Source organism: Rhizobium sp. N324 (assembly GCF_001664485.1).
Lineage (GTDB): Bacteria > Pseudomonadota > Alphaproteobacteria > Rhizobiales > Rhizobiaceae > Rhizobium.
The window spans coordinates 282,898-504,141 of sequence record NZ_CP013634.1 but is presented as its reverse complement, the minus strand read 5'-3'; the positions used below and the strand labels follow the sequence as shown (position 1 = coordinate 504,141).

Genomic DNA, 221,244 nt, shown 5'->3' with positions numbered 1-221,244 from the left:
TCATCCGGTTTTCCTCGCTGCCGGTCCATTGGCCCGCATCAGCGCCATCAGCATCGGCCCAAGCGAGAACTCGCCGCGCTCGGCCCGCCGTGTCAGATCACGCAGATAGCCGCCGGCCGAGTTGATATGTCCGCCCCTTTCCAGGATGCAGGCGATCACCGTGGCGGCGTTTTCCGGCCCCATGACATCGCAGGCCAGCTGATAGGCGCTCGGGCTGACGCCCAGCATCGAACGGACGATGACGGCCGCGGCCATCAGATCCCGCCAGCTGCCGATCCCGCCCCCCGGCCCATAAGCGACGACCTCCGGGCAGGCCTGCAGCACCATCGCAAGGGGGAAGGATTTCGGCGGCTCCCGCCACGGCCGCGGTTCTTCCTCCGGCTTTGCGCCCTGCTTCGGTTCGAAGCTTGGTTCAAGTTCAGATGTGGGGTGTGGGTTTGAATTATGTATGTGCCGACCGTTTTGGCTGTCATTGGCATCTGATTTTTCTGTTTTCGTCTTCAATTCCAGCGTCTTGACGATCATTTCACGGAAGGCTTCGAGATCGGCTAGCAGATGTTCGATCTCCGCGGCCGACGGGCGGCGCGGCAGGCTTGCCGTAAGCAGGTTGAAATGCTTCTGCATCTCGATCCATTCGCCGGCGATTTCCTCTTCTAGGGCGATCTCGATGAGTTTGCTGATGTCGCGTCGGCAGAGCGTCAGCCGCTCCCGCAGGCGCTTCCATTCGAGCTTGTCGGCGAGCACCTGAGCCGCCTGTGCCTCGATCTCGCCGGCACGCGCCAGCAGCGGCGCCAGGCTGAAGCCGAAGGCCTCTCCAAGCCCGCCCTCGCCGTTGCGGCGGGCGAACCGCTTCCCGTTCGGGCTGTCACGCCGGATGATCAGGCCGGCTTCCACCAGCATCGCCAGGTTTCGCCGCAGCGTCGTTCCGGCCATCCCGTGCGTGCGCAGCGACAGCTGCTCGTTCGAGGGAAAGACGACGAAGCCGTTGGCCTCGGCAATCTCGTTCTTCGGATAGAAGGTCAACAGCGCGTTGAGAACCGCCAGCGCACGATCGGATACGCCGACCATGTCCTTTGCTTCGCAGAGCGAACGAAAGATCTTCCACTTATCGACCGATGCGTCCGGTTCGACCTTGCTGGCGCTTTCCTGGCTTGCCAGCATGCCAAGCGTCATCGATCGCCGCCCAAAGGGCGTCGATACGTATTGAGGCTCCATGTCCCTCACCTTTTTTCAAGGCAAAAGAAATCTACCACCCAAAAGGATGCCGAAGATGCTTGACAGTGATTCGAGGAAGTGCGATTCTCAGATTGTCCAGATATGAGAAAGGCTTCCGCGACGGCAACGTTCGGAGGCTTTTTTCTTTTGCGACCTACTCTCCTGCTTGCAACCTGCCGGCCCGATAGGCTTCGTAAAGCTCATCGAGACGGCGCGAAATGTAAGCGCCGAAATCCGGCGCATCGCCGGTTTTCAACGCGATCGTGAAGGAATTGCCGGCGCTCTTGATTCGGCCGGCAATCTTGCCGCCGCTCTTCGGCTTCCAGTCATATTCCGTGGCTTCGGGCTTCGCCTCTTTCCTGGCGAGCTCGGCCACCAGAAGCTCAAAACGGCGGTCGCTCTCCTCGGCCATGAAGCTTTCCGAGCCGACGAGTTTGGCAAGCCGCGCCGCCGTCATTCCGTTCCAGTCCTGGGCAAGCGCCATCCATTTGCGGCGGCCGATGCCGGGCGCAGCACCCACCGACCTGACGATCTCGGCCGGGATGGCCTTGGCGACGGAGAGCAGCTTCGACAGCTCGGTCTTATCGGTCGACAGCGCCTTCATGATGATCGGACGCTCAAAACCCTTGAGCTCGAGGTTGAGGGCAAAGACGGCGCGCTCGATGTAGGAAAGGTTGCGGCGGGCCGAATTTTCGATGCCCTGAGCAATGACCACATCGGTATCGTCAAGTTGGCGGACGATCGCCTGCACTTTGCGCCCGAGCAGCTTGACCGCCTGCAGGCGGCGATGGCCGTAGGCGATCTGATAGCGGCTCTCATCATCGGGATGGCGACGAACGAGAACCGGCACTTCCTGGCCGTTCTCGGCAATCGACTGCACCAGTTCGTCGTCGATATCGAGCGGCTGGTCGGCGAGGCGGTCGCGGACGAAGGAGGAATCGATCAGATCGGGATCGAGTTCGACGATGCGTTCGCCTGAGAGCAAGGCTTCCTGCATCGCCCTGCTCTCTTCCTCCATGCGCCCGAGGGTCAGCGCCATCGTCCGGACCGGCCCGGCCGTCCCGCGCGAAGACGATTCTTCGTAGTTGGCCGCGGCCAACTCCTGCGCCGTATCGTCGAAAAGACCTTTCAGGCGATCGCGTCTGCTCATGTCCGGCCCCAGGCTTTGTGAATGCCGGCGAGAACCTCGCTGTTGGCGGCATTGACCGATTCCAGCGCGCGATCGTAAGTCGAGCGGCGCACCTGCCCCTTCTCGATTTCGAACAGCGTCTGCTTGGTCAGGCCGGCATCGGCGATCGCCGTCGATTTGAGAATGGTCGCCGTCAAGACGTCGTCGCCGAACAGACTGCGCAACAGCGCTACGATCTGCGACTGCGGCGCGTCGAAGGGTTCATGACGGGTGACGACATATTTGATGAAATCGTGCTGCAGATCGCCGCCGGCCTTGCGAACCACGGAAAGCAGATCCGAGGTCATCAACAGAAATTGCGACATGGAGGCGACATCGACCATCTGCGGATGGATGGTGATGAGCAGCGAGGTTGCCGCGCAGACGGCGCCAAGGGTGAGATAACCGAGCTGCGGCGGGCAGTCGATCACCACGACGTCATATTCGGCCTCGACCTCGGCGATGGCCACGCCGACGCGGCGAAAGAACAGCTCTGCCGGCTTTTGCCGGTCGTTGAGCGCCCGCGGCGTTTCATGCTCGAACTCCATCAGTTCGAGATTGCCGGGCACCAGATCGAGCCCGTCGAAATAGGTCTTGCGGACGATATCCTTCAGCGGCTTGCGGCCGGCATCGTAGCGAATGGCGCCATAAAGCGTATCGCCATCGGAAAGATCGAATTCGGGCTGGACGCCCAGCATGGAGGAAAGCGAGGCCTGCGGATCAAGATCGATGGCGAGCACCCGATAACCCGCCAGCGCCAGATACTGCGCCAAATAGAGCGTCGTCGTCGTCTTGGCCGAGCCACCTTTGAAATTGGTGACGGCAACCGTCTGCAGCTTCTCGCCGGGGCGCCGCCAGGGAAGATAGGATAGTGCGTCCCTCGGCTTCAGCTTCGCCATATATTGGCGCAATTCATTGATCTGGCCGAGCGTGTAGGAGCGCCGACCATTCTGGGAAAGCTCCGGCTGCGGCCCCTTGCCATCGAGGGAAAGCTGGCGAAGATAGCCATCGGACACGCCGATCATCTGGGCAGCCTCGCCTGAAGAAAATGTCCGCAGCGTCTTTTGCGCGAGCGGCGGAAACAGCTTGTCGCGGAGAAGCTTCAATTGCCGCGAAAGCTGGTTCGCATGCCGCTCGATCCGCACATCTGTCGTCGATACGCTAATGTTGTCCAAAACACCCAATCCTTTTCGATGCGCTTTTCTGTCAACATAGCGTCAAAAAGCGTATCGAAAGTGACACGATTCGGGATTTCCGGCAACAATGGGGGCCAGGAGCCATTCCGGCCCGGTTGGCCGCGGCCAACTCTTCACCATCACCCTTGCGGCGAACCAGCTTTTTCGGCAAGACCGCCGGGACTCATGGGAGCATCGGCTTGAAGCACATCCATATCATCGGCATCGGCACGGGCAACCCGGAGCACCTCACCATACAGGCAATCAACGCGATGAATTCAGCCGAGGTGATCTTCCTGCCGGTCAAAGGGACGGGCAAGGAAGAGCTCGCCGAGATCCGCCGCGACATCTGCGAACGATACGTCACCCGCCCAGGGATCCGGATTTCGGAATTCGCGGTGCCACAACGGCAGACGGCAGACCGAAGCTACACGCAAAGCGTCGACGCCTGGCATGCCGAGATCGCCCTTATCTATAAGGAGCTGATCGCCGGCCTGCCCGATGACGGCCGCGGCGCCTTTCTCGTATGGGGCGATCCCAGTCTCTACGACAGCACGATCCGCATCATCGAACGCGTGCGGCAGGACGCCGGCGTGGATTTCGACCACAGCGTCGTTCCCGGCATCACCAGCATCCAGGCCCTGGCCGCCAGTCATAAAGTCCCGGTCAACCTCGTCGGCAAGCCGATTGAGATCACCACCGGGCGCAGGCTGGCGCGGGACGGTCTCCAGGCCGCGACGACGATTGTCATGCTCGACGGTGAACAGGCCTTTGCGAAGATCGACGATCCCGACGCCGAGATCTTCTGGGGCGCCTATCTCGGCACTGAAGACGAGATCGTCAGATCCGGGCGCCTCGGCGATATTGCCGCCGACATCGTGGCGCTGAGGGCCGAAGCCAGGCAGCGGCATGGCTGGATCATGGACATCTATCTCCTGCGCAAGGGACGGGATTTCGAGGAGTAGCCGGGCCGACCGTCTCCATCATGTTTTTGCCGCGCCCGCCGCGATCATGTAAGAAACGGACAGAGGATTAAGAATGGGCATCAAGACCGCCAAGGCGATCGACAGGAAGGGCGCGACGGACGGCTATGATCGCATGGCGGCGAAGATGCGCGCGCGCGGCGCCTGCCCCGCCCTCGCCGCACCGATGGCGACCGGCGACGGTCTGCTGGTGCGGCTGCGGCCGGCCGGCGGTGCGCTGACGCTGCCGCAGTTTAGAGCATTGGCGTGCACAGCCGCGGCGCACGGAAACGGCATTCTCGAGATCACCGCCCGCGGCAATCTGCAGATCCGCGGGCTGCGGGCCGAGACCGTCGGACGGCTCGCCGCCGATATCGACGCCGCCGGCATCACCGTGCCGGACGGACCGGCGATCGAAATCTCGCCGCTGCACGGCCTCGACCCGGAAGAACTGAGCGATCCCGCCGCAATGGAACTGTCCCTGCGCAGCACGCTTCAGGATCTGCTTGCCTCGCCTCAGCTGGCACCGAAACTGTCGATCGTCGCCGACGGCGGCGGAGCCTTCGGCCTGTCGGCGCTTACCGCCGATATCCGTCTCGCCGCGCAATCGCAGGCGACTTGGCTTGTGGCGCTCAATGGCGATGGTGCGACCGCAACACCGGTCGCGATCGGTCCTGCCGAAGTGGCGGTCTCGGCCGTGGGCGAGGTTTTAAGCCTGCTGACAATGCTCGGGCCGGGCAGCCGGGCACGGGATATCGATCCAGCGCTTTTGCGGGCGCGTTTTCCCGCCTTGAGCGAGCTCCGATCCATTCCGTCCGGCGCGGAGAAGATACCGCTGGCAGGCCTGCGCAGATTGGCGGACGGCAAAACCGTGCTCGGCGTCCGGCCGGAATTCGGTCAGATGCGCGCGGTCGATCTGATCGCCCTGCTCGATCTGGCCATGGCCCATGGCGCAGCGGAGATCCGACTCGCGCCCGGCCGCGGTTTCTTCCTGCTCGGGCTTGCGGCGGATACGGCACCGGCCGTGCAAGCCGCGGCGGCCCAATACGGCTTCAACGCCCAATCCGGCGAGAAAGCCGAGCATATCGCCGCCTGCGCCGGCGCCGGCGCCTGCGGGTCCGCCTTCTACGAGACACGCGGCTTGGCGCGCCGCATCCTGACCGCCGCACCCGCGCTCTTCGACGGTTCGCTGACGCTGCATCTCTCCGGCTGCGCCAAAGGCTGCGCGCATGCCCGGCCGGCGCTGACGCTGACAGGCACGGCTGAAGGTTATGACCTCATCCTCAACGGGCGTGCCGCGGATCGACCGGACGAACGGATCGCTGGCGGTCGGATCGATTTCGCTATAGAGAGGCTCGCCCGGTCCATCGAAGACAACAGAGGCGCTGGCGAATCGGCTGCCGCCTGCCTTACACGGCTTGGCGCAACCGGCGTTTCGAAGGCGCTGCGACAGGAATAAGAATGCCAGACTACGATTATATCCGCAGCGGCGACGCGATCTACGAGCGTTCCTTTGCGATCATCCGCGCCGAAGCCGATCTTTCGCGCTTCACCGAAGATCAGGCCGATATCGCCGTGCGCATGATCCATGCATGCGGGCTGGTCGAGGCGGCGGAGCATTTTGTGTTCTCCGCCGATGTCGTCAGCGCCGCGCGCGACGCGCTGAGAGCCGGGGCGCCGATCTTCTGCGACGCGGAAATGGTATCCCAGGGCGTGACCCGGGCACGGCTGCCGGCGCTGAACGAGGTGATCTGCACGCTGCGCGATCCCGCCACGCCGGAACTGGCGCGCGAGATCGGCAATACCCGCTCGGCTGCGGCCATGCATCTCTGGCTCGATCGGCTCGGCGGAAGCGTTGTCGCGATCGGCAATGCGCCGACCGCGCTCTTCCATCTGCTCGAACTCCTGCGCGACGGCGCCCCGAAACCCGCAGCCATCCTCGGCATGCCCGTTGGCTTCGTCGGCGCGGCGGAATCGAAGGACGCGCTGGCGGAGAATTCCTATGGCGTACCCTTTGCCATCGTGCGCGGCCGGCTCGGCGGCAGCGCCATGACGGCGGCCGCCCTCAATGCGCTGGCGAGGCCGGGCCTATGACGACAACAGGCCGTCTCATCGGCGTCGGCACCGGTCCTGGCGACCCGGAGCTTCTGACCCTCAAAGCCGTCCGCGCCATCGAAGGCGCCGACGTCATCGCCTATTTCGCCAAGCAGGGCAGGGGCGGCAACGGCAAGGCGATCGTCGAGCCACTGCTGAAATCCGGCGTGACGCTGCTGCCGCTCTATTATCCCGTCACTACCGAGATCGATAAGAACGACGAGCGTTACCAGAGCCTGATCACTGAATTTTACGACCGGTCTGCGAAAGCCGTCGCCGGCCAGCTCGATGCCGGGCTGACCGTCGCCGTGCTCAGCGAAGGCGATCCGCTGTTCTACGGTTCCTATATGCACCTGCATGTCAGGCTTTCCCAGCGCTACCCAACGGAGGTGATCCCTGGCATCAGCGCCATGTCCGGCTGCTGGTCGCTGGCGGGCATGCCGATCGTCCAGGGTGACGACGTGCTTTCCGTACTGCCCGGTACGATGGCCGAGGCCGAGCTGACGCGCCGCCTTGCCGATACGCAGGCCGCCGTCATTATGAAGGTCGGCCGCAATCTGCCGAAGATCCGCCGGGCCTTGGCGGCGGCCGGCCGGCTTACGGAAGCCGTCTATGTCGAGCGCGGCACCATGGCGAATGCGGCGATGGAAAAGCTCGTCGACAGAGCTGACGGCGATGCGCCGTATTTTTCGCTGGTCCTTGTGCCTGGCTGGGAGAACAGCCGATGAGCGGCCGGCTTTTCGTGATCGGCACCGGTCCCGGCAATCCCGAGCAGATGACGCCGGAAGCGCTGGCCGCCGTCGAGGCGGCAACGGATTTCTTCGGTTACGGCCCCTATCTCGACCGGCTGCAGCTTCGCGACGATCAGCTGCGGCATGCCTCGGACAATCGCGAAGAACTCGACAGGGCAGGGGCGGCCCTTTCGATGGCAGCGGATGGCGCCAAGGTCTGCGTCGTCTCCGGCGGCGATCCCGGCGTCTTCGCCATGGCGGCCGCCGTCTGCGAGGCGGTCGACAACGGGCCGGCAGCCTGGCGGGCCGTCGATCTCACTATCCTGCCCGGCATCACCGCGATGCTGGCGGTGGCGGCAAGAGCAGGCGCCCCGCTTGGCCACGACTTCTGCGCCATCTCGCTCTCCGACAATCTAAAGCCTTGGGATATAATAGAAAACCGTCTCGAATTGGCGGCCAGGGCAGGCTTCGTCATCGCCCTTTATAACCCGATCAGCCGGGCGCGGCCCTGGCAACTCGGCGAAGCCTTCAAGCTGTTGCGCAACCATCTGCCGGCAGCGACACCGGTCATTTTCGGCCGGGCGGCCGGACGGCCGGACGAACGCATCGCGGTGCAGCCGCTGTCGCAGGCGGATGCGTCGATGGCCGATATGGCGACCTGCGTCATCATCGGATCGGCCGAAACCCGGATCGTGGCGCGGCCCGGCCGGCTGGATCTCGTTTATACGCCGCGCTTCATGGCGGGGGGGAAGAGGTGATCGACCGCCGTCAGCGCCGCCTTGACAGTTCCGACCGTTTTGATTGTGGATGCCGCTGCGCGCGCCACCATCATCACCTCGATGCCAAGCAGGCGGGCCGCTTCGATCTTCGCATAGGTGGCGGCGCCACCGCTGTTCTTGGCAATGACGGCGTCGATGCGGTGCTGCTTCAGCAAAGCGCATTCGCCTTCCACGGTGAACGGACCGCGATCGAGGAGATAGTCGACATTGGCAATCGCCAGCGGCGGCTCGATGGGATCGACGCTGCGGATGAGATAGAAATGTTGCGGCGCCGCTTCTGCATGATGCGCACCCTGCCGACCGGTCGCCAGGAAGACCCGGCGAGGGGAGGGGCCGAGCGCTTCGATGGCGGCGGGAATGCTCCGCACATCACACCAGCGATCGCCCGGCAGGCATTGCCACTCGGGACGGCGAAGAGCGATCGCAGCTATGCCAGTGGCCTCGGCCGCAAAGGCGGCATTGGCGGAAATGCGCTCGGCGAAGGGATGCGTGGCATCGATCAGCAGACCATAGCCACCCGCCTTCAGGAAATCGGCGAGCGCGACAGCACCACCGAACCCGCCGATGCGGACCGGAACCGGCTGCGCGGCCGGTTTTTCGGTACGCCCAGCAAGCGACAGAAGAATATCGCAGTTTCCCCGTGCCGCCAGCGCTTCGGCCAGCAGCCGTGCCTCGCCCGTGCCGCCGAGGATCAGAATGCGAGGTCTTCCCATGTCTGATCTCTCTCCTGCTTCCGGCCCGCGCTGGCTGACTATTATCGGCATCGGCGAAGATGGTCCAGAAGGGCTCGGCGAAGAGGCGAGGCGGCTGATCGCCACCGCGCCTGCCGTCTTCGGGGGAACACGGCACCATGCGCTTGCCGCGTCGCTGATCACAGGCGAAAGGTTTTCCTGGCAGAGCCCGTTCGCGCATTCGGTCGATGCCATTCTCCAGAGGCGCGGCACGCCCGTCGTCGTGCTCGCCTCCGGCGACCCGTTTCTCTACGGCGTCGGTGCAACGCTTTCCCGCCATGTGGCGGCGGAAGAAATGCGCACCATCCCGGCGCCATCGGCCTTCAGCCTCGCCTCCTCGCGTCTCGGCTGGCCGCTGCAGGACGTCGCGGCGATTTCGCTGCATGGCAGACCGATCGACCTGATCAAGCCGCATCTGCACGCCGGGCGGCGCATCATCGCGCTGACTTCGGACGAGAGGGGCCCGGGTGAGTTGGCTGCGCTGCTTGCCGCCGATGGTTTCGGTCAGTCGCAGCTTACCGTGCTCGAGGCGCTGGGCGGCGCACGGGAACGGCGAAGGCAAGCCCTGGCCGCGGATTTCGACCTCACGGACATCGATTCCCTCAACGTCTGCGCCCTGCAAATCGCGGCAGGGGAGGGGGCGCGCATTCTGCCTTTCGCCGCCGGGCTCGAAGACGCGCTGTTCGAGCATGACGGACAGATCACCAAACGCGAAATCCGGGCGATGACGCTGTCCGCGCTCGCGCCGCGCCATGGTGAACTGCTCTGGGATATCGGTGCGGGCTCGGGATCGATCGGCATCGAATGGATGCTGGCCAATCCATCGCTGAAGGCAATCGCCATCGAGCAGTCGCCGGAGCGGGCCGCGCGCGTCGCGCGCAACGCATCCGCCTTCGGCGTGCCGCATCTCGCCGTTGTCGAAGGCGCAGCGCCCGGCGCGCTGGCCGGCCTGCCGGAGCCGGATGCGATCTTCCTCGGTGGCGGCGGCAGCGAACCCGGCGTCATCGATGCAGCGATCGCCGCGCTGAAGCGGGAAGGGCGGCTCGTCGCCAATGCCGTGACGCTGGAGATGGAAGGCGTGCTGCTCTCAGAACACGCAAAACGCGGCGGCTCGCTGACACGGATCGAAATATCGCGCGCGGGGTCTGTCGGCAACATGAGCGGCTGGCGGCCGGCCATGCCGGTGACCCAATGGCGCTGGACGAAAGGATGACGCAATGACGGTGCATTTCATCGGCGCGGGGCCTGGGGCTGCGGATTTGATCACAGTGCGTGGCCGCGATCTCATCGGCCAATGCCCGGTCTGCCTCTATGCCGGCTCGATCGTCTCGACGGAACTGCTGCAATATTGCCCGGCGGATGCACGTATCGTCGATACCGCGCCGATGTCGCTCGACGAAATCGAGGCGGAATATCTCAGCGCCGCTGCCGCCGGCCAGGATGTGGCCCGGCTGCATTCCGGCGATCTCTCGGTCTGGAGCGCGGTTGCCGAGCAGGTGCGCCGGCTTGAAAAACACGGCATCGCCTATACGATGACACCGGGTGTTCCGGCCTTTGCCGCGGCCGCCTCGGCGCTCGGGCGTGAGCTGACGATCCCATCAGTGGCCCAGAGCCTGGTGCTCACTCGCGTTTCCGGCCGGGCGTCACCGATGCCGAACGACGAGACGCTCGCCAAATTCGGCGCAACGGGCGCCACACTGGCGATCCATCTGGCGATCCACGCGCTGAAGCAGGTCGTGGAGGAATTGACGCCGCTTTACGGCGCCGATTGCCCGGTCGCCATCGTCGTCAAGGCCTCCTGGCCGGACGAGCGCATCCTGCGCGGCACGCTCTCAAATATCGAGGCGAAGGTTGCGGCCGAACCGATCGAACGCACGGCGATCATCTTTGTCGGCCCGTCGCTTGCGGCAGAGGATTTTCGCGAGAGCTCGCTCTACGACCCCGCCTATCAGCGCCGGTTCCGAGGCCGGGAATAATTTCAAAGATTGGCCGCGCTGGTGCCGCGGCCCTCGAAGATCAAACGATGAGCGTGCTCGCCCTCCGTTGTGGACAAGCATTGAAAAACCCCGCGACGTCATCCTCGGCCTTGTGCCGAGGATCTGCCCAACTCCAATTAAGCACCTGAAAACAAAAGTTTTCCTGTCAGAGCAATTGCAGTGGTTAGATGCTCGGCACAAGGCCGAGCATGACGGAGGACTTTGTCTCAAACCCGCGCGGACAAATACTCCATGCTGGCGCGAAGCGCACCGGCCGGGTCTTTGACCGCATGCACTTCGGCTGCGAATGGCTCGAAGGAAAACGGACCCTGGTAGCCCGCCTGCAGCAGCGCCTTGATCTGCCCGGCATTGTCGAGCCGGTCGTCGCCATCGACGAGCACGCGGTGGGAATCGCGCATATCGGCAACGGAAACAGAGGGGTCGCTGACGCCGGAAATGTGGACGAGGCCGGCAAGCTCCGGGAAGGTCGCGGCTTCGCCCGCAAGGTGATGGTGGAAGGTGTCGTGGACGAGCTTGAAAGTCGATTGCGCGCCGAGTTCTTTGATTGCCTCGGCCGCCTCGGTCTTCGAACGCAGCGAGCAAATCTCGAAGCCGAGCGGCTCGACGAGGCCGATAATGCCGGCTTTCTCGAGCATCGGCTTCAGCGCCGTCAGCGACTGGCGCAGATTGGCCTGGCGTTCGCCGTCGGCGCAGCCGGTACCGTCGTTCTTCGGAACAAGGACGAGCGCCTTGGCGCCGCAGGCGCTGGCATAGTCGATCAGTTCCTGCGCTTCAGCGGCCCTTGCGGCATTCCACTCGTTGAAACGCTGCAGCGCGTTGATCGAGATGATCGTCAGCCCGTGGCGGTCGGCAGCCTGCTTGATTGTCTCCGGTTTGGTGCCGTCGAGAATGGCGTTGCCGGAAAGGTCGTTGCGGATCTCGACCGCGTCGATGCCGAGTGACTTTGTCAGCGCGAAGAAATCATCGATGGCGAGCGACGGCGCGGCCATATGGTTGAGCGCAAAGCGGATGGAAGTCATGACGGATAGTTCCTCCTCGTCTCCGCGGCATAAGCGGAGCGGTTCCTCGTGAATGGGCCCGCGAATCTCTATCGAAATTCCCGTGGCAATCCATCGGCCATCGCTGCCGCCCGCTCTCATTGCTGAAAGAATTTCAGCCGAAATGATAGAATTCCATCATTTCTCAGATGTTCTCCGAAATATGGATATCGAAGGGCAGGAAGAACTGGCCGGGAACAGCCGTTTCGCGGTTTTCGATCGCACTCGTCATTAGCCCTATCAGCTCTTTGCACAGTGCGGGCAGGGGGGTGCCGATCGCCATGGCGACGATATCGTCGGCAAGCCCGGCTTTGCTGTCGGGCGTCAGCTCGTTGACCACGAGGACGATCTTGCCGGCGAGACTTTCCTCACGGATCGCCGAGATCGCGCCCTCCATACCGCCGCCGCAGACATAAAGGCCGATGAGATCGGGATGCTTCTGCAGCAGCGTCAGCGTCGCCTCATGGGTTATTTCGGGAGTATCCAGGTTGATCAATGTATCGATGACGTCGAATTCCGGCGCGTTTTCACGAAAATAGGAACGAAAACCGATCTCACGCAGCTCATGTCCGTGAAAACGGTGGCTGCCGACGAAGCAGGCGACCTTGCCCGGCACACGGGCAGTCTTGGCAATCACCCAGGCGGCGGTGCGGCCGACCTTGCGATTGTTGACGCCAATATAGGCATTGCGCACCCCTGAGGCGAAGTCGGAAAGCAGCGAAAAGACGGGAATGTCTCTTTCCCTCAGTTCTTCAATTGCCGCCGTCACCGCAGGATAGTCTGGAGCGACGAGAGCGATGGCCTGATTGCGGGCGCCGAGGGCCCTGAGCTTCTCGACGATCGCCGCCGGTGTCGAAGCGGAGGGATAGTCGATCTGGATCTGGACACGGGCGGTGGTCACGGCGCGCGCCGCCACTTCGATCTCGCGAGCAAAAGCCTGATAGAAGGGCTGCATCGGCTTTTGCAGCAGGAACGCCAGCTTGTATTGCGGCAGATCCTCGAAGACGCGTTGCCGGATGAGGCCGACGGCATGGTAGCCGATCGACTGGGCCGCGTCATAAACCCGCCGCGCGGTTTCCTCGCGCACGCGGTGGCGACCGTTGAGCACCCGGTCGACGGTGGCAACACTGACGCCCGAGGCACGGGCGAGATCGGAGATGGTCGGACGGCGCATCGGCGTTCCTGATAGATTCGATCATGAATGCAAGCCATTTCTGATGGCTTTTGATAGATTATATCAAGCCTGCATTGAGCGCCTTACAAAGTCAACCTATCCTCCCAAGCATGGCATAACGGGAGGCGGATGATGACGATCCAGGCAAAGAAACGAGACTACGACCTGCTCGGCGAAAGCGGCCGCACCGCTGTCGAGACGGGGCTGGCGGCAGCGCAATGGTACCACACGGAAATTCCGCGCAAGGAAATGAAGGCGCTGATGCAGCGTTCGGATGCCCCTGGTATCCGTGACACGGTTATCTGGCTCGGCAGCATGCTGGTCTTGGCTGGGCTCGGCGTCTATTTCTGGGGCTCGTGGGTCGCGCTGCCCTTCTTCCTTGCCTATGGCGTGCTCTATGGCTCGGCCTCCGACAGCCGCTGGCACGAATGCGGCCACGGCACCGCCTTCAAGACGCGCTGGATGAACGACGCCGTCTACCAGATCGCCTGCTTCATGATCATGCGCAACCCGGTGACCTGGCGCTGGAGCCACACACGCCACCACACCGATACCGTTATCGTCGGCCGCGATCCCGAGATCGCCGTCATGCGGCCGCCCGATCTCGTCCGGCTGGTCCTCAATTTCCTCGGCATCCTCGATGTCTGGCATGCGATCGTCGACATGTCGCGCAATGCCTTCGGCGTCGTCAGCGCGGCTGAGAAGACCTTCATTCCGGAGATGGAGCAGCCGAAGGCGATCCGCATCGCCCGCATCTGGCTGGCGATCTTTCTCGCCACGATCGCCGCAGCACTCGTCATGGGTTCGATCCTGCCGCTGATGTTGATCGGCCTGCCCCGCCTCTACGGCGCCTGGCACCATGTGCTGACCGGATTGCTGCAGCATGGCGGCCTTGCCGACAACGTCATCGACCACCGGCTGAACAGCCGTACGGTCTATATGAACCCGATCAGCCGCTTCATTTACTGGAACATGAACTACCACGTCGAACATCACATGTTCCCGATGGTGCCCTACCACGCGCTTCCGAGGCTGCACGCGATGATCAAACACGACCTGCCGGCGCCGAATCCGTCGATCTGGTCGGGCTATCGCGAGATGATCCCGGCCTTCCTGCGGCAGCTGCGCAACGAGGATTATTTCCTGAAACGCGAGCTGCCGGCCACCGCGCGGCCCTATCGCGAAGAGTTCCACAACGAGCTGGCTCCGGCCGCGCAATAATCACGATCGAGGGAGGATAAGATGAGCGGAAATTGGATCGAAGTCTGCGGCAAGGATGAGATCGACGAAGAGGATGTCATCCGCTTCGATCATGGCGGGCGCACCTTTGCGGTCTACCGCAGCCCCGACGACGAATTCTACGCCACCGACGGGCTCTGCACGCATGAACATATCCATCTCGCCGACGGGCTTGTCATGGAGGAGATCATCGAATGCCCGAAACATAACGGCCGCTTCAACTACAAGACAGGCGAAGCCAAAGGCGCACCGGTCTGCGTCAATCTCAAGACCTATCCCGTGAAGGTCGAAGGCGGCGCCGTCTTCATCGCGATCTGAGGAGGCTGTCATGGCCCATTTCGTTATCCTGGGGGCGGGCGAATGCGGTGCGCGCGCCGCTTTCGCCCTGCGGGAAAAAGGTTTTGACGGCGACATAACGCTTGTCGGTGCCGAGCCCCTTCATCCCTATGAACGGCCGCCGCTTTCGAAGGCGGGTGCCGATGCAGGCGATCCGAAATTCATCGCTGCGGCGGAGAAATACGCCGACAGCGGCGTCCGGCTGCTGACCGGCCTGGAAGCCAGGGATTTCGACACGGCATCCAGGACCGTCACCTTTTCCGACGGGGCGACGCTTTCCTATGACAAGCTTCTGCTGGCAACGGGTGCCGCCGCGCGTTGGTTTCCCGGCGCGCCTGAAAGTAGCGCCCATATTCGCGCGCTGAGGACGCATCATGACGCTGCGGCACTGCGCGATGTGATGAAGCTGGGGAAGCATATCGCTATCATCGGCGGCGGCTTCATCGGCCTGGAACTGGCGGCGACCGCCCGCCTGCTCGGTGCCGAGGTCACCGTCATCGAGGGGCTGGAACGCGTGCTGAAGCGCGGCGTGCCTGAGGAAATCGCACACCTGCTGACCGAGCGCCACCGCGCCGAGGGTGTCGATATCCGCTGCGGCGTCTCGATCGAGAGCCTGAACGAGGAAGGCGGAAAAGCCATAATCAGATTGTCGGGCGGCGAGAGGATCGAGGCCGATCTCGCCCTTGTCGGCATCGGCGCCCGGCCGAATGTCGAGATCGCCGAAAGGGCGGGCCTGACGATCGAAAACGGCATCGCCGTCGACCGCTATCTCCAGACCTCGGCGCCAGATGTTTTTGCCGCCGGCGACTGCTGCTCCTTTCCGCTGGCGATTTATGGCGGCCGGCGGGTGCGGCTCGAATCCTGGCGCAACGCCCAGGAGCAGGGCACATTGGCCGCGGCCAACATGCTCGGTCTCGACCAAGCCGTTTCCGCCGTGCCGTGGTTCTGGTCGGATCAATACGACATGACGCTGCAGATAGCAGGCCTTGCCGAAGGGGCGGCCACGCATCAGCGCCGCGACCTCGGGGCGGGCGCCTTCATTCTGTTCCATCTCGACGCCGACGGACGATTGATCGCCGCGAGCGGCATCGGACCGGGCAACGCGGTGGCGCGCGACATCCGCCTCGCCGAAATGCTGATCGCAGCAGGTGCGCATCCGGATCCGGCGGCGCTGCGAGCCAATGACGTCAAACTGAAATCTCTGCTGGCCGCCTGAGCCGCCCGATATATTCACCCGTTGTACTCACAGGAATTGACAATGAAGAAACATAAGCGCGCCACCGTTGCCGACCTGCTGGCGGTAAAAGGCAAGCGCCAGCTCACCATGCTGCGCGTCACCTCGCTGGAGGAGGCCGAAGCGGCCGAAAAGGCAGGGATCGACATCGTCTCGGTGCCGCCCTCGCTGCTCGGCCCGGTCTTTCGCGAAATCGCGCCGACGCCCTTTGCCATCCCCGGCCTCGAATATGGCGATCATGTCTCGGCGGAAGATTATCTCCGCGCCGCCTTTGCGGCACTGAAGGCCGGCGGCGACGCGGTCTATTGCGCCGCCAGCCTGCAGACGATCCGGCGCATGCGTGATGAGGGCATCCCGGTCTGCGGCCATCTCGGACTGATCCCGTCGAAGGCGACCTGGACCGGCGGCTTTCGTGCCGTCGGCAAGACCGCGGCCAGTGCGGCCGAAATCTGGCGGCAGACCAAGGCGCTGGAAGAGGCCGGCGCCTTCGCCGCCGAAATCGAAGTCGTGCCGGGCGATGTCGCCGCCGCCATCAGCAGCAACACCTCGATGCTGATGATCTCCATGGGCGCCGGCAGCGGCTGCGACGCCCAATATCTCTTCGCCGACGACGTACTCGGCGCCAATCGTGACCATTATCCGCGCCACGCCAAGGTCTACCGCAACTTCGCCGCCGAACACGACCGGCTGCAGCGCGAACGCATCGCCGCCTTCACCGAATTCGCCGAGGATGTCCGCACCGGCGCCTATCCGCAAAAGAGCCATCTGGTTGGCATCGACGAGGCGGAATTGAAGGCTTTCCTGGATCGGCTGGAGAGCGAGACGGGGAATGGTTGAGAGCAAGTGCGCGCCTGTTCTTTGCCTTCGCTTACGCTCAGCGCATTCGCTTCGCTCACCCCCTCATCTGCCTGCCGGCATCTTCTCCCCGCTGGGGAGAAGAGGGTGTGGCGGCCTCTCCCCCCTCTTGAAAGCTTGGATGTGGGAATGAGGACCGTGCGGCTTGCTCCCCCTTCTCCCCAGCGGGGAGAAGATGCCCGTCAGGGCAGATGAGGGGGTGAGGAGCGCCCGCGACGAACGCCTTGAGCGCGAGCGAAAGGCATCTTCACAAGAGACAAGAGAGATGTGGAAGGCCCGCGAAGTGGCTTCCGCTCCATTGGCTTCCGTCCCCGCCTGTGTCAGGAATGACCCATTCGGAACGGAGTATTCGGTCCCCTGTGACGATCGGCTTTGCGCATGCGGAATTGATTGCGGTGCTCGTCGCGGTGACGGGGGACGAGCCGCGTGTGATGACCATCCGCTCCGGCAATGCGCTGCCGTCAGGCCCTTTCGAAATGGGCCATCGCACCCTGCAATCGGGCCTGCGCGAATGGGTGCAGGAGCAGACCGAACATCCCGTCGGTTATCTCGAACAGCTCTATACTTTCGCCGACCGCGACCGGAACAACGACATTCCGGGCGGGCGGACGATCTCGATCAGCTATCTCGGCCTCGTCAACGAGCAGTCGGGCGCCGGCCGGCCGGGATGGCACGGCTGGTACGACTATTTTCCCTGGGAAGACCATCGGCAGGGCCGCCCCGCCGTGCTGGATGAGATCATCACGCGCCTGAGGAACTGGGCCGATGCCGATCCTTTCAGGCGCGACTATCGCCATCGCCGGGCGGATTTCACCTTCGGTCTCGATGGCGGCGGCTGGAACGAGGATCTGGCGCTGCAGCGCTACGAACTGCTCTATGAAGCCGGGCTCGTCGCCGAAGCCGGATGTGCCGCCGAAGCCAACCTCGGCCGGGCGATGTTTGCCGATCACCGTCGGATTCTGGCGACCGGCATCGCCAGGCTGCGCGCCAAGATCAAATACCGCCCCGTCGTCTTCGAGCTGATGCCGGACAGTTTCACGCTTTTGCGGCTGCAGCGCACCATCGAGGCCTTGGCGGGGCTGACGCTACACAAGCAGAATTTCCGCCGCCTGATCGAACAGCAGGAACTGGTCGAGGAAACCGGCGGCACGGAAAGCGAAACGGGCGGCCGGCCGGCCAAGCTCTTCCGCTTCCGCCATACGGTGCTCGAGGAACGGGCACTCGCCGGAACGAAATTACCGCTCTCCCGCAATTGACATATACTCATGGTGAGAATATCTATTTGCCCATGATATGCTCAAATAGAGCATAATAAGGAGCCGGTCATGAATCACCCTGTTTCCGCATCCTCGCTCTATGAGCGCGTCAGCCGCGTCATCCCCAAAGCCGAATGGATGTCGTTCGAGAGCGATGTCGACGCCATCCTCGAGCTCAAGCGCCGCCGCAACGCCGTCATTCTTGCGCATAATTACCAGACGCCGGAAATCTTCCACGGCGTCGCCGATATCGTCGGCGACAGCCTGGCGCTTGCCCGCAAGGCGATCGAGGTCGATGCCGATGTCATCGTGCTGGCCGGCGTGCATTTCATGGCCGAGACCGCCAAGCTGCTGAATCCCGAGAAAACCGTGCTGATCCCGGATCTCGGCGCCGGCTGTTCGCTGGCGGATTCGATCACGCCTGAAGATATCGCCCTGTTGCGCCAGGCCCATCCCGGCGTCCCCATCATCACCTATGTCAACACCTCGGCCGCGGTGAAGGCCGCCTCCGACATCTGCTGCACCTCGGGCAATGCCAAGCAGGTGGTGGAATCGCTCGGCGTACCCAAAGTGCTGATGATCCCGGACGAATATCTGGCGCGCAACGTCGCCCGCGAGACCGATGTCGAGATCATCGCCTGGCACGGCCATTGCGAGGTGCATGAGCTCTTCACTGCCGACGACGTGCGCCAGCTGCGCGAAAACCATCCCGGCGTGACGGTGCTCGCCCATCCCGAATGCCCGCCCGACGTGGTGGCCGAAGCCGATTTCGCCGGCTCGACCGCCGTCATGTCGGATTATGTCGGCAGCCGGAAGCCGGCGCGCGTCGTGCTGCTCACCGAATGCTCGATGAGCGACAATGTCGCCGTGCACCATCCCGATGTCGAATTCATTCGGCCCTGCAATCTCTGCCCGCATATGAAGCGGATCACCCTTGCCAATATCCGTTCGGCGCTCGAGGAAAACCGTCACGAGGTGACGGTCGATCCGGCGATTGCCGTGGCCGCGCGCCGCGCCGTCGAAAGGATGCTGGCGATATGACCGAGATTCTCCACAATCTCGCCGGCCGCACGGTGATCGTCGGCAGCGGCCTTGCCGGGCTGATGACCGCGCTGACGCTGGCGCCCAAACCCTCCGTCATCGTCACCCGCGCCGCCCTTGGCACGGAGACGTCGAGCGCCTGGGCGCAGGGCGGCATCGCCGCCAGCATGGGCGCCGACGACAGCGCCGAACTGCACCTTGCCGACACGCTTGCCGCCGGTGACGGGCTCTGCGATCCCACGGTTGCCGCCGGCATCATTGCCGAAGCGCCGGCGGCGATCGCCGCGCTGGAGCAAGCCGGCGTGCGTTTCGACCGCAATGATAAGGGCGGGCTCTCGCTCGGGCTGGAAGCCGCCCATAGCCGCCGCCGCATCGTCCATGCCGAAGGCGACGGCTCCGGGGCCGCGATCATCGCCGCGCTGGTGCGGGCAGTGCAGCAGACGCCGGCCATATCAGTGCTCGAAGGTTTCGAGGCGCGGCGGATTTTGATGGACGGCGAGAACGTCGCCGGCCTGCTCTGCGCAACCGCCAACGGCGCCGCCATCCTGCCGACATCGGAACTGGTGCTCGCCACTGGCGGCATCGGCGGGCTTTACGACGCGACCACCAATCCGATGGGCAATTTCGGCCAGGGCATCGCGCTCGCGGCAAGGGCGGGCGCCGATCTCACCGACATGGAATTCGTCCAGTTCCATCCGACGGCGCTCGATTCCCGCCGCAGGCCGTTGGCGCTGGTCAGCGAAGCGGTGCGCGGCGAGGGGGCTCTGCTTGTCAACGAACGCGGCGACCGCTTCATGGCCCGCGTCCCGGGCGCCGAGCTTGCGCCGCGCGACGTGGTGGCGCGCGCCATCAGCGCCGAAATCGCCCGCGGCGGCCGGGTCTTCCTCGATGCCCGCGATGCGCTCGGCGGCCGCTTTGCCACCCGCTTTCCCGTCATCGCGGCCCTTTGCGGCGAGGCCGGCATCGATCCGGCGAAAAATCTCATTCCGGTGCGCCCGGCCGTTCACTATCACATGGGTGGCGTCGCCACCGATGCGAATGGCCGCAGCTCGGTTGCCGGACTCTGGATTGCCGGCGAGGCGGGTTCGACCGGCCTGCATGGCGCCAACCGGCTGGCCAGCAATTCGCTGCTGGAGGCGGCGGTGATGGGCATGCGGGCGGCGCGCGACATCGCAGCCATGCCGGCGCGCGCTGTCGGCACCATCCTTGCCGATAGACTGCCGGCACCCGCCGATGCATCGCTCGTCCGGCCGATCGTCTCGCGCCATCTCGGCGTGCTGCGCAATGCCGGCGCCCTTGAGGACGCGATCGCCGCATTGCTGCCGATTGCCGAAGGCGACGGGCCTGCAGCCGATCCCGCCATTGTCGCCTTGCTGATCGCCGTCTCTGCCAGCCTGCGGCTGGAATCGCGCGGCGCCCATGCCCGCACTGATTTTCCGCTGAAGCTCGCGGCTGCCGACCGGTGCCGCATTCACCTTTCCCAAGCCCTGGAAATCGCCCGCGCCCCCTATGTCCTTGCCAGGAGTGCTTGAGATGCACCTCGTCCCGCTTCCGCGCCTGATCGTCGAACCTTTGGTCCGCGCAGCCCTGCTCGAGGATCTCGGCCTTGCCGGCGATATCACCTCGGCCTCGGTCATCCCCCACGACCACCGCTCGACGGTCGTCATGGCCGCCCGCCAGCCGGGCGTCATCGCCGGTCTCGATGCGGCCGAACTCGCCTTCGCCCTCGTCGACCCTGGTATCGCCATGCGCCGCCATCGCCAGGACGGCGACGCGGTCAAGCCGGGCGATGTGATTGCCACCATCGAAGGACCCTCACGCGGCCTGCTGAGCGCCGAGCGCACTGCGCTGAATTTCCTCGGCCATCTCTCCGGTATCGCCACCGTCACGGCTGAGATTGCCGCCGCCATCAGCGGCACCAAAGCCTCCGTTGCCTGCACCCGCAAGACGACGCCGGGGCTGAGGGCACTGGAAAAATATGCGGTGCGGGCCGGCGGCGGCATGAACCACCGTTTTGCGCTCCACGACGCGGTGCTGATCAAGGACAATCACGTCGCCATCGCAGGCGGCGTCACTGAAGCGATCCGCCGAGCGCGGGCCGGCATCGGTCATCTGGTGAAGATCGAGGTCGAAGTGGACACGCTTGATCAGCTGGGCGAAGCGATGGCGACCGGCGTCGATGCCGTTCTGCTCGACAATATGACGCCGGATCAGCTGCGCCAAGCCGTCGCCATCGTCGCCGGCCGGGCGATCACCGAGGCCTCCGGCCGGGTGACGCCGGCAACGGCCGCCGCAATCGCCGCTTCCGGCGTCGACCTCATTTCCGTCGGCTGGCTGACGCATAGCGCCCCGGTCCTGGATATCGGGCTCGATTTCGTCGAGGCGAACGCGACGGAAACAAGCTCGAAACGGGTTGCGCAGATGCTCTAACTATTTAATTTAGAACAGGATTCAGATTTTACTCCGATCCGGCCTAAAATCATCCTGTTCTACTCTGCCGGCTATAAAGGCCAGTCGCGGCTCAAACAACTCCCCGCCGGAGAAGGTCCACAGCACCTTAATCGGCAAGTGTTGGCGAAGCATCTTCTCGGCGAGCGGCACGCGAAAATGCAAATATTCGCTGAAACTTCTTCTCTTTATAGCAAAAACCGCTATGCGCGGCGCTCTTATAGCTCTAACATGTTTTCGCGACCGCTACGTTTGCGCGCCATGGCTTTCAGGGGTGAGAACCGGGATGCAACGGAGATCCGGACTGATGTCGAAGAACAGGCTGTGCCTGCTCGGAAGACCGAGGCTGCTGGCAACGGGGAGGGAACTCCCTTTGCCGGAGAAGTCTTATTTTCTCCTCGCCATGCTCGCCGCCGAAGCCAATCTCGAACTCGACCGCGAAACCATCAGGCGGCAGCTCTGGCAATCGGAACTGCCGGAAAAACGGGCCGGCAGCCTGCGCCAGCTGCTGTCGCGCATCGAGCAGAGCATTCCCGCCGACCTTCCGCCGCTGCTTGCCGCGACCCGAACGCATATAGGGCTTGCGGACGGCTGGGAGGTCGACGTTCACATCCTGAAACAGAAAGGGCCGCTTGCCCCCGAAGACAGCGATATGCTGAACGGCGAACTGCTGGAAGGCGCCAAATCGCCGACACAGGGCGCCGAGGACTGGCTGACCTTTGAACGCCAGCGCATCGACGAATGGCGCTCGGCCCATCTGACCCGGCTGCTCGAAACATCGGATGACCGGTCGGATGACGAGCAAGTGGCGCTTGCCAGGCGCCTGCTGGAACTCGACCCCGCCAGCGAGACGGCCTATCGCGCCCTGATGCGCACCCATGTCAGGATGAACGATCCGGCTGCGGCTCGCCAGGCCTATCTGAAATGCAAAAGCCAGCTGAAGGACGAGTTCGATACCGAGCCGGAGGAAAGCACCACGGCGCTCGCCCGCGAACTCGGCGTGATCCCGGCGGCGCAGGCAGCCGTGCCGGAGCGCCCGTCTGCATCAGCCATGTTCGCCGGTCTGCTCGGCCAGCCGCGCATCATCATCCTGCCGCCGGAAAGCATCTTCACCGATCCGCTGATGGAGCGTGTCGGCAGGGCGCTTCTCGAAGACGTCACCATCGGCCTCAGCCAGCAGCGCGGCTTCAAGGTGATCGCGGCGCATACCAGCCTCGAAATCCTCAGCCGCTCGATCGATCCGGCGCGTGCCGTGCCCGGCCCGCTCGACCTCAGCTTCGACTATGCGGTCTATGTCACCATCCAGGGCCGCGACGAGGACGTCTTTGCCACCTGCCGGCTGACGCGGACGACGACATCGGAGGTGATCTGGGCGCTGGAACTGCCGCTGGTGATGCAGAAGATCAGCGAATCCTTCGCGCATCTGACGCGGCGGATCGTGTCTTCGCTCGCCGACACGATCGAGCGCCACGAGCTGGCGATGCCGATCGGCGAAGCGCCGGCCTCAGCCTATCGCCTTTACCTGGAAGGCAAGCGGCTGATCGCCCAGACCGATCTGCAGCACCTGCGCCAGGCGCGCAAATGGTTCAAATCCTCGCTCAATCGCTATGAGCATTTCTCCGCCGCTCATGCCGGCGTGTCGCGGGCGCTCGGCATGGAATGGCTGATCCGTGGCATGCGCGACACCGACCTGCTCGATGAGGCGAACGGCGCCGCCCGGCAGGCGCAGCAGTCCGACCCGAACAGCGGCCGGGCCTATCGCGAGCTCGGCTTCGTCGCGCTTTATCGCCGCCGCTTCGACGAAAGCCTGGAATATTTCCAGCAGGCCCAGGATCTCAATCCGAACGACGCCGATATCCTCGCCGATTTCTCCGACGCACTTTCTCATGACGGCGATTTCGACCGGGCGCTGGAGCTCAGCCGTGCCGCCTTCAAGCTCAATCCGCTGCCGCCGGACTATTATTACTGGAACCTCGGCGGCATCCACTTCATGCGCGAAGAGTATGAAAAGGCGATCGAGGCGCTGGAACCAGTGAAGACGAAACAGGCGACCGCCCGTCTGCTCGCCGCCTCGCATGCCATGTCGGGCGATAGGGGCAAGGCCCATAGCTACGCCAAAACGGTTCTGGAAAACTTCCCCGATTTCCGCAGCGAGGACATCCGTCATTTCGTCCCCGATCGCGATCCCGCCTTTACCGAACCGCTGATAAAGGGCCTGCAACTGGCCGGTCTCACCTGATTACACCGCCTTTTAACGAAGCCTGTAACGCTTAAATGACGCAGGCAATGTTTCCCTTCGATGGTTAACGGCAGCGCGCTGCCCAACCAATCGGAGATGGAACATGAAGACAAATGCTGAAAGCACCGCAGTTCAGACACAGTCCCTGCGCTTCTCTGCCGCTGCCAGAGCAGCGATGAAACAGGACGAACTCAACGTTTCCGCCAATGCGCTCGAAAGCCTGACGCATGCACTGAGGTTCCGTTAAAGGACGAGACCGGTATGTCCGCTTTTGCCGATTTAGGGCAATTCCAGCAAAAATGTGAAGCGGTTTTGCGGGCGGGATTGCATGACAACAAAGAGACGGAGCATTTCCGTGACCAGACGGAAAACGGAAATGCTCTGGAGACGCTCGCCGGTGACCTCGAAAGATCGTCGGCCGGCGTCAGCGAATATCATGACCGCGCGGTCACGCCGGCGCAGACACTTGCGGCCATCAGGCCGCATCTGCGCGAGTTCGGCATTACGCGCGTCGGCCTGCTGACCGCGCTCGACGTCCTCAACATCCCCGTCGCTTTCGCGACGCGGCCGAACAGCCATACGCTCTCGGTCTTTCAGGGCAAGGGTATCGACAATGATGCCGCCATGACCTCGGCCGCCATGGAAGCGATCGAGACGAGGATCGCCGAAATCCCACCCGCCGACCTGACGCTGGCGACGGTCGAGAGCATGCGGGCGGAACATGCCGCCATGATCGATCTCGACAATGTCGCACGCTGCGCGCCCGACGAGATCGGCAAAGGCCTCCTTCCCTGGTGCTCCGGGCTCGACATTCTTTCCGGCAGCAGCGTCTTCGTGCCCTGGTGGCTCGTCGGCCTCGATCACCGCGGCGAAAGGCCGCCGGGTTTCGAGCAGTCGAGCGATGGGCTCGCCTCCGGCAACACGCCGTCCGAAGCGGTCCTGCATGGGCTTTGCGAGCTGGTGGAGCGCGACGCCTGGGCCCTGACCCAGCTGAAATCGCCGCAGCGGCTGAAGGAAAGCCGCATCGACCCCGCCTCCTTCGGCGATGCGGTTATCGACATCATGACCGATCGGATCGCCCGCGCCGGCATGCGGCTGCTGCTGCTCGACATGACCACCGATATCGGCGTCCCGGCTTTTCTTGCCGTCATTCTGCCCGGCAATCTTACCGACCGCGTCGATGCGCGCTGGGCCCATGTCTGCGGCGGCTGCGGCTGCCACCCCGACCCCGTGCGGGCCGCGCTGCGCGCCATCACCGAGGCGGCGCAGAGCCGGCTGACCGCGATTGCCGGCAGCCGCGACGATTTCTCTCCGCGCATCTATCAGCGGCTCGACCGCAGCGAGGCGATGCAGCAGGTGGTCGAGCTCTGCGAGGGCGACGGCCGGATGCGCGCCTTCCAGGCCCGTCATCCCCGCGCTGCGACGATCCAGGACACCATCGCTCATATCGCCGGCCGGCTGGCGGCAACCGGTATCGAGCAGATCGTCGTCGTGCCGTTTGCGCATCGGGTACTGCCCGTCTCCGTCGTCAGGGTAATCGTCCCGGGCCTGGAGGTCGATATATCAGGCCAGTACATCCAGCTCGGCATGCGGGCGGTCAACACCATGAGAGGATTCCAGTCATGAAGGTGCTGTTCGTCGGCCCGAGCCTTGGCAGCGATCTCACTGCTGCGCGCGCCATGTCCCCCCGCATCGACTTCCGGCCGCCGGCCGCCTGCGGTGACATCCTGAAGGCCGTTCACGACGGCGCCACCGCCATCGGCCTCGTCGACGGTTATTTCGGCGATCTGCCCTCGGTCTGGCACAAGGAAATTCTGTTCGCGCTCGAACATGATGTCGCCGTTGCCGGCGGCGCCAGCATGGGCGCGCTGCGGGCGGCCGAATGCGCGCCCTTCGGCATGGTCGGGCTCGGCTCGATCTTCGAAGATTACGAGGCCGGGCGGCTGCTCGACGACGAGGCCGTCGCGCTGGTGCACGCGCCGCAGGCTCTCGGCTGGCTGCCGCTTTCGGTGCCATGGGTCGATTTCGAGCCGACCGTTGATGCGCTCTTTGCCAATGGCGAGATCTCGTCAGGCGAGCGCAAGAAACTGCTGCTTGCCGGCCGTTTCCTGCATTTTTCCGAACGCACCTATGCCAAGGTCGCCGACGAGTGCCACTTCCGCAAGCCGCGCCGCGACCAGATCCTCGCCGCTGTCCGTCAGCATCGCGTCGAGCGCAAGCGCAGCGACGCCCGGCTGGTGCTGGATTGGCTGCGCCGGGACGAATTCCTGCCCGTCAACCGTGACTGGCGCTTCGCCGCGACCTCGCATTGGGAGCTCTTGCACGCCGAAGTCACGCGCAATGCGGTTGCTGTAACGCTGGAATAACGGTCCCGGCGGAAAGATGCAGTGGTGATGGAATCGTAGGGTTTCACGGCCAAAGAGGCGGGAACGATGTTTGAACAACGCAACGAAGGTACCGGCAGCGAATACTCAAGGATCTTCCGGCTGCTGTCGGCAGCCAAGGAGGAGGCTGAAAAGCTTCAGCTGCGTAATCTGATGCACCTGACGAACATGGCGCTGCTGCAGGTCGTGATCGATTGGGACGGCATAGATCCCGACAGGGAGCTAGACGTCAATCTCGAGAAACTGCTCGGCAGCAAAGCCAAGATCGCAATGAAGGACGCCAGCGAGAATCTGATCCTGATCGATCGCCATTAATCCGGATCAATGGACATCAATCTCGGTCAACCCCCATCGAGCCCGATGGAATTGATCCCGATCGCTATATCCTCATGCGGCCCGTTGGATTCGCGTGAAGGAGATCTGGTTTATTCGGCCGCTTCGCCTTCCACCTGTTCGGTGTGGGCTATCGCCTGGACGAGTTTCAGGATCTTCTTGCGAAGAGCTTCGTTCTTGATCGAAAAGAACGCCGCATTGAGAAGCACGCCTTCGCGCGAGATAATGAATTCCTCGCTGGGAGCCGGGTTGTCGTTGGCCGTATCGGGGGACGACAGATCGTCGAAAAACGTCCTGACATCGACCTTCAGCGCGCCGGCGATTTCAACCAGCATGCTGGCGGAAACGCGATTGGAACCCTTTTCGTATTTCTGGATCTGCTGGAACGTTACGCCAACCCGGTCGCCTAGTTCCGTCTGAGAAACTTTTCTCAGCAGACGCTGGATACGGATGGTCTTTCCGACGTGAACGTCGACGGAATGCGGTTCTTCTTTCATTTTTTCCCTCCTGAGGACACCGGATTACAAGTATTCGCCAAATCCGTGTCTGACAACTTTTACCTGAGTTGGTTAAAGCTAGCAATTGCTCGGCGGTAAGTCGTCCCAAACCGAAACATTGCGTCGCTTCATCCTTACAGAAGCAAAAGACATGCCAAAGTAGCACTTTTACAAGGCACAGCACATCACGTGATTTCGTGACGTCAAAGCGACCAAAGGCGCTGTGCATTGGCGAAAAGCAGCTTCGCCCGCTCCGCCTCGCTGCTGCCGGACAGCACGGCATGGGTTGCCGCGACCCAGGTGGACAGGCCGCCGCCGAGCGTGCAGACCGGCCAGTCGCTGCCCCAGACGACACGATCCCAGCCGAAACTCGCAATCACATGCTCGATATAGGGCCGCAGCGTCTGCGCCGTCCATGTCCTGGCGTCGGCATAAGCAACCACACCGGAGACCTTGCAGACGACGTTCGACCGCCGGGCGATCTCCGACAAACCGGCCTTCCACGGCTCGAACGCATCGGAGCGAATATCTGGCACGCCGCAATGATCGAGCACGAACTGCACATCCGGCGCGAGATCGACGAGGGCTGTGACGCGGCCCGCCTGGTGCGGCAATGTGCAGAGATCGAAGGTCAGGCCGCTGCCGCCGATGCGGCGGATGTTTTCGCGAAACAGGGCACCTTCCGACACGTCGTCGGGCACGACATGCAGCACGCGGCGGAACCCCTTGACGAAGGGATCGGCTTTTTGCCGCTCGAGATAGGCGGCAAAGCCTTCCTCTTCCGGCCGGCAGGAGACGATGGCGCCGGCAATCAGGCTGCCTTCCTTCCCCGCGAGGCCGGCGATGTGGTCGGTCTCGTCCTGCATCGCGGCGGGATCGACGTCGACCTCCATATGCAGCGCCGTGGTAATACCGCAGCGCCGCGCCTCGGCCGCGTAGGTCTCATAGAGAAAATCATGATCGAGATCGGGCACCTGCGAAAGCCAGGGATAGGGCAGTGCCGCGCGATCGATAATGTGCAGATGGGTGTCGATGAGCACGCTTTTCTCCTCCAAGACAGGCTGTACGACAGCCTATTTCTGGTGAATGGATTATTCAAATAGAAATTTTTCGTCGTCAGTCCATGACTGTCCCTAGCGCGCTATGCCGTGCGGCCTGCCCCTCACCCTAACCCTCTCCCCGTAAACGGGGCGAGGGGACGTGCCCTGCGAGACGTCGGAGAGGGAGCGAGAGGCTGCGGCATATCCCCTTCGCCCCGTTTACGGGGGTCCGAAGGACGGGTCGAGACGCGTGGCTCGAGCCCGGTCGGTGGCGGCAGCCGGATGAGGGGCAGCCACCGGCGACCTCCAGCGTCGAGGTGCCGAACTGGACAGCCATCAAACAGGATTGGCGACATCGGCCCCGGCCAACTGCGAAAGCTGGTTGGCGGTCTTTTGCACCAGCATGATCGCTTGGCTGATATCGGGCGCCGCCGGCGCATTGACGAGCGCGATGAAGGGGCAGGTGAGGGCGGCGATGCAGCGCCCGTCCGGGCCGAGGACGGGCGCGGAAAGATTATAGACGCCGGATGTCTGGGCGCTTGCCATCATCTCATAGCCGCGCTCGCGGATCTGGTCGAGACGATCGTAGAAATCGGGGCCGAGTTCTATCTCCGCCCGGCTGCGCACATGCTCGGAGATCATCATCTCCCGCTCCTCCGGGCTGCGGAAGGCTAGCAGCACGTGCCCCGAACCGGTGTCGAACAGGCTGATATGGGCGCCGATGCGGATCGAGAATCCCCAATAGTCCGGCGCCTCCTGCTGGGCGATGACGACAGCCGCGCCGCGATCGAAGACGGCAAGGTGATTGGCCTGGCGCGAGCGCTGGGCGAGATCGCGCATCAGCGGCGTGGCGTAAGACGCGAGCCGGCGCACCGGCGTGTGCAGTTGCGCCAGACCGAAGAGCTTCAGCGTCAGCGAATAGCGGTCGCCATCGAGCCGGGTGACGTAACCGCGGCGCACCAGGCGGTCGAGCATGCGGTAGAATTCGTTGGGGCTGCGGTCGAGCCGCTTGGCGATCTCGGCCTGGGTGAGGCCGCTGTCGACGCCGGCGAGCAATTCCAGGATATCGAGGCCCTTGTCGAGCGCAGGAGCGCGGTAGCGGTCTGACTCGTCGGTCTCCATTCCTTCCTCCTGTGAATATCATTCTGCATATACGCAGAACGGCGGCCCGAAAAGGAAAAGTTTGCGCTTGCCCCTTGGCGGATCGTCTGTTTGTCTATAAACAGACAAATCATCACTGAAGATGCAGTTTACGTTGGGTGAGATATAGCACGCGGAAACCCGGCCGGCTGCCAGCGCCATCTTGCCGGAGGGCGGTCTCAGCGCGCAAACTAGAAGCGGGTGAATGCCCGAGCCTTCGCCAAGACATGAACTGCATTAAGACATGAACTGCATTCGATCGTTCGGCACAGACAATTCCAGAAGAGGCCCGTGACATGACAAACAGACTTTCCGGCAAGACCGTTCTTATCACCGCCGCCGGCCAGGGCATTGGCCGGGCGACGGCGATCGCCTTTGCCGCGGTCGGCGCCAAGGTCCACGCGACCGACATCAATACCGGCGCGCTGGCAACGCTTGCAGCGGAAACCGGCGTTTCCACCCATCAGCTGAATGTGCTCGAAGAGGATGCGGTCAAGGCTCTCGTCGCCGAGATCGGCGCTGTCGACGTGCTGTTCAACTGCGCCGGCTTCGTTCATGCCGGCTCGATCCTGGAGATGAAGGATGCCGATTTCGAATTTGCCCTCGACCTCAACGTCAAGGCGATGATCCGCACCATCCGCGCCGTGCTGCCCGGCATGCTGGAGCGCAAGGACGGGTCGATCATCAACATGGCCTCGGTCGCCTCCAGCATCAAGGGCGTTCCGAACCGCTTCGCCTACGGCGTCACCAAAGCGGCCGTCATCGGACTGACCAAATCCGTCGCCGCCGATTATGTCGCTGACGGCATCCGCTGCAACGCCATCTGCCCCGGCACGGTGGAAAGCCCGTCGCTGCAGGACCGCATGCGCGCCCAGGGCGATTATGACGCGGCCCGCGCCGCCTTCATCGCCCGCCAGCCGATGGGCCGGCTCGGCTCGCCGGAAGAGATCGCCGATCTCGCCGTCTATCTCGCCGGCGCCACCTATACCTCCGGCCAGGCGATCGCCATCGACGGCGGCTGGACGATCTAACTTCAGCCAAGGAAGCCGGCCGGCAGCCCTGCCGGCCATCCGGCTCTTGCAATTGGGAGAACTACCATGACCCGCATCACCGACCTTCGTGTCTTCGATCTCCGTTTTCCCACCTCGCAAAGCCTGGATGGATCGGATGCGATGAACCCCGATCCGGATTATTCGGCCGCCTATGTCATTCTCGATACCGATGCGCCCGGCCTTGCCGGCCACGGCCTGACCTTCACCATCGGCCGCGGCAACGACATCTGCTGCATGGCGATCGAGGCGATGCGCCATCTCGTCGTCGGCACCGAGCTTGCCGAGGTGCTCGCCCATCCCGGCAAATTCTGGCGGCATCTGACCAGCGACAGCCAGCTGCGCTGGATCGGCCCGGAAAAGGGCGCCATCCATCTGGCGACCGGCGCCGTCGTCAACGCCGTCTGGGATCTGCTTGCCAAACAGGCGGGAAAACCGGTCTGGCGGCTGGTCGCCGAGATGTCGCCTGAAGAGATCGCCGATATCGTCGACTACCGCTATCTCACCGACGTGCTGACCCGTGAGGAGGCAGTCGAGATCCTCAAGCGCGCCGAAGCGGGCAAGGCCGAACGCATCGCCATTCTCGAAAAGGAAGGTTATGCCTGCTATACCACCTCGGCCGGCTGGCTCGGTTATGAGGACGAGAAACTGCGCCGCCTCTGCAAGGAGGCGATCGACGCCGGCTTCAACCATATCAAGATGAAGGTCGGCCGCGACCTGGAAGACGATATGCGCCGCCTGAGGATCGCCCGCGAGGTGATCGGTCCCGACCGTTATCTGATGATCGACGCCAACCAGGTCTGGGACGTCGGCCAGGCGATCGACTGGGTCAAGTCGCTTGCCCCGGCCAAGCCCTTCTTCATCGAGGAACCCACCAGCCCCGACGACGTCGCCGGCCACCGTAAGATCCGCCAGGCGATCGCGCCGGTGAAGGTCGCGACGGGCGAGATGTGCCAGAACCGCATCATGTTCAAGCAGTTCATCGCCGAGGGCGCGATCGACATCGTGCAGATCGATTCCTGCCGCATGGGCGGGCTAAACGAGGTTCTCTCCGTGCTGCTGATCGCCGCCAAGTTCGGCTTGCCGGTCTGGCCGCATGCCGGCGGCGTCGGCCTCTGCGAATATGTGCAGCATCTGTCGATGATCGACTACGTCGCGGTCTCCGGCACCAAGGAAGGCCGCGTCATCGAATATGTCGATCATCTGCACGAACACTTCCTCGACCCCTGCCGCATCGAGAACGCCGCCTACATGCCGCCCACCCTGCCGGGCTTCTCGATCGAGATGAAACCGGCATCGATCAGCAACTATACGTTTCCTGCTTAAGAAAACTTCGCCAGCGCCGACGTATCGGCTGCCGGCCGCAGGATGATTTCCTGACGCCGACAGTCTTTCCCGCAGCCGACGGGCTTCCAATCTGACGGGACTGCTCCAATTCACTTGGAGGCGGGCGAAGCTTGCTTTTTTTAGCAGTGAGGAATATTTTCAAACGGTGAATGCGGAGGGGGCCCAGCACCAGCAGGCCAGCAAATTTTATTGAACTTAAACAATAGAATGTTTGCGATCGAGCCATGCCGAAGTTTCATCACATCCGGAGACTCTGCGCCTATCTGCTGACCATCGCGGCAATACTGCTGTCGACGGCCACCGCATATGCCGCCGTGACGGAAGGGGAAAACGGCCGCCGCGTCGCGCTGGTCATCGGCAACTCGGTCTATAAGACGCTGCCCTCGCTTCCCAATCCCGCCAATGATGTCGAAGAGGTGGCGACGACGCTGCGCGCGGCCGGTTTCGACGTGACGATCGGCGTCAATGTCGACCGCATCGGGCTCGAGGATACGGTGCGCCGGTTCCTGCGTTCGACCAGCAATGCCGAGGCCGGCCTGATCTATTATTCGGGGCACGGCATCCAGGTGGGCGGGCAGAATTTCCTGGTGCCGGTCGATGCGACATTGGAGACGCCCTATGACGTCGAGACACAGACCATGCCGCTCGACCTCATCCTCAACCATCTCAAGCAGAATTCGCGGGTGCAACTGATCTTCCTCGATGCCTGCCGCAACAATCCCTTCAACGCCCAGAAATTCTGGATGGCGGAAAAACTGGAGCCGGTCGGCGCCACCCGCGGCCTTGCCCGCATCGACAGCGATCTCGGCAGCCTGATCGCCTTTTCCACCGAACCGGGCCAGGTGGCGCTCGATGGTACCGGTGCGCTCAGCCCCTATTCCGAATCCTTCATCAAACGCGCCAGCGAACCCAACAAGGAAATCCGCCAGGTGCTGACCGATGTGCGCCGCGACGTGATCGCCATGACCAACGGCAAGCAGGTCCCCTGGGAAAACTCCTCGCTGATGGACAGCTTCTATTTCATTCCGGCGCCGCCGCCGCCGAGCGTTGAGGCGATGCAGCAGGTGAGCGTGCCGGAAGGGGCCGCCGCCACGAAGCTGACGATCGCCCCGCCGCATGACGAGACCGGCTCGGCGCTGCTCGTCACCCTCAACCAGCTGCCGCAGACCGGCAAGCTCAGCTTCGACGGCAAGCCGGTCGAGCAGGGCGCCAAGATGCCGGCCGCGGCGCTGACGGCGCTCACCTATGATTCATCGGGTGTCACCGCCGGCACCGTCGGCCTGATCGGCTATACCGTCAGCGATCCCTATGGTCAGGCAACACAGGGCGTCGTCGCCATCACCGTCTCGGCGGATGCCGGTGCCAAGCTCGCCCAGCTCGAACAGCAAAAGCAAGTGCGGCTTGCCGATGCCGATGCCTATCTGAAAACGCTGCCGCGCGATGTCGGCACGACGATCGGTGTCGGCCCCGTCGCGGCCAGCCTGCCGGTCGTTCCGGCATCGGCCGCCGAAATGACCTTCAAGGTCGCGGCCCTGCCCGACAAGGGCACGCTGCGCGCCGGAGACCGGGTGATCGGGCTCGGCCATGTGCTTGAAGCCGCCGATCTTCCGGGCCTTTCCTACGAGCCGCAGATCGGCACCGAAAACCAGCCTTTCGCCCTGACGCTGCAAGCCGCCAATGACGACCTGGCGCCGGCGACCGTCACCTTCAAGCCGACGCTCGACGCCTGCGACACATCCGCCGCCGCCCCCCTCGACCTGCAGGGCGTCACCGCAGGCAAGCTCCCGAACGAGATCGACCCGAACGTGGCGCTGCCGGCGTGCACCGAAGCAATAATGGCCTATCCCGAGGTGGCGCGCTTCGTCTACCAGCTCGGCCGCGCTCAACTTGCCAATCGCGACACCAAGACGGCTTTTGCGACGATCAAGAAGGCGATGGATGCCGGGCATGTCCGGGCGATTCAGGAATTGTCGAGCCTTTACGAGTTCGGCGCCTCCGTTCCCCGCGATGCAGCCAAGGCCAGCGAGATCGCCAAAGGTGGCGCCGCCAAGGGCGATCCGTTCGCCCTGCACAGCTACGGCAAAGCTCTCTACTACGGCCGTGGCACCAAGGCCAATCAGCAAGAGGGCATGCGGATGATGCTGCAGGCCGCCGACCTCGGCCATACATATGCGATGAACGAGCTCGGATATATTTTCCTGAACGGCGTAAACGTCCCAGCCGATCCCGAGCGCGGTATTCGTTTCTATGAGGCCGGCGTTGAACGCAACGACATCTACTCCCTGAACAATCTCGCCCTGGTCTATCGCTTTGGAAAGGGTGCCCCTCAGGATCTTACAAAGGCACTTGACCTTTTCACGCGGGCCGCAGAAGGCGGACAGCCTCATGCTCCCACGAACCTCGGGCGCATGTATCGTGACGGCGTTGGCGTTGCCGCAGACAAGACGGAAGCGGTGAAGTGGCTTGAGATAGGCGCCGAACGCGGCGACTATTGGGGGGCTCTCGACCGCGCCATTCTGGCGAAGGAAGAAGGCAGCGGCGCTGACGGCTTGACGACGGCGGCGCGTTATTTTGCGCTGGCAACCGCCATCAACATGCCTGGCAGCGGCGATCCGAAGAACCAGGCTTTGGCGGAACTCAAGAGGCTGCCCAATGCCGCGAAGAAGAACGCAGAAGCCGCCTTTGCCACCGAGCTGACAGCTCAGGAGCAAAAGGCAATTCCAAAATCCAAGTCGATAGATGACAGGCTCGTCAAGCTCGCCAAGGCGACATGGGTAAAACGAAATCCGAGGTACGATCTCTTCTGAAACGGCGATCCGGGGGCGCCCTACATGAACAGCAAGCTCATCATCCGTGTCTTATTGTGCTCTACCTTCATCGCGGGCTCAGCCGCAATTCTACAGAGTTGTGTGTTCGACCCGGGCGCCAAGACGCTGTTCGCCAGTGAAGAGCCGATTAGGAATACCCCGAACGCCACGCCGACCAGGAAAACGACGCCCACCGTGAGGAAGGTCGTAGCAAAGAGCAATGAAACATCTTTCGGCCGTTCCGGCAATGACTCCGGTTCGAATTCCGGCTCTGGTTCCGGTGGCATGGGCGGCGGCTCATCGAGTTCTGGTAGTTCTTCTAGCTCCGGCAACTCTTCGAGCGGCGGCCCGTCCTGGTAGGGGCAGGATCCTTCGTGATTCAAGCTGTGACCCTTATTGGGGTTGTCGTCGGCATTGCGCTCTCGACCTATCTGGAGCTCGAGCCCGGCAAGGCGATGGCGCTTGCGGTCCTCTGTCTTCTCGCGGCGTGGATCGTCGTCGACGGCACACCGGCTGCGCGCTGGGCCTGGGCATTGCGGGGGAGGCGGCAAGAGTGTCCCGCCGCTTATTGCCGGCGCATCGGAACCAAGCTTGTCGGCATCGCCGCGCTTTTGGGTGTGGTCGTCATTGCCTGTTCCGTCTTTCCGTTTTTCACGCAGTCGTCGGCGGTCCAATGGTTCATCGAGGCCCGCCACACAACCATTCCCATCTCCATCGCCCTTGCCGGCGCCACCATTCTCTACGTCGCGGTCACCGATCGCGTCGCCGAGGAGCCCGATGATTATCTCCATCAGGTCGGGCGTGCGGTGCTGATGCAGGATTTTCGCGAAGAAGACGTGCTGTTCGCATTGCGCCTGCTGACGATCAAATGCTTCTTCCTCGTGCTGATGTTTTCCAGCGGCATAGCGGCGCTTTCCGATCTTGCCGAAAGGCCGGTCTGGCTGTTTCCAGCATTTTCAGCCGCCTGGTTCGAAGGTTTGCTGCGCCTTGTCTTCCTTCTCGACGTTATCCTGGCTGCCGGCGGCTACATCGCCACCTTCAAGCTGTTCGGATGGCATGTCAGGGCGACGGAGACAACGGCGCTCGGCTGGCTCGTGTGCCTCATCTGTTACGAGCCGTTCTTCCCGGCGATTTCACAGGCCTTCGTGCCCTATGGCGCCGGACCGGGTTGGGAAAGCGTGATCCGGGAGGGATCGGTGGCCTACTTCGTCTGGAGCGTTGCCACGCTGTCCTGCGCCATAATCTACGTCTGGGCGACCATTGCCTTCGGGCCGCGATTTTCCAACCTGACCCATCGCGGCATCATCACCTCGGGCCCCTACCGCTTCGTCAAACATCCGGCCTATCTCTCCAAGAACATCTCCTGGTGGCTGTTTGCGGCCCCGAGCTTCGTCGCCAGCGGTCTTGCCGAAGGACTGGCGCGGGCCGGCATGCTGGCGGTCGTCAGCCTGATCTATCTACTGCGCGCCCGCGCCGAAGAGCGCATGCTGAGCCAGGATCCCGCCTATCGGGACTATGCCGAGACTGTCGCCGCAAATGGACTGCTGGCGATGGCGAAACGGCGTCTGGCGCCGACAGCGCCACGCCTCTGAAAAGGCATAGGATATAGCGCAGGGGAGGCAGAATATCTGCGAGGTCGGCCCCTCATCCGCCTGCTGGCACCTTCTCCCCCGTTTTACGGGAGAAGGGGGTATGCCGCGGCCTCTCCGTCCCTCGCCAACGTCGCACAGGGCACGTCCCCTCTCCCCGTTTTACGGGGAGAGGGTTAGGGTGAGGGGCAGCCACCGGCACCAACCGGACCGCCGGCGCGACACTCACACCCTTCACCCATCCAGCCCCTTGAAACGCACCGGCTGATAGCCGCGCATCAGCAGGCTGCCGAGTGAATAGGTGTTGCGGCAGACGCGGCCCTTGCAGGCGTTGGGCGAGGCCTCCATCACCTCGACCTTGCGGTCGTCGGTGAAGCGCATGAACAAGAGCACATGCGAACCCGGCTTGTTCAGCGCGTCGCCCGGCCGCATCGACCAGGGGTCGGAGACGCGTTTGGTGATATCAGGGATGGCGCGCGTCGAGACATGCATCTTCAGGCCCCAGGCGTCGCTGACGAAGCCGGAGCAGTCGACACCGAGGATGTTGGTTTGCGGCGCGCTCTTGGTGCAGACATTGCCGGCGGTCTGGCCCTTTTCGACGCCGTCCATGAAATCCTCGAGCCGGGTCTTGCAGCCCCAGCAATAGGGAACGCCCTTCACCGTCTGGCCGCGCTTGCCGATCAGATAGATCGGCCGGCGCAGCCGGTTCATGTTGATGCAGCCGGGGCCCGGATCCTTGCCATAGGCTGATGACGTCACCAGCCAGTTCAAGGTTTCGAAGCCGATCGCCCGCTCGATGACGTCGCTGCGCGACTTCGGCACGATCGCCAGTTTCGGCGCCTTGCCGGGCTTGCCGGCATTGAGCGGTTTTGCCGGCCGCGCGACGGCGAGTTTTCGGCCGGGATCGCGGCCGTCGAGCCGCAGCACCTGCGCCCGGCTTTCCTGCGATTTGAGATAGAGCACGTCGCCGCGCGGGCCGATCGCCACGAAACGCCGGGAAAACACCGTGCCGGGGTCGATCGGCAGGTCGTAGATCCGGTCCACCACCCCGTTCGGCGTGAAGCGCGCCACCAGCATGCCGGTGCGCTCCGGCTGATCGGCGGGCACCAGCTCGACCAGCGCATAGGGCCGGCCCGTCGTGTCGATGTCGAGAAGTTCGACGGTGCCGATGCGGCCCTCGGCGGTGAGCTGCAGCGACAGGAAATTCTCCTCCGAGCTGCTGCGCCGCAGCAGGATCTCGGCCTTGTCATTTACAGCCGAAACCTCGGCGACGATATCGCCGAGCCCGCGGCTCGGCACATATTGAACGACCGGCGGGCGGGCCGCCGGTCGGCTGGTGCTGCGGCCGATCTCGTCGACGATGCTGTTCAGCGGCCCCGGCGGCACCGAGCCCATCGAGGCGAAGACCGAGCGGGTGTAATCGTCGGCATCGCCGCCGTCGACGGCGCGCAGCGTCTGCGACCTTCCATCGGCTTCCGTGGCACGCTCGAGCGGCACGACACCATCAGACCAGAGGTAGAGTTCGTTGTGGACGACGGCGAGATCTTCCGGGGTCGCATTTTCCGGCAGAGGCAGGATTTGGGGCTCGGCCTGCGAGCGCTCGGCGTCGATGGCGAGCACGCGGCCGTTGTTCTGGTCGAGAATATAGATGGTGCCGTCGTCGCCGACGGTGATCGCCGCAGGTCCCGATGCCTCGACTTCCTCGCTGGCGGAAATGATGCCGACCGAGCGGCCGCCATCGCCGCTACGAAGCTCGATAATCGTCGTGTCCTTGGCAAAAACCGGCGAAGCGACCGCAAGTGCCGCGGCAATCAGAATATGCGACCCAAGACTACGCATGTCCTCGACCCCCGAACAGGACGATGTCAGGCCGGCTCGGCCCTCTATGACCGTCAAGTCTTGGAAATGGTAAGATAGATGCGCCTTGTCAGCAAGCCGTTGCTTTCCAAACGATTTGGAGATCTGCGCCTGGAATAGTACAAGATCATGGTCTCCAAGATTTGCGGGCAGGGAATGCTTATGCTGGAATGGAACGGTGACGAACTGGCGCTCGACATCAGCCTGCTGGAGCAGGTGCGCGCCGCAAGGATCGGCTTCTCCGATCGCGTCTGCGCCGCCTCGCAAAGCGCCGACGACAAGCATCTGGCGCAGCTGCGCTCCGAGCCGACCTATCTGATGGCCGAGTTCCTCTATTCGATGAAGGTGTTCGGCATCAGCGCGGCCGAGGATATCGAGCGCTTCGCCGATCTGCACAATGATTACGTGGTGTCGCTGACCCGCGACCCGGCCAAGCTGCAGCGCCTCGGGCTGTCGCAGGATCGCGCGCTCGCCTCGATGTTTACCGCCGACACCAAGCCGCGGCTGATCCAGAACTGGGCGGAGAAATCAGGCGCCATCGACCAGTCCAATCTCGCCCGGTTCCTCGTGGCGGTGATGTCGAGCGAGACCTGCCGCAAGACGCTGATCGATTTCGAGACGGCGGGCTTCATGCAGCGCAAGCGCTCGCCCTATGGCACCATGGTCGTCTGGTCGACGGGCAAGATCGAGGAGATCTTCGGCGAGATGCTGCGCGATCTCCGCCTTAGCCTGCAGCAACTGAAGATCCTCTGAGCAAGTGCCGCGACCCGATGTCGGGCGCTGCGCGGCCAGCCGATTTCACCCCTCCCAATCGATGGGCACCGAGCGCCGTTGCCTTCCTTCCGGCCTCTCCCTATTGTCGGTAAGCATGTCGCGCGAATGGCGCCCCATAGGACGGATGTGACGACGATGACGAAATCCCGGCTCATACCCCTGTCGATCGGCCTGCTGCTGGCGCTGCACGTGTCTCAGCTTGCTCATGCCGGCCCGATGGAAGACGCGCTGGCGGCCCGCAACCCCTCGCTGGCGGCGCTCCGCCAGCATGACGAAAAGGCCTTTGCTGCTGCCGCCGCACTCATCGCCGAACATGAACAAGCCAAGGGGCTGACGCCGGGAAAGGACAAGCTGCCAGACGAGACCTCGCCAGGCCGCGACATGGGCTCGGGCCTTGGTAAGGAATTCACGGTCGACAATCCGGATATTCTCTGGCTCTACAATTCCTCGCCCGAGGGCATGAGCGACCTGATCTCGATTTTGAAATCAGCCGGGCAGAAACCCAAGAACTAAGCTCCATTCCAAAGTCAAAAAGACGACATCGGACGGCGGGTAATGCCGATCCCGAGTCTTGCGCACGTCTTTTCCGGGACGGTTTCTTGCCGGTTCCAAATAATTTGTAACCCTCCCTCAAGCAAGACAGGCAAAGCCATCCCAATTTCGCCGGTCAGTGCTATTCTCATCTTCAACACAGTGTGAGATTGTTCGAAGAGGAGGTTTTCCCATGTCGAACCGCAAAGCCATCCTAGCCGCAGCCACCTTTCTCTCGTTCTTTGCGGTGGTTCCCGCCGTCGAGGCGCAGAACGAACGCACACTGACCGAAGCGCCGGTCCAGACCGGACCCGTCAGCATCACCTTCGATCGCGCCGAGGCCAAATACGCCATCGGCGAAGTCGTCGGCCTGTTCATCCAGTCGACCGAGAACAGCTACGTCACGGTGATCAACGTCTCGCCGAACGGCTCCGTCGTCAAACTTTTCCCGAACAAATATCAGACCGATGCCCTCGTCGGCCCCGGCAAGCGCGTGCAGGTGCCGGATCCGGCCAGCGGCGCCCGGCTGCAGGTCTCCGGCCCGGTGGGCCAGGAGCAGATCAAGGTCTTCTATTCATCCAAGCCGCTGACCATCTTCGCCGATCTCGGCGGCAGCGGCAGCGGCATGTTCCGCTCGATCGACGGCGGCATGGATGCCGTGTCCCGCAGCCTGGAAGAGGCCCGCAGCCTCGGCACCAAGATCAGCAGTAAGACGCTGATGCTGACGACGGTCGACAGCCCGGCGGCCCTGCCGCCCGCCGCAGCCCCGCCGGTTGCAGCCGCTCCCGCCACAAAACCGATCGAACAGGCGGCCAAGCCGCCGGTTGCGCCGAAGCCGAAGCCGAAGCCGGTGATCAAACAGGAAGTCGCCAAGAAGCCGGACACGGCCGTGGAAAAACCGAAGCCTGTGGCCCCGAAAAAGGTGACGCCGAAACCGGTGGAGCAGGCGACGACGCAGCCGCCGAAGAAATACAAGATCGTCACCAATCTGGCGCCCGGCCAGGAGCTTGCCGCCGATGAACTGCAACTGATCGGCCCCGCCGACACCACCGCCTCCACCCGACCGAGCCAGTATAAGCAGCCCGCCCAATCCTCCCAGGCGAAGATGCCGAAGCTGCCGATGCCGCAGCTGAAGATGCCGCAATTCAAACTTCCAGGCGGCTTCAGCATCAAGATGCCGCAGCTCAACCTCGGCCGCTCGGCCGAACCCGAGGCCGGCGAAGAGATCGAAGTCGCGAATGCCGACACGCCTGCCTGCACTGCCCTTCTCGACAAGCTGAACACCGCCGTTGCCGCCAAGGATATCACGGCGGCGGCGTCCGAGGCCGATGCGATCGCCGTCAGCGCCGAATGCGGCCAGTTCCAGGTCAATGCCCAGCGCCGCGTTGCGGCCCTCAGGCTTGCCGCCGCCCAGGAGATGATGGCCGCCAACCAGCCGGTCGCCGATTACGAGCCGCTGCTGGTCGCCGCCGACAGCCCGCAGGTGCTCTGGCAGGCCTCCGCCACGCTCGGCGAGATCTATTTCTCCGCCCGCCGCTTTGCCGATGCCGCCGCCGATTACCAGCAGGCGATCGAAATCATCAAGAACGAGACCCGCACGCCGAAGGCGCCGCCGGCCGACACCATCTCCGATCTCATCCAGCGCGCCGCCCAGGCCCGCATCCTGGCCGCCAATCCGACGAGTGACAACCCTGAAGGCAGCTTCGTCCCGGCCGAGAAAGACCACCGCAGCGGCGTGCTCGGCGGCATCTATTCCGAAAATGTCCGCGGCATCGTGCCGGTCTCCATTCCCGTGCCGATCACCTTCGACTTCGACAAGTCGAGCTTCACCTCGATCGGCACCGAGGCGGCCGAGGAATTGCTGGAGGCGCTGAAGGAGCAGAAGCCCGGCCGCATCATCCTGATCGGCCACACCGACCGGCGCGGCGGCGACGACTATAATCAGAAGCTCTCCGAGCGCCGCGCCCAGGCGGTGGCCGATTTCCTCAAGAGCCACGGCATCGATGCGTCGATCGATGCCGAAGGCCGCGGCGCCTCCGAGCCGGTCGACGTGACCGCAACCGCAAACCTCACCGAAGACGATGTCGATGCGCTGAACCGCCGCGTCGAATGGCGTCGCGAATAGCCGGGGCGAGGGGAGTTTGGCCATGTCCGCATCCGTTTCCATGGCCGCCGCATTCGCCCTCCTCAGCCTGGCGGCGACAGAGACCCTGGCAAAAACCATCGAGGCGCCGGAGCGCGGCGCCGTCCGGGCGGTGCTGATCGGCATCGATCTTTACCGCAACGTTCCGCCGCTGCACGGCGCCGTCGCCGATGCCGAGGATCTTTCGCTGTCGCTGCGTTCGGTCGGTGTCGAAGACATGACGCTGTTGAAGAACGGCGAGGCCGACCGCGAGGGCATCTTCCATGCGATCGAGGCCGTGACGGAACGGGCTGGCGCCGGCGATCTCGTCGTGCTCGGCATCGCGGGCCATGGCTCGAGCGAGCCGGAGCGCGTCAAGGGCTCGAAACCGAGCGGCCGCGACGAGGTCTATGTGCTCGCCGGCTTCGACACAAGGCTGCCCGGATCGCGCGAACGCATCTTCGGCGACGAGTTCAAAGTGCTGATCCGCAACTTGGAGACCAAGGGCGCCGATGTGCTCTTCATCGCCGATACCTGCCATGCCGGCGGCATGACCCGCGATGTCGATCCGCGCGGCGCCGAGATCACCTGGCGCCAGGCGCCCTCCTATACGATCGAGGAGGACGACCTCGCGCCGATCTCGACGACGGCGGACGCGCTCTCCACCGGCTTCGATTACAAACGGCTGACCTTCCTCGCCGCCGTCGACGACAACACCAAGTCGCCTGAAATCTCCATTCCCGGCATCCCGCAGAAACGCGGCGCGCTGAGCTATGCCACCGCCCGCGCCTTCGAAGGGGCGGCCGACCGCAACGGCGATGGCGCCGTCAGCCGCCGCGAACTCTTCGAATATGTGCGCCAGTCGGTCTACCAGTTCACCGACCAGCGGCAGAACATCTTCACCGAAAGCCCGCCGGGAACCGATCTCGACCGCGCGGTCGTCTATAATTACGAAGGGGCGGGAACGACGGCAGAAGCAGCGAAATCATCCACGCCGCCGCCGGTCGAGCCCGCGCCGATCAGCGTCGCCGCCCTCGGCGCCGAGCCGGTGCTGCAGGGCATCGACCCGGCCGTCACGCCGTTCAAGCTGACGGAAACCGCCGCTGCCGAACTGATCTTCGATCCGGAAAAACGCGAGGCGGTTGCCGGCGGCGATGTCGTCGCCTCCGGCATCGGCGCCGGCGACATGCCGTTCGTCGTCGACCGGATGGCCGCGCTCGACACGCTGAAGCGGCTGTCGGAGGCCAACCCGCAGACCGTGCGCGTCACCCCCTCCGATACCGTCCATCGGGAGGGCGAGCGTGTCGGCGTGGCGGTATCCGATCTCTCCGGCCGCAAGCTCGTGCTCTTCGACGTCACCGGCGATGGAACCGTGCAGTTCCTCTATCCCGGTGAGAAAGAGATCGATGCCGAGATGTCGGCGAGTTTCGATCTCGATCTCTCCGTCGTTGCCCCCTTCGGCACCGATCTGCTCGTCGCCGTCACCTCGGAAAAGCCGATGCCCGAGCTCGTCGAGTTCCTCAAGCAGAACGACAGGCGCCGCACCGCCGGCAATATTGCCAGGCGGCTCGGCGACGTCCTGCCCAAGGGCGCCCGCGTCGGATTTACGGTCCTCTATACCTCCGCCGGAGTCAAGCTATGAGCGCGTCGATCAGCAGGGTCATCACCATTGCCTCTGTGGTGCTGCTGCTGGCTGCGCCGGCGCTGACGCAGCAGGATACCGATTTTGCCGGCGAGGATGGCGGCCGTGTGATCGGCGGCCAGGCGGCGAAGAAGGGCGAATGGCCCTGGCAGGTGAAAATCCTGGCGCCCGATCCCGAACAGCGCGGCCGCTTCGGCGGCCATTGCGGCGGCTCGCTGATCGCGCCGCGCTGGATATTGACCGCCGCCCATTGCGTCACCAGCGGCCGCTCCGGCAAGCAGGATCTGTTCGCCCGCGACCTGCTGATCGTCGAGGGCAAGTCGAAGATCGACAAGGTGATCTCGGTCGACGGGCCGGATAAACCCGGCCTTGCCGTCGAAGACGTGGTCATTCACGAGGATTTCGACCGCAAGGTCTTTGCCAACGACATCGCCCTGATCAAGCTGGCCGAGCCCGCCGTCTCCAGGCCGGCCATTCTCGCCTCGGCCTCCGATGACGAGGTGGAGGCGGCCGGCCACAAGGCCGTCGTCACCGGCTGGGGCTACACCAAGGCCGATCACGGCTGGGACGACAAATACCTGCCGACCGAGCTGCAGGAAGTCGAGCTGCCGATCGTCCCGCGTGAGGATTGCCGTGCGGCCTATCGCGACAGCTCGATGCGGATGAACCCGATCGACGAGCGCAATGTCTGCGCCGGTTATGCCGAAGGCGGCAAGGATGCCTGCCAGGGCGACAGCGGCGGGCCGCTGGTGGCCCAGCGTTCCGACAAAAGCTGGATCCAGCTCGGCATCGTCAGCTGGGGTGCCGGCTGCGCCGAGGCCGAACATTACGGCGTCTATACCCGCGTCGCCGCCTTCCGCGACTGGATCGCCGCCAAGACCGATGGCGACGTGCCGAATGTCGAAATGCCGCCCGCCGATCAGGTCGCCTCGACCACCACCGTTCCCGGGACCAAGCTCAGGCAATCCGGCCAGAAACTGGCCAATCTCGCCATCACCACCCCGCCCGCCGGCGATACCGCCCCTGCCGCCACGAGCCAAACACCCGACGCATCAGCCGTCGAACCCGCGCCGGCTGACAAGCCTGCCGCCGGGGAACCCACCATCCAGCCGCCCGCCATCAAGACGCCCACTGTCCAGGTCCCCGATGGCCAAACACCCGGCATCCAAAGCTCTCCCGGCGATCGCGCGCTGCTGATCGGCATCGACGATTACGAGATGCGCGAGGCAAAACTCACCGGCTCCGCCAGCGACGTCAAGGCGATGCAGCTCTTCCTGGTGAAGACGCTCGCCTACCGCCCGGAACAGATCCACACGCTGACCAACCGCAAGGCGAGCCGCGAGGCGATCCTTGCGGAAATCGACGACTGGCTGGTACGCCAGTCGACGCCCGGCAGCCGGGTCTTCCTCTATTTCAGCGGCCAAGGTTCAGAGGAAATGGGCGCCGAGGAAACAACCAGCCCGACGCTTGTCGCAGCCGACGCCAAGCTGATGCGCGAGGCCGGCAAGCTGACGGTCACCAACCAGATCCGCGAGACGGAGATCGCCGCACGGCTGAACAGCCTCAAGGACCGCCGCGTTACGCTGCTGATCGATGCCTGCCATGTCGGGCCCGGCAGCCGCAGCGCGGTGGCGGCACCAAGCGGCGGCAACGTGCGTTGCCTCGGTCCGGCGCTGGCAGCACTCGAAACGCCGAACAAATCGGGCAAGGAGGCGAAATTCTCCTTCGGCGGCGAAAACGCCATGGTCTGGTCGGCCGTCAATTCAGGCCAGTGGGCGCTGGTCGACCGCGAGGCCAAGCCGCCGGTCGGCGTCTTCACCCGCCGCTTCATCGAAGGTGTACAGGATGGCGTGGCGCGCGCCGCCGACAAGCCGACTATCAGCAATGCCGCCCTGCTCGATTATGTCAGACGCAAATCCGACGAATATTGCCGGACGCATGCTGAGGATTGCCGCTTCACGCCGGTGCCGCAATTCTACGGCCAGCCGGATGCGCTCGGCCGCGATGTCATCACCGGCGAGGAGGCGAAAACCCCGGTCGCCGCCGTCGAGAACACGCTGAAGACGGACAATGAGGCGGGTGTCGCCGTCGATGTGCTGCCCGGCACCTCGGTCGGCATCGGCGACAAGGTGGCGATGCGGGTGTCGACCAAAAAATCAGGCTACCTGATCCTGGTCGATATCGACGCCTCCGGCAAACTGACCCAACTTTACCCGAACAAGCGCTCGATGGGGCTGAAACCGACCGCCAAGAGCGGCGACAACCGGCTCGATCCCACCCGGCCGGTCGTCGTGCCGGATGCGCGCAATCCCTATACCGGCTTCGAATATGTGGTGGAGGGGCCGGCCGGCGTCGGCATGGTCGTCGCCATTCTCAGCGACAAGCCGATCGAGGTGCTCGACCTGCCGGACGTGCCGACGCCGCTGGTCGGCCAGCGCGCCGCCTTCAACTATGTCTACGATCTCGCCCGCACTTTAAGGATCGTCGGCGACGACGAGACCGGCGCCCAGGGCAAGTGGTCGTTCGATTCCAAATTCTATCGCATCCGCTGAAGGGGAGGGAAGCATGCCGAAATCCACTCTGCTGGCGGGCCTTGCCGTTTCCCTGCTGACGCTTGCCTCAGCCCATGCCGACAACGCCGGCGACGGCAAATCGATGCTTTCAGCCCAGGCCGGGCTTGCCGCCGAACTGCTCGGCCGCACGCTGGCAAAGGAGGGTGCTGCCAATATCATGGTGTCGCCGGCAAGCCTTGCCGCAGCCCTCGGCCTTGCCAGCCTCGGCGCCTCCGCCGAAGGCAAGGCCGCGATCGCCAAGGGCCTCGGCTTCGGCGGCGAGGTGAAGGGGCCGGAGACGGTGCTTGCCGCCATGACGCCGGAAAAGCCGGCAGCCGCGGATGCGCCTTTGGCGAGCGCGGTTGCCATCATCTTCGACGACAAGCTGATGCTCGCTCCCGACGCGCTTTCCATGCTCGCCAGCCACCGGGTCAAACCCTCGATCGAGGATCTCGACGGACCTGGGTCGGTCGAGCATATCAACCTCTGGGTCAAGGAGACGACGCGCGGCGCCATTCCCGTCATGCTGGACGCGCCGCCGGGCGGCGGTTTCGTCAGCCTCGGCGCGCTGTCCTTCAAGGCGCGCTGGAAAACGTCTTTCGACAGGGAAAGCCCGGCAAGCCCCTTTCAGCGGCCGGACGGTTCGACGGTTTCGGTGCCGATGATGCATCTCACAGGCGACGGACAGAAATTCCGTGTCGACGAGAAATTCACCGCCGTCGACCTTGCCTATACGGACGAGAGCTACAGCATGGTGGTGATCGCCGCGCGCTCCGGCAAGGGCGTTGGCGGCGCGGATCTGAAGGCGCTCGCCTCCTGGCTGCAGGGGGAAAAATTCGAGGCGGTCAAGGGCGAAATCTTCCTGCCCCGCTTTTCCCTCAGCGACGGGCGTGATTTGATGCCGGTGCTGAACGCGATCGGACTGACACCCGAAAAGGCCAAGCATTCGGCCTTCCCGGGTTTCACCAAGGAAAACATTCGCTTGTCGCGCGTTCTTCAGAAGACGATGATCAAGGTTGACGAAAACGGCACGGAGGCAGCAGCTGCCACGGCAGCGATCACGGAACGCAGCATCGATCCCAAGCTCGTTCGCGTCGTCGCCAATGCCCGCTTTGCCTTCGCGCTCAGGGATACAAGGACCGGCCTGGTGCTGGCCGCCGGCCTGATCGGCGATCCGCTACTAGAACAGGATGATTGAAGGCCTCTCGGCCTGAAATCTGAATCCTGTTCTACATTAAAGAGTCAGAGCATGATGCCGAAAACCGCTCACATTTTTCGGCATCATGCTCTGGCGGGCGAATAGAATTCGGTTTCATGGAATGCCAATGATTGCAGGGGGACATGTGCATGAGAAGTGATCTGATCGCCCGCTACACGATCGGCGAGCCGGTCTATGAGAACGAGTTCATCGTCTATCCCGCTGAGGACAAGCGGATGGGCCATGCGGTCTTCATCGTCGCCCCCGATGTGGCGCTGAAATTGGATAAGGCGCGTTTCGAGCGGGTCTGGACCTCCATCAACGAGGCGAAATCGCTGACCGCCCGCCGCTTCGTCGAAATCGAGGACCTGATCCCGCCGTCGCCGGAAGACGACAATTTCTACATCGTCGAAAAGCGGCCGTCGAAAACGCTGCACCAGTATCTCGACGAAACCGAGATGGTGGCCTATGAGCGCGCCGCCGAGATCGGCCGCCACATCCTCGAAGGCCTGGCGACGCTGCACGGCGCCGGTTACGCCCACAATGCGCTGACGGATCAATGCATCTACGTCTCCGAGGATTATTCCGGCCTGTCGGTCCGGATCGGCAATCTGCATCTGATCTCGAAGATCGGCGAGCACATCATTCCGCCTTATGTGCCGGAATTCGGCGCGCCGGAGATTTATGCCAGCGGCACCTTCTCGGCTTCAGCCGCCCTCGACATCTACGCCATGGGCATGATCGCCTACAAGCTCTTCCTGCCGCGCCAGACCTATAACAGCGTCTTCGACAGCGTCATGGTCTGGGAGGACGAGCATCAGCGCGAGCAGAGCTGGAAGAACATCCATCTCGATCCCTCCAACGTCTTTCCCCGCCTCGACGTGCTGATCCCCGGCTTTCCCGAAGGCCTCGCCAGCCTTGTGGAACGGATGCTGAGCCGCGACCCGGCCCAGCGCCCGCGCACCGGCGCCGATGCGCTCGGAGAATACTCCAGGGTGACCACGGGCATCCAGCCGATGTCCTGGGATCCGCGCGGCGGCATGCCGCAGCAGCCGGAGGCGGCGAAACCGAAAAAGTGGACGCCCGTCAAAATCTCGATGATCGCAGCGCTGCTGTTGATCTGCATCGGCGTCGGCGCCATCACCATTCCGAAACTTCTGCGCCCGGATCCGAAACTCGTCGCCGATGTCGGCACCTGGAAGAAGGAGGCCGAAAGCCGAAAGCAGAAGGCGATCGCCGCCAAGGCGCCGGAGCGCCCGGCCAGCGACCAGGCCAAGCTTTCCTATGACACCGGTGCGGCAGCGCTGACCTCCGCCGATGCGCTGCTCAAGGACGAAGATTATGAAAAAGCCCTTCCGGGCTATCAGTCTGCCGCCATCAATCTCGGCAATGCGCTGATCGCCATTTCGAAGGAGAATGCCGAGAAGGCGAAAGCGTCGGCTTCGGCCGCCGGCGGCGACAAGGCGCCGAGCTTCGCCGAGGCCGACGCCAGGATGAAGACCGCCGCCGACAGCGCCGCCGCCAAGCAGATGCACGGCGCCGTCGAAAATTACGATGCATCGAAAACCGCTTTCGACGATCTCGCCAAGGCGCTGACGGCGCTGACGGCGGCGGAAAAGGATGCGGCGGCCAAGCGCGAAACGGTCAACCGCATCGGCGCCGGCGATAGTCCGGACGTCGCCAAGGCGAGCAGCCTGATGGCGGAGGCAAAAACCAAGGCCGAGCAATGGCAGATGCCGGCGGCGACCTCAGGCTATGGCGACGCCGCCAAACTTTTCGACGCCATCATCGCCGACGTCATGGCGTCGAAGGACGAGGCGACGGGCCTGAAGCAGAAGGTCGCCGATCTCAGCGCCTCGATCACTACGCGCGCCGGTGCCGCCGATCCGACGCTTGCCGCACTCACGCCGAAGATCGGCGAGGCCGATGGCCGCTATAGCGCGGAGGCCTATAAGCTCGCCGTCGTGGCGTACAAACCGATCCTTGCCGATCTCGAGGCGCTGTCGGCGCGCGGCTTCTGCCCGGTTTCGCCGACCCTTGCCTTCGAGACCGTGCCGGCGGGCAGTTATTCGCTGGAGAATGTCCGGCTGATGACCGCCTCGATGAAGGAGCTCGGCGGCATGCTCGGCGTCGCCAATGGCGCCGTGAAGGTCGAAAAATCCTTCTGCATGCAGGCAAAGGCCGTCACCCGCGCCGAGATGGCGGCCTATTACACCGCCAATTCAGATCCCGCCTCTGCACAGGCCTATGCCGACAACCCGCAGCTGCCGGCCGACGACGTGCCGCTGGCCGTAGCGCAGAACTACACCGCCTGGCTGTCGAAACAGCTGAACGCCCCCGTCCACCTGCCGTCGGCAACCGAATGGATGGCCAGCGCGACAAAGATGGAACCGGAAAAACTGCCCGATAATGGCGACATCCTCCTGCAATGGAGCGCCACCCCCTGCGAAGCCGGCGGCAACGTCGCGTTCATGGCGCAGGAAGGCTCGACCTTCGTCGTCTGCTCCGACGCCTCGGCCGGCGGCATCTTCCGGGTCACCGCCGAATTGCGCTGACGGATCGGAAGGGTTGAGACCGAGCGGGAAAACGGTCTGCCGCGCATGCCGGGGCAGGGTAATCCGCATCGCTGCAACACGTGTCGACGGGAGCCCACAGCGCCTCGACACAAGGTCTCAGACCGCCCCTTTTTCCTGATGCGGCAGCCTCGCGCGCAGGCGGTACCCATCTCCACTTTTCAATTCCAACTTTCATAAAATGGGGTATATTAGAGATGGGGACTGCAGTATCCCCGCCTTGAGGGGTCGAGGACAATGTGCTGGAATACATCAGCAGCATTCACGCCGGTTGGTTTTGCTTTGCGAGGCCCGGCATCTCGCAAGATCGTATGGACGCTGGGCGACGCGGCGCGTCTCCTGATGAACGACTGGCCTTTCGATGACGGCGAGGAATATGTGGCTGCCGTCAAAGCCTGCGTCGACGCCATCAGCGGCAAAATCGCCCCGGAACAATTCCGCGAAGCGCTTCTGCGCGCAGCCGAAGAGGCCGGCATCGCCGCCCTCAGTCTCGTCCCCCAGGGCGTCGCAGCCCGACGCGCGGACCTGCCGTCGAACGCGCGAAGATAACCCGCCCATATCCCTTACTCATCGGCCGGGGCTTCGCGGATCTGCATGATCTTGTCGATCAAGCCCCATTCCAATGCTTCTTGCGACGTCATGAAGCGGTCGCGGTCCATGGCGCGTTCGAAATCCTCATAGGAGCGCCCGCAATGTTCCGCATAGAGCCGTGTCATACGCTGCTTTGTTTTCAGGATTTCCTCGGCGTGAATTTGCATATCGGTCGCCTGCCCCTGAAAACCGCCGGATGGCTGGTGGATCAGGATGCTTGCATTTGGCAGGGCGGCCCGCTCGCCAGGCTCCCCCGCCATCAGCAGAAACGATCCCATGGAGCGGGCCGTGCCCATGCAGAGCGTGTGAACCGGCGCGCGGATGTAGCGCATGGTGTCATACATGGCGAGGCCGCTGGTCACGACGCCGCCCGGCGAATTGATATAGAGGTAGATGGGCTTTTTGGGGTTTTCGGCTTCCAGAAACAGCAGCTGGGCGCAGACGAGGGCCGAAACGGTGTCGTTCACCTCGCCATTGAGGAAGACAATCCGCTCGCGCAAAAGCCGGGAATAAATATCGAATGATCGTTCTCCCCGGCTGGACTGTTCTACGACCATAGGGACGAGCTGCATCGCTTCGCGCATCGGCGACCTCCAGACTTCCAGAATTTTAGCGTCAAACTCGCCGCGTCAGGCGGCGAGCATGAGGGGCGGGCTGTTGCTGTTCGCCGGCGCTCTTGCCATTCCGTCGAATCTTGCGTCCGTCAGTTCGTGGACGATCCGAAGGCAGGTTCCGCCCGTGGCATTCGGGGTGATCGTGAACGTCACGGTGCTTTCAAGGAAAGGCGGGCTGTCGTCGCGCAGCCTGTAGCGGACTTCCTGGCCGGGGGTGACGGTGATCGCATCGGGATCGGCCAATGCTTCCTTCGGCAACCACCTTTCCCGAAGTTCGGGAATGGTGACGGCACGCCAGACCTTTTGCGGCGGATCGCCCAAGTCAAACTCCAGCTCGACGCCGCTATCCTGTTCCTTGGTCTTCGCTTCGTTCATTGATCCATGTCCTTCAGCAAGACTTTGAGTGCTGCGATACGCTCCGGCCAATAGGCGCGGTATTTTGCCAGCCACTGGGCGATGAGCGCCAACCCGTCGGGATCGACTTCGTAATTCACGAAACGCCCCTGCCGTTCTTCCCTCACGAGCTTCGCACTGCGCAGAACCGCAAGATGTTGCGACATCGCCGGCTGGCTGATTTCCATGCCTTCGCGCAAGGCGCTGGCGTTCATGCTACCTGCCGCCAGCTTCTCAAAGATCGCACGGCGGGTCGGGTCTGCCAAAGCTCGGAAAAAGTCATTTTCGATCATGCAAACACATAAGCACACACTTATCTGATTCGCAAGCTCCTTTTCGAGACGACTGTCCGGTGTCGCTGCTCTCAGTCTCGTCCCGCAGGCTGTGGCAGCTGTCTATTCCCCAGCGTGCAAAAGCAGGAAAACAAGTGTCGCCTTTGCCGGGATTTTCGCGACAAACGGCACGGCCAGAATGGACGTAGGCTCGTTCGATTCAGATTCGACGGTCGTCAATGATTGCGCGATCTGGCACTCTTTCCGTGGCAAGCAGGATTGCCGGAGGAAACGATAATGAGCGATCAGCACGAACACAACCCGTTTGATGGCCCTCAGATGCAGGGAATGCACTACGAGCGGGCCGATATGTCAGGCGCCAATTTCGATGGTGTAAACCTCGCAGACGCACAGTTTTACGCTGTTTTGACCAAGGCAAAATTCACTGACAGCAATTTAAGCGAAGCGGTTTTTGACGATATCAGCCTTGCGGATGCGCGCTTCAACAACGTCAATCTGTCTGGCGCCGCCATCACGAATGCAAACCTGTCGCGATTGACCATAAGCAACGTCACGCTAGCAGATTCAGACATAACGGATGCCGATTTGACTGGGATGCGGATCAATGGCGTTCTCGTCACCGATCTGCTCATGGCCTATGAAAAGGCGAAAACCTGAAGGCCATGCACAACGCACAAATCCCGACTTCCCTCAAAACTTTAGAAAAATACCGGCGCGAAACTCCCTCGCATAAGTCGAAGTTTTGCGGTCGACTATTGCGAGGGTCGATGACCGCTTCGGGCCAAAAGGCGGCAAGGCGGCTCGGCCGCGTTGCGCCGGAAGCCGACGTCCATGGATAGACTAATCGCCGTTGCTGCCGTGCCTGCGGCCCCCTCATCCGACCCTTCGGGCCACCGCCCGGGGTTGAGCCACGGGTCTCAACCCGTCCTTCGAACCCCCGCTGGGAGAAGAAGGAGAACGCCGCTTCGCCATTGATTCAATTGGATGAAGTGCCTTTGGGTAGGTGGGTTCGTTTGGCAGTATCGATGCGTCTTGCTTCCCTCTTCTCCCCAGCGGGGAGAAGGTGCCCGTAGAGCGGATGAGGGGGCCACACGGCACGCCGTTCACGATCGCCCTTCGCTTGCGCTCAAGGTGAGCTATCTCCAGCGACTTAAGCCCCCCCTCCGTCATGCTCGGCCTTGAGCCGAGCATCCACGCCGCATCCGCCAGCAGTCGTGGGCGTGGGTCCTCGGCTCAAGGCCGAGGACGACGGAGAGTGGGGCGGGCTTCTCGCCAAACTCGGCACGACTTTCACTATCGCCCTTCGAGCCTTCGACGCTGCGGGTCCTCCCTCAAGCCTCGGATTTCAGCTTGCCGCCGACCGCCCAGGAATCTTTGGCGATCTCCGTTATCAGAATTTCCACCGATTCCGGCGGGCACGCCAGCGTTTCGACGGCGGCCTTGGTCGCCTCGCGGGCGAAGGCGCGTTTCTGATCGTCGGTGCGGCCGGGATGCATCTGCAGGTGAAGAATGGGCATGTTTTCTCCTTGGTCATGTTGGCAATATCCGTCGCCTTTGGCGCGGGCATGACCACCATGTTGCAAATGCTGAGGTTGATAAATAAGCTCCCGGTATCGTCATTCGAAACCTGGAGGTAGGCAATCATGGACAAGCTGGCCGGCATGGCGATGTTCGTCCGGGTCGTCGACAATGGCAGTTTCGCGGCCACCGCGGAGATCGCGCAAGTGTCGCCTGCCATGGTCGCCAAGCACATCAAGACCATCGAGACCCGGCTCGGGGCCAAGCTGATCCATCGCACCACGCGCCGCCATCAGCTGACAGAGGTCGGCCAGCTCTATTACGAGCGCTGCAAACGCGCGCTGTCCGAAGTGGCGCTGGCCGAGGCTTCGGCGAGCGAGCTGCAATCGGCGCCGCGCGGCCGGCTTCGCGTGGTGGCACCCGTCAGCTTCGGGACGCAGATCCTGGTGCCGGCGCTGATCGATTACCAGAACGCCTATCCCGACGTCAGCATCGAGCTATCACTCGACAACAATGTCCATGACCTCGTCGGCGAAGGGTTCGAGCTCGGCATCCACATCGGCCCGCTCACTGACGACAGCTTGGTCGCCCGCCCGCTGACGCCCTATCGGCGGATTCTCGCTGCCTCGCCTGATTATCTCGCCCGCCATGGCCGGCCGGCCTCGCCGGAGGCGCTGACCAACCACCTCTGCCTCGGCCACTCCTATTGGCGCAGGCAGGACCGCTGGCACCTGGTCGGGCCGGGCGGAGAAATGCGTGATGTGTTGATTTCCGGAAAATTTTCCACCAACCAGGGGGCGGCACTGCGCATGGCCGCGCTCAGCGGCGCGGGAATCGTGCTCCAGCCGGAACTGCTGCTCGCCGCCGATATCGCCGAAGGGCGGCTTGAACAGGTGCTGCCGGACTGGTCCTACAAACCTGTTCCGATGTCCCTCGTCTATGCGCCGAACCGCCGGCCGACAGCGATGCTGCGGACGGTGATCGATTTCCTGGTGGAACGGTTTGGCTGATGACCGCCTCGACGAAGGAACTCGGCGTTACCAACATACGCGGAATCGAACTCAAGCCGCTGGAGTGTTATTTCGCGGCAACTGGTCGTCCGGGAACAAATGATATTCGTATCTTTTCGGCCCTGATGAAGCCGTCCAAGCCGTAGCAAGGGAGGAGTTCAATCTATAAGGTGACAGACATCGCCCAAAGGGGATTCAAGGCCAATGCCCCCAGAGAAGAAGGACCGTTCGCCTGTTGCGCTGGAACAGCGCGATATAAGCGCCGACCAGCGCATGTTCTCACCTTCCGCTGCGCGAAATTCGGCGCCGATCCTCGCGGTCCTAAAACGCGTCCTTCCAACACGTGGCGCCGTGCTGGAGATTGGATGCGGGACCGGCGAGCACGCCGTGTGTTTTGCGGGAGCAATGCCCGACCTCACTTGGCAGCCGAGCGATCCGGATGCCGACGCCCGCACCAGCACGTCTAACTGGATCAAATTTGCAGGGCTGAAGAATGTGCTGGCACCGCGGGATATTGATGTGTGCGCAGGGCAATGGGGCGTCGAACAAACAGGTCATTTTGACGCCATCGTGTCGATCAATATGATCCATATCGCGCCATGGGCGGCAAGCTTAGGATTGTTCGCAGGAGCTGGCCGTTTGCTTCACGCTGGTGGGCTTCTTCTTCTCTACGGCCCATTCATGCGCGACGGAACACACAACGCCCCCTCGAACGCTGCTTTCGACGCGGCTCTAAAGGAGCGCAACCCATCCTGGGGTGTGCGTGATATCGCTGATCTTGAACAAATGGGTGAGGCCGCTGGGCTTAATCTCCGCGAGACGATCGAGATGCCTGCCAACAATATGTTGCTGATCTTCTCCACCGGTAGTGCCTGAACGACAAGCGGGCGTGAAAGAGACGTGGGCAACATTCGGGGCCCTTTGCTGCCGTTCGAGGTCGATCCGAGGAACGTGCGGTATGTGCTAGACTGGGGCCGAAGACGGAACGCGCTGCGAGGGGCGGTGTGATCGAACCGGAATTCGTGCGACCGAGTGCCAACGTTGTGCTCTTTGAAGGGGAGACGAGGACGATGCCGACACCAGAGCAACCCAGTCTAATAGTTCGACAGAAATCCCCACCAAACATCGAGTTTCCGTTTGCGTCACTCTCCGATTGGCTGATCCCAACCGAGCTGTTCTTCGTGCGAAACCATTTCCCGTCGCCGGACCTCGATGCGCGAGACTGGAGATTGCGCGTTGGCGGGGCGGTGGAGCGGCCGATCGAACTTGACCTCGACAGCATCAAGGCGATGCGGAGCACGACTCTCACTGCCGTCGTCGAGTGCGCAGGCAACGGGCGCGTCTACTATGTGCCGCCGAGGGAGGGGTTGCAGTGGCAGAACGGAGCCGTCGGCAATGCCGCGTGGACAGGTGTTCCTCTGCGCGAGATTTTAGAAATGGCGGGCGTCAAGCGAACCGCACGTGAGGTTCTGCTCGTCGGCGCAGACAGCGGCGTCGTCGACACGAACAAGAAAACGGCTTCTCCAGGCCCCATCGCTTTTGCGCGCAGTTTACCGCTTGAGAAGGCCATCGCCGACAGCACGATCCTTGCCTATTCGATGAACGAGGAGGCGTTGACGCGCGATCACGGCTACCCGCTACGCGCGGTCGTGGGTGGCTGGTTCGGCATGGCTTGGGTCAAGTGGATCACTGATATCACGGTTGTGGAGGAACCGTTCCTTGGCTACTGGCAGGCGCGCGACTATTTCCGTTGGGAGCGCAGCCTCGGGGAACCCAGGCTGGTCCCCCTTGCGGAGATGGAGGTCAAAGCGCAGATCGCGCGTCCCGTGCAGGGGGCGCGTCTCGTCGCCGGCCAACCGTATCGGATTTTCGGAGCCGCCTGGAGCGGAGAGGCTGCTATCCGGCAGGTGCAGGTCTGCACCGGAGATGGCAGGGGCTGGCGCGAGGGAAGGCTCCTCGAAACAGAACGTCCTTTTGCGTGGCGCTTGTGGGAGTACATGTGGACCCCTGAAGACGTGGGGCGATATATACTGCGATGTCGCGCGATCGATGCGGCTGGGTGCGTGCAGCCCGACCTCCAGCGATCCGACTGCGAGAGCTACGCGGCCAATTGGATCGTTCCGGTGGAGGTTACGGTCGTTCCCGAGCCACAGAGGTACGAGGAGGAGTTCGTGATCTAGTCACCGCATGGGGCGGAATGGCGGCTTTTGGCGCAACTGCGACCCACGTTGTCACTGCGCCATAGCCGCTTTGCAGCAACGGCGGCCGGTGGCTCGACGACCGCTATGATAGTGCTTTTCGGACGCGGTCAACGGCGAAGCAGACCATCGACTTCCAGGCATTCGATCGGGGATCGACGTCGCGGGCTGTTGCGAGACCGACCGCCAGTTCATACGTTCTCTATCCAACCTCACACGGAGCAGCAGATGCAGATCGACCTCGCAGGCAAGACCGCTCTTATTACTGGATCGACCGAAGGTATCGGCTACGCGATCGCCCGCCAGCTCGCGAGGGCTGGCGCGGACGTGGTGATCAACGGACGGTCCGAAGAAAAGACCGCAAATGCCGCCGAACGCCTGAAAGGCGAAGGTGCCGGGGGCACCGTAACCGCCGTCGCAGCCGATGTCGCAACCGCTGAAGGGTGTGACGCTCTCGTCGCCAAGGTTCCTCATGTGGACATCCTCATCAACAACGCGGGCATTTTTCAGCCGCTCGACTTCTTCGAGGCGAACGACGAGGTGTGGGATCGCCACTGGCAGGTAAACGTCATGTCGGCCGTCAGGCTTTCGCGTGCCTACCTTCCAGGCATGCAGAAGGTCGACTGGGGTCGTGTCATCTTCATCGCGTCGGAATCCGGCTTTAACATTCCGGTGGAGATGATTCACTACGGCGTCAGCAAGACCGCCGATATCGCGGTTGCCCGCGGGCTCGCCAAGCGCATGGCTGGTACGGGCGTTACCGTGAACTCGGTCCTTCCCGGCCCAACACTGTCCGAAGGTGTCGAGGCGATGCTTGCCGAAGAGCGTGCGAAGACGGGCAAGCCGATCGAGGAGGTCGCGGCGGACTTCGTCAAGAAGCATCGTGGCAGTTCGATCATCCAACGAGCTGCAAGCGTAGAGGAAATCGCCAACCTCGTAACCTATCTGGCGTCGCCTTTGGCATCCGCGACGACCGGGGCTTCCATGCGCGTGGACGGAGGACTGATCGACACGCTCTGAGGTGATCCCTTGCCTGCTCGTCGTGATTGCCGGCCTGCGAAAGTCGGAGCACTACCGGGGCAGCGTTGGCGTGTCGATTGGATGACCCCAAATCGTGTCCAGATGCACTAACGTCAAAACGAACGGAAGTCTGCTCTGCGGCAATGGCAAGGTCTGCCATTGCGACTGATAAGGAGGCGCGAAGCTGTCTTTCAATAAATTTGATGATCGCTTCGCGCCACACGCGGCGGACTATCTCCGCGGAAAGTGCCCGAAACGGGCACACCCATTATTCTCCAGGTCATGCTGATAGAAATCGTGGATAGCCATCGCATTTGCCGGTGATGTAAGGTGACCCTAAACTAGGAAATTGTCGTTTTTCCTCTGGATGAGACTTGCGCTGCCTCCACCTGCCGGCGGCGGACCATCCACCGCCACCAGCAGGTTCGCACCGGTGATCAGGCTCACAGCCGGCGATGCCAGGAAGACCACGGCACCCACCACATCATCGGTTTCACCGATCCCGCCAAACGGTCCTGCAGCTCAATAGATGGATTATTAACTTCGAAATAACTCAGGCGTGCAAACCCATGGCAGCGGAGCCAATTGATCGTATGATTGCCGTATTGCCGAAGACCGGCTTAGCTTGGGAACGGACCCGTGCGTGTTCGCATTATCTGTGTGCTGATCCTGTCTATCGCGTTTGGGCTCTTCATGCCTGTGGTGATGGAGTTTGGCCGGGCGCTTTACGTAGACGACGACTTCGGAGCACTCGCTTCACCTGATCTCGTCTTCCTCGCCTTTTCGGTCATCCCAGGCATTCTCGCGGCAGCGGGCCTCTGGCTGGCGGATGTTCGGCAGCGCAGGTTGCCGTTGCTCGCCTTGCCGCTCGGTATCCTCATATCGATCGGTGTGGGTTATGGCAGCACGGCCTTCGCGTTTCGCAACGCGATGGCCCGGTACGACATCCTGACCAACGACTGCTATTACACAAACGCCTTGGCTTTTCAGGGCAGGACCGGAATCTTCATTTCATGGGGCGGACGAACGGCTTTTCATCCGCTCGAAAAAGTTCGATCGATGATTCCCGTACCAGCCGGAGCCTAGTCAGCAATCGCCAGCGGGACGAGACCTGCGCTGCCGTGCAACAGCCTCCACCTCAGGCGACGGACCATCCACCGTCCACCAGCAGGTTGGCGCCGGTGATCAGGCTCGCAGCCGGCGATGCCAGGAAGACGACGGCGCCAACCACATCATCGGTTTCACCGATCCGGCCGAGAGGAATGTGATCGAGCGTCGCTTTGCGATTGTCGGCAGCGGATCGCACATCCGCTGCCAGAAATGATCCAACGAGGCGTCTGCTTATCTTGCAGGGGCTTTGTAGGCAGATACGATTTTGCCCGCCTTTTCTTGGGCGGCCTTGAATTCCGCCCCCGTGTATGCTCGCACGGTTTTGATATTCGATACTGCTCCCGATGCGCCGACGACAAGAAGTGCGGGGATCAGGTCAACACCGTCGGGAAATTCCGCGACTATCATCCAGTCGGTTTCCCCGGTCGTGACGTAGAAAGAATGCTGTTTCCCGCCTGCTGCTTCCATGATGGCACGGGCCGCCGCTTCCCGGTCCGATGGATCGGCGATCATTCCCTTCGCTGCCGTGGCTGAATAGCACCCTGTGATTATGAACAGTGGCATAGGACATCCTCCCTCAGCTATTGGGCAGATCAGGTGATCTGCCGCATATTCAATATCTCACATCTAGGCGTTCGCCGCGATCAGATAAACCGGAGTAACCCGGCGTACCTCGTGAGAAAGTCCCGCGCCGCCCTCTTCTCCGCCGAAACATCGAAGCCGAGGACAAGGATGTCGGCGAAACTGCCGTAGGCCGCGAGCGCCACCTTTTCTTTCGGCGGCGCGATCCGGATACCCGCCGCGCATTGATCGAGCGCACACAAGGTGTGAGCGGCACATCGGATATAGAAGAGCGGCAGTCGAAAAGGTCGAACGCCGAGTTTCCATTCCTCGCCTTCCTTCATCTTGTGTCTTGGCCGCGTCTCGCACTTATCGACCGTCAAGCCTCCTTCACTCCAGGAAGCTATTTGTTTTTTAGCTTCCTGAAGGTTGCTGCGGTTTTTGCAATGCATCCCGTCAAGGACTTGCCGGCCGCTTTTCGTCAAGGTGCTTCTCCTCAACGAAAATGTCGCCGCGCAGCTGGAGCATTTGGCCGAGCCTGGCGGCGTGGCGGCGTCGGGCAGGGCCTATGATGATCTCCAGGGCAAACTCAATTGGCCGCTCCATTTCGCTGGCGAGCAGCAAGTCAGGAACATCGGCCGCGCGGTGCGGAAGTGTCGGCTGAGGCTCGACTGCAAACGAGCGCGTCGGCCGCATTCGCCTCGTGCCGGCCGTGCGCGCCACCGGGCCGGCGACGTGCAACAGCGATGGCTGGCCGGGCGAACGATGCCCAGCACCACCTCCGTGGAGCTCGGCATCGCCACGGCTTAAGCTTGCGTCATGAATGCCTGCGTCGTGATCGCATTTGCGTAGAAAGGTGCGATGTCGCTCAGGAACGAGGTCTGCTGCTCCCGGGTGAAGGCCGCCGACGCATCGTAGATGACGTTGGTGTGATAGCCGAGGTCATGGGCGTTGCGCACGGTCGACTCGACGCACTGCCGCAGGGCAAAGCCCATGACGTAGATGTCGAAGATCCGGTTGTTGCGCAGATAGCTGTCGAGCGTGGTGGCGGCAAAGGCGCTGCTGCCGCCGGTGCGCTCGCTGATGACATATTCGCCGTCGCGAGGCTCGAACCCCGGGAAAAAATCGGTCTGCTCGCCGAGGAACGAGCCATAGTCGCGCACCATCTTGCGCAGCCCGTACTTCCCTTCGCCCAGCACCCGGTAGGCCGGTTCAAGCACCATCCTGACGTGGATGACCTCGATGTTGCGGCGCCGGGCTTCTTCGAGGACCTTCTTCGAATTGGCGATCGCGGTGTCGATCTGCTCGCGGTCCTGGAACTGGCCGTTGATGCCGCCGGTGGGGGCCAGCCAGTCGTTCTGATATTCGATGAGGATCAGCGCGCTCCTGGCGCCGGCTTCGTTGGTTGCGTGGTCGGTCATGGTGTTGTTCCTTTGTTTGGATGATGTTCGGGTGCTTAGCCCCTGCGGTCGGCGTCAGGCCGCAAGGAGAGCCTGATGCTGGCGCAGATGCGCGCGGAAGCGGTCGGCATAGTCCCCGACCACCGCATTCCCCACGCTCGGGCGCGCCGCCAGTGCCGCCCGCCACGTCGAGACACGCGGCAAGCCTTCGAAGATCGCCTGCGACACGGCGGGATCGATGATCGCGAAATAGCGGAAGAGCGGGGCGTAGACCGCATCGACCATGCCGAAGACGGCGCCGGCGAAATACGGCCCCGCCCCGAGCTCGGCCTCCAGCTTCCGGAGCCGGTCGCGGAACGCCCCCCGCTTGGCGTCCGCGGTCGCCGGATCGGTGGCGTTGAGGAATTGCCAGCCATCGGCCAGGGTCTGCGTGGCGAACTCGATCCACGCCCGCTGCCGGGCGCGCTGCAGCGCATCGTCGGGATACATCGCCGCGCCGCCCTGCGTTTCCTCCAGATATTCGCAGATCACCATGCTTTCGAAGAGGATAGCGTCCTCCTCATCGGTCTGGTGCACCTTGAGCAGTGGAACCTTGCCGGTCGGCGACAACGCCAGGAACCAGTCGGGCTTGGCCGAGAGGTCGACGTTGATCCGCTCGAACGGCACGCTCTTCTCGAGAAGGACGATCGCTGCGCGTTGAACGAACGGGCAGAGCGGGTGGCTGATGAGTGTCAGGCTGGGGTCGGGCATGATGGCCTCTCGATTTGACGGCAATTCCGGATAAAGGGGCGGCGCAACGGTCAGATCGCCTGACCGCCCGAGATGTCGAAGGTGGTGCCGTTCGCCCAGCCCATATCATCGGACAGGATGGCCGCGACCGCGCCGCCGATGTCGTCGGGTTCACCGACACGGCCGAGCGCGATGGTCCCGGCGACATATGCGTTGACGTTCGCATCGTCGCGAACCACGCCGCCGCCGAAGTCGGTCGCGATAGCCCCCGGCGCGATCGTGTTCACGCGGATCTGCCGCGCCCCCAGCTCGACCGCCATGAATTTGGTCAGCGTCTGGATCGCCGCCTTCGCCGCCGCATAGAGGCCGTAGCCCGCCATCGTCACGCGCACGAAGCCGGACGAGACGTTCAGGATGCGCCCGCCATCGGCGATCAGCGGCAGCAGCTTCTGCGTCAGGAAGACCGGGCCGCGCAGATGCGTGTCGATCAGCTGGTCGAACTGTTCTTCGGTCGCGTCGGTCATCAGCGCGTACAGGCCCTGGCCGGCATTGTTGACCAGGAAGTCGAACTGCTCGCGGCCGAACCGGGTCTTCAGCATGTCGGCCACCGTCTCGGCAAATGCCGGGAAGCTCGCCGAATTGCTGACGTCGAGCGCGATCATCGCGGCCTTGCCGCCCAGCGCCTCGATCTCCTGGCGCAGCGTCTCGGCCTCTGCCGCGCCGCTGCGATAGGTGCCGATGATGGCGACGCCGCGCTTGGCGAGATGCAGCGCCATGCTGCGGCCGAGGCCGCGGCTGGCGCCGGTGATGAGTGCGATCTTTTTGGTCATGGTCTGTCCTTCCTGGAGTGGTCTCGCCGGAATGCCGCACCACTGCGGCGTCGTTCCGATGCCAACCAGATAAGCCGGGCGGGCCGCGCCCGCCCGCCCAATGCTCTCAATCTATTGCCTGATTGTCTCAGGCTCTTTGCTTGTTCGAAAAACAGTGCCATAGAAGGCGCATGACCGAGCATCTCCAGCCGCATATCGACCTCGCCCTGCGCCACGCGCGATCGGGGATGACCGTTACGCCGATCCAGCGACTGGAGATCGGCGTGGGGCAAGCGACATCCGGCACGTCGCCGTGCCTGTACCGCTCGATGATCTGCTTCATCCTGCAGGGGTCGAAGGATGTGGCGATCCACGACAATCTGTTGCGCTACGACTCCTCGCAATATCTCGTCAGCGCGCTGGATCTGCCGCTGAGCGGCCAGATCCACGATGCCGATGGCGGCCGGCCCTATGTCGCAGTGTCGTTCGTCCTCGACCCCGCATTGCTGGCCGAGATCGCGTCCACCATGCCGCCGGTGCGCGACGCCGATGCGCCTGGCATCGGGATCGCGATCAATCCGATGACCCCGCCGCTGCGCGACACGCTGCTGCGCCTGCTGGCGTTGCTCGACACCCCAGCCGACATTCCGGTTCTGGCGCCGATGGCGGAACGCGAATTGCTTTATCGTCTCCTGCAAGGCCCGCAGGGACGCCTGCTGCGCCATATCGCCCGGCCCGAGGGGGCGCTCGGCCGGATCCGGCGTGCGGTCGAATGGATTCGCGATCACCACAATACGCGGCTGCGGATCGAAGCCCTCTGCGACGCAAGCGGCATGAGCCGCGCCAGCCTGCACCGCCACTTCGTGGCGCTGACAGGGCTCAGCCCGATCCAGTATCAGAAGCAGCTTCGATTGCAGGAGGCGCGACAACTGCTGCTCTCCGGTGACCGAACCGCCTCAGATGTCGCCTTCGCAGTCGGTTACGAAAGCGCCTCGCAATTCAGTCGCGAATATCTCCGGCAATTCGGCGTACCCCCGGTGCGCGACATACGCCAGCTCAGGCAGGCGATCGGCAGCTCGGCAGCGGCGTAATCGGCCATCTTGCATCGTCTGTGTGAGGCTCGGCGGCCGAACGATCGTGCGGAGGGGATGAGGCGGTCATGGGCGACCGAGATGCGGGCGCGAAGCGGACACACCCCTTGTTCTCCAGGTCATGCGGGGAAAATTATCGTTTCGTCTCAATGAGACCTGCGCTGCTGAGCAGGAGCCTCGGCCTCAGGCGACGGACCATCCACCGTCCACCAGCAGGTTGGCGCCGGTGATCAGGCTTGCCGCCGGCGATGCCAGGAAGACGACGGCGCCCACCACATCGTCGGTTTCACCGATCCGGCCGAGTGGAATGTGATCGAGCGTCGCTTTGCGATTTCCGGCATCGGAGAGAAACGGTGCTGTGCCATCGGTGTGAATGAAGGTCGGCGATACGGTGTTGACGGTGATATTGTAGGCAGCCCATTCGGCGGCAAGGCAGCGCGTCAGGTGATTGATTGCCGCCTTGCTCATGCAATAGATGGCCTCGCCGCGCAGCGCCACGGTGCCGGCCTGCGAGCTGATGTTGATGATCCGGCCGCCATTGCGCTTGATCATGTGACGCCCCACTGCCTGCGTCATCAGAAAGGTGCCCTTGATGTTGACGTCGAGGATCTCGTCAAGGTCCTTCTCCTCAACGAGTTCCGCGAGATTGCCGGGAGCCACGCCGACATTGTTGACGAGGACATCGATCCGGCCGAATGTACCAAGCGCTGCATCGACGGCTTGGGCGATATGGGCCTTGTTGGGAAGATCCAGTTCAACAGCGAGGACTTTCCGTCCCAGCCCCTCGAGTTCGGCAACCAGTCCCGCCGACGCCGCGACATCGCGCACCCCCAAGACAATATCCGAGCCTGCCGCGGCACAGGCAAGCGCGCAAGCTCGCCCGATGCCACGGCTCGCCCCCGTCACCAAAGTCACCTTGCCCTCAAGGCTGAAGTCCGGCGCATTCTTCTGCATCATCCTGCCTCCCTCGATGACATCAATTTATGACAGGGTCGGCGGGCGGATGCCAGATATTCCACAAATCACGGGGGTCGGAGAATGCAGCGCCGGGGTTCAAGAGAGCCTCATCCTGAGAGCCTGTGAATGTTTGGTAGCGGAGGCGATTGGATTGTGATTCTGTTGGGTCGTTGATTTGCTTGGGGGATGATGGTGGGCGACGACCTGTTCGAAGGATTGCCGGTGCATGGAGCGCGGCGAAGTGCTCAGGTGGGACGCGGAGCGGCGCGCATGCGTGAGCCGGTGCGCGATCAGATCGAGTTGCGTGCCGTCGATATCGACAGCTTGATCGGCCAGGATCATGCGGTGCGGGTCATTTGGAACTATGTCGAGGGACTGGATCTGAGCACGCTCGAAGATCGGATCAAGGCGCGTGAGCACCGGCCAGGCCATCCACCGATTTCGCCACGGCTTTTGCTGGCGCTGTGGCTCTATGCCAGCAGCGACGGCGTCGGCAGCGCGCGGGCGCTGGAACGGCAGTGCGGGAGCCACGACGTCTATCGCTGGCTGTGCGGCGGTGTCTCGGTGAACTATCACACACTGTCGGATTTTCGGGTTGGTTGCGCCGATTTGCTCGACCGGCTGCTTGCCGAGCATCTGGCGGCGCTTGCCGGTGCCGGCCTCGTCACTCTCGATTGTCTGGCGCAGGATGGCGTGCGGGTCCGGGCAAGCGCGGGTGCGGCCTCGTTCGGCCGCAAAGCGACGCTTGATCGGCATCTTTCCATTGCCGAGGCGGTTGTGGATCAGCTCAAGCACGAGGTCGATGCGCGTTCGGATGCCAGCACTCGGCGCATCGAGGCGGCCAGGGAGCGGGCGGCGCGCGAGCGCGGCGAGCGGCTCAGAGCAGCCCAGGTCGCTCTTGACGAGATCGAGCGCCATCGCCAGGCGCGCGAAGAAAAGCGCGGCAATGGCAAAAAGCCGAAGGAGCCGCGCGCCTCCAGCACGGATGCACAGGCGCGGGTGATGAAGATGGCCGACGGCGGCTTCCGCCCGGGTTATAATGTGCAGGTTGCGAGCACGGCCGGTGAGCAGTTCGTGGTCGGGCTCGAGGTGACCAATGCCGGCTCCGATCGCGGCCTCATGCGGCCGATGCTGGAGCGGTTGCGCGCGCTAAGCGGCCATCTGCCGCGGCGCTATCTCGCCGATGGCGGCTTTGGCAGCGCTGAAGATATCGAGTGGGCGCACGGCGAAGGGGTTGAGGTCTTTTGTCCGCCCACTCAGTCCAAGCACGGAACCGATCCCTTCTTGCCGCGCCGCGGCGACGGTCCGGGTGTGTCGGCCTGGCGGGCCCGCATGGCAAGCGAGGCGGGCAAGGCTCAGTACAAACCCCGATCGATCTGCGAATGCGTCCATGCCCGCTGGCGCAACTGGAATCTGCGACAATTGACGGTGCGCGGCATCGAAAAGGTCCAGGCCGTCGTGCTCTGCTACGCACTCACCAACAATATCTTGCAAGGCCATCGGCTTGCCAAGGGCTGAGCCACTGTCACCACCCAGACACCAACACGCGACCATCCGAACGCAGCGCGCAATCGCCTGACGCTCGACTGCATCGGCCAGCCAAGATCGGCCAAAAACGCGCCGGATTCAAAAGCTTCACAAGCTCTGAGGCGCCCCGCCGGGGCCTCGAAGGACGAGGCGGGTGTGCCGACATCAGGCGCAGGAATCAAATCGTTACCGGCTTCGCGCCAGTTGCTTGGCACGCTGCTTCATCGTTTTCATGCCGTTCGTCCGGTGTGCTATGGATGAAGAAGGAAACCTTGTTCGGACGCGCTTGGAGATGCGGAATGCGGAAGAACCAACCTGTCGATATGATGGCGCTTCGGCTGGAGGCGAAGAAGTTTGCGGCGGAAAACTACGCAGCGTCCTTGATGTCTAAAGTGGCGCGCGCTTTTTAGTGCGCTCGAAGCAGCGGGTATCGACGCCGCATGTTCGGTAAAGTTCATTGGCGACGACAAGGAATGCGAGATAGCGGCTCATCCGGGGCTGTATCCGCCTCACGCCTATATCGATCTGTGGCCGCTTAACGTCTACCCGCTCGTCGAGATTGAATGGATCGAGTTTAGGCGTGTTGTAAGATACCGGAGGGATAACAACCTTCCGGCTAAGCTTGTGCCACAGGACATAGATGCGATCCGGGCTGTTATTGAGAGCACCGGAAAACGCTTTCCTCTTGAGGCTTCCGAGGACGCAATTCGGATCGTCGGGCACGTGAGGTAAAGAGACCGCCGCCCATTGCTTGCGCTGAGCGCGCGTGATTCAATCCTCTCATTGATTTGCGGAGGACTGAGCGATGATGGGATGTCAGACGGCTCCGGCGCAGCTCTTTTACGACTTCTGCCTCGATGATCATGTTCCTACCGACCATCTGCTGCGCGGGATCGACCGACATCTCGAACTCGACAGTGTGCGAACGCAACTGAAGCCTTTCTACAGCGCCACTGGTCGCCCTTCGATTGATCCCGAGCTGATGATGCGGATGCTGATCATCAGCTATTCCATGGGTATCCGCTCGGAGCGGCGACTCTGTGAAGAAGTCCACCTCAATCTCGCCTATCGCTGGTTCTGCCGCCTCGGATTGGACGGCAAGGTGCCTGACCACTCCAGCTTTTCGAAGAACCGCCATGGCCGGTTCCGGCAGAGCGACATCCTGCGACTTATGTTTGAGACCTTGGTGGAGCGCTGCCTTGCGCAAGGGCTGGCCGGTGCGGACGGGTTTGCCGTCGATGCCAGCCTGATTGCAGCGGATGCCAACAAGCAGCGCTCGGTAGCTGGAGCGGAATGGGAAGCGAAAGAAGACGCTGGGCGTTCGGTGAAGGAATACCTGGCTGTCCTTGATGATGCAGCTTTCGGAGCTGCCTCGCCAGTGACGCCGAAGTTTATCTCTCCGTCTGATCCAGCCGCTCAATGGACCGGTGCCCACAAGGGCCACGCCTTCTTCGCCTATGCCACCAACTATCTGATCGACACAGATCACGGCGTTATCCTGGATGTGGAGGCGACACGGGCAATTCGCCAGGCGGAGGTCGGAGCATCCCGCATGATGCTCGACCAAACGGAGAGCCGCTTCGGCTTGCGCCCTGGGTATCTCGCCGCTGACAGTGCCTACGGTTCTGCAGACAACCTTGCGTGGCTGGTCAAGGAGAAGAAGATCGCGCCGCACATTCCTGTCTTCGACAAGTCCAAAAGGACGGATGGCACCTTCTCTCGTTCAGACTTCTCATGGGAGGCCGAGAATGATCGCTACATCTGCCCGGCGGGTAAGGAGCTGAAGCAATTCCACCGAACCTATGCGACACCCAGGTCGGGCATCACCGCCGAAGGGACGCGGCTTTACCGTGCCAGCAAAAAGGACTGTGATCGCTGCGAACTGAAGCCTCGCTGCTGCCCGAACATGCCGATGCGTAAGGTGCCGCGTGATCTCAACGAAGATGCCCGAGACGTCGCCCGAGCAATCGCTGCGACACCTGAATACGTACAGTCGCGGCATCGCCGAAAGAAGGTCGAGATACTCTTTGCACACCTCAAGCGCATTCTACGGATGGCGCGATTAAGACTGAGAGGCCCGTGCGGTGCGCGAGACGAATTCCTTCTTGCAGCAACAGCACAAAACCTCCGCAGGCTTGCCAAGCTAAGGCCTCAGACGCCGCTATCCGGCGCAAATACAGCCTGAGAGCGGCATCGACCGATACCCTGCGCTGCGGTGCGGGGCAGATCGCGACGTAGTGCAGCGCCCAAAGGACCGAAAGGCCGAATGAACAACTAATACGTCGAGTTTTTCAACGATATCCGCCAGAAGCGGTCATCAGGATTTTCGCTCGCCAACCCATGACCGCTCCTCATGGTCGGCTGGAACGAGATTTCGCCAATCTGTCAGGAGGCTGCGGCTTGGTCCCAAATGCAGTCGATCTTTCGCGCTGGGATTGACATGAATGTTGCTGCTGAGAAATAAGACACTTGCATCAACCAAAATGCGCGTGGCGCGACCACCGCTTTCTCGATGAGTTCCGATTTTTCTGCATATGCCACCGGTGATCTGCTCCGAATGATAAATGACGGAGAGGATCATGGGGAAGACTTTGCTTATCATGCGCTATGGGGGACCGTGTTTGGACGATGGCGCAAGGGGATCGACCTAGAGCCGCTCATCGAACTTCTTCAATCGGAGAAATCAGGCGAGCGAGAGCGCGGCGCTTGGTATCTCGATGAAGCTGACCCGCCAGCGGACCGTATGGCCGACGTTATTATCAAGCTAGCCAATGACCCGGTGGGCCACTGCCGATGGAGGTTTGTGGCTTATGTAACGAACTCCAAGCTCTATAACGAAGCCATTGCCGATCGTCTTGTCGCTTGCCTCCTCGACCTTGATCTCTACGTGAGAGCGCGAACGATTTTCTGGGCGGTTGTAACCGACTGCAAGACGTTTGCGCACTTTTCGGAAGCAGTCCTCTCCGGCGCCGGAACGAAGCCGTATAAGTTCAGGAATCCCGAAACTACCGCATTTTGGCGGGAGTCGGAGCGCAAGCGTGCAGCACGAGGTATCGAAATCGCTCAGCGTCTTCGCGCAGGAGAATCGGTTACGAACATTCGTGAAAGCATGCCTGAGGAAGACAGTTTCAGTTTCGATCAGTTGGACTTCTCAGTCAGGCAATAAAACCGGCCGCATGGGGAAAGATACGAAAAGCAGCAGCCGGGGTTCGGTCTCTATGTTGTTTGTTCACCTTGATCCGTGATCCACTTTGCTCGGTCGAGCGCAAGAGTCGAATTAAACCATAACTTGCAGTTAAAAGTTTTTCTTGACCGCAATTACTCAAGGCACTCGCAATGACTATCCCTCCGTTTGGGAAACGAAAATCCACTCCGTTGATTGGCTGGTGGTCCATGCTCGAGGAAGAGGAACGCCTTGTTCGAAGCGATGGAGCCTCTGTCCGATTTCTCGAATTCGTCAATCAAGATGAGGAGGCCGGCCGAGGAGGGTTACGTGATCGTCGCTGGATGCGGTTCGAAGCGCATGTCGCTCACCGTTCACTGCAGCTCCTGGTGCAATGGCGTGATGTTTTCAATCCGCAATTGCCTCGCGCTCTAATCTGGCGCCTCGATTATTCTCGATCTTTGCAGCAGTCCGGTGTCGCTGCATTGAGCTATCAGGAATGGATCGCGATTGATCGGCTCATTTGCGATGCGCTGGTTTGCTGGCCCCAGCGAGAGGTGACAGGTCTCCGCCCGAAATTGATCGCGGTCAGCGGCGGTTGGCATAAGGGGCAATGGCGCGAGGAGCACTATCGAACCTTCGACATGGCGTATCTCGGGGCGCGCGGCAATGATACCGTGCCCACGCCCTCGGCTATTCGGCAGGAGGCTCCCCGCCAATGGCGCTTCGTCCCGGCTACTCAAGAGGCCAATGCTGAAGACATTGTCGCGATCCACGAAAGCTTGTCTGCAGCGAGGCCAGAGGAGATTGAGGAACTGGTTGTCGGCCTCTTGCCGCAACGCCCGCACTTGCGATCCGGGGAACGCTTTTTGGTCCCGCTGTGGCAGTCGGGATGGCAAATACAATGGCTTTATATGGACGACGAGATCATCACCGATCGCATTGTTTCACACACCTATAAGCCAGGCTGGACGTTTTGCATCGATAATACAGTGCTGATCGGAACCATCGACCGAAAACGGAGAACTGAATTTAGATTTGACCACGCTTGGCCAAAACAAATTGGAGCGCTGAAGCGGGAGTATGGAACCTTTTCACGCGCCTTTCGCGATCGCCTTCGAGACCTTTGCGAGAACGGCCTATGGCAATGGGAAGAGGTTTGCCTTCAACTCTATTCTCGCGAATCTGAGGGTAAGGGCAGTGTAAAAGAGATCTGCATACAACGTCCGAAGCGGGTTAGGATCGACAAGATCGTCTCTGTCGCGGGGCCCGTTGGGACCGTCCGACTTGTCATCGCTGAAACGCTCGACGGCGGCGACCACGACGATAGAAATCTGCCCTATGCTTTCAATGACAGTCCACCGCTCCTGAATAGGTCGGAGTGGGAGCAATTCGAATTTCAGGCGGATGCACTTTCGTTGATGGACGGAAAAACCCAACAACAGCTTGTGTGGCGCGAAATCGTTGCGGGGAGTGGAAGCGTTACCGACAGCTGCGAGGGTCTCTTTTGCTATCGAGATAATGACAGTGAATATCTTCTTGTGGTTATACGGGAAGGTCGGAGGGCCAACCATCAAGCCGGCAGGTGGGTGCTGGATCACAACGCGTCACGATCCAAAAACCAACAGTCAGGCGTCCCGCCGATACCAGACGAGCACTGGCATAGGATGGCAAGGTTTGCGAGGGACGCTCTTCTCGCTTGGCCGGATACCGAGATGTTTGGTCCCGGCCCTTCAAGTCTCGCGGAATTGGGCGGGTGCTTTCAAGGCCGATGGGAGCCGGAATTACGTCGTTGGCAATGTAATCGCCTCAAGACTTCGGAGAATGCTCCGTCCACCGGCAGATATAATCCTGAAGCCAGTTTGCTCCTGCCATGGAAAGCATTCGATCCCGGCGCTGATGTCGGGGCCTCAAGTGAGAGGGTTGAGGCTGCGCTCCGGAGACTGGCGGATCGAAGCGCCGGTGACGAGAACATCGGCCAAACGAGACGACTGCGTTGGCTCAGAGCTGATGGAAGGGCGATCTTCTATCTCCACGGTTGGCAGACCTTACGTGCGCCGCCCGACGGCGATCCTTATCAGGCCCCGGTCTTCGAGTATCTCGACGACGACATAACGGTACATTTATATCCCCGCAGATTTGATGAGTACGACATGCAGTCCCTCGCGCTGATCGAGGTCAATCCGGCGTCAGGCCTTTATGGGAAAGTAGAACCCACGCAGAGTTTGTATCAAAAATGGCGTCCTACCGAGGAAATCTGGTGCCGTGTGGTAACAGCGATAGAGTCGCAAATCGACCGGGTTTCTGGGCAGTTGCCCATTCGCGGGCTTTATACAGTTCACGGCTACGACGCCCACGCGACACGAACACTCCGGCTCAACCGATCTTAAGGTGGCTCCCCTATATTAGAAAGGCACCGACCATCTGCCAAGCGTGTCCTTGATCACCGCCGCGCCGGCGGCTTCACCGCCGCCCGCCGCTGCAACGCAAAGCGCGCCGCCGAGCAGCTGATGTCGGGCATGAGATCGTAGGTCTGCTGGTAGAGCGCCTGCGCCAGCGTGTTGTGCCGCGGTTTTCCGAGGCAAGGGCGGCAAGCGCAGTGCGCTTGTAGGCCTCGACGATCGCTTCTGCGGCCTTTGCCAGCGCCGCGTCGTCGGCGGGTTCGGCGCTGAGCGAAAGGGCGGCATAGGTGGCGTCGCCGTCGCGGCCGACGCGGCCGCCGACGGCGCCGTTGACGCTGGCTTCGGAGACCTGGCGCATGCGCCGCGCATTCTTGATGCAGGTCTGGATGCGGGCGGCTTCGGCGTTGATGCGCTTGGCAGCCATAGAATATCCCTGTGCACAGCGAGCGCTGCTGATCACCCCGCGAGATTATCCCAGAACGGCGGGCTCAGCCGCAACAGGCGCTTTTTGCCGACGATGGGCCACAGCAGGCCGATGACTTGCGGTTTTCTTCTTTCAGCCATCGGTCGCGGGGCTTGCAGCTTGCCGCACGCGGCGCCAGTTGGACATGCAGAGCACCGTCCTGCACGGTCGGCATCGAGGCACAATAGAGCTGCATCGGCCGGATCCCGTCGCTTACCTCAAAAGTCAGCTTGGCAGAACCGTCGAGTTGCACATGCTCCGACACCTTGCGAATGATCGCCGCGAACTTGCCGGCCGGCATGTGCGTACGATTTTCCTCGTCGATATCCCAAAGCTGTACGAAGATTTCGAACCAGGCTTCGGGGTTGGCACCGCAGTCAAGCGCGGCGAACTGCCCGGCCTTGACCTCAGTGACATGGTAACCGGATTTCACCGGTCGACCGTAGTAGGAGAAGATCAGCGGCAGCTCACGGACTCCGTCGATCGTCTCTAGCAGGCGACCCAGGTTGATGTCGGTTTCGAGAAGGGGCTTGTCGAGCGCATTCATTTCGGCTACTCCTGTTTCAATACTTCAAGGATTGTAGAAATATGGAAGAACGTCAAGCCCTCATGTCCTTCGCGGCGCTGTCACAGGAAACCCGGCTGCACATCGTGCGTATGCTGGTCGTCGCCGGCCCGAGCGGGATGGCTGCCGGCGCCGTCGCCGAGAAGGCAGAGGTTTCGGCCTCCAATGTCTCGTTCCATCTGAAGGAATTGGAGCGGGCCGGACTGATCAATCAACAGCGGGAAGCCCGCTCGATTATCTACACCGCCAATTATGAAGGCCTGGGCCGATTGATCCGCTTTTTGATGGAAGACTGCTGCGCCGGCCATCCCCAAATCTGCGCACCGGCCGCCGAAGTCGCCGCCTGCTGCGCGCCCGCCCCGAAGGAAAACCTCCAATGACCGATCGCGTCTATAAGGTCCTGTTCCTCTGCACGGGCAATTCCGCCCGCTCGATCCTGGCTGAATCCATCCTCAATGGAGAAGGCAAGGGTCGCTTCAAGGCCTACTCGGCCGGAAGCCAGCCGAAGGGTGAAGTCCACCCGCTGGCGCTGGATACGCTGCGTGCTCTTGGCTACGAAAGCACGGGGTTCAGCTCGAAGAGCTGGGACGAGTTTGCCGAAGCCGGCGCGCCGCAGATGGATTTCATCTTCACGGTCTGCGACAACGCGGCGGGCGAGGCCTGCCCTGTGTGGATCGGCCACCCGATGACGGCGCATTGGGGTGTCGAGGATCCGGCGGCCGTCGAAGCTACGCTGATCGAGAAAGGCCAGGCCTTCTCACAAGCCGCGCGTTTCCTCAAGAACCGCATTGTTGCATTCGTGAGCCTTCCGCTCGCATCGATTGACAAGCTGGCGCTTGAAACACAGCTGCGCGCCATCGGCGCGATGGAGGGCACGACCAGTAGCCGGGGCGACGTCGCATGAGCTGGGAGCTGGATCGACGACCGGTGAGCAGCGCAGATGAGGATCTGCGGACGGCCTTGCAGGCTGCCAAACTTCCAATCGATGACCTCGACGAAGACGGCCGCAGCTTCTTCCGGTTCACGGATCGGAACGCGACCGTCGGCTATGGGGGCCTGGAACATTACGGGAGCTGCGCGCTCCTGCGTTCGCTGGTGGTCCTGCCGCAGCAGCGCCGGCACGGCTATGGCGAAGCCATCACCCGGCAGTTGCTAACCCAGGCTGCGCGTGGCGGTGCCAACACGGTCTATTTGCTGACGGATTCGGCAACCTCGTTTTTCGAGCGTTTCGGCTTCGCCAAGGTGGATCGTGCGACGGCGCCTGCGGCGATCCTGCAAACCCGCCAGGCTGCAAGCCTGTGCCCGGCCTCGGCGGCGTTGCTGGCGAAGATAGTCCAAGGGTAAAAATCCATGTCTACTTTTGAACGTCACCTGACGATCTGGGTCTTCCTGTGCATCGTCGTCGGCGTCGCTCTCGGTCATGTCCTGCCCAGCGTCTTCCAAGCGATCGGCACAGCCGAAATCGCCAAGGTCAATCTGCCGGTCGCAGTGCTGATCTGGCTGATGATCATTCCAATGCTACTGAAAGTCGACTTTGCGTCACTAAGCCAGGTCGGGCGCCATTGGCGCGGGATCGGCGTCACGCTCTTCATCAACTGGGCCGTCAAGCCGTTTTCGATGGCGCTGCTCGGCTGGCTGTTCGTCGGCTATCTGTTTCGGCCGCACCTGCCGGCTGACCAGATCGATAGCTACATTGCCGGGCTGATCATTCTTGCGGCCGCGCCGTGCACCGCGATGGTCTTCGTGTGGTCGAACCTGACCAAAGGCGAGCCGCACTTCACGCTCTCTCAGGTGGCGCTGAACGACACCATCATGGTCGTTGCCTTCGCACCGATCGTTGGCCTGTTGCTCGGTCTCTCCGCCATTACGGTGCCGTGGGACACACTGATGCTGTCGGTCCTGCTCTACATCGTCCTGCCGGTGATCGTCGCGCAGATCCTGCGCCGTCTGACTGACGTCAACCGCCTCGGCGCCAAGCTGCAGCCGGTGTCCCTTTTGGCACTTCTGGCGACCCTGGTTCTGCTGTTCGGCTTCCAGGGCGAACAGATCATCGCACAGCCGGCGGTCATTGCGCTGCTGGCCGTGCCGATCCTGATCCAGGTCTACTTCAATTCGGGCCTCGCCTACCTGCTCAACCGCATGAGCGGGGAGGAGCACTGTGTTGCCGGGCCTTCGGCGCTGATCGGCGCCTCCAACTTTTTCGAACTGGCGGTGGCTGCGGCCATCAGCCTGTTCGGCTTCAACTCCGGGGCGGCGCTTGCCACCGTTGTCGGCGTCCTCATCGAGGTGCCGGTGATGCTGTCGGTCGTCTGGATCGTCAACCGCAGCAAGGGCTGGTATGAGCGCGGCGCCGCCGTCCAGACCAGCGCCACCACCATCAAAAGGGTCTAACGTCATGGACGTCACAATTTATCACAACCCCGACTGCGGCACGTCGCGCAACACGCTTGAGATGATCCGCAATGCCGGCATTCAGCCCACAGTCATCGAGTATGTGAAGACACCGCCCAGCCGCGACCAACTCGTCAGAATGATTGCGGATGCCGGCCTCACCGTCCGTGAGGCGATCCGCGAAAAGGGCACGCCTTATGCGGAACTTGGCCTCGATGATCCGAAGCTGACCGACGATCAGTTGCTTGACGCCATGCTGGAGAACCCGATCCTGATCAACCGGCCTTTCGTGGTCACGCCGATCGGCACGCGGCTGTCGCGTCCTTCCGAACGGGTGCTCGACATTCTGCCGGACACCCACAAAGGGGCGTTCACCAAGGAAGATGGCGAGCAAGTTCTCGATGCAGGGGGCAAGCGCGTTGTCTGACCTGCCTGAGGCGCTTGCGATGCCATATGCAAATCACGGGGGGTCGGAGAATGTAGCGCCGGCATCCAAGAGAGCCTCATCCTGAGGCGCCCCGCAGGGCCTCGAAGGACGAGGCGGGTGCTCAGGCGTTGATACATGCAAGAAGCAACGTTGCGGCGTACTTCGAGGCTTCGCCCTTCGGGCTACGCACCTCAGCATGAGGGGCGTTGGAGGATGCCGCGCCCCAATAACAGGCGCTTGAGATACCATATGCAAATCACGGGGTCGGAGAATCTAGCGCCGGAGTTCAAGAGAGCCTCATCCTGAGGTGCCCCGCAGGGACCTCGAAGGACGAGGCGGGTGTGCCGACATCAGTTGCAGCAAAGGCATCGTAAGAATGTGCGCCACCGATGAGAACGCACGGCACCTCCTCTTCATTTGCCGGCTCGCAGCAAGCCCAATCGCTGCCGGCTTCGCACCAACAGCGGCCTATAATCTCACGGATCGTTGCAACTTATGATAATTTCGAGTAGCCCAAAATTGCCGGGCCTTCAAATGGGAGTGGAATGTCGAAGCTCAACATCTACAGATCGATATTGATTATTTGCCTTGCCGCCATCGTATATGTCTGGCCCTTTGCGGCTATTATAATCGCTGGCTGGTGGGGCACCGCTCTAATCGGTGCTTGGGCGAAGAAAGTCGACCCCTCGCACGGAGAGAGTTCGCTCTCCAAGGTTCTAAATGCAGACTCTTTCGGAGCATTGTCAGCCTGGCTTGGCCTTTGGAATGGGTTCTACGTCTGGAAAGACCTAGATCACGACTACCATCGCCGAAACCGCGAGTGATACCTAAAAGGCCGCTTCGGCCCGTCAGTGGTCATTGGTAAGTGGGCCACGATCAGCCCTGCACCACCGGCGCTCACCGCCGCGCCGGCGGCTTCACCGCTGCTCGCCGCTGCAGCGCAAAGCGCGCGGCCGAGCAGTTGATGTCGGGCACGAGATCGTAGGTCTGCTGGTAGAGCGTCTGTGCCAGCGTGTTGTTGCCGCGGTTTTCGGAGGCAAGGGCGGCAAGTGCCGTGCGCTTGTAGGCCTCGACGATCGGTTCTGCGGCCTTTGCCAGCGCCGCGTCGTCGGCGGGTTCGGCGCTGAGCGATAGGGCGGCATAGGTGGCGTCGCCATCGCGGCCGACGCGGCCGCCGACGGCGCCGTTGAAGCTTGCTTCGGAGACCTGGCGCATGCGCCGGGCGTTCTTGATGCAGGTCGGGATGCGGGCGGCCTCGGCGTCGATGCGCTCGGCCGTCGGCCCGCCCTCGGTGGTGCCGCTGTCCGACAGGATGACGTAGCCGATGATGCCGACAATGGCGAGATAGGCGAGCCCCATGCCGGCGAGGAAGGCCGGCTGCTTGAAGAGCGGCTTCTTCGGCTTGTCGTCACCAGTCTTGGCCGCCTCCTTCTTCGGCGCCTCCTTGGCGGGCGCCTTCTCTAGAAACTGGAATTCGACATCCTTGCCGAGACGAAAGCTGTCGCCGGATTTCAGCGAGGCCGTCTGCAGCAGCGCTTCGCCGCGCAGCATGATCGGGTTCAGCCCCATGCGGCGGATGATGAAGCCGCCGTCGCCCTGTTTTTCGATGCGCGCATGGATCGGCGCCAGGAAAGGATCGTCGACGACGATATCGGCGTTCGAAGCCCGGCCGATCGACATTTCGGGCCGGTCGAGCGCATGGCTGCGGCTCTGGCCGCCGGGGCCGGTCTGCAGCAGGCTTGGTTTGTTTCCGCGAAAGAAGGAAAAGGCCATGATCAGAACATCCCACTCGACATCATCTCGACAATTGCCGGCGCCAGCACCAGAAGCAGGATCGACACGACGATCATCATCGCCGGCATGACGATCTTGGCTTTGAGCTTTTCACTGGCCCGGTCGGCTTTCTCCCAGCGGCGGAAGCGCAGGTCGCGCGCATGTTCGCGCAGCAGCTCGACGCGGTTGCTGCCCTCGACCTCGCCCTGGATCACCGCACGGATGACGCGGATGACCTCCTCGGCGGTCATCCTGCGCTCCAGGCGCTGCAGCGCCTCGACCATGCCGGTGCCGAGCGCCACGTCCTTCAGCGTCTGATCGATCTCTTCGCTCATCACCGTGCCGGGTGCGGCCTCGGCATAAAGCCTCAGGCTTTCCGGCAGGGTCGCCTGCGCCTGCTGGGTCATGACGACGAGATCGAGAAAGTAAGGAAATTCGCGCGAAATGCGTTCCTTGCGGTCCTGCATCTTGTCGTCGGCGACCACCCAGAAATAGATGGCGGGGATCAGCCCGAGGATCAGCCCGGCGACCAGCCCGCCGATGATGCTGCCGCTGGCAATGCCGAACAGCACCCCGAGCAGGACGAAGCCGAAGAGGCTCATGACGAGCAGCAGCGCGATATATTCGCGCCCGGTGACGCCGCCGAAGGGCCGGCCGCCATAGATCAGCTTCTGCTCCAGCTGGGCGCCGTAATCGGCCAGCCACGGCTCGAAATGCAGCAGCACGAATTCGACCGGCGTGCGCATGCCGATGCTGTCGACGATATTGGGCGGCGGCCCGTCGCCGCCGCGGGAGCGGCGCACCACCTGGATGCTGCCGAGCAGGTCGCCGATCCACCAGACAAAGAGCGCCGCGGTGATGCCGGCAAAGACGATGGCGAGGGGGCCAAGAGGGATCGCGGACATCAGACCGACACCTTCATCATCGAGCGCATCCAGAAGAAACCGGTGGCATAGAGAATGGCGCCTACGATGGCGATGACGATGCCGATGGCGTTGCCGAACACCTTGTCGATCAGCTCCGGCTGGCCGAAGAAGATCATCAGGATCATGAACAGCGCGCCGCCGTTGACGACGCGGAAGTTCATGCGCGCCTGCGACGACGAGGTGGTGATCTTCTGGTCGAGCTTCCAGATTTCCTTGAAGGATTTCGACATCTCGGTCAGCGGCTCGGAAATATCGCCGCCCTGGCGGGCAAAGAGGCCGAGGGCCGCATCAACCATCTTGAAATGCAGGCTCGGCACGGTGCGGCCATGCCGGTCGAGCGCCTCGACCAGGCCGATGCCGAGCTTCTGTTCGCGGGCGATGCGCTCGAACTCGCGCGAGGCCGGCATCTGGCCGGTGTCGGCCACCGCATTGACGGCGACGGCGAGCGGCTTGCCGGTGCGCACCGCCGAGACGATCTGGTCGACTGCATAGGGAAGCTGCGATTCGATCTGCAGCCAGCGCCGCTGCAGGAAATAGCGGATCACCGCCTTCGGCAGAAAGAAGGCGACCGGAATGGCGATCACGATGCCGAAGATCGGCCCGAAGATCAGCGAGATCACCAGGAAGACGACGATCGCCGTGATGCCGTAGGCGAGAATCATCGTATAGGGCGGCACGGCATCGCGCCCGAAGACCTGCGCCGCTTCGCTGGCGAGCGCGATATCGCGTTCGGTGGCGCGCAAGAGCGGCGCCGGCCAGCGCACCGGCGCGCCCCAGACAAGCAGCCCCGCCGTCACCGCCCCGAGGGCGACCGTAAAGATCTGCAGAATGCTGATATTCATGGCGTCCCCCTCAAACGAACATGTCGAGTTTTTCGATTTCGCCGTCTTCGCCGAACTCGACGAGTTCGGCGACGAAACTCGGCAGATAGCCGGTGAAGGCATGCACCGCCTGGCCGCCGGCGCGGCCGACCAGATGGAAGATCGGCTCGACGATGACGAGGCCGGTATCCGGATCGATGCCGATCACCTCGGATATTTCGGTCACCGCGCGCCGCCCGCTTTCCAGGCGGTTGAGCTGCACGACGAGCTCGACGGCGGCGACGATCTGCTGGCGGATCGCCATCACCGGCAGCGAGCTCTGGCCCTGCAGCACCATCACCTCGAGGCGGGTCATCATGTCCTGCGGCGTATTGGCATGCGCCGTCGTCATCGAGCCGGCATGGCCGGTGTTCATCGCCTGCAGCATGTCGATCGCCTCGGCGCCGCGGCACTCGCCGACGATGATGCGGTCGGGGCGCATGCGCAGCGCGTTGCGCACCAGATCGCGGATGGTGACGCTGGTTTCGGACTCCGCCGTCTTCGGCCGCGATTGCAGATAGACGACATGGATGCCGTCGAGCTGCAGTTCCGACGTGTCCTCGACGGCAACGACGCGCTCGCCGATCGGGATGAACTGCGACAGGCTGTTCAACAGCGTCGTCTTGCCGGAACCGGTGCCGCCGGAGACGACGATGTTCTTGCGGGCCCGCACCGCCGCCTCGAGGAAGGCGCGCATCGGCTCGCTGAGCGCGCCTGCCGTCACCAGCTTGGAAATGTCGAGCCGCGACTTGCCGCCGAATTTGCGGATGGTGAGGCAAGCGCCCTTGACCGCCAGCGGCGGGATGACGGCGTTGACGCGCGAACCGTCGGGCATGCGGAAATCGGCCATCGCCTCGCTCTCGTTGATCGAGCGGTTGGAATCGACGGCGATGCGCTCGATCACCTTCATCAGCTGCCGCTCATTGGCGAAAGCGAAGGGATAGCGTTCCAGCAGGCCGAATTTTTCGACGTAGATCTCATCGTAGCGCGTCACCATGATTTCCGAGATGACGTCGAGATCCATCAGCTCCGAGATCGTGCCCCAGCGGTACATCAGCTCCTCGATATTGGAGCGCAGATGCATATGGGCGATCTCGTAGCGGTCGCCGGCGTTGAAGAGCGCCTGGCGGGACTGAAAGGCGGCGCTGAAGCGCGTGTCGAGCTGGGCGAAATCGGCGCGGGTGGATTCGAAATTCAGCTTCAGCTGCAGCGCCGAGATCAGCGCCTTGCCGACGTCGAACAGGCGGCGGTTGTCCTGCTCCTCGCGCAACAGGCTGGCGGCCGTCGACGAGGCATCGCGCCGCCCGGTGCGGGCGATGCGTTTGGCCAGCCAGCGGTAGACGGCGTTCTTGATGACCAGGATGACCAGATCCTGCGGCGCCGCGTCGAGCGCCTCCTTGATGAACATGTCGAGCCGTTCGCGGATGCGGTTGCGCGTGTCCTCGCGGCCGAAATCGGAGGATTTGACCAGCCGGTCATATTGCGTGTCCTTTAGCAGTCGCTCATGTATCTCCATCTGCAACGCCAGCACCCGCTCCTGGTCCGGAAACTGCGTCACCGCCTCGGCGGCCGCGGCCGGCTCGACCAGTTCGATGGTGACATTCGGCACCCAGATCGACATGCCGGCCGAGACCGCGACCGGCGTGCCGGCCCTGAGCGGCTGATCGTCGACGCGGGTCGGATTGCGGCCGTGATGCTGCACCGACCAGCCCTGACCGGATTTGCGCAGCACGAATTGCGGCGATGAGACATGGCTGCCGCGCAGCCGCACGACGCCGGCGCCGGCCGGCAGCGTCAGCGTGCTGCTTTCGCCGACGAAATAGGTCTCATTGGAAGAAAGCGGGATCACCTCCCGGCCGCTGCCATCCTCATAGGAAATCTTCAACAGCATGGCTTACCCCCCCGCAACGCTCACATGCGCGTCCAGTTGATGCTCGGCAGTTCCTCGACGCTGTTGTCGGCCGGATTGCGCAGCACCATGTTCAGGCTGCCGTTCGACTGGCCGAGCGCAAAAATCAGCATTTCGGCCTCCGACGGCGTCACCTCGACGGTCACATTATTGTAGGTGCTGTTGGCTTTGGTGATGGCGCCCTCGGCCGTCGTCGCCGCGCCGACGGCCAGCACTTTGACGTTCTGCAGGAAGGTGCGGGTGACGACGCGGGTGCGCGAGCTGATGCCGAGTTTATAATCCTGCGCCTGCTTGCGGTAGGCGTTGACGTCATTCTCGTCGGCGCCCGGATATTGGGTGAGATAGTTCTTCAGCATCTGCTCGACCGGCGAGGCCGGCTGGGCCGGCGCCTGCGGCTGCCCAGCCACGGCGGGCGCCTGACCGGGCACGGCAGCAGGCTGACCAGGGGTTCCGGGCTGAGCTGCGGCCGCCGGCGCCACCGGTTCGACCGGCTCATCGACGGTGCCGATGATATCGACATAGCTGCCGGGCTCGACGAAATGGCCGACGGCGGCGGCGGCGTTGACGGGCAGGGTGAGCGCCCGTTTGCCGGGCGCGATCATCGTCGTCAGGCGTCCGCCGTCATTGTCGTCGAAATACTGGAAGAGCAGCACCGAGCCGGCCGGAATGTCGGCGGCGGCCGTCCTGTCCTTCAGCCATTCCCGGTAGGCGCCCGCCGCAGGCACCGCGAGCTTGGCGAGCGGTCCGAAGCTTTCCGGCAGCATCACCGGTTCGGCAAGCATATCAGGCGTGATCGCCTGACCGCGCGTCACTTTCCTGTCGGGCTGGAGCCGCATGAAGGCATAGGCCGTCTGCTCGTTCTTGACGCTCTCGGTCCAGAAGTAGAGCAGAACACCGGTGATCAGCCCGACGATGACGGCCGCAATAAGCTTCCAGTTCATGGTGTTATTCCTTCGACGAAGGGTTGCCTGATTTGAATGACCTCGACGGTCCGGCCGTCGGTTCTGCTTCTGACGTAGAGAACATTGGCCTCGACGCTGCCGCGCCGGCCATACAGGGCGGTGACCCCGCCGCGTTCTGCCGGTTGCGTCTCGATGGTGAAGCCGTCACGGGCGAGAAGCTCGGCGCGCGCATCGGCCCAGCGCACTGCCGACAGCGAGCCTTTGGAGACGACCGTGCGTGAGGTATGGCCCTTGTCGCGGTCGCCGATATCGCTCAGCACCTCGACGCCGGCGGGTGGGCGCAGCGACTGCGGTAGCTTGCCGGCATCGGCGGGTGCTGCGAAGGCCGGCAGCGACGACGCCACGTCCTCGAAGCGGCTCATCAGCACCTCGGTCACCGGCGCATCGGCGGGCCGGCGGATCATGATCGAGACGCCGGGGATCGGCGCTCTCGCCGAGGGATTTGCCGGGTCCTGTTTCTTGAGATAATCGAGCGCGGCCTCGCCGTCGCCGTCGAAGAAGCGGACGACGACGGCAAGATCGTCGCGGATGCGGCTGACCTTCGGGACGATCAGCATGTTGGCGGCGATGACGGCGGTCAGTTCCCGGCTGTCGTTGCTCTTCGGCAGGGCCGGCCTGGTATTGACGGCCAGCACCCGCAGCCATTCGTCGGTGATGTCGGAGATGCTGCGATCGCTCTGGTAGGGCGTGAATTCGAGCGGCTGGCCGTTGATGACGAGATCGCGCGGTGCCCGCTCCGGCGCGCCGAGAATGCCGGCCAGCATCGAATTCAGCGTCGCCCGGAAATCCTTGTAGACCTCGGCGCGGCCTGGTGTGGCGGCCACGGCGCAAAACCCGATGACGAGCGCCACGCCGAGAAAATGAAAGGAGATACGCGCGCTTTGCCTCATCACTTCGCTCCCGGAAAGACGCCGTCGAACAGATCGCCGGAATCGTCGGCCACATCGCGGATTTCCCGTCGCAGCGTCGGATCGTAGCCGCGGCGCGTGGTGTCGTTGTTGTGCGAGGCAAACAGCGTCGCATCGTCCACCGTGAAGGCGTCCTTCCAGCGGAGGCTCCTGATCGTGTCGAAATCGTCGGAATCCCTGAACTTGTAGACCCGGTCGGCTGTCGCGGTGACCAACTGCGGCTTTTCATTGGCGAGATCGCCGACCATGTCGCCGAAATCGCGGCCGTCGCTCTTCAGCGTGTTCTGCACGTCGTCCCAGACGAAGGTGCGCTGCGGCTCGCCGCCGCCTTCGTGCGAGGGCGTGCGCGAGCAGCTCATGGCATCGCGCCCGGGCAGCGCCGGCAAGGCCGGGATCGGGAAGACATTCGAGAAATCGGAGGTGCAGTCCAGCCCGTTCGCCTCGGCGAAGGCGGCGTTGCGCATCGCCAGCATGGTGCCGACCTTCTTGGTGGAGATCCTGTTGGCGTGGATCATGAAGATCACGATCAGCAGGATAACCGGTGCGGCGAGCACGAATTCGATCGAGGCCAGGCCGCGGCGGTCGCGATGCAGCCGCATCATCAGGCCGCCGGCCGGCGCGCCGCCGGTCGTCTCAATGTGTGTTGACGGCAGCCCAGGCATTGGCTCCTCCCTGGTCGAAGACGCGGGTCAGGCCGGTGAAACTGTCGGCGGCCGGGCTCTGCTTGATGGTGTTCGAAACCTCGCCGGTATTGTCGGCGAGCGTGGCAGGCGCCAGCGATGCGAGCCAGTCCTGCGTATAGAGGTCGAAGGCCGTGTAGTTGTGGACCCAGCTCTGCGCGAGCGCATAGGCGGAGGGCGTCTTGTCCTTGAAGATGCGGATCTGCAGCCTGGCGCGCGGCGCGCGGGAAACGATCGCCAGCGTCTGGTAATCGTCGAGCTGCTCGCCGCCGAAGGGCGTGAAGTTGAAAGGTATGCGCCCTTTCAGCCAGTAGGGCTTGGGGAAGGAGATCACAGGCAGGGGAGCACCTGCCACCGAGATCGCACCGCCGGCCGGGCCGCAGACCTGGTTCCAGATCATGTCGAACTTGCGGGTGAAATCATTCTCGTCCTTCGTCTGCTTATCGGAATAGCGCGGCGGCACGTCGATCGGCAGCTGGAAGGGGTTCACGACGCCGAATTCGAGACCGAAGAACTCCTCTGCAACGAAGAAGCTGGCATCGAGCGTGAGTTCCTCCCACCAGCTCAGATCGGCATATTGCTCGATGATCGCCTTGAACGGGATCTTGCTCAGATAGGCCGGGCCGAAGGCTTCATAGAAGATGTAGAAGTTCACCAGCGCATCGTCGATGCCGCTTTCGTGGTTGACGAAGTCGCGGATATGGCTGCCGTCGACGCCGCCGGCGGTCAACGGACCCTTGCCGTTGGGGAAGCCGCGATTGGCGAACTCGCCGCGCATCAGGAACGGATCCTGTCCCTCGGTGCCCCGGCTCATCGCCAGGCACATTTCAGCATAGGCCGCAGCGGGATTAATGCCATCGCGATCGACCGGCAGGTTGCCGCCTGCACCCTCGCCGGCGTCGTTGCAGGAGTCGCATGGCGGATGGAAGACGACATGGTCCGACTTGTTCATGCGCACCAGATGCAGGGCTTCGTTGCCGACGCGCTGCGGAAAGCTCTCGACAAGGTAGTCGTTGAGATCGTTCATGCCGTCGATGATGTCGCTGGATTTTACGATGAGCCCCCAGGGATCATAATCGATCTGTGCTTTTACCGTGTAGGCAATGGCAATGGTGGCTTCCGTCGCCCGGAACCCCTGGAACGCCAGGCAGGCGCCGTAGATGATGCCGCCGACGATCGGAACCTTCTGCCAGCCCGGGCAATAGGGCATCGGCGGCATCGGCGGCAGCAGGGACGCCGGGCCGAAGCCCTCGGTGAAGGAGTACTCGGCGAGTTTCGCCAGAATGGCGGTCGAGCGCAGGGCCAGTTCCGCCGTGGTGAGCTGGAAGGCGACCGAGGTCGCCATGACGACGGTGGCCTGCGAGGAGGCGACGTTGTTCATCGCCATGATGTTGAGATAGCGGGCTTCCCAATCGGCATGGACGAGAGCGGCGGCGTCGGCCGTGTCCTGGGTGCGCTGCTTGTCGTAGATCATCTGTCCCGTATTCAGGATCCAGACGATCATCAGCGCGAGCGCGATTGTCATGTAGAGAATGATCGGCGACAGGAAGCCGCGCTCGTCGCGGTGCAGGCGCTTGATGAGGGTCGGTGTCATAGCAGGTTCACCTCCGCCTTCGAGATCGTGTAGTAGCGGCCGTCTTTCCTCTGGCCGCGGGCAAAGACCCAGCCGGCATATTCGAGCAGCAGGAAACGCGCTTCGACTGTGGCGGTTACCGGTACATGCGGCGAGCGGTTGATGGCGGCATAGAGCGCCATCGGCGCGCGGTCGACGGTGACCGTGACGTTTTGCGGGTCGAACATGTAGCGGGCCTGGTTGCGCATCGCCCGCCAGTTCTTCGAAAGGCCCGAAGCGTCGGCAAGGCTCTTCAGCGCCTCTTCCGGCGGCTGGCAGGCGCCGACGCATTTCAGCTGGTCGTAGGGGGCGGCCGGGATCAGCGCCAGGCGGGCGGCAAGGTCGGCTTTCCCCGGGGCGGCATCGTCATCGCAGGTCTTGGCGTCGATGAAGCTGCGAATGGTGATCGGCAGGGCCGGGCAGAAATAGACGCGGGCGCTGCGGGCCGCCGCATAGGCGGCATAATGGGTGAAGAGGTGGTTTTTCGCCAGGATCGCGAATTGAAAGACCACGAACATGAAGAAGACGAAGACCGGCGTGACGAGCACGAAATCCATCATCGTCGTGCTGCCGGAGATATCGCCATGCAGCTCCGATATCCGGCGCCGGCGGGCAGAAAGCCGCGGCAGGAGCAGCATCGAGGCAAGCAAGATCATCGCGATCGCAAAGGTGCCGAAGAGCGCGCCGTGATCCTCGGGGATCCAGAAGGTCCGCGAGTGCAGGATCGAACTCCAGAAGGCACCGTCGAAGAGGGGGCGTTCGAGTTCAGCGCGCATTGCCGTTACCTCACGAGTGAAAGAGGGGTGAAATCGGGCATGAACAGGCACCAGAAAAGTCCGAGAGCGGCGGCAACGCCGAAGCGGACGGTATGATGGGTTTCGCGCGGCTTCAGCACCGAGGCGGCATCGCGAAAACCGGCAGGCAGGAGCAAAGCGAACAGTCCGACGTTCCTGGCCAGCACGCTCCACTGAACACGCCGGCCCATCGAGAAGAGGGCGATCACGCCGCCGACCATCAGCGATGCGAGCGTCACGTCGATGGCGGGCCAGAGGCCGAGAATGGCGCCGAGCGCCGCCATCAGCTTGACATCGCCGCCGCCGCAGCTGCCGGCTGCGAAGGCGATGATGAAGATCATGCCGGCCGCAACGAGGCCGGCAAAGGCAAGGCCGATCCCTGCCAGACCCCCGTTGACTGCCGCCAGCATGAAACCGGCAAGCAGGCAGGGATAGGTCACGGCGTTCGGGATGTGACCCTGGCGGTGATCGAGCACCGCCGCGGTCGTGGCGCAAGCGACGGCAAGAGCCGCCGCTGCAGGCATCAGGGTCAGATCGTAGGTCATATCCATGACACGGGACCCGCTTATTGACCCGGCTCGGGAATTCTCTCGGCATCCGAGAGCGCCGTGTTCTTTTCGTTGAACCATTCGCCGATCTGTTTGCCGAATGCGAGCAGGAGCAGCATCAGCGGAATGACGATCAGGGCGACGGCAAGGACGATCTGGGCCATGTCGCCGCGTTCGTCCTGGTGAAGTGCAATTGCGAGAGTCTTGAGTTTTCCAAACATCTGCGTATTCCTCGTTCCTAGGTTTGTTTCGGATCGAAGACCTGAGAGAAGATTACCAAGCATACGGTATCGATCCGAACCAGCACGTTGCTCGTTCCAATGATATGTTCTGCTTCAGCTTTTCTTCCCCGGCGGCCAACGCTTGTTGAGCAACACCATTAAGACCCAAGAGTGCGCCCAAGGCCAGCCCTCCGTCAAGCAAACGGAACGGAGGGTTCCAATTGTCTTGGAGGCGTCTCATGATGAAACGCAGTTGACGGCTGAAATTCCAAACTAACCGCCTGAACCTGCTATAGTTTTACCCTTTGGAACGCGTTTTTCGCCGGCATTGCGAGCTGCCGTTCACTGCCCCATAATTGGTCAATTCTTTCAAGGTGATAGAATAGATGGAGCAGAAGCACGAGAACCGCCGTCCGCGCGGGGACGCGACCATGGCGTTGCTTGGCGATCTGGATTAAGCTTATCCGACAGATTGGGCTTGGCCCTTCAGTCGTTCCGGAGAGAAAACCATGGAAACGATGAGCAGCATTTTGATACTTGCACTGGTCCTCATTCCGCTGATGATGTTCTTTCCGACCGCGGTTCAGATGATGGCGACATTGTTCGGCATGAGCACGGTTCTGGTGGGGATGCCGCTCTGATGAAGGCCGTTTCCGACGACGCCGCCGAACAGGCGACCTTCCAGGTCCTGACCCGGGCGCTGGACAAGCTCTTGGGCCCGATCCGCTTCCTGCTCGAGGATCCGAGCGTTTCCGAAATCCTGATCAACGGCACATCCGACATCTTCGTCGAACGGCGCGGCAAGCTCGAACGCGCCGATACGCGGTTCGCCAGCCGCGAGGACCTGGAATCGGCCGCGCGCAGCATCGCGCAATTCTCCGGCAAGCGGCTGACGCCGGAGGAGCCGAGCGTCGAGGCGCGCCTGCCGGATGGTTCGCGCGTGCAGATGATCCAGCCGCCGGCCGCCCGCACCGGGCTCTGCATCTCCATCCGCCGTTTTTTGAAAGAACATCGCAGCATCCGCGATCTCGTCACCCAGGGCAGCCTGACCGAGCAGTCGCTGACGCTGCTGCAGGCGGCCGTCGGGCTGCAGAAGAACGTCATCATCTCCGGCGGCACCGGCACCGGCAAGACGACCATGCTGAACGCGCTGTCGGAAGCCTTTGCCGACCACGAGCGCATCATCGTCATCGAGGACACGTCGGAACTGCAGATCCGCAAGGAGCATGTCGTCTATCTCGAAGTGACCAAGCCCGACCGTTTCGGCCGCGGCGGCGCCAGCATCCGCGACCTGTTCCGCTCGTCGCTGCGCATGCGCCCCGACCGCATCATCGTCGGCGAGTGCCGCGGCGGCGAGGCGCTCGACATGATCCAGGCGATGACCTCGGGCCACAGCGGCAGCCTGTCGACGGTGCATGCGAACACGCCCTACGACGCCCTGCACCGGCTGGAAACGCTGGCGCTGATGTCGGATATCGACATGCCGCTGCGGCCGCTGCGCGCCCAGATCGCCTCGGCGGTCGACGTCGTCGTGCAGATCGCCCGCTTCAAACGCACCGGCCGACGCCGGGTGATCGAGATTTCCGAGATCAAGGGTCTCAACAATGACGGCCAGTACATCGTCGAAAGCATTTACAAGCTCGAAGGCGACGGCCATTCCAACTCCGACGGCGCCCTGCTGTGGACCGGGGTCGTGCCGACTTTCGCCGCCGACGCAGTGGAAGAGCTGCAAGGTGCAGAGCGCGCGGAATGGATGAAGGCCGAAGCCGCCACGCGGGAAACGGCTTGAAAGCTGTCGGCAGACGCTGAGAATCTGGTGCCTTCGAGGGAAGGGAAGGCAAGCCTGGTTGCCTTCCCCCGGTGTTTACCGGCGCTTTTTACGCCAGGGCGCATTCTGCTGCCAGTCGCCGGCCATGATGCTCCCGTAGGGGATCACCTCGTCGACCACTTCGGCGAGACCGTAATGCTCGATCTGCGCCCGCACATTCGCAGCACTCTTGTAGGCGCTCGGCAGTTCCGACACATCGGCGAAACCAGAGAAGAACCGCGCGTCGCGACCGCTTGTTTCCTTCTCCAGAATAGCCGCGATGTTGTTCGGGCTCAGACCTCGCGAATTCGCACCGTACTCCGCAGACAGCTGCCTCATATGCGCGCTGCGCGAAAAGTTGCGGCCAGCGCCATGCGGCGAGAAGCCGAGGCCATGGGCAGCGTTCGAGCCGCGGACGATCAGGATCGGTTCCGCCATATTGAGCGGAATGATGGTCAGATCGGTCGCGTCATGCGCCCAGTTGTCGAAGGCAGGGGTAGCACCCTTTCCGTGGTAGAACAGCCCGTCCGACTTCCGGAAGACGAAATTATGCTCGTTCCAGAAGCGGTCCGCGACCTTGGCCGAGAGTTTTTCCGCCGCCAGGTCGTGAAGGACATAGTGGTTCTCTTTCGTCCACTGGCGGATCGTCTGCAGCGCCGACCAGTAAAAGTCACCTTCCTCGGTATCCGCCGGAATCCAGGCATTTTCCCGATGCGTCTCGGGCGAAATGCGCTCCCGAAACTGGTTGGCGACCTTCATGCCCCTATCGTAGAGACGTGCGCCCGGCGCTCGCGATCCGTGGTGGGTCACAAGGGCGGTTTCACCGGTCGACTTCATCGTTCCGACATAGGCGAAATGATTGCCGTCGCCCTGGGTGGCGAAATGCTCGATGCCAGCGCTCAGCACACCATCGCGCAGATAGGGATTCTGCTCGAAGGCCGAAAGCGTCGCTTCGGAAGGCTTCAGCTGCGCGCCGCGGGGCCGGCCGCCGGGACCGAAATGCGTCACGGCGTGCACGGCGTCCAACAGCGATTTCGGATCCACGCCAGGAAAGATCGAAATCGCCATGGAGCAGCAGATATCGGCCGAATGCATGCCGGGATGGATCGCTTCGGATGCCACCACGCCGCCGACCGGGATCGTTCCGACCGGACCCGCCGGGCAGGCGTCCGGCATGATCGCCGCGGAACGGACAACCGGCGTGCGCACCAGCGCCCGCATCGTCGCGTTGACCTTCTCGACATTGTCCTGCTCGAAGGCGTTCTCGGCGCGAATATTGGAATAGATCTCGATATCGTTATCGGCCCTCAAGGCGAGCGTCGGCCCGGGCTGGAAGCCCCTTGCCGCCTCCAGCGCATCGGTCACCGAGCCACCCTTGCTCAAAACCGCGTTGGCCGCGTCGAGAGCCGGGCGAAACCACTTCCCCTGGCTCATGCCGGCATCGATCAAATCCTGTCCGCTCATCACCGCTATCATTGTCTTTTCTGCGTCTGCAGTCCTTCTTGTTCAGTTGCGTCTCTTCATACCGCCTGGGCGACGAGCATTGCCGGAGATCTATCTCGCCGCACGCATTCCATGATCATGGCGCGATGCGACCCCTGTAGTCACCGGCGGCATTCGCCCAGGCTTTCTTCATCATCCCGACGACGAGATCTGACAGGACAATTTACTGAGCTACGTGCTCCTTTCGGAAACACGGGATGATTTGAACACCCGACCTGCCCACCGGAAATCCGAGGGGCCGCTCTTTCCCTGTAGTCCTGCCGGCATTCGCCGGGGTAGTCCGTTCCTGCGTGGCAGGAGCTTGCAGCGGCGACGAGGGTGGACGAAACCGGATGGCCCCGCTCGTGCCAGAGAGCGTATGCCCAGGAGGAGTCGAACCTGCCAGACCATCCAACTTTGGAGGCTGTAGTTCCGTCCGGCATTCGCCGCTGCAATCTTCGTCATGGCGACAAGTGTCGGGAAACAGCTTGCTCTACCAACTGAGCTACAGGACCAGGCCTGGCGAGGTTCGAACTCGCGACACAGATGTAGTCCCCCATGCATTCGCCATGTCATTCCATTCGTCCGTGACGACGAGGTGTGGTGAAACAGCCTGCTCTATCCGCTGAGCTACGGGTCCGTGAACTGGGAGGACCCGACGGGATTCGAACCCGCGACCAGGAGATTAACGATCTGTAGTTTCATCCGGCATTCGTCACGTCTCCCCGCGCCGTTCACGGCGACGCGGGGGTATTGCTTCCTGCGAGCCCGTCAGAGCTCGATTGCCTCGATGGCTTTCACCCAGCCATCCGCTCCTTTGCTATTGGCCGCAAAAGCCGTGATCACCCCATAGACGGCATCCGAGAAGCCACCGATGTTGAGCACGTCTTCCCGGGTCGGCGCCTGCGTCGTGGCGTGGGGCTGGATGTCGAGGCAGACCAGCTTTGCAGCCGGGTTGACCCGCTTGATCCTGGCCCATTCCGCCATCACCGCCGTCGGCTGGCCGCTGCCGCGCGCATCCACCCAGGACTCATTGTCCGAGATGAACACCACGAGATCGACCTTCGCCTTCTCGTTTGCCAGCATCCTCAGAGGTGCGGAGCAGTTGGTTCCGCCGCCACCGATTTTCGCCAGCTTACCGGCATTGGTCATCACCGAATCCCGCTTGTTGAGGCTGACGCGCACCACGTCATTCTCGAACGGCAGCACCCGCGCCTTCGGGTTGCGCTGCAGGAACGCCGCGGTCATCAGACCGGCGACGTCGATGCAACGAACCGAGGACGTCGCGCCCTTCCGGTAGCCGGTCACGGGCGAGCCCATGGAACCCGACACGTCGGGGCAGAGCACCACATTGCCCGTCAGGGACGGCACATTGGCGATGGCGATATCCATCGCGTCCTGAAGCGCATTCCGCACGATATCCGGAACTTGGCCATCGACCATCTTCCACGCCATCATCAACTGATAGGGGAAGACCTTTGCCTTGCGGATTTCCTCCGGATCGGCAAGCCGCGCCGCCAGCGCCTCGGCAAAACCCTCGACCGCGAACACGCCGTTGCGTGCAAAGGTGTTGAGGTTCTGCCGCACCATCTGCCAGCCGCCCTTGCGGGCGATCTCGACCCAATGCTCCCGCGTCAGCGGCAGCGAGGTCAGCATCTGGAACGGCACATCCGGCACTGGCAGCGTCTGGTCACGCCGGAACGCTTCCAATGCCTTGACCAGCTCCGGCAGTGCCGCGTAGTCGTGCGGCTTGCCGATCGCCCAGGCATAAAGCGCCTTGCGCTCCTCCGTCGCCGGCTTCGGATGCACCATGCGGATGACGTCGGCGAGCGAGGGATCGTTTCCGACCATTGCACGCAGGATCTGCTCGGTGCTGGCCCGTTCGAGCCACGCCTGCACCACCTTTTTCGGGCGCGTGCCGAGCGACTTCCGACCCGTGGCGCCGGAGCGCATGACCTGCACGAAGCCGCGCAGCATCTTGCCGCTCTTCACCACCCGCGGGAATGCGCGGGCGAAGGCATCGCTCTGAAGACTGGAGAGCATGGCAAGCAGCGTCACCGGCATGTCCTTCATGTGACCTTTTTCAGCGGCGTAAACAGCGACCTTGGCGAGAAATTCCGGCTCGACCTCAAGGGCAAGCGTCTTTACCGCGTCAAGCTGCTCAGCGCCTTCAGCATAGAAGGTGCCGTTGAAGGTACCGGTCACAGCATATTGCGCCAGCGCCTCGCGCGGCGTCAGCCGGTAGGCCGGGGCCGCTTCATGATTTTTTGTATCCGGTCCCGGAAGCAGCTTCCCGAGGTAGGTTTTGAAGATTGCCTTGTTGACCATGACAGCACCTGTTGTTTGGTTCGTGCCAGATACAATTCAAGACGCGTGCCAGTTTGGAGAAAGGAACACGTCCCATTTGCAATTTTCTTTTATCCATTTGTTTTTGAACACTAAATTTTTACGACCTTCTGGCGCAATCATGAATTGCGAAAATCGTTATCCCGATTATATTATCGCAAACTATATTGGTTTATAATTTTGGATAAGTCATGAAGCGCCGTGTCGCCATCAGCATATTGGGAACCACCCTGGATGCGGGGAAATGGGAAAATCGCTGGAGCCGCTGGCGGCCGAATGTCGCGCTCTGCCAGCAGCCGGGCCTGTTCATCGACCGGCTGGAGCTGATCCACGACAACCACTCGCAAGCTCTCTGTCACCGTATCGTTGCCGACATCGGAACTGTGGCGCCGGCAACGGAGGTGCGGAGCAATGTCATCAACTTTCGGGATCCCTGGGATTTCTCGGAGGTCTACACGCAACTCAGGGACTTTGCCCGCAACTACAACTTCGACCCCGAAACGGAAGACTATCTCGTCAACATCACCACCGGCACCCATGTGGCGCAGATCTGCTGGTTCCTGCTGACCGAAGCCCGCATCATTCCCGGCCAGTTATTGCAGCTTTCGCCGCCGCGCGACCGGGAGCCGGAGCAGGATTTCGCCGGCACGCATCGGATCATCGACCTCGACCTGTCCCGTTATGACGAAATCGCCAAGCGCTTCGCCTCCGAGCGCGAAGACGCCGCCTCCTTCCTGAAGTCGGGGATTTCGACCCGCAGCACCGCCTTCAACAGAATGATCGACGAGATCGAAAGGGTGGTGATCCGCTCGACCGCGCCCGTTCTCCTGACGGGGCCGACCGGTGCCGGCAAATCGCAACTCGCCCGCAGGATCTACGAGCTGAAGAAGAGCCAGCGCAAGGTCAGCGGTCCGTTCATCGAGGTCAACTGCGCGACCCTGCGCGGCGACCAGGCCATGTCCACCCTATTCGGCCATGTGAAAGGCGCCTTTACCGGCGCTGCCGGCGAGCGTGCCGGCTTGCTCAAATCCGCCGACAAAGGCGTGCTGTTCCTCGACGAGATTGGCGAACTCGGCCTCGACGAACAGGCCATGTGCCTGCGCGCGATCGAGGAAAAGAAGTTCCTGCCTGTGGGCGCTGACCGGGAGGCGTCCGCGGACTTTCAGCTGCTTGCCGGCACCAATCGCGATCTTGGCGAGGATGTCCGCAAAGGCAGGTTCCGCGAAGATCTCTATGCCCGCCTGAACCTCTGGACGTTCCAGCTGCCGGCCCTGCGCGAGCGCAAGGAGGACATAGAGCCCAATCTCGACTTCGAGCTCCGGCGCTATCTGGAACGAGAAGGCGAAAATGTTACGTTCAACAAGGAAGCACGCGAATGCTATCTTACTTTCGCAACCGGCCCGCAAGCCGTCTGGAGTGCCAATTTTCGCGACCTGTCGGCTTCGGTGACCCGCATGGCGACCCTCGCGCCGCACGGGCGCATCACGACTGACGTCGTTGATGACGAAGTCCGACGGCTGAATGCGTTTTGGCGCAGCTCGAGTGACGACGGCCGGGTGGACCTGATCATTGAAGAAATGCTGGGTGCAGAGACTGCTGCCAACCTCGATCGTTTTGACGCAGCCCAGCTTGCCACCGTTCTTCACACTTGCCGTCAACACGCCACGGCAAGTGCTGCGGGCAGAGCCCTGTTTGCGATGTCGCGACTGGAGAAAAAGAGCAGCAACGACGCCGATCGCCTGAGTAAATATCTCGCGCGCTTCAGTCTCAGATTCGAGGACATCAAGAAATCGGGATAAGGGCTATGTGCTGAGCGCGACCGCCAATCGGTTGACGGCAAGGATAGCCTTTACGCGCTATCCTTTTCGGCACTCGCCGCCATATGCCTGAGTTCGTCCCACAGACTTTCGGCAAAACTGCGCAGGACCGTGAGTTCGAAACTGTCGTCGCCGGTGCGGACGATCTGAACGGAGATATGGCCGACCATCGTCATCGCCGAGTTGCCTTCGGCAAGGACGGCGGGATCGAGATCGATGGCGGTGCCTTTTGACAGCAGCAGCCGCGAGGCGCGGCCGGAAACGCCGATGCGGACGCGGCCGTGGCTCTGGTCCATGACGAAGGCTTTTCCGGCAAGCGCTGCCGCTAGGGCTTGGAGACCGGCGGGAGAAAGCGGCGCGTCGCCGGCGACGAACCATTGGCGGAAGCCGGCCTTGCGGATCGAACTGTTCGCGAGGCCGGCTTTGACCAGTTCGGCGGCCAGTGCCGCCGGTTCGATCGCGCCGAGCACGTGCAGCAGATGGCCTTCCGGCAGGGCTTCCAGCCGGAGGCCGGACCCTGACATGCCGTTATATCTAGCGCCGGCCAGAACCGGTCTGTGCTGGGGAAGATCAGGCATGGAGCTTCTCGTTTTCGGGATCGATGAAGACGGGATGGCAGAGCACCGCATCGGTGTATTCATTGTGCAGCCCGTTCCAGACCGTCACCTTCTCACCGATGCGCTCCGGCCCGCGCCGGACGAGCGCCAGACCGATCTTATGGCCGAGCGTCGGCGAAAAGGCGCTTGAGGTGACGTAGCCCTGGTCGTTTTCGAGCGTCGCCGCAGCGCCTTCGGCAAGGATATGCGAGCCGGTGCGGAAGCCGCTTGCCGGGTTGAGCGGCCTGACGCCGACGAGGCGCGGCCGCTCGGGATCCTGCAGGCCCTGGCGGGCAAGCATCGCCTTGCCGATGAAATCCGGCTTGGTCGATGACACCATGCGGCCGAAGCCGAGATCGCCCGGGGTGACCGTGCCGTTGATCTCGGCATGGGTGACGTGGCCCTTTTCGATGCGCAGCACGCCGAGCGCTTCGGCGCCGTAGGCGCAGATGCCGTGTTTTTCCCCGGCGGCCATGATCGCATCGGCAACGCTCTCGCCGTAGCCGGCCGGCACGGCCAATTCGTAGGCGAGTTCGCCGGAGAAGGAGATGCGGAAGAGCCGGCCTTCGAGACGGCCTGCGAATAGGGACACCTTGCGGGCGCTCATGAAGGGGAAGGCAGCATCGGAGATATCCTCGTCGACGATCTCGGAAAGGATGGCGCGGGATTTCGGCCCGGCAATGGCCATCTGCGCCCATTGATCGGTCGAGGAGGCGAAGCAGACGTCGAGTTCCGGCCACAGCGTCTGGGCGCAGAATTCGAGATGGGTCAGCACGCCGGCGGCAAGCGCCGTCGTCGTCGTCATGAAGAAATGCTCGTCACTGAAGCGGCTGGTGGTGCCGTCGTCATAGATGAAGCCGTCCTCACGCAGCATGATGCCGTAACGGGCCTTGCCGACGGCAAGCTTGGCGAAGCCGTTGCAATAGACCCGGTCGAGGAAGGTCGCGGCATCCTTGCCTGATATTTCGATCTTGCCGAGGGTCGAGACGTCGCAGAGGCCGGCATTTTTGCGGATATTCAGAACTTCGCGGTCGACGCTGTCGCGCCACGTCGTTTCACCGGCGCGCGGGAACCAGGAAGAACGGTACCAGAGGCCGGTTTCGACGAAGACGGCGCCGTTCTTCTCAGCCCAGCCGTGCAGCGGCGATTTGCGCGCCGGCTGGAAATCTTTGCCGCGCGATGACCCGGTCAGAGCGCCGAAGGAGACCGGCGTATAGAAGGGCCGGAAGGTCGTTGTTCCCACCTCAGCCGGCGACACGCCGCGCGCTTCGGCCAGGATGCCGATGGCGTTGATATTGGAAAGCTTGCCCTGGTCGGTCGCCATGCCGCTGGTGGTATAACGCTTGGCAAGCTCGACATGGCCGTAGCCTTCGCGCACCGCGAGGCCGAGATCCTTGAGATGCACGTCGTTCTGATAATCGACGAAAGCCTTGCCCTTCGAGCCCTTGACGGACCAGAGCGGCTTTGAGCCTCGAACCGCTTCCGGCGCAGCAGCAAAGGCCGGTTCCGCGGCTGCGAAACCGATCGTCTTCAGGGCGGCGGTCGCCTTTGCAGCACCATCGCCGAGGCAGGCCGCGATTTCCTCAAGGCCGGCAGCCGAGCCGGCAACGGCAAGGCCGTCTTGCGCGGCCGGCGCCAGAAACGCCGAAGCTTCGTCCGACCATCGCGGCTTGCCGCCGCGATGGCAGGCAAGATGAATAATCGGGCTCCAGCCGCCCGACATGGCAAGCGCATCGGCTTCGATGCGGCGGATGCCGGCCGTGGTTTCGACGCTGACGCCGGTGAGGCGCTTGCCGCCTTCGGCATCGATCACCCGGGCGCCCTTCAACACCTCGGCGCGGCCCTGCCAGCCCTTGCCCGCATCGGCGCGGCTGTCGACAATCGCAGCGACCTGAAGACCGGCGGCTTCCAAATCGGCGGCGGTGCGGTAACCAGAATCGTTGGTGGTGAAGACGACAGTGCTTTTGCCTGGCGCCACCGCCTGCCGGTTGAGATAGCTGCGCATGGCGCCCGCCATCATCACGCCGGGAATATCGTTGCCGCCGAAGACGAGCGGCCGCTCTTCGGCCCCAGTCGCCAGGATCGCCTGGCGGGCGACGATGCGCCACAAGCGTTCGACCGGGCGGTCCGGATCGGGCAGCGCCACATGTTTCTGCACACGTTCGACGGCGCCGAAAACATTGTCGTCGTACCAGCCGAAGACGGTCATGCGCGGCAGGCGGCGCACATTTTCCAGCCCCTCGAGTTCCGCCAGCAGCTCGCCGAGAAGCGCGTCCGCCGGCTTGCCCCCGATCGTGCCGCTCTCGGACAGCAGGCTGCCGCCGAATTCGGGGCCTTCGTCGGCAAGGATGACACGCGCACCGGCGCGGCCGGCGGTGAGTGCTGCGGCAAGGCCGGCAGGGCCGGCGCCGATCACCAGCAGATCGCAATGCGCCCAGCGTTTTTCATAGGTATCGGGATCGGCCTCGTAGGAGGCTCTGCCGAGGCCCGCCGCCTTGCGGATCACCGGTTCGTAGAGCTTTTCCCACAGCGCCGCCGGCCACATGAAGGTCTTGTAGTAGAAACCGGCGCTGAGGAAGGGCGAGAGCAGGCCGTTGACCGCGCCGACATCGAAGCCAAGCGAAGGCCAGCGGTTCTGGCTCTTTGCCGCCAGCCCGTCGTGGAGCTCGATCATCGTCGCGCGCGTATTCGGTTCGGTGCGCCCGCCGCTGCCGGCCGTCACCAGCGCGTTCGGTTCGGCGGCCCCTGCCGTCAGGATGCCGCGCGGGCGGTGATATTTGAAACTGCGGCCGACGAGCTGGACGCCATTGGCAAGCAGCGCCGAGGCGAGCGTATCGCCCGGATGACCTTCCAGCGCCTTGCCGTCGAAGGTGAAGCCGAGTGTCGTGGCGCGGTCGATGCGGCCGCCGGCGGAAAGACGGAAGCTGGTCATGCCGGTTCTCCGCCGAGCTTCGCAAGCGCGGCATCCCTGACGCCGTGGACCGCATGAGTGACGGTATCGCGCTCGACGATCAGCCAGCGGCGGCATCCGGACGAATGGTGCCAGTATTCGCTGTGACGGCCGCGCGGATTGTCACGCAGATAGACATAGTCGAACCAGGCATCCGCGCCGGCATCCGGCGCCGGCCTGACAAGGCCGGCATCGCCGCGGATCGAGAATTCCTCCTTCGGCCGGGCGCCGCAATGGGGACAGGAAATCAGGCTCGCCATCGTCAAATGTCCTCAGTGCAGATTGGGCTGGGCGCCGACGCCCTTTTCGTCGATCGGATAGCCGCGGGCAAAACGGTCGAGCCGGAAGGCGCGGGCCGTCTGATGCGGCGTGTTGCGGGCGATCAGATGGGCGTAGCAGAAGCCGGAGGCGGGCGTCGCCTTGAAGCCGCCGTAACACCAGCCGGCGTTGAGATAGAGATTGCCGATATGGGTGCGGTCGATGATCGGCGAGCCGTCCATGCTCATATCCATCACCCCGCCCCAGGAACGCAGGAAACGTACCCGCGACAGCGAAGGGATCATTGCCACGCCGGCTTCGGCGACATGCTCGACGGTCGCCAGATTGCCGCGCTGGGCATAGGAATTATATCCGTCGATATCGCCGCCGAAGACGAGGCCGCCCTTGTCGGACTGGGAGACGTAGAAATGTCCGGCGCCGAAGGTGACGACATTGTCGATGAAAGGCTTCAGCCCCTCGGAAACGAAGGCCTGCAGCACATGGCTTTCGATCGGCAGGCGGAGGCCGGCCATATCGGCGACGACGGTGGAATTGCCGGCGGCTGCCAGCGCCAGCTTGCCGCAGCCGATGAAGCCCCTGCTGGTCTCGACGCCGGTCACCTGACCGTTTTCGCGGCGGATTCCGGTCACCTCGCATTGGGTGATGATGTCGACGCCGCGGCTGTCGGCGCCGCGCGCATAACCCCAGGCGACCGCATCATGGCGCACCGTGCCGCCCCGCGGCTGGAACAGGGCGCCCATTACCGGGAAACGCGCATTGTCGAAATCGAGGAAGGGCAGTTTTGTGCGCACCGCCTGCCGGTCGAGAAGCTCGGCGTCGACGCCGTGCAGCCGCATGGCGTTGCCGCGGCGCGTATAGGCATCGCGCTGCGCGTCGGAATGAAAGAGGTTGAGCACGCCGCGCTGCGAGACCATGGCGTTGAAGTTGAAGTCCTGCTCCAGCCCCTCCCAAAGCTTCATCGACAGCTCGTAGAAGGGATTGTTGCCGGGAAGCAGGTAGTTCGACCGGATGATCGTCGTGTTCCTGCCGATATTGCCGGAGCCGAGATAGCCCTTTTCGAGGACGGCGACATTGGTGATGCCGAATTCCTTGGCGAGATAATAGGCGGTGGCAAGGCCGTGCCCGCCGCCGCCGACGATGATGACATCGTAATGCGGCTTCGGCGCCGGGTCACGCCAGGCGGGCGCCCAGTCTTTGTTGCCGCGAAGGCCGTTGAGAAAAATCGAAAGAGCGGAATAGCGCATGGGTCAATCCGAATAGAACGACCGCATGATGCCAGAAAGACCGGGATCAACTTGCATAATGGGGACATGAATGATTAGAAAAGGGACATGTCCTCCTCCGATAGCAAAAATGTCCAGGAGATCGGCTTCATCCTGATCCCGGGATTTGCGCTGATGTCCTATGCCTCGGCGACCGAGCCGCTCAGGGCGGCAAATCTTCTGGCCGGGCGCGAAATCTATCGCCTGTCGATCTTTTCGCCGGATGGCGCGCCGGCACTCTCCTCCTCGGGCGTCATCGTGCCCGCCGAACCTCTTCCGGCCCGGGGTTCGGGGCTTGGCACGGCCTTCGTCTGCGCCGGCGGCTTGCCGCGCGAGTGGCGTTATCCCGGCGTGCTTGGCTGCCTCAGGCAGCTGTCGCGCGAAGGTGTGAGGATCGGCGGCATTTCGGGCGGTCCCTATCTGATGGCTGCGGCCGGACTGCTGGAGGGTCGCGACTTTACCATCCACTGGGAGTATGCCGCCGCCCTTCTCGAAGCCTTCCCGGATCTCACGCCGCGTCAGGCGCGCTTCATGATCGACGGCAGCAGGATCACCTGCGGCGGCGGCATCTCGGCGCTCGACATGATGCATGTGCTGATCGCCGAGCGCATGGGACCGGATTTCGCCCGCCGCGTCAGCGACTGGTATCTTCACACAGAGGTCAACGAGCCCGCCGCACCCCAGCGCGCCTCGCTCGCCGAACGCTACGGCGTCCACCACCCGGGGCTGCTCAACGTTCTCGAACGGATGGAGGAGACGATCGAGATGCCGCTCGGCCGCGCCGCCATGGCGCGCATCGCCGGCGTCACCACCCGCCATCTCGACCGGCTCTTTGCGGCCCATCTCGGAACCACCTTCCTCGATCAATACCACAGGATCAGGCTGCAGCATGCCCATCGCCTGCTGAAGCAGAGCCCGCTTTCCGTCTCGGAGATCGCGGTTGCCACCGGCTTTTCCAGTCTCAGCCACTTTTCCCGGATGTTCCGCGCCGCCTACGGCATCGCTCCGCGCGAGGCACGGCGGGAATAGTTTTCCTCCCGGTTGAGAAAATTTCACTATGACGATAGGGTTGGCTTCGGACAAAAAGCGAAGGCGGCAGCATGAAATCCAAGCTTGAAGCGGCGAAGCAAGCGGAACAGGCGCATGGCGAACGCGCTCCCTTTTCCCAGGATCCGCACGCCGTTCGGGAACCGAAGGAAAACAACCTCGAAATGGCGATCGGCCATGAGGTGCGCGCCTACCGCAAGAAACTCGGCATCACCGTCACCGATCTGGCGGCCGCGACCGGCATTTCGCTCGGCATGCTGTCGAAGATCGAGAACGGCAACATTTCGCCGTCGCTGACGACGCTGCAATCGCTGTCGCGGGCGCTCGGCGTGCCGATGACCGCGTTCTTCCGCCGCTATGAAGAACCGCACAACGCCGTCTTCGTCAAGGCGGGGCAGGGCATCGAGCTCGAACGGCGCGGCACGCGCGCCGGCCACCAATATAATCTGCTCGGCCATATCGACAACAATACCAGCGGCGTCATCGTCGAGCCCTATCTCATCACCCTGACGGCCGATTCCGATGTCTTCCCGACCTTTCAGCATGAGGGCATGGAGTTTCTCTATATGCTCGAAGGCGAGGTGGTCTATCGCCACGGCGATCAGCTTTTCCAGATGCAGCCGGGTGATAGCCTGTTCTTCGACGCCGATGCGCCGCATGGGCCGGAGCAATTGGTGAAGCTGCCGAGCAAGTACCTCTCGATCATCAGTTATCCCCAGCAGAACTCTCGGGGCTGACTTGCCTTAAAAGAAAATTTTATTCCTCCCAGTTGATGTCCTGACATAGACCTGCTAGTCCTTTCTCAACATGAACGGAGGCACGGGCTATGTGCGGCATTGTTGGACTGTTCCTCAAGGACAAGAGCCTTGAACCCCAGCTGGGAAATCTGCTCTCGGATATGCTGATCACCATGACGGATCGCGGACCGGATTCGGCCGGCATCGCGATCTATGGCGGCTCTGCCGAGGGCAGGGCGAAGATCACCATCCAGTCCGCCAACCCCGGCGTCGACTTCGAAGGTCTCGCCGGCGACCTGGAGAAGGCCGGCATCAGAGCCGAGGTATCGATCAAGAGCACGCACGCAATCATCGAGCTTGATGCCTCCAAGCTTGCAAGCGTGCGCAAGGCGCTCGAAGAAATCCGCCCGGCGGTCCGCCTGATGGGCTCGGGCGAAAGCGTCGAGATCTACAAGGAAATCGGCCTTCCGAAAGACGTCGTGAAGCGGTTCGACGTCCGCGCCATGAGCGGCACCCACGGCATCGGCCATACCCGCATGGCGACGGAATCCGCCGTCACCACGCTCGGCGCCCATCCGTTCTCGACCGGGGCCGACCAGTGCCTCGTGCACAACGGCTCGCTGTCCAACCACAACAATCTGCGCCGCGAACTGGTGCGCGAAGGCATGACCTTCGAAACGCAGAACGATTCCGAAGTCGCCGCCGCCTATCTCACGGCCGAAATGGCCAAGGGCAAGGATCTCGGCCAGGCGCTGACCGGCGCGCTCGATGATCTCGACGGCTTCTTCACCTTCGTCGTCGGCACCAAGTCCGGCTTCGGCGTGGTGCGCGACCCGATCGCCTGCAAGCCCGCCGTCATGGCCGAGACTGACCAGTACGTCGCCTTCGGCTCGGAATACCGCGCGCTGGTCAATCTTCCCGGCATCGAGAATGCCCGTGTCTGGGAGCCGGAGCCGGCGACCGTTTACTTCTGGGATCACGACAAGGCCGCCTGAGGGACGCCTGACAGCAGGAGGCGGCTGACACCACCTCCCAGACAACCGAGGATTCCAACGAGGATTCAATGCCGACATTCGATCTTTCCAACACCCCTCTTCGCGAATTGAACAGCGCGCTGCACGCCCTTTCCCAAGGCGCCAACGACACTGAATTCGAGGTCATCAATCCGCGCGGCAGCCATGCCGTCGCCGTCGGTATCGACAGCCCCGTCACGGTCGCCGTCAGAGGATCGGTCGGTTATTACTGCGCCGGCATGAATGACGGCGGCAGGGTCACGGTTCATGGGTCCGCCGGTCCGGGCGTTGCCGAAAACATGATGTCCGGCACCGTCGTCATCGAGGGCGACGCCAGCCAGTATGCCGGCGCCACCGGCCAAGGCGGCCTGCTCGTCATCAAGGGCAATGCGGCCTCGCGCTGCGGCATTTCGATGAAGGGCATCGACATCGTCGTGCATGGCAGCATCGGCCACATGTCGGCCTTCATGGGCCAGTCCGGCCATCTCGTCGTGCTCGGCGACGCCGGCGATGCGCTGGGGGATTCGCTCTACGAAGCCAAGCTGTTCGTCCGCGGCGCGGTCAAGAGCCTCGGCGCCGACTGCATCGAGAAAGAGATGCGGCGGGAGCATCTGGACAAGCTTGCCGAACTGCTCGAGCGCGCGGGCGTCACCGGCGTCAGGCCCGAGGAGTTCAAGCGCTACGGCTCGGCCCGCAAGCTCTACAATTTCAACATCGACAACGCCGACGCGTATTGAGGCGAGGGACATCCATGAGCTATCAAAACCCCTATACCCCGCCCCGCAAGTCCGCGACCTTCGACGACTATACGCTCGCCGAAATCCGCCGCGCGGCGGCGACCGGCATCTATGACATCCGCGGTGCCGGCACCAAGCGCAAGGTTCCGCATTTCGACGATCTCTTGTTTCTTGGCGCCTCGATCTCGCGCTATCCGCTCGAGGGCTATCGCGAAAAGTGCGACACGACGGTGGTGCTCGGCTCGCGTTTCGCCAAGAAGCCGATCACGTTGAAGACGCCGATCACTATTGCCGGCATGAGCTTCGGCGCGCTGTCCGGCAATGCCAAGGAAGCGCTCGGCCGCGGCGCGACGATCGCAGGCACCTCGACCACAACGGGCGACGGCGGCATGACCGATGAGGAGCGCGGCCACTCGCAGACGCTGGTCTATCAATACCTGCCGTCGCGCTACGGCATGAATCCCAAGGATTTGCGCCGCGCCGATGCGATCGAAGTCGTGGTTGGCCAGGGCGCCAAGCCCGGCGGCGGCGGCATGCTGCTCGGCCAGAAGATCTCCGACCGCGTCGCCAATATGCGCAACCTGCCGAAGGGCATCGACCAGCGCTCGGCCTGCCGCCATCCGGATTGGACCGGCCCCGACGATCTTGAAATCAAGATCATGGAGCTGCGCGAGATCACCGATTGGGAAAAGCCGATCTACGTCAAGGTCGGCGGCGCGCGTCCCTATTACGACACCGCCCTTGCCGTGAAGGCCGGTGCCGACGTCGTCGTGCTCGACGGCATGCAGGGCGGCACGGCGGCGACCCAGGACGTCTTCATCGAGAATGTCGGCATGCCGACGCTCGCCTGCATTCGCCCGGCGGTTCAGGCGCTGCAGGATCTCGGCATGCACCGCAAGGTGCAACTCATCGTGTCGGGCGGCATCCGCTCCGGCGCCGATGTTGCCAAGGCGCTGGCGCTCGGCGCCGACGCGGTGGCGATCGGCACGGCGGCACTCGTCGCCATCGGCGACAACGATCCGCACTGGGAAGAGGAATATCAGAAGCTCGGCACGACGGCCGGTGCCTATGACGATTGGCATGAAGGCAAGGATCCGGCCGGCATCACCACCCAGGACCCGGAACTCGCCAAGCGGCTCGACCCGGTCGCGGCCGGCCGCCGTCTCGCCAACTATCTGAAGGTGATGACGCTCGAGGCGCAGACCATCGCGCGTGCCTGCGGCAAGAACCATCTGCACAACCTCGAGCCGGAAGACCTGGTCGCACTGACGATCGAGGCCTCGGCCATGGCGCAGGTGCCGCTCGCCGGCACCAACTGGATCCCCGGCAAAGGGGGCTTTTGATTTCTACCGGCCGGGCAAACGTCCCGGCCGTTCCATATCCATAACCAAGGTGTCTCCAAGAAATCCAAAGGGGAACGAGAATGACACTGGACCTTGCTGCTTTTGCCAGAGACAAAGGCATCAAATATTTCATGATCAGCTATACCGACCTGTTCGGCGGCCAACGCGCCAAGCTGGTCCCCGCCGAAGCCATCGCCGAGATGCAGAAGGATGGCGCGGGCTTTGCGGGCTTTGCCACCTGGCTCGATCTGACGCCCGCCCATCCCGACCTGTTCGCGGTTCCCGATGCATCCTCCGTCATCCAGCTGCCCTGGAAGAAAGACGTCGCATGGGTCGCGGCCGACTGCGTCATGGACGATCAGCCTGTCGAACAGGCGCCGCGCGTACTGCTGAAAAGACTGGTCGCTGAGGCTGCGAAAGAAGGGCTGAGGGTCAAAACCGGCGTCGAGCCGGAATTCTTTCTAATCTCCGCCGATGGTTCGGTGATCTCGGATCAGTTCGATACCGCCGAGAAGCCTTGCTACGATCAGCAGGCGGTGATGCGCCGCTACGACGTCATCGCCGAGATTTGCGATTATATGCTCGAACTCGGCTGGAAGCCCTATCAGAACGACCACGAGGATGCGAACGGCCAGTTCGAGATGAACTGGGAATACGACGATGTTCTGAAGACGGCGGACAAACACTCCTTCTTCAAATTCATGGTCAAGTCGGTCGCCGAAAAGCACGGGCTTCGCGCCACCTTCATGCCAAAGCCCTTCAAGGGCCTGACCGGAAACGGCTGCCATGCCCATATTTCGGTCTGGGACCTCGACGGCAAGGTCAACGCCTTCGCCGACAAGGAAATGGCCTTCGGGCTTTCGGCGCAGGGCAAGACCTTCCTCGGCGGCATCATGAAACATGCCTCGGCTCTTGCCGCGGTCACCAATCCGACGGTCAATTCCTACAAGCGCATCAATGCGCCGCGCACCACATCCGGCGCCACCTGGTCGCCGAACACCGTGACCTGGACCGGCAACAACCGCACCCACATGGTGCGCGTGCCGGGGCCGGGACGTTTCGAGCTGCGCCTGCCGGATGGGGCGGTCAATCCTTACCTGCTGCAGGCGATCATCATCGCCGCCGGCCTTGACGGCATCCGCAGCCAGGCAGACCCCGGCCGGCACTACGATATCGACATGTATGCCGAGGGGCATCTGGTGAAGGACGCGCCGCGCCTGCCGCTCAACCTTCTCGATGCGCTTCGCGCCTATGATGCCGACGAGGGCCTGAAGCAGGCGATGGGAGCGGAATTTTCCGCCGCCTATCTCAAGCTCAAGCATCGGGAATGGAATGCCTACTGCTCGCACTTCACCGAGTGGGAGCGGATGAGCACGCTCGACATCTGAGCGGGCGAACGATCTCCTAAAGCGCGTTGCACATCACTTGATTCATGCGGCGCGCTTTAGCTGTTTATTTTTGTGCATGTCGTTATCCGAGAACCGCTGCACACTTCCCGGCGATATGCAGTAAATGACCACCGACACGCCGGGGCTGACGGGCTTCGGCGTCGTCGCATCCCCGGGCACCCGATCTGGCCAAGGAAGAGACAGCATGAAAAACGTCGTACTCACCGTCTCCTGCAAATCGACGCGCGGCATCGTTGCGGCGATTTCGAGCTATCTGGCGGAGAAGGGCTGCAACATCATCGACAGCTCGCAGTTCGACGATCTCGATACCGGCAAATTCTTCATGCGCGTCAGCTTCATTTCGGAAGAGGGTCTGTCCGGCTCGGAGATCGGCGCCGATTTTGCCGCCGTCGCCGCACCTTTCGAAATGGATTACGAGTTTCACGACAGCGAAAAGCGCATGAAGGTGCTCTTGATGGTGTCGCGCTTCGGCCATTGTCTCAACGACCTGCTCTACCGCTGGAAGATCGGGGCGCTTTCGATCGACATCGTCGGCGTCGTCTCCAACCATTTCGACTACCAGAAGGTCGTCGTCAATCACGACATCCCCTTCCACCATATTCCGGTCACCAAGGCCAACAAGGTTCAGGCCGAAGCCCGTATCATGGAGGTGGCCGAGCAGACCGGCACCGAGCTGATCGTGCTCGCCCGCTACATGCAGATCCTGTCGGACGAGATGTGCCAGAAGATGTCGGGCAAGATCATCAACATCCACCATTCCTTCCTGCCGTCCTTCAAGGGCGCCAACCCCTACAAGCAGGCCTATGGCCGCGGCGTCAAACTGATCGGCGCCACCGCCCATTACGTCACCGCCGATCTCGACGAAGGCCCGATCATCGAGCAGGATACGGCCCGCATCACCCATGCCCAGTCGCCCGACGACTATGTCTCGATCGGCCGCGACGTCGAAAGCCAGGTGCTGGCCCGCGCCATCCACGCCCATATCCATCACCGCACCTTCATCAACGGCAATAGAACCGTGGTCTTCCCGGCAAGCCCCGGAAGCTACGCCTCCGAACGCATGGGTTGAGCGCCGCCGGCCAGCCGGAAATTATACAAGCCTGTTCCGCCAGTCGCTCGGCGCGCGCTGGGGTTCTCACGCTAAATTAGGCCGGTGAGCCGACGACATCCGCAAGTTTGGGCAAGACTTAGGACGCAGGACGCTTTCCGAAGCCGAACGTCTTGCGCAGGCTGCTGTCGACCGCGCTCGCCGGCATAAACCTGCGCAGCCGGCTTAGAAGCGTCGCCTGGCCGCCGGCCGGTTGACGCATTTTGTATGGGCCGTTGATTGCCGCCAATATCTTCTCCGCGACTTTTACAGGCGATGGCGCGGTTTTGATCTGGGCCTGTACCGCCTTGATGGTCGCGTCAGCCTGCGCTGCGTAGGCTCCCAAGGGCGCCTCGGTCTGTGCCGCGTTTACATCGAGCTTGGTGTTGGTGAAGGTCGGCTCAACCAGCACGACGCGCACGTTGAACTCGCGAACCTCATGATCCAGCGATTCCGACAATCCTTCGAGCGCATGCTTGCTGCTGGCATATATTCCCATGAACGGTGCCGGCAGGAAGCCGAGGACCGAGCTGATATTGATGATCAGCCCGCTGCGGGCGGCGCGCATGGAGGGCAAGGCAGCGCGGATCATCCGCAAAGGGCCGAAAACATTGGCATCGAATACCGTTTGCGCTTCGGAAGTCGACGTGTTCTCGACAGGGCCGACCAGCGAAACGCCGGCATTGTTGACCAGGATGTCGATCTTGCCTGCCTCGGACAAAACCCATTGTACAAAATTGGAGACCGAAGCGTCATCGGTCACGTCGACAGTTCCATAGCGCACGCCGGGGATGGCGTTAACGCGGCTGGGGTTGCGTACGCCCCCAAAAACCTGGAAGCCGTGTTGTGCGAGAAGGCGGGCTGACGCCTCGCCTATTCCGGAGGAGGCTCCGGTGATCACGACAACTCTGTTTGTAGACATGCATGCTCCTTGGCTTTTGGCGCGAGTGGTTGATGACGTGCTTCAATAGAAGGTCGGAACTTTTCACCCCGTCGCCAAAGGACAGTTTCTTAGAACCTGGCACGAAAGCACGTAAGATTTCGATCGACATCTATAATCTCTATAGATGTCAATCGAAATATAAAATCAAGCACTTTTTGCTTTGCGGCGGCGATTTTTTCCGATGATCACGCCCCCGAACGCTCGGGGGCGTGGCGCCGAACCCGAAAGCCCGCCGACACTTCGGCGGGGAGTAGCATGGGCCTCGACAGGCTCAGGATTTCGGAGCGGCAGTCCCCGCTCGGTTTCGCGCGACCATGTCGTCATGGGTCGGGCTCGTGCCTGCCGCGAACAATTCCTTGATCACCGCGTCGCGATTGTCGGCTGCGCGGGATCGATCGGCCGATCGCAGTGCCTCTTTCAGCTCGTTTGCCGCAAGCTCGGTGCAATAGGCCGGGGTGCCGGGCTGCTGCCGCCAGGACGCCGCCAGCCCTCCTGCATCCACTGCATCGAAACCGGTGGCCTCAACCAACTCCATGGCAATCGCCTTCGCCTCCGGAACATCGCCTGCAACCGGAATGGCGATGCGTCCATCCGCGCCCTCGGGCTGCCCCTTCTCCGCCAGCGTCGCCGCCAGCACGGCGTTCCAAGCCTTGACGACGGGCCTGCCGATTTGCCCGCTCACCCAAACGCTTTCGGGCATGCCGCCATCGACGTCGGCGATCGCACCGTCGCGAAACGGATAATAGTTTGACGTATCGATCACCACGACGTCTTCAGGCACGTCATCGAAGAGCCCGGCGAGATCGCGATAGTTTGCGAACGGGATCGAAAGGACGACCACGTCGACGCCCCGGACGGCCTCTTCCTTCGAAACGGCAGCCGCTCCGATATCGCCGGCAAGCGCGCGGATGCTGTCGGGACCCTTCGAATTGGCAAGCTTGACCGCATGGCCGCCTGCGGCCAGTTTTCTCGCCAGCGTCGCGCCGATATTTCCGGCGCCGATGATTCCGATCTTCATGGGATGTCCTTTCTCTGATGTGGAAGTAAGCCCGCCTCAGTCGTGGGCGGGGCGAGCGAATGCCTGCAGCGTGTCGCGCAAATCGGCGAGCCCCTCGTCCGTCAGCTGACAGGCGGTTTTGATCTTGTCGGTCACGGCCCAAAGCTCGTCACGCAGGGATAGACCGGCTTCGGTAAGATGGATGAGCACCCGCCGCTCGTCGTTACGATCGCGCGTCCGGGTCACCATGCCGGCCGATTCCAGGCGCTTCAGCAGCGGCGTGATCGTTCCGGTGTCCATGTCGAGCTTCAAACCCAACTCTCCAACGGCGCGGGGCGTACCGCCATAAAGTTCAAGCATCACCAGATATTGCGGAAATGTCAGGCCGAGCGGCTGCAAAAAGGGCTTGTGAAGGCGCGCCATCCGATTGGCCGCGCCATAGAGCGCAAAGGAAAGTTGGGTGCCGACCGCCCGGCGGGATGCGATCTCGTTGTTTGACATGGCTTCATCTAGTGTGCTTTTATCTAGCGCACTAGATAATGACTTTATGGGGGATATCAAGGTCGGCAGCGCAGATTTAGGCGCCTCTCGCATTCAGCGGTGTCTCGGAGTTCATGTGAGTAAGTCTTCATGGACGCAGCCATTCAATTAGATTGCGAACCAACTCTAATTGTGATATAGATTTCAGATGACATCCAGTTGGAGATCGCAATGAGAGTCAGTCGCGCTCAGGCCGAGGCCAATCGTGAAACAGTGATCAATGTCGCAAGCCGGCTCTTCCGGGAGCATGGCTTCGACGGCATCGGGCTGAAGGACCTGATGAAAGGGGCCGGACTCACCCAAGGCGGGTTCTACAAGCAGTTCGAATCGAAGGATGACCTTGTGGCGCTGGCATCCGGGCGGGCAATGGAGAGCGCCATTCGCAGGTGGTCGAGGGTTGCCGCCGGAAGTGCCGATCCGCTTGAAGCGGTTGTCGGCATGTATCTGTCGACAGGGCACCAGGGCGAAAAAGGTGATGGCTGCCCCTTGGCAGCACTTGGGTCCGATGCGGCGCGCCAGAGTGCAGAGGTGCGGGCTCCATTCCAGAACGGCATCGAGGCGCATCTTCAGGTTCTCGACGAATTGATCCCGGCATCGGACGGCGCGAAACCCTATGACAAAGCCATGGTCGTCCTGTCCCTCATGGTGGGCGCCGTCACCATCTCTCGCATCATGACCGATCAGGGCATGTCGGAGCGTCTGCTCGAAGCGGCGGCTGATGCCGTCAAGCGCATCGCGGGCGACACAGCGGAGGAATAGGATCCCGGCTCTGCACCGTCATTGCCGAAAAGGATCAGCGCAGGCGAATGGCCTCACCGCTCCTTACCCGCGAATTCAGAGGCCCTCATGATCCATAACGCCGCACTCGCTCCACGATGGGCCGGCGCAGACTTCCACGGAATGTTGGAGACATTCCTCGGACCTGCCCACTTCGACGCATCGCCGGTTCATAGCACTAAGGGCTTTCGTTGGTCGGCGGATGCACGGTCTCACGGTGCGGTGACGGTTGCCGATCTCGCATGCGATGGCGAATGGAACCTTTCGGCCACCGCAGAGACGCCGGAATGGCTCACCATTCACATGCCGCGCGAGGGTTTCTCCGGCATGACGCGACGGCAGACCACGACAACAGCGTCGCCGGGCCAGATGCTGCTTGGCCAAAGCCACGAGGCGGATCACTTCCTCGTGCGGGGAGCGCTGCATCGATCGCAAAAACTCTTTCTCGATTGGGAGCAGATTCGCCGGACCTTCGGGCAGTTGTTCGAAGCCCCGCTGGTGGGATCGCTGGACCTGTCACCCGTCATGGATGGATCAACTCCCGCAGGACATCTCGTCAAGAACCTCGTCGAGACGATGATCTCCGGCATGCTCGGAGACGGCATCTTGCTGCAGTCGCCGATAGCGATGACCAACCTCCCCCAGGCGCTGGCCGAATTGCTGATCAGATCGGTGCCGCATCGCTACTCTCAGCGTCTGGAGCAGGCAGCATTTACACCCGCTCCCCGGCACATTCGCCGGGCTATCGATTTCATGCACGCAAATATTGCCGAGCCGATCACGATCGCGACGATCGCTCAATCCGCCAACGTCTCGGTTCGCGCCTTGGAAACCGGCTTCCGGACGTTCAAAGGGGCGACACCGGGCAGTTACCTGAGGACTCTAAGGTTACGCGCCGCCAGAAAAGACCTTCTGGACCGGTCGAACGTGCAGAGCATCAGGGATATCTGCCTGAAATGGGGCTTCGTCCACGCCGGCCGCTTTTCCGCACTATACGGGTCGGTTTACGGGGAAAGTCCTCGGGAAACCCGCAGGCGAAAATCCGAGGCCGTCTCACCTCGGCAGACGGCAGGCTTTTGACTTTGCAGGGATAGCCCAAGACCTCCGCCCCGGCATCATCGGCATAAACTCTTCGAGGCAAGGCTCCAGCAATCCCGGCGCTACAAGCCCCTCACATTATTGGGCCAGGCCGACGCTGGGGCGGAGCCAACGACTGCACCCAACGGAATGGGGAACGTAAAAAGCCCCGCCAACATGGCGAGGCTCTCATACCGCTGATCTGGCCGACAGTTCTTAGAACTTTACGCCGACGCCGAACTTGAGCTCGTGCTGGTCGAGGTCGACATCAACACCCAGAATATCTTTTTTGCCGAAGTCGTTGAAGCGATATTCGCCACGAACGAAGATATTGTCGGTGAAGGCAAAATCGACGCCAGCGCCGACGGTGTAGCCGTTGAAGGTTTCCGTTTCCTTGTCGAAGCCCGGCACGTCTACGTAACCGCGTGTGGCAGTCCAGCCGGCTGCGCCGAAGATGAGCGCCTTGTCGAAAGCGTAACCGACACGACCACGAACAGCGCCGGCCCAATCGGTTCCGATGTCTGCACCCAGCGCTTCCTTTTCATTCCAGTTGTGTTCCAGGTTGCCCTCGATACCGACAACGATGCTGTCGAACTGGAAGTTGTAGCCGGCAAATCCGCCGAAGACGCCGCCGTTGAAATCCTCAGAATCGCTGAAGCCGCCGACGCTGAAATCACCATTGAGCCATGCGGCGCCGCCATCGATGCCGAAATACGGACCCGACCAGGTGAAAACGGGTGCAGCCGCAACAGGCGCAGCCGGGACGTCCTGAACGACGTCAGCCGCGAAAGCAGTGGTGGCGACAAGTGCGAGTAAGGTAGTGGCGATAGTTAACTTCATTTCTGTACCCCATGGCATGACATTACAACCAGAGGATATAACAGCGGATTCTAAAAAAGCTGTAGCGATAATAACACACTCGCGGAATTGTACGCTATAGTACAAGTTGTTTTGCAGCCGGAAAGCGAAGGGCCGGCCAAAGCCCGCTCATGCAATGATTTCCGTCAACATCCCGCCCAGCCATCATTCTAAAGCCAGCTGAGCCGACTTCTTCCATCCAGCGTAAAAGTCCAGGAATGCTCGCAGCTTCGGTAGCGCCCGCGCCTGACTGGGGAAATAGAGGAAGAAGCCCGGCATGGTCGGCATGAAGTCTTCCAGGCACGGCTCCAGCAATCCCTGCCTGACCAGCGCCCCGACATTATCGGTGGTGTTATAGGCCAGGCCGACGCCTGAAACTGAAGCAGACAGGCTTGGGCCTGAGCGGTTGACGATCAATGGCCCCTTTACGGCGATCTCGAACGCCCGCAGCTTGCCGCCGGCATCGAGCCGCTCCTCGAAGGCCCAGCGGTAAATTGCGCCGCTCGCCAGCCGGAAATTGATGCAGGCGTGGTCCGCCAGTTGCTCGGGGCGCCGGGGTTTTTCGCGCTTTGAGAAGTAGGCGGGGGAGCCGACCACGGTCATCGCCGAGGGTTGGGTCAGGCGCACGGCCACCATGTCCTGGGCGATCGTCTCGCCGACGCGGATGCCGGCATCATATCCTTCCGCGACGATGTCGACGAAGCGGTCGTCAATCGTCAACTCCAGCTCGATATCCGGGCAAGCGGCGGCGAAGCCGGGCAATAGCGGTTCCAGGATGGATTGCGCCACCGTCGGAAGATTGAGGCGCAGCAGCCCGGCGGGTCGAGCACCCTGCGCTTGCGCTGCATCGTAACCTGCGGCGATCTGTGCGACACCCGCTTGCGCATGTTCGAGCAACAGCGCCCCCGCTTCGGTCAGGCCGACTGAACGAGTGGTGCGAGTCAGCAGCGGTGCGCCGACACGCCCCTCCAACTGCTTGATGGTCCAGCTTATCGCAGCCGGCGTGACGCCCAGTTCCAATGCGGCAGCCGTGAAGCTCCGCTTCTCCGCCACTTTGGTGAACGCCAGGATGCCGTCCAGCAAGTCTGCCCGCATTATAAAATCTACCTTACAAGCCAGTCAAGAAATCGCCCGATTAACAAATAGCATATCAGAGCGCATCTTTCTCTCGTTATCAGAGAGGAGACATGGATGACTGCCTCATCGATCACCCGCCGCACCTTCGGCCTGTCGGTTGGAGCTGTCGCACTGTTCTCCGCAGTAGGAGCTGGCATGTCTCAGACCTTGAGTGCACATCGCGGAAAAATCACACCGCTGACCGTCAGCTTTGCCAGCGGCGACAGCTATGTAGTCGCCCATCTCTACCTGCCTGACGGCCACGATCCTGCAAAACGCTATCCGGCTGTGGCGATGGGCGGGTCCTTCACTTCCGTTAAAGAGCAGATGGGCGGTATCTATGCCGGCGAAATGGCGCGCCGTGGGGTGATGGCACTGGCCATTGATTACCGGAACTACGGCCAGAGCGGCGGTGCCAAACGTCAATACGAGGATCCCGCCGCCAAGGCCGAAGACCTGTCGGCAGCGCTGCGTTACCTGGCAAGCCGGCCAGATGTGTCGGGAACAGGCCTTCTCGGAATCTGCACGTCTGGCGGCACCGTCCTCTACACGGCGGCCGAGGACGCCAATGTCGGCGCGGTCGCGACCGTGGCGGGCTTCTTCTCCGAGCCGGAACTGGTAGCGCTGATCAAGAAAGGACCAGAGGCCGTCGAGCGCCTGAGGGCCGAGGGCCGTCTCGCACGGCAGATCTACGACGAGACCGGCGAGATCAAGACCATTCGAGCCTACCATAATACCGATCAAACGGCGGCGAGCGTCAGCCCGAGCCAATATTACCTGGATCAGACGCGCGGTGGCGGCGTTCCATCCTGGCGCAACGAATTCGCTGTGATGGCTTGGGAGCCGTGGATCGATTTCGATCCCATATCCCGGGCTCCGCGAGTCACGGCGCCGACGCTGCTGGTCCACTCCGAAGGTTCGGCTTTCCCAGACCAGGCCCGAAAAATATACGGGCTTCTGGCCGGACCCAAGGAGTTGCATTGGGCCGAGGGCGCTCACTTCGACTTCTATGATCAGAGCGGCCCGGTAGGTGACGCCGCCGACCGCGTTGCCGCGCATTTCCGTCGCACGCTTGGTTAAGCCTCTTCCCGGCATGACGGGCGATCTGCTTTCCACCTCTGGATCAGAGGAAATATAAGTACTTTCAAGCGGTTACTTTGATTTTCGTCCTCAACCGAGCCGCATCACGTTAGGGAATATCTACGCCGCGTTAACTTTTTGTTAACCATGTCGGCGGTAGACATGGTCAACGATTTCTTCACATAGATGACCAAAGTGCTAACAGACGCTCGCTCTATCCGCATCAAGGGCCGCTCCTTCCTGGCCGTCATGTTGTCTCCGGACCTGCCTTTCGATGATTGGTTGGCAAGGCTCGACGATCTGGCCGCGCGTTCGGCCGGTTTCTTCCTGGGACGGCCGGTCGTGCTCGATCTGACCGATCTGCAAATCGACAAGCCGCAGTTGAAGGAGCTCATCGCCGAGCTTGCCAAGCGCAATGTCAGCATCATGGGCATCGAGGGGGCGCGGCCTTCCATTCTCGGCTCGGGCATGCCTCCGGCGCTGAAAGGCGGTCGCTCCGCTTCCGACATCGAGGTTCAGGCCAGTGAGCCTGCCGATTCGGCGGTCAAACCTGCAGCAGCCGAGATCCGTCCGGCAACGACGCAATCGATCGTCATCAGGGAGCCGGTGCGCTCCGGGCAATCGGTGATCTTCCCGGAAGGCGACGTGACCATCGTCGGGTCTGTCGCCTCGGGCGCCGAGGTCATTGCCGGCGGGTCCGTGCATATCTACGGGGCGCTGCGGGGCCGCGCCATGGCGGGATCGATCGGCAATGCATCGGCGCGGATCTTTTGCCGCAAGCTCGAGGCCGAGCTGGTGGCAATCGACGGCGTTTACAAAATGGCGGAAGACATGGCCGCCAATCTTCGCGGACAGGCTGTTCAGCTCTGGCTCGAAGACGATGCGATCATGGCAGAGAAACTGACCTAACGACAGCGCCGCGCGGCTTTAAGTGACGCGTGGAAGACGCTGCAACACTTCGAATTACTGCGGCACGGCAAAGGAGAGACACATGGGGAAAGTGATCGTCGTCACGTCAGGCAAGGGCGGGGTTGGCAAGACAACCTCGACCGCCGCATTGGGAGCGGCGCTGGCGCAACGCAATGAAAAAGTCGTCGTCGTCGATTTCGACGTCGGCTTGCGCAATCTCGACCTCGTCATGGGCGCCGAGCGCCGGGTCGTCTACGACCTGATCAATGTCATCCAGGGCGACGCCAAGCTGACCCAGGCGCTGATCCGCGACAAGCGGCTGGAAACGCTGTTCCTGTTGCCGGCCTCGCAGACGCGCGACAAGGACAATCTGACCGCCGAGGGCGTCGAGCGCGTCATCAACGACCTGAAGCGCTATTTCGACTGGATCATCTGCGACAGCCCCGCCGGCATCGAGCGCGGCGCAACGCTTGCCATGCGCCATGCCGACGTCGCCGTTGTCGTCACCAATCCTGAAGTGTCGTCGGTGCGCGATTCCGATCGCATCATCGGCCTGCTCGATGCCAAGACCGCCAAGGCCGAACGCGGCGAGCGGATGGAAAAGCATCTGCTTTTGACCCGCTACGACGCCAATCGCGCCGAGCGCGGCGACATGCTCAAGGTCGACGACGTGCTGGAGATCCTGTCCATCCCGCTGCTCGGCATCGTGCCGGAAAGCATGGATGTCCTGCGCGCCTCCAATATCGGCGCGCCGGTCACGCTGGCAGAAAGCCGCAGCCCGGCCGCGATGGCCTATTTCGATGCCGCCCGCCGGCTCGCCGGCGAGTTGGTGCCGATGGCGATCCCTGAGGAAAAGCGCAATATTTTCGGCAAAATCTTCGGACGGAGGGCAGCATGAATATTTTCCGTCTCTTCAACAAGCAGAGAACTGCACCGGCCGCCCGCGAACGCCTGCAGGTGCTTCTTGCCCATGAGCGCTCTTCGGCCGGTTCGGACCTGGTCACGCTGCTGCGTGAGGAAATCCTGGCGGTGATCGCAAAGCATGTCGAGCTTGATCATGACAAGGTGCAGGTGACGATCGATCGCAACGAATACGTCTCGACGCTCGAAATCGATGTCGAAATCCCGTTGAATGCGGCCGTGCAGGCCGCCTGAAAGATAGCGCCGCCCGTTACGACAACAGGCGGCGCCGGCGCTTACGACTTTCTGGCTTTTCGGTTGGCGTAACGCAGGTCGCGCGCGGCCTTTCGGGCGGCTTCATCGGCAATGACGCGGGCGATCCGGTCTTTCTCGGCCGCTTCGCGCGCCTCGATGTCGGCGCGTGCGGCGGCCTCGGCAGCCGCCTGGCGTTCTGCTTCGGCGGCTTGAGCCTGTGCGCGCTGCTCAAGCTTTAGCCGTTCCCGCTCGGCACGGCGTTCTTCCCTGGCCGCGGCGACGGCCTGACGCTCCGCCTGCTTGGCGAGCCGGGTCGGTTCAGCCTTATCCTTGGCGTCACGATACGCATTGAGGAGAGCAGCCTTGGCTTCGGCAGCGGCGCTGCGACGATCGGAAAGCTCGTTGTTTCTGGTGTTTTTCAATTCTGTTACCTGACTGGTTGACTGCGGCGTTAGAGCATGAATGCCGAAAACTGTGCGGCTTTCGGATGACCCTATGCTCTATTTCTTCGATTGGGATCCGGATGCTATTATGCCAATCCCGTTCGAAATCATCTAGATCTTGAATCACATTTTCTTTCACCGCTCAGGCCGCCGAAGCATCGCGCTTCATCGACCATGCCGGGAGCCGATCGGCGTCAGCCGGTCTCCGCGCTGCGCGCGAGCCGCATTTTCTGCGGCTCGCCATGGGCGCTTGTGCTCAGCGGCCGCCTTCGATCTTGCGGTGACGTTGATTGATGCCGCCCTTGCCATAGGGATAGTCGAAGGGCTGAGGGGCGCTCACTTCATTCAGCCTCGCCATGTCATCGTCGGTGAGTTTGAGCTTCATGGCGCCGAGATTGTCGTCCAGTTGCTCCGGCGTGCGGGCGCCGAGGATGACCGAGGTGATCGCCGGCTGCGCCGCCGTCCAGGCGAGCGCCACTTGCGCCATGCTGACGCCATGCGCCCGGGCGATTTCCTCGACAACGGCGATGATCGCCCAGGTTCGTTCCATCGCATTGCGCGGCGCATAGGATTCGCCGCCGCGGTTGGGATTTTCGCCGAGGCGGGTGGCACCGGTCGGCATCTCGTCGCGCTTGTATTTGCCGGTCAGCCAGCCGCCGCCGAGCGGCGACCACGGCAACAGGCCCATGCCGGCATCCTGGCAGGCGGCGACGATTTCGAGCTCGATGTCGCGCACCAGCAGGTTATATTGCGGCTGCAGCGTCACCGGGCGCGTATAACCGCGGGCCTTGGCGATCTCCGAGGCCTTGGCGATATGCCAGCCGACATAGTTGGAGAAGCCGTAATAGCCGATCTTGCCTGAGGAAACCGCATCGTCGAGGAAGCGCAGCGTCTCCTCGATCGGCGTCAGCGCGTCCCAGGCATGCATCTGGTAGAGGTCGATCTGCTCAAGGCCGAGGCGGCTGAGAGAATCGTCGAGCGCCTGGCCGAGATGCCGGCGCGACAGGCCGATATCGTTCGGTCCGTTGCCCATCGGAAAACGGCCCTTGGTGGCGACGATTGCCTGGCGGGCTTCGGTCGGGCGCGCCTTCAGCCAGCGTCCGATGATCTCTTCCGACTTGCCGGCGCTGTAGACATCGGCGGTATCGATGAAATTGCCGCCCCAGGCGAAATAATCGTCGAGCAGCTTGTGCGAGGCCGCTTCGTCGGCCTCCGCGCCGAAGGTCATGGTGCCCAGGCAATAGGCGGTGACGACGGTCCCGCTGGGACCGAGCTTGCGATAATCCATTTCTTCCTCCTGATGCAGAGGCCCGCAGCCGACGCGCAAAATCGCCGGGATAGAAGCCGGGGCTTCCGCAATCTAATGACAATATCGAGCCCGAACAGGATGATTTGAGGCCGTTCGGCCTAAAATCATCCTGTTCTGAATTTGAGAGAGAGCATGATGTCGTCCGAAAACCGCTTACACTTTTCGGCATCATGCTCCGGGCGGCCGCTTGCCGCCGGATGACGTCTGGCGCCCTGGCTCATCTGGCGCAGGGGCTGGAGCAACATACCCAATCCCGCCCGTGCCACAAGTGGGAAAAAATATTCCCGCGGGCCATCGCGGCCGGCGACTTACGCTTTTCTCGACAGCGACCCGGCAATCAGATCGGCTGCGGCGACGCCGGTCTCGTAGGCGCCGTGCGCCGTCGAATAACGCGCGCGCGAACAGGCTTCGCCGGCAAAGAAGATCCGTCCGTCATGCGGTGCGGCGAGGACCCCGCGCAGATCGGAGGCGCCGGGTTCGGCATAGGAATAGGAGCCGCCGATATGGGGTGCAGCGGCCCAGGCCGAGATCGCGGCCACCGACAATTGCTTGCGGATATCGGCGCCGAATTGTGCCGCCAGCTCATCTCCAGCGAAGGCAAAGGCGGCCTCTTTCCCCTCCCGCTCCAGATCATGCGCGAGGTCGCCGGCAAAATAGGCTTCGACGACAGGAGCGCCGAGCGGCCGGAGCTGATAGGTGCCGGTGGCAGCACGGCTGACGGAGCCGAGCATATGGGTATCGGCCGGCAGCGCCTCCGGATGGGCGAGCCTAAGGAAGAGCTTGTCGGCAAGCCCGAGCGGCAGGCGCGCCGCCGCCTCGACCTTCTCGGCCAAGGGAGGGTCGAAGACGATCCTGCCCGTGGCAAGCACATTGGTGGAAACGGTCACCAGCACCGCACGGGCGCTGAGCCCACCCTGGTTCGTCTCGATGCCGACACCGCCGGCAGGGCGGTGGTTTATGCGCGTGACCTCGACGCCGAGCCTTGCCGGAACCGGCCTGCCGTAAAGCGAGATCAATGTTCCATAGCCCTGGCGCACCCGCCAATCGGGGCCGGGGCCGGGGTCGTATCTGGTGTAGTCGACGACCGACGAGCGTTCCAGCTCGGCGCCTGTGATATAAGTACCGATCGCCCGGATCTGGCCGTTCCAGGCATTGCCGGGTTCGAGCATCGCGGCCAGATTTGTGTCATCGCCCTCATGACTGTCGAGCCGTTCGAAATAAGCGGCGATCGCCTGTTGCGCGGCCTGGGTTTCCGCATCGTCGCGCTGCAGCCGCCGGCCGCCGCTCCAGGGCGCCGGTGTCCGATCGACCGTCAATCCGACCGCGTCGGCAAGACCGGTCCAGGCATTGGTCCGCGCCCCGTGCAGCCAGCCGCAGCCGAGATCGAGCGCGATATCGGATGCTCCGGGCAGCGCGACCGACCAGGCCCTACCGCCGAGACGATCGCCGGCTTCCAGAAGCAGGATCGAAAGATCCGGGCGGATCGCCTGCAGGTGCCGGGCGGCGGCAATGCCGGCGGCCCCGGCGCCGATGATGACGACGTCCTGTTCGACACCCTTACCGTTGTCACCGGGCATGGCTTTTCCTTTGGCTTCTCGCGCTCAGCTAATCTTTCATGCCCACGAAAGGCAAGGGCTGGGGATAGCGCCGCGCGCGATGGATTAAACCGCGTCTGCGTGACATACAGGTCCGATGAGCGTGCAGAGAGATTCGCAACTCGACATGTTTGCCAAGCCGTCGCCGGCAGTCGCCAAGGCGCGCGCTCCCTCGCGCCGGCCGACGTTGCAGCCGGCCGCCAGTTCCGCTGAAGACATGGCGCGTACGCTTGAAGAAAGCGGCAACTACCGCATCCTGCGGAAACTGACCGCCCGGCCGATTGCAACGGCCAGACGGCCGGAGTTTTCGCGGCTCGGCGTCATTCTCGATACGGAGACGACCGGTCTCAATCACCGCAACGACGAGATCATCGAAATCGGCGCTGTCGCCTTCACGTTCGACGATGGGGGCGGGATCGGCGACATTGTCGGCATCTATGGCGGCCTGCAACAGCCGTCGCGGCCGATACCGCCGGAGATTACCCGGCTGACGGGGATCACCGATGCGATGGTCGAAGGCCAGGTCATCGATATAAGGTCGTTGAGCGCCCTGATCGAGCCGGCCGATCTGATCATCGCCCACAATGCCGGTTTCGACCGGCCGTTCTGCGAGGCCTTCTCCAGGATTTTCGCCGGCAAGGCCTGGGCGTGCTCGGTGTCGGAGATCGATTGGAGCGTCCGCGGCTTCGAAGGCACGAAGCTCGGTTATCTCGTCGGCCAGGCCGGGTATTTCCACGACGGTCATCGCGCGGTGGACGACTGCCACGCGCTGCTGGAAATCCTCGATCGCGAGCAGGGCGACGGCGAAAGCCCGTTCGCCGAGCTTTACCGCGCCAGCCAGCGCTCGCGTATTCGCATCTTCGCCGAACACAGCCCGTTCGAGATGAAGGACCATCTGAAGGCGAGGGGTTATCGCTGGTCGGATGGCAGCGACGGCCGGCTGAAGTCCTGGTGGATCGAAGTCGGCGAAGACGATCTCGACGACGAGCTTTCCTATCTGCGCTCGGAAATTTACCGGTGGAAAGAGGCGGAGCCGCCGATCGTGCGGCTGACGGCCTTCGATCGCTTCAAACTCTGACCGCGAAACGGTTCGGACGCTGATCGAAAATAGCCCCAAATATGCCGACCCATGCAAACGTCGCATAGGTGCAGTGATGCATTGGCGCTGCAACTATCGAAGGGCTCGTACTATATACCTCTCATCGAAGCGAACGAAGCGCCAAGGACTGGCAGCTAGGCTTCGAAAGCCCACGGAAAGGGGATCATCATGAACGTAGCACGCTCTTTCAATAACTGGCGCAAGTACCGTCAGACGGTCGCTGAACTGGGCCGTATGTCCGCGCGCGAACTGGACGACCTCGGCATCGGCCGCGGTGACATCCGCAACGTCGCCCGCGCTGCCATCGCCCGCTAACGGCCTGTAGACTAAGCATTTATCAAGAGTTTGGCCGGCGCCTGCTTTCTTCAGAAGCGGGCGCTTTGCTTTTGTGCTTCTGGCAGGCCGGGACCGGGCGATCAAGCCGTCCGCTTTTCGCATAACGCATAGCTGCCCTGCAAAGAAATGCCTACCAACTGAGCAAGAAATAAGTATGATTATTTCTATCGAAGCGATGCACCTCCTCCCGCATCCCTTCGAGATGCAGGCGCCCCATCCTCCTCCCAGGGTCGTCTGCGGGAACGGCAGCACTCCTCCTCCCAGCTGTCGTTCGGTTTTTTTCGAAAGCCTGCCGCACCTCCTCCCGCGGCAGGCTTTTTCGTTTTTGGCCGATCGCGCCGAAAACCACGGCTCGCCATCCGTTACCGGGCGATGGTGGCTCTTTCCTGCTTATCGCTGATTTTGCTGGTGATTTCTGAGATCGCCGCCGGTTGTGGCTGCGTGCTGCAGAAACATATTGACTCCGAATTTGTCGTACAACTATGTAACCATTCGGTTCACTGCCGAGCGAAACGGATCGACGAACGGATCCGGCGTCGCTGGAGCAACGACGCTTGACGACAACGAAACTGAAGGAATTCTGACATGCAGATCGACGTGAGGCACGCCTCTCATCCCGAGGCCGTGCGCAATTACGACACCGAGACGCTGCGGCGTCACTTTCTGGTAGAAACCGTCTTTGCGGGCGGCGAGATCCGGCTGACTTATTCCCATTACGACCGCATGGTCATCGGCGGCGCGACGCCGCTCGCCGATGGATTGCCGCTGACGGCGCCGACCGCGATCGGCCAGGAAACCTTCCTTGCCGAGCGTGAACTCGGCGCGCTGAACATCGGCGGCGCCGGCCGCATCGTCGTCGACGGCACGAGCTACGATCTTGCCAAATATGATTGCCTCTATGCCGGCAAGGGCGCCAAGGACGTGCGGTTCGAGAGCGTGGACGCCGCCGATCCGGCCAAATTCTATCTGGTCTCGACGCCGGCGCATCAGACGCATCCGACCGTGCTGCTCACCCGCGAAAAGGCCCGCCACCTGACGCCAGGCGACGCCGCGACGGCCAACAAGCGGTCGATCTACCAGTTCATCCACCCCGAGGTTTGCCAGTCCTGCCAGCTGACCCTCGGCTTCACCATGATCGAGGCGGGCAGCGTCTGGAACACTATGCCGGCCCATACGCATGACCGCCGCATGGAAGCCTATCTCTATTTCGATCTCGAAGCCGAGCAGCGTGTCTTCCATTTCATGGGCGAGCCGCAGCAGACCCGGCATATGCTGGTCGCCAACGAACAGGCGGTCATCTCGCCGCCCTGGTCGATCCATTCCGGCGCCGGCACCAAGAATTACAGCTTCATCTGGGCAATGGCCGGCGACAATAAGAGCTTCACCGACATGGATCACATCGCCATTGCGGATCTGAGGTGAGCGCCGTGGCCAACCCCTTCGACCTCACAGGCAGGACTGCCGTCGTCACCGGCGCCAATACCGGCATCGGCCAGGCCATCGCGGCAGCGTTGGCCGAGGCCGGCGCCTCGATCGTCGCCGTCGGGCGCTCCTCGATGGAGGAAACCGAGGCGCTGGTGAAACAGGCGGGCAGCCGCTTCCATGTCGTCAAGGCCGATCTCGGCACCATCGAACCGGTCAAGGGGATTGTCGCCGAGGCCATCCAGACCTTCGGCGGCCTCGACATCCTCGTCAACAATGCCGGCATCATCCGCCGCGCCGATGCGCTTGATTTCACCGAGGAAGACTGGGACGCGGTGATCGACGTCAACCTGAAGACGGCTTTCTTCCTGTCGCAGGCGGCCGGCCGACACATGGTCGAAAAGGGCAGGGGCAAGATCATCAACATCGCCTCGCTGCTCTCCTTCCAGGGCGGCATCCGCATCCCCTCCTATACCGCCTCGAAAAGCGGCCTTGCCGGACTGACCAAGCTGCTGGCCTGCGAATGGGCCGGCAAGGGCGTCAACGTCAACGGCATCGCGCCCGGTTATTTCGTCACCAACAACACCACCGCGCTGCGCGAGGATGCCGACCGCAACGCCGCCATTCTTTCGCGCATTCCGGCCGGGCGCTGGGGAACACCTGCCGAACTCGGCGGTGCCGCCGTCTTCCTGGCATCCTCAGCCTCCGACTACGTGCACGGAACGGTGCTGCCCGTCGATGGCGGCTGGCTGGCGCGGTGATCCGCGTCATCAAGACCTGTCGTGACCGACGTCGTTTTGCCTTTCCTGCCGGCATGCGTTAGCAAAAGGAAATGAGGCTGGCGCGGCCGCATCGGGGGCAGGATCGACACGAGATGACGGACAGGGACAAGGCGGTCACCACCACTCGGCAGCTGCCGAACCTGCGCAGCGGCCTTGCCGATATGCTGATGGCGCAGATCGAATCCGGCGACCTCAAGCCAGGCCAGCGCCTGCCGACCGAACAGGCGATCATGAGGGCCACCGGCGTCAGCCGGACGATCGTTCGCGAAGCGCTGGCGACGCTGCGCGCCAAGGGGCTGATCACCACACGGCAAGGGCTCGGGGCTTTCGTTTCCAACGATCCCAACCCGCGATCCTTCTCGATCATTCCCAACGACCTGCAGTCGATCGACGAGGTTCTGCGCGTGCTGGAGCTGCGCATGGGGGTCGAATACGAAGCCGCCGGTCTTGCCGCGCTGCGGCGCACACCTGAAGATCTCGGCCGCATGCAGGCTCGGCTCGATGCGCTCGACAAGGCGCTGGAGGAGGGCGGATACGGCGCGCAGGAGGATTACGCCTTCCACCGGTCGATCCTGGTCGCGACGCAGAACTCCTATTACGGCCGCCTGTTCGATACGTTCGGCGACATCATGGTGCCGCGGCAATGGGCGCGCCTGGACAAGATGACGGCGGCCGAGCGCAAGCGCCATGCCGCCCGCATGCGCCGGGAGCACCATGCCATATTCACGGCGATCCGCGACGGCGAGGAAGCCGCCGCCCGCCGCGCCATCCGAACACACCTGTCGAAGAGTGCGGCGCGCTTCGAAGAGTTGCGCGACGCCAGCACGTCCTCTTGAAATATTAGGCCGTTGGCTTCGGCTTCATCAGCCGCCGCCAGGCGGCGTGATCCGTCTGCAGCTCCACGGAAGCGTGAGCCTGAGGCAGCAGCGGTTTGCGTCCGCGCCGGCCGAAGCGCCGTTTGAAGCCGAGGATATTTTCGACGAAGCTCCTGGTGTAGAGCCCGGGGCCGCTGGAATAGATACGCCATCCGCCGTCGACGGCGACTTTTCCCGCCTTGACGCGCTCCCATTCGGCAGCCGCCTGATAGCGGTCGTGGAAGGCCGCATCGCTGCTGCTGAAATAGGTATTGCGCTGGCGCAGCGAGGCATGCGGCAGCGCCGTGGTGACGGCGATCGGGTTGACGACCGAAATTGCCTTCCAGAGTTCGTCCGCTTCGGCGCCCAGGGCCAGCGTTTCGCAATAGCGCAGATGCGCATGCACATACATCAGCCCGATCTCGCGGCCGAAGAAGGAGGAGGATTCGGCGCGGCGAAACAGCGTCTCGGGTCCGCCGGCATAGGTGGCGGGCTTTTCCATCAGCCGCACGCCGTCGGGGAAGAGCAGATGCTCCTCGATCAGCGTCATATGGTCCTGCCTTTGCGCCGGCGTGAACAGCCCGCCGAGCATCGACTGCGTCATCGAGATCAGCGAGTAGGAGAGGCCGGTGCGCTTATCGCTCGGGTGCAGCAGCAATTCGACACCGTCATGGGCAGGATCGAAGATGCCGTAACCGGCGACGATGCCGTCGCGCACGAGATGGCGGTTGAAATCCCGGCGCATCGCCGTGGCGATCTTCCTGAGCGCCTTGGCCTTATCGCGCTGGCCGAGGCGGCGCAGGATCGCGGAATAACGGACGATCTGTTCGTAGAGCAGGGCGACGGTCCAGCTGCTGACCATCCAGTCGCGCAGATGCGGATCGGCCGGCTGCAGGGAATCGTTCCAGTCCCCCTCGCCATAGCGGATCAGGTGCGTTCCCGGGATGAACTGGCCGCGGACGGTATCGAGCAGTTTCTCGACATGGATGGCGATGGTGTCGGTCTCCGCCGCCTTCTGCATGGTCTTTTCGTCGCGCCAGGAGACCTTCTCGTCGAGGATGGCGAGATCACCCGTCGCTTCGATATAATCGCAGAGCGCCTTCAGCGGCCAGACGACGATATCGCCGTGGCTGTCACCCGCCCTGATATTGGCATAGGGCTCCAGCATGAACCATTGCGGCCAGTCGCCCATCTCACGATATTGTTCGCTGAAGACGGTTTTCACCACCTCCTTGGCTTCGCGGTCATGCTCGTAGGCGAGCAGGAATTCGATCGGGCCCTGGCAGGCGTCGCGCGTGCCCCAGGCCGCACCGGTATATTGCTCGAGGCCGTGCGGCACGCTCAAATGCACGATGGCATCATGCGCGAGCCAGGGCAGCAGCGTCGCCTGTGCGGCAAGATCTGCTGAAGGGCTGTCGATCATTGTGTTTCCGATCGTCAGGCCGCGCACGGTGTTGCGCCAGAATTTGGAGGCCGGCGCCAGCATGGCTTCATCGGTGATGCCGGCCTGATACCGCTCTGCCAGCCGCCCGGCTTCTGCAGCATCGGTCATCGAGCCGACGACGGCGAATGAGAGCGCCTGTGTCGGCTGCGAGCGCAGCGCGACGAAAGCGCCGTTGCGTGGCATCCCATCGCTGTAAAGCAGTTCGTCGCCGCCGATCTCCTCGATGGCATCGGGCGTCGAACTCACCAGCCAATAACCGGCATCGGGATAACGCTCACCCCAGAGCCAGGCCGGGTCCGGCCGGAAATGGATACGCTTGCCTGCGGTATCGAATTCGATCTGACCGCCGGCGTCATATTCACGCTCGCCGAGCACGACATGGCCGAACACCAGGAAGCGGCAGGGCTTGCCCTCGACGGAGACCGTCCACTGCATCGCCGCATCCTTGCCGGAGGCGACCGCCGCAACGGTGATCGTGCGGCCGGCGCACTGATAAATCCAGCGGCAGTCGCTGAGCCCCATTTCGAAAGCCGAGGGCACCGCCAGCAACTGCCAGCCGTCGCCGACATCCGCCATGATGCGCAGCCCGCTGGCGCGCGTCAGGTTGTAGGGATCGCGGGAGACGGAAAAGAGCTTGTGAAAGGAGGTATTGCCGATCGTCAGCTGGGCGGCAAAAATGCCCTGCATCCAGCAGGTCGCGGCAAGGGTGGAATCGTCGAGCAGCATATTCTCACCGCTTCTGACGATCGCACCGTGACGGCGCGCCACCATAAGTTCCTTGTCGCGCAGCACGACGTGACGGTTCAGCGCGCCATCCGGTACGAAGAACGACAGCAGCTTTCCGCCGGCGCGCTCTTCCAGGCTCCGCTCGGGATAAAGGCGGCCGATCGCCTTTTTGTCGAGCAGCTCGACCTCCAGCAGAGACGCGTCCTGCAGCAGGCTGCGGACCGGCGCCGTCTCCTCGAGATCGCCGGTCACACTCTCTGCCGCCGCAAGCCCGTCCAGCCGAAGAAGATCGGCATCGCTCGACGCCTCGGGATGATCGGCTGTAAAGAGCGCGAAGAAGGTCGCAGTCGCGCCGCTTGCCGAAATGGAGAGCGATTTCGACTGGATGGCCGGACATGCCGTCTCCTGCTGCCGCCGCGTGCTTGGCAGGCTGGTGCCGAAGGGGCCGACCAGCCGGTCGTCGAGACGGTTTTTCGCCTGCACCAGCTGGATAGCATCCGTGGCATAGCCAGCTGCACCGTCGAGGCAGCCCTGGACGAGCCAGGGATTGCGGCCACCACCCTGTTTGAGATTTTGCCGGTTCATGACCACGGAACCAAACATCTGATGATCGGCGATATGGTGATCGACATATTGCGAGGCATAGGCTTCGCTGTTCATCAGGAAGCCTCGATCGCCGAGGCCGACATCCTGGATCAGCACCAGATCCGCCGGCAGCGTTTTCCCCTTCAGATGCCGGAGGGCGACGCGCCAGAACCAGGCCGCCTCGGTGGGATGCAGCTCGAGCCGGACATTATAGCCGATATCGCCTGTTTTTCCGCTCCACGAAAAGCGCGTCGCATCATATCCGAAACCGCCATTGGCGCGCGGCCCAACGATTTCGACGACCTCAGGCCGAGCGCCGCCGATGCGCAGATAAAGCCGCCCGATCCCGCCGATCAGCGGCGAGCCCTGGATCTGGTTGATCTGCACCGATCCCTTGTCGTCGGCATATTCGATGGCAAACAGCGTGCCGTTCGGCAGCGCCGATATCGACAGGCCGGAACCGTTGCTGATCGCAAGGAGGCCAAGCTCGTCGCGGCGGGGCATTTGAAAACTGCGGGCTGGGTCCGGGGCCATTGAGATCTCTTCGATTGGCGTCAGAAGGGAATCGAAGGATGACGCAAAATGATTGAGAGAAATCTTACCGGCGGCCGGTCGATCGGCAAGCTTTCGTCAGTGTCACCGGCTGCGCCCCGAGTGATTCAAACCATTGATGCTGGACGCCATGGATGACAAGGGCCGTTGAAACAGCTTTGACGGGACCTGGAGACCTGCCGCTGTCTCTGAGAATGCAGGGGGCCATGAACGCTTAAAGGGGCCGCGCGCCCTGGTGCTGGCGAAGTCAGATTGCAGTCGTACACCCCATTGAGCAATGCAATGGACGCCGTATCGACGGGGGCTCCCAATGAGATGCTTTTTGCTTGGCGAATTGGCTTAACTCTGGGTAAGACCCTCTCTTTCAAAGAGGGCAACATGCGAAAATTATTATTGATTCTATTCAGCTCGGTCATCGTCGCGGGAACAGCTCACGCTCAAGCGAGAGTTCAGGCCACCCACAGCAATCGCCTTATTGAGAGCTATCGCGCCTATATCGGCAACGCTGATCTTTACAATTCAAATGGGGCTAGAATGACCCAGCCATGGCAGATCATCCGACAAGACAGGGCGAATTTCCACCAGTACCACGTGCGCGATCGTGACGATCAATCAGACTCGTTCTTTGCTGACCCGGTAAATCGCCAGGCTCTGGAGCAGATGCTTCGGAACGGAACGATGACGCCAGAGTCCGCCAATATGATCGTGCGTGGCAGCGTATGGATTGATGTGGATATCTACGGTGGCCAAGGAACCGGTCGCTGGATCGACGTTACTGTATCTGATTGATATTTCCCGCAGCGGGCAGCCGCGTCGACGTATGGCTGGCGAGCAACCTGCGACGGCGCCCGATCCGACTATCGCTGCACGATCACCCGCGTCCCCGGCTGGACCATATCGTAGAGTTCCTCGACATCCTCGCGGTACATCCGAAAGCATCCGCTCGATGCATTGGTGCCGATGGAGGCGGGGTCATTGGTGCCGTGGATGCGGAGCAGCCCGTCGGCGAGGTAAATAGCGCGGGTTCCAAGCGGATTGGCAGGGCCGGCCCTCACGACCGCTGGAAGCCTCGGGTTCTTCTGTCGCATGCTCGCCGTTGGCCGCCATTCGGGATGCATTCGCTTGGATACCACCCGGGTTGATCCGTACCATTGCTTGCCTTCACGGCCGACGGCGATTGGGTAGGCGAACTGCTCACCCGATGACCTGGTGTAAATAAGGGTATGCTCACGCGTGGCGATCACGATGGTTCCCCTTGCACTTCGTGCTGAGCGTTCCCTGCGATCATACAGAGGTTCCTGATAGCGAGGGGCAGGGTCGTAATACGGCGGAGGCGGATACGGGCTGTACGGGTCATCATACTCGTAACTGCCGTAGTCGTCGTATCCGTCATACGGTTCATAAACTTGGGCGTGAGCTTGAACCACCGTCAGCAAAACGGCCACAGCAAGAAGAGCCAGCAATCTCATTTTTCGCCATCCGCCTGTATCTGCAGCATGATTGGATCGAATTCTGTGGCGGCACTATGACCATTGCCCATTTGGGGTAGCCTCGCCTCGATCGCAATGCGCGACCGCGGGCAAGTTCGTCAGCAACCGTCTTCACCCCGACGCCGGCCGTCTGGCGAAGGGAACGCAGACGAGGGCGCAGCCGGTGAGGATGGCGATGACCATCCAGGCTTCGTTGATTGCCTGGACGCTGGCCGCGGTCTGGACCAGCGGATCGAGCAGCGCCGTGGTGTCGGCATCGAAGCTGCCGCTATGTCCCGATATGGCCTGAAGCGGTGCGCCGGCGAAGGTCGCCGCCTCGACGTCGCCGGCCTGAAGGCGCGCCCAGAGGGCTTGGCCCAGCGGCTCCGAGCGGGTGTAGATGATCGTGTCGATCAGCGCGATGCCGATGGCGCCGCCGAGATTGCGCATCAGATTGAAAAGCCCGCTGGCATCGGGGATGCGGTCGGCCGGCAGCGTGCCGAGCGCCAGCCGCGTCGGCGGCAGCAGGCAGAACATGATGGCGACGCCGCGCACGATCTGCGGCCAGAACATCGCATCGTAATCCGAGCGCGGATCCTGAAAGGCGCTCATGCCGACGCCGATCGCAAACAGCGCGAAACCGACAGCCGACAGCAGCCGCGCATCCATGCGCTTTTCCAGCGCGACCGCGACCGGCGCGGTGACCAGCTGCGCGATGCCGGTGACCAGCATCGTCATGCCGATTTCGAGCGCGTCGTGGCCCCTGACGAACGCGAGAAACACCGGCATGAGATAGACCGAGCCGAACAGGCCGATGCCGAGCACGAAACTCAGGACCGAGCCGACAAGAAAGTTCCGGTCGGCGAAATTGCCGAGATCGACGATCGGCCGGCGCCGGCGCAGCGTCCGCGCTGCGAACGCGCCGCCCGACACGAGGCAGACGGCCAGCAGGCCGAGCACATAGGCCGAGGCCCAGCCGCGGGTCGGCGCCTCTTTCAAGCTGAGTTCCAGGCTCGTCAGCGCCATCGCCATCAGGACGAGCGACAGGCCATCGAGATGCCGGAGTTCGGACGGATCGGCCGCCTGCCGCGGCAGGAAACGGGCGGCCAGGATGGCCGAGGCAATGCCCGGCAGGATGTTGATCAGGAACAGCCAGTGCCAGGAATAGGTTTCGGTCAGCCATCCGCCGACGATCGGCCCGACGGTGGGCGCCAGCACCGCCAGCACGCCGGCGATCGTCGTCGCCAGCGCCTGCCGCTCGTTGGGGAACAGGATGAACACGGCTGAAAACACCGAGGGGATCAGGGTTCCGCCGGAAAAGCCCTGCAGCACCCGCCAGGCCACCAGCGCGCCGAAGCTGCCGCTCATCGCACAGCCGGCCGAGGCCGCGACGAACAGGCTGATGGCGGTCACGAACAGCCATCGCATCGAAAGCAGCCGGGTCAGTAGACCGGTCAGCGGGATCGCCACCACTTCGGCGATGAGATAGGCCGTCTGTATCCAGCTCATCTGATCGGGATCGATATCAAGCGCCGACTGGATCGTCGGCAGCGATGTCGCCACCACCTGCACGTCGAGGATCGCCATGAACATGCCGACGCACATGGCGAGGAAACCGAGCCAGACGATGGCGGGCGGTTTGTCAGGACGGGCAGGTTCAGGTCGTTTCAGCATACGATGATCCCGCGAACGGGCATTGTCCGCCCCGGAGAGAAGATCGACCATGTTTGCGATCGAGACGATCGACATGTCAACCGGCATATCAGGGCAAAGGGATCACCAAATAGAATCGAGCCCGACCGGGAAGCCGGGCTCGGCGTCGACCTTTAAATGTGAGCCTTATCGTACTTAAAAGTACCTTATTGTTGACGCGATGCCCATCGCCCGAATTTTATTCGCAAGGCGTCCAACAGAAATTTCAGATCCGCAATTGACGCCTCGGCGGGAGACCGACTATCAATATTAAATCAATTTGATTGATCTCAAATTTCACTTTCGCTCCCGGCATCCTGTCGGAATGTTCAGCAGCTGGTTTTCCTGAAGGAAGAGTGACCATGTCCACACCGCGACCGACAGCCCTGCGGCTCGAAACCCTTTGGAACCCGCCTGCCGACGGCAAGGAATTCTCCTATGTCCTGCGCCTCAAGAACCTCGGCAGCGAGCCGCTGTCGAATGTCTCGCTCTGCGTCAGCGGCCCGGGCCGCGTCGATCCAGCCGGACGGGTCGAAGGCGCGACGATCTCGCGGCGGCTCTCCAATTTCACCGAATTCCAGCCGCCGGCCGGTTTCGTTCTCGCCGCCGGCGAGACCTGGACGATCTCCGTCTATGCGCTGAGCTGGCAGTTCCGCCACTGGACGGACGGCGCGACCAGCGCCTATCTCGCGCTTTCCGACGGCGGCACCATCTTGCTCGGCATCGAGCCGACGCGCTCTTCGGTCAGCAATGCGGGTCTGAAGCGGGGCGCCGAGATCTATCCCGTTCCCGTCAATGCGCCCGTTCAGGTGTCGATCATTCCCTGGCCGAACCATGTGGCGGTCGCTTCGCGCCGGCCGCTGCCGGCCGGTTTTGCGCCGCAGGCTGAGAGCACCGAAGGCGAGGCGGCGGCGCAAGGCTTTGCGGCGCTGGTCGACCATCTCTTCGCCGTCGAAGGCATCGTGCGCACCGAAGCCGAAGGCGCAGTACCGGTCATCCTGAAGGATGCCGCCGGCTTCGGTCCCGAAGCCTATCGGCTGAGCTTCGACGAGGAGAGGCTGACGGTCGAGGCGAGCAGCCGCACCGGCTTTCTCTACGGCCTGGTGACCCTCGGCCAGATCTGGCGCGGCGCCAGACTGCACCCCGGCGTCTTTCAGTTTCCGGCCTCGGGCGAGATCGTCGATGAGCCGGCGATGGGCTGGCGCGGCCTGCATCTCGATGTCGCCCGCCAGTTTTACGGCGCGGCCGAGGTCAAGAAGCTGATCGCGGTGCTGGCCTGGAACAAGCTCAACCGCTTCCACTGGCACCTGTCCGACGATGAGGCCTGGCGCGTCGAGATCGACGCCTATCCCGCCCTGACCGAGATCGGCGCCTGGCGCGGCCACGGCCTTGCGGTGCCGCCGCTGCTTGGGTCCAGCCCGGCCCGAACCGGCGGCTACTATCCCAAATCGGTCATCCGCGAGATCGTCGCTGCGGCCAAGAGCTTCGGCGTCGAGATCGTGCCGGAGATCGACATGCCCGGCCATTGCTACGCCATGCAGCAGGCGATCCCGGAGCTGCGCGACCCGGCCGAGACCGGCAGCTATTATTCGGTTCAGGGCTTTCCCGACAATTGCATCAATCCCGCCCTCGAGAAGACCTACGAGATCGTCGAGACCATCCTTTCGGAACTCATCGAGCTCTTCCCGTTCAAGGTGATCCATCTCGGCGCCGACGAGGTGCCGCTCGGTGCGTGGTCCGGCTCGCCGGCCGCGCTCGCGCGCCTACGGGCGGTGGCCGGCGACGCGGTTGCCGACGCGCATGCCAAGCGGCTGAACGTCGTGACCAACACGCATGGCGCCGACGATATTCATGGCTCGGGTGCCGCGATCCTGCAGGCGGAATTTCTGGAACGCGTGCAGCGCTTCCTGGCGAGCAAGGGCTGCATCACCGGCGGCTGGGAAGAGGCGGCGCACGGCGATGTCATCGACAAGGAGAAGAGCTATCTCTGCAGCTGGCGCAATGTCGAGGTCTCGGCCGAGCTCGCCGAACGCGGCTATCAAATGGTCGTCTGCCCCGGCCAGGTCTATTACCTCGACATGGCGCTGAGGCCCGATTGGGACGAGCCGGGCGCCAGCTGGGCGGGAACGTCGGATGCGGAAAAACTCTACAATTTCGATCCGCTCAGTGGCTGGACGCCAGCGCAGAAACAGAAGCTGCTCGGCATTCAGGCCTGCATCTGGTCCGAACCGATGACGGACCGCGCCGTTTTCGACCGCCTCGTTTTCCCGCGCATCTCGGGGCTTGCCGAAACCGGCTGGACGAAACCCTCTTCCAAATCATGGGAACGCTTCAAAGCGCTCGCCGGGCTGATGCCGCTGCTTTACGGGCTGCAGCAGTCGTAAGGCGACGACCGGGACCGTGACGGAACGGTCCCGATCGGCTTCTGAGGCACCCGATCGGGTTAGCGTGGTAAGTCTTGTAGAATATGCGAATGTACGCATAATCCCTGCGGCTGGCGCTGCCAGGCAAGACCGATCGCGAGCTTCGGGGGTATTCCCATGGAAACAATCGTCGAGGACGCCCAAGCCGGCGTCGTGTCGCCCGAACTCGTGGTCGACGCCCTGTTTGCATGCCGGAAGACGGCAGCGATCAGGGCGGCCATCGAGCTCGATCTGTTTACGCATATCGGCGAGGGCAAAACGGCAGCATCGCTGGCGTCGGCAACAAGTGCTGCGGAGCGCGGCGTGCGCATCCTCTGCGACTACCTCGTGGTCCATGGCTTCCTGACGAAGGAGAGCGGGCAGTACCGGATGACCCCGGCGACCAAAATGTTCCTCGATCGCAATTCGCCGGCCTATATGGGCTCCGCTATCGAGTTCGTCGCCGCACCCGAAATACTGGATAATTTTCTGCGCGATCCGGCCGCCGTCGTGCGAAACGGCGGTTCGCCCGGGCTCGCGAACATGTCGCCGGACAATCCCGTGTGGTTGAAGTTCGCGCGCGGCATGGGCTCCTTCACCGGCCTCAGCGCCAAAATACTGGCGGACGAAATCTCCAGCTGGCGGGGGTCTCCCAAAAAGGTTCTGGACATCGCCGCAGGTCCAGGTCTTTTCGGCATCGAAATTGCCAAGGCCTTTCCATCGGCAGAGATCGTCGCCGTCGACTGGGCCGCGGTATTGGAGCTGTCGCGGCAGAATGCGGGTAGAGCCGGCGTGGCTGATCGGTATCGAACGATTGCCGGCAGTGCCTTCGATGTCGACTGGGGCAGGGATTACGATCTCGTCCTGCTGCCAAATTTTCTGCACCACTTCGATCTGCCGACATGCGCAGGGCTGCTGCGAAAGATCATCGCGAGCCTTGCAGAGGATGGCCGGATCGTTGCGGTCGATTTCGTGCCGAACGAAGATCGCGTGTCGCCGCCTTTTCCGGCGGCCTTCTCCTGGGAGATGCTCGCCGGCACACCGGCGGGCGACGCTTATACGCAAAGTGAGCTGACCGAGATGGCAAAACTGGCCGGCCTTGCCGGCGTCACGGTCAAACCGATGCCGCCAACGCCGGCAAGCCTCATTCTGTTTGAATAGCCGGTGAGCCTTCGCCTAGAACGGGATGATTTTAGGTCCGGTCGGCCTAAAATCTGAATCCTGTTCTAAATTAAAGGGTTAGAGCATGATGTCGCCCGAAAACCGCTCACACTTTTCGGCATCATGCTCTAGCCGACCGGCTTCTGCAGCACGTCGAAGCGCGGATTGGTTTCGGAAAAGATCGGCAGGGCGGCGGCGCCGAGGATGGCCGTGTCCTTGCCGGTCATGCCGATCATGACGCGTGGAATGGTCTGTTTGCGGTTGGGGTCGATCGGGGTGTGCAGCGGCTCCAGCCGTTCGGCAAGCCGGCGCATCAGCGCTGTCGACAGGCTGCCGCCGAGCACGATGGTCTGCGGGTCGAAGGCAAGTTCGAGAAAGTCGAGGGTCTGCCGCAGCGGCTGGACGGCCTGGTCGAGCCAGGCATCCAGGCCTTCGCCGCCCCTGGCGATCAGCGTGTCGAGATCGTCAGGCGACAGCTCCTCGGCATTGGCGATGCCCATGAATTCGTAAGCGACGGTCGGTGAGACGTAGCGGTCCAGGCAGCCGCGCTTGCCGCAGCTGCAGAGTTTGCCGTGCGGCTCAACGATGATATGGCCGATCTCGCCGGCATTGTTGCGGCTGCCCTTGTAGAGGTGGCCGTCGAGGAACATGCCGGCGCCGATGCCGCCGCCGCCGGCGAGAAACAGATAGACGAAGCTGGCCAAGCCGCGGGCAACGCCGTGAAGCCGTTCGCCGATCGCAGCCGCGGTCGCGTCGTTTTCGACCAGCACCGGCACCCTGACCCGCTGTTCCAGCTCGTGGCCGACGGGAAAATCCTGCCAGCCGGGCAGGCTCTGCGGGCTGAGAGAGGTGGTGCCGCCATCGGCATAGCGGCCGGGCAGGGCCATGCCAACGCCGAGCAACCGGTTCCGGTCGAAGGCGAAGGCCCGCTGCAGATCCTCGACGAGTGCTTGGAGAACCGGCAGCGCCCTTTGCGGATCGGGATGTTCGACATGACGCTCGATGCGGGCGCAGACGGCACCGGAGAGATCCGTCAGGACGCCGCTGGCACGCTGGCGGCCGAGTTCGAGGCCGATCGAATAGGCGCCGGCGGGATTGATCGAATAGGGGATGATCGGCTGTCCCCGCGCCAGCTTCTGCGCCTCGGCCGGCACGAGAAGATGCGACCGCTCCAGTTCCTCGACGATATTCGACACGGTCTGGGCGGTCAGCGCCGTCATCCGGGCGATCGCCGCGCGCGACAGGGGACCGTGCGTGCGGACGGCCTCGATCACCACACGCCGGTTGTGAGACTTGGCCTGCTCGAGATTCGTGCCGGAGATCGCCTTCATGTCGCCTTCAAAGGAAATGGTGCCTCACCCTTGTCACAAGACGGATAGCGATGAAAGCCACATTCTTCGTCGGGTCTATTCAACATTGGCATCGGCAGGCGCAACGGCATTGCGCCGCTGCAAGAGGCCGAGGATTGCGATCCCCGACAGGCCGGTGACGGCGCTGAGGATGGCGGTTCCGGAATAACCGGTCGCCCAAGTGCCTGAAGCAAAGACCAGCGCGCCGATGCCGGCGCTGGCAAAGATATTGACGGAGATCAGGGCGCTGCCGAGCCCCGGCCGATCGGCAATCAGATCCTGCAGATAGGTGATCGGAATGCTGATGATCGCCGCGGCGCCGATGCCGGCGAGCAAGGTGAGCGCATAGAGGTGCCACGGCTCGGAGGCAAAACCGAGAAGGCTGAGGAACACGGCATAAATGATGGTGCCGGCGGCAAGCGCCGTCATCTGGCCGGCGCTGCGGGCAATCCGCGACCAGACGATGATGAAGACGATCTCCAGCAGGGCGACGATGCCGACCAGAATGCCGACGTCACTCAGCGCGGCATGGGCGGCGCCGGTGGCGATCAGCGGCAGAAGCGCGTCGTTCAGATGCAGCGTGCTTGATATCAGCGCCACGCCTGCGATATGCGCCGAAATCCGCGGCGAAACCACCTGCCTGAGCGCACCGAGATAGCTGAGGTGATGAACCGCGGCCATTTTCGCTCCGGCCCGTTTCGGCAGGGCGAAGAGGATGATGCCCTGGCACAGAAGGCAGGCGATGGCCGCGAAGAGATAGGCCGGCAGCATGCTCGATGCACCGGAGAGCACAAGGCCGGTAATGCCCGGAATCAATACCCAGGAGAGCGAGATCATCGCGCGCACGCCGGAATTGGCCGTCACCATGTCATTGCGGTTCATGCCCTGCATCGCCGCGCGCGCATTGGCAAAGAGCAGCGAATTCAGCGCCCCGAAGATCGGCAGCGGCAGCAGCCCGCTAATGGCGAAGATCGCTGCGCTCGGAAAGGCATAGACCATGCCGTAACCGACAATGCCGAAAATGCAGGCGCCGATCATCGCCGATCGATACTCGCCGAGCCGATCGGCGAGGTTGCCGAGCAGGACGCTGACGACGACGTTGACCGCCGCCGAAGCGAAGCTCAGGAAAGAATAGAGGCCGTCGCTCAAACCCAATTCGCGGATGCCGACGATCGAGCGATAGGGCGCCGTCATCGCCCCCGCCATGCCAAAAGTGAAAATGGCGATCATGCTGGCGCGGATCGCCGGGTTGCGGAAAACGTCGGGGAAGAGGCGGCTCATGGGGTCATCAATCGTCAGGGAAATCGGCAGGCGCGGCCGCGGCGGGCAGTCTCGAAAATCATGTCATGTTTCGGCTCGGAGATTGGAGCCTGAATATCAGTAATGTTCCGATTGCGAGAAGGTTCTCGCAAGTTCGGCCTGGCCGGCGGTCAGGCCGCAATCGACGGGCAGGCAGACACCGGTGATTGCTGCGGCGAGCGGACCGGCCAGGAAGCCGACGGCATTGGCGACATCCCGGGGATCGACGACGCGCTGCAGCGGATACCAGCGGCGCGCCTCCTCGAAGACATTCGGATTGGCGGCGGCGCGTTTCTCCCAGGCCTGCGTCTTCACCGTGCCGGGCGCGACGGCATTGGAGCGGATGCCGAACTTGCCGTATTCGACGGCGACCAGCCGGGTGAAATGCAGAAGGCCGGCCTTGGCGGCGCTATAGGCCGGATGCCCGAAGACATGCATGCCGTTGACCGAGGCGATGTTGACGACGGAGCCTTTCGAGATCTTCAGCATCGGCTCGAAGGCGCGGAAACACAGGAAGGCCGCTTCGAGATTGAGCGCATTATCCGCCCGCCAGATCTCCGGCGTCGTCTCGTGCAGGCTGGTGGCCCGCGCGGCCCCGGCATTGTTGACCAGCGTTCGCACCACGCCGTCCTCGGCGGCGCGTCCGGCCAATTCCGATATGCTCGCCTCGCTGGTCACATCGCATCCGGCGGCCACGAAGCGATCGGCCGGCCCGAGCTTCGAGGCGACGGCTGCCGCCGCGGCGGCATCGATATCGGCGAGCAGCACGACATCATGGTCATCGGCGAGGCGGGCGGCGATCGCAGCACCTATATCGCCGGCAGCGCCGGTCACGATGGCTATCGACTTCGTCATGTTCCGTCGCTCCCGTTCATGAGCCTCAATCTCCAAGCAATTGCCGGTCGTCGCCGTCGCGGTGGATGACAAGCTGCTGCTTGATGCGCCGCAGCGTGGTCGTCGCCTTCGGCTGAACGGCATAGGCGACCAGGCTCGAGAGAATATCGACCGTCGCGATGTAGGCGATGCGCGTCGAGGTCGGACGATAGATATTATTGCCTTCCGGAAGGTCGATCGGCACGACGATTTCGGCCGCCTTGGCCACCGGGCTTGCCGTCTGGGTCAGCGCGATCGTTTTCACCTTGGCGCCGCGGGCAAGCTCGAAGGCCCGCACCAGCTCCAGATTGCGCCCGGAGAAGGACGAGCCGATCAGCACGTCGCCCGGCCGGGCCGCCGCCGCCATCATCAGCTGCATGCTGTGATCGGAACTGGCGGTGATGCGAAGCCCGAGCCGGAAGAGCCGGTTCTGCAGCTCGTCGGCGATCATCGACGAATTGCCGCCCGAGCCGAAGGCATAGATCATGTCGGCCTTGGCGATATGCGAAACGGCCGCTTCGATCGCCGCCAGATCGAGCGACCGGTGCAGCAGAAACAGCGCGTTCTGCGCCTTGGTGATGATATCCTGGGCGACGTCGGCCGGATCGGTGCTTTTCGATTCCGGCTTCAGATAGCGCACGCCGATATGGGCGGTGCGGGCGAGCTGCACCTTGAAGTCGGAAAAACTCTCGCAGCCCAGCCGCCGGCAGAAGCGGGTGACGGTCGGCGGCGACACTTCGGCGCGTTCGGCGAGCTCGATGATCGAGGCGTTCACGGCGAACTCGAAATCGTTGACGATGATCTCGGCGATGCGGCTTTCGGAGGGAGAGAGCCGGCCCTTGTCTTCCTGCAATGTCGAAAAGATATCCAAAGCCGCTCCCGCCCTTATTCCCTATGCACCCTTCTTCTTATAGGCCACGCAGTCGATCTCAACCTTGCAATCGACCATCATCGACGATTGCACACAGGCGCGCGCCGGCGGATGCTCGCCGAAATACTCCTGATAGATCTTGTTGAAGGTCCAGAAGTCGCGCGGATCGTCGAGCCAGACGCCGACGCGCACGACATCCTCGACGCCGTATCCGGCCTCTTCGAGAATCTCAAGCACATTGGCGATCGTCTTGTGGGTCTGGGCGATGATGTTGCCGTCGATGATCTCGCCATCTTCCATTGCAACCTGGCCGGAAACATAGAGCCATCCGTCGGCCTCGACCGCACGCGCGAAAGGCAGCGCCTTGCCGCCGGCCCCCGTTTGAACAGTGCCATAGCGCTTGATGGGCATGCTGAAGTCCTTGCAAATTATTTTCTTGATAAGTTGACAAATGACCATAGAAAGCAGAATTTGACCAGTGAAAAACATGGATTATGAAAAGAATTTCAATCCGGGGCTGATATGCGCGACCCTTTCCAGAATCCCTTCCCCTCCGACAGCGCCCGGCAGGCGATCTGGGAAATGCTCGTTCCGCGCGATATCGACGCTTTTCTCGCCGCCGACTGGTCAAAGGTCGAGGATGATTTCGTCGAAGAGGGCTTCATCGGCATCGATGCCCAGAAGCAGGTCAGCCCCGACAGGTGGCGGCTGGCCTTTCCGACGCTGTCGGCCTATCGCCAGGAATGGCTGAGGCAGGCGAAGGATTTTGCCGAGCAGCGTTTCGCGGAAGATGCGCGCACGGCGATCTTCACCACGACGACGCTCGAGGATATCGAGATCGAAGGCGAGATGGCGCTGGTGCGCAAGAAATTCGACGGCGGCATCACCAGGGCTGACGGCACCCGCGACGTGCTGCAATGGCAGACGCTCTATTATTGCCGGCTGCACCAGGGGCGCTGGAAGATCTCAGGTTTCACCGGCTACCTGCCGAACCCGATGGGCTAAAGCGGGAAGACAACACGAAGGCGACTTTCTTGCGCATTTTCACGGCGGCATTGGCGACCGAGACCAATACTTTCTCCCCGATCTGCGTGGATCGCCGCGCATTCGAAGCCTCGCTCTATGCGCCCCCCGGCCAGCATCCTGAGACACCGACGCTCTGCACCGCGCCGATCACCGTCGGAAGGCGCGTCGCCCGGGAAAAGAGTTGGCAGCTGATCGAGGGCACTGCCACCTGGGCCGATCCCGCCGGCCTCGTCAACCGGGCGACCTATGAGGAATTGCGCGACGAAATCCTCGGCCAGTTGAGAGCGGCCATGCCGGTCGATGCCGTCGTCATGGGCCTGCATGGCGCCATGGTGGCAGCCGGATACGAGGATACGGAAGGCGATCTTCTCCAGCGCATGCGTGACATCGTCGGGCCCGATGTGCTCATCTGCGCCGAACTCGATCCGCACAGCCACCTCACGGCAAAACGTGTCGCGGCGCTCAATTTCGCCGTCTATTTCAAGGAATTTCCGCATACGGATTTCGTCGACCGAGCCGAGGATCTCTGGCGCATCGCCGTCGACACACTTGAAGGCCGGGTCAAGCCCGTGATCTCGGTGTTCGACTGCCGGATGATCGACGTCTTTCCGACCTCGCGCGAGCCGATGCGCTCCTTCGTCGACAAGATCATGCGGATCGAGAAGGACGATGCCGATATCCTGTCGATCTCGGTGATCCACGGCTTCATGGTCGGCGACGTTCCCGAGATGGGAACGAAGCTGCTCGTCGTCACCGACGACAAGCCGGAGAAGGGCGCCGCCTTGGCGCGCGACCTCGGCCTCGAACTCTTTTCCAAGCGCGGCACTTTCATGGTGCCGCAGATCGACGAGCGGCAAGCCGTCGCGCGCGCCATGGCCGCCACCGCGTGGCCTGTGGTCATCGCCGATGTCTGGGACAATCCGGGCGGCGGCACGGCCGGCGATGCCACCGTCATTCTTGCCGAGCTGATGGCCCGCGGCGTCAAGACTGCGGCGGTCGGCACCATCTGGGATCCGATGGCGGTGCAGATCTGTTTTGCGGCAGGCGAGGGGGCGGAAATTCCGCTGCGCTTCGGCGCCAAATCGGCGCCCGGCACCGGCAATCCGATCGACGGCACCGTCAAGGTCGTCAAGCTGGTGAAAAATGCCGAGATGCAGTTCGGCGAGAGCCTGGCGCCGTTCGGCGATGCCGCCCATATCGTGCTCGACGGCATCGACATCATCCTCAATTCGACGCGGGCCCAGAGCTTCGATCCCAGCCTGTTTTCGGTGATGGGCATCGATCCCGAGAAGCAGAAGATCCTGGTGATCAAATCCACCAATCACTTCTTCGCCTCCTTCTCCAGGATCGCCGCCGAGATCCTTTACTGCTCCGCCGGAACGCCCTATCCCAATAATCCGGCGACGACGCCGTACCGGCGGGCGCCGAAGACGATTTGGCCGATCGTCGCCGACCCACACGGAAGAGAACGCGGAGCCGCCTAGATGCCTGATGCCAGCTTTGCCGTCGTCGCCAAGGCAGGCGACAGGATCGCCGATCTCTCGACGCCGCGCCCGGTCATCGACGAGGACCGGCTGGCCGCCAACATCGCCCGCGTCCAATCCTATATGGATCAGCACGGGCTGAACTTCCGCCCGCATATCAAGACGCATAAGATCCCGGCGCTCGCCGTCGCCCAGCTTGCCGCCGGCGCCAAGGGCATCAACTGCCAGAAGGTGACGGAGGCCGAGGTCTTCGCCGCAGCCGGCTTCGGCGACATCCTCATCACCTTCAACATCCTCGGGCAGCAGAAGCTCGAGCGCCTGGCGAAGCTGAACGAGAAAATCCCGGCGCTGAAGGTCGTCGCCGACAGCGAAACGACGGTCGATGGGCTCGCCGCGCATTTTTCCGGCCACAGGCCGCTGACCGTGCTGGTCGAATGCGATACCGGCGGCGGCCGCTGCGGCGTGCAGACGCCGGAAGAAGCGGCCTCACTCGCCAGGCGCATCACTGCTGCCGACGGCCTCACCTTCGGCGGCATCGTCACCTATCCGAAGCCGCAATCGGCCGCCGCCGTCGAGGCCTTCATCGCCGAGACGCTGAACCGCCTGCAATCCGACGCCATCGCCTGCCCGATCGTCAGCAATGGCGGAACGCCGAGCCTGTTCGAGGCGCATCTCGTCCCCTCGGCCACCGAACACCGCGCCGGCACCTATATCTACAACGACCGCCAGATGGTGCGCATGGGCCATTGCACCGAGGACGACTGCGCGATGCATGTGCTGGCCACCGTCGTCTCCCGCCCAACCGCCGACCGCGCCGTCATCGACGCCGGCTCGAAGGCGCTCACCTCCGACCTCCAGGGCTTCAGCGATTACGGCCTGATCGTTGGCTATCCCCAGGCGCGGATCACCAGCCTCTCGGAAGAACACGGCGTAATCGATCTCGCAAACTGCACCGGCCCCCGGCCGCAGATCGGCGAGAGGCTGTTCATCATCCCGAACCATACCTGCGTGGTTTCCAACCTGTTCGACACGATGGTGTTTCATCGGGGCGGCGTGGTGACCCGGGTGGAGGAGGTCGCGGCCCGTGGGCTGGTCTGGTAGGGGTCGGTTGCGGCTGAGGGCGATATAGCTCTGAACGCCGAAGACCGGAGATCTCGGCATCAGCAAGAACACATGCGCCGACGTCGCAGGATGGGCATGACGGATGATTCACGCCAATGGCGGACATAGGTTCCACGGGCAAGTGTCCACTTTGGAGCCGAAAGCTGACTGGCCGCTCTTGGCGCGGACTGGACAGATAGCTGCCCATTCCTCAGGCAGCCTCACCGCTTCCGCAGATCTGCTGTGTTTCTGCGTTTGAATATTGACCGCCTCCGGCGGGATGAGCGGCGCCAATTTTGTGCGCCGCTGACAGGGTCATTTGGAACCCAAGCCAACCGTCAGTTGAAACGAGGTACACTCCACCGGATGGAAGACATCTTTAAGGGGCCCCGGCGACAAAGCCCTACAACGTGGCAATCGCGGCCTTGTACTGTGGAATCGAGGTCGCAAGCGTATCGACTTCGGCCAAAGGTTGATGCAATTTTCTAAAACCGATGCAGACGGGGGGCTATAGTGCATCTTCATTCTTACCGCCTGAAAAATTTTCGTCGTCTCAAAGACGCTCACATTGAGCTCGCTGACGATATCTCAATATTCGTAGGGTCAAATAATAGCGGCAAGACTTCCGCAACCCAAGCGATCTATTCGTTTGTGACAGGCGGTAAGGACCGTTTTAGTCTATATGACTTCAGTTCGTCGTGCTGGCAGGAATTCGAAGACGCAGGCAGGATCGACCTTGCCGCACCGATTCCCGATGGGTTCGCTCTACCGAGTATAGACCTCGATCTCTGGCTCGAGGTCGCCGCATCCGACCTCTACTTGGTGATCCCTCTGCTCCCTAGCACCGCATGGGAAGGCACCTCAGTCGGCATCAGGGTTTCGCTAAGGGCACGCAGTTCTACAGACCTGATCCGCAGGTACCAAGAAGCCAGAGCTAAGGGAGCCGAGCAGGCGGGCGGGCTACCGCCCGACTCACTATATGCCCCGTGGCCTCGCTCAATGACGGAATACCTCCAGCGGGAGCTCAAGAATGAGTATGAGCTGAACTACTTCATTCTAGACCGAACGCGATTTGACAAGGACTTCCGGGAGATCGGCGAATACTCCCCGGATGAACTAGGCGGGGAGCCTGGTGGCGGAACAATTTTGCGGTCGCTTATCCAAATCGACAATCTCGGTGCCCAGAGGCACCTCGCGGACCCTAACCCGGAAGCAGGCGGTAGATCGGAAGACCTCTCGAAACGTCTAAGTCGGTTTTATAAGCGCAACCTTAGCCAGCGACAGGACGATCACACTGCCTTAAAGGCTCTTTTTGATTCCGAGCAGGCGCTCAACATCCACTTGGACGGTGTGTTCAAGCCGATGTTGGAACGGTTATCCAGGCTTGGCTATCCGGGTATCAACAATCCGCAGCTGAAGATTATGTCGGCGTTGGACCCTGCTCATGTCATGAGTCAGGATGCGCGCGTCCATTATCAGATTGGTGATGACGAAGGCGCCGCCACTCTTCCCGACAGTTATAACGGTCTCGGTTTCAAAAACCTGATTTATATGGTTGTTGAGATACTCGACGCCCAAGCTAGATGGGCGTCGATGGACAACCGACCACCATTGCATCTGATTTTTGTGGAGGAGCCTGAAGCCCACCTACACGCCCAACTCCAACAAGTTTTCATTCGTAATGTGCTCGAGCTACTGAAGGTCGATGGTGAAGATGGAAGCATTTTCGGCAGCCAAATGGTCATGACCACGCACTCCCCCCACATTCTTTACGAAAGGGGATTCAAGCCGATCCGTTATTTCCGTCGGAGGAAAGTGGGCGCGGAGCAGCTAACGGAAGTCCTGAACCTGTCCGCGTTCTACCAGTCACAGCCGGACGACCGTGACTTCCTAGAACGTTACCTGAAGTTGACGCATTGCGATCTTTTTTTCTCAGACGCTGCCATTCTGGTTGAAGGCAACGTCGAAAGATTGCTTTTGCCTGTGATGATACGAAAGGTCGCTAAAACTCTCCGATCAGCATGCCTTTGCATTCTGGAGGTTGGCGGAGCCTTCGGGCACCGCTTCAAATCCTTGATCGAGTTCCTCGGGCTAACGACACTTATCATCACTGATATCGACAGTGTCGCTCTGATTGCCCAGCCAGAAGTGGATAACGCTACTGACGAGGAGTTCGAGGAGTTCGAGATTCCCACCGACGCAGAAGCTGTGGAGGAAGAAGCTCCCCTCGCAGAAGCACAGGAAGATGCGAACGAGGTGCCAGAAGCCGCCGCTCCTGCCGCAAACACGAAGTACGGCAAGGCATGTCTACCGAGCGAAACGGGCGCTGCCACTTCCAATCAGACCCTTATCAAATGGCTTCCAGGAAAGCTTACTCTGGCGGACCTGCGCAGCGCCTCAGCAGAAGACAGAACGCGCGAGCTCCACGACGGCGCGAAGGTCCGTGTAGCTTACCAGACTGAACGTGCGGTCACTTGGAGTGGGTCTACCGAGACTCTCTGCGGTCGGACGCTCGAGGAAGACTTTGGTTTAGAGAATCCCGAGTGGTCTCAAGACGTTGCAAGAAGACCTCTCGGCCTGATCGTAAAGGGCGGAGCAGCCAATCCTAAGGCGCTTGCCAAGGGGCTCCACGACAAGGTTTCGAAGAAGAGCTTTGATAAGACGAAATTTGCTCTCGCAGTTCTCACCGAGGCCGAGAACGATTGGCGCGTCCCGACATACATTCGTGACGGGCTCGTTTGGCTGAAAGACGAAGTTCGGATCGAGTTGGAGCCTGTCGTGCCGGAGGAAATACTCAATGCTGGAGAGATCGCTGAAGGTGATGAGGCATGAGTAGCAGGGCGAACAAGCCAGACACACAGGCTGACATTGACTTGCGGGCGTGTCTAGGGAGCGTCCCCCCGCGCAGCTTCATAATGAAAGCTGGCGCCGGATCGGGCAAAACCACATCGTTGATCAAAGCGCTTTCGTCAGTCATCCGTATGCATGGCGATCGCTTGAGGAGAGCCCGCCAGCGCGTCGCCTGCATTACCTACACGGAAGTCGCTGCTGGAGAGATTTGGAGAGACGTGGGCAATGACCCGACTGTCCACGTTTCTACGATTCACAGCTTCATGTGGCTTCTCGCCAAACCGTTTCAGAACGACATCCGCGTGTGGGTCGTAGCACGTATCGCTGACAAAATTGCCGCACTTCAACAAAAGCAGGCAAACTACGGCCCTCGGGTGCAGCAGCGCACCAAGGACAAGGACATCCGCGACCTAGCGCGTCTCCACCGCCAATCGGCACACATCAACACAGTGAAAAGTTTCCGCTACGGAACTGGAAGCGACTATGCAAAGGGCATTCTGGGGCACGACGATGTTTTGAGGCTAGTACCGCATCTCATCGCCGAACGCCCACTCTTTCGAACGCTTCTCGCACGTCAATTTCCTTTCATATTTGTGGACGAGAGCCAAGACACGACCGCTGAGGTCGTCGAAGCCCTGAAAACTGTCGAACGCGAGCCAGGCGCCTCCTTATGTCTCGGCTTCTTCGGCGATCCGATGCAGCGCATCTACGTAACGGGCACGGGCCTCGTCGACGCAGAAGCTGACTGGGTTGACATTCCGAAGCCTGAGAATTTTCGATGCTCTGCCAAGGTCCTAAATTTGGCGAACGCTATCCGCCGTGACGGCGACGATTTGGTTCAGATTGCGGGAGAGAGACTTGGCCCTGATGGCTTGATCCCAACTCCTGAAGGCTCCGCTCACCTTTTCGTTTTGCCTGCGGACCATACTAGAGACGCGAACCTTCTCAGAGTGCGTAGCTGGATGGCGGAGCGATCCAACGACGACAACTGGAATAGCGACGACGACGAAGCTAGGGTGAAGCTGCTCGTCATTGTCCATCAAATGGCGGCGAAACGATTGGGGTTCGGAGAACTCTACTCGGCACTCAATTCCAAGGCTCCGTCTGCATTCAAAGATGGGTTCTTGGATGGGTCTGCGTGGCCCATCGCTTCCTGCGTGAGGTTTCTCATCCCGATTGCAATTGCTCACTCGAACGATCGCCAGCTTGAAGTCATGCGGCTTATCCGAGAATACTCCTATCTGTTGGATAAGGAGCAATTGGCTGGTGTTAATGTATCCGACCGTCTCAAGCAAATTGGCGAGTTGGTCGCAGCGATATCTTCCGGAGTCACTGGCCGCTCAAATGCAACGATCGGCGATCTCTTGAAGCTGGTTCATGAGGCGGAACTTCTCGTGCTCGATCCTAGGCTGGTGTCCTATCTTGATCCTGCAGCCTCACCTCCCCAACCTGCGGGGAATGAAGATGCCGACGATCAGGACGACCCCGAAGATGACGAGTCGGAAAAAGAGCTGGCTGCGATGGACGCATTCCTCAGCTGCCCTGCTGGGCAACTCCTCTCGTATCACAGCTACATCTCAGAACGATCCCCGTTCTGGACTCAGCAAGGGATCAAGGGGGCGGAGTTCGACCGCGTTCTCGTGGTCCTCGACGATGCAGAAAGCACCCACTTCCAATTCTCATATGAGAAATACCTAGGTCTAAAAGACCTCTCGGACAATGACCGCAAGCATATTGAGGCCGGAGAGGAAACCACTGTGAATCGAACACGTCGCCTCTTTTACGTGAGCTGTACTCGCGCATTGAAGGATCTGGCGGTCGTACTATTCACCGCGAACCCAGCGACCGCAGCAGCACACATTCGTCGGCTCAATCTTTTTGAAGATGAGGCTATCCATACGGCTGCGGCTTTCGAAACGGACTAAATTTAGCAACCTCCGGAGACAAAGCTACACCGAGCGCCCCCCGTTTCGATGGCAATGGAAGCGAAGGGTCACAACGACTCGGTACCGCTGCTGGCAGGACGAACCGCCGACATGGAGCCAGCCACTCAAGCCGCCGTCGGGTTGATCACATTCATATCGATTTCCGTCAGCTCCACCCGCCGCTCAAACGCAATGCCCGCCTCGTCGAAAAGGTGGCAGTCAGCGGCATTGATGCCGGTGGCGACAGGCGCATCCGCACGGATGCCGACGCTGCCGGGGAGCATGGCGCAGAAGTTCTCGGCTTCGCCGTTGAGCGAGGCATAGGCGACCGTATTGGCGCCGAGGCGCTCGATGACGGTCGGGGTCACGGTGAAGACGATGTCGCCGCCGTTGAGCTGGATATGCTCCGGGCGGATGCCGAGCGTCAGGGTCTTGCCTGATATGCCGTCGCGCGGCGTCACCGGCAGGACGGCGGTCTGGCCGAGATACTCGACTTCGACGCCGGCGGCGCTGACGCCCTTGCAGGTGACGGGCAGGAAATTCATTTTCGGATTGCCGATGAAGCCGGCGACGAACTGGTTGGCGGGCTTGTGATAAAGCTCCAGCGGCGCGCCGGTCTGCGAGATATTGCCGGCGTCGAGCACGACGATGCGGTCGGCCATCGTCATGGCCTCGACTTGGTCATGCGTGACATAGATCATCGTCGCCTTCAGCTGCCGGTGCAGCTTGGCAAGCTCGATGCGCATGTCGGCGCGTAGCGCCGCATCGAGGTTGGACAGCGGCTCGTCGAACAGGAAGATCTTCGGTTCGCGCACGATGGCACGGCCGATCGCGACGCGCTGGCGCTGGCCGCCGGAGAGCATGCCGGGTTTCTGCTGCAGCCGCTCCTCGAGATGCAGGATGCGCGCGGCATTCTCCACCCTGGCCTTGAGCTTTGCCTCCTCCATCTTCTCGACGCGCAGCGGGAAGGCGATGTTTTCGAAAACCGTCATGTGCGGATAGAGCGCGTAGGACTGGAACACCATGGCGATGCCGCGCTTGACCGGCGGCAGGTCGTTGACCCTGACGCCGTTGATGACGATATCGCCTGCCGTCGTCGCATCGAGGCCGGCGATCATCCGCAGCAGGGTGGATTTGCCGCAGCCCGACGGCCCGACGAAGACGACGAACTCGCCGTTCCTCACCTCGAGCTGCACGCCCTTCAGAACTTCGTAGTCGCCGTAGAATTTCTGAACTTTGTTGAGAAGGAGCTGTCCCAAAAATCTGTCTCCGCCGGCGGTCTTCGTCGCACATTCGATAGGGGAGGGGCCGCGGCTTAGGCCGCGACCCCAGGGAGATTCAGGAGGGCTTACTTGAAGGCTTCGATTTCGCCGGCAGCCTTTTTCAGCGCGGCTTCCGGCTCGGCCTTGCCGGTGACGACCGACTGGATCATCTCGATCATCGAGTTCTGGAAGCCCTTATAGTCGGTGAAGAGCGGCTCGGGACCACCATAGCTGATGCCCTCGATGAGCGGCTTCCAATAGGGATCCTTGGCGACGAACTCGTCGACCTTTGCCGAGGGGCGCAGCGGCGTGAGGCCGGCGCCGCCCTGCAGCTCGTATTCGGACTGGACATCCGGCGAGGTGATGAACTTGGCGAACTCGGTCGCCTTGTCCTCGACGCCGGAGCCCTTGAAGATCGCCAGGCTGTCGGTGATCAGCAGCGTGCCGGGACCCTTGGCGTCGGGGCCGAGCGGCAGCGTCGTGATGCCCCAGCTGATCTGCGTCTTCTTCAGGCGGTCGGCGGCACCCGAGCCGGCCTGGATCATCGCCACCTTGCCGTCGAGGAAGATGGCGCGGACTTCGTTCTGCTCATAGGCTGTCGGGCCTTCTTCGGAGTAGGGGACGATATCCTTATAGGCCTTCAGCGCGGCGAGAATCTGCGGGCTGTCGAGCGTGACCTTGCCGTCGGCATCCGTCACCGCGCCGTTATTGGTGTAAACCCAATGCATGAACTGGTGCATGGTGTTGTCGAAGGTCTTGGCGGAGAGACCATAACCCGGAATGCCGGTTTTTTCCTTGATGGTCTTTGCCATCTCGATTTCTTCGGCCCAGGTCTTCGGCGGCTTCTCGGGGTCAAGGCCGGCCTGCTTGAACAGGTCCTTGTTCCAGTAAAGCGCCTTGGTGGAGAAGGCGATCGGAACGCCCCATTGGTTGCCCTCGAAGGTCACCGTATCGACGATGTGGGGGTAATAGGTCTTCTTCTCGTCATCGGTCATCGGCACCGGAACGATGAGATCGTTCTGGGCGAATTCCTTCAGCGTGCGCGAGCCGACATAGGCCATGGCGACCGGCGTGCCGGCGGCGGCCAGCGTCGTTGCCTTGTCCTGGCACTGGGCCCAGCCGACGACTTCGGGCGCGATCTTCCAGCCCGCGTTCTTTTCTTCCCACTGCTTGATGTATTTGGTGTGGACCGGGTCGATCGTGTCGCCGCAATAGATCCAGCTGATTTCCTTGTCGGCCGCATGGGCAGTGACCGCGGTCAATGCCGTCGAACCAAGCAAAGCGAGCGCCATAAGGCCTGTCTTGATTGTTATGCTCACGTCGTGACTCCCGTTCTTGTGTTAGCTGTTCACTCGTTTCTTGATCTTATTGTTTCACCGCACCGGCGGTCAGCCCGCCGACAAGGTAGCGCTGAAGGAAGAAGATGACGACCATCGCCGGCGCGATGCCGACGAAGGAAGCCGCCATCAGTTCGTTCCAGATGACCTCCTGCTTGCCGAAATAAGCAAAGAGACCCACCGGAAGGGGCATGTATTCGGTCTTCGAGTTGAAGGTCAGCGCGAAGATGAATTGCTGGGCGTAAGCGCCGATGAAGGTGGTGATGGCGACGACGATGATGCCCGGCATCGCAATCGGCAGGATGACGCGGCGCAGCGTGTAGAAATGGCTGGCGCCATCCATATAGGCGGCTTCGTTGAGCTCCTGCGGGATACGGATCATGTAGGTGCGCAGCAGCCAGATCGCCGAGGGAATCAGGAAGGCGACACCCGGCACGATCATGGCGAGATAGGTGTTGAGCACGCCCATGCTGCGCATCAGCCGGAAGAGCGGGATCAAGAGCACAGCGCCGGAGAACATGTTCACCGTCAGGAAGGCGCCGAGCAGGATGCCCATGCCCTTGAACTCGAACTTCGCAAAGGCATAGGCCGCCGGAATGACGAGGCAGAGCACGATCAGCGTGACGATGATCGAAATGAAGAAGGAGTTGAAGATATAGCGCCCGAAACCCGGGACGCTGACCCACATCGTCCGGTAGGCCTCGAAGGAACCGTTCTCCGGCCAGAAGCGGTAGGGCGAGGAGAAGAGCTGGCTGAGCGGCTTCAGCGACACCATGAAGCCTTCGAAGAAGGGCGCCAGCACGAAGAACAGAAACAGCGCGATGCCGCAATAGATCAAGATGATCTCCCACCAGCGGTAACGGTCGATCATGGCGGGGCTGCTCATGCGCGCTTCTCCGGGTTGAGGCGGCGGGTGACGCGGAAATAGGCAAAGCAGAAGAGCGACAGGAAGATGCAGATCAGCACGGCGCGCGCCGCCCCTTCGCCGTATTTCTTCGAGCCGATGGCGGTCTGATAGGTATCGATGATCATCGTCGTCGTCTCGCCGCTCGGGCCGCCCTGGGTCAGGATCCAGATGATATCGAAGGAATTGAAGGTGGCGATCAGCGACAGCATCGACATGGTGATGATGGCGGGCACCATCAGCGGCAGGGTGATGCGGCGGAAGCGGTACCAGCGGCCGGCGCCGTCGGTCCAGGCGGCCTCGTAGAGGTCCTTCGGGATCGACTGGATCGCCGCCAGGAAATAAATCGTCACCAGCGGCACGCCGATCCAGACATCGGTGACGATCGTCGCCCAGAAGGCGGTGCTGCCATAGGCGAGAAAGGCGACCGGACCGTCGACCAGACCGAAGCGCTGCAGGACGCCCGATATCATCCCGAACTGGCCATTATACATCCAGCCCCACATGAAGATGCCGATCGCCATCGGCACGATCCAGGGCGGCATGGTCAGCAGCCGGAACAGCGAGCGGCCGGGCACGGCGGCATTCAGCATCGTCGCGCCGAAGGTGCCGATCACCATTTTCAGCGCGACCGAGAAGAAGGTCCAGACGAAGGTGCGGAAGATGACCTCGGCAAAGGTGGCGTTGAAGATCTTCTCGTAATTGACCCAGCCGACCCAGTTGGTGGTCTTCTTCAGCGACGCATCGGTGAAGGAGAGGATGAACGTGTCGACGAGGGGATAGGCGACGATGGCGAGAACATAGAGAACGGCCGGAAGGAGGAGGATCCAGGCGAAGATGAAGGCGCTTCTTTGGACACTCATCTTGCCGTCGTCCTCAAGCCGCTCTTGCGTGAAGGGCCTCGTCGAAGCGGTCCCAGATCGGACGCAGGTCGACGACGGTTTTCTTCATCCTCGCTTCGTCCATCGCCAAGGCGAGAATGCCGGCCTCGAGCGCGTTCAGCGTGGACACGGGCAGTTCGAGCCCGGTGCGCACGCTTTCCAAGAGGTCGCTCGCCATCTGTTCGTCGGCGCCGTAATGCTGGGAAAGTTCGGTGGCGGCATATTTGTTTTCCACCACCTTCTTGCCCGTCAGCTGTTCGTGCACGTCGAGATAGCCGCGGACGAAATCGCCTTCGGCCATGCCGCGCGAACCCATGATGGCGAAACGGCGGAACTGATCGGGCACATTCAGATTGGTGTGAAAATTCATCCCGACGCCATTTTCATATTCGACGATCGCCACCTGATAATCGATGATATCGGCATCGCTGTCGAAGACCTTGTCCGAGCCCATCCAGCCGCTCGGCTTGCGATGGAAAAGCTCGAGATCGTTGATGCCCTCGCGGGCCGGGTCGTTGGCCGGAATGAAGCTCTTGCGGCCGCCGAAACTGGCGACCCGCTCCGGCCGCGCGCCGACGACGCCATTATAAAGGTCGAGGTCGTGGCAGCATTTCTCCAGCATGAAGCTGCCGGAATAACGCTCGTAGCGGCGCCAGTCGCGCATGAAGAAGGCGCCGTGATAGGGCTCGATATGCTCGGAAGCCTCGATCGAGACGATCTGGCCGAGTTTGCCCTCGGTCTGGATGGCGCGCAGATCCTTGTAAAGCGGGGAGTAGCGCAGCACCAGGCCGACCATCAGCCGCTCGTGACCGAACTGCGCCATCAGATGGGCAAGCTCGATGCTTTCGGCGATTGATGTGACGATCGGCTTTTCGCAGAAGACCTTGAGGCCGGCCTGCAGCCCCAGCCTGATGTGATCGAGATGCAGGTGATTGGGAGAGCCGATCATCAGCAGATCGAGCTTTTCGGAAGCGAGCAGCTCTTCCGGCGAGCCATAGGCCTTGCCGACCGAAATGCCCTTTTCCGTCAATCCGGGAAGCCCGGCGGGATCCGGATCCACATAGCCGACAATGTCGAAGCTGCTATCGATCGCTTTGAAAACGTAGCCGAGATAGCCGAGCCGGAATCCGAGCCCGATGATTCCCACTTTCATGCCGATCAAGTTCCCAGTTTAGGTAATTTATTTTCTTTAAGTTGGGACAAAAAACGAGAGGCGTCAATAGAAAACGGGCCTCACAGCAGGAGTATGAAATTTATTTTCATAGATCGGTAGGCGGCTGCCGATTGCGCGCCGCGACCGGCCGGACGTGGATTGCAGCATGGGAGCGCCCGCACGCGCCTGAGGCGGGAGGCGAATTCGGGCCTCACGCCAATCTCTCGAAATGTTGAAAAGAACCGCGAGTTTACCTGTGTAGGATGCTGTGAGAAACCGAGGCCAGGAGGAGCCACCATGACCCGCATGACAGCCAAGGATTTCCCGCAGGAACTTCTCGAACTCTACGATTATTACGCGCATGGGAAGATCACCAAACGCGAGTTTCTCGACCGGGCCGGCAAATTCGCCGTCGGCGGGCTGACGGCAGCCGCCATTCTCTCGTCGCTGAGCCCCGATTATGCGCTGGCGACCCAGGTCGAATTCACCGATCCCGATATAACAGCCGAATACATCACCTATCCCTCGCCGAAAGGAAATGGCGACGTCCGCGGCTATCTCGTCCGCCCGAAAAACGCCGCCGGCAAAGTCGCCGCCGTCGTGGTCGTGCACGAGAACAGAGGCCTCAACCCCTATATCGAGGACGTGGCGCGGCGTGTGGCAAAGGCCGGTTTCATCGCCCTGGCGCCGGACGGGCTGACGTCGGTCGGAGGTTACCCCGGCAATGACGAAAAGGGGCGGGAGCTGCAGCAGAAGGTCGACCCGGAAAAGCTGATGAATGACTTCTTCGCGGCCGTGGAGTTTCTGATGAAGAGCGATCTCACCACCGGCAAGGTCGGCATCACCGGCTTCTGCTATGGCGGCGGCGTCGCCAATGCCGCGGCGGTCGCCTATCCCGAACTTGCCGCCGCCGTGCCTTTCTACGGCAGGCAGCCGCGCGCCGAGGACGTGCCGAAGATCAAGGCGCCGCTGCTTCTCCATTATGCCGGACTGGACAAGGGCATCAACGAAGGCTGGCCGGCCTATGAAACGGCGCTGAAATCCTCTCAAAAAACCTACGAGGCCTATGTCTATCCCGACGTCAACCACGGCTTCCACAATGATTCCACGCCGCGCTACGACGAAGCGGCGGCCAAGCTCGCCTGGCAGCGAACGGTCGACTGGTTTACGAAATACCTCGCCTGAGAGGGCGTGGCTTGAATGACGGCGGGCGGCGTTCCCCACCTTCCGGCTTGCGGCCGGCCGATGAACATGCACGGTCAGCGATGGCATTGACGCGCCCTTCTGCTGCATAATCGCCTTGCAAGCATGGAGGATGCGGTGCTGCTCAAGGGCGAACGAACCTTCGTGGTGCGGGATGCGGGCGGCTTCGTCGCCCACGTCAATATGCCGGGATGGCTGAAGCCGAGGCCGACCGATCACGGCCATGGCCCGCTCGCCATGGTCGTCGAATCCCTTCTTGATCCCGGCCGGCAGATCGCGATGCATGAGCACCGGAACGACGAGATCATTTCCTGGGTGCCCGACGGCGTCATGCGTCACGACGACAGGGCCACCGGCCGGCTGGTGATCGACCGCGACCACCTGATGGTGATGAATGCCGGCGCAAGCTTCTGGCATTCCGAAGAGACGCTGGCATCCGACCCGCCGCTGCGGATGCTGCAGATTCTTATTCGACCCCGCGCAGCCGATCTCGAGCCGAAGATCCAGTACGGACCGGTCCCGGCGGCCGCGGCAAACACCTGGCGGCACCTGGTCGGACCGGAGGGAGAAGGTGCGCCATTTTATGTCCGCAGCACGATCGACGTCTTCGACATCCGGCTGGAGGCGGGCGCAAGGGTGGAATTCCCCTATCAGCAGGGCCGGGACCTCTATTTCTACGTCTTCACCGGTTCCGTCGCCGCCGGCGCGCAGACCTTCGCCGAAGGCGAACAGGGACTGGCTTTATCGGGGGGCAGGCTCGAGGTCGAAGCGGCGGCCCCGAGCATGCTGGTCGCCTTTGTGCTCGATCCGAACGCGCCGGTCACCCGGCAGGGGACGATCGGCGATCACAGGAAGATCCCGCCGGCAATTCTCGTTCGCGCATTTCTAAGGTGGAGGAAATTTCGCCATATGTGGTATCGTCTTTTTTCGCAACGCCGCCCGAAGGCCAAAAAGGCGATGTGAAACGAAACAAGACGGAACAAGGATGCCCCTAATGGGTTTCGAACCTTAGCGTTCAATAGGAGGAGCATTATGCCTACGGTTGCCGCGACATCGATCACTCCACCGGATCAGCACCTCGTCACAGCGCGCGAAGCCATCGAGCCGCTTTACGAGAAGCTCGAGCTTCAAACGGAATCGCTGGTGCTGGCCGCGGCGCTGGAGGCGGGATGGTCTCCGGACGAGGCGACGAAGGCATTGGCGGCGCTGAGACTGCAGGACGCTCTTTCTACCCTTGACGAACGAACCAGCCTGTAAATTCCGAGAACATCCGCTGTTTCTGGCAACGCCGGCAGCATTGCTGTCGGCTATCGCGAGCCGCCGGTTTTGCGTCGGCTGCGGCTGACCGTCATTCCGGCGATAATCAGAACAATTCCGGTCGCGTTCGCCCAGAACGAGGTTGGAACGGCGCTGAGATAATCGAAAGCCACCCCGGTCACCATCTGGCCGCCAATGATCAGCAGCGCCGCATTGACCGCGCCGATGCGCGCGATCGCCCAGCTGCCCGCCGCCACGAAGACGACGCCGATCGGACCGCCGAGATAGATATACCAGGGCGCCTCGGCGGCGCCTGCCGGAAGCAGGCCGCCGACAAAGAGGCCGAGGCAGGTGAGGACGGCAAAGCCGACGGCATGGTTCCAGAAGGATGCGATCAGCGGCGTGGTGGAGATGCTCAAACGCCCATTGAGCTGGCGGCTGAGGCCGACGAGCACGCCGCCGAGGCACGCCAGGAGAATGAAGACCATCATGCTCCACCTCGCCCGAACAGGATGATGAGCGCACCGCCGGTGACGACCAGGCCGAGCGCGGCGATATCTCTGATATCCGGGCGCCGTTTCGGCAGACCGAACAATCCCCAGCTGTCGGCCGCCAGGCTGAAGGCGACCTGGCCTGCCAGTCCCAAAGCCAGGGTGCCGGAGAGCCCGAGCGGCGAGTTGACCGTCGTCGAGGTCAAAATGACTGTTGCGGCGCCGGATACCCCGCCGAGATAGGCCCACAAAGGTGCGAGGCCGGTTTTTCCCGCCATCGGTCTGCGCCGGCGGTAGAGCGCCAAAAGAAGAATGACGGCGGCGACCATGCCTGTGCCGTGAGCGGTCCAGGAGGAGAACAGCGGATTGCCGTAACGTGCCAGCTCCCCATTGAGATGCACCATAAACGTCAGAAGCCCACCGGTCGCAAAAGCGCCGATGAAATAGATGGGATGCGGATTGCGTGCCGCTTCGATGGTCATTGCAGATCCCGTCATAGAATCGATTGCGCCCGGAGTTTTTCAGATTGCTACCACAGCGCGCGCCGCTTTTCAGGAGCCGCAAAAGACGCTGCAGAATTGCCGCGTCCTGTATCCGGCCGGAGCTTTCGGCTTCGGCATCGGAGTGCTAAAGCGCGTCGCGATCTTTCAGATTCGCTTCTCGTGCTTTAGGCCTTTGTTTTAACGCATGTCGTTGTCGCAAAACCGCTGCGCACTTTTGCGCGACATGCTCTAAACGGCAGCGTTTGCACTTAAAGGAAATATGATGAGAAAATTGCTTCGCCTGCTGCTGGTCATCGCTCTGGCCGTCGTCGTCTTTACCGGTTTTCGCTGGTATCGCTATGTCAGCAACACCGACAGCCCCTATGATGAAATCGGCATCACGCTCAACAATGCCATGCCCGGCCCGATCAACAGCTGGGGCTGCGCCAAGCTGAAAACCACCTTCGCCACGTCTCTGCCACCCTATGGCTGCGCCGGCGCCGACGGGACGCAGTGGAAGTAATGCCGCCAGGCTGCGCCGACGGCGCAGCCTGAATTGCCTCGCAGTGGTTACCCGAACACCCAGCTCAGGCATGGGTCAGATCGGCCAGACGGCCAGCAGGGCCGGCACGCTGACCAGCACGACGATGAGTGAGAGCGGCAGGCCCAATCGCGCATAGTCGCCAAATCGATATCCGCCCGGCGCCATGACCAGCGTGTTGCACTGGTGGCCGATCGGCGTGAGGAAATCACAGCCGGCGCCGATCGCCACCGCCATCAGAAAGGCGTCGGGCCGGTAGCCGAGCTTGGCGGCAAAGGTCGCGGCGATCGGCGCCATGACCAGAACGGTCGCTGCATTGTTCAAAAACGGCGTCACGGCCATGGCCGCAACCAGGATCAATGCCAGAGCGCCGAACGGCGGCAGCATCTCGGCGGTGCGCGACAGCAGGTCGGCGATGATGTCGGTCGTTCCGGTGGTTCTGAGCGAATCGCTGATCGGGATCAGCGCGGCCAGCATGATCAGAATGGGCGCATCGAGATGATGGTAGACCTCGCGCAAGGGAATGGACCCGGTAACCACCATCAGAAAGGCGGCGGCGAAAAATGCCGTCGCGACGGGGATGCCGCCGAAGGCCGTCGCCGCCATCGTCGCCAGCAGGATGATGACGGGGATCATGCCGTTGCGGGCGTTGCCGAGCTTCAAATCCCGTTCGACCAGCGGCAGGCAGCCCCATTCGCGCAAGAGATCCGGCAGCTTCTGCAAGTCGCCCTGCAGCACCAGGACGTCGCCGTTGCGGATTTTGATCTCGCCCAGACGCTCGGTGATGCGCCTGTCGCGGCGGCTGACGGCAAGAAGGTTGAGGCCGGTATTGTGGAAGAGCGAGACGTCTTTGGCGCTGACGCCGATCAGGCGGGAATGTTCGCCGACGATAGCTTCGACGGAACTGATATCCTGGCGCATCTCCGGCTCGTGTTTACGATCGGACAGCTGCAGCCTGGCCTCGCTGACGATCTTGTCGAGGGCGCTTTGCTCGCCCTCGATAATCAGAAGATCGCCATCCTTGAGCACGGTGTCGGGAAGCGGCGTTCGTCTTTGGCCGCTGCCGCCGATAATCGCCGTCACCATCGCATCGCCGCCGGCCGGCTTCTGCAGCCAGCTGACGGAGCGGCCGATCGCCGCCGACGGCGAGATGACCTTGGCTTCGGTCGTGTAGTTCTTGATCGCCACCGCCTCATCCATCGACGTTTCCACCCGCGATCTCTCAGGCAGCAGCTTGTAGAACAGCGCCAGAAAGACAACGCCGGCGACCGAGAGCGCCAGGCCGACGGGCGTATAGTCGAACATCGTGAACGGCTGCCCGGTGATCTCCTCGCGCACCCGGGAAACGATGATATTCGGCGATGTGCCGATCTGCGTCATCAGCCCTCCGAGCAGCGAGGCGAAAGACATCGGCATCAGGAACATCGACGGCGAGACGCGGGATTTGCGGGCCATCTGCACGGCAACCGGGATCATGATCGCCAGCGCCCCGATATTCTTGACGAAAGCCGACAGGGCGGCGACGATGGCGACCAGAATGATCAGCTGCATCCGCGGCCCGCGTCTTTCCGGAGAAAATCGGCGCAGCGCCAGATCCATGATCCCGGATCTCGATATCGCCGCACTGACGATCAGCGCGCTGCCGACGATGATGACGATGTCATCGGCAAAACCGGAAAAGGCAATTTTAGCAGGGACGATGCCGACGATGACTGCTAGGAGAAGCGAACTCACGGCGACGATATCGTATCGGTAACGGCCCCATACGAAGGCACCCATCATGAGCGCGATGATGAGAAGAGAGAGCCATTGGTCAACGCGCATGTTTGCATCCCGGTGGTAGCAATTAACGTTTGAAGCACGAGAACGATGCGACGCGCCGGCGAAATTTTTTCGTCGCTTTTGTCGCCGACAGACCGAATGCGCCGGCAAGACCGCCGCTGGAAAAGGCCATCATGGAACTTCCAGCCGCCGGCCGGCATTTCGTGCGTGGATGCTGCTTGCGGGAACGACCATGGCCAGTGACAACCTCTCGACATATCGATCGAAGCGCGACTTTCAAAAGACGGCGGAGCCGAGCGGCGAGAAGCAGATCGCCCGCAGCAACCGTCACCGCTTCGTCATCCAGAAACATGACGCCACCCGGCTGCATTACGATTTGCGGCTGGAGCTCGACGGCGTCTTCAAATCCTGGGCTGTGACCAAAGGCCCGTCTCTCGATCCGCACGACAAGCGGCTGGCCGTCGAGGTCGAGGATCACCCGCTCGATTATGGCGACTTCGAAGGCACGATCCCGAAAGGCCAGTATGGCGGCGGCACGGTGATGCTGTGGGACCGCGGCTATTGGGAGCCCGAGGGAAAGAAGAGCCCGCAACAGGCGCTTGCCAAGGGCGACTTCAAGTTCACCCTGGAAGGCGAACGGCTGCACGGCAGCTTCGTGCTGGTGCGCATGCGCAACGATCGCAACGGCGGCAAGCGAACCAACTGGCTGCTGATCAAGCACCATGACGAATTCTCGGTCGAGGAAGACGGCGCAGCGGTGCTTGACGAGAACGACACCTCTGTCGCCTCCGGCCGGACGATGGACGCAATCGCCGCCGGCAAGGGCCGCAAGCCAAAGCCGTTCATGCTCAAGGGCGGCGATCTCAAGGCGGATGCGGTCTGGGACAGCAATCACGGGCTGGCCGCCGAAGAGAGGAAGGAGGAGGGCCGAACCGGCAGGACGCCGAAAACAGCGCCAATCGACCTCCCGGATTTCATTGCGCCACAGCTTTGCCAGACCCTGGAGCGTCCGCCGCCCGGCGAGGGCTGGATCCACGAGATCAAGTTCGACGGCTACCGTATCCAGATGCGCATACTCGAGGGCGAGGTGACGCTGAAGACCCGGAAAGGGCTCGACTGGACCGGCAAATATCCCGAGATCGCCGAGGCGGCATCGGCGCTGCCCGACGCCATCATCGACGGCGAGATCTGCGCTCTCGACGATCATGGCGCCCCGGATTTCGCCGCCCTGCAGGCCGCCATTTCGGAAGGCAGGACCGGCGATCTCGTTTATTTCGCCTTCGATCTTCTCTACAACGGTGGCGAGGACCTGCGCTCTCTGCCCGTCGTCGAGCGCAAGGCGCGGCTGCAAAGCCTGCTGTCGGAGGCCGGCGATGAGCCTCGGATCCGTTTCGTCGAGCATTTCGAGACCGGCGGCGATGCGGTCCTGCGCTCCGCCTGCAAACTGTCGCTGGAAGGCATCGTCTCCAAACAGGGCGATGCGCCCTATCAATCCGGCCGCACCGACAGCTGGGCGAAGTCGAAATGCCGCGCCGGCCATGAAGTGGTGATCGGCGCCTATGCCAAGACCAACGGCAAATTCCGATCGCTGCTGGTCGGCGTCTACCGCGGCGACCACTTCGTCTATGTCGGCCGCGTCGGCACGGGATATGGCGCCAAGAAAGTGGAAACGCTGCTGCCGAAGCTGCAGGCGCTCGAGGCGACGAAATCGCCCTTCACCGGCATCGGCGCGCCGAAGAAGGAGGCCGAGGTCACCTGGCTGAAGCCCAAGCTGGTGGCGGAAATCGAATTCGCCGGCTGGACCGCCGACGGCATCGTCCGCCAAGCGGCCTTCAAGGGCTTGCGCGAGGACAAGCCGGCGAGAGAGGTCAAGGCCGAACGGCCGGCCAGGCCTGAAGAGACCGAGGTGCCGGAGCCGGCGGCGGAGGTGAAGGCGAGGCCCGCCCGCCGAATGGGCGCCAAGGCCGAGGTGATGGGGGTGATGATCTCCAATCCGGACAAGCCGCTGTGGCCGGATGCCAATGACCGTCGGCCGGTGACCAAGGAGGAGCTCGCCCGCTATTATGAAGCCGTCGGCGGCTGGATGATCACGCATATCGAGGGGCGTCCCTGTTCGATCATCCGTACGCCCGATGGGCTCGGCGGCGAGCAGTTCTTCCAGCGCCATGCGATGCCCGGCACCTCGAACCTTCTCGAACTCGTCAAGGTCTTCGGCGACAAGAAACCCTATCTGCAGATCGACCGGGTCGAGGGCCTGGCCGCCGTCGCGCAGATCGGCGCCGTCGAGTTGCATCCCTGGAATTGTGAACCGCATAAGCCGGAGGTGCCCGGCCGGCTGGTGTTCGACCTCGACCCCGGCCCCGACGTGCCGTTCTCGACGGTCGTTTCCGCCGCCCGCGAGATGCGCGATCGTCTCGAGGCGCTCGGTCTCGTCGGTTTCTGCAAGACAACAGGCGGCAAGGGCCTGCATGTCGTCACGCCGCTTGCGATCAACAAGCGCAAGCCGCTTTCCTGGGCGGAGGCGAAGAGCTTCGCGCATGACGTCTGCCAGCAGATGGCGCGCGACAATCCCGATCTCTATCTGATCAAGATGACCAAGAGCCTGCGGAACGGCCGCATCTTCCTCGACTATCTCCGCAATGACCGGATGGCGACGGCGGTGGCACCTTTGTCGCCCCGTGCCCGGCCGGGCGCCACCGTGTCGATGCCGCTGACCTGGAGCCAGGTCAAATCGGATCTCGACCCCAAACGCTTCACCATCCGCACCGTGCCGGCGCTGCTGTCGAAATCATCGGCCTGGGAGGATTATGGCGACGGCCACCGCCCGCTGGAGCAGGCAATCAAACGCTTAGGCAAAGTCTTAAGCGCGGGTTGAGCATTGCGAACGGCAGAGCTTGTCCGTGACCGGCTTGTTTTAGCGGGATGAACTTTCTCCGCGTGCCGTCTTGCCCTTCGTAAAACCGCTCCCAATTACGGCGGAGTGGATTGCCGACATCAAGCGTTTGACAATCCTCTCCCCCTGAGGTCTACTGGCCCACTTACCGGACCAGTAGACCTCAGGGGGAGGGCATGGCGATGGATGTGCGGGCCATGCTCGAAGAGGTTGCGACGCTGGGCGGCGCGCCGAAGAAGTCGATGAAAGACTTCGTCGTCCAGAAAATCGCGACCTTTATCGCCACCGGCATCCTCAAGACAGGCGATCCGCTGCCCAGCGAACGTGAACTGGCTGGCGCGCTTTCGGTCAGCCGCGAGACCGTCCGCGGCGCGATCCTCATCCTTTCCACGCACGGTATTCTCTCGGTTGCGCAGGGAACGCGCACGGTGGTGGCATCGGAAGATGTCGGCGAACTGGCTGTCCAGGCGGCGCGCTATCGCGACATTGCGGCCTATAGTCTCGACAATGTTCATGAGGCGCGGCTGCTGATCGAAGCACAGGTCGTCAGGGCCGCCGCGGTCAAGATGGACGCGTCGACGCTTGATTATCTCGGCAAGTCGATCGCGGCACAGGAAGCCGCCTGTGACGATCCCGTCCGTTTTTTGATCTGCGACCGCGAATTTCACACCGCCATCTACCGTTCCAGCGGCAATGCGGTTCTGGCCGACATGGCCGCCGATCTTTATTCCTATCTTCTGAGCCACCGCAGGCGCGTCGTCTCGCAGCCCGGCACGATCGCCACGAGCATCGCCGATCACCGGCTGATCCTCGCCGGCCTGGAGACGCGGGATCCGGACGCCGCATGCGCAGCCTTCGCGATCCATGAAACCCGCATTTACACGACAACCAAACTGCTCCTCGCCTAGTTCGCAGGCAAAGAGCGGGTGAGACACGTCATCGAAGACAGGGGGAAGAGGATGCATATTCTCATTATCGGAGCGGGAGGAATGATCGGCCGGAAGCTCGCCGCCAGCTTGGCGCGCAGCGGTTCCCTCGGCGCTCGAACGATCACCCGCATGACGCTTGTGGATATCGCGCCGCCGCCGGTGCCGTCAGGCGTCGTTGCCTCGGTCGAAGCGCTGGCGGCCGACATTTCCGAAGGCGATGCGGCGCAAGCCCTGGCGGCTCGCCGGGCCGACGTGATCTTCCATCTCGCCGCGATCGTTTCCGGCGAGGCCGAGCGCAATTTCGACCTCGGCTACCGGGTCAATCTCGATGGCACACGATTGCTGTTGGAGGCGATCCGGCACGAGGGAAGCCGGCAAGCCTATGTTCCCCGGCTCGTCTTCTCTTCGTCGATCGCGGTCTACGGCGCGCCGTTTCCCGATCCGATCCCCGACGATTATGTCCAGGCGCCGCTCACCAGCTATGGCGTGCAGAAGGCGATATCCGAGCTTTTGCTGGCCGACTATTCGCGCCGCGGCTTCGTCGACGGCGTCGGAATTCGACTGCCGACCATCGTCATCCGGCCGGGTGCGCCGAACGCCGCCGCGTCCGGCTTCTTTTCCGGAATCCTGCGAGAGCCGCTGGCCGGCCAGCGGGCGGTTCTTCCCGTGGAGGAGACGGTCAAGCACTGGCTGGCAAGCCCGCGTTCCGCCGTCAAATTTCTGATCCACGCCGCAACGCTCGACACATCGTCGCTGGGTGCACGCCGCACGCTGACCATGCCGGGGGTTGCCGCCACCGTTGCCGACCAGATCGCCGCATTGCGCCGCGCCGCCGGCCCCGAGGCGGTCGACCTGATCGACCGCCGCCGCGACGAGGTCATCGAAGGGATCGTCGCCGGATGGCCGAAATCCTTTACGCCTGATCGTGCGACGCAACTGGGTTTCACAGCCGAAACCAGCGTCGACGAGCTGATCGAGGTCTATCTCGCCGAGGACGCTCCGGCAGCGTCCCGAGGCAATTGAGGAAAGGGTGGAGGGGGTCCCGCGCGGGACCCCCACAGATGCGGGATTGCGGTGGCTGACGGAGTTGGGAGAGATGGCAGCCGCCGGCAAGACAGAGTGAGATACGAATATTTAAAGCATGTAGCGCTCGATTTCTGGGAGGAGTGAGTATGGCAGGCGTTCAATTCGCGGATGTGCGGAAATCCTTCGGTGTGCATCCGGTCATCAAGGGCGTGGATATCGACATTGCCGATGGGGAATTCGTCATCCTCGTCGGCCCCTCGGGCTGCGGCAAGTCGACCCTTCTGCGGATGCTGGCAGGGCTCGAGAATATTTCCGGCGGCGAGATCAAGATCGGCGGGCGCGTGGTCAACACGCTGCCGCCGAAGGACCGCGACATCGCCATGGTCTTTCAGAACTACGCGCTCTATCCGCATATGACGGTAGAGCAGAACATGGGCTTCTCGCTGATGCTCAACAAGGCGCCGAAGGCGGAGGCCGAAAAGCGGGTGAAATATGCCGCCGGCATCCTCGGTCTCGACAAATTGCTCGACCGCTATCCGCGCCAGCTTTCCGGCGGCCAGCGCCAGCGTGTCGCCATGGGCCGGGCGATCGTGCGCGATCCGGAAGTCTTTCTGTTCGACGAACCGCTCTCCAACCTCGATGCCAAGCTGCGCGTCGCCATGCGCGCCGAGATCAAGGAGCTGCACCAGCGGCTGAAAACCACCACCGTTTACGTCACCCACGACCAGATCGAGGCGATGACCATGGCCGACAAGATCGTCGTCATGCATGACGGCATCGTCGAGCAGATCGGATCGCCGCTCGAACTTTACGACAAGCCCGCCAATCTGTTCGTCGGCGGCTTCATCGGCTCGCCGGCGATGAACATGATCAAGGGCAGGCTCGACCCGGAAGACGCCCGCCAGTTCGTCGCCGCCAATGGCACGCGGCTGCCCGTCGCCGATCCGCCCGCAAGTGCGGTGGGGCGCGAACTCGTCTATGGGCTGCGCCCCGAATATATCTCGCTCGATCCGAACGGTGTGCCGGCCGAGATCGTGGTGATCGAACCCACCGGCTATGAGACCCATCTGACCGTTCGCCTCGGCGGCAGCGATGTCAGCTGCGTATTCCGGGAGCGCGTCAATGCCCGCCCGGGCGAAGCGATCCGCGTGGCGATCGACGCTTCGCACGTCCATCTCTTCGATGCCGAAGGCGGCCAGAGATTGACCGACTGATGCCATCCGGCGGCGCGGGAGGGGAGGAGCCTTCCCCGCCGCCGGAGCGCAAGCATTCCGTGGGCGCTTCCGCTCCGGGGATGCCAGGCCGCCGTCCACCCAAGCGGGAGGTGGACGCCGGAGAATTGCTTCCGCTGTTTCAATGAGGAGGAATCTCATGACGATCAAGAGACGTGAATTTCTTGCTGCATCGGCAGCCGTTGCCGGCGCTGCCGGCTTCGGCATCAAGCCATCTTTTGCGCAGGCCGAACCGACCTACACGCCGGAAAGCGGCGCCAGCCTGCGGCTGCTGCGCTGGACGCCTTTCGTCAAGGGCGACGAGGAGGCCTGGATCGCCAACACCAAGAAATTCACCGAAGCGACCGGCGTCGAAGTGCGCATCGACAAGGAAAGCTGGGAGGATATCCGCCCGAAGGCTGCGGTTGCCGCCAATGTCGGTTCCGGCCCCGATCTCATCATGTGCTGGTTCGACGACGCCCACCAATATCCGGACAAGCTGGTCGACCTCACCGAACTCGGCAATTACCTCGGCAACAAGTATGAGGGCTGGTACGACGGCGTGAAGGGCTATGCGACGCGCGGCGACACCTTCATCGCCATGCCGCTGACGGCGATCGGCAATGCCGTCGTCTATCGCGACAGCCATGTGAAGGCTGCCGGTTTCAACGAATTCCCCAACGATACCGCAGGCTTCCTCGAACTGTGCAAGGCGATGAAGGCAAAGGGCACGCCGGCCGGCTTCCCGCACGGCAAGGCGGTCGGTGACGGCAACAATTACGCCCACTGGCTGCTCTGGAGCCATAATGGCAAGATGGTCGACGAAGGCGGCAAGGTAACGATCAACAGCCCGGAGACGCTGGCTTCGATCAACTATGCCAAGGAGCTCTACGCGACCTTCATTCCGGGCACGGAAAGCTGGCAGGACGTCAACAACAACCGCGCCTTCCTGGCCGGCCAAGTCTCGCTGATCGCCAACGGTGTTTCGGTCTATTACACCGCCAAGAACGACCCGAAGCTCGCCGAGATCGCCAAGGACATCCGCACGACCAACTTCCCGATCGGCCCGGTCGGCAAGAGCGTCGAGCTTTGCCAGACGAGCTCGCTGCTTCTGTTCAAGCACACCAAATATCCGGAAGCCGCCAAGGCCTACATCAAGTTCATGATGGAAGCCGACCAGATGAATGCCTGGATCCAGGGCTCCAGCGCCTATTGCTGCCAGCCGCTCAAGGCCTTCGCCAAGAACCCGGTCTGGACCGCCGATCCGGTCCACGCGCCCTATGCGCGCGCCTCGGAAAAGCTGCGCCCGAACGGTTATGCCGGCCCGCTCGGCTACGCCTCGGCGGCAACCATGGCCGACTACGTTCTGGTCGACATGTATGCCGCCGCCGTCACCGGCCAGATGTCGCCTGAGGATGCGATGAAGGAAGCTGAACGCCGGGCAAACCGCTACTATCGCGTCTAGGCCCCGCTCAATGCATGTCGCCCGGAAGTGTGTAGCGGTTCCGGGGATACCGACATGCATGGAAACAAGCGGCATGCCGGCGTCGGCATGCCGCACGCTCCTCGGAGAGTCCAAACGCGATCTGGAGATAAGCAATGTCGATGGCAAATTCGGGGAATGGACGTGGGCCGGTCTCTTCGCTCCTGCAGAACAACAATGTGCTCGGCTTCCTGTTCATGCTGCCGGCGGCGGTGTTCCTTGTCTGCTTTCTCACCTACCCGCTGGGGCTCGGGGTCTGGCTCGGCTTCACCGATACGCGGATCGGCCGCGACGGCATCTTCATCGGGCTGGAGAACTACCAGTTCCTGATGGATGACTCGGTCTTCTGGCTGTCGGTGTTCAACACCGTCCTCTACACCTTCGTCGCCTCGGTGCTGAAATTCGCGCTCGGCCTCTGGCTGGCGATGCTGCTCAACCAGCATCTGCCCTATAAATCCTTCTTCCGGGCGATCGTCCTGCTCCCCTGGGTGGTGCCGACGGTGCTTTCGGCGCTGGCCTTCTGGTGGATCTACGATTCCCAGTTCTCGATCATCTCCTGGTCGCTGATGAAACTGGGGCTGATCAGCGGGCCGATCAACTTTCTCGGCGATCCGATCAATGCGCGCATATCCGTCATCGTCGCCAATGTCTGGCGCGGCATTCCCTTCGTGGCGATCTCGCTGCTTGCGGGGTTGCAGACGATCCCGGCGTCGCTGCAGGAGGCAGCCTCGCTCGACGGCGCCACCAGCTGGCAGCGTTTCCGCTATGTGACGCTGCCGATGCTGACGCCGATCATCGCCGTCGTGATGACCTTCTCGGTGCTTTTCACCTTTACCGATTTCCAGCTGATCTACGTGCTGACCAAGGGCGGGCCGGTCAACGCCACACATCTGATGGCGACGCTCTCGTTCCAGCGCGGCATTCCCGGCGGCCAGCTCGGCGAGGGTGCGGCGATCGCCGTCGCCATGGTGCCCTTCCTGCTCGGCGCGATCATGTTCAGCTTCTTCGGCCTGCAGCGGCGCAAATGGCAGCAGGGCGGCCAGGATTAGGAGAATGACGATGTCGACACATTCAAACACAGCCGATCGGGCCAACACCGCAGATCAGGTCGTGACCGACAATGCCGAAGGCATGAGCTATCTGAACCGCCTGCCGCGGCGGATCGTGATGCTGTATCTGCCGATGGCGGTTTTCGTCTTCGTGCTGCTCTTCCCGTTTTACTGGATGGCGATCACCGCGGTGAAACCCAACGAGCAGCTGACCGACTATACAAATTACAGCCCGTTCTGGGTGGTCGGACCGACGATTGCGCACATCAAATACCTGTTCCTCGAGACATCCTATCCGGGCTGGCTGTGGAACACGATGCTGGTCGCGGTCTGCTCCACCTTCCTCTCGCTGGTGGCGTCGGTCCTCGGCGCCTATGCGATCGAGCGCGTCCGCTTTACCGGCTCACGCTCCGTCGGCCTGGTGATCTTCCTCGCCTATCTCGTGCCGCCTTCGATCCTCTTCATCCCGCTTGCCTTCATCGTCTTCAAGCTCGGGATTTACGATTCCCGGCTGGCGCTGATCTTCACCTATCCGACCTTCCTCATTCCCTTCTGCACCTGGCTGCTGATGGGTTACTTCCGCTCGATCCCCTTCGAACTGGAAGAAAGCGCCCTGGTGGATGGCGCCAACCGGTGGCAGATTTTGACCAAGATCATCCTGCCGCTGGCCGTGCCGGGGCTGATCTCAGCCGGCATCTTCGCCTTCACGCTATCCTGGAACGAATTCATCTATGCCCTTACTTTCATTCAGTCATCGGAGAATAAAACCATTCCCGTCGGCGTGCTGACCGAACTGGTGCGCGGCGATGTCTTCGAATGGGGGGCGCTGATGGCGGGCGCGCTGTTCGGCTCGCTGCCGGTGGTCATCCTCTACTCGTTCTTCGTGGATTATTACGTGTCCTCGATGACGGGTGCGGTGAAGGAGTAGCCCTACCGACCGGGCCGATCAAGGAACGCCAATTCGGCTGCTCTTTGACCCACGCCGCAGCCTTCCGCACTCTCCATAACGGGTTGTCGCGCCGGCAGGCGTTGCACTTTCTGCTATGCCATGCCAGAAAATGCGCGATCGTGGGATGTGGCCGAGAGGGGGTTCCATTGAGTTTGAGTCTGGCAAAGATTGAGGAGCTTTCTCCGGATCAAGGCTCGCTCCCTGAAGCTTCTCAAACTCTCGATCTGGCCGACGCTCGCAGAGGACGGATCAGGCCTCATCTGGGGCGATTGCCAAGGCTCCGGCGCCACGCCCTACAGAATTTCCGTCACTGAAGCCAATGCCGGCTATAAATGCAGTTGCCCGAGCCGGAAGTTTCCCTGCAAGCATTGGCTTGCCCTGATGTGGATGCGCGCCGACGGCAAGGTCGATTTTGCGTTCGCCGTTCCGGCAGACCAAGCAGCAGCAGTGCTCGGTTCGTCGCGAGCGTGGCGACGGCCGTTTCGATCAATCGCCGGTTCCCGACATATTTGGCCGATACCGGTATTCCATCCGCCAAGGAGATAGGTGACGACCGCCTGCGGAGAGAGCTTCCAACTGGCGGGCCGGCGACGGTCATCGCCCCTTCGCAAGGGCGGCCAGCTCGCCAGCGTAGATCTGTTCTGCAGGACGGCGAAGTTCGGCTTCAGGCATTTGCGGTCTCCAGGCTGTCCAGAAGGTTGAGGAGAAGAATGGCATTGTTGCTTTTGGCAGGATCGAGTCCGGTAAGATGCGGCGCGCAGGGTCGAACGCATCGATGACGGGCACAGGACGGCCATGCTGTCGACAATATCAGTTTCGAAGCGCGTAATAGCTGCGCGTGCTCTTGATGGATCGGGATCGATCGCTGCGCAGCTGTGATCGACCCTGATAAGTTCTTAACGGGTTGGAAGGCCCAGCTGAAGAGGCTGTAAGGGCAGGCCGAGATAGGTCTGGCTGAGGCGATCGAGATCGCCGTTCAACTGGCTGTAGTAGATGAAGCTGTTCACCCAGGCGAGAAAGTTCAGCTCTCCCATCCGCACCGCCATGTGCGCCGGCGAGGACCGGAGCGCGATCAGCAGCTCCATTTCCTTGTCCGGATTCTGCTTCTTCAGCGCCGCGACGGTCGTCGTGCTCGACGTCAGCAGATCGGTCTGGCCGGAGAGGAAGGCCGTTGCGGAGGTGGAGTCTGATTCGAATTGCTTCACCTGGGCGCTTGGATTTCTTGACAGGATCGCTTGCGTCGCAGCGGCTCCGCGCGTCGCGGAAACCGTGTAGGCGTTCAGATCGTCGAGCGTGGAAACAGGCAGGCTCTTGGGTCCGAACACGCCGAGCACCGTGTTCACATAGGGCGCGGAATAGAGAACCTGCTTGGCGCGCTCCGGCGTGATGCCAAGGTTGGAGATCACGAGGTCCGCTTTGTCGGTGACAAGAACGGCGACGCGATTGGCCGATGGTACGCCGACCGTTTCGAGCTTGACGTTCAAGGCCTTGGCGACCATTTCCGCCATTTCGATATCGAACCCGACGGGCTTGCCGTCGGCGCCGACGGATCCGAAGGGCGGGCTGTCCAGCGACACGGCGACGCGGATGACGCCGCTCGACAGAATGTCCTGGAGCCTGTCGGCCCAGGCGTTCGTCGCGGCACCCGCAACGCCGATAACGATGGCGAGGGCTTTGATCAGTTTCTTTTTCATGAGGTTCCCCTTTTCTTGGTGATTAATGGAGGACGGCGCTGAGGAAGGAGCTCAGCTCCGCTGTCTTCGGATCGGAAAGAACGGCTTTCGCCGGGCCGTCCTCCCACACCTTGCCTTTGTGCATGAACACGACCCTGGTGCCGAAACGTTTGGCAAAGCCTATTTCGTGGGTGACGAGGATCATCGTCATGCCTGCCGCCGCCACGTCCTCCAGGACTTTCAGGACCTCGCCGGTCAGTTCGGGATCGAGCGCGGAAGTGACCTCGTCGAACAGCATTACCTTGGGCTTCATCGCCAGCGATCTCGCGATCGCCACGCGCTGCTGCTGCCCGCCGGAAAGCTGGCGCGGCAAATGATCGAGCTTGTCTTCGAGGCCGACCCGCCGCAGCGCCTCCCCGGCGAGGGCGCGCAGCTCATCTTTGGGAAGGCCCTGCACGAGCTTCGGCGCCAGGGTAATGTTTTGCCCCACCGTCAGGTGCGGAAACAGATTGTAGCTCTGGAAAACCATGCCGACCTGCTGGCGCAGTTTTCTGAGATCCGTCTGCGGGTCGTTCACGGTGATTCCGTCGACGACGACCGAGCCGTTCTGGATCGCTTCCAGGCCGTTGATACAGCGCAACATCGTGCTCTTGCCCGAGCCGGACCGCCCGAGGACGGATACGATTTCGCCCGGCTGGATATCAAGGGAGACGTCGTGCAGCACCGTCAGCGGCCCGAACCGCTTCTCGACGTTTTTCAGTTCAACGATTGACATCAAGCTTCCTTTCCCGGCCGCGGCTCCACGTGGTGAGCGGGTAGCAAATGACGAAGTAGATCGCTGCGACGATCGAATAGGCGAGCAGCGGCTTGTAGGTCGCCGCGGAGAGGAATTGACCGCTCTGGGTCAGTTCGTAGACGCCGATGGTCGATGCGAGCGAGGTGTTCTTGAGAAGCTGGACGGCAAAGCCGATTGTCGGCGGAATCGCAATCCGGATGGACTGGGGCAGGATCACCCGCGTGAACTGGTGAACGATGCCGAGCCCGAGCGAGGATGCCGCCTCCCATTGCGTGGCCGAGACCGATCGCAAGGCGCCGTACCAGGTCTCCCCCAGAAACGCGCCGCCGTAGATCGAGAAGCCGATCGAGACCGCGAGCCAGGCGGAAATGTTGAAGCCCAGCGTGGCGAGCCCGAAGAACAGAAGGAACAGCCAGACCAAGAGAGGCGTGCCCTGCACGATTTGCACATAGACGATCGCGAGCCACCGGACCGGCGGGATGCGGGAAAGGCGGAGTGCGGCGATAGGAAGCCCGAGCAGAGACGATCCGGCGAATGCCACCAGGGAGAGGAGAAGGGTGGTTCCGGCGGCCTCGACGATCGTCAGCAAGTCGAGCAGTTGGATGTCGCGGATCATTCGTCCCCTCCAAAGCACAGCAGGTAGATGGTGGCGAAACCGGCCCTGAAGAGAAGGGCGAGCGCCAGATAGAGCGCGCCGATGAGCAGGTAGATCTCGAAGTCGCGATAGGTCATCGCCTGGACGATCGAGCCCATGTGGAACAGGTCGGATACCGCGATTTGCGAGACCACCGAGGTCGACAGCATGAAGAAGACGAACTGGCTGGCGAGCGCCGGGAACATGTCCTTGATGGCGGGCACGAGGACGACGTACCGGAACACCTGGTAGCCCGACAGTCCAAGGCATGCCCCCGCTTCCTTCTGGGATTGCGGAACGGCCTCGATGCCGGCACGGATGATCTCTGCGAGATATGCCCCGAGATACATGACGAAGCAGATCATCGCCGCATAGAGCCCGGGGATGCGGATGCCGAGGCTCGGCAGTCCGAAATAGACTGTGAAGAGCTGAACCAGAAGCGGCGTGTTCCTGATGACCTCGATATAGACGGTGACCGTCCTTGCCGCCCATCCAGGCCCATAGACGCGCGTTACGGCGACGGCGATGCCGAGCAGCAGCCCGCCGCCAAGAGCAATGCCGGACAGGCCCAAGGTGAGCAGCAGCCCATCCAGGAACAGGTTCCAGGCAGAGAGCACATCCCGAAATTGAAGTTGATACATGGTAAGACCTGCCGACTTCGGTTTGTGGTGCATCGGCGCGCGGGGCTGGCCGGCGCGCCGATACCGGCGATTAGAGCGGAAAAACTTCCACCCGGCGAAACTCGACGCGCTGCTCCGTCACCTGCAGCGCGACCTTGCCGTGATCGGTCGTGCAATCGTAACCGTCGTTGACGAGGACGCCGTTCAGCCAGATGCGCAGGGCGCGTCCCTTGCACTCGAACGCCATCCTGTTCCATTCGCCGAGCGGAGCTTCGGCGTCGACGATCTTGACGATGTGGCGGCCATCCTGATCGCCGCCGCCGGGCTTTTGGCCCTTTTCCAGCGGTCGCCGTTCGGGATTGTCACAGAGGATGTTGTCGATGATGCAGTAGATATCGCCTGCATCATGATGCCGGATCTTCACGTCGAGCGATTGCGGGAAAATGTTCTTCGATTTCGTCCGAAGCATGCGAAGCTTCGAGACATGGACGAGAATGCTTCCGCCACCGCCCTCGCCGGACAATCGGTAGTCCACTTCGAGGCGGTAGTTCCGAAACGCGTTTTCCGAAACCAGATGTCCCACCGCCTTGCCGGGAGTGACGATGACGCCATCATTGACTTCGACGATATCGGGCGACGACGGGTCTTCGTCACGCGCCGGAATATCCGAGAACCATCCGGAAAGATCCTTGCCGTTGAAGAGCACGATTTTTTCAGTCGGCTCGACGATTTCAAGGGTGGAAATATCGGCTGAATTGCTCATCTGAACCTCCCCGCCTCACGTCACGATCAGCTTGGAAAGCGTGTTGTAGCCGAGCCGCAAGCCGGCGCGCTCCTGGCTGTAATTGCTGACCACGTCGGCCTCCGACCTGATCGAGTGGATCGTCTGCATGCTCGCGAAGACGTCATCCTCATGCTCGATGTCGAGATTGCCCTGGTAGCCCGAGACGATGACGGCGCTGATGAACTTCGGCCAGTCGACCTCGCCCCAACCCGGCGCGCGCGCGCGCCACCAGCGGCGGTCGAGGCCCTTTTTCGGCGCGAAGGAGCGCCCGAGAATCCCGCTCCGGGCGAGGATCTTCCGGTCGATCTCCATGTCCTTGGCGTGAACATGGAATACCTTGCTGGCATAATCCTTGATCGCCTGGCAGTAATCGATGCCCTGCCAGACGAGATGCGACGGATCGAATTCGAGGCCGAGGCGGTCGGAGGGAACGGCGTCGAAGATTACGTCCCAGATTTCCGGGCTGTAGGCGATGTTGTTGCCCTTCATCGTTACGACGTTGATCATCGGGCAATTTTCGAGGGCGATCTTCACGTTCGATTTTTCGGCGAGATCGCAATACCGGGAGAAAAGCTCCTTAAAAGCAGGGATGTTCTCCTCGACATTGAGCCGCGGGTCCTGGCCGGCGAAGGTCGCCACCACCTCGACGCCGAGGCGAGAGGCGAGGTTCATGACCTTGGGCAGGTAAGCTTGCGCCGCCTCGCGTTCATGATCGTCGGGATGCAGGTAGTTGGGATAATATCCCAGAGCCGAGATCTGGATATTCTTGCTGTCGAGATCCCTGCGGATTTCCGCGAGCTCGGCGTCGGTCGTCGTGTTGGCGTCGAGGGCCGAACCCGGCCAGGCGGAGAGCTGCAGACTGGTGAAGCCGACCTCATGGGCGAACTCGGCGGTTTCCTTGGAATAGTTCGTGTAAAAACCGATTCTCACGGGAGTTGATCCTCTGGTTCGATGTCTTGGTGGAAAACGAAAACGCTTCAGCTGTTTCCATGCGAAAGACCATCGCGCCGAACGTGAGCCCCGGGGAGGTGCAAAAAACGCTAACCGGAATGCACGAAATGCACCACACTGCGAAAAATGCACATGATAGTTTTCGTCCCGCCTCCTTACGAAACCGTGGGTTCGATGCCTCGTAATTTGCCACCACTCACCGCCTTGCGGGCCTTCGATGCCGTCGCCCGGCTCGGCAGTCTCCGCTCGGCCGCGGAAAATCTGTCGATCCACCACACCGTGGTGGGGCGCCATGTCCGCAAGCTCGAGAATTGGCTCGGGGTCAAACTGCTCGACAGCAACTTTGCCGAGACGCGTTTGACCGATGCGGGAAAGGAGTATCACGAGCGTATCGCCGTGGCATTCGACCATATCGACGACGCGACATTCATGCTTCGCCCGTCGGGCCACCAGCAGCTGAAGGTGTGGTGCGGACCGGGCCTCAACAAATCGTGGCTAATGCCACGGATCGAAGAGATCAACCGCGCCGCCCGGGTCGATGTCGTGCTGTTGCGGGCAACCGATCATCTTCCGGATTTCCGGCGCTTCGAAGCCGATGTCGCCGTTCACTACGGGCGGGAGTACATCGCCTACAGCAACTCCGTCGAACTCTATCGGCCAAGGCATATCGCCGTCGCCAGCCGCGACTTCCTGGAACGCCATCCGGTGGCGGAGCCGCGCGACCTGCTCTCGGTTCCCCTGCTTCACGAGCAGACCACCGACGCTTGGGTGAGATGGCTGCACGCCAATGGCGTCAAGGCTCCCTCGACGCTCGGCGGCCAGAAGCTGGGCTACGCGCATATCGTCATCGAGGCCGCGGCGATCGGCCAGGGCGTGGCGCTTGCCAACGAGATCCTGGTCGCGCCCGAAATCGGTCAGGGCCGGCTGGTGGAAGCGGTTGCAACGGAAACCTACCTGGACTCCTATTATTTCTATGCCTCCAAGAGCCGGTGGAACGAGCCCGCCATCGCGCGACTTCGCCAGTATCTCGTCGATAATCTCGGCGCCTGACGGTCGCCTCATCGATCTCACGCCTCGATAATCCGCCGGGCGCGCAGGCGCTCCCGATGGAAGTTATAAAGATTGGCGGCGATGACGATCAGCGCTCCGGCCAGCACATTGGCTTTCACAGGGTCGTCGAATATCGCGACGCCGTAGGCAAGCGCCCAGACGAGCATCGTATATTGCAGGGGCGCGATTACCGACGCAGGCGCCCGGCGAAGGGCTTCGAGCGACACGAATTGCGCAACGCCCATGAAAAAGCCGGAACCGGCGGCAATGAGCAGGGCCTTGCCGTTCAGAGGCTGCCATTGGACGAGCGCGCCCGGCAAACCGACGAGCAGGATTCCGGCCAGCACGGCTGCGACCATGCTGACCCGGTCCTCTTCTTTGCCGATTTTCCGCATGATCAGGATGACGGCCGCGCTCGCCAAGACGCTGCCGAAGGCCGACAGATGCGCCAGGCTGAAATGGGTGGCGATCGGATCGATCATGACGAGAATTCCGAGGAAGCCGGCGACGATGACGGCGATCCTGTGCATTCCGACGGTTTCCCCGAGAACGGGAATGGAAGCGAGCGTAACGACGATCGGCGTGCAGAAAACGATCGCGTAGACCTCCGCCAGGGGAAGCGCCGAGAAGGCGTAGAAGCCGCAAAGCGTATTGACGCCCGCGAGCAGGCCGCGAATGGCGACCAGCGAGCGATTTCTGATACGTCTGCTGAAGCCGCCGCGCCGGAGCACCACAAGCATGAACGGTATGAACGCGAAGGCCACCTGAAGCAGGACAACCTGGAAAACCGGGACTTCCCGCGTCAACGCCTTTACAAGCATGTCGCTGGAACTGAATAGAAAATAAGCCGCCAAAGACAGTGGAATCCCTGCCAATGCCGGAACATCGGCAAATCTCACGCCCATCCGTCCGCCCCTCAAACAAGCGGCAATCTAGTTGCCAGCCGAAGGCGAACACGAGTGGCAAAAAACGCTTGTTCGAATGCAAAAACTGCACTTGGCGAACATAGCGCGATAGGTAGAGTGCCGATTTCGCTTATGAACAGCTCACCGGCATCCCCGCCAAACTCAGCTATAACCCCGGAAATTCCAGCTCCCGCCCAAATCAGGGAGCACTTCAGGGTCATCATGCCCGCCCGGGCGGTGGCACGATCGTCACCTGAAGTACTGCGAAGGGGTCAAGGCGCCCCCGTCAAAGTACGTCGGCTCTTCTATTGGAGGTGGAGCGCCGGTCCTACCAGAGATAGCTCGGTTTGCCTGAACAGCTTGCAACGTTTCGCTAAGTGGATTTCGGCCTCGATTATGCTTCGACCCGCATTGGCGTCAGCGCGTCGAAGCAAGCTTGATCCTGCCGGAGCCGCGTGTTCCGCTTTTGCCGCTAAGCGGATCCGCGGATCGTTAGTGTATGGGGCAAGAAGCGATGCATAGACTGCCGCCTGCCACTTTCAATGGTATTGATCAAGGTATCCATAGAACAATATCCGATTTCAAAGTGCGGCTGCGAAATAGTGGTTATTTGTGGCTCGCACATTGTGGATTCAATCGTCCCGTCAAAACCAACGACGGTGATATCGTTTGGGACTTTTCGTCCAGAAGCGCGAAGGGCATTCATGCACCCCAATGCCATCAGGTCGTTGGTGCAGAATATTGACGTGATGTCGGGATGGGACGAAAGAAGTGTAGCGGTTGCATCGATACCGCCCTGATATGTGTAGTCAGCCTCGAAAATAAGAGGGGTATCAGCAGCCATGCCTGCTTCTTTCAAAGCCGCTCGATAGCCTCGCTCACGCGCTTGGCCAGAGTAGGTCGAACTCTTGCGCAGCAAACCAATCCTCTTATGACCATGCGATAGGAGATAGGCCGTCAGGTCTTTTGCGGCAGCCTCGTCGTCAATCGAAACGCCCGCAACCCGCGCAGGCACGAATTCGCTACATTGTACGATGTTGTACCGCTTCGCAGCCTTTTCAAGCTCCTTGGCCGATAAAGTACTACCGAACAGGACTGCGCCGTCAAAGACCCGTTTTGCGAGTTGATCCATGAGATCTACCTCACGGTCGTAGGTTTTCGAGGTTGGAGCAAAAAATACCTTGTACCCTCCTTCCGTCGCTCGGCGCTCCATCCCCCGAAACAATTCATCGACGACAGGGGAAGTAAGGTTTGCCGCCGTAACCATGATCCGCCGCGTCTGCGACATACGCAACTCGCGTGCAATCGAGCTTGGCTCGTACTGCATCTGCTTGATCACCTTAAGGACGCGCTCCCGTTTCTCCGGTGTGATGTGCGGATATCCGTTGACCACCCTGGATACGGTTGCCGTCGAAACCTCAGCCATCTCTGCGATGTCCTGGATAGACAGCTTCCCTACTTTCCTCGTCATTAGACCCCGTCTTTTTCAGCGATTCATGTTCTATACCTATACACCCGAGTTTCGAACGGACGCACGCTCCTTGCGTAATCATCTTCATAATTTCCGATAATCACCTCAATGGAGTCAGCGTTCGAAGGGAGCGGAGCACGGAACGGAATGTCGTTGGCCGAGAAATTATTGATGCAAAGGAGTTCGGTCCCATCGCGCGAGCGCTTGAAGGCATAGACCCAATCACTATTCGTATCGACATCCGCATAAGAGCCGTGAACGATGACGGGATTCGACTTCCGCAATGCGATAAGCTTTCGATAATAATTCAAGACCGACAGAACATCGTCTTCCTGTTTTTCGACGTTGATGGCGGCATAGTTCGGATTGACGGCAATCCATGGCTTCGCCCCGGTGAAGCCCCCGTTAGGTTTGCCCGTCCACTGCATTGGCGTGCGGGCGTTATCGCGGCTCTTGCGATGGATGCGTTCCATGAGCGTGGCATCGCTCACACCAGCAGCTCGCTCCTTTTGATACATATTGAGGGTTTCGACACATCGGTAGTCGCCAATCGAGGCAAAGGCGACGTTCGTCATGCCGATTTCTTCCCCTTGGTATACGAAAGGCGTGCCCTGGAGGAGATGGATGCATGTTGCGAGCATCTTGGCAGACTCGCTGTGGTATTTCGCGTCATCGCCGAAGCGGGATACAGCTCTCGGCTGATCATGATTGTTGAGATAGAGGGTGTTCCATCCTTTCCCGGCGAGGCCTCTTTGCCAGGCAGACATAATCTTCCGGAAATGGGGAACCGTCCACCATTCCGGTCCCCACTTTCCACCAGTGCCAGGATCGGCTTCGATATGCTCCCACTGGATTACCATATCCATAACCCCAGCCTTGCTGTCGATCAGATCGAGCGCCTGCAAGGGGGTGGCGCCTGGGGCTTCGCCAATCGTGACCAGCGCAGGATCGGACAGCAACACATCGTGGAATTCGCGAAGATATTCCATCATCCGCGGACCATTCATGTAATACTGCGTTGCAGGCTGTCGGCTTCGCGTTGAATCAACCACCGGGGCGTCCGGGAAGTCTGGGGCTTTGGAAATCGTCGTAATTGTGTCGAGACGAAATCCATCGACGCCCTTATCTATCCAAAACTGAACCACATTGAACAGCTCACGCCTGACCTCGGGATTCTCCCAGTTAAGATCCGGCTGCTTGCGGCTATATAGGTGGAGATAGTATTGACCCGAAGCTTCATCGAACTCCCAGGTGGAGCCGCTAAATACCGATTCCCAATTTGAGGGCTCGCCGTTACCTTTGGCATCTCTCCAAATATAGTAATCTCGATAAGGATTGTCCCGCGACGACCTCGACTCTATGAACCAAGAATGCTCATCGGAGGAATGGTTGAGAACGAGGTCGACAATGACTTTCAGCTCGGCAGCTTTTGCTAAGCTCATGAGCTCATCGAAGTCCGCCATCGTTCCGAACTCGGTCATGATCTGACGATAGTCACTGACGTCATACCCCATGTCGTCATTCGGAGAAGAGCAGATCGGGCCGAGCCAGATTGCATCGACGCCCAGCGACTTGATGTAAGGCAGCTTCTGAATAATGCCCCTCAGATCACCTACGCCGTCACCGTTCGTGTCAAGGAAGCTTCTGGGGTATATCTGGTAAATGACCGCGGATTTCCACCAAGGGGTTTGCTGCTCGTTTGCTTGGACAGAGTTCATTTCGCTCTCGTATCTGTAATCGATTTCAAATCAGACGGGATCTCGGGGAGGGGGATTTCGCGTCACGCCGCCCCGAGGAACTGCCTGAGTTCCGGGGTCTGCGGGTTTACAAAGATTTCTTCCGGCGGGCCTATTTCATGCACCTTGCCTTGGTGCATGAAGGCTACGCGATTGCAGACCTCGCGAGCGAATCTCATTTCATGGGTGACCATCGCTAAAGTCATACCCGTTTTCGCGAGGCCCTTAACAACGGCCAGAACCTCCGAAACAAGTTCCGGATCAAGCGCCGATGTGATCTCGTCACAGAGCAAGGCCACGGGATGCATGGCAAGCGCTCGAGCTATGGCGACGCGCTGCTGCTGGCCGCCGGACAGTTCACCAGGCATGGCTTCGAATTTTTCCGCAAGTCCTACCTTCGCAAGCATTTGGCGAGCAATGGCTTCGGCTTCCGAGGCACGTGTGCCACGAACTACCTTCTGCGCCAGCATGACGTTTCGCCCTGCCGACAAATGGGGGAAGAGATTGAACTGCTGGAAGATCATGCCCACCTTCAGCCTCAGTTTTCGCAACTGCGCTTCATTGTAGTCCAGGTATTCGCCGGCAACTTCCACTGTTCCGTCGGAGATTGTCTCAAGGCCGTTGATACACCGGAGGAACGTACTCTTTCCTGAACCACTCTTGCCGATAATGGCCACAACCTCGCCCGCCTCAATATCGAGGTTGATCCCCTTAAGGACCTCGAGATGGCCATAGCTTTTTCTCAGTTCACGCACTGCGATTATTGGCATTGAGCTTCTCCTCAATCAGCTTGCTCGCCGCCGACAATGGCCAGCAAAGCGCGAAATAGATCAGGGCGACGTAGCCGTAGACGGTGAAAGGCATGAAGGTGGAATTGACGATGACGTTTCCTGCTTGGGCCAACTCCACAAACCCTATGATTGAGGTTAACGCCGTTGCCTTGATGATTTGCACGAGAAAGCCGACCGTAGGAGCGATCGCAACTCTTGTGGCCTGAGGGACGATGACATAGCGCATCTGCTGTAGGCGTCCCATGCCAAGGCTTGCAGACGCTTCCCACTGTCCCTTCGCAATTGATTCAACGCAGCCCCGCCAAATCTCCGCAAGGAAAGCGGCACCCCAACAAATAAGCGCGATACTGGCCGCGGCCCAAGCGGGGAGCTTTAGTCCCACCAAGGCGAGTCCGAAGAAGAACAGGAACAACTGCATCAGGAGAGGCGTGCCTTGGAAGAATTCGATATAGCCCCATGCCAGCTTCCTATAAAATCTGTTTTCGGAGATTCTTGCGAAAAGAAGAACCACTCCCAGGATTCCGCCTCCGAACAGACACACAAGAAATAGTAATGCAGTCCACCGCGTTCCCAAAAGAAGGTTACGAAATATCTCCCAGTTGGTATATTCGATCATGGCGTACTTCCCTTCGAAAAGAAGAACACGGGTACGAGTGCAAGCAATCTTCGAAGCGCCACCGCGAGGAGCAGATATGCGAGCGTTGAAAAGAGATATGTTTCGAACGAGCGGAAATTCCTGGTTTCAATAAAGGACGTCGCGTAACTGAGATCCTGTACGGAAATGAGCGACACTACGGCCGATCCCAGCATCGAAATGACGATTTGCGAGGACAGCGCCGGCCAAACGCGCTGAAGTGCTGGCACAAGCAGGATATAGAAGAAGGTTTCGTTCTTCGACATGCCAAGGCTTACGCCAGCCTCGACCTGGCCCCTCGGCGTCGCATTCAATCCAGCGCGAATGATCTCGGTGCAATAGGCCGCAACATAGAGGATCATTGCCAGGTAGGCAGCCGTTGGTGCCTCCATCTCCACTCCAAGCTGCGGCAGCCCGAAGTATAGGAAGAAGAGTTGGATCATGAACGGTGTGTTGCGGATAGATTCTATGTAGAGTTTTACGGCAGGCCGAAAGACTCTCGGTCCCCACGTAAGAACCCACGCTAGAAGGATACCCAAAAGCATCCCAAACGCTGAACTGACGACCGCCAGCTCCAGCGTGACGAAGATGCATTTGGCGAGCAAACCGGCGTATTCGCCTATCCAGCTGAAACTAAACATCTTGTTCCTCGCTTGGCCAATAGCGAAAGCTATTGGCCAGTTGCTCAGTTGCGAAGATCTTGCGGCAAATCCGCGTGCATCCACTTTTGCGAGATCGCGTTAAGGCTTCCGTCAGCTTTGGCCGACTTGATGATCTTGTTGACGGCCTCGAGCAGCGCCGGTTCGCCTTTTTTTAGGCCGATAAAGCAAGGCGACTTGTTGATTACGAACTTAACCTCCATCTTCTTCCTTTGGTCCGTCTCCATGAGAGACGCGGCAACGACGTTGCCCGTGGCTATAGCTTGCACCTGCCCAGCAAAATATGCGCTATAGGCAGCGGCGCTGCCGTCGTAGCGGCGAATGTCAGCGTCTGCAGGGGCGATCTTCGATAGTTCAAGGTCCTCGATCGTGCCTTTGGTAACGCCGACTTTGATTTGGGAAAGTTCCTCGGCCTTCGTCACTTTAAGGTCCGGTGGACCAAAAACCCCATTGAAGAAAGGCGCATAGGCGTCGGTGAAGTCGATCACCTTTTCACGCTCCGGGTTCTTGCCCAGGCTCGAGATGACGAGCGCGACCCTGCCCGACTCGATGAAGGGAACCCGGTTCGAGCCCGCAACCGGAACAAGTTCCACGGTTACTCCGAGCCTCTTGCCGATCAATTCGGCCATTTCGACATCGTAACCCACACGCGTGCCGTCCGGGCCTACCATGCCGAAGGGCGGTACATCTTGCGGGACGCCGATCTGTATCACGCCCTCCTTCTTGATGTCATCGAGGACATCAGCCTTGGCGGCCAAGGCCGAGAGAGCAACGGCAGTCGTCATCGCAATGCCGGTAAGAATTCTTTTGACGTTCATTTTATTCCCCTTTTGTTTTGTTGGTCCCCATGACCGAACATTCGTTTCGCTATGCCGCTTTCCCAGGCGGCTCGAAATTGGCTATGAATTGAAGGAGCGCTTGGGCGCACCCCTCGAGATCTTCGACAGAGACTGACTCGGCAGGGTTGTGGCTGATACCGCCAGCGCATCGAACGAAGATCATGCCGATATCGGAGACTTTGCTCATCCAAATACCGTCGTGCCCCGCTCCGCTTGGCAAAACCGGGCAAGCTCCCTGAACTCGGTCAATTGCTTCAACGATCTGATTTTGCAGCCACTCCGAGCATGGAGTGGTCTGACGCTGCGCGAGGGTGAATTTTGGTTGGACCTTCCGATGCGCGCAGATTTCCGCAACGCATTCGCGGATCAGTACGACGGTGTTCCGGCGCACTTCGTCATCGAGCGACCGGATATCTACGGCGAAGGACGTTTTTCCAGGAATGACGTTGCTGGAGCCCGGCTCGACGTCGACATACCCAACCGTTGCCACTGCCCCGGTTTTTGCAGCGATCGTCTCAATACCCAAGATGCATTCCGATGCAGCGACCAGCGCGTCTCGACGCCCTTGCATTGGAACTGTACCTGCATGTCCTGCTTCGCCGCGCAGGACGATCTCCAACTTGCTGGCGCCGACTATTCCTGAGACGCATCCGAGACCATGACCGAGCCGTTCCAGGACCGGGCCTTGCTCGATATGCAATTCGACATACGCCAGGATTTCGTCAGGACGCCTCACAGCGGTCTGCATGCGATCCGCGTCGAGACCGGAGGCGGTAAGCGCCTGTAATGCCAAGACGCCGTTTTCATCTGCGCGAAGCAGTTCGGCAGCGTCGAAACTGCCGGCGACCACCCGACTGCCGACGATGCTCGTCCCGAATCTGACGCCCTCTTCATCGCAAAATCCAATGACCTCGATCGCGAACGGAAAACGAGCACCCCGGCGGTTCAGTTGATCGACGCATTCAATAGCCGCGACGACCCCGAGCATACCGTCATAACGGCCAGCGTCCCGAACAGTATCGAGATGCGATCCCAAGACCAGTGCGGGGAGACTGCCTCGATGACCTTCATAGCGGCCAATGATATTGGCGCCGGCATCCTGCCAGACAGTCATCCCTGCGTCCTGCATCCAGTCCCGCACTAATGCATTCGCTGCGGCGAGTTCAGGAGAAAGAGGGAAGCGTGCTAACGCTCCCTTCTCTGCCGAAAATTGCTCTAGCAACTGCAGTCTGCTTTCGATTCTGCTTCCGCAAGCCAGCGAGTTATCGGAACTATCATGCATGCGCGACCACCGCTCGAGTAACTGGTTGGATTTCAACTTCAAGGGAGGACCGCGGTGATGATGACCTCAACCTGGTCGCCATCGGGCATGATCGACTGAACGAACGAGCGAACCGGACCGCAACCTTCGGGCATCCATTCGCGCCAGATGGCATCGAATTCGGGTTTGCGATCATGGTTGGTGACAACCACTTCAGCTTTCACAATTCTTGAACGGTCGGTCCCGCCTTCAACCAGCCGCTTGTCGACCTCTGCCAAGATGTCGTGCGTCTGGCCAGGCAGATCCTTGGACGTGTCCGGCGGGCCGGCGACGCACCAAACAAAGCCGCCGCCACCCGGAAGCTTGTAGATAGTGAGGCGTGATTTTCCGTTTTCAATGGGATGCCGAACGATGTCATTACCTGCCAACTCAAATTTCCTCTTCTTTCTTTAGAAAGATCGCCTATAGCTCAACAAACTACATGCATGACGGCGCATTAAGACCTAGCTATACTTTGTTTAACCTCCGATATATCACTGTAATACGCCGAATATACACTAATGACTTCATATCTATCCTTGTCTGACGTCATTGAAATCGATTACAAGAGTTAGTCATTTCTCTCTAATAGTCAAGCGGATTCGCGCCGCTGCCATCCGTGACTGGAAGCGAAAATTATGCCATTGATATTTATACGTAATTTTTTCTGCCTGGAGCGACGGGCAGTCGAGCTATGCAGCGCCTATTGCTGCCAGCCGCTCAAGGCCTTCGCCAAGAACCCGGTCTGGACCGCCGATCCGGTCCACGCGCCCTATGCGCGCGCCTCGGAAAAACTGCGCCCGAACGGCTATGCCGGCCCGCTCGGCTACGCCTCGGCGGCAACCATGGCCGACTACGTTCTGGTCGACATGTATGCCGCCGCCCCGTCGTGATGACCTTACCAGTGCTTTTCACCTTCACCGATTTCCAGCTGATCTACGTGCTGACCAAGGGCGGCCCCGTCAACGCCACGCATCTGATGGCGACGCTGTCGTTCCAGCGCGGCATTCCCGGCGGCCAGCTCGGCGAGGGTGCGGCGATCGCCGTCGCCATGGTGCCCTTCCTGCTCGGCGCGATCATGTTCAGCTTCTTCGGCCTGCAGCGGCGCAAATGGCAGCAGGGCGGCCAGGATTAGGAGAATGACGATGTCGACACATTCAAACACAGCCGATCGGGCCAACACCGCAGATCAGGTCGTGACCGACAATGCCGAAGGCATGAGCTATCTGAACCGCCTGCCGCGGCGGATCGTGATGCTGTATCTGCCGATGGCGGTTTTCGTCTTCGTGCTGCTCTTCCCGTTTTACTGGATGGCGATCACCGCGGTGAAACCCAACGAGCAGCTGACCGACTATACAAATTACAGCCCGTTCTGGGTGGTCGGACCGACGATTGCGCACATCAAATACCTGTTCCTCGAGACATCCTATCCGGGCTGGCTGTGGAACACGATGCTGGTCGCGGTCTGCTCCACCTTCCTCTCGCTGGTGGCGTCGGTCCTCGGCGCCTATGCGATCGAGCGCGTCCGCTTTACCGGCTCACGCTCCGTCGGCCTGGTGATCTTCCTCGCCTATCTCGTGCCGCCTTCGATCCTCTTCATCCCGCTTGCCTTCATCGTCTTCAAGCTCGGGATTTACGATTCCCGGCTGGCGCTGATCTTCACCTATCCGACCTTCCTCATTCCCTTCTGCACCTGGCTGCTGATGGGTTACTTCCGCTCGATCCCCTTCGAACTGGAAGAAAGCGCCCTGGTGGATGGCGCCAACCGGTGGCAGATTTTGACCAAGATCATCCTGCCGCTGGCCGTGCCGGGGCTGATCTCAGCCGGCATCTTCGCCTTCACGCTATCCTGGAACGAATTCATCTATGCCCTTACTTTCATTCAGTCATCGGAGAATAAAACCATTCCCGTCGGCGTGCTGACCGAACTGGTGCGCGGCGATGTCTTCGAATGGGGGGCGCTGATGGCGGGCGCGCTGTTCGGCTCGCTGCCGGTGGTCATCCTCTACTCGTTCTTCGTGGATTATTACGTGTCCTCGATGACCGGGGCGGTGAAGGAGTAACGGCCGCAAATGGCATGCCGAACTCCATGCGGCGGCCACAACGTCGAGCATGGGCCTTCCTGCGACACGTGGTATAGTTCAATTTCGATCGTCTGTCCGGACGACACGATAGAGGAATTATTCCATGGGAGACCAGAAACGCCCGCTGCAGCCTGGAGAAGCGGCGCCCGGATTCGCACTGGCCTCGGCCAACTTCGACGGAACGGTTTCTTTCGGCGACTTGAGCGGCCGCCCGTTCCTGATCGGCTTCTTTCGCGGGCTGCACTGCCCGTTCTGCCGGCGTCAGCTGGAACAGCTTGCCGGCGTCGAGCCGACGCTGCGCGCCGCCGGGGTGGAGATCGTGGCCGTTATCAATACGCCGGTCGAACGTGCCCGCCTGTATTTCCGCCACCGGCCGACGCCGATAACGCTTCTATGCGACCCCGACTGCCGCACGCATCGCGCCTACGGCGTGCCGCATGCCGAGTTCCTGCCCGAAGGCAGCCGCGAGCAGCCCGAATGGCCCTACAGCGCAACGATGGCACAGTTCCAGGCGGTACGCATCAACCCCACCGGCGAACTGCCGGAGCCGCTGCACCCGATGGAAGCCAACACGATACTCAACGCCAAGGACGGCTTCGAACTTGCCGAAGCCGATCATGCGATCTTTGCGAACCACGGGACCCAACTCGTCGGACACTTCCTGGTCAATGCGAAGGGCATCATCGGCTGGGCACAAATAGAGGGGCTCATCGAACCGAACAGCCTCTCCGTCTTCCCGACCGCGGCGGAGATCATCGCCGCCGCCGGCAGCCTTGACCGCTGACATGCAGCGAACGGTCGGCCGGCCTTGCATGTCGTTATCCGGGAACCGCCGCACCGGCAACATGCATTTGCCGATCACGACCGCTCCACCAGCAGACCTGCCGCCAAGGCCTGAAAAGCCTCGACGGCCTTCGGCAGCACGCTTTGCGGATTTTCGCTGGCGGCAATCCAGAGAGCCGCATTGAGCGCCGCGCCGCTCAGCAACCGGGCCGTCGCCTCGGCGTCAAGCGGCTTGAGGATGCCTTGGGCGATCAGGCGCTGCACGGCGCTTTTCGTGACCTGGAGGCAATTGTCCTGGCTCGGCCATTGCGAGGGATCACCCAATACCGCAGGCCCATCGAGCAGAACGATGCGCTGGACTTCCGGATTGAGCGCCATCTCGATATAGGCCGCACCCTCGGCGAGCAGGCCCTGCCAGTCGCTGCCCGCCCGAGCCCCGATCTCTTTGGCGCGCGCCGCCATCTCCGTGTCGATCTGCTCGACAACCGCCGCCAGGAGCCCGCGCTTGTCGCCGAAGTTGTGGTAGAGCGCGCCCCGTGTGAGACCGGCGTCCGCCGTCAGCTCGTCCATCGAGGCTGCGGCGTAACCCTTCTCGGCAAACGCTTTTCGCGCAGCGGCTATCAACTTGAGGCGGTTTTCCTGCATCGATTCGCTGCGTCTCGTCGCCATTCAACTCTCTCCAATTCACATACGCGGCGTATATTTATTTGACATACGCCGCGCATGCCAGATATTACACATACGTACCGTATACCAAATCTCGCATGGACGTGTGAAGGGTATCGGTCGCCGTCACCAACAAAGAGAGATCAGAATGACCCAACGCGAAGCAATCTTTCCTGCCGACAGGCACGCTCTCTACGAAGAGCACGGCTATTCCGCCGCCATCCGATCGGGCGATCTGCTGTTTGTGTCCGGACAGGTCGGAAGCCGTTCGGACGGAACACCCGAACCCGATTTCGAAAGCCAGGTAAGGCTGGCCTTTGAGAATCTGAAGGCGACGCTCAGCGCAGCCGGCTGCACGCTGGATGATATCGTCGATGTCACCAGCTTCCACACCGACCCTGAAAACCAGTTCGCAACCATCATGGCCGTCAAGCAAGAGGTTTTCAGCAAGCCGCCCTATCCGAATTGGACGGCGCTCGGCGTCAACTGGCTCGCCGGCTTCGATTTCGAGATAAAGGTCATCGCCCGTATTCCGGCAGGCAACTGATATTCAAAGCCCCCGCTGCGGGAGCAGCCTCTGCGCCAGGCTTGCGATCAAGCCTGACACGCAACCTTCAGCAAGTTGCCGTTCTCGCCCGGAACTTGCCGACATCGCCAGCCGCTCCTATCTCATATCCACCGGACTGACGGAGCAGCGAGATGACGGAACTTGTAGCTGACACTCAATTCGAGACGACAATCGAGATCATTCCTCCGGAAGACACAAAGGAACGGCCGGACAGTCGTGCGTGCCTTTGTTGCCGGCGCCGGCGCCAATGGATGGACGATGACGGCTGCGGCATCTGCGAGGAATGTCTGGCCCCGTGACGAACGCGGAAAGGGCACAATGCGATGGCAATCCGCAGCGCCGGACTTCTCATCTATCGGCGTGCGTCCAAGGACCTCGAAATCCTTCTCGTTCATCCGGGCGGTCCCTTCTGGGCTCGGAAGGACGAGGCTGCCTGGTCGATCCCGAAGGGATTGGTCGAACCGGAAGAGGATGAACTGGCGGCGGCAATTAGGGAGACCGGCGAAGAGCTCGGCGTCACGGTCGACGGCATGTTCACGCCGCTTGGCGAATACCGGCAACCCGGCGGCAAGATCGTCGTCGTCTGGTCGGTCGAAGCCGATCCGATATTGGACGTCGATACGATACCAAGCTCTGAATTCCAAATGGAGTGGCCGCCGAAATCGGGCCAGGTCAAGAGCTTTCCGGAGGTTGATCGCGCCGCTTGGTTTTCCCCTGCCGAGGCAGAGACAAAGCTGTTGAAAGGGCAGCGACCGATGCTTGCCGAGCTCCTGATGCGCCAGACATGATGGGACAAAATGTTTGACTACGCCCCCAGTTTCGCTGCACGCATGCATGAAATGCGCGGCAGCCATGCGTTGCTTCTGAAGAATCCCTCCCTATCTGACAGTCAAAGCCACCTCTCTCAAATCGAGAAAATCGGCGCTGCGACCCGCCTTGGGCACGCGCGAGGAGACGATCATGAATGGCATTTCGAAAACTCTGAACGACATGACGCTTGTCGAGCGATCGAGCCTGCTCGATACCGTCGCCAATGCCCTTGAGGCAACCGCGGAGGAGGCCGAAGATGCGGGCGACGCCCGCTTTGTCGCCAACTCCATCTGCATCGCCAATACGATCCGAGGACTATCCGGGGAGCTGGCGCCACGCGATCTGCGGGCGGCCGAGCTGCTCCTCGAACAGGGTATCATGCTCGTCCACCAATTTTCCACCAGGGTGAAACCCGGTGGAGAGGTTCACTAGCGCCATGCACATAACGGGCCGGCAGAGCCGGCCCGTCGGTAATCACTGCTGCTCGATCGGCGCCGGCACCGCAGCCGGTGCAGCCGGCCGTCCAAGCCGGTCGGCGACCAGCATCGACAGCATCATTTCGACAAGGCCATTGGCGGCGCCCTTTTCGCCGCCGGCGCCGCCGACCTGGATCTGCGGCACGAGCGGCAGTCTCCCGTTTTCGATTGCCTCGGCAAAACGCATCAGCACCTGCGAATGGAGCTGATAATCCGGGCCACCGAAGGCCGCCACTTTTTTCTCGGTGGCTTCGGCTTCCGCCAGACCGACGGCGCGCACCTTCTGGGCGTCGGCCAAACCGGTCGCCTTGATGCGCTCGGCATCGGCAAGTGCGATCGACTTGATCCTGTCGGCCTCACCCAGGCCGGCGAGGCGCACCTTTTCCGCTTCGGCCTTGGCGGTCACCTGAATGGTTTCCGCCTGCTGGCGGGTGCGGGCGAGCTGCGCCTTGCCTTCGTTCTCGCTGATCTCGATGGTGAGCGCCGATGTCGTGATCTTCGCCTGCTGTTCGGCGAGCGCTTCCTTTTCGCGCAATGTGCGCTCCTGGATCGCCGCCGCCTCCTGCAATTTGTAGGTCTCGACCTTTTCGACGGCGATCTGACGCTCGCGCAGCTGGATCAAGATCTGCTCGATGCTGTTCTGGCCGTTGCTGGCCCGCGGCGTGCCGATCAGCACTTCCTGCAGTTCGAGGCTGTAGGAGTTGAACTTCTCGCGCATTTCATCGCCGGATTTGCGCTGGATTTCGCTGCGCTCCTGCAGCAGTTCGATCAGGGTCTTGGTCTGGGCGATATTCTTGAAATAGGCCGAGATCATCGGATCGAGCGTCTGCTCGACCAGCCGTTTGATATCGCCGAAACGCTGCACGACGAGCGGCGCCTTCATATAGTCGATATGAACGACGACCGAGAGCGGCAGCACCGGTTCGAACGCATCCTTGGTGATCAGCGACACTTCGGAAAGATTCTCGTCCAGCCTGTGTTCGCCGAACTGTTCCTTCGTCCATTTGAGCACGAAGTTGGTGGTCGGCACGATGATGATATTGCCGGCATAGGTGTTGAACGCATATTTGCCCGGCAGCAGCGGCGTCGACCAGACACCGCGTGCCCCCGTCTCGACCAGCTCGCCGTGGCGATAGGACTGGCCTGAGATATCGGCGCTTCGCCGGCCGGTATAGGAGACGACGACACCCACTGTGCCGACCTCGATGATCGTCTTCTCCACAAGTTCGACGGTCGCAAAGATCCGGTTGAGGAAATAACTGCCGTCGGCAAGCACCTGCAATTGCCGGCCGCGATAACCGCCGGCATTGAGAAACTTCTCCGGGTCCTGGAAATTATTGTGGAAGTTCGGATCCTTCGGATTGTTGGCAACGGTCGGCGCGATGATTTCGCCATCCGGCAGCGCCGGACCGTCATGGATGGTGACGACGCCGATCAGGTCCTCGGCGTCATGAATGACGACGGGCTCGAAGCCATTACGCTCGGTGATCAAGGTCGACATGTCGGCAAACAGTCTTTGTTCGGATGCGTTCAGGTTGACGGAGTGAGTCGATTGGGCGGTCAGCACGATGAACTGCGCCAGATTGATGGCATAGGTACCTTCGCGCAGGATCTTGCGCTGCGGCCCCTTCTGGCCGCCCTTCGTCAGAAAACCGCGCACATCCTGAAAATCATCGGCGTCGACATTCGAGGCAAGCGTCTGGGTTGGCGGCAACGGCTCGCCGTCGCGGGCGAAGACATAGCCGATCTGGCCCTGCGGAATGGTCACGAGATTGGCGCGGTGCATCGAATACTGGAACGGCATGAAGAAATGCAGGCCGCCGCGCACGACTTCCGGCTGGAAGCCGGCCTCGCCATAGAGCGCAATGAAGCCAGTGTCGACGGAGCCGCGAAAACTCCACAGCTTTTCGAGAATGCCGAGCCTGTCGTTCGGGATATAGCGGATCACGCCGCTCCACCGGAACAGGGCTGCCAGCACGATGAGCGTAACGGCGATTTCGATCGCCTTCCATCCCATCGGGCTCAGATATTGTAAGGTTTCCATCTTTTCTCTCGTATGGGCGCACGGGTTCGTTCCACCCGATAGCCGCCCGGTTGGTGCTGGTTGATAAGACGGGGAGATGGCGCGCCTGTTCGTTCGACGCACCTAATTGTGTATCGAACGTTTGGGCTGCTCATTGTCTGGAAAAAACGACGCGCGTCCCGAGTCCCCGATGAGGGGCGGCGTGGTCGTGAGTGATCTTACATCGGTGTCGCCTTGATAGACATGACGATGAAGGACGTAAGAATTACGCCTTAAGGTTTAAAGATGCTTGATGCAGAAATCAGGCAAGCACTTTCAACGATTTCGATATTTCGAGCATTCAATTCTACTGATGCACGGCATTTCAGCTTATTCGTTTCGGTGACGGACTTTTCGCACAGCGGTCACGACATTCGTCGGCACAGAGAAGTCCCGCTCGCCGTCGCACTATGTCGGCGGCTCGGATCCGCTCAAGGCAGTAATCATCATCCAGTTGAACAAGATGTGGAGATAATTTGCTCATCGGCATGGTGGCACGCGGTCAGCAGGCCCGGAGCCGGCGTCCTCGCCATCAACATTGGTTCCTGTTCTGCGCAAATCGATGTGGCCTTCCAGCAGCGGGTCCGGAAGCGGCATCCGCTGGGCGGGTTGACCGGGCTCGGAAGCTCGCCCTGCAGCACGATGCGTTTGCGCTTCCCGCGAAGCCTTGGATCCGGTGTCGGCACCGCGGAAAGCAAGGCCTGGGTGTAAGGATGAGCCGGCGCGCTGAAAATGGAATGCTTCGGCCCGGTCTCTATGATCTTGCCAAGATACATGACCATGACGCGGTCTGATATATGGCGCACCACGGCGAGATCATGCGCGACGAAAAGCATCGTCAGATTGCGTTCGCGCTTCAGCTTGGCTAGTAGGTTGATGACCTGCGCCTGGACGGAAACGTCGAGGGCCGAAACCGGTTCATCGCAGACGAGGAGCGTCGGATTGAGCGCAAGAGCGCGAGCAATACCGAGACGCTGCCGCTGGCCACCTGAAAATTCGGAAGGGTAGCGGTCCGCATGTTCGCCACGCAGACCGACGGATTCCAGCAGCTTGACTGTCTCTTCCCGCCAGCGTGCCTTCGGCATGACACCACGGTGCAGCGCCCAGGGCTCCGAGATCAGCCGGTCGACCCGCATGCGGGGATTGAGCGACTGGTAGGGATCCTGGAACACGACCTGCATCCTGCGGCGCAACGCGTGCAAGTGCCGGCCGCTGCTCGTGGTGATATCGACGCCGTCAAGCAAAGCGCTGCCACCGGTTGCCGGTCCGAGCTTCAGCAACGTGCGCACCAGCGAGGTCTTGCCGCAGCCGCTCTCGCCGACGAGGCCCAACGTCTCCCCCGCTGCAATCTCGAAGCTGACATCATCGACGGCGCGCACCGGAGCCGATGCGCCGCCGAAATGCCGGGAGAGATTTTGGACTTTAAGAAGCGGTTCGGTCATGTTGGCGATACCGGAAAGTGGCAGGCGACCTGACGGTCCGCTCCCACGGTTTCAAGGTGAGGGACAACCTCGCAACAGAGTTTCTCTGCGCGCGGACAGCGTGTCCTGAATGCACAGCCGGACGGGAGGGCGACAGGATTGGGCGCGGAGCCGGGGATCGGCACCAGTTCCTCCTCGTCCATATCCATACGCGGCTGCGAGGCAAGCAATCCGACGCTGTATGGATGCCTGGCGCTCTCGAAGAGTTCGAAGACGCTTGCGGTCTCGACGATGCGGCCGGCATACATGACCGCCACCCGGTCCGCGAGTTCTGCTACGACCCCCAAATCGTGGGTGATGAAAATCATGCCGGCACCGCTGCGTTTGCGAATGGCGTCCAGAAGATCGGCCACTTGCGCCTGAATCGTCACGTCGAGAGCCGTCGTCGGCTCGTCGGCAATGATGACGTCCGGTTCGAGCGCCACGGCCATTGCGATCATGATGCGCTGACGCATGCCGCCGGAAAACTCGTGCGGATATTGCCGCGCCCGGCGTTCGGCGTCAGGAATGCCGATGGCAGTCAGGAGATCGATTACGGCTTTTTCCACGCCGCCTTCCGGGGTGCGGCCATGGATGCGAAACATTTCGGCGATTTGCCACCCAACGGGGTAAACCGGATTAAGTGCCGCAAGCGCATCCTGGAAGATCAGGGCGATCCGGTCGCCGCAAACATCGCGTCGCTCCTGCCGCGGGAGCTGTAAAAGCTCGGAGCCATCGAAGCAGATCGACCCATGGTCGATCGCCCCCGGAGGATTGGGAACGAGATCCATGATGGCCGAGGCTGTCACCGATTTTCCGCAGCCGCTCTCACCCAGAAGCGCCAGAACCTCGCCGCGGTTAAGCGAAAAGGAGACGCCGTTGAGGGCGAGGATGCGCCCGGCCGCCGTGTCGAAACTGACTCGCAGGTCCTTGACCTCAAGAAGTGCCATCAACGCCTCCTGCTCACAAGCCGCCAGTGCTGCGACGGGTCGTTGACGATCCGGAACCAGTTGGCGAGCAGGTTGAACGACATGGTGGTGAACATGACGGCCAGACCGGGGAAAAAGCCGAGCCACCAGGCTGACGACAGGTATCCCTGGCCCTGGGCTACCATCAGTCCCCAACTGACCGCAGGCGGCTGGATGCCGAGGCCAAGATAGCTCAGGCCGGATTCAAAAAGCATAACCATGGCGAGATTGACGGAGGCGAGTGTCAGCATGGTGGGAGCGACGCTCGGCAGGATATGATTGCGCAGGATCCACGCCGGTCCGGCCCCGAAGACGAGCGCGGCGTCGACGAAAAGCCGTTCCCGGACCTCCAGCGTTTCAGCTCTTGCGACACGGACATAAGCCGGCATGCGGGTGACGGCCAGCACGATCACTAGATTGCTGACGCTTGGGCCGAACAAATAGAGGCCGAAGAGCGCCACCAGAAGGGTTGGGAAGCCGAGGATGACGTCGCAGATCCGCATGATGATGTTGCCGACAATGCCGCCGAAATAACCCGCAATCACACCAAGCAGCGTCCCGCCGATCAGGCTCGTCAACACGGTCGTGAGGGCGATCCCAATCGTCGTCGAAGCAGCCTCGATGAGACGGATAACGAGCGGCCGTCCGAGCGCGTCAGCCCCCAACCACAAAGTCCAGGACTGGCCGAAGTCGAAGGGCGGCAGGTTGCGCGCCTTAAGCGAGATGCGGTTTTCGCCCAGGAGCTCCAGGCTATCGGTGAGGATGGCAAACATGACGATCAGTAGCCAGATCGTTGAAGCCATCGCCATCGGGTCACCCGCGAGCGCGCGCGCGAGCCACAGGATACGGCGGCTACGGCGCTCGCGGACCGGGAGGAGTTCGGCGGACGCCTCGGTCATTCGACCCTCACGCGCGGATCGATCGAGGCATAGAGCATGTCGACCAGGATGTTGATGAAGAAGATGACGACAGCGACCGCGAAGATCGATGCCTGGACGACGGCGAAGTCGCGCTTGAGGATGCCGTCAATCAGAAGCTTGCCGATCCCCGGAAACCCGAAGACCACCTCAACGACGCCGCCGCCGCCGGCAAACTGAGCGGCAAGGTCGCCGGTAACGGTGACCGCGGGCAGGAGAGCGTTTCGGAGCGCATGCACGAAGGTAACTCGTCCGTCGCGCGCGCCCTTGGCCCGTGCGGTCCGCACGAAGGTCGCGTTCAGCGCTTCGATCATCGAGCCACGGATAATCTGCACCAGGGTCCCGAAAGGCCTGGCAAAAAGACAGGCGATCGGCAGTACCCAGTAGATCGGGCCGCCGAAGCCCGATGTCGGCAAGAGACGGAAGGTGACCGCGAATAAAAGCACGCCCATCAGGCCGAGCCAGAAATCCGGCACGCTGGCGGCGGCCTGCGACAGCAGGTTGACGCCACGATCGATCCAGCCGCCGGCATTCAAGGCGGCGAGGGATCCGATGACGACAGCGGCGCCGAAGGCCAGGGTCAATGCAATGGCGCCGAGCGCCAGCGTGTTGGGCAGCGCTTCCAATACCACATCCATGGCCGGCCGGTTGTGCCAGAGCGACACCCCGAAATCGAGTCTGACGATGTCCCAGGCCCAATCAAGGAATTGTGCCGGAAGCGAACCGTCGAGGCCGAGACGGACGCGCATGGCTTCGCGCGCCGCATCCGAGGCATCGACCGGCAGGTAGAGATCGACAGGATCCCCCGTCAGCCGCACCAGGAAAAAGGCGGATGTCATCAGCGCTGCAAGCGCAAGCGCCGCGAAGCCCGCTCGTTTCAGGAAGTATATGAAGGACATCCGCTCTCCTCAGGCGACGTTCAGGCCGTCAGGGCGACGGTCAGCGATAGCTGACCGATTTCAGCTTGATTTCATTGCCGGCCTGCACATCGAGGCTGTAGTTCACGTTCTCGGCGACGCGGGCGATCGTGACCATGTGAAAGAGCGGCGCGATGTTGACCGCATCGACGGCGATGTATCTGAACGCTTCCTGGAAAAGTTTCTTGCGCTCATCTCCAGTCGCCTTGGCGGCGTCGGCAATCAGCTTGTCGAGCTTGGCGTCCGCGATGGTCGACTGGTTGCCATCGCTGGTGAAGCGATTCGGCAGCGTGAACACCGCGTCGCCTTCGGTATTGTCGATCTGCGTCTGAAGGATCGACGGCTGACGCTCCTTGTCCCACGGCTTCAGCAGCCGTTTCAGCCATGGGCTGGTCTCCAGCATTTCTAGTCTTGCGTTGAAGCCGGCATCTGCCAGCATTGCCTGAATGGCTTCCAGGCTTTCCGACGAGTTGGGATAGATGCCGATGCGGCCGTAGATGACGATTTCCTTGTCGACCGGCACGCCATCCGTCTTGGCTGCGGCAAGCAGGGACTTTGCTTTTTCCGGATCGTATGTCCAGACCGGGATATCGGGGTTAAAACCGAATACCGACGGCGGCACGACCTGCATCGCTTTTTGAGCGTTTTCGTGAAAAATGGTGCCGATAAGCCCATCCCGGTCGATCGCCAGATTGAGGGCTTCGCGCACGCGCTTGTCGTTGAAGGGTGGGATCTGGGCATCGATCCTCAGAAGCGAGGTCTCTGCATTCGGGAAGGCGTGATCCTGTTTCGTCGCGCCATCCTGAGAGCCTGTGAATGTTTGGTAGCGGAGGCGATTGGATTGTGATTCTGTTGGGTCGTTGATTTGCTTGGGGGATGATGGTGGGCGACGACCTGTTCGAAGGATTGCCGGTGCATGGAGCGCGGCGAAGTGCTCAGGTGGGACGCGGAGCGGCGCGCATGCGTGAGCCGGTGCGCGATCAGATCGAGTTGCGTGCCGTCGATATCGACAGCTTGATCGGCCAGGATCATGCGGTGCGGGTCATTTGGAACTATGTCGAGGGACTGGATCTGAGCACGCTCGAAGATCGGATCAAGGCGCGTGAGCACCGGCCAGGCCATCCACCGATTTCGCCACGGCTTTTGCTGGCGCTGTGGCTCTATGCCAGCAGCGACGGCGTCGGCAGCGCGCGGGCGCTGGAACGGCAGTGCGGGAGCCACGACGTCTATCGCTGGCTGTGCGGCGGTGTCTCGGTGAACTATCACACACTGTCGGATTTTCGGGTTGGTTGCGCCGATTTGCTCGACCGGCTGCTTGCCGAGCATCTGGCGGCGCTTGCCGGTGCCGGCCTCGTCACTCTCGATTGTCTGGCGCAGGATGGCGTGCGGGTCCGGGCAAGCGCGGGTGCGGCCTCGTTCGGCCGCAAAGCGACGCTTGATCGGCATCTTTCCATTGCCGAGGCGGTTGTGGATCAGCTCAAGCACGAGGTCGATGCGCGTTCGGATGCCAGCACTCGGCGCATCGAGGCGGCCAGGGAGCGGGCGGCGCGCGAGCGCGGCGAGCGGCTCAGAGCAGCCCAGGTCGCTCTTGACGAGATCGAGCGCCATCGCCAGGCGCGCGAAGAAAAGCGCGGCAATGGCAAAAAGCCGAAGGAGCCGCGCGCCTCCAGCACGGATGCACAGGCGCGGGTGATGAAGATGGCCGACGGCGGCTTCCGCCCGGGTTATAATGTGCAGGTTGCGAGCACGGCCGGTGAGCAGTTCGTGGTCGGGCTCGAGGTGACCAATGCCGGCTCCGATCGCGGCCTCATGCGGCCGATGCTGGAGCGGTTGCGCGCGCTAAGCGGCCATCTGCCGCGGCGCTATCTCGCCGATGGCGGCTTTGGCAGCGCTGAAGATATCGAGTGGGCGCACGGCGAAGGGGTTGAGGTCTTTTGTCCGCCCACTCAGTCCAAGCACGGAACCGATCCCTTCTTGCCGCGCCGCGGCGACGGTCCGGGTGTGTCGGCCTGGCGGGCCCGCATGGCAAGCGAGGCGGGCAAGGCTCAGTACAAACCCCGATCGATCTGCGAATGCGTCCATGCCCGCTGGCGCAACTGGAATCTGCGACAATTGACGGTGCGCGGCATCGAAAAGGTCCAGGCCGTCGTGCTCTGCTACGCACTCACCAACAATATCTTGCAAGGCCATCGGCTTGCCAAGGGCTGAGCCACTGTCACCACCCAGACACCAACACGCGACCATCCGAACGCAGCGCGCAATCGCCTGACGCTCGACTGCATCGGCCAGCCAAGATCGGCCAAAAACGCGCCGGATTCAAAAGCTTCACAAGCTCTGAGGCGCTATTTCATAAGCGATCTGCGCCTCACCGGTATCCACCATTGCGGCGCGAACGGCCGACTCGGCGCGCCAGATGATCGTCGCATGCTTGATCGGCGGCTTCTCGCCCCAATAACCTCCGTAGGCTGAAAGCGTGACCGATTGTCCGGGCGTCCACGCCGTCAGCTGGTAGGGGCCGGTACCGGCAGGAGCACGCGTCTTGCCGTCGCTTGGTGTCGCGGGCGAGCCGATGTCCAATGCTGACATCTTGTTCGGCAGGATCGGCTCGACGACGTCTGTTTTGATAAGGACGGTAGTCGGGTTCACCGCCACTGCGGTAAACTTGACGCCCTTCAACGTCGCAAGTCCGACTTCGCAGGCAAGAGGCGGGTCCTGCGCCCGCTTAAGAGCCGCAACAACCGCGTCGGCATCGAACGTCTTGCCATCGTGAAACGTCACACCTTCGCGCAGCTTGAATTCCCAAGTAAGTGCGTCCACTTGCCGCCAATCGGTGGCGAGGCTCGCAACCACCGACCCGTCCTTGGGGTTGAGATTGACGAGTGCCTCCGTGATATTGTTGTGCACCACGCGGGAGTTGCCGGAAAGATCGGTATCGCATGGGTCGAGCGACTTGGGCTCGTCGGTCACGACGACCGTCAGCTTGTCCGGAGCCGAATATGCTGGGAGCGCAGCACCCAGCAACAACGCTATACCCGCGCTCACCACATTGATCTTCATGGTCACGTCCATTTAAAGCCTCCTCCTATCCAGCGAGCGGCATCTAGCCAGCCATGATGCCAAGGTTTCGAAAGCCATCCCGGGCACCGCCACAAGCGGGCATTCAAATGGCTTTACTTCCTCCCGTAAGCGGTTAGTGTCAAATGTGACACTTTAGGCGAAGCATGCGCGCCACACTCGCCAGAGTCAAGGATATCACTTCAGATATGGATTGTATAGTTCATGATTGAACCGAAGCATGGCTCCCCCATTGTTGAAAAGACCGCGCACCTGCTCGAAGCGGTCGCCGATGCCAAGACGGGTATCTCCCTTGGCGCCTTGGTAGATCAGCTCGGAGTGCCGCGGTCGACGGTTTATCGCATCCTCAACTCGCTAACCGCGCATGGGCTGGTGGCTCGGGTGAAGGGCGGGGCCTCCTACGAACTTGGGCCCAAATTTGTGGAGCTCGCACGGCGCATTTCGCCTGGCGCGGACAGGGCGACGCTGATCGAGACCGCAAGGCCGATCCTGGCGGCTGCAGCCGACCGGATTTACGAATCCTTTCGGCTGGCTGCGCCTGAAGGCAATGAAATGATGACGATTTTTGCAGCCTCCAGCCCCGGCGACTACGCCCTTTTCATAAAAGTCGGAGGGCGCTCTCGAAAACACGTCGGAGCCGCCGGGAAACTTGCTCTTGCTTATTCCGACTATAACGAGATCGAAGTCTACTGCGCCGGCGGGCTGGAGGCCAGGACACCCTATACCATCACCGACCCGGAGGCGCTGAAGGAGGCGCTCGTCGACATTCGCCGCAATGGCATGGCTGAGGACAACCAGGAATCCAATCTCGGTTTGCGCGCTATCGCGGCTCCTGTTTTCGATTCCGGCGGCCGCCTGGTGGCGACGATTAGCGTGCCATTTATCGGTGAAGCAACACCGGACCGGGCTCGCTCAATCAAGCGCGAGGTCGTCGAGGGGGCTGTGGCACTGACGAGGGCCATCAACGGCGCCCACCCACTATCCAAATCAGAATTATAAATTTCTATATTGAACTAATGTAATCTTGTGTTAGATCTCTCCGCAGATATGGAGGATCTCATGACGGCTTTGGACCCATCAGTTTACGCTAAACTCCTGCGCACAAATTCGGCGAACCTCAGCACATTATTGTTGAAGCGCGGACTGAAGAACACTGCGGTTCGTGGCGTCCGACCGCTCGCGGGGCTCGACAAGCCGATGATCGGCCCAGCCGTTACCGTTCGCTACATCCCCGCACGGGAAGACATCGACGGATCGACTTACAGTTCCGATCCGTCGAACCAGCAGCGCAAGGCAATCGATACGATTCCGGAAGGCCATGTTCTCGTATTCGATTGCCGTTCTGTGGCTGAGATTGCGGGCATCGGCGCGATGCTCGCCCGTCGGTTGGTCTACCGCGGCTGCGCCGGCCTTGTGCTGGACGGGGGCGTCCGTGACACGGCCGACATTGTCCATCTGCGGCTTCCCACCTATTGCATGGGGCCGGCGGCCCCTGCCAATTTGGTCGCGCACCACGCGTCGGATATGAACCAGCCGATCGCCTGCGGCGGCGTCGCGGTTTATCCGGACGACATTATTTTCGGCGACAGCGAAGCCGTGATCGTCATTCCGCGGGTATATGTGAACGAAATCGCCGACGAAGCGGTTGCGATGGAGGAGCAGGAAGAGTTCCTCAAGCTGGAAATCGAGTCCGGCAAATCGACTTTGGGCGTATATCCGCCGAACAAGGAGACACTGGAGCGGTTCGAAGCGTGGCGCAAAGCCCGGTAGCGTGCCCAAGGTTCTGCAAATTTCGCCGAGACCATGATTGAAGATAAGACTGCCGTCGGCACCGTCAAAAATATTCTGCTTTCAAACCCCGATGGGCGAATTCTGCATTGCCGGCAGGCTCTGTCAGGCCTGCCGGCAATCCGGCCATCAGTCAGCCTTTTTGCGATAGAGCAATGTCATGAGCGCAAGGACGCATCCGACAGCTCCGACAGTTGCGAAGATGTAGAAATTCCACTGCGGCGCCAGGCCGGCACCGAGAACAGCACCGCCAATGGCCGGTCCTATCATGCCGCCGATACGGCCGATGCCGAGCGAGAAGCCGAGGCCGGTTCCACGGATCTCGACCGGATAGAGGTTTCCGACAAGAATGTTGGCGAGGATTTGCGTGCCGATCGTTCCCGTACCCGCCAGTGCGACGAGGCCGTAGACCTGCAGGCCCTGATCCACTTGCGTCAGCAGCCAGATCGAGCAGGCTCCGAGCAGAAACATGCCTGCGACGACAATCTTGACATTGCCGCGGTCGGCAATCCTCGCGCCGATCAGCAGGCCGACTGCGGCTCCGAGATTGAGGGTTACCGAGAAGAGGAGGGCGGAACCGAGGTCATAGCCCATCTTGTTCATGATGGTCGGAAGCCAGTTGACCATACCGAATGTCAGCAGCAGCGAACAGAAGTGGATGCCCCATGCATTCAAGGTCGGCAGCAGGCGACCTTCGGAAAACAGCGACCGGATGCCGACCTGTACAACAGGCTTGGCGATAGGATTGGGCAGTCCGTACTGGTCTGCGATCTGGTTGGCTTCGCTCTGGCGGTTCTTCGTTGCCAGCCATTCGGGAGATTCAGGGATGAGGCGGACGAAGAAAGGCAGAAGCAGGATCGGTGCGCCGCCGATGATCATCAGCGGACGCCATCCGTATTTCTGTATCAGCAACATTCCGAGGATGCCCGAAATGATGCCGCCGGCGAGATAACCGAGAAGCGCAATCGAATAGGCCATCGCCTTCCGCTTCGGCGGAGAAAATTCGATGATCAATGCGGTTACCGTCGGAAAAAGAGCGCCAAGGCCCAGGCCGGCAAGAAAGCGTGTGCCCTCGAAAACGGGAAAGTTCGGCGCCAGCCCGCTGCCGATCATCATGATGGAGAAGCTCAGCAGACTGCCGATGATGACCTTGCGGCGTCCGATCCTGTCAGCGAGCGTTCCCGCAACGAGAGCACCGAGCAGCATGCCGAACAGGGTGATGGCGGCAGCGCGTCCGACCATGCCGGGCGTCAGGCCCCAGCTGGCTTCGGCGAGCAATGCCGGAGCGACTGCGCCGTAAACGATCAGGTCATAGCCGTCGAACAGGATCAGCAGACCGCAAAGCGCGATGATGATATTCGGGCTGCGAACGCGTTCCTTGAAAATAGCGAGATCTTGTATGGCCAATTTTCCCTCCCCATACATCTGAGTACAGGAAGTCCGCTCCTGCCACGGCAGGTCCGCGATCAATCCATGTACAAATCCTCCTCGGTCATTGCCGGCGTGGTTCCTCCCAGCGCCAGACTCACCCACGCGCGGGCGATGTCAGGACAATGACGACACGCTATTAAATACTTGCGAATAAAATATTTGCAACTGCAAACTTCTCAGCCGGCGACTTTTCCCTTTTGGGATATTGCCGGCAGGTTGGCGTGCATGCGGCGCAGCGCATTCTTCAGGGCTGCGACCTCCTCGTCCGACATGCCCTGAACCGCAGTGTGTTCAAGCTCCACGGCAAGCGGCATCAGCTTTTCGGTCAGCGCCTCGCCCTGGGGTGTCAGCCTGACGATGACGATACGGCCATTGTCTTCCGGACGTGTTCTCGACACCAGCTTGCGCTTGGCCAACGTGCCGACGAGGCGCGAAAGCGTCGAGATCTCGACGGAGACGACATCCGCGAGATCTCCAAGCGTGCTCTCCCTGCGCTCCTTGAGCATGGCCAGAACCCGGTACATCGCCACGCTGAGATTGTCTTCGGCAATTCTCTGCGAGAACACCTCGGCTATCCGCACGCCGGCGCGGTTGAGAAGATAAGGAACGGAATCGGTAAGTTTGTACATGTCTCTGTCTGCTGGCGGGATTCGGCTTGCTGAAGGCTTCCTCCGACATGCACCTAAATTGCCGGGATGACAACATGATAGGCTTTCAGCCGCCGAGAACGGCAGGGCAGACCAGACATTTTCCCGTCCGAGTTATAAATTTGCATTGACAATAGTTGCATATGCAATAATTTGAAGCCCGAGGAGACACGGGAGGAAATCATGTCTGCCACTGCTGCCCTCGGCATAGCGCCGCCCCCCGCACCGATCAGCGATGCGTTTCGATCGACCATGCGCCGTTTCCCTGCGACAGTGACAGTCATTTCCGCCTGCCGCAACGGTGCGGATCATGGAATGACGGCAACGGCCGTCACATCGCTTTCGATGGATCCTCCCTCTCTTCTCATCTGCCTGAACAATCGCACCTACCTGCATGACATGCTACTTGAAGTGCCGGAATTCGCGGTCAGCATTCTGACCGACAGGCAGGCCGCCGTGTCGGAAGGTTTCAGCGGCAAGATTGCGCCCGAGCGCCGGTTCGACGCTGCCGATTGGGTCCGCCATGAGCGCGGCATGATGGTGTTGGGCACCGCCCATGCCTCAGTCGTCTGCCGCCGCATGGGCGTCGTTCCTTATGGAACGCACACGATCTTCATCGGGCAGGTGGTGGATACTCGTCTTTCCCAAGACACCGTCGCGCTGATGTACGAGAACTCGAAATATTGCGCGCCACAGCACGCGCTTCCTGCATCCCAGAACTGAAGGTCGTTCCATGAACAATACAGCCGCCCTGTTTCCCGCCTCGGCGCGGGTCGAGACCGCATGTCTTGCCGATCGCATCGTCCCGGTACTGGACGAAATCCGTGCCGGTGCGCGCGATACGGAAAAATCCGGCCGCGTGCCGGCCCGCAATATCGATCTGCTGCGCTCGGCCGGCTATTTCGATATCGTCAAGCCTGCCCGTTTCGGCGGCGCCGAAGGATCGTTTGCCGAGCTTGTCGATGCCAATATCGAACTGTCGTCGGCCTGTGCCTCCACCGGCTGGGTGGCCGGCCTGCTTTCCGCGCATCAATGGCTGCTCGCCATGTTCGACGAGCGGGTTCAGCAGGACGTGTGGGGCGGCAATCCGGATGCGCTGCTCTGCGGTTCCTATGCGCCGGTCCGCATGGCTGAACGCGTCGAGGGTGGTTTTCGGCTATCCGGCGACTGGGCCTTTGCCAGCGGATGCGAAAATGCAGGATGGGCGCTCTGTGCGGCGATCATTCCGCCGAAAGGCGAGGGCGAGCGTCCGGTGCCGGCGTTTCTTCTGGTTCCCGCCGGCGATTATACCATTGCCGAGACCTGGGATGTCGTCGGCCTCGCCGGCACCGGCTCGAAGAGCCTGATCCTCGAAGAGGTCTTCGTTCCGGAATACCGCATGCTGAGCTTTGCGGATGCGACCTCCGGCAGAACGCCGGGCGGGCGTGGCTACAAGGGCATCGGCCTTTTCAACATTCCGCTCCTCATGGGCATTCCCTTCTGCCTCGGCAGCGCCGCCGTCGGTGCGGCGAAGGGCGCACTCGACAGCTATATCGGCCACATCGGGACCCGCGTGACACGGGGTGCGGTTGCCGGTGGCAACAACAAGATCGCGGAGTTTCCGACGATCCAGCTTCGCGTGGCGGAAGCCTCCGCATCCGTCGATGCCGCCCGCGAAATCCTACTGCGCGATATTGCCCGGGCGCAGCAATTGGCCCAGGCCCGCGAGGATGGCGCCGCCGAGATCACCGAGGAAGATCGGATTCTCGCCCGCCGCAGCCAATCCTTTGCGGTCAGCCTGGCGCTTCGGGCCGTGGAGGCACTCAATGCATCGACAGGCGGCCTCGGCCTGCAGATGTCCAACCCGGTTCAGCGCGCCTGGCGCGACGCAAATGCCGTCGGGCGCCACATTTCCATGAACTGGGATGCCGTCGGCACCATGGTCGGCCAGCAGCTGCTCGGCCTTCCGCCCAAGGGACAATTCTGACCCGCCACCCTCATCGTTTCGATCGAAGACAGGAAAGAGAGCATATCGTGCAAGGCAAGATCGCGCTTGAAGAACATTTCGCCATTCCCGAGACGCTGCAGGATTCGGCCGGATTCGTGCCGGGCGACTACTGGACCGAACTGTCCGCCCGGCTTCTCGATATCCAGGACAAGCGTTTGCGGCTGATGGATGCCCACGGCATCGAAAAAATGATCCTGTCGCTGAACGCTCCGGCCGTGCAGGCGATCCCGGACAAGGCCAAGGCCCTCGAGATTTCCCGGCGCGCCAACGACTTTCTGGCGGAGCAATGCGTCAAGAACCCCAACCGTTTTCTGGGATTTGCCGCTTTGCCCCTGCAGGATCCGGATGCGGCAACGCAGGAACTGCAGCGCTGCGTAACGACGCTGGGCTTCGTCGGCGCACTGGTCAACGGCTTCTCGCAGGAGGGCGACGGAACGACGCCGCTCTATTACGACCTGCCGCAATATCGCCCGTTCTGGGCCGAAGTCGAAAAACTCAACGTTCCCTTCTATCTGCATCCGCGCAACCCGCTGCCGCAGGATAGCCGGATCTATTCCGGCCACTCCTGGCTGATGGGTCCGACATGGGCGTTCGCGCAGGAGACCGCTGTTCATGCGTTGCGCCTGATGGGATCCGGCCTGTTCGACGAACATCCGGCTTTGCGGATCATCGTCGGTCACATGGGCGAGGGGCTGCCATTCATGATGTGGCGCATCGACAACCGGAATGCCTGGGTCAAGGTGGAAAAGAACTATCCGGCCAAACGCCCGATTGCCGATTATTTCAACGAGAATTTCTACATCACGACGTCGGGGAATTTCCGCACGCAATCGCTGATCGATGCTATGCTGGAAATCGGCGCGGACAGAATTCTGTTTTCGACAGACTGGCCATTCGAAAACATCGACCACGCTGCAAACTGGTTCGACAACGCCACCATTTCCGAAGCCGACCGGCTGAAGATCGGTCGCACCAATGCGGTTTCACTGTTCAAACTCGATCGATAGCATGGTCGCACCTTTCAGATACACGGCCAGCGCGGCTGAGATCATCTTCGGGAGCGGTTCACTGAGCCGTCTCGCCGAGGCGGTGGCAAAGCAGGGCGGCAAACGCGCCCTGATCCTTTCGACCCCACACCAGAAGCAAGAGGCAGAACGCATCGCTGCCTCCCTCGGCCCGCTCGCGGCGGGACTGTTCCACGAAGCGGTGATGCATACGCCGGTCGATGTGACCGAACGTGCGATGGCTAGATACAACCAAGCCGGCGCCGATTGCGTCGTCGCGATCGGCGGCGGATCGACGATCGGGCTCGGCAAGGCGATCGCCTATCGCAATGACGCGCCGCAGATCGTGGTGGCGACGACCTATGCGGGCTCGGAGGTCACGCCGATCCTCGGCCAGACGGAGAACGGCCAGAAGACGACAGTGCGTGGAGCGGGCATCCTGCCCGAGGTGGTGATCTACGATCCTGAACTGACATTAGGCCTGCCGGTCGAGATCAGCGTCAGCAGCGGGCTCAATGCAATGGCGCATGCGGTCGAAGGCCTCTACGCAGAGGACCGCAATCCAATCTCGTCAATGATGGCGATCGAGGGCCTGCGGGCGCTGAAGCACGCTCTGCCTCAGATCGTCCAAGCCCCTCGGGACATCGAAGCGCGAAGCGAAGCGCTTTACGGGTCCTGGCTGTGCGGCACGGTGCTCGGAACGGTCGGGATGGCCCTGCATCACAAGCTTTGCCACACGCTCGGCGGCAGCTTCGATCTGCCGCATGCCGAAACCCATGCGGTCGTTCTTCCCCATTCCGCCGACTATAACGCCGCAGCCGCAACGGATGCGCTAAGGCCTGCCGCCGAGCTTTTCGGCGGCTCGCTCGGCCGCGGTCTTTATGATTTTGCCGCTTCGATCGGCGCCCCCCTGGCGCTGCGAGATCTTGGCATGAAGGAGGCCGATCTGGACCGCGCGGCCGAAATCGCCGCTCGGAATCCCTATTGGAACCCGCGTCCGATCGAAGGAAAAGCGATCCGGGCTTTGTTGCAGAGCGCCTGGGAGGGCGCGCGGCCGCGTTAACGCCTCAGGAGGATGGCCACGTGCCTGAATATTTCAGCGAAGAGAGATCCGTGGAAGCCGTCAACGCGCGCATGGGGCGGGACATCAATCCGCGCCTGGCCGAAATCATGGCGTCGCTGGTCAAGCATCTGCATGCTTTTGCCAGGGATATCGGCCTGAGCCAGGAGGAATGGGCGTTGGCCATCGGCTTCCTGACCCGAACCGGCCATCTCTGTCATGACGAGCGACAGGAGTTCATCCTGCTCAGCGATACGCTTGGTTTGTCGATGCTGGTGGATGCGATCAACAACCGGCGTCCGCCGGGCGCCACGGAGAATACCGTGTTCGGGCCGTTCCATGTCGAAGGGGCGCCCATACGGCATATGGGTGAAAACATCTCGCTCGACGGCAGGGGCGAGAGTTGTCTGTTCATCGGGCGGGTGCTCGATCTTAACGGCAATCCGATCGACGGAGCCCGGATCGATGTCTGGTCGGATAATGCCGATGGGTTCTACGACGTCCAGCAGCCGGATATCCAGCCGAAATGGAACAATCGGGGCATTTTCGTCACCGGCGCCGATGGCGCTTATAGTTTCGTCGGCATCAAACCGGTCTCCTATCCGATCCCGGATGACGGCCCGGTCGGGCAGATGCTGGCCTCCCTCGGCCGCCATCCCTATCGTCCCGCCCACACCCATTACCTGATCACGGCTCCGGGTTATCAGAAGCTCGTAACCCACACGTTCGTCGGCGACGATCCCTATCTGGAATCCGATACCGTGTTTGGCGTAAAACACAGCCTTGTCGCGCCTTTCGAGCGCATAGATCGTCCGACCATCTGGCGCTCCGACTTCGATTTCGTGCTGACGCCAGTGGAGGACAGACGATGATCGTTGCCCGCCATGCGGTATCCGACCCCGGCAAGGCCGCAGAACGCTCGCGATTGCTCGAGGAACACAAGGCCCATCTGCAAGGCGCGGCGATCCGCATCCTGCTTTCCGGCCCTTCCGCGCCGCCGGCGGAGGGCAGGGGTTCAACCGCCCTCGTGATCGCGGAGGTCAAGACGCTCGCCGAGTTCGAGGCCTTCAATGCGGAAGACCCCTTCGTGCGCTCCGGTGTTTACGCGAGCGTCGAGATCTTCGAATGGCGGCCCACGCTGGGGCTTCTTCTGGAAAGGCTCTCCGACGGCGGCTGAAAACCTGACGATCGCCGACCTCAACTGCCGAGGCCGGTCATGTCGAATACGGCCGCATTGTCCTGAATCTCGCGCAGCCCCTTATACGACGCATGGCGGAGACTGCCGTCATCGGTCCAGCCGCGAAACTCGATCTCGGCGATGAGGGTCGGCTGCACGAAGACGTAGCGTTTACCCTTCAGCGGAACGGCGGGCCGGTTGGTCTTCAACCGGTCGAGCGTCTTTTTCAACTGCTCGGCGTCGGTGGCGCTGAAACCGGTTCCGACCGAGCCCACGGAAATCCAGTCGAAACCCTTCTTGCCGGCGAGCAGCAGGCTGCCGATACCGCCGCGGGCAGATGCCGATTGTTCGTAACCGACGATCATGAAGCTCTCGCTCTCGACGCACTTGATCTTCAGCCAGTCGCCGGTGCGGCCGCTGCCGTAGGGCCGGTCGCGATGCTTGGCGATGATACCTTCCATATGATGGTGGCAGGCATGCTCGAGCAACTCTTCCGGAGGCAGGTCTATTTCTTCGGAAAAGCGGATCGTCCGATTGCCGCCTTCCGGTATCAGGTCTTCAAGAAGATGCCGGCGCACGGCAAGCTCGGTGCCCGTCAGGTCGTGGCCGTCCAGATACAAAAGATCGAAGGCATAGAGAATGGACTCGGTCGAAGCCCGCTTGCCGCCGCGACCGCCGAGTGACCGTTGCAGCGCGCCGAAATCCGATCGGCCGTGTTCGTCGAGAACCACCGCTTCCCCGTCCAGTATGGCGGTGGTCACGCCGAGTTCTTTGGCCGCCGCGGCGATGGCGGGAAAACGATGCGTCCAGTCATGGCCGCCGCGGGTGATGACACGAACGCCCTTCGGCTCGATGTGGATTGCCAGCCGGTAGCCATCCCACTTCACCTCGTAGAGCCAATCCGGCCCCACCGGCACAGTGGGTTTCAACAGCGCCAGGCATGGCTCGACCCTCGCCGGCATTGGATCGAACGGAAGGCTTGGCTGGTCGGGATCGCGCTTGCGGATCGGACGAGACTGCAGCGTCGCATCGGACTCGTTGAGGAATGGCAATGAGGGTCGGCGCGAGCGCGTCATGATCGTTGTCTGTCCTTCCCGGACTGGTTTTCAGGCTCTTCTCCAAACACGATGTCGCCTTTCCCTCTCTGCTCAATCGGATTTAGGTCCGGCGAGTATTTCGGCAAGAACCATAGGCTGGCGCCGCAGACGCTACACGGCCTGCACACTCTGGTCCTTCGGCAGCGAGATCGTCATCGCCGCGGCGACGGCGGCCGTAACTGCAACGGCGAGATAGATGCCGCTGAAACTCTCGGTCGATGTCTTAATCACGCCGCCGAAGAAATTCCCTGTCGTGCCGCCGATGCCTTGGAACACGGTGCAGATGCCTAAGACAGTCACCGCGACGCGGGGCGTGGCGCGATGTGAGACGTAGGCCGGCAGCAAGCCATAGATCGGATAAAAGCCCAGCGAAAAGAAGATGCCGGACAGAATCGAGAGTTCCATCGAGGGATCGAGGACGACGAGGCCGCCGGCGGCGAGGAAGCTTGAGTAACAGGTCAGCATGGCATAGCGCGATCCGAGACGCGACGATATTGTGCCAATGGCGAAGCCTGCGCTGATCCCCACCGCCCCGATCGTTGCCCAGAGCCATGAGGCAAAGCCGACGGAGTAGCCGAGTTCCTCGCGCAGAAACGGCGAGAGATAGGTGAGATAGGGATATGGCATCAGGCCGTTGATGAAGCCGAGCGCGAAGATCAGCGTCACCCATGGCATGATGGAGCGCAGGCTTGCTGAACCGCCGGCAGTTGGCGCCAGCGTTTCGTGACTTGTCCCGTTGTCGAAGAGGCCGGCCCGCCCGAAGAGAATGTGGGTGGCAACGGCCAGTGCGATCGTGGCCGCGCCTGTGAGGAACCAGACTATCTGCCAGTGACCGCTTCCGGCGTATGCCGCCACGAGTGCGCTGTTGATGAGGACGCCAAAGGCCGGGGCGCTGGAGATCAGGCTCATGGCAAAGCCGCGCTGTTCTGCTCTCACCACCCGCGAGGCAAGATTAATCATCGGCACGAAAGTCGATGCGCCAGTCGCTCCGGCGACCATCAGCAGGCCGGCAACCACATAGAGATTGTCGTTGATGGGGATGCTCGACAGGCAGAGCCCGCAGAGCGACACGGACGCCACCACCGTCCGTGCGGCGCCGATGCGATGGACGAGCCAGGTACCGAGCACGGCGAATGCCACTGTGGAAAACTGCACCAGGCCGGTGACCGTGCCGACGAAGGCATAGTCGAAGGCAAGATCTTTCCGCATGTCGGGGATGATTTGAGGAAAAAGGCTGAGGCCGAATCCGTAACACGTGCCGACGCAGGCAATCATGACGGCGACGAGGACGTTATCATGGATACGGACGCTAGTCATGATGATCGACCTCTGTTGGCAACCGTGTTCGCGCTCCCGCTCGACGCGATGATCATCTAGCATGGGCAGCCGGCGGACTGTCGGATCTGCGACGCCGGCTGCCTAAAACCTATATAAGCTAAGGGAGCGCAGAGCACGCGCTACGGCGTGCTCGCCTATGCTTTTCGCTGAACCGATCGCGCCGCCGAAACATCCAGCTCGATCGATCACCCGTTGACGCTCCGAACGCTCGCAACGCTGCCGTCGCAGGCCGCCCGGCGCTGAGCAAGCACCTTGACCGAAAAGAGCGCGTAGATGATCAACGGAAGGCAGACGAGATAGGATGTCCTGATGCCCGCATGTTCGGCAATGAAACCGAGCAGCGGCGGCGCCAGGAAGAAGGCGACGAAGGTCATCTGGCCAAGGGCGGCGACGTTGAGATGCGCCGCGCGATCTGTGCGCTGGGCCGCCGCCGAGACGGCGAGAGGATAGACAGCGCTGCAGCCGGCGCCCATCAAGGCAAAGCCCGCCAGTGCCACATAGGCATGCGGAGCGCCCCAGACGGCGCAAATGCCGATAGCCGAAAGGACAAGCAACATCGTGGCGACGGCCCGCGGGCCAAACCGATCGACCAGCGGATCGACGAACAGGCGCGCCAGTGCCATGCAGAAAGTAAAGAGCGTCAATCCTAGTCCGCCAATGAAGGGCTCGACTGAAAACACGTCGCGCATATAGATCGCCGACCAGTCGATCCCTGCACCTTCGACGAGAAAGGCCGCGATGCCGATCACGCAGAGCGGCATGAGGCTCCGGGTGGGAAGCGCCACCAGTGGCGCCTTGCCTTCATTCAAGGGGGACCGCGCGGGCGCATTTCGCATGCCTGAAATCGCCCAGACGCCGAGCACAAGCACCGCGGCAAAGGTCACGGCGAGATGGAGTTGCATCGAAATACCGGCTTGACGGACGACTGAGGAGACAAGCGCCGTGACGAAGAAGCCGAGGCTCCAGAAACCATGCGCCCTGTTCATCACGCCGCGTCCTAGCTGTGCTTCGATGCGATCAATCTCGACATTGAGATTGATCTCCAGCGCCCCGGCGAGCATCCCCTCGACGAAAAGCACACAGAACACGACCGGCGCCGCCCCAATCCACGGCACCAGCGACAGCAGCGCAGACGTGCCAAGAACAGTAATGAATGCCGTTGTCCGCGCGCCAAGCCGGGCGATCACGGGCGAAGACAAAGTCAACGAAATCAAGGCGCCGATCGCAGCCCCTATCAACATCAACCCAAGCTCGGACTTGTTGACGCCAAGCGCAACCTGCAAATCCGGCATCCTCGACAACAGCGCCCCCAGCGACACGGCGAAGAGAAAGAAGCAGACATAGATCCGCTGTTGCGGCGCGATTTTCATGATGCAACTCCGGGAATTGACGCTCGAAGTCGAACGCGCGCTTTTGGATTTGTGATGTCTAACTCACAGGGGCGGAGATCAAAACCTTATTCTGAGGAGATGCGACGGAGCAAGCGAAGGCGGTTGGCTTCCTGCGACCGCTGCCTGCGGGGACGTTCCGGATCAAGCGCCATGCGGGCGCTTCTGCCTAGCCGATGCTGGCGGTCTAAAGCGCCAACCGCAACTGCGTCTCCGTCCAGCGGCCCTCCGCTCCAGCGACTATAGTGAGACGCCGAGCAGAATCACGCTCTCACGGCAGCTGAGCGCCGCTGACGGCGACATAGACCGAATAGATCGAACGCGTCGCCGCAATAAACAGCCGGTTGCGCTTGGGACCACCGAAGGTGAGGTTGGCGACGGTTTGCGGCACGCGGATCTTGCCGATCAGTTTGCCGGCAGGATCGAAGCAATGCACGCCATCACCAGCACTCGACCAGAGGTTTCCGGTCACGTCGGTGCGGATGCCGTCCGGAATGCCGCTGTCGATCAGGCAGAAGACCCGGCCATTCGTCAGCCTGTTGCCGTCGGCCACGTCGAAAGCCCTTATATGGCGCGGCAGGCTTTCATCGTGGCTTGCCGCCGAATCCGCCACGTAAAGAATGGTCTCGTCGGGTGAGAAGGCAAGGCCGTTCGGCTGGATGAAATCGGTGGCGACAGCCGCAAGCCCCCCGGTCGCCGGATCGAGCTGGTAGACGTTGCGGGTCGGCTGCTCCGGCACGGCGCGATAGCCTTCATAATCCGACATGATGCCGTACGTGGGGTCGGTGAACCAGATCGTGCCGTCGGATTTCACCACCACATCGTTCGGCGAATTGAGCCTGGCGCCTTCGAAACGATCGGCGAGCACGGTAATCGAGCCGTCGACCTCGGTGCGCGTGACGCGGCGCATGCCATGTTCGCAGGAAATCAGCCGCCCCTGCCGGTCGCGTGTGTGGCCGTTCGCGAAGTTGGAGGGTTGGCGATAGACGGAGACGCCGCTCTCCGGCGTCCATCGCAGCATGCGCTGATTGGGAATATCGCTCCACAGCAATTGGTTCGCATCGTTGAACCAGACGGGACCCTCGGCCCAGCGGCAGCCGGAATAGAGTTCGTCGAGGCTAGCGCTCGTCACGATCAGCTGCCGGAACCGCGGGTCGTGGATTTCGTAGATGCTGGCGTCGGCCATGGCGGTCTTTCCGTTTATCGCATGCCGGCCCGGCGGCCGCCGGCGAGCATGATGACGCTGATGATGATGAGGCCGGTCATGATCAAGCGGATACCGGCGCCGACCCCGTAGGTGTTGAGCATGGAGACGACCAGGAACATGAAGAGCGAGGCGCCCCAGATGCCCGGCACGTTGGAATCGCCGCCGGCGACCGCCGTGCCGCCGATCACGACGACGGCGATCGACATCAACAGATATTCCGAGCCCATGTTGAGCGCTGCCCCGCCGGAAAAACAGGCGAGCAGATAGCCTGCGACGGAGGCGAGCACGGCGCAGAACAGATAGGTGACGAAACGCGTGCCGTCGACCGGTATGCCGGCCATGCGAGCCGCCGGCATGCTCTGGCCGATCGCCGAGATCCAGCGCCCGTAGATCGTCTTTTCGAGCAGGAACCAGGCAAGCAGCGAGATGAGGAGTGCTACGATCGCCACATTCGGCACGCCGAGCGTGTTCGACGTGCTGAATTCCGCCAGCAGGCCCGGAGGCTTGATCCGCAATCCGCGGTTCGTCCAGATCGCTGCGGACTGGACGATGAAGCTCATGGACAGCGTGGCGATGATCGGCGGAATGCGCAGCGCCTTGATCAGCGCATAATTGCCGAGGCCGACGACAAGGCCGAGGACGATGGCAATGAGAAGACCGGGCAGGATCATGCCGTTTTCGACATTCATCAGCTTCAGCGCCACCGTGCCGGCCAGCGTCATGGTGGCGGGAACCGAGAGGTCGATGTTGCCGGGACCGAGCGTGATGACGAACATCTGGCCGATACCGACGATGACCGAGAAGGCGGCGAAAGTGAGGGCTGCCTGCGACAAGCCGAGCGTGCTGGCGCCGAGCGTCACCATGATGGTCAGAAACCAGACGGCGAAGGCGGCAAGCCACGACCATATCCAGGGTTTGCCGAACAGACCGAGCAGCGGAGTCATCCGCGTTTCTCCCGCTTCTCCAGGCGGTTGAGCATCAGGCGAAGCGCGAGCACGATGATCAGGATCGCGCCTTGCGCGCCGATCTGCCAGTCCGGCGAGATGCGCAGGAAGGACAGGAACGAGCCGGCGAGCGTCAGGGTCAGCGCGCCGATGACGGCGCCGACAGGGGAGACGCGGCCGCCGATGAACTCGCCGCCGCCAAGGATGACGCCGGCGATCGACAGCAGCGTGTAGCGCAGCGCGATATTAGCATCGGCCGAGGTCGTCAGGCCGACGAGGGCGATGCCGGCGAGCACCGCGAACAGGCCGGCGAGGCCGTAGGCGCCGGCGCGCGCCGCGACGATCGACCAGCCGGCGCGCTCGACCGAGCGCTGGTTGCCGCCGATGCCGCGGATCAGCACGCCGAGCGAGGAGCGCATGACGAGAAGATGGGCGACGGCGGCGATGGCGATGCTGGCGACGATCGCCATCGGCGCCAGCGGCGGCTTGACGGTCATCAGCCAACGCACCCAATCGGGCGCCTGGCCGCCCGGTGCCGGCAGCAGCAGCACGGCAAGACCGCCCCAGACAAAGCTCATGCCGAGGGTCACGACGATCGACGGCAGGTTGCGCAGATGGATGACGACGCCGAGGCCCGCATAGATGGCGATCGCGCCGGCAAGGATCAGGATGCCGACCGCCGGCGCATCGCGCAGAAAGGTGGCGGTGACGCAGGCGACGAAGCTGACGAAGGTGCCCATCGACAGATCGAGATCGTTGACCGCCATCACCAGCATCTGGGCGATCGTCGCAAGCGCGATGGGCACAGCCAGGTTGAACAGCAGGTTGAGCCCGACATAGCTCATGGCGCGCGGCTGCAGCCAGAAGACGGCGGCAAGCAGCAGCGTCAGCGACAGAGCGGGGATGGCAAGACGCAAGGCGTCGGACGAGAGCCGGAACGTCATGCGGCGACCCCTTCGAAGGAAGCGGCGATGATATTCGTCTCGTTGACGGCGTCGTCGGCGAGTTCGGCGGTGATGCGGCCTTCGCGGAAGACGTAGACGCGGTCGCAGAGGCGGACCTCGTCCATCTCAGTGGAGTACCAGATGAAGGTGCGGCCGTACGCCGCTTCCTCGCGGATGATCGCGTATACCTCCTGCTTGGTGCCGACGTCGACGCCGCGCATCGGATCGTCCATCAGGACGACAGGCGCGCGTGTCGCCAGCGCGCGGGCAAACAGCACCTTCTGCTGGTTGCCACCGGAAAGCGATAGGATGCGGTTGGCCATATCGGGCGTGCGGATCTCGATCCGCCGCTTCCAATCGGCGCCCTTGGTCTGCTCTTCATCGGCGAGGATAAGGCCGTGCCGGGTAAGGTCGCCGAGCGACGCGATCGAGAAATTGCGCAGGATGCTCCAGAGTTCGAAGACGCCATTGAGGCGGCGGTCGCCGGCAACGAAGGTGACGAGCGGATCGCGCTCGGGCAGCCAGTTGCTAGACTGCGCGGCATGCAGGGCAAGCAGCAATTCGGTCTGCCCGTGTCCGGCCAGTCCCGCCAGTGCGATGATCTCACCCTTTAGCGCCGTGAAGGGAAGGCCTTTCGTCTGATGAGACAGAATGAGCGGAGCGGTGGATTGGTCGCGCGTCGAGCGCTGCGCCGTCTCCTCCTTCGCAACGGTGCCCATCGCTTCGACGAGACCGTTATGGTCGAAGCCCGGCGCTGGGCGCTCGGCGACGATGCGGCCGTCCTTCATGACGACGATGCGGTCGGAGGTTTCGAGGATCTCGTGCAGGATATGCGAGATGAAGATGACGGAGCCGCCGGCGGCAACGAAGCGGCGGACATGATCGAGCATCTGGCGGGCAAGGCTTGCATCGAGCGACGAGGTCGGCTCGTCGAGGATCACCAACCGCGGCGCAACGCCGGCATCGGAAAAAGCCATAGCAATCTCGACCATCTGCCGCTCGGCGATCGACAGATCGCCCACGGCCCGGCTGCTGTCGATGCCATGGCCGGGAAAGACGGCATCAAGGCTCCTCTCGATGATTCCAGCGGCGCGCCTACGCCAGCCGAAACCGCCGAGATGGCGATGCATGATGCGGGTGTTTTCGACGATGGAAAGATTGGGGCAGAGCGAAAGCTCCTGGAAGACGCAGCGCACCCCGCGGGCCCGCGCCGCGTTGATCCCATAGCGTTCCAGCCGCTCGCCGTCGCTCGCCACACTGCCTTCATGCGGCGTCAGGCCGCCGTTGATCACGCTGACGATCGTGGATTTACCGGCGCCATTGTGGCCGACCAGCCCGACGCATTCGCCCGGCATGACACGGAGCGTGACGCCGTCGAGCGCCCTGACCGCGCCGAAGCTGACCTTGGCGCCATCGACGGCGATCACCGCCTTCAAAACCTCATTCATCCTGCCCGCCACATCTGCTTCACAAAGAATGCCGCGCCGCCATTTGCGGCCGCGCGGCAGTCGCCGGGAGATTTACTTGGCCTGCTCGATAACCTTGATCGCGTCTGCCTGCGTGTATTCCACGTTCGCGACGCCGCCGGCCTGCGTATTGGCGAGGTTGGTTTCGAGATTGTCCTGGTCGATGCGCAGGAAGGGCACGACGAGATCCTTCTTGACCTGCTTGCCATCGAGGATCTGCTGAGCGACCCAGAAGGCGAGCGTCGAGACGCCAGGCGCGATGGAAACGGACATGGTCTCGTAGCCCTTGGCGTCCTTCTGCTCCTTCCACCACTTCAACTCGTCTTCGCGGTTGCCCATGATGATGGTCGGCATCTTCCGGTCGGTCGCGGCAATCGCCTGCGCGGCGCCATAACCGTCGCCGCCCTGCGTCACCACGCCGACGATGTCGGGCAGGCTCGGCAGGATGCCGGCAACCGCCTTCTGCGCCACGTCCTGCGCCCAGTCTCCGTGGACGGAGCCGACAACCTTGAACTGCGGGAACTGCTTGACGCCGTCGTGAATGCCGGCCGAGATCTCGTCATCGACGAAGACACCGGCCAGACCACGGATCTCGAGCAGGCTGCCGCCCTGCGGGAGTTTCTTCGACAGGTACTCCACCTCGCTGCGGCCCATTTCCTTGAAGTTGACGGCGATGCGCCAGGCGCAGGGTTCGGTGACGATGCCGTCGAAGGACACCACGGTGATGCCCGCGTCGCAGGCTTCCTTGACCGCGCCGTTCAGCGCCGTCGGCGAGGCGGCATTCAGCACGATGGCGTCATAACCCTGCAGGATCATGTTCTGGATCTGCGCCGCCTGCTCCGTCGCCTGGTTCTCGGCGGTGGTGAAGGGATCGGCGGCGGCAACGACGCCGGCCTTGACGGCCTCGCCGGTGACTTTGCCCCAGCTCGTCAGCATGGCCTGGCGCCAGGAGTTGCCGGCATAATTGTTGGAAAGGGCGATTTTCTTGGCCGACGTGTCGGCAAAGGCGGAAACGGGCATCGCGGCGCAAGCAATAGCGGCCGATGCCAGAAGCATCTTACGAATTGTCATGTCTCTCTCCCTCTGATCGCGCCGGTCGGCGGATCGTTCACTCCTGCGCGCCCAAAATGGGCTCGAGTGAAAATTGTTCTTGCACTGAGCTTCCTCCTCTCAGTAAGGGCAGGATGCGGGAGATCGACCGGGCTGTACAGGGGCAAGGCAGCAAGTCGTTTGCGGGTTTTGCGCAATTAGCTGCGGGTTTACGCAAGACGGCGGCGCTTCCGCGGGCGCTTACTGCAAAGGGCGCGCTGCGGGTTGAGGAGCCTGCTGCCGTCTCGGGGAGGAACCACCATGCTGCATCGCGCACCCGCAGCCATGTTCGACCACTATCTCGGCATTTCCCGGCTGCTCGCGGGCCAGCTCGACTTCCGCTCAGCCATCCGTTCGGTTGCGGCCGAGGTCGCCCATATCATCCCGCACGACCACCTCGACGTCTGCGTGCTGCTCGAGGGCGGCAACTATCACACGGCCTATGAGACCGGCATCGAGACCGCCTGGGGCGACCTTGCCGGTGCGCCCGTGGTCAACAGCCCGATCCGTTCGCTGCTCCGGGGCGAGGTGGATTTTCTGCTGGCGGACGATGCCATGACGGACCAGCGTTTCCACTTCGAGGGCGCCTTCAAGCGGCCGATCGTCGAAGAGTCGCTGCGGAGCCGCCTGCATGTGCCGATGAAAGTGCAGGGCACGATCATCGCTGCGCTCTCCTGTTCATCGCGAACGGCGGGGGTCTATACGATGGAGGATATCGAACGCGCCCGCATCATTGCCGACCTGCTGACCCCCTATTTCTTCGCGCTGCAGGCTGCCGAGCAGGCGCAGCGCTCGGCCATCGTCGAGGCGGAGGCCCGGGCCCGCGAGGAGGGGCTGCGGCAGGGCGCGCTGAAGCTGACCGAGGCGCTGGAGCAGGAACGCCAGCGGATCGGCATGGACCTGCACGACCAGACGCTCGCCGACCTGACGCGGCTCGCCCGCCGGATCGACCGGCTGTCGCGCAACGGCGAGGTGACGCCCGAGGCGCTGGAGCCGGTCTCCCGCTCGCTGCAGCATTGCATGCAGGATCTGCGGCAGATCATCGAACAGGCCAAACCCTCGGTGCTCCAGCTCTTCGGCCTCGCGCAGGCGATCGAGCATCATCTCGACCGGTCGACCCGCGACACCGGATCGGCCATCGAATGGGGTCTGGTCGACGAAACGCACGGCGCATTGGAGCGGCTGGAACCGACCGTCAGCGTCGCGCTGTTCCGGATTGCCCAGGAGGCGATCAACAATGCGGTGCGCCATGCCGCCCCGCTCGCCGTCACGGTGCGGCTCGAAGCCGACGAGGAGCGGCTGTCGATCGAAATCTTCGACGACGGCAGCGGGCTCGCCAAGGCGCGCGGACGGATCGGTGGCGGCATCGACAATATGAAGACCCGTGCGCGACTGATTTCGGCGCGCTTCACCACCGGCCCCGGCCACAACAATCGCGGCACCGTGGTGCGGGTCGTCCTGCCGCTAACCCCGCACGACCCGGCGAGCGGGCCGGACCGAGGAGAGACACGATGAAGGTTCTGATCGTCGAGGACGACCCGCTGCACCGCTCCTATCTGCACGAGGCGGTCAACGCCGCCCTGCCGGAATGCGATACGGTGATCGAGGCCGAGAACGGCACGGTCGGCGAGAAGCTCGCGCGCGACCATAAGTCGGCGCATATCGTCATGGACCTGCAAATGGCGAGCCGCAACGGCATCGAGGCGGCGCGCACCATTTGGAAGGAGCGGCCGGAGACCCGCATCCTGTTCTGGTCGAATTATTCTGATGAGGCCTATGTGCGCGGCGTCTCGCGCATCGTGCCGGATGGCGCCGCCTACGGCTATGTGCTGAAATCCGCCTCCGACGAGCGGCTGAAGCTGGCGCTGCGCTCGATCTTCATCGAGAGCCAATGCGTCATCGACCGCGAGGTGAGGGGCCTGCAGCAGAAGAGCCTCGGCCAGACCAACGGCTTTACCGATTCCGAATATGAAATCCTCGTCGATATCGCGCTCGGTCTTACCGACCGGGCGATCGCCAAACGCCGCGGCCTGTCGCTGCGCAGCGTGCAGAACCGCCTGCAGCAGCTCTACGACAAACTCGACGTCTACCAGAGCGCCGGCGACGACCACGAGGACGGCCGCTTCAATCTCCGCGCCCGCGCCATCACGGTGGCTTTCCTGCGCAAGCTCCTGAATTACAGCGCTCTGGAGCGGGCCGAGGCAGAGTTGCAGGAATGGCTCGACGGAAAGTAGTCCGGAGCTGCTGGAAAGCCTATAATCTGCCCAGGCGGGTCAGGCGATCGCTTTCAACGGCGCCCGGCTGCTCGGCGCCGCCTCAGGCTTGCCGAACAGGAAGCCCTGCATCTGCGCCGGCTGGCTTGCATGAAGGATCGAAAGCTGTTCCTGCGTCTCGACGCCTTCGGCAATCACCGGCAGGTTGAGCGTCGACGCCATCTCGATGACATTCTCAAACAGCGCCCTGATGGTGGGATCGACGCCGATGCCGGCAAGGAAACGTCTGTCGATCTTCAGCTTGTCGAACGGAAAATCCCGCAGATGGGCGAGCGAAGAATAACCGGTCCCGAAGTCGTCGAGAACGACCCGGATACCCGTCGCCCGGAGCTGACCGAGCTTGGAAAGCACGGCGGCCCGATCGTGGAACAGCGCCGACTCGGTGATCTCGAGCTCCAGACGGTCAGGCTGCAGCCCGGTTTTCGCAAGAATTTGCGAGACCTGCTCCACCAGGTTCGGCATCAGGAACTGAACCGGCGAGATGTTGACCGCGATCGCCAGCGGAGTTTTCCACGAGGCTGCTTCGATGCAGGCCTGTTCCAGAACCCAGATCCCGATGGGGATGATGCAGCCGGTTTCTTCGGCGGCAGCGATGAAGTCCGCCGGGGCAAGAACGCCTCGGCTTGCATGGCGCCAGCGCAACAGCGCCTCATAACCGCACGGCTCTTGCGAGCATGTGTCGACGATCCTCTGGTAGACGAGGAAAAGCTCTCCTTTGGCGAGTGCGTGCCGCAGATCGTGTTCGAGCTGCCGCTTGGCATGCAGTTCGATGTCCATCGCCGCCTCGAATGTGCAGGCTCTGCCGCGGCCGCCGCTTTTGGCTCGGTAGAGAGCCATATCGGCATTGTTTCTGAGACGCCGACCGGTAACGCCGTGCTCGGGGTACAAGGCAATCCCGATACTGGCGCCGAATCCCGAAAAGGTGGCGAGTTCTGCGAACTCGTGGGCGAAAGCCGTCAGCAGATCTGTTGACAGTGCTTCCGTCTGTTGGCGGGACGCGTTTTCGAGGATGATGCAGAATTCGTCTCCGCCCATGCGGGCGATCGTCACATCGGCCGGCAAAGCGCGGATCAGGACCTGCGCGACGCGCTGAAGCACCGTATCCCCTTCGGCATGGCCGAACGTGTCGTTGACGAGTTTGAACCGGTCGAGATCGAGGGCAAGAAGCGCCAGCCCGCTGGGTGTTTCTGCAGCACCTGATATCGCCATCTCGAAACGCCGGTCGAATTCGCGGCGGTTCGCCAGGCCGGTCAATGGGTCATGGCGCGCCATATGCTCGATCCTGCGGCTCGCCTCATGGCGCTCCGTCAGATCGCGTACGGCGATCACCTGGCATTCGCGCCCACGATATTCGATCGTTCGAGCCAGAATCTCGACCGGAATCATATCCTGGCCCGCGCGCAACACCGCTCCCTGGCAGGTGTCGATGCCGAGGCGCCTCTCGACCGCAAGCACCGCGTCGACTGGCTGCCCTTTCAGAAACGCGGCTGCCTTACCGGCCATCGCAGCGAATTTCTCGTTGAGATCGATGACGACATTCTCCTGGGCGATGACCAGCCCCTCGAACGAGGCATTCGCCAGCCCGCGCAGATCGGTCAAATGACGGTCGAGAAACAGCGCTGCGGCCGCTCCGAGCAGGATCAATGTGGAGATGATCGAGACGGCGATGGCGATGGCGATCCGATCGACGGAGGAGAGATCGGCGTGCACGGGCTCGGCCGAAGGGGTGATCTGGACACCGCTCATAGACACGGTGTGGAGGCTGCAGATCGCCAGGACGATGCACGCCGCGCCGGCAAAAATGTGAAAACGCCTGCTTGCGCTATGCCGCAGGGCCGCAACCGCAACGATGCCGAAGCCGATTGCCATCGCACAGGCGACGATCGATTTGTCCAGGGCGAGCGAAACCATGCTGAAAGGCGTGATCGCAAGCAGCCCGACGAAATGCATTGCCGCAATGGCAACGCCAAACAGGACCCCGCCGGATGCCTGGACAAGCTGGCCGCCATTGATGAAAGCGATTTCAACCGCCACCGCAAACAGGACGATGGCGGCGATAATCGACAGAATGATCAGAGGTCCGTCATAGCCGATCGGCACCGGGCCGGCATAAGCCAGCATCGCGATAAAATGGGTTGCCCAGGTGCTGGCGCCGAGGACGACGGCAGCAGCGATGAGCCAGGAGTGGCGATGGTGCCGCACGCATTCCTGCGCACGCGTCAACATGAAAACCGCCGTCAGGCTGCCGAAGCAGCAGATCGACAGGGCAACGAAAAGCAGCGTCCAGTCATGCTGGTCGGTGATACATGAAATCACAGTGAACATGGCATCTCCCGAAGGTGCGGGGAGGGTGCCAACGCGGGCCTAACGAAATCATATAGGCTTCGTTAAAATGCCGGTCATCCATGCAAAAACCACAACGAAAGGACGAAAAGAATGTGTCTCTCGACAAACAGCTGAGGAAGCCGGCCGCAGCAGCAGCTCGGTGGCTTCGGTTGGGGAAAATCAACTTCCGGCAAAGGTATCAAGAGCCCGTAAGCCGGATCGAACGCTTGGCGGCTGCCAAAGATGGGCCTGAGATGACACGGTAGCGCGCCTCGACAAGGTTGTATATTCCGAAGGCTGCCAATCCGGCGGCGACGGCGATGTAGAGGAAGGATCCGAACGGAAGCTGGCGGACCCATTCCAGGGCGTCGCCCATGCTGCCGGCCTGTTGCGGGTCCACCCGGAAGCCGGCATAGGCGAAAAATATCCCGGTGATCGCGAATACCGCGCCGCGGGCGACGAGACCGTAAACGCAGATCAATGTCACGATTCCCTTGCTGTCCGGTATTTTGACGTAGCGCTCGAACTTGCGGGTGATGCCCTTCACGACCGTCACGATGCCGCCGATGACCAAGCCGGCGCCAACGGCGATCGCAAGATAGGAGCCGAACGGCTGCGACATGATCCATCCCGCCAGCCCCCTCTCACCGGAACCTTCGCTCCCGCCGCCGAGGAAGATGGCGTGACCCAGTGCATATCCGGCAAGGCCGAGATACGTGACGGCACTGCCGAAGAGTGCGGCCCGGATCACCAGTGCCTTTCCGTCCCGCCCGTGGCCGTCGCTATCCGCCAGGGACTGCGCCAGCCTCCAGGCGACAAATCCGAGAAGACCAAGACCAATCATTCCGACCCAGATACGCCCGAACGGCTGCGCAAGCAGCGTCGAGAGCGCCGACTTCGTTTCCGGCCGGCCGCCGGCGACGCCGGAAAAGAGCGCCAACCCCGCTATCAGCAGAAAAACGACACCGCGCGCCACGTAGCCGCCTTTGGCGAGCACATCAAATCGAAAGCCTTTGCTCATCAGCATTTCCCCATCCGTAGTCAGCGCGCGGGGTTAACGCGCCAGACTTCCGAAAGTTTGCTGAGAGGACTCGCAGAGGTCCGCGGGATGGTGGAGAATGGAGCTTCGGTCTTCACCGGCAACGCGGTCGTTTGCGATTGGGAGCAGCTATTGCCTCGCCAGTTCCATAAGATGGATTACGCCACATTTACACGTAAACGTTGACTTGCACGCCCCTTAAGTTGCACTCCACTGCCCGCTTACGTCGCAACGGCATCGAGATGCGCGCCGCGTCCGTCGTTTCCTATCGCACCTCGAATTCCGGATCGGGCGGAACCTGCATGGCGAGAGCCAGATGATTTGTCTGTGCGGCAAGCCCGATGACCGTCAGGAGTTCGCCATGCTGGGCATCGGTCATGCCGCGGGCGCGAGCGGCCGCGGTATGGGATTGAATGCAGTACTGACAGGCATTGGCCGTCGACACGGCGATGTAGATCATCTCCCGCGTTAGCGGATCGATGGCACCTTCGACCGTCATGACCGATTTGAGCGTTTCCCATACCCGCTTGAGATTGGCCGGATCGTTGGCAAGGGCACGCCAGAAATTGTTGATGAAATCGGTATTGCGCGTCGCCCTGATGTCATCGAACACGGCTTGCACCGCTGGAATGGCCGCGGCCTCTTGATCCGACAGAAGTTTGACTGTTGCCATCGAAAGTTCCTTTCCGGCGCCGATTTACGGCCTCACGCATGACTTTGCCCGGCGATCCCACGCCGCAACGGAAGATACGAAGAAACGGCAATGGCCGCCAGCCTCCCTGCCGGCGAGAAAATCGAGGCGGCTGTTTCACGAAAACAGCTTAAATTAGAAATTATTGTCTACAGATTTTGTAGATTATACGGTTCCATAGCCCTGTCGACTTCAGCGCTGAAATCTCGACGCCCAACGGATGCGATCCTTGGGCGCATGCGACCTGCCGAGTTCATCCAATATCAACAGGAGATTTCCATGAGCAATCCGGTTCTCGTCAAT

206 protein-coding genes and 10 pseudogenes (1 of these 216 only partly in view) are annotated in these 221,244 nt (G+C 61.9%); 112 read left to right on the top strand and 104 right to left on the bottom strand.

Annotated elements, in window-relative coordinates:
* The 3 genes from repC to repA form a co-directional block, all read right to left on the bottom strand.
* Positions 1–1,215, bottom strand: coding sequence for a plasmid replication protein RepC (gene repC, locus AMK05_RS30005; RefSeq protein ID WP_064843826.1), 1,215 nt, complete (start codon positions 1,213–1,215; stop codon positions 1–3).
* Between the two features lie 154 nt (positions 1,216–1,369).
* Positions 1,370–2,365, bottom strand: coding sequence for a plasmid partitioning protein RepB (gene repB / locus AMK05_RS30000; RefSeq protein WP_064843825.1), 996 nt, complete (start codon positions 2,363–2,365; stop codon positions 1,370–1,372).
* Positions 2,362–3,558 carry a plasmid partitioning protein RepA gene (gene repA / locus AMK05_RS29995; protein ID WP_064843824.1) on the bottom strand — a complete coding sequence of 399 codons (1,197 nt, stop codon included), beginning with the start codon at positions 3,556–3,558 and terminating at the stop codon, positions 2,362–2,364. The genes repB and repA overlap by 4 nt, the downstream gene beginning before the upstream one ends.
* A 200-nt stretch (positions 3,559–3,758) precedes the next feature.
* On the opposite strand from repA, the gene cobF reads away from it, so the two are divergent.
* The 5 genes from cobF (at position 3,759) to AMK05_RS29970 (ending at position 8,103) form a co-directional block, all read left to right on the top strand.
* Entirely contained in the window at positions 3,759–4,523 is a 765-nt protein-coding gene (cobF, locus tag AMK05_RS29990) for a precorrin-6A synthase (deacetylating) (protein WP_064843823.1), read from the top strand.
* A gap of 73 nt (positions 4,524–4,596) precedes the next feature.
* Entirely contained in the window at positions 4,597–5,979 is a 1,383-nt protein-coding gene (gene cobG / locus AMK05_RS29985; protein WP_064843822.1) for a precorrin-3B synthase, read from the top strand.
* A gap of 2 nt (positions 5,980–5,981) precedes the next feature.
* Positions 5,982–6,614, top strand: coding sequence for a precorrin-8X methylmutase (locus tag AMK05_RS29980; protein ID WP_064843821.1), 633 nt, complete (start codon positions 5,982–5,984; stop codon positions 6,612–6,614).
* Positions 6,611–7,342, top strand: a complete 732-nt coding sequence (locus tag AMK05_RS29975) for a precorrin-2 C(20)-methyltransferase (RefSeq protein WP_064843820.1) — start codon at positions 6,611–6,613, stop codon at positions 7,340–7,342. Before AMK05_RS29980 ends, AMK05_RS29975 begins: the two co-directional genes overlap by 4 nt.
* Positions 7,339–8,103 (top strand): precorrin-3B C(17)-methyltransferase, encoded by a 765-nt coding sequence (locus AMK05_RS29970; RefSeq protein ID WP_064843818.1) that lies wholly within the window; start codon positions 7,339–7,341, stop codon positions 8,101–8,103. Before AMK05_RS29975 ends, AMK05_RS29970 begins: the two co-directional genes overlap by 4 nt.
* Here AMK05_RS29970 and AMK05_RS29965 read toward each other — a convergent pair.
* Entirely contained in the window at positions 8,067–8,837 is a 771-nt protein-coding gene (locus AMK05_RS29965) for a cobalt-precorrin-6A reductase (RefSeq protein WP_064843816.1), read from the bottom strand. The genes AMK05_RS29970 and AMK05_RS29965 overlap by 37 nt on opposite strands.
* Here AMK05_RS29965 and AMK05_RS29960 point away from each other — a divergent pair.
* Together AMK05_RS29960 and cobM are read left to right on the top strand one after the other, a co-directional pair.
* A complete protein-coding gene (locus AMK05_RS29960; protein WP_064843813.1) occupies positions 8,836–10,068 on the top strand; it encodes a bifunctional cobalt-precorrin-7 (C(5))-methyltransferase/cobalt-precorrin-6B (C(15))-methyltransferase in 1,233 nt (410 codons plus the stop codon). The genes AMK05_RS29965 and AMK05_RS29960 overlap by 2 nt on opposite strands.
* 4 nt (positions 10,069–10,072) lie before the next feature.
* Entirely contained in the window at positions 10,073–10,831 is a 759-nt protein-coding gene (gene cobM, locus AMK05_RS29955; RefSeq protein ID WP_064843811.1) for a precorrin-4 C(11)-methyltransferase, read from the top strand.
* Between the two features lie 227 nt (positions 10,832–11,058).
* Here cobM and AMK05_RS29950 read toward each other — a convergent pair whose 3' ends face one another.
* Complete coding sequence (locus AMK05_RS29950) at positions 11,059–11,871, bottom strand: TIM barrel protein (RefSeq protein ID WP_064843809.1); 813 nt, start codon at positions 11,869–11,871, stop codon at positions 11,059–11,061.
* Between the two features lie 163 nt (positions 11,872–12,034).
* Entirely contained in the window at positions 12,035–13,063 is a 1,029-nt protein-coding gene (locus AMK05_RS29945) for a LacI family DNA-binding transcriptional regulator (protein ID WP_064843807.1), read from the bottom strand.
* A 132-nt stretch (positions 13,064–13,195) separates the two neighbouring features.
* Here AMK05_RS29945 and AMK05_RS29940 point away from each other — a divergent pair, with 132 nt between their 5' ends.
* From AMK05_RS29940 to AMK05_RS29885, 13 genes are all read left to right on the top strand, one after another.
* Entirely contained in the window at positions 13,196–14,284 is a 1,089-nt protein-coding gene (locus AMK05_RS29940; protein WP_064843804.1) for a fatty acid desaturase family protein, read from the top strand.
* A gap of 21 nt (positions 14,285–14,305) precedes the next feature.
* Positions 14,306–14,620: a MocE family 2Fe-2S type ferredoxin gene (locus tag AMK05_RS29935; protein ID WP_064843802.1), complete on the top strand. Its 315-nt coding sequence runs from the start codon at positions 14,306–14,308 to the stop codon at positions 14,618–14,620.
* Positions 14,621–14,630: 10 nt separating this feature from the next.
* Complete coding sequence (locus AMK05_RS29930; RefSeq protein ID WP_064843800.1) at positions 14,631–15,854, top strand: NAD(P)/FAD-dependent oxidoreductase; 1,224 nt, start codon at positions 14,631–14,633, stop codon at positions 15,852–15,854.
* A 42-nt stretch (positions 15,855–15,896) separates the two neighbouring features.
* Entirely contained in the window at positions 15,897–16,709 is an 813-nt protein-coding gene (locus AMK05_RS29925) for a 3-methyl-2-oxobutanoate hydroxymethyltransferase (RefSeq protein WP_064843798.1), read from the top strand.
* A gap of 344 nt (positions 16,710–17,053) precedes the next feature.
* Positions 17,054–17,983, top strand: a complete 930-nt coding sequence (locus AMK05_RS29920) for an NUDIX hydrolase (protein WP_190237355.1) — start codon at positions 17,054–17,056, stop codon at positions 17,981–17,983.
* 69 nt (positions 17,984–18,052) lie between these two features.
* Positions 18,053–19,024: a quinolinate synthase NadA gene (gene nadA / locus AMK05_RS29915; protein WP_064843793.1), complete on the top strand. Its 972-nt coding sequence runs from the start codon at positions 18,053–18,055 to the stop codon at positions 19,022–19,024.
* A complete protein-coding gene (locus AMK05_RS29910) occupies positions 19,021–20,556 on the top strand; it encodes an L-aspartate oxidase (protein WP_064843791.1) in 1,536 nt (511 codons plus the stop codon). The genes nadA and AMK05_RS29910 overlap by 4 nt, the downstream gene beginning before the upstream one ends.
* Positions 20,534–21,454, top strand: a complete 921-nt coding sequence (nadC, locus tag AMK05_RS29905) for a carboxylating nicotinate-nucleotide diphosphorylase (RefSeq protein WP_190237354.1) — start codon at positions 20,534–20,536, stop codon at positions 21,452–21,454. Before AMK05_RS29910 ends, nadC begins: the two co-directional genes overlap by 23 nt.
* Positions 21,455–21,758: 304 nt before the next feature.
* Entirely contained in the window at positions 21,759–23,711 is a 1,953-nt protein-coding gene (locus AMK05_RS29900) for a BTAD domain-containing putative transcriptional regulator (protein WP_064843787.1), read from the top strand.
* Positions 23,712–23,814: 103 nt separating this feature from the next.
* Entirely contained in the window at positions 23,815–23,958 is a 144-nt protein-coding gene (locus AMK05_RS35430; RefSeq protein WP_167347838.1) for a hypothetical protein, read from the top strand.
* Between the two features lie 14 nt (positions 23,959–23,972).
* The gene (locus tag AMK05_RS29895) at positions 23,973–25,337 is read left to right on the top strand and encodes a YcaO-like family protein (RefSeq protein ID WP_237352272.1); all 1,365 of its coding nucleotides are present in this window, start codon (positions 23,973–23,975) and stop codon (positions 25,335–25,337) included.
* Positions 25,334–26,077 carry a TfuA-like protein gene (locus tag AMK05_RS29890; protein ID WP_064843785.1) on the top strand — a complete coding sequence of 248 codons (744 nt, stop codon included), beginning with the start codon at positions 25,334–25,336 and terminating at the stop codon, positions 26,075–26,077. The genes AMK05_RS29895 and AMK05_RS29890 overlap by 4 nt, the downstream gene beginning before the upstream one ends.
* A 66-nt stretch (positions 26,078–26,143) precedes the next feature.
* Positions 26,144–26,410 carry a hypothetical protein gene (locus AMK05_RS29885; RefSeq protein WP_064843782.1) on the top strand — a complete coding sequence of 89 codons (267 nt, stop codon included), beginning with the start codon at positions 26,144–26,146 and terminating at the stop codon, positions 26,408–26,410.
* Between the two features lie 110 nt (positions 26,411–26,520).
* Here AMK05_RS29885 and AMK05_RS29880 read toward each other — a convergent pair whose 3' ends face one another.
* The 3 genes from AMK05_RS29880 to AMK05_RS29870 all read right to left on the bottom strand — a co-directional run bounded on the left by AMK05_RS29880 (position 26,521) and on the right by AMK05_RS29870 (position 29,087).
* The gene (locus tag AMK05_RS29880) at positions 26,521–26,925 is read right to left on the bottom strand and encodes a helix-turn-helix domain-containing protein (protein WP_064843780.1); all 405 of its coding nucleotides are present in this window, start codon (positions 26,923–26,925) and stop codon (positions 26,521–26,523) included.
* Positions 26,926–27,128: 203 nt separating this feature from the next.
* On the bottom strand, positions 27,129–27,965 hold the full coding sequence (locus tag AMK05_RS29875; RefSeq protein WP_064843778.1) for an amidohydrolase family protein: 837 nt from the start codon (positions 27,963–27,965) through the stop codon (positions 27,129–27,131).
* A 336-nt stretch (positions 27,966–28,301) separates the two neighbouring features.
* Entirely contained in the window at positions 28,302–29,087 is a 786-nt protein-coding gene (locus AMK05_RS29870) for an IclR family transcriptional regulator (protein ID WP_064843776.1), read from the bottom strand.
* Positions 29,088–29,401: 314 nt separating this feature from the next.
* On the opposite strand from AMK05_RS29870, the gene AMK05_RS29865 reads away from it, so the two are divergent.
* The 3 genes from AMK05_RS29865 (at position 29,402) to AMK05_RS29855 (ending at position 34,308) form a co-directional block, all read left to right on the top strand.
* Positions 29,402–30,136: an SDR family oxidoreductase gene (locus AMK05_RS29865; protein ID WP_064843774.1), complete on the top strand. Its 735-nt coding sequence runs from the start codon at positions 29,402–29,404 to the stop codon at positions 30,134–30,136.
* 66 nt (positions 30,137–30,202) lie between these two features.
* Positions 30,203–31,480, top strand: a complete 1,278-nt coding sequence (locus AMK05_RS29860) for an L-fuconate dehydratase (protein WP_064843772.1) — start codon at positions 30,203–30,205, stop codon at positions 31,478–31,480.
* Between the two features lie 245 nt (positions 31,481–31,725).
* Complete coding sequence (locus AMK05_RS29855) at positions 31,726–34,308, top strand: caspase family protein (RefSeq protein ID WP_064843769.1); 2,583 nt, start codon at positions 31,726–31,728, stop codon at positions 34,306–34,308.
* Positions 34,309–34,328: 20 nt separating this feature from the next.
* Here the strand turns inward: AMK05_RS29855 and AMK05_RS35870 are convergent, their stop codons facing one another.
* Positions 34,329–34,691 carry a hypothetical protein gene (locus AMK05_RS35870; protein WP_237352271.1) on the bottom strand — a complete coding sequence of 121 codons (363 nt, stop codon included), beginning with the start codon at positions 34,689–34,691 and terminating at the stop codon, positions 34,329–34,331.
* Here AMK05_RS35870 and AMK05_RS29845 point away from each other — a divergent pair.
* Positions 34,683–35,900 (top strand): methyltransferase family protein, encoded by a 1,218-nt coding sequence (locus tag AMK05_RS29845; protein WP_064843765.1) that lies wholly within the window; start codon positions 34,683–34,685, stop codon positions 35,898–35,900. The two genes, AMK05_RS35870 and AMK05_RS29845, sit on opposite strands and share 9 nt — an antisense overlap.
* Before the next feature lie 231 nt (positions 35,901–36,131).
* On the opposite strand, the gene AMK05_RS29840 is transcribed toward AMK05_RS29845, so the two are convergent.
* Positions 36,132–37,736, bottom strand: coding sequence for a hypothetical protein (locus AMK05_RS29840; protein WP_064843763.1), 1,605 nt, complete (start codon positions 37,734–37,736; stop codon positions 36,132–36,134).
* 180 nt (positions 37,737–37,916) lie between these two features.
* On the opposite strand from AMK05_RS29840, the gene AMK05_RS29835 reads away from it, so the two are divergent.
* The 8 genes from AMK05_RS29835 (at position 37,917) to AMK05_RS29800 (ending at position 49,695) form a co-directional block, all read left to right on the top strand.
* Positions 37,917–38,507, top strand: a complete 591-nt coding sequence (locus tag AMK05_RS29835) for a hypothetical protein (protein ID WP_064843853.1) — start codon at positions 37,917–37,919, stop codon at positions 38,505–38,507.
* Positions 38,508–38,663: 156 nt separating this feature from the next.
* A complete protein-coding gene (locus AMK05_RS29830) occupies positions 38,664–39,041 on the top strand; it encodes a hypothetical protein (RefSeq protein WP_064843761.1) in 378 nt (125 codons plus the stop codon).
* A gap of 211 nt (positions 39,042–39,252) precedes the next feature.
* Positions 39,253–41,184, top strand: coding sequence for a DUF4384 domain-containing protein (locus AMK05_RS29825; RefSeq protein WP_064843759.1), 1,932 nt, complete (start codon positions 39,253–39,255; stop codon positions 41,182–41,184).
* 22 nt (positions 41,185–41,206) lie between these two features.
* Positions 41,207–42,823 carry a caspase family protein gene (locus AMK05_RS29820; RefSeq protein WP_064843757.1) on the top strand — a complete coding sequence of 539 codons (1,617 nt, stop codon included), beginning with the start codon at positions 41,207–41,209 and terminating at the stop codon, positions 42,821–42,823.
* Complete coding sequence (locus tag AMK05_RS29815) at positions 42,820–45,375, top strand: trypsin-like serine protease (RefSeq protein ID WP_064843755.1); 2,556 nt, start codon at positions 42,820–42,822, stop codon at positions 45,373–45,375. The genes AMK05_RS29820 and AMK05_RS29815 overlap by 4 nt, the downstream gene beginning before the upstream one ends.
* Before the next feature lie 13 nt (positions 45,376–45,388).
* A complete protein-coding gene (locus AMK05_RS29810) occupies positions 45,389–46,573 on the top strand; it encodes a serpin family protein (protein WP_064843753.1) in 1,185 nt (394 codons plus the stop codon).
* Positions 46,574–46,722: 149 nt separating this feature from the next.
* Entirely contained in the window at positions 46,723–49,128 is a 2,406-nt protein-coding gene (locus tag AMK05_RS29805; protein WP_064843751.1) for a protein kinase domain-containing protein, read from the top strand.
* A 255-nt stretch (positions 49,129–49,383) separates the two neighbouring features.
* Positions 49,384–49,695, top strand: a complete 312-nt coding sequence (locus AMK05_RS29800) for a DUF982 domain-containing protein (protein WP_064843749.1) — start codon at positions 49,384–49,386, stop codon at positions 49,693–49,695.
* Positions 49,696–49,709: 14 nt separating this feature from the next.
* Here AMK05_RS29800 and AMK05_RS29795 read toward each other — a convergent pair whose 3' ends face one another.
* Genes AMK05_RS29795 through AMK05_RS29785 form a run of 3 tightly spaced genes read right to left on the bottom strand, consistent with a single transcriptional unit; the run spans position 49,710 to position 51,037 of the window.
* Positions 49,710–50,321 carry an ATP-dependent Clp protease proteolytic subunit gene (locus tag AMK05_RS29795; protein WP_064843747.1) on the bottom strand — a complete coding sequence of 204 codons (612 nt, stop codon included), beginning with the start codon at positions 50,319–50,321 and terminating at the stop codon, positions 49,710–49,712.
* 45 nt (positions 50,322–50,366) lie between these two features.
* Positions 50,367–50,726 carry an SRPBCC family protein gene (locus AMK05_RS29790; protein WP_064843745.1) on the bottom strand — a complete coding sequence of 120 codons (360 nt, stop codon included), beginning with the start codon at positions 50,724–50,726 and terminating at the stop codon, positions 50,367–50,369.
* Entirely contained in the window at positions 50,723–51,037 is a 315-nt protein-coding gene (locus AMK05_RS29785) for an ArsR/SmtB family transcription factor (RefSeq protein WP_007628095.1), read from the bottom strand. Before AMK05_RS29785 ends, AMK05_RS29790 begins: the two co-directional genes overlap by 4 nt.
* A gap of 276 nt (positions 51,038–51,313) precedes the next feature.
* Here AMK05_RS29785 and AMK05_RS29780 point away from each other — a divergent pair, with 276 nt between their 5' ends.
* Complete coding sequence (locus AMK05_RS29780; protein WP_064843742.1) at positions 51,314–51,694, top strand: pentapeptide repeat-containing protein; 381 nt, start codon at positions 51,314–51,316, stop codon at positions 51,692–51,694.
* A gap of 674 nt (positions 51,695–52,368) precedes the next feature.
* Here AMK05_RS29780 and AMK05_RS29775 read toward each other — a convergent pair.
* Positions 52,369–52,554, bottom strand: coding sequence for a 4-oxalocrotonate tautomerase (locus AMK05_RS29775; RefSeq protein WP_003594927.1), 186 nt, complete (start codon positions 52,552–52,554; stop codon positions 52,369–52,371).
* 126 nt (positions 52,555–52,680) lie between these two features.
* Here AMK05_RS29775 and AMK05_RS29770 point away from each other — a divergent pair, with 126 nt between their 5' ends.
* From AMK05_RS29770 to AMK05_RS29755, 5 genes are all read left to right on the top strand, one after another.
* Positions 52,681–53,565, top strand: a complete 885-nt coding sequence (locus tag AMK05_RS29770; RefSeq protein WP_064843740.1) for a LysR family transcriptional regulator — start codon at positions 52,681–52,683, stop codon at positions 53,563–53,565.
* A complete protein-coding gene (locus tag AMK05_RS35425; RefSeq protein ID WP_190237353.1) occupies positions 53,565–53,711 on the top strand; it encodes a hypothetical protein in 147 nt (48 codons plus the stop codon). Before AMK05_RS29770 ends, AMK05_RS35425 begins: the two co-directional genes overlap by 1 nt.
* Before the next feature lie 58 nt (positions 53,712–53,769).
* Positions 53,770–54,441, top strand: a complete 672-nt coding sequence (locus AMK05_RS29765; RefSeq protein ID WP_064843737.1) for a DUF938 domain-containing protein — start codon at positions 53,770–53,772, stop codon at positions 54,439–54,441.
* Positions 54,442–54,635: 194 nt separating this feature from the next.
* Entirely contained in the window at positions 54,636–55,745 is a 1,110-nt protein-coding gene (locus AMK05_RS29760; RefSeq protein WP_237352270.1) for a sulfite oxidase, read from the top strand.
* Positions 55,746–55,991: 246 nt separating this feature from the next.
* Positions 55,992–56,783, top strand: coding sequence for an SDR family NAD(P)-dependent oxidoreductase (locus tag AMK05_RS29755; protein WP_064843733.1), 792 nt, complete (start codon positions 55,992–55,994; stop codon positions 56,781–56,783).
* Between the two features lie 394 nt (positions 56,784–57,177).
* On the opposite strand, the pseudogene AMK05_RS35005 reads toward AMK05_RS29755, so the two are convergent.
* A pseudogene (locus AMK05_RS35005) lies at positions 57,178–57,296 on the bottom strand (SDR family oxidoreductase); the annotation flags it as partial.
* Between the two features lie 126 nt (positions 57,297–57,422).
* Between AMK05_RS35005 and AMK05_RS29750 the strand changes: the two are divergent.
* Positions 57,423–57,869, top strand: coding sequence for a hypothetical protein (locus AMK05_RS29750; protein WP_064843731.1), 447 nt, complete (start codon positions 57,423–57,425; stop codon positions 57,867–57,869).
* 52 nt (positions 57,870–57,921) lie between these two features.
* Here AMK05_RS29750 and AMK05_RS36035 read toward each other — a convergent pair whose 3' ends face one another.
* From AMK05_RS36035 to AMK05_RS29740, 3 genes are all read right to left on the bottom strand, one after another.
* Complete coding sequence (locus AMK05_RS36035) at positions 57,922–58,128, bottom strand: SDR family oxidoreductase (RefSeq protein WP_257784970.1); 207 nt, start codon at positions 58,126–58,128, stop codon at positions 57,922–57,924.
* Positions 58,125–58,457 carry a GYD domain-containing protein gene (locus AMK05_RS29745; protein WP_064843729.1) on the bottom strand — a complete coding sequence of 111 codons (333 nt, stop codon included), beginning with the start codon at positions 58,455–58,457 and terminating at the stop codon, positions 58,125–58,127. The genes AMK05_RS36035 and AMK05_RS29745 overlap by 4 nt, the downstream gene beginning before the upstream one ends.
* 80 nt (positions 58,458–58,537) lie before the next feature.
* On the bottom strand, positions 58,538–58,939 hold the full coding sequence (locus tag AMK05_RS29740) for a hypothetical protein (RefSeq protein ID WP_064843726.1): 402 nt from the start codon (positions 58,937–58,939) through the stop codon (positions 58,538–58,540).
* Between the two features lie 19 nt (positions 58,940–58,958).
* Here AMK05_RS29740 and AMK05_RS35865 point away from each other — a divergent pair.
* Positions 58,959–59,147: pseudogene (locus AMK05_RS35865) on the top strand (adenylate/guanylate cyclase domain-containing protein); the annotation flags it as partial.
* A 113-nt stretch (positions 59,148–59,260) separates the two neighbouring features.
* Here the strand turns inward: AMK05_RS35865 and AMK05_RS29730 are convergent.
* Genes AMK05_RS29730 through AMK05_RS29720 form a run of 3 tightly spaced genes read right to left on the bottom strand, consistent with a single transcriptional unit; the run spans position 59,261 to position 61,413 of the window.
* Positions 59,261–59,875 carry an isochorismatase family cysteine hydrolase gene (locus AMK05_RS29730; RefSeq protein ID WP_064843722.1) on the bottom strand — a complete coding sequence of 205 codons (615 nt, stop codon included), beginning with the start codon at positions 59,873–59,875 and terminating at the stop codon, positions 59,261–59,263.
* Between the two features lie 54 nt (positions 59,876–59,929).
* Positions 59,930–60,604, bottom strand: a complete 675-nt coding sequence (locus AMK05_RS29725) for a glutathione S-transferase family protein (protein WP_064843720.1) — start codon at positions 60,602–60,604, stop codon at positions 59,930–59,932.
* A gap of 50 nt (positions 60,605–60,654) precedes the next feature.
* Positions 60,655–61,413, bottom strand: coding sequence for an SDR family NAD(P)-dependent oxidoreductase (locus tag AMK05_RS29720; protein ID WP_064843718.1), 759 nt, complete (start codon positions 61,411–61,413; stop codon positions 60,655–60,657).
* Positions 61,414–61,583: 170 nt separating this feature from the next.
* On the opposite strand from AMK05_RS29720, the gene AMK05_RS29715 reads away from it, so the two are divergent.
* Positions 61,584–62,483, top strand: coding sequence for an AraC family transcriptional regulator (locus tag AMK05_RS29715; RefSeq protein WP_064843715.1), 900 nt, complete (start codon positions 61,584–61,586; stop codon positions 62,481–62,483).
* Between the two features lie 183 nt (positions 62,484–62,666).
* Here AMK05_RS29715 and AMK05_RS29710 read toward each other — a convergent pair whose 3' ends face one another.
* A complete protein-coding gene (locus tag AMK05_RS29710) occupies positions 62,667–63,437 on the bottom strand; it encodes an SDR family NAD(P)-dependent oxidoreductase (protein WP_064843852.1) in 771 nt (256 codons plus the stop codon).
* A 189-nt stretch (positions 63,438–63,626) separates the two neighbouring features.
* On the opposite strand from AMK05_RS29710, the gene AMK05_RS29705 reads away from it, so the two are divergent.
* From AMK05_RS29705 to AMK05_RS29690, 5 genes and pseudogenes are all read left to right on the top strand, one after another.
* Positions 63,627–64,958: an IS1182 family transposase gene (locus AMK05_RS29705; RefSeq protein ID WP_082935607.1), complete on the top strand. Its 1,332-nt coding sequence runs from the start codon at positions 63,627–63,629 to the stop codon at positions 64,956–64,958.
* 411 nt (positions 64,959–65,369) lie between these two features.
* Positions 65,370–65,699: pseudogene (locus tag AMK05_RS36290) on the top strand (hypothetical protein); the annotation flags it as partial.
* 73 nt (positions 65,700–65,772) lie between these two features.
* Positions 65,773–67,152, top strand: a complete 1,380-nt coding sequence (locus AMK05_RS29700; protein WP_064843686.1) for an IS1182 family transposase — start codon at positions 65,773–65,775, stop codon at positions 67,150–67,152.
* Between the two features lie 327 nt (positions 67,153–67,479).
* Positions 67,480–68,133 (top strand): hypothetical protein, encoded by a 654-nt coding sequence (locus AMK05_RS29695; protein ID WP_064843683.1) that lies wholly within the window; start codon positions 67,480–67,482, stop codon positions 68,131–68,133.
* A gap of 227 nt (positions 68,134–68,360) precedes the next feature.
* Positions 68,361–70,520 carry a hypothetical protein gene (locus AMK05_RS29690; RefSeq protein WP_237352269.1) on the top strand — a complete coding sequence of 720 codons (2,160 nt, stop codon included), beginning with the start codon at positions 68,361–68,363 and terminating at the stop codon, positions 70,518–70,520.
* Positions 70,521–70,573: 53 nt separating this feature from the next.
* On the opposite strand, the pseudogene AMK05_RS29685 reads toward AMK05_RS29690, so the two are convergent.
* Together AMK05_RS29685 and AMK05_RS29680 are read right to left on the bottom strand one after the other, a co-directional pair.
* Positions 70,574–70,950, bottom strand: a pseudogene (locus AMK05_RS29685) (FHA domain-containing protein); the annotation flags it as partial.
* Between the two features lie 70 nt (positions 70,951–71,020).
* Positions 71,021–71,542 carry a DUF6428 family protein gene (locus AMK05_RS29680; RefSeq protein WP_064843679.1) on the bottom strand — a complete coding sequence of 174 codons (522 nt, stop codon included), beginning with the start codon at positions 71,540–71,542 and terminating at the stop codon, positions 71,021–71,023.
* A 41-nt stretch (positions 71,543–71,583) separates the two neighbouring features.
* Here AMK05_RS29680 and AMK05_RS29675 point away from each other — a divergent pair, with 41 nt between their 5' ends.
* From AMK05_RS29675 to arsC, 5 genes are read left to right on the top strand one after another with little or no spacing between them, the layout of a single operon-like run.
* Positions 71,584–71,940 carry an ArsR/SmtB family transcription factor gene (locus AMK05_RS29675; RefSeq protein WP_064843677.1) on the top strand — a complete coding sequence of 119 codons (357 nt, stop codon included), beginning with the start codon at positions 71,584–71,586 and terminating at the stop codon, positions 71,938–71,940.
* Entirely contained in the window at positions 71,937–72,464 is a 528-nt protein-coding gene (locus AMK05_RS29670; protein WP_064843675.1) for an arsenate reductase ArsC, read from the top strand. Before AMK05_RS29675 ends, AMK05_RS29670 begins: the two co-directional genes overlap by 4 nt.
* Entirely contained in the window at positions 72,461–72,904 is a 444-nt protein-coding gene (gene arsN2 / locus AMK05_RS29665; RefSeq protein WP_064843673.1) for an arsenic resistance N-acetyltransferase ArsN2, read from the top strand. The genes AMK05_RS29670 and arsN2 overlap by 4 nt, the downstream gene beginning before the upstream one ends.
* A gap of 6 nt (positions 72,905–72,910) precedes the next feature.
* Positions 72,911–73,951 (top strand): ACR3 family arsenite efflux transporter, encoded by a 1,041-nt coding sequence (gene arsB, locus AMK05_RS29660; protein ID WP_064843671.1) that lies wholly within the window; start codon positions 72,911–72,913, stop codon positions 73,949–73,951.
* Positions 73,952–73,955: 4 nt separating this feature from the next.
* Positions 73,956–74,378 (top strand): arsenate reductase (glutaredoxin), encoded by a 423-nt coding sequence (arsC, locus tag AMK05_RS29655; RefSeq protein WP_064843669.1) that lies wholly within the window; start codon positions 73,956–73,958, stop codon positions 74,376–74,378.
* Positions 74,379–75,275: 897 nt separating this feature from the next.
* On the opposite strand, the gene AMK05_RS29645 is transcribed toward arsC, so the two are convergent.
* From AMK05_RS29645 to AMK05_RS29595, 11 genes are read right to left on the bottom strand one after another with little or no spacing between them, the layout of a single operon-like run.
* Complete coding sequence (locus tag AMK05_RS29645; protein ID WP_064843665.1) at positions 75,276–76,151, bottom strand: FHA domain-containing protein; 876 nt, start codon at positions 76,149–76,151, stop codon at positions 75,276–75,278.
* 2 nt (positions 76,152–76,153) lie between these two features.
* Complete coding sequence (locus tag AMK05_RS29640; protein WP_171899872.1) at positions 76,154–77,056, bottom strand: type II secretion system F family protein; 903 nt, start codon at positions 77,054–77,056, stop codon at positions 76,154–76,156.
* A complete protein-coding gene (locus tag AMK05_RS29635) occupies positions 77,056–77,919 on the bottom strand; it encodes a type II secretion system F family protein (RefSeq protein ID WP_064843661.1) in 864 nt (287 codons plus the stop codon). Before AMK05_RS29635 ends, AMK05_RS29640 begins: the two co-directional genes overlap by 1 nt.
* 10 nt (positions 77,920–77,929) lie before the next feature.
* Positions 77,930–79,828, bottom strand: coding sequence for an ATPase, T2SS/T4P/T4SS family (locus AMK05_RS29630; RefSeq protein WP_064843659.1), 1,899 nt, complete (start codon positions 79,826–79,828; stop codon positions 77,930–77,932).
* A gap of 20 nt (positions 79,829–79,848) precedes the next feature.
* A complete protein-coding gene (cpaB, locus tag AMK05_RS29625; RefSeq protein ID WP_064843657.1) occupies positions 79,849–80,787 on the bottom strand; it encodes a Flp pilus assembly protein CpaB in 939 nt (312 codons plus the stop codon).
* Entirely contained in the window at positions 80,784–81,698 is a 915-nt protein-coding gene (locus AMK05_RS29620; protein ID WP_064843655.1) for a hypothetical protein, read from the bottom strand. Before AMK05_RS29620 ends, cpaB begins: the two co-directional genes overlap by 4 nt.
* Entirely contained in the window at positions 81,698–82,378 is a 681-nt protein-coding gene (locus tag AMK05_RS29615) for a TadE/TadG family type IV pilus assembly protein (RefSeq protein ID WP_064843653.1), read from the bottom strand. Before AMK05_RS29615 ends, AMK05_RS29620 begins: the two co-directional genes overlap by 1 nt.
* The gene (locus AMK05_RS29610; protein WP_064843651.1) at positions 82,350–83,990 is read right to left on the bottom strand and encodes a Tad domain-containing protein; all 1,641 of its coding nucleotides are present in this window, start codon (positions 83,988–83,990) and stop codon (positions 82,350–82,352) included. The genes AMK05_RS29615 and AMK05_RS29610 overlap by 29 nt, the downstream gene beginning before the upstream one ends.
* Complete coding sequence (locus AMK05_RS29605; RefSeq protein ID WP_064843649.1) at positions 83,987–84,784, bottom strand: TadE/TadG family type IV pilus assembly protein; 798 nt, start codon at positions 84,782–84,784, stop codon at positions 83,987–83,989. Before AMK05_RS29605 ends, AMK05_RS29610 begins: the two co-directional genes overlap by 4 nt.
* A gap of 5 nt (positions 84,785–84,789) precedes the next feature.
* Positions 84,790–85,353, bottom strand: a complete 564-nt coding sequence (locus AMK05_RS29600; RefSeq protein ID WP_064843647.1) for an A24 family peptidase — start codon at positions 85,351–85,353, stop codon at positions 84,790–84,792.
* 14 nt (positions 85,354–85,367) lie between these two features.
* Positions 85,368–85,571 (bottom strand): hypothetical protein, encoded by a 204-nt coding sequence (locus AMK05_RS29595; RefSeq protein WP_003563674.1) that lies wholly within the window; start codon positions 85,569–85,571, stop codon positions 85,368–85,370.
* Between the two features lie 509 nt (positions 85,572–86,080).
* Here AMK05_RS29595 and AMK05_RS36030 point away from each other — a divergent pair.
* Entirely contained in the window at positions 86,081–86,212 is a 132-nt protein-coding gene (locus tag AMK05_RS36030) for a hypothetical protein (RefSeq protein ID WP_003594894.1), read from the top strand.
* Entirely contained in the window at positions 86,212–87,360 is a 1,149-nt protein-coding gene (locus AMK05_RS29590; protein ID WP_064843645.1) for a CpaF family protein, read from the top strand. The genes AMK05_RS36030 and AMK05_RS29590 overlap by 1 nt, the downstream gene beginning before the upstream one ends.
* A gap of 75 nt (positions 87,361–87,435) precedes the next feature.
* Here the strand turns inward: AMK05_RS29590 and AMK05_RS29585 are convergent, their stop codons facing one another.
* Positions 87,436–88,842 carry an RtcB family protein gene (locus tag AMK05_RS29585; protein ID WP_064843851.1) on the bottom strand — a complete coding sequence of 469 codons (1,407 nt, stop codon included), beginning with the start codon at positions 88,840–88,842 and terminating at the stop codon, positions 87,436–87,438.
* 789 nt (positions 88,843–89,631) lie between these two features.
* The gene (locus AMK05_RS29580) at positions 89,632–91,188 is read right to left on the bottom strand and encodes a hypothetical protein (RefSeq protein ID WP_064843643.1); all 1,557 of its coding nucleotides are present in this window, start codon (positions 91,186–91,188) and stop codon (positions 89,632–89,634) included.
* Between the two features lie 209 nt (positions 91,189–91,397).
* Between AMK05_RS29580 and rtcR the strand changes: the two genes are divergently transcribed.
* Entirely contained in the window at positions 91,398–93,005 is a 1,608-nt protein-coding gene (rtcR, locus tag AMK05_RS29575; protein WP_064843642.1) for an RNA repair transcriptional activator RtcR, read from the top strand.
* A 50-nt stretch (positions 93,006–93,055) separates the two neighbouring features.
* On the opposite strand, the gene AMK05_RS29570 is transcribed toward rtcR, so the two are convergent.
* From AMK05_RS29570 to AMK05_RS29555, 4 genes are read right to left on the bottom strand one after another with little or no spacing between them, the layout of a single operon-like run.
* A complete protein-coding gene (locus tag AMK05_RS29570) occupies positions 93,056–93,601 on the bottom strand; it encodes a sarcosine oxidase subunit gamma family protein (protein WP_064843639.1) in 546 nt (181 codons plus the stop codon).
* Positions 93,594–96,551 carry a sarcosine oxidase subunit alpha family protein gene (locus AMK05_RS29565; RefSeq protein WP_064843637.1) on the bottom strand — a complete coding sequence of 986 codons (2,958 nt, stop codon included), beginning with the start codon at positions 96,549–96,551 and terminating at the stop codon, positions 93,594–93,596. The genes AMK05_RS29570 and AMK05_RS29565 overlap by 8 nt, the downstream gene beginning before the upstream one ends.
* Positions 96,548–96,829, bottom strand: coding sequence for a sarcosine oxidase subunit delta (locus AMK05_RS29560; protein WP_064843635.1), 282 nt, complete (start codon positions 96,827–96,829; stop codon positions 96,548–96,550). Before AMK05_RS29560 ends, AMK05_RS29565 begins: the two co-directional genes overlap by 4 nt.
* A gap of 12 nt (positions 96,830–96,841) precedes the next feature.
* On the bottom strand, positions 96,842–98,092 hold the full coding sequence (locus AMK05_RS29555; protein ID WP_064843633.1) for a sarcosine oxidase subunit beta family protein: 1,251 nt from the start codon (positions 98,090–98,092) through the stop codon (positions 96,842–96,844).
* 87 nt (positions 98,093–98,179) lie between these two features.
* Here AMK05_RS29555 and AMK05_RS29550 point away from each other — a divergent pair, with 87 nt between their 5' ends.
* The 7 genes from AMK05_RS29550 (at position 98,180) to purU (ending at position 105,465) form a co-directional block, all read left to right on the top strand.
* Positions 98,180–99,139 (top strand): GlxA family transcriptional regulator, encoded by a 960-nt coding sequence (locus AMK05_RS29550; protein ID WP_064843632.1) that lies wholly within the window; start codon positions 98,180–98,182, stop codon positions 99,137–99,139.
* 71 nt (positions 99,140–99,210) lie between these two features.
* The gene (locus tag AMK05_RS29545) at positions 99,211–99,894 is read left to right on the top strand and encodes a helix-turn-helix domain-containing protein (RefSeq protein ID WP_064843630.1); all 684 of its coding nucleotides are present in this window, start codon (positions 99,211–99,213) and stop codon (positions 99,892–99,894) included.
* Between the two features lie 89 nt (positions 99,895–99,983).
* Complete coding sequence (locus AMK05_RS29540; RefSeq protein ID WP_064843628.1) at positions 99,984–100,889, top strand: class II glutamine amidotransferase; 906 nt, start codon at positions 99,984–99,986, stop codon at positions 100,887–100,889.
* Positions 100,890–100,957: 68 nt separating this feature from the next.
* A complete protein-coding gene (locus AMK05_RS29535) occupies positions 100,958–101,644 on the top strand; it encodes a GXGXG domain-containing protein (protein WP_064843626.1) in 687 nt (228 codons plus the stop codon).
* A gap of 14 nt (positions 101,645–101,658) precedes the next feature.
* On the top strand, positions 101,659–102,987 hold the full coding sequence (locus AMK05_RS29530) for an FMN-binding glutamate synthase family protein (protein WP_064843625.1): 1,329 nt from the start codon (positions 101,659–101,661) through the stop codon (positions 102,985–102,987).
* Positions 102,988–103,067: 80 nt separating this feature from the next.
* Entirely contained in the window at positions 103,068–104,375 is a 1,308-nt protein-coding gene (glnT, locus tag AMK05_RS29525) for a type III glutamate--ammonia ligase (RefSeq protein ID WP_064843624.1), read from the top strand.
* A 205-nt stretch (positions 104,376–104,580) separates the two neighbouring features.
* Complete coding sequence (purU, locus tag AMK05_RS29520; RefSeq protein ID WP_064843623.1) at positions 104,581–105,465, top strand: formyltetrahydrofolate deformylase; 885 nt, start codon at positions 104,581–104,583, stop codon at positions 105,463–105,465.
* A 118-nt stretch (positions 105,466–105,583) separates the two neighbouring features.
* Here the strand turns inward: purU and AMK05_RS29515 are convergent, their stop codons facing one another.
* From AMK05_RS29515 to AMK05_RS29505, 3 genes are all read right to left on the bottom strand, one after another.
* Positions 105,584–106,405: an oxidoreductase gene (locus AMK05_RS29515; protein WP_064843622.1), complete on the bottom strand. Its 822-nt coding sequence runs from the start codon at positions 106,403–106,405 to the stop codon at positions 105,584–105,586.
* 292 nt (positions 106,406–106,697) lie between these two features.
* Positions 106,698–107,444, bottom strand: a complete 747-nt coding sequence (locus AMK05_RS29510) for an NADPH-dependent F420 reductase (protein ID WP_064843621.1) — start codon at positions 107,442–107,444, stop codon at positions 106,698–106,700.
* Positions 107,445–107,480: 36 nt separating this feature from the next.
* A complete protein-coding gene (locus AMK05_RS29505) occupies positions 107,481–107,924 on the bottom strand; it encodes a MarR family winged helix-turn-helix transcriptional regulator (RefSeq protein ID WP_064843620.1) in 444 nt (147 codons plus the stop codon).
* 210 nt (positions 107,925–108,134) lie between these two features.
* Between AMK05_RS29505 and AMK05_RS29500 the strand changes: the two genes are divergently transcribed.
* Entirely contained in the window at positions 108,135–108,722 is a 588-nt protein-coding gene (locus tag AMK05_RS29500) for a TetR/AcrR family transcriptional regulator (protein ID WP_064843618.1), read from the top strand.
* An 87-nt stretch (positions 108,723–108,809) separates the two neighbouring features.
* Positions 108,810–109,820, top strand: a complete 1,011-nt coding sequence (locus AMK05_RS29495) for an AraC family transcriptional regulator (protein ID WP_064843616.1) — start codon at positions 108,810–108,812, stop codon at positions 109,818–109,820.
* A gap of 213 nt (positions 109,821–110,033) precedes the next feature.
* Here AMK05_RS29495 and AMK05_RS29490 read toward each other — a convergent pair whose 3' ends face one another.
* Both AMK05_RS29490 and AMK05_RS29485 read right to left on the bottom strand, forming a co-directional pair.
* Positions 110,034–110,657 carry an outer membrane protein gene (locus tag AMK05_RS29490; RefSeq protein WP_064843614.1) on the bottom strand — a complete coding sequence of 208 codons (624 nt, stop codon included), beginning with the start codon at positions 110,655–110,657 and terminating at the stop codon, positions 110,034–110,036.
* A 183-nt stretch (positions 110,658–110,840) separates the two neighbouring features.
* Positions 110,841–111,758, bottom strand: a complete 918-nt coding sequence (locus AMK05_RS29485; RefSeq protein ID WP_237352268.1) for a LysR substrate-binding domain-containing protein — start codon at positions 111,756–111,758, stop codon at positions 110,841–110,843.
* Positions 111,759–111,866: 108 nt separating this feature from the next.
* Here AMK05_RS29485 and AMK05_RS29480 point away from each other — a divergent pair, with 108 nt between their 5' ends.
* The 4 genes from AMK05_RS29480 (at position 111,867) to minE (ending at position 114,935) form a co-directional block, all read left to right on the top strand.
* Complete coding sequence (locus AMK05_RS29480) at positions 111,867–112,871, top strand: alpha/beta hydrolase (protein WP_082935792.1); 1,005 nt, start codon at positions 111,867–111,869, stop codon at positions 112,869–112,871.
* Positions 112,872–113,057: 186 nt separating this feature from the next.
* Positions 113,058–113,780: a septum site-determining protein MinC gene (gene minC / locus AMK05_RS29475; RefSeq protein ID WP_064843609.1), complete on the top strand. Its 723-nt coding sequence runs from the start codon at positions 113,058–113,060 to the stop codon at positions 113,778–113,780.
* Positions 113,781–113,862: 82 nt separating this feature from the next.
* A complete protein-coding gene (gene minD / locus AMK05_RS29470) occupies positions 113,863–114,678 on the top strand; it encodes a septum site-determining protein MinD (RefSeq protein WP_003594851.1) in 816 nt (271 codons plus the stop codon).
* Positions 114,675–114,935, top strand: a complete 261-nt coding sequence (gene minE / locus AMK05_RS29465) for a cell division topological specificity factor MinE (protein ID WP_049734360.1) — start codon at positions 114,675–114,677, stop codon at positions 114,933–114,935. Before minD ends, minE begins: the two co-directional genes overlap by 4 nt.
* 41 nt (positions 114,936–114,976) lie before the next feature.
* Here the strand turns inward: minE and AMK05_RS29460 are convergent, their stop codons facing one another.
* The 3 genes from AMK05_RS29460 to AMK05_RS29450 all read right to left on the bottom strand — a co-directional run bounded on the left by AMK05_RS29460 (position 114,977) and on the right by AMK05_RS29450 (position 118,264).
* A complete protein-coding gene (locus AMK05_RS29460; protein ID WP_064843607.1) occupies positions 114,977–115,357 on the bottom strand; it encodes a DUF6481 family protein in 381 nt (126 codons plus the stop codon).
* Positions 115,358–115,634: 277 nt separating this feature from the next.
* Complete coding sequence (locus tag AMK05_RS29455) at positions 115,635–116,666, bottom strand: aldo/keto reductase (RefSeq protein ID WP_064843605.1); 1,032 nt, start codon at positions 116,664–116,666, stop codon at positions 115,635–115,637.
* A 329-nt stretch (positions 116,667–116,995) separates the two neighbouring features.
* Entirely contained in the window at positions 116,996–118,264 is a 1,269-nt protein-coding gene (locus tag AMK05_RS29450; RefSeq protein WP_064843602.1) for a flavin monoamine oxidase family protein, read from the bottom strand.
* A 115-nt stretch (positions 118,265–118,379) separates the two neighbouring features.
* On the opposite strand from AMK05_RS29450, the gene AMK05_RS29445 reads away from it, so the two are divergent.
* From AMK05_RS29445 to AMK05_RS29425, 5 genes are all read left to right on the top strand, one after another.
* Positions 118,380–119,360: a 3'-5' exonuclease gene (locus AMK05_RS29445; protein WP_064843600.1), complete on the top strand. Its 981-nt coding sequence runs from the start codon at positions 118,380–118,382 to the stop codon at positions 119,358–119,360.
* 189 nt (positions 119,361–119,549) lie between these two features.
* Positions 119,550–119,696 carry a DUF1127 domain-containing protein gene (locus AMK05_RS29440; RefSeq protein ID WP_003594835.1) on the top strand — a complete coding sequence of 49 codons (147 nt, stop codon included), beginning with the start codon at positions 119,550–119,552 and terminating at the stop codon, positions 119,694–119,696.
* A 606-nt stretch (positions 119,697–120,302) separates the two neighbouring features.
* Positions 120,303–121,139, top strand: coding sequence for a 5-dehydro-4-deoxy-D-glucuronate isomerase (gene kduI / locus AMK05_RS29435; protein ID WP_064843596.1), 837 nt, complete (start codon positions 120,303–120,305; stop codon positions 121,137–121,139).
* Positions 121,136–121,900 (top strand): 2-dehydro-3-deoxy-D-gluconate 5-dehydrogenase KduD, encoded by a 765-nt coding sequence (kduD, locus tag AMK05_RS29430; protein ID WP_269466007.1) that lies wholly within the window; start codon positions 121,136–121,138, stop codon positions 121,898–121,900. Before kduI ends, kduD begins: the two co-directional genes overlap by 4 nt.
* Positions 121,901–122,013: 113 nt before the next feature.
* Positions 122,014–122,757, top strand: coding sequence for a FadR/GntR family transcriptional regulator (locus AMK05_RS29425; protein WP_064843848.1), 744 nt, complete (start codon positions 122,014–122,016; stop codon positions 122,755–122,757).
* Positions 122,758–122,761: 4 nt separating this feature from the next.
* On the opposite strand, the gene AMK05_RS29420 is transcribed toward AMK05_RS29425, so the two are convergent.
* Positions 122,762–126,064, bottom strand: coding sequence for a GH36-type glycosyl hydrolase domain-containing protein (locus AMK05_RS29420; RefSeq protein ID WP_064843594.1), 3,303 nt, complete (start codon positions 126,062–126,064; stop codon positions 122,762–122,764).
* Positions 126,065–126,460: 396 nt separating this feature from the next.
* Between AMK05_RS29420 and AMK05_RS29415 the strand changes: the two genes are divergently transcribed.
* On the top strand, positions 126,461–126,871 hold the full coding sequence (locus AMK05_RS29415; protein ID WP_064843847.1) for a hypothetical protein: 411 nt from the start codon (positions 126,461–126,463) through the stop codon (positions 126,869–126,871).
* 68 nt (positions 126,872–126,939) lie between these two features.
* Here the strand turns inward: AMK05_RS29415 and AMK05_RS29410 are convergent, their stop codons facing one another.
* Positions 126,940–127,551, bottom strand: coding sequence for a L,D-transpeptidase (locus AMK05_RS29410; protein WP_064843593.1), 612 nt, complete (start codon positions 127,549–127,551; stop codon positions 126,940–126,942).
* A 132-nt stretch (positions 127,552–127,683) separates the two neighbouring features.
* A complete protein-coding gene (locus AMK05_RS29405; protein WP_064843846.1) occupies positions 127,684–129,225 on the bottom strand; it encodes a DHA2 family efflux MFS transporter permease subunit in 1,542 nt (513 codons plus the stop codon).
* A 380-nt stretch (positions 129,226–129,605) separates the two neighbouring features.
* Between AMK05_RS29405 and AMK05_RS29400 the strand changes: the two genes are divergently transcribed.
* Positions 129,606–131,627 (top strand): beta-N-acetylhexosaminidase, encoded by a 2,022-nt coding sequence (locus tag AMK05_RS29400; RefSeq protein ID WP_064843591.1) that lies wholly within the window; start codon positions 129,606–129,608, stop codon positions 131,625–131,627.
* A gap of 156 nt (positions 131,628–131,783) precedes the next feature.
* On the top strand, positions 131,784–132,806 hold the full coding sequence (locus tag AMK05_RS29395) for a class I SAM-dependent methyltransferase (RefSeq protein WP_064843589.1): 1,023 nt from the start codon (positions 131,784–131,786) through the stop codon (positions 132,804–132,806).
* 128 nt (positions 132,807–132,934) lie between these two features.
* Here the strand turns inward: AMK05_RS29395 and AMK05_RS29390 are convergent, their stop codons facing one another.
* From AMK05_RS29390 to AMK05_RS29370, 5 genes are all read right to left on the bottom strand, one after another.
* Positions 132,935–134,137, bottom strand: coding sequence for an ROK family transcriptional regulator (locus tag AMK05_RS29390; protein ID WP_064843587.1), 1,203 nt, complete (start codon positions 134,135–134,137; stop codon positions 132,935–132,937).
* A gap of 75 nt (positions 134,138–134,212) precedes the next feature.
* Entirely contained in the window at positions 134,213–135,436 is a 1,224-nt protein-coding gene (locus tag AMK05_RS29385; protein WP_064843585.1) for an MFS transporter, read from the bottom strand.
* A gap of 96 nt (positions 135,437–135,532) precedes the next feature.
* Positions 135,533–136,309, bottom strand: a complete 777-nt coding sequence (locus AMK05_RS29380) for an SDR family oxidoreductase (RefSeq protein WP_064843583.1) — start codon at positions 136,307–136,309, stop codon at positions 135,533–135,535.
* A 25-nt stretch (positions 136,310–136,334) separates the two neighbouring features.
* Positions 136,335–137,198: a MurR/RpiR family transcriptional regulator gene (locus tag AMK05_RS29375; protein ID WP_064843581.1), complete on the bottom strand. Its 864-nt coding sequence runs from the start codon at positions 137,196–137,198 to the stop codon at positions 136,335–136,337.
* A 21-nt stretch (positions 137,199–137,219) separates the two neighbouring features.
* The gene (locus AMK05_RS29370; protein WP_064843579.1) at positions 137,220–137,609 is read right to left on the bottom strand and encodes a RidA family protein; all 390 of its coding nucleotides are present in this window, start codon (positions 137,607–137,609) and stop codon (positions 137,220–137,222) included.
* Positions 137,610–137,720: 111 nt separating this feature from the next.
* Here AMK05_RS29370 and AMK05_RS29365 point away from each other — a divergent pair, with 111 nt between their 5' ends.
* From AMK05_RS29365 to AMK05_RS29345, 5 genes are all read left to right on the top strand, one after another.
* Positions 137,721–138,203: a hypothetical protein gene (locus AMK05_RS29365; protein WP_064843577.1), complete on the top strand. Its 483-nt coding sequence runs from the start codon at positions 137,721–137,723 to the stop codon at positions 138,201–138,203.
* A gap of 29 nt (positions 138,204–138,232) precedes the next feature.
* Positions 138,233–139,708 (top strand): M81 family metallopeptidase, encoded by a 1,476-nt coding sequence (locus tag AMK05_RS29360; protein WP_064843574.1) that lies wholly within the window; start codon positions 138,233–138,235, stop codon positions 139,706–139,708.
* A complete protein-coding gene (locus tag AMK05_RS29355) occupies positions 139,709–140,809 on the top strand; it encodes a D-TA family PLP-dependent enzyme (RefSeq protein ID WP_064843573.1) in 1,101 nt (366 codons plus the stop codon).
* 513 nt (positions 140,810–141,322) lie between these two features.
* Complete coding sequence (locus AMK05_RS29350) at positions 141,323–143,641, top strand: ATP-dependent nuclease (RefSeq protein WP_064843571.1); 2,319 nt, start codon at positions 141,323–141,325, stop codon at positions 143,639–143,641.
* Complete coding sequence (locus AMK05_RS29345; protein ID WP_064843569.1) at positions 143,638–145,584, top strand: UvrD-helicase domain-containing protein; 1,947 nt, start codon at positions 143,638–143,640, stop codon at positions 145,582–145,584. The genes AMK05_RS29350 and AMK05_RS29345 overlap by 4 nt, the downstream gene beginning before the upstream one ends.
* A gap of 125 nt (positions 145,585–145,709) precedes the next feature.
* Here AMK05_RS29345 and AMK05_RS29340 read toward each other — a convergent pair whose 3' ends face one another.
* The 5 genes from AMK05_RS29340 to AMK05_RS29320 form a co-directional block, all read right to left on the bottom strand.
* Entirely contained in the window at positions 145,710–146,843 is a 1,134-nt protein-coding gene (locus AMK05_RS29340) for an ABC transporter ATP-binding protein (RefSeq protein ID WP_064843566.1), read from the bottom strand.
* A gap of 89 nt (positions 146,844–146,932) precedes the next feature.
* Positions 146,933–148,138 carry an ABC transporter substrate-binding protein gene (locus AMK05_RS29335; RefSeq protein ID WP_064843564.1) on the bottom strand — a complete coding sequence of 402 codons (1,206 nt, stop codon included), beginning with the start codon at positions 148,136–148,138 and terminating at the stop codon, positions 146,933–146,935.
* Positions 148,139–148,211: 73 nt separating this feature from the next.
* Positions 148,212–149,069 (bottom strand): carbohydrate ABC transporter permease, encoded by an 858-nt coding sequence (locus AMK05_RS29330; RefSeq protein ID WP_049735831.1) that lies wholly within the window; start codon positions 149,067–149,069, stop codon positions 148,212–148,214.
* Positions 149,066–149,950, bottom strand: a complete 885-nt coding sequence (locus AMK05_RS29325) for a carbohydrate ABC transporter permease (RefSeq protein ID WP_049735830.1) — start codon at positions 149,948–149,950, stop codon at positions 149,066–149,068. The genes AMK05_RS29330 and AMK05_RS29325 overlap by 4 nt, the downstream gene beginning before the upstream one ends.
* Before the next feature lie 13 nt (positions 149,951–149,963).
* Entirely contained in the window at positions 149,964–151,121 is a 1,158-nt protein-coding gene (locus AMK05_RS29320) for a Gfo/Idh/MocA family protein (protein WP_064843562.1), read from the bottom strand.
* A gap of 297 nt (positions 151,122–151,418) precedes the next feature.
* Between AMK05_RS29320 and yghX the strand changes: the two genes are divergently transcribed.
* From yghX to AMK05_RS29305, 3 genes are all read left to right on the top strand, one after another.
* The gene (gene yghX / locus AMK05_RS29315) at positions 151,419–152,306 is read left to right on the top strand and encodes a YghX family hydrolase (RefSeq protein WP_064843559.1); all 888 of its coding nucleotides are present in this window, start codon (positions 151,419–151,421) and stop codon (positions 152,304–152,306) included.
* 135 nt (positions 152,307–152,441) lie between these two features.
* Complete coding sequence (locus AMK05_RS29310; RefSeq protein WP_064843845.1) at positions 152,442–153,287, top strand: pirin family protein; 846 nt, start codon at positions 152,442–152,444, stop codon at positions 153,285–153,287.
* A gap of 69 nt (positions 153,288–153,356) precedes the next feature.
* The gene (locus tag AMK05_RS29305) at positions 153,357–153,581 is read left to right on the top strand and encodes a hypothetical protein (protein ID WP_064843557.1); all 225 of its coding nucleotides are present in this window, start codon (positions 153,357–153,359) and stop codon (positions 153,579–153,581) included.
* Between the two features lie 50 nt (positions 153,582–153,631).
* On the opposite strand, the gene AMK05_RS29300 is transcribed toward AMK05_RS29305, so the two are convergent.
* Both AMK05_RS29300 and AMK05_RS29295 read right to left on the bottom strand, forming a co-directional pair.
* Positions 153,632–154,072, bottom strand: a complete 441-nt coding sequence (locus tag AMK05_RS29300) for a DMT family transporter (protein WP_064843555.1) — start codon at positions 154,070–154,072, stop codon at positions 153,632–153,634.
* The gene (locus AMK05_RS29295) at positions 154,069–154,554 is read right to left on the bottom strand and encodes a DMT family transporter (protein WP_064843553.1); all 486 of its coding nucleotides are present in this window, start codon (positions 154,552–154,554) and stop codon (positions 154,069–154,071) included. The genes AMK05_RS29300 and AMK05_RS29295 overlap by 4 nt, the downstream gene beginning before the upstream one ends.
* Before the next feature lie 283 nt (positions 154,555–154,837).
* On the opposite strand from AMK05_RS29295, the gene AMK05_RS29285 reads away from it, so the two are divergent.
* On the top strand, positions 154,838–155,077 hold the full coding sequence (locus AMK05_RS29285) for a hypothetical protein (RefSeq protein ID WP_064843542.1): 240 nt from the start codon (positions 154,838–154,840) through the stop codon (positions 155,075–155,077).
* Between the two features lie 75 nt (positions 155,078–155,152).
* On the opposite strand, the gene AMK05_RS29280 is transcribed toward AMK05_RS29285, so the two are convergent.
* Positions 155,153–156,919, bottom strand: a complete 1,767-nt coding sequence (locus AMK05_RS29280; protein WP_064843540.1) for an SLC13 family permease — start codon at positions 156,917–156,919, stop codon at positions 155,153–155,155.
* A gap of 190 nt (positions 156,920–157,109) precedes the next feature.
* Here AMK05_RS29280 and ligD (AMK05_RS29275) point away from each other — a divergent pair, with 190 nt between their 5' ends.
* The 8 genes and pseudogenes from ligD (AMK05_RS29275) to AMK05_RS35860 form a co-directional block, all read left to right on the top strand.
* Positions 157,110–159,752 carry a DNA ligase D gene (gene ligD / locus AMK05_RS29275; protein WP_064843844.1) on the top strand — a complete coding sequence of 881 codons (2,643 nt, stop codon included), beginning with the start codon at positions 157,110–157,112 and terminating at the stop codon, positions 159,750–159,752.
* A gap of 200 nt (positions 159,753–159,952) precedes the next feature.
* Entirely contained in the window at positions 159,953–160,678 is a 726-nt protein-coding gene (locus AMK05_RS29270) for a FadR/GntR family transcriptional regulator (protein WP_064843539.1), read from the top strand.
* Between the two features lie 51 nt (positions 160,679–160,729).
* Complete coding sequence (gene denD / locus AMK05_RS29265; RefSeq protein WP_064843537.1) at positions 160,730–161,722, top strand: D-erythronate dehydrogenase; 993 nt, start codon at positions 160,730–160,732, stop codon at positions 161,720–161,722.
* A 149-nt stretch (positions 161,723–161,871) separates the two neighbouring features.
* Positions 161,872–162,939, top strand: coding sequence for an ABC transporter ATP-binding protein (locus AMK05_RS29260; protein ID WP_064843535.1), 1,068 nt, complete (start codon positions 161,872–161,874; stop codon positions 162,937–162,939).
* A 157-nt stretch (positions 162,940–163,096) separates the two neighbouring features.
* Positions 163,097–164,401, top strand: a complete 1,305-nt coding sequence (locus AMK05_RS29255; protein ID WP_064843533.1) for an ABC transporter substrate-binding protein — start codon at positions 163,097–163,099, stop codon at positions 164,399–164,401.
* Positions 164,402–164,535: 134 nt separating this feature from the next.
* On the top strand, positions 164,536–165,468 hold the full coding sequence (locus AMK05_RS29250) for a carbohydrate ABC transporter permease (RefSeq protein ID WP_064843529.1): 933 nt from the start codon (positions 164,536–164,538) through the stop codon (positions 165,466–165,468).
* Positions 165,469–165,478: 10 nt separating this feature from the next.
* Positions 165,479–166,396: a carbohydrate ABC transporter permease gene (locus AMK05_RS29245; RefSeq protein WP_064843493.1), complete on the top strand. Its 918-nt coding sequence runs from the start codon at positions 165,479–165,481 to the stop codon at positions 166,394–166,396.
* Between the two features lie 189 nt (positions 166,397–166,585).
* Positions 166,586–166,777 (top strand): annotated as a pseudogene (locus AMK05_RS35860) (hypothetical protein); the annotation flags it as partial.
* 67 nt (positions 166,778–166,844) lie between these two features.
* Here AMK05_RS35860 and AMK05_RS35855 read toward each other — a convergent pair.
* From AMK05_RS35855 to AMK05_RS29215, 7 genes and pseudogenes are all read right to left on the bottom strand, one after another.
* A pseudogene (locus AMK05_RS35855) lies at positions 166,845–167,089 on the bottom strand (ATPase); the annotation flags it as partial.
* Positions 167,090–167,313: 224 nt separating this feature from the next.
* The gene (locus AMK05_RS29240) at positions 167,314–168,111 is read right to left on the bottom strand and encodes a transporter substrate-binding domain-containing protein (RefSeq protein ID WP_064843528.1); all 798 of its coding nucleotides are present in this window, start codon (positions 168,109–168,111) and stop codon (positions 167,314–167,316) included.
* A gap of 22 nt (positions 168,112–168,133) precedes the next feature.
* On the bottom strand, positions 168,134–168,865 hold the full coding sequence (locus tag AMK05_RS29235) for an amino acid ABC transporter ATP-binding protein (protein ID WP_064843526.1): 732 nt from the start codon (positions 168,863–168,865) through the stop codon (positions 168,134–168,136).
* Positions 168,852–169,502: an amino acid ABC transporter permease gene (locus tag AMK05_RS29230; RefSeq protein WP_064843521.1), complete on the bottom strand. Its 651-nt coding sequence runs from the start codon at positions 169,500–169,502 to the stop codon at positions 168,852–168,854. Before AMK05_RS29230 ends, AMK05_RS29235 begins: the two co-directional genes overlap by 14 nt.
* Positions 169,499–170,161 carry an amino acid ABC transporter permease gene (locus tag AMK05_RS29225; RefSeq protein WP_064843520.1) on the bottom strand — a complete coding sequence of 221 codons (663 nt, stop codon included), beginning with the start codon at positions 170,159–170,161 and terminating at the stop codon, positions 169,499–169,501. Before AMK05_RS29225 ends, AMK05_RS29230 begins: the two co-directional genes overlap by 4 nt.
* A gap of 70 nt (positions 170,162–170,231) precedes the next feature.
* Positions 170,232–170,903: a 3-keto-disaccharide hydrolase gene (locus AMK05_RS29220; protein ID WP_064843519.1), complete on the bottom strand. Its 672-nt coding sequence runs from the start codon at positions 170,901–170,903 to the stop codon at positions 170,232–170,234.
* A gap of 15 nt (positions 170,904–170,918) precedes the next feature.
* Complete coding sequence (locus AMK05_RS29215; protein ID WP_064843516.1) at positions 170,919–171,854, bottom strand: sugar phosphate isomerase/epimerase family protein; 936 nt, start codon at positions 171,852–171,854, stop codon at positions 170,919–170,921.
* Positions 171,855–172,049: 195 nt separating this feature from the next.
* Here AMK05_RS29215 and AMK05_RS29210 point away from each other — a divergent pair, with 195 nt between their 5' ends.
* Positions 172,050–172,925 carry a LysR substrate-binding domain-containing protein gene (locus tag AMK05_RS29210; RefSeq protein ID WP_064843843.1) on the top strand — a complete coding sequence of 292 codons (876 nt, stop codon included), beginning with the start codon at positions 172,050–172,052 and terminating at the stop codon, positions 172,923–172,925.
* A gap of 17 nt (positions 172,926–172,942) precedes the next feature.
* On the opposite strand, the gene AMK05_RS29205 is transcribed toward AMK05_RS29210, so the two are convergent.
* The 9 genes from AMK05_RS29205 to AMK05_RS29165 all read right to left on the bottom strand — a co-directional run bounded on the left by AMK05_RS29205 (position 172,943) and on the right by AMK05_RS29165 (position 181,649).
* Positions 172,943–173,830, bottom strand: a complete 888-nt coding sequence (locus AMK05_RS29205; protein WP_064843514.1) for a DMT family transporter — start codon at positions 173,828–173,830, stop codon at positions 172,943–172,945.
* 472 nt (positions 173,831–174,302) lie between these two features.
* Positions 174,303–175,301, bottom strand: coding sequence for a LacI family DNA-binding transcriptional regulator (locus AMK05_RS29200; protein WP_064843512.1), 999 nt, complete (start codon positions 175,299–175,301; stop codon positions 174,303–174,305).
* A gap of 23 nt (positions 175,302–175,324) precedes the next feature.
* Positions 175,325–177,019, bottom strand: coding sequence for an alpha-glucosidase (locus AMK05_RS29195; protein WP_064843510.1), 1,695 nt, complete (start codon positions 177,017–177,019; stop codon positions 175,325–175,327).
* A gap of 62 nt (positions 177,020–177,081) precedes the next feature.
* Complete coding sequence (locus AMK05_RS29190) at positions 177,082–177,807, bottom strand: amino acid ABC transporter ATP-binding protein (RefSeq protein WP_064843509.1); 726 nt, start codon at positions 177,805–177,807, stop codon at positions 177,082–177,084.
* Positions 177,785–178,444: an amino acid ABC transporter permease gene (locus tag AMK05_RS29185; protein WP_064843507.1), complete on the bottom strand. Its 660-nt coding sequence runs from the start codon at positions 178,442–178,444 to the stop codon at positions 177,785–177,787. Before AMK05_RS29185 ends, AMK05_RS29190 begins: the two co-directional genes overlap by 23 nt.
* Positions 178,441–179,103, bottom strand: a complete 663-nt coding sequence (locus AMK05_RS29180) for an amino acid ABC transporter permease (RefSeq protein ID WP_064843505.1) — start codon at positions 179,101–179,103, stop codon at positions 178,441–178,443. The genes AMK05_RS29185 and AMK05_RS29180 overlap by 4 nt, the downstream gene beginning before the upstream one ends.
* A gap of 44 nt (positions 179,104–179,147) precedes the next feature.
* Positions 179,148–179,939, bottom strand: a complete 792-nt coding sequence (locus AMK05_RS29175) for a transporter substrate-binding domain-containing protein (protein ID WP_064843502.1) — start codon at positions 179,937–179,939, stop codon at positions 179,148–179,150.
* 49 nt (positions 179,940–179,988) lie between these two features.
* A complete protein-coding gene (locus AMK05_RS29170; RefSeq protein ID WP_064843501.1) occupies positions 179,989–181,242 on the bottom strand; it encodes an allantoate amidohydrolase in 1,254 nt (417 codons plus the stop codon).
* 38 nt (positions 181,243–181,280) lie between these two features.
* A complete protein-coding gene (locus AMK05_RS29165; RefSeq protein ID WP_064843500.1) occupies positions 181,281–181,649 on the bottom strand; it encodes a Rid family hydrolase in 369 nt (122 codons plus the stop codon).
* 309 nt (positions 181,650–181,958) lie between these two features.
* Here AMK05_RS29165 and AMK05_RS29160 point away from each other — a divergent pair.
* The 4 genes and pseudogenes from AMK05_RS29160 to AMK05_RS29145 all read left to right on the top strand — a co-directional run.
* Positions 181,959–182,144, top strand: a pseudogene (locus AMK05_RS29160) (ABC transporter substrate-binding protein); the annotation flags it as partial.
* A gap of 2 nt (positions 182,145–182,146) precedes the next feature.
* Positions 182,147–182,395 (top strand): annotated as a pseudogene (locus AMK05_RS29155) (sugar ABC transporter permease); the annotation flags it as partial.
* Between the two features lie 10 nt (positions 182,396–182,405).
* The gene (locus AMK05_RS29150) at positions 182,406–183,323 is read left to right on the top strand and encodes a carbohydrate ABC transporter permease (protein WP_064843493.1); all 918 of its coding nucleotides are present in this window, start codon (positions 182,406–182,408) and stop codon (positions 183,321–183,323) included.
* Between the two features lie 124 nt (positions 183,324–183,447).
* Positions 183,448–184,128, top strand: coding sequence for a redoxin domain-containing protein (locus AMK05_RS29145; protein ID WP_064843492.1), 681 nt, complete (start codon positions 183,448–183,450; stop codon positions 184,126–184,128).
* Positions 184,129–184,202: 74 nt separating this feature from the next.
* Here AMK05_RS29145 and AMK05_RS29140 read toward each other — a convergent pair whose 3' ends face one another.
* Positions 184,203–184,796: a TetR/AcrR family transcriptional regulator gene (locus AMK05_RS29140; RefSeq protein WP_064843491.1), complete on the bottom strand. Its 594-nt coding sequence runs from the start codon at positions 184,794–184,796 to the stop codon at positions 184,203–184,205.
* A 145-nt stretch (positions 184,797–184,941) separates the two neighbouring features.
* Between AMK05_RS29140 and AMK05_RS29135 the strand changes: the two genes are divergently transcribed.
* From AMK05_RS29135 to AMK05_RS29125, 3 genes are all read left to right on the top strand, one after another.
* A complete protein-coding gene (locus AMK05_RS29135) occupies positions 184,942–185,340 on the top strand; it encodes a RidA family protein (RefSeq protein ID WP_064843490.1) in 399 nt (132 codons plus the stop codon).
* A gap of 344 nt (positions 185,341–185,684) precedes the next feature.
* Positions 185,685–186,149, top strand: a complete 465-nt coding sequence (locus AMK05_RS29130) for an NUDIX domain-containing protein (protein ID WP_064843489.1) — start codon at positions 185,685–185,687, stop codon at positions 186,147–186,149.
* 172 nt (positions 186,150–186,321) lie between these two features.
* The gene (locus tag AMK05_RS29125) at positions 186,322–186,603 is read left to right on the top strand and encodes a hypothetical protein (protein WP_064843842.1); all 282 of its coding nucleotides are present in this window, start codon (positions 186,322–186,324) and stop codon (positions 186,601–186,603) included.
* Between the two features lie 42 nt (positions 186,604–186,645).
* Here the strand turns inward: AMK05_RS29125 and AMK05_RS29120 are convergent, their stop codons facing one another.
* From AMK05_RS29120 to AMK05_RS29095, 6 genes and pseudogenes are all read right to left on the bottom strand, one after another.
* On the bottom strand, positions 186,646–188,691 hold the full coding sequence (locus AMK05_RS29120; RefSeq protein ID WP_064843487.1) for an SPFH domain-containing protein: 2,046 nt from the start codon (positions 188,689–188,691) through the stop codon (positions 186,646–186,648).
* A gap of 464 nt (positions 188,692–189,155) precedes the next feature.
* The gene (locus AMK05_RS29115; protein ID WP_064843483.1) at positions 189,156–190,151 is read right to left on the bottom strand and encodes an ABC transporter ATP-binding protein; all 996 of its coding nucleotides are present in this window, start codon (positions 190,149–190,151) and stop codon (positions 189,156–189,158) included.
* Entirely contained in the window at positions 190,148–191,119 is a 972-nt protein-coding gene (locus AMK05_RS29110) for an ABC transporter ATP-binding protein (RefSeq protein ID WP_064843481.1), read from the bottom strand. Before AMK05_RS29110 ends, AMK05_RS29115 begins: the two co-directional genes overlap by 4 nt.
* Positions 191,119–192,036, bottom strand: coding sequence for an ABC transporter permease (locus AMK05_RS29105; protein WP_064843479.1), 918 nt, complete (start codon positions 192,034–192,036; stop codon positions 191,119–191,121). The genes AMK05_RS29110 and AMK05_RS29105 overlap by 1 nt, the downstream gene beginning before the upstream one ends.
* Positions 192,033–192,953 carry an ABC transporter permease gene (locus tag AMK05_RS29100; RefSeq protein ID WP_064843475.1) on the bottom strand — a complete coding sequence of 307 codons (921 nt, stop codon included), beginning with the start codon at positions 192,951–192,953 and terminating at the stop codon, positions 192,033–192,035. Before AMK05_RS29100 ends, AMK05_RS29105 begins: the two co-directional genes overlap by 4 nt.
* Before the next feature lie 40 nt (positions 192,954–192,993).
* Positions 192,994–193,776, bottom strand: a pseudogene (locus tag AMK05_RS29095) (ABC transporter substrate-binding protein); the annotation flags it as partial.
* A 71-nt stretch (positions 193,777–193,847) separates the two neighbouring features.
* Between AMK05_RS29095 and AMK05_RS29090 the strand changes: the two are divergent.
* Complete coding sequence (locus tag AMK05_RS29090; RefSeq protein ID WP_082935607.1) at positions 193,848–195,179, top strand: IS1182 family transposase; 1,332 nt, start codon at positions 193,848–193,850, stop codon at positions 195,177–195,179.
* A gap of 126 nt (positions 195,180–195,305) precedes the next feature.
* On the opposite strand, the pseudogene AMK05_RS29085 reads toward AMK05_RS29090, so the two are convergent.
* A pseudogene (locus AMK05_RS29085) lies at positions 195,306–196,040 on the bottom strand (ABC transporter substrate-binding protein); the annotation flags it as partial.
* Positions 196,041–196,250: 210 nt separating this feature from the next.
* Between AMK05_RS29085 and AMK05_RS29080 the strand changes: the two are divergent.
* Both AMK05_RS29080 and AMK05_RS29075 read left to right on the top strand, forming a co-directional pair.
* Positions 196,251–197,045 carry an IclR family transcriptional regulator gene (locus tag AMK05_RS29080; protein WP_064843473.1) on the top strand — a complete coding sequence of 265 codons (795 nt, stop codon included), beginning with the start codon at positions 196,251–196,253 and terminating at the stop codon, positions 197,043–197,045.
* A gap of 60 nt (positions 197,046–197,105) precedes the next feature.
* Positions 197,106–197,816 carry a ribonuclease activity regulator RraA gene (locus AMK05_RS29075; protein ID WP_064843471.1) on the top strand — a complete coding sequence of 237 codons (711 nt, stop codon included), beginning with the start codon at positions 197,106–197,108 and terminating at the stop codon, positions 197,814–197,816.
* Positions 197,817–197,963: 147 nt separating this feature from the next.
* Here the strand turns inward: AMK05_RS29075 and AMK05_RS29070 are convergent, their stop codons facing one another.
* From AMK05_RS29070 to AMK05_RS35415, 3 genes are all read right to left on the bottom strand, one after another.
* On the bottom strand, positions 197,964–199,259 hold the full coding sequence (locus AMK05_RS29070) for an MFS transporter (RefSeq protein ID WP_171899880.1): 1,296 nt from the start codon (positions 199,257–199,259) through the stop codon (positions 197,964–197,966).
* A 182-nt stretch (positions 199,260–199,441) separates the two neighbouring features.
* Positions 199,442–199,894: a MarR family winged helix-turn-helix transcriptional regulator gene (locus AMK05_RS29065; protein WP_064843467.1), complete on the bottom strand. Its 453-nt coding sequence runs from the start codon at positions 199,892–199,894 to the stop codon at positions 199,442–199,444.
* A 53-nt stretch (positions 199,895–199,947) separates the two neighbouring features.
* A complete protein-coding gene (locus AMK05_RS35415; protein ID WP_190237356.1) occupies positions 199,948–200,166 on the bottom strand; it encodes a hypothetical protein in 219 nt (72 codons plus the stop codon).
* Here AMK05_RS35415 and AMK05_RS29060 point away from each other — a divergent pair.
* Genes AMK05_RS29060 through AMK05_RS29035 form a run of 6 tightly spaced genes read left to right on the top strand, consistent with a single transcriptional unit; the run spans position 200,096 to position 205,140 of the window.
* The gene (locus AMK05_RS29060) at positions 200,096–200,635 is read left to right on the top strand and encodes a flavin reductase family protein (protein WP_064843465.1); all 540 of its coding nucleotides are present in this window, start codon (positions 200,096–200,098) and stop codon (positions 200,633–200,635) included. The two genes, AMK05_RS35415 and AMK05_RS29060, sit on opposite strands and share 71 nt — an antisense overlap.
* Positions 200,636–200,645: 10 nt before the next feature.
* Entirely contained in the window at positions 200,646–201,878 is a 1,233-nt protein-coding gene (locus AMK05_RS29055) for a flavin-dependent monooxygenase (RefSeq protein WP_064843463.1), read from the top strand.
* 47 nt (positions 201,879–201,925) lie between these two features.
* Entirely contained in the window at positions 201,926–202,906 is a 981-nt protein-coding gene (gene tsdA, locus AMK05_RS29050) for a gamma-resorcylate decarboxylase (protein WP_064843461.1), read from the top strand.
* Between the two features lies 1 nt (position 202,907).
* Entirely contained in the window at positions 202,908–203,966 is a 1,059-nt protein-coding gene (locus AMK05_RS29045; protein ID WP_064843459.1) for a maleylacetate reductase, read from the top strand.
* 20 nt (positions 203,967–203,986) lie between these two features.
* Entirely contained in the window at positions 203,987–204,835 is an 849-nt protein-coding gene (locus AMK05_RS29040) for a dioxygenase family protein (protein ID WP_064843457.1), read from the top strand.
* Positions 204,832–205,140 carry a YciI family protein gene (locus tag AMK05_RS29035; RefSeq protein ID WP_064843455.1) on the top strand — a complete coding sequence of 103 codons (309 nt, stop codon included), beginning with the start codon at positions 204,832–204,834 and terminating at the stop codon, positions 205,138–205,140. Before AMK05_RS29040 ends, AMK05_RS29035 begins: the two co-directional genes overlap by 4 nt.
* Before the next feature lie 20 nt (positions 205,141–205,160).
* Here AMK05_RS29035 and ligD (AMK05_RS29030) read toward each other — a convergent pair whose 3' ends face one another.
* From ligD (AMK05_RS29030) to AMK05_RS28995, 8 genes are all read right to left on the bottom strand, one after another.
* The gene (gene ligD, locus AMK05_RS29030) at positions 205,161–206,216 is read right to left on the bottom strand and encodes a non-homologous end-joining DNA ligase (protein ID WP_064843453.1); all 1,056 of its coding nucleotides are present in this window, start codon (positions 206,214–206,216) and stop codon (positions 205,161–205,163) included.
* A gap of 132 nt (positions 206,217–206,348) precedes the next feature.
* Positions 206,349–207,554 (bottom strand): MFS transporter, encoded by a 1,206-nt coding sequence (locus AMK05_RS29025; RefSeq protein ID WP_064843841.1) that lies wholly within the window; start codon positions 207,552–207,554, stop codon positions 206,349–206,351.
* Between the two features lie 206 nt (positions 207,555–207,760).
* On the bottom strand, positions 207,761–208,945 hold the full coding sequence (locus tag AMK05_RS29020; RefSeq protein WP_064843451.1) for an MFS transporter: 1,185 nt from the start codon (positions 208,943–208,945) through the stop codon (positions 207,761–207,763).
* Positions 208,946–209,234: 289 nt separating this feature from the next.
* Entirely contained in the window at positions 209,235–210,149 is a 915-nt protein-coding gene (locus tag AMK05_RS29015; RefSeq protein ID WP_064843449.1) for an SMP-30/gluconolactonase/LRE family protein, read from the bottom strand.
* 14 nt (positions 210,150–210,163) lie between these two features.
* Positions 210,164–211,114 carry an ABC transporter permease gene (locus AMK05_RS29010; RefSeq protein WP_064843447.1) on the bottom strand — a complete coding sequence of 317 codons (951 nt, stop codon included), beginning with the start codon at positions 211,112–211,114 and terminating at the stop codon, positions 210,164–210,166.
* On the bottom strand, positions 211,111–212,058 hold the full coding sequence (locus tag AMK05_RS29005; protein ID WP_064843446.1) for an ABC transporter permease: 948 nt from the start codon (positions 212,056–212,058) through the stop codon (positions 211,111–211,113). The genes AMK05_RS29010 and AMK05_RS29005 overlap by 4 nt, the downstream gene beginning before the upstream one ends.
* Positions 212,055–213,506, bottom strand: coding sequence for a sugar ABC transporter ATP-binding protein (locus AMK05_RS29000; RefSeq protein WP_064843445.1), 1,452 nt, complete (start codon positions 213,504–213,506; stop codon positions 212,055–212,057). Before AMK05_RS29000 ends, AMK05_RS29005 begins: the two co-directional genes overlap by 4 nt.
* A 72-nt stretch (positions 213,507–213,578) precedes the next feature.
* Entirely contained in the window at positions 213,579–214,595 is a 1,017-nt protein-coding gene (locus AMK05_RS28995) for an ABC transporter substrate-binding protein (protein ID WP_064843444.1), read from the bottom strand.
* Positions 214,596–214,874: 279 nt separating this feature from the next.
* On the opposite strand from AMK05_RS28995, the gene AMK05_RS28990 reads away from it, so the two are divergent.
* Both AMK05_RS28990 and AMK05_RS28985 read left to right on the top strand, forming a co-directional pair.
* Entirely contained in the window at positions 214,875–216,128 is a 1,254-nt protein-coding gene (locus tag AMK05_RS28990; protein WP_064843442.1) for a GAF domain-containing sensor histidine kinase, read from the top strand.
* Positions 216,125–216,847 carry a response regulator transcription factor gene (locus tag AMK05_RS28985; protein WP_064843440.1) on the top strand — a complete coding sequence of 241 codons (723 nt, stop codon included), beginning with the start codon at positions 216,125–216,127 and terminating at the stop codon, positions 216,845–216,847. Before AMK05_RS28990 ends, AMK05_RS28985 begins: the two co-directional genes overlap by 4 nt.
* 39 nt (positions 216,848–216,886) lie before the next feature.
* Here AMK05_RS28985 and AMK05_RS28980 read toward each other — a convergent pair whose 3' ends face one another.
* The 3 genes from AMK05_RS28980 to AMK05_RS28970 all read right to left on the bottom strand — a co-directional run bounded on the left by AMK05_RS28980 (position 216,887) and on the right by AMK05_RS28970 (position 220,923).
* Complete coding sequence (locus AMK05_RS28980) at positions 216,887–219,211, bottom strand: putative bifunctional diguanylate cyclase/phosphodiesterase (protein ID WP_064843439.1); 2,325 nt, start codon at positions 219,209–219,211, stop codon at positions 216,887–216,889.
* Between the two features lie 199 nt (positions 219,212–219,410).
* Positions 219,411–220,232, bottom strand: coding sequence for a DUF1206 domain-containing protein (locus AMK05_RS28975; RefSeq protein WP_064843438.1), 822 nt, complete (start codon positions 220,230–220,232; stop codon positions 219,411–219,413).
* A 283-nt stretch (positions 220,233–220,515) separates the two neighbouring features.
* Positions 220,516–220,923, bottom strand: coding sequence for a carboxymuconolactone decarboxylase family protein (locus AMK05_RS28970; RefSeq protein ID WP_064843437.1), 408 nt, complete (start codon positions 220,921–220,923; stop codon positions 220,516–220,518).
* Positions 220,924–221,220: 297 nt separating this feature from the next.
* On the opposite strand from AMK05_RS28970, the gene AMK05_RS28965 reads away from it, so the two are divergent.
* A protein-coding gene (locus tag AMK05_RS28965; protein WP_064843436.1) for a TauD/TfdA dioxygenase family protein crosses the window boundary here: on the top strand, positions 221,221–221,244 show its beginning. Its footprint extends 906 nt past the window's final position; the window shows 24 of its 930 coding nt (coding positions 1–24); its start codon is at positions 221,221–221,223; its stop codon lies beyond the right edge, outside the window.

Bases quoted from the DNA above. Each gene is read 5' to 3' on its own strand.
- repC (WP_064843826.1), bottom strand. From the start codon at position 1,215: ATGGAGCCTCAATACGTATCGACGCCCTTTGGGCGGCGATCGATGACG.
- repB (WP_064843825.1), bottom strand. From the start codon at position 2,365: ATGAGCAGACGCGATCGCCTGAAAGGTCTTTTCGACGATACGGCGCAG.
- cobG (WP_064843822.1), top strand. From the start codon at position 4,597: ATGGGCATCAAGACCGCCAAGGCGATCGACAGGAAGGGCGCGACGGAC.
- AMK05_RS29980 (WP_064843821.1), top strand. From the start codon at position 5,982: ATGCCAGACTACGATTATATCCGCAGCGGCGACGCGATCTACGAGCGT.
- AMK05_RS29975 (WP_064843820.1), top strand. From the start codon at position 6,611: ATGACGACAACAGGCCGTCTCATCGGCGTCGGCACCGGTCCTGGCGAC.
- AMK05_RS29970 (WP_064843818.1), top strand. From the start codon at position 7,339: ATGAGCGGCCGGCTTTTCGTGATCGGCACCGGTCCCGGCAATCCCGAG.
- AMK05_RS29960 (WP_064843813.1), top strand. From the start codon at position 8,836: ATGTCTGATCTCTCTCCTGCTTCCGGCCCGCGCTGGCTGACTATTATC.
- AMK05_RS29965 (WP_064843816.1), bottom strand. From the start codon at position 8,837: ATGGGAAGACCTCGCATTCTGATCCTCGGCGGCACGGGCGAGGCACGG.
- cobM (WP_064843811.1), top strand. From the start codon at position 10,073: ATGACGGTGCATTTCATCGGCGCGGGGCCTGGGGCTGCGGATTTGATC.
- AMK05_RS29950 (WP_064843809.1), bottom strand. From the start codon at position 11,871: ATGACTTCCATCCGCTTTGCGCTCAACCATATGGCCGCGCCGTCGCTC.
- AMK05_RS29945 (WP_064843807.1), bottom strand. From the start codon at position 13,063: ATGCGCCGTCCGACCATCTCCGATCTCGCCCGTGCCTCGGGCGTCAGT.
- AMK05_RS29940 (WP_064843804.1), top strand. From the start codon at position 13,196: ATGACGATCCAGGCAAAGAAACGAGACTACGACCTGCTCGGCGAAAGC.
- AMK05_RS29935 (WP_064843802.1), top strand. From the start codon at position 14,306: ATGAGCGGAAATTGGATCGAAGTCTGCGGCAAGGATGAGATCGACGAA.
- AMK05_RS29930 (WP_064843800.1), top strand. From the start codon at position 14,631: ATGGCCCATTTCGTTATCCTGGGGGCGGGCGAATGCGGTGCGCGCGCC.
- AMK05_RS29925 (WP_064843798.1), top strand. From the start codon at position 15,897: ATGAAGAAACATAAGCGCGCCACCGTTGCCGACCTGCTGGCGGTAAAA.
- AMK05_RS29920 (WP_190237355.1), top strand. From the start codon at position 17,054: ATGACCCATTCGGAACGGAGTATTCGGTCCCCTGTGACGATCGGCTTT.
- nadA (WP_064843793.1), top strand. From the start codon at position 18,053: ATGAATCACCCTGTTTCCGCATCCTCGCTCTATGAGCGCGTCAGCCGC.
- AMK05_RS29910 (WP_064843791.1), top strand. From the start codon at position 19,021: ATGACCGAGATTCTCCACAATCTCGCCGGCCGCACGGTGATCGTCGGC.
- nadC (WP_190237354.1), top strand. From the start codon at position 20,534: ATGTCCTTGCCAGGAGTGCTTGAGATGCACCTCGTCCCGCTTCCGCGC.
- AMK05_RS29900 (WP_064843787.1), top strand. From the start codon at position 21,759: ATGCAACGGAGATCCGGACTGATGTCGAAGAACAGGCTGTGCCTGCTC.
- AMK05_RS35430 (WP_167347838.1), top strand. From the start codon at position 23,815: ATGAAGACAAATGCTGAAAGCACCGCAGTTCAGACACAGTCCCTGCGC.
- AMK05_RS29895 (WP_237352272.1), top strand. From the start codon at position 23,973: ATGTCCGCTTTTGCCGATTTAGGGCAATTCCAGCAAAAATGTGAAGCG.
- AMK05_RS29890 (WP_064843785.1), top strand. From the start codon at position 25,334: ATGAAGGTGCTGTTCGTCGGCCCGAGCCTTGGCAGCGATCTCACTGCT.
- AMK05_RS29885 (WP_064843782.1), top strand. From the start codon at position 26,144: ATGTTTGAACAACGCAACGAAGGTACCGGCAGCGAATACTCAAGGATC.
- AMK05_RS29880 (WP_064843780.1), bottom strand. From the start codon at position 26,925: ATGAAAGAAGAACCGCATTCCGTCGACGTTCACGTCGGAAAGACCATC.
- AMK05_RS29870 (WP_064843776.1), bottom strand. From the start codon at position 29,087: ATGGAGACCGACGAGTCAGACCGCTACCGCGCTCCTGCGCTCGACAAG.
- AMK05_RS29865 (WP_064843774.1), top strand. From the start codon at position 29,402: ATGACAAACAGACTTTCCGGCAAGACCGTTCTTATCACCGCCGCCGGC.
- AMK05_RS29860 (WP_064843772.1), top strand. From the start codon at position 30,203: ATGACCCGCATCACCGACCTTCGTGTCTTCGATCTCCGTTTTCCCACC.
- AMK05_RS29855 (WP_064843769.1), top strand. From the start codon at position 31,726: ATGCCGAAGTTTCATCACATCCGGAGACTCTGCGCCTATCTGCTGACC.
- AMK05_RS29840 (WP_064843763.1), bottom strand. From the start codon at position 37,736: ATGCGTAGTCTTGGGTCGCATATTCTGATTGCCGCGGCACTTGCGGTC.
- AMK05_RS29835 (WP_064843853.1), top strand. From the start codon at position 37,917: ATGCTGGAATGGAACGGTGACGAACTGGCGCTCGACATCAGCCTGCTG.
- AMK05_RS29830 (WP_064843761.1), top strand. From the start codon at position 38,664: ATGACGAAATCCCGGCTCATACCCCTGTCGATCGGCCTGCTGCTGGCG.
- AMK05_RS29825 (WP_064843759.1), top strand. From the start codon at position 39,253: ATGTCGAACCGCAAAGCCATCCTAGCCGCAGCCACCTTTCTCTCGTTC.
- AMK05_RS29820 (WP_064843757.1), top strand. From the start codon at position 41,207: ATGTCCGCATCCGTTTCCATGGCCGCCGCATTCGCCCTCCTCAGCCTG.
- AMK05_RS29815 (WP_064843755.1), top strand. From the start codon at position 42,820: ATGAGCGCGTCGATCAGCAGGGTCATCACCATTGCCTCTGTGGTGCTG.
- AMK05_RS29810 (WP_064843753.1), top strand. From the start codon at position 45,389: ATGCCGAAATCCACTCTGCTGGCGGGCCTTGCCGTTTCCCTGCTGACG.
- AMK05_RS29805 (WP_064843751.1), top strand. From the start codon at position 46,723: ATGAGAAGTGATCTGATCGCCCGCTACACGATCGGCGAGCCGGTCTAT.
- AMK05_RS29800 (WP_064843749.1), top strand. From the start codon at position 49,384: ATGTGCTGGAATACATCAGCAGCATTCACGCCGGTTGGTTTTGCTTTG.
- AMK05_RS29795 (WP_064843747.1), bottom strand. From the start codon at position 50,321: ATGCGCGAAGCGATGCAGCTCGTCCCTATGGTCGTAGAACAGTCCAGC.
- AMK05_RS29790 (WP_064843745.1), bottom strand. From the start codon at position 50,726: ATGAACGAAGCGAAGACCAAGGAACAGGATAGCGGCGTCGAGCTGGAG.
- AMK05_RS29785 (WP_007628095.1), bottom strand. From the start codon at position 51,037: ATGATCGAAAATGACTTTTTCCGAGCTTTGGCAGACCCGACCCGCCGT.
- AMK05_RS29780 (WP_064843742.1), top strand. From the start codon at position 51,314: ATGAGCGATCAGCACGAACACAACCCGTTTGATGGCCCTCAGATGCAG.
- AMK05_RS29775 (WP_003594927.1), bottom strand. From the start codon at position 52,554: ATGCCCATTCTTCACCTGCAGATGCATCCCGGCCGCACCGACGATCAG.
- AMK05_RS29770 (WP_064843740.1), top strand. From the start codon at position 52,681: ATGGACAAGCTGGCCGGCATGGCGATGTTCGTCCGGGTCGTCGACAAT.
- AMK05_RS35425 (WP_190237353.1), top strand. From the start codon at position 53,565: ATGACCGCCTCGACGAAGGAACTCGGCGTTACCAACATACGCGGAATC.
- AMK05_RS29765 (WP_064843737.1), top strand. From the start codon at position 53,770: ATGCCCCCAGAGAAGAAGGACCGTTCGCCTGTTGCGCTGGAACAGCGC.
- AMK05_RS29760 (WP_237352270.1), top strand. From the start codon at position 54,636: ATGCCGACACCAGAGCAACCCAGTCTAATAGTTCGACAGAAATCCCCA.
- AMK05_RS29755 (WP_064843733.1), top strand. From the start codon at position 55,992: ATGCAGATCGACCTCGCAGGCAAGACCGCTCTTATTACTGGATCGACC.
- AMK05_RS29745 (WP_064843729.1), bottom strand. From the start codon at position 58,457: ATGCCACTGTTCATAATCACAGGGTGCTATTCAGCCACGGCAGCGAAG.
- AMK05_RS29730 (WP_064843722.1), bottom strand. From the start codon at position 59,875: ATGACCGACCACGCAACCAACGAAGCCGGCGCCAGGAGCGCGCTGATC.
- AMK05_RS29725 (WP_064843720.1), bottom strand. From the start codon at position 60,604: ATGCCCGACCCCAGCCTGACACTCATCAGCCACCCGCTCTGCCCGTTC.
- AMK05_RS29720 (WP_064843718.1), bottom strand. From the start codon at position 61,413: ATGACCAAAAAGATCGCACTCATCACCGGCGCCAGCCGCGGCCTCGGC.
- AMK05_RS29715 (WP_064843715.1), top strand. From the start codon at position 61,584: ATGACCGAGCATCTCCAGCCGCATATCGACCTCGCCCTGCGCCACGCG.
- AMK05_RS29710 (WP_064843852.1), bottom strand. From the start codon at position 63,437: ATGCAGAAGAATGCGCCGGACTTCAGCCTTGAGGGCAAGGTGACTTTG.
- AMK05_RS29705 (WP_082935607.1), top strand. From the start codon at position 63,627: ATGATGGTGGGCGACGACCTGTTCGAAGGATTGCCGGTGCATGGAGCG.
- AMK05_RS29700 (WP_064843686.1), top strand. From the start codon at position 65,773: ATGATGGGATGTCAGACGGCTCCGGCGCAGCTCTTTTACGACTTCTGC.
- AMK05_RS29695 (WP_064843683.1), top strand. From the start codon at position 67,480: ATGAGTTCCGATTTTTCTGCATATGCCACCGGTGATCTGCTCCGAATG.
- AMK05_RS29690 (WP_237352269.1), top strand. From the start codon at position 68,361: ATGCTCGAGGAAGAGGAACGCCTTGTTCGAAGCGATGGAGCCTCTGTC.
- AMK05_RS29680 (WP_064843679.1), bottom strand. From the start codon at position 71,542: ATGAATGCGCTCGACAAGCCCCTTCTCGAAACCGACATCAACCTGGGT.
- AMK05_RS29675 (WP_064843677.1), top strand. From the start codon at position 71,584: ATGGAAGAACGTCAAGCCCTCATGTCCTTCGCGGCGCTGTCACAGGAA.
- AMK05_RS29670 (WP_064843675.1), top strand. From the start codon at position 71,937: ATGACCGATCGCGTCTATAAGGTCCTGTTCCTCTGCACGGGCAATTCC.
- arsN2 (WP_064843673.1), top strand. From the start codon at position 72,461: ATGAGCTGGGAGCTGGATCGACGACCGGTGAGCAGCGCAGATGAGGAT.
- arsB (WP_064843671.1), top strand. From the start codon at position 72,911: ATGTCTACTTTTGAACGTCACCTGACGATCTGGGTCTTCCTGTGCATC.
- arsC (WP_064843669.1), top strand. From the start codon at position 73,956: ATGGACGTCACAATTTATCACAACCCCGACTGCGGCACGTCGCGCAAC.
- AMK05_RS29645 (WP_064843665.1), bottom strand. From the start codon at position 76,151: ATGGCCTTTTCCTTCTTTCGCGGAAACAAACCAAGCCTGCTGCAGACC.
- AMK05_RS29640 (WP_171899872.1), bottom strand. From the start codon at position 77,056: ATGTCCGCGATCCCTCTTGGCCCCCTCGCCATCGTCTTTGCCGGCATC.
- AMK05_RS29635 (WP_064843661.1), bottom strand. From the start codon at position 77,919: ATGAATATCAGCATTCTGCAGATCTTTACGGTCGCCCTCGGGGCGGTG.
- AMK05_RS29630 (WP_064843659.1), bottom strand. From the start codon at position 79,828: ATGCTGTTGAAGATTTCCTATGAGGATGGCAGCGGCCGGGAGGTGATC.
- cpaB (WP_064843657.1), bottom strand. From the start codon at position 80,787: ATGAACTGGAAGCTTATTGCGGCCGTCATCGTCGGGCTGATCACCGGT.
- AMK05_RS29620 (WP_064843655.1), bottom strand. From the start codon at position 81,698: ATGAGGCAAAGCGCGCGTATCTCCTTTCATTTTCTCGGCGTGGCGCTC.
- AMK05_RS29615 (WP_064843653.1), bottom strand. From the start codon at position 82,378: ATGCCTGGGCTGCCGTCAACACACATTGAGACGACCGGCGGCGCGCCG.
- AMK05_RS29610 (WP_064843651.1), bottom strand. From the start codon at position 83,990: ATGACACCGACCCTCATCAAGCGCCTGCACCGCGACGAGCGCGGCTTC.
- AMK05_RS29605 (WP_064843649.1), bottom strand. From the start codon at position 84,784: ATGCGCGCTGAACTCGAACGCCCCCTCTTCGACGGTGCCTTCTGGAGT.
- AMK05_RS29600 (WP_064843647.1), bottom strand. From the start codon at position 85,353: ATGGATATGACCTACGATCTGACCCTGATGCCTGCAGCGGCGGCTCTT.
- AMK05_RS29595 (WP_003563674.1), bottom strand. From the start codon at position 85,571: ATGTTTGGAAAACTCAAGACTCTCGCAATTGCACTTCACCAGGACGAA.
- AMK05_RS36030 (WP_003594894.1), top strand. From the start codon at position 86,081: ATGGAAACGATGAGCAGCATTTTGATACTTGCACTGGTCCTCATTCCG.
- AMK05_RS29590 (WP_064843645.1), top strand. From the start codon at position 86,212: ATGAAGGCCGTTTCCGACGACGCCGCCGAACAGGCGACCTTCCAGGTC.
- AMK05_RS29585 (WP_064843851.1), bottom strand. From the start codon at position 88,842: ATGAGCGGACAGGATTTGATCGATGCCGGCATGAGCCAGGGGAAGTGG.
- AMK05_RS29580 (WP_064843643.1), bottom strand. From the start codon at position 91,188: ATGGTCAACAAGGCAATCTTCAAAACCTACCTCGGGAAGCTGCTTCCG.
- rtcR (WP_064843642.1), top strand. From the start codon at position 91,398: ATGAAGCGCCGTGTCGCCATCAGCATATTGGGAACCACCCTGGATGCG.
- AMK05_RS29570 (WP_064843639.1), bottom strand. From the start codon at position 93,601: ATGCCTGATCTTCCCCAGCACAGACCGGTTCTGGCCGGCGCTAGATAT.
- AMK05_RS29565 (WP_064843637.1), bottom strand. From the start codon at position 96,551: ATGACCAGCTTCCGTCTTTCCGCCGGCGGCCGCATCGACCGCGCCACG.
- AMK05_RS29560 (WP_064843635.1), bottom strand. From the start codon at position 96,829: ATGGCGAGCCTGATTTCCTGTCCCCATTGCGGCGCCCGGCCGAAGGAG.
- AMK05_RS29555 (WP_064843633.1), bottom strand. From the start codon at position 98,092: ATGCGCTATTCCGCTCTTTCGATTTTTCTCAACGGCCTTCGCGGCAAC.
- AMK05_RS29550 (WP_064843632.1), top strand. From the start codon at position 98,180: ATGTCCTCCTCCGATAGCAAAAATGTCCAGGAGATCGGCTTCATCCTG.
- AMK05_RS29545 (WP_064843630.1), top strand. From the start codon at position 99,211: ATGAAATCCAAGCTTGAAGCGGCGAAGCAAGCGGAACAGGCGCATGGC.
- AMK05_RS29540 (WP_064843628.1), top strand. From the start codon at position 99,984: ATGTGCGGCATTGTTGGACTGTTCCTCAAGGACAAGAGCCTTGAACCC.
- AMK05_RS29535 (WP_064843626.1), top strand. From the start codon at position 100,958: ATGCCGACATTCGATCTTTCCAACACCCCTCTTCGCGAATTGAACAGC.
- AMK05_RS29530 (WP_064843625.1), top strand. From the start codon at position 101,659: ATGAGCTATCAAAACCCCTATACCCCGCCCCGCAAGTCCGCGACCTTC.
- glnT (WP_064843624.1), top strand. From the start codon at position 103,068: ATGACACTGGACCTTGCTGCTTTTGCCAGAGACAAAGGCATCAAATAT.
- purU (WP_064843623.1), top strand. From the start codon at position 104,581: ATGAAAAACGTCGTACTCACCGTCTCCTGCAAATCGACGCGCGGCATC.
- AMK05_RS29515 (WP_064843622.1), bottom strand. From the start codon at position 106,405: ATGTCTACAAACAGAGTTGTCGTGATCACCGGAGCCTCCTCCGGAATA.
- AMK05_RS29510 (WP_064843621.1), bottom strand. From the start codon at position 107,444: ATGAAGATCGGAATCATCGGCGCCGGAAATATCGGCGCGACGCTGGCG.
- AMK05_RS29505 (WP_064843620.1), bottom strand. From the start codon at position 107,924: ATGTCAAACAACGAGATCGCATCCCGCCGGGCGGTCGGCACCCAACTT.
- AMK05_RS29500 (WP_064843618.1), top strand. From the start codon at position 108,135: ATGAGAGTCAGTCGCGCTCAGGCCGAGGCCAATCGTGAAACAGTGATC.
- AMK05_RS29495 (WP_064843616.1), top strand. From the start codon at position 108,810: ATGATCCATAACGCCGCACTCGCTCCACGATGGGCCGGCGCAGACTTC.
- AMK05_RS29490 (WP_064843614.1), bottom strand. From the start codon at position 110,657: ATGAAGTTAACTATCGCCACTACCTTACTCGCACTTGTCGCCACCACT.
- AMK05_RS29480 (WP_082935792.1), top strand. From the start codon at position 111,867: ATGACTGCCTCATCGATCACCCGCCGCACCTTCGGCCTGTCGGTTGGA.
- minC (WP_064843609.1), top strand. From the start codon at position 113,058: ATGACCAAAGTGCTAACAGACGCTCGCTCTATCCGCATCAAGGGCCGC.
- minD (WP_003594851.1), top strand. From the start codon at position 113,863: ATGGGGAAAGTGATCGTCGTCACGTCAGGCAAGGGCGGGGTTGGCAAG.
- minE (WP_049734360.1), top strand. From the start codon at position 114,675: ATGAATATTTTCCGTCTCTTCAACAAGCAGAGAACTGCACCGGCCGCC.
- AMK05_RS29455 (WP_064843605.1), bottom strand. From the start codon at position 116,666: ATGGATTATCGCAAGCTCGGTCCCAGCGGGACCGTCGTCACCGCCTAT.
- AMK05_RS29450 (WP_064843602.1), bottom strand. From the start codon at position 118,264: ATGCCCGGTGACAACGGTAAGGGTGTCGAACAGGACGTCGTCATCATC.
- AMK05_RS29445 (WP_064843600.1), top strand. From the start codon at position 118,380: ATGAGCGTGCAGAGAGATTCGCAACTCGACATGTTTGCCAAGCCGTCG.
- AMK05_RS29440 (WP_003594835.1), top strand. From the start codon at position 119,550: ATGAACGTAGCACGCTCTTTCAATAACTGGCGCAAGTACCGTCAGACG.
- kduI (WP_064843596.1), top strand. From the start codon at position 120,303: ATGCAGATCGACGTGAGGCACGCCTCTCATCCCGAGGCCGTGCGCAAT.
- AMK05_RS29425 (WP_064843848.1), top strand. From the start codon at position 122,014: ATGACGGACAGGGACAAGGCGGTCACCACCACTCGGCAGCTGCCGAAC.
- AMK05_RS29420 (WP_064843594.1), bottom strand. From the start codon at position 126,064: ATGGCCCCGGACCCAGCCCGCAGTTTTCAAATGCCCCGCCGCGACGAG.
- AMK05_RS29415 (WP_064843847.1), top strand. From the start codon at position 126,461: ATGCGAAAATTATTATTGATTCTATTCAGCTCGGTCATCGTCGCGGGA.
- AMK05_RS29410 (WP_064843593.1), bottom strand. From the start codon at position 127,551: ATGAGATTGCTGGCTCTTCTTGCTGTGGCCGTTTTGCTGACGGTGGTT.
- AMK05_RS29405 (WP_064843846.1), bottom strand. From the start codon at position 129,225: ATGCTGAAACGACCTGAACCTGCCCGTCCTGACAAACCGCCCGCCATC.
- AMK05_RS29400 (WP_064843591.1), top strand. From the start codon at position 129,606: ATGTCCACACCGCGACCGACAGCCCTGCGGCTCGAAACCCTTTGGAAC.
- AMK05_RS29395 (WP_064843589.1), top strand. From the start codon at position 131,784: ATGGAAACAATCGTCGAGGACGCCCAAGCCGGCGTCGTGTCGCCCGAA.
- AMK05_RS29390 (WP_064843587.1), bottom strand. From the start codon at position 134,137: ATGAAGGCGATCTCCGGCACGAATCTCGAGCAGGCCAAGTCTCACAAC.
- AMK05_RS29385 (WP_064843585.1), bottom strand. From the start codon at position 135,436: ATGAGCCGCCTCTTCCCCGACGTTTTCCGCAACCCGGCGATCCGCGCC.
- AMK05_RS29380 (WP_064843583.1), bottom strand. From the start codon at position 136,309: ATGACGAAGTCGATAGCCATCGTGACCGGCGCTGCCGGCGATATAGGT.
- AMK05_RS29370 (WP_064843579.1), bottom strand. From the start codon at position 137,609: ATGCCCATCAAGCGCTATGGCACTGTTCAAACGGGGGCCGGCGGCAAG.
- AMK05_RS29365 (WP_064843577.1), top strand. From the start codon at position 137,721: ATGCGCGACCCTTTCCAGAATCCCTTCCCCTCCGACAGCGCCCGGCAG.
- AMK05_RS29355 (WP_064843573.1), top strand. From the start codon at position 139,709: ATGCCTGATGCCAGCTTTGCCGTCGTCGCCAAGGCAGGCGACAGGATC.
- AMK05_RS29345 (WP_064843569.1), top strand. From the start codon at position 143,638: ATGAGTAGCAGGGCGAACAAGCCAGACACACAGGCTGACATTGACTTG.
- AMK05_RS29335 (WP_064843564.1), bottom strand. From the start codon at position 148,138: ATGGCGCTCGCTTTGCTTGGTTCGACGGCATTGACCGCGGTCACTGCC.
- AMK05_RS29330 (WP_049735831.1), bottom strand. From the start codon at position 149,069: ATGAGCAGCCCCGCCATGATCGACCGTTACCGCTGGTGGGAGATCATC.
- AMK05_RS29325 (WP_049735830.1), bottom strand. From the start codon at position 149,950: ATGAGTGTCCAAAGAAGCGCCTTCATCTTCGCCTGGATCCTCCTCCTT.
- AMK05_RS29320 (WP_064843562.1), bottom strand. From the start codon at position 151,121: ATGAAAGTGGGAATCATCGGGCTCGGATTCCGGCTCGGCTATCTCGGC.
- yghX (WP_064843559.1), top strand. From the start codon at position 151,419: ATGACCCGCATGACAGCCAAGGATTTCCCGCAGGAACTTCTCGAACTC.
- AMK05_RS29305 (WP_064843557.1), top strand. From the start codon at position 153,357: ATGCCTACGGTTGCCGCGACATCGATCACTCCACCGGATCAGCACCTC.
- AMK05_RS29300 (WP_064843555.1), bottom strand. From the start codon at position 154,072: ATGATGGTCTTCATTCTCCTGGCGTGCCTCGGCGGCGTGCTCGTCGGC.
- AMK05_RS29295 (WP_064843553.1), bottom strand. From the start codon at position 154,554: ATGACCATCGAAGCGGCACGCAATCCGCATCCCATCTATTTCATCGGC.
- AMK05_RS29285 (WP_064843542.1), top strand. From the start codon at position 154,838: ATGAGAAAATTGCTTCGCCTGCTGCTGGTCATCGCTCTGGCCGTCGTC.
- AMK05_RS29280 (WP_064843540.1), bottom strand. From the start codon at position 156,919: ATGCGCGTTGACCAATGGCTCTCTCTTCTCATCATCGCGCTCATGATG.
- ligD (WP_064843844.1), top strand. From the start codon at position 157,110: ATGGCCAGTGACAACCTCTCGACATATCGATCGAAGCGCGACTTTCAA.
- AMK05_RS29270 (WP_064843539.1), top strand. From the start codon at position 159,953: ATGGATGTGCGGGCCATGCTCGAAGAGGTTGCGACGCTGGGCGGCGCG.
- denD (WP_064843537.1), top strand. From the start codon at position 160,730: ATGCATATTCTCATTATCGGAGCGGGAGGAATGATCGGCCGGAAGCTC.
- AMK05_RS29260 (WP_064843535.1), top strand. From the start codon at position 161,872: ATGGCAGGCGTTCAATTCGCGGATGTGCGGAAATCCTTCGGTGTGCAT.
- AMK05_RS29255 (WP_064843533.1), top strand. From the start codon at position 163,097: ATGACGATCAAGAGACGTGAATTTCTTGCTGCATCGGCAGCCGTTGCC.
- AMK05_RS29250 (WP_064843529.1), top strand. From the start codon at position 164,536: ATGTCGATGGCAAATTCGGGGAATGGACGTGGGCCGGTCTCTTCGCTC.
- AMK05_RS29245 (WP_064843493.1), top strand. From the start codon at position 165,479: ATGTCGACACATTCAAACACAGCCGATCGGGCCAACACCGCAGATCAG.
- AMK05_RS29240 (WP_064843528.1), bottom strand. From the start codon at position 168,111: ATGAAAAAGAAACTGATCAAAGCCCTCGCCATCGTTATCGGCGTTGCG.
- AMK05_RS29235 (WP_064843526.1), bottom strand. From the start codon at position 168,865: ATGTCAATCGTTGAACTGAAAAACGTCGAGAAGCGGTTCGGGCCGCTG.
- AMK05_RS29230 (WP_064843521.1), bottom strand. From the start codon at position 169,502: ATGATCCGCGACATCCAACTGCTCGACTTGCTGACGATCGTCGAGGCC.
- AMK05_RS29225 (WP_064843520.1), bottom strand. From the start codon at position 170,161: ATGTATCAACTTCAATTTCGGGATGTGCTCTCTGCCTGGAACCTGTTC.
- AMK05_RS29220 (WP_064843519.1), bottom strand. From the start codon at position 170,903: ATGAGCAATTCAGCCGATATTTCCACCCTTGAAATCGTCGAGCCGACT.
- AMK05_RS29210 (WP_064843843.1), top strand. From the start codon at position 172,050: ATGCCTCGTAATTTGCCACCACTCACCGCCTTGCGGGCCTTCGATGCC.
- AMK05_RS29205 (WP_064843514.1), bottom strand. From the start codon at position 173,830: ATGGGCGTGAGATTTGCCGATGTTCCGGCATTGGCAGGGATTCCACTG.
- AMK05_RS29200 (WP_064843512.1), bottom strand. From the start codon at position 175,301: ATGACGAGGAAAGTAGGGAAGCTGTCTATCCAGGACATCGCAGAGATG.
- AMK05_RS29195 (WP_064843510.1), bottom strand. From the start codon at position 177,019: ATGAACTCTGTCCAAGCAAACGAGCAGCAAACCCCTTGGTGGAAATCC.
- AMK05_RS29190 (WP_064843509.1), bottom strand. From the start codon at position 177,807: ATGCCAATAATCGCAGTGCGTGAACTGAGAAAAAGCTATGGCCATCTC.
- AMK05_RS29185 (WP_064843507.1), bottom strand. From the start codon at position 178,444: ATGATCGAATATACCAACTGGGAGATATTTCGTAACCTTCTTTTGGGA.
- AMK05_RS29180 (WP_064843505.1), bottom strand. From the start codon at position 179,103: ATGTTTAGTTTCAGCTGGATAGGCGAATACGCCGGTTTGCTCGCCAAA.
- AMK05_RS29175 (WP_064843502.1), bottom strand. From the start codon at position 179,939: ATGAACGTCAAAAGAATTCTTACCGGCATTGCGATGACGACTGCCGTT.
- AMK05_RS29170 (WP_064843501.1), bottom strand. From the start codon at position 181,242: ATGCATGATAGTTCCGATAACTCGCTGGCTTGCGGAAGCAGAATCGAA.
- AMK05_RS29150 (WP_064843493.1), top strand. From the start codon at position 182,406: ATGTCGACACATTCAAACACAGCCGATCGGGCCAACACCGCAGATCAG.
- AMK05_RS29145 (WP_064843492.1), top strand. From the start codon at position 183,448: ATGGGAGACCAGAAACGCCCGCTGCAGCCTGGAGAAGCGGCGCCCGGA.
- AMK05_RS29140 (WP_064843491.1), bottom strand. From the start codon at position 184,796: ATGGCGACGAGACGCAGCGAATCGATGCAGGAAAACCGCCTCAAGTTG.
- AMK05_RS29135 (WP_064843490.1), top strand. From the start codon at position 184,942: ATGACCCAACGCGAAGCAATCTTTCCTGCCGACAGGCACGCTCTCTAC.
- AMK05_RS29130 (WP_064843489.1), top strand. From the start codon at position 185,685: ATGGCAATCCGCAGCGCCGGACTTCTCATCTATCGGCGTGCGTCCAAG.
- AMK05_RS29125 (WP_064843842.1), top strand. From the start codon at position 186,322: ATGAATGGCATTTCGAAAACTCTGAACGACATGACGCTTGTCGAGCGA.
- AMK05_RS29120 (WP_064843487.1), bottom strand. From the start codon at position 188,691: ATGGAAACCTTACAATATCTGAGCCCGATGGGATGGAAGGCGATCGAA.
- AMK05_RS29115 (WP_064843483.1), bottom strand. From the start codon at position 190,151: ATGACCGAACCGCTTCTTAAAGTCCAAAATCTCTCCCGGCATTTCGGC.
- AMK05_RS29110 (WP_064843481.1), bottom strand. From the start codon at position 191,119: ATGGCACTTCTTGAGGTCAAGGACCTGCGAGTCAGTTTCGACACGGCG.
- AMK05_RS29105 (WP_064843479.1), bottom strand. From the start codon at position 192,036: ATGACCGAGGCGTCCGCCGAACTCCTCCCGGTCCGCGAGCGCCGTAGC.
- AMK05_RS29100 (WP_064843475.1), bottom strand. From the start codon at position 192,953: ATGTCCTTCATATACTTCCTGAAACGAGCGGGCTTCGCGGCGCTTGCG.
- AMK05_RS29090 (WP_082935607.1), top strand. From the start codon at position 193,848: ATGATGGTGGGCGACGACCTGTTCGAAGGATTGCCGGTGCATGGAGCG.
- AMK05_RS29080 (WP_064843473.1), top strand. From the start codon at position 196,251: ATGATTGAACCGAAGCATGGCTCCCCCATTGTTGAAAAGACCGCGCAC.
- AMK05_RS29075 (WP_064843471.1), top strand. From the start codon at position 197,106: ATGACGGCTTTGGACCCATCAGTTTACGCTAAACTCCTGCGCACAAAT.
- AMK05_RS29070 (WP_171899880.1), bottom strand. From the start codon at position 199,259: ATGTATGGGGAGGGAAAATTGGCCATACAAGATCTCGCTATTTTCAAG.
- AMK05_RS29065 (WP_064843467.1), bottom strand. From the start codon at position 199,894: ATGTACAAACTTACCGATTCCGTTCCTTATCTTCTCAACCGCGCCGGC.
- AMK05_RS29060 (WP_064843465.1), top strand. From the start codon at position 200,096: ATGTCTGCCACTGCTGCCCTCGGCATAGCGCCGCCCCCCGCACCGATC.
- AMK05_RS35415 (WP_190237356.1), bottom strand. From the start codon at position 200,166: ATGGTCGATCGAAACGCATCGCTGATCGGTGCGGGGGGCGGCGCTATG.
- AMK05_RS29055 (WP_064843463.1), top strand. From the start codon at position 200,646: ATGAACAATACAGCCGCCCTGTTTCCCGCCTCGGCGCGGGTCGAGACC.
- AMK05_RS29045 (WP_064843459.1), top strand. From the start codon at position 202,908: ATGGTCGCACCTTTCAGATACACGGCCAGCGCGGCTGAGATCATCTTC.
- AMK05_RS29035 (WP_064843455.1), top strand. From the start codon at position 204,832: ATGATCGTTGCCCGCCATGCGGTATCCGACCCCGGCAAGGCCGCAGAA.
- ligD (WP_064843453.1), bottom strand. From the start codon at position 206,216: ATGACGCGCTCGCGCCGACCCTCATTGCCATTCCTCAACGAGTCCGAT.
- AMK05_RS29025 (WP_064843841.1), bottom strand. From the start codon at position 207,554: ATGACTAGCGTCCGTATCCATGATAACGTCCTCGTCGCCGTCATGATT.
- AMK05_RS29020 (WP_064843451.1), bottom strand. From the start codon at position 208,945: ATGAAAATCGCGCCGCAACAGCGGATCTATGTCTGCTTCTTTCTCTTC.
- AMK05_RS29015 (WP_064843449.1), bottom strand. From the start codon at position 210,149: ATGGCCGACGCCAGCATCTACGAAATCCACGACCCGCGGTTCCGGCAG.
- AMK05_RS29010 (WP_064843447.1), bottom strand. From the start codon at position 211,114: ATGACTCCGCTGCTCGGTCTGTTCGGCAAACCCTGGATATGGTCGTGG.
- AMK05_RS29005 (WP_064843446.1), bottom strand. From the start codon at position 212,058: ATGACGTTCCGGCTCTCGTCCGACGCCTTGCGTCTTGCCATCCCCGCT.
- AMK05_RS29000 (WP_064843445.1), bottom strand. From the start codon at position 213,506: ATGAATGAGGTTTTGAAGGCGGTGATCGCCGTCGATGGCGCCAAGGTC.
- AMK05_RS28995 (WP_064843444.1), bottom strand. From the start codon at position 214,595: ATGACAATTCGTAAGATGCTTCTGGCATCGGCCGCTATTGCTTGCGCC.
- AMK05_RS28990 (WP_064843442.1), top strand. From the start codon at position 214,875: ATGCTGCATCGCGCACCCGCAGCCATGTTCGACCACTATCTCGGCATT.
- AMK05_RS28985 (WP_064843440.1), top strand. From the start codon at position 216,125: ATGAAGGTTCTGATCGTCGAGGACGACCCGCTGCACCGCTCCTATCTG.
- AMK05_RS28980 (WP_064843439.1), bottom strand. From the start codon at position 219,211: ATGTTCACTGTGATTTCATGTATCACCGACCAGCATGACTGGACGCTG.
- AMK05_RS28975 (WP_064843438.1), bottom strand. From the start codon at position 220,232: ATGAGCAAAGGCTTTCGATTTGATGTGCTCGCCAAAGGCGGCTACGTG.
- AMK05_RS28970 (WP_064843437.1), bottom strand. From the start codon at position 220,923: ATGGCAACAGTCAAACTTCTGTCGGATCAAGAGGCCGCGGCCATTCCA.